The following is a 226,715-nucleotide window of genomic DNA, read 5'->3' as shown; positions in this document are numbered from 1 at the left end:
CGGCGGATCGGCATCAGCGGCGTCCCCGGCGTCGGCAAGTCCACCTTCATCGACGCCTTCGGCACCATGCTCACCGGCCTCGGCCACCGGGTCGCCGTCCTCGCCGTCGACCCGTCCTCCACCCGCACCGGCGGCTCGATCCTCGGCGACAAGACCCGCATGGAACGGCTCGCCGTAGACCCCGCCGCCTTCGTACGCCCCTCCCCTTCGGCGGGGACGCTGGGCGGGGTCGCCAAGGCCACCCGGGAGTCCATGGTCGTGATGGAGGCGGCGGGCTATGACGTCGTCCTCGTCGAGACGGTCGGCGTCGGCCAGTCCGAGACCGCCGTCGCCGACATGGTCGACTCCTTCCTCCTCCTCAGCCTCGCCCGCACCGGCGACCAGCTCCAGGGCATCAAGAAGGGCGTCCTCGAACTCGCCGACGTCATCGCCGTCAACAAGGCCGACGGCCCCCATGAGCGCGACGCCCGCTCCGCCGCCCGCGAGCTGGCCGGCGCGCTGCGATTGATGCACCCCGCCGACGCCGCCTGGACCCCGCCCGTCCTCAGCTGCAGCGCCCGCGAGTCCACCGGCCTCGACACCGTCTGGGAGCGCCTGGAGCAGCATCGCGCGCTTTTGGACGCCGGCGGCCGCCTCGCCGCCAAACGCCGCGACCAACAGGTCCACTGGACCTGGTCCATGGTCCGCGACGAACTCCTCGGCCGCCTCCACGCCCACCCCGACGTACGCCGCCTCGCCCCCGACCTCGAACAGCAGGTCCGGGAGGGTTCGTTGACCCCGACGCTGGCGGCGGAGCGGATCCTGGACGCGTTCGGGCAGCTCGGCTGACGGGCCCGGCGGCCATGCGCATGGGCATGGCCGCCGGGCACAGCAGCAAGGATCAGGAGCAGTCGGTTTCGCCGTCGAGGATCCACGTGACGTTGAACTTGCGGAACGCGATGGAACGGTGCGACGTGTCGCTGTTGCCCGTGTCCTCGTTGACCTCGACCAGGGCGCCGGCGAATCCGTCCGCCGTTTTGGCCATGCTGGAGTACCCGCCCTCGCCCGTCACCGGCAGCGGCGAGTCGCTGAGGTAGCGCGAGTACTTCCACGTCTTGCCCTCGTCGCAGCTGACCCGCACCAGCATTTTCTGGCGCGTGAGCGTGGAATCCGCGGCCGTGGGGGAATTCGAGTTCATGAAGAGAATCCGCGGGGGTGAAGACGTGTTGTACCTGAGGATGGACCCCTCGTTGCCCGGGTCGTTCAGTGTCGAGTCCTGGGCGAAAACACCGTAACCGCCGCTGATGGTGCCCCGGGTCACCATTCGCTTGTGAACGGGGCTGGTGACGTACTCCCGGTCGTTGCGATACAGGGTGTTGTAGGTCCCGGCCCCGGCAGTGGTCCCGTCGGTCACGGCCAGGACGGTTCCCTCGCCCGTTCCCTTCTGAAGTTTCCCGGTGCTCTGGTTCTCAATGAGGCTGTCGTGCCAGGTCGTCCCCTGGTCCGTGCTGTAGAAGTTCCGGTGCATCGCGGGGACGACGAGGGTGCCGTCCGACAACGTGGTGCCCACGCCCGGACCGACAACGTCAAACGCCCATGTGCTGGTGGAGTCGCTCGGGTCCTTGAGTCTCGGCTTGAGGGCGTCACTCCCGTTGACGGGGTCACTCATGTTCACCGGCGTGGACCAGGTCGTGCCCAAGTCGCTGCTCTTCGTCAGGTAGACCTGACGCTGGTCCCACTCGGTGATATTCGTGTAGTCCGTGTTCTCCGTGCCCGTGTTGCACTTCTCGCATGTACCGGCAGGGTTGTACTCCAGGAAGAGATAGACCGTGTTGTCGGCACTCACGACCGCCGTGGGATTCCCCCAGGTGCCCAGGGTCGATCCGACGACCTGGCCCAGTGCGCCTTCCACACCATTACCGTCGGTCCACGTCACGCCGTTGTCCTGCGAGCGTTTGAATACGACGTTGATGTTCCCCCAGTCGTGGTTGCTCGATGTGCGGCCCTCGGCAAAGGCAAGCAATGTGTTGTTGGTGTCGTGGAGTCTGACGAGCGAGGGGATGCGGAACGAGTGGTAGGTGACGCCGTTGAGCGTTTCGTTCCCGCCGTTGAACAGGATCGTCTCGGTGTGGGTGGCCGCCTGTGCGGGGACCGCCGCCGCGATCAGTGCGACAAGACTGCTGAGCAGGGCGATGATTGCCCGGCCGACACTACGAGGCACGCGGCGGCGGGGCGGTCTTATGCGTATGGCTGACACGTCTCTCCTGAGGAGCTGGCGTCCAAGACGGCCGACGTGTGCTCGCCAGGCCGCCGGTATCGCCTGCATGCCTACCCCGGCTTGATCAAGGCCAGCAACCGACTAAAGGGACGTGAGTCTCTTCGAACTTTCTTTCAGTACACGGCAGTTGGCCCTCGGAGGAGATCCGGATGCGCCCCACCTCCCGGCAACAGCAGCGCCCCGGCGCACGCGTCGTCCTCATCGACAGCGACCGGCTTCTGGCCGGCCGCTCTCCTGGCCGACGGACCGCCCCACCGACCGGTCATCGTCGACGGCTAGACGGCTGGACGGCTAGGGTCACGGCCCATGGGACGCGACCTCGCCGGGCTGCCCAAGGCCCATCTCCACCTCCATCTCGAAGGCGCGATGCGCCCCGGTACGCTCGCCGACCTCGCGGCGGAGCGGGGCGAGCCACTGCCCGCTGTACGTGGCTACGGATCCTTCGAGGACTTCGGGCTCCTCTACGGCGCAGCCGCCGGACTGGTACGGAACGGCCCACGGGAGCACTTGCTCCGGCTCGTACGGGAGGTGGTCGAAGATGCGGCGGCGGACGGGGCGGTGTGGGTCGAGCCGCAGGTGAATCCGTTGACGTACGAGGCGGACCCGGAGGCGGCACTCGCCGTGCTCGACGCCGTTGTCGACGAGGGCCGCCGCACCGCAGCCGGGCTGGGCATCGGGTTCGGCGTCGTCGCGGTCGCCCGCCGTAACGCGGATCCCTCCGAGGCCGTCGTCATGGCCCGCCTCGCGGCCCGCCGCGCGGGCGAGGGCGTGGTCTCCTTCGGCCTGGCCGGGGACGAGGCGGCGTACGGGCCCGAGCCGTTCGCCGAGGCTTTCGCGATCGCGCGCGACGCGGGGCTGATCTCGGCGCCGCACGCGGGCGAGCTGGCGGGTCCGGACAGCGTACGGGCCGCACTCGATGTCCTCGGCGCTCGCCGGATAGCCCACGGGGTACGGGCGATTGAAGACCCGGCGCTGGTCGCACGCCTCGCCTCGGAGGGCGTCGTGCTGGACGTGTGCCCGGCCTCCAATGTCGCTCTGGGGGTGGTGGCGTCCGTGGACGCCCACCCCCTGCCGCGACTGCTGCAAGCCGGTGTCCGTTGCACTCTCAACGCCGACGACCCTCTTCTTTTCGGGCCCGGCCTGCTGGAGGAGTACGAATCCGCCCGCGACGCCCTCGCACTCACCGACCCCCAACTCGCCGACATCGCCCGCACGTCGGTCGAGGCGTCGGGGGCACCGCGCGAGCTGGTGGACGACGCGGTCAGGCGCATCGACGCCTGGCTGGCCGGGCCGGACGGTCAGCCGGTCGCGATCGCCCAGCCCTGTGCGGGCAGCCGCACTCGGTCGGGGCCGAACTCCCCCTCACCGGCGGCGAGTTGCCAGTCGCCGTGAGGCAGGGCGAGGTCGGCCGAGTCGTCGGCGATGTTGAGGGCGACGGCCAGGCTGTGGCGGCCGTCGGCCGGGTCGGTGACGGTGTAGGCGAGAGCGGTGTTGGTGAGGGTGGTGACGGTGTTGCGGGCGTGGACCAGCCAGGGGTGGCGGCGGCGGAGGCCGATGAGGAGCTGGTGGAGGCGGTAGAGGGGGAGGCCGTGGGGGGCGAGGCCGTGGGGGTGGGAGGGGAAGGCGGGGCGGACGGCGTCGTCGCCGCCTTCGCGGTCTTCTTTGATGCCGCGGAAGGCCTGCTCGTCGCCGGAGTAGACGGAGGGGATGCCGGCGGTGGTGAGGAGGATGACGAGGGCATGGGCGAGGTGGCGGTCGTCGGTGAGCCGGCTGGCGAGGCGGGTGACGTCGTGGTTGCCGAGGAAGGTCTGGGGGACGAAGGCGTCGAGGAGGGCGTTGTGCCGTTCGAGCGCCCAGGCGAGCTCGAAGAGGTTGCGGTCGTTGAGGGAGCTCCAGACGGCTTTCCACAGCTCGTACTGGGTGACGGAGTCCAGACCGCCCTGCTGGACGAAGGCGGCGTAGTCGCCGTGGATGACCTCGCCGACGAGCCAGGCGTCGGGGAAGCGGGCGCGTACGCGATCGGTCACCGTACGCCAGAAGGGCAGGGGGACGGCGTACGCGGCGTCGAGGCGCCAGCCGTCGATGCCGCGGGCGAGCCAGTGGGTCATGACGTCGGTGACGTAGTCGGCGACGGCGGGCTGGTCGTGGTCGAGGGCGACGAGGCGGTGGTGGCCCTCGAAGGTGGCGAAGCCGCCGTCGGCGTCGGGGTCGCGGCGCAGGAGGGAGGTGTGCGGGAAGCCGCGGCCGACGTGGTTGAAGACGCCGTCGAGGAGGACGCGGACGCCGCGGGCGGAGGCCTGGTCGAGGAGGCGGCGGAGGTCGTCCTCGGTGCCGAGGCGGGGGTCGACGCGGAAGTGGTCGAGGGTGTCGTAGCCGTGGGTCTCGGAGGCGAAGACGGGGCCGAGGGCGAGGCCGTTGCAGCCGAGTTCGACGAGGTAGTCGAGCCAGTCGGCGAGGCCGGCGAGCCGGGGGACGGGCGGGGCGGAGGGCGGGAGGGCTTCGCGCTCGGCGCCGGTGAAGCCGAGGGGGTAGACGTGCCACCAGATGGCGTGCTCGGACCATCGCATACGGACTCCCATTCGGCATACCGATTCGACATACAGTACGCGATTACTTGCTGTTTTCCGCTGCCTCGTCGATCCGTTCCATAAGGCTCGCCGCCAGCCGCAGGACGTCGCGCTCGGTCTCTGTGAGCCCGGCCAGGGCCACGGCCAGCCAGGCGTCACGCTCGGCCATGTCCCGGGCCAGGGCGTCGCGGCCATGGTCGGTGATGGCGAGCAGCGACTGCCGGCGGTCGCGGTCGTCACGGGACCGGGACACCAGACCCGCCAGCTCCAGCTCGGCGAAGACCCGGGTGAGCGACTGGGGTTGCTGGCGTTCCGCGGCGGCCAGCTCGCCCGGAGTGGCCGGGCCGTGCCTGAGCAAGTGGCTCAGCACACTGACCTTGTTGCTGCTGAGCGCCTCGGAGGAGCGCCCGGCCCGCATCCGCCGGCCGAGCCGGGTGACCGCCTGCCGGATCTCCGCCGCGCGCTCGGCAAGGGTCACATCGGTTGTCATATTGCTACGCTATCACTTACCAATCCGGGAGTGGCAAGGAGCGCCGCATGCTTGTCGGGTTTCGGGCAACCACGGCCACCATGGTCGCCGTACTCCTCGGTTACGACTCTGCGCTGCTGCTGGAGCACTTCGCGCGTCTTCATGCCGGCATCGTCATCCAGTCGGTGGTCCTGACCCCCTGACCCTGGCCCGTACGCAGCGCGGGGCGGACGCGGTCGACCGCACGATCGGCTTCGCCGTCCTGCCGGCCGTCGCCGTCGCCGCGACCGGGCTGAGCACGCTGATGTCCCGTCACCCGGACATCGGCGGCGCCCTCTTCGTGGCCGCCGTCTGCCTTTCGGTCTGGGTCCGCCGCTTCGGCCCCCGCGCCACCAAGGCCGGGACGACGGCGGTACTCCCCCTCATCTCGATCCTCGTCGTGCGGGTGCCGGGCGCCCCGCCCTACGACTACTGGGTTGCGCCGATCGCCCTGATCGCCGCCTGTCGCCGAGCTCACCGAGATCGACTCGGCGATGTCGAGGCTCGCTGCGCTCTTCTCGGCGACCCACGGTCTCAGCGGAACTCCGCCAGCCTCGGCCGCAGCCCCAGCACCATCAGCCCGGCGGCCGCGAGCACCGCGCCCGACGCGCCCAGCGGCACGGTCAGGGCGCCGGCCGCGCCGTCGGAGGAGGCCGCCTCGTACGCGGACATATTGATGGCGATGAGGGCCTGCAGGGCCTGGTCGTACTGGCCGAAGGCGTAGTTGGAGTCGCCCTTGGCGTAGCTGGTGCAGTACGCGATCGCCTCGGCGAGCCTGCCGGAGGAGGCGAGGGAGCGGATGGTGCGGTCGTCCCGCTGGTAGGCCTGATAGGTGGTCAGGACCCGTTCGGCGGCGGCTCGTTCACCGGGGAAGGTGATGTTGCGGAACTCGTCGCCGAGGTAGCCGGTGAAACGGAGGTCGGTGGGGTCGGCGCGGTAGGCGCGGATGGCGGCGGCGAGGCCGGAGTCGTAGTTGCTGAGGGTGGTGGAGGGCTCCAGCCGCACCAGGCGCCGGCTCTTGGCGAGGAAGTCGCGCTCGTGGGCGGCGGTGGCGGCGCCGGTTCGGTCGAGGAGGTAGCGGGATTCGTCGGCGTTGGCGTCGTAGGAGACGGCGCGGGCGCGGGTGAGGGCGAGGACGGAGTCGAAGGCGTCGCGGCGGGCGGTCGTCAAGTCGCCCTGCTGGCTCGAGATGTGGACGAGGCCCGCGACCATCGCCGCCAGGACCAGGACCGTGGCGGCGGCCGCGCCGGGGTTGATGACGCGGCGGAAGCGGGAGGCGAGGAAGAACTGCAGGAGGGCCAGGAGAGCGAGGAGGAGCAGGCCGGTGGCGATGAGGGCGACGCGGATCGCGGACTGGGCGCCGGTGGTGTCGGCGTAGGTGCGCTCGAAGGCGAGGTTGTTGGCGGTGACAAGGCGGTCGGCCTCGGGGAGGAGCCGGGTGCGCATGAGGGCGGTGGCCGAGTCGTAGGCGGTGACGGCCTCGGTGCGGTGGGTCTGTTCGCCGAGGAGCAGTGCGCGGGCGGCGAGTTCCTCGTAGCGGCCGAGGTCGGTGATGGCGGCGGCGACACTGCGCTCGGCGGCGTGGTCACCCTGGGCGGCTTCGGCGAGGTCGCGGAGGAAGCCACCGGCTTGGGACCGGCGTTGTGCGTAGAGGCGGACGGCGTCGGCGTGGTGGGCGGACAGGGAGGCGGTGTTTCCGGTCATGAGCTGGTTGGCGAGCTGGGCGTCCATGTCGTTGAGGGCGAAGTACAGGCCGGTGGCGCTGGTGACCTGGGGCGCGGAGCGCTCCCGTATGCCGGACCAGGAGCCGTTCGCGGAGACGCCGCCCGCGATCAGTACACCGATCAGCGCGAGCGCGGTGGCGACGGCCGCCGCGCGCAGCAGGCGCAGCCGGGCGGGGGTGGTGCGAGCGCCGGGCCCGCCGCCGAGCCGGAAGCGGCTCTTGCGCCGAGGTGGGGTGGCGCCAGGCGCGGCCGAGTGCGTACGGCTGCCTTCAGGCTCACGCTGACGGTCCGGCTCCCGTTCCCGTTGCCGTTCCTGTCCCTGTTCCCGTTCCTCAGCGGCGACGGTGGTCGTCATCTCGCTGTGCCCCCTTCTCACCACGGAGACATCACTGTGGTCCTGCGGGCGCGCTCCGGCGGCGCTCGTTGTCGCGGCCTTGACGCCAAGCGCCCCGCGCTTGACGCGTTCCTGACGTCGGCGTCAAGACAGCGTCAGGATTTCGGCGCGGGATGCCAGGAGCGCGACAAGAGAGCGTGCACGGGCGCGCGGGCGGCCTGACGCTGGGCTTTCCGCATACCCGGAGGAACAGCGAAATGCCGAAGTCCGTCGCCACCGCAGAAGCGCCCCCTGATACTGGCGATCCTGCCGAGGGCCGCCACAAGCTCACCGCCCTGCAAGGGCTGGCGGCCCTGTCGCTGGACGCGATGGCGTCGGTCGCGTACGGCCCCGAGGCGATCGTGCTGGTGCTGGCGGCGGCCGGATCACGGTCCTGATCCCCGAGGTCGAGCCCGCCCATGTCTGGCAGCGGCTGCTGCAGAACCAGCGCGGCTGGATCGTGGCCCACGCGGTGCGGCGGGACACGGACGCGGTGATCTGCCGCCTGCGCTTCCGGTTGCGGTAACAGCGACAGTGCGGACCGTGACCGGCTGGTCGCGCGGTTCCCCGCGCCCCTACGGGGCACGTCAGAAACGCCCTACTCCCCCAGCCCGGCCTCTTCCAGGTCGAGGGAGCGCTGGATGCGGCGCCGGGTGGTTTCGCTGATGCGGTTGCTGTCGTAGAGGCGCTGGAGTTCGGCGTTCTCGACGGCGATGAGGTCGCGTCGCAGCTCCCAGTACGAATCGTCGCCGTCCAGCCGTTCGCGGGCGTGGTCCTGCCGGGTCCGCAGCTGGCGCCGCAGGCGGTCCACGACCACGTCCGGGACCGCCTCGAGGTCGGCGAGCTGCTCCAGGTGCCGCAGTCCGGCCCCGGCGATGCCGGAGCGCGCCTCGGCCTCCTCCCGGCGGGTGTGGGCCGGCTCCAGCGCGATCCCGGAGCGGCGGACCAGCGGGGCGAGGGTGAAGCCCTGCACGATCAGGGTGACCACGACCACCGAGGTGGCCAGGACGAGCACCAGCTCGCGCTGCGGCAGCGGCGTACCGTCGTCGGCGGCCAGCGGGATGGACAGCGCGGCCGCCAGCGGCACCACCCCGCGCGTGCCGGCCCACGAGGTCACGGCGGCCACCCGCCAGGAGGACTCCGGGCCGCCGTTCTTGCGCTGCAGGGCGGCCGAGAGCGGGAACACCCACAGCATCCGTACGGTCATCAAGGTGACGGCGACCGCCAGCGCCTGGAGCGGCCACAGCCCGTCGGCGTTGCTGAGATCCCGGATCAGGCCGGGCAGTTCCAGGCCGATCAGGCTGAAGACGACGCTCTCCAGCAGGAAGACCACCGTGCCGTAGACGGCGTGCAGCTGCAGCCGGATGCGGGCGTTGGTGAGCCGCTGCCCGGTGCCGCCGAGCACCACCCCGGTCACGACCACCGCAGTGACGCCGGAGGTGTGCAGGGACTCGGCCAGCACATAGGACGCGTACGGGGTGACCAGCGCGATCACCGTCTCCAGCACCGGATCCTCCGTACGCCGCCGGATCAGCGCCACCGCCCCGGCGACCGCCGCCCCCAGCGCGCAGCCCCCGCCCGCCAGCAGCGCGAACTCGCCGCCGACGCCGGGCCAGGTGACCGCCCCCGAGGCCACCGCGACCGAGACCGCGACCCGGAACAGGACCAGCGAGGTGGCGTCGTTGAACAGGCTCTCGGCCTGGACCAGGACCTGGACCCGGGGCGGCAGCGACAGCCGCCGCCCCAGCGCGGTGACCGCCACCGGGTCGGTGCTGGCCAGGACAGCGCCCAGCACGAAGGCCATGGTCAGCGGGAGCGGGGTGACGGCCGAGGCGACCGCGCCCACCGCCGCCGCGGAGAACAGCACCAGCCCGACCGCGAGCACCGTGACCGGCTTCCAGACCAGCCGCAGCTCACGCCAGGACATCTCCTCGGCGGAGGCGTACAGCAGCGGGGGCAGTACGACGAGCCCGATGATCTCGGGCGTCACATGGATGTCGGGCACCCCGGGTGCCAGTCCGACGACGAGCCCGGCCACGACCAGCAGCGAGGGTGCGGGGATGCGCCAGCGTCTGGCGCCGGTGGCCACGACGGTGGCCAGCACCACAAGGAAGAGAACCGTTCCGACACTGCGCACGCAACCCACGCACCCCTGATCGCCCTACAGGACGCTTCGCGCGGCCCGGCCGACCAGACTTCCCGGCACTCCGCCCTCACCCTATCGGCCCTGTGCCAGGAGCTCCCGCGTCAAGACCGCATCAAGGGTTCCCGGGCCCGCGTCAGGAGGGCGCTAAGGGCGGCGGCAACCGCCGGCTCAGGGCTTTTGCTTGCAGAGCCGGCGGCAATCGAGCCGGTCTCGTCCCACACGAATAACCACACGAATACCCACACGAATCGACCGGGGTGCTTCCCGTATGCCAGATCTGGCCTTCATCGTCCTCACCGTCGTGGTCTTCGCCGTCCTCGGCCTGATCGCCAAGGGAGCTGAGCGGCTGTGAGCGCCGAAAACCTCGTCGGACTCGTCGTCGCCGTGGCCCTGGTCGGTTACCTGGTGCTGGCGCTGATCTTCCCGGAGAAGTTCTGACCATGAGCGACACTCTTGCGGGCTGGCTCCAGATCCTCGCGCTCATCGGTGCGCTGGCCCTGTCCTACCGGCCGCTGGGCGACTACATGGCCCACACCCTCACCACCGGCCGGCATCTGCGCGCCGAGCGGCTGATCTACCGCGCCGGCGGTGTGGACGGCGACGCGGACCAGAAGTGGTCGGCGTACCTGCGCAGCGTGCTGGCGTTCTCCGCCGTGTCCGTGGTGTTCCTGTACGGATTCCTGCGGCTGCAGAACCACCTGCTGCTCTCGATCGGCATGGCGCCGATCAAGGCCGACCAGGCCTTCAACACGGCGGCGTCCTTCGTCACCAACACCAACTGGCAGTCGTACTCGGGTGAGTCGGCGATGGGCCACCTGGTGCAGATGGCCGGACTGGCGGTGCAGAACTTCGTCTCCGCCGCCGTCGGCATCGCGGTCGTGGCCGCCCTGATCCGGGGCTTCACGCGCAAGCAGACCGACCGCGTCGGCAACTTCTGGGTGGACCTCACCCGGATCGTCGTACGGGTGCTGCTGCCGCTGTCCTTCCTGATCGCTATCGTCTTCGTCGCGAGCGGCATGATCCAGAACTTCCACGGCATCGAGTCGATCTCGACCATCGCCGGGGACCACCAGAGCCTGACCGGCGGCCCGGTGGCCTCCCAGGAGGCGATAAAGGAGCTGGGCACCAACGGCGGCGGTTTCTACAACGCCAACTCCGCGCACCCCTTCGAGAACCCCAACGCCTTCACCAACTGGCTCGAGATCTATCTGCTGCTGGTGATCGGATTCGCCCTCCCCCGCACCTTCGGCAGGATGGTGGGCGACAACCGCCAGGGCTACGCGATCGTCGCCGTGATGGCGATCATCTGGGCGTCGTCGGTGGCCATCGTCACGGCCAACGAGCTGCACAGCGTCAGCAGCCAGGCCGGTCATCTGGCCGGCGGCATGATGGAGGGCAAGGAGCAGCGCTTCGGGATCTGGGCCTCGGCCCTGTTCGCCGTATCGACGACGCTGACCTCCACCGGCGCGGTGAACTCCTTCCACGACTCGTTCTCGCCCGGCGGTGGCGGGATGACGATCTTCAACATGATGCTCGGCGAGATCGCGCCCGGCGGCACCGGATCCGGCCTCTACGGCATCCTCGTGCTGGCGATCATCGCGGTCTTCGTGGCCGGTCTGATGGTCGGCCGCACTCCCGAGTACCTGGGCAAGAAGCTCGGCGCCCGGGAGATGAAGTTCGCCTCCCTCTACATCCTGACCACCCCGACGGTCGTGCTGATCGGCGCGGGCCTGGCCATGGCGCTGCCCGGTGAACGGGCCTCGATGCTCAACAGCGGGCCGCACGGCTTCTCCGAGGTGCTGTACGCCTTCACCTCGGCGGGCAACAACAACGGCTCGGCCTTCGCGGGCATCGGCGTCAACACCGAGTGGTACAACACCGCGCTGGGCCTGGCCATGCTCTTCGGCCGCTTCCTGCCCATGGTGTTCGTCCTGGCGCTCGCCGGATCGCTCGCCAAGCAGAACCCGACCCCCGTGACGGCGGGCACCCTGCCCACGTACCGGCCCCAGTTCGTCGGTCTGCTGACCGGCGTCATCCTCATCGTCGTCGGCCTCACCTACTTCCCCGCGCTCGCGCTGGGGCCGCTCGCGGAAGGTCTGCAGTAATGTCCCTCACCACCGTCGAACCCCCGGTCTCCCCGGAGGCCCCCCGAAAGGATCAGCAGTCGCATCGGGTCTCCGGCGGGCTGCTGGACCCCAAGCAACTGCTGATCTCGCTCCCCGACGCGGTGAAGAAGCTCGACCCCCGGGCCATGGTCAAGAACCCGGTCATGTTCGTGGTCCTGGTCGGGGCGGTGCTGACCACCGCCTCGGCGGTCAAGGACCCGTCCGTCTTCTCCTGGGTGATCACCGTCTGGCTGTGGCTGACGGCGGTCTTCGCCAACCTGTCCGAGGCCGTCGCCGAGGGCCGTGGCAAGGCGCAGGCCGAGACCCTGCGGCGTACGAAGACCGACACCGTCGCCCGCAGGATCACCGACAGCGGCGAGGAGGAGATACCCGCCGCCGAGCTGAGGCTGGGCGACCTGGTGGTCGTAGAGGCCGGGCAGATCATCCCGGGCGACGGCGATGTCGTCGAGGGTGTCGCCTCGGTCGACGAGTCGGCGATCACGGGCGAGTCGGCCCCGGTCATCCGGGAGTCCGGCGGCGACCGCAGCGCCGTGACCGGCGGTACGAAGGTGCTGTCGGACCGGATCGTCGTGAAGATCACGTCCAAGCCGGGCGAGACCTTCATCGACCGCATGATCGCCCTGGTCGAGGGCGCCTCCCGGCAGAAGACGCCCAACGAGATCGCGCTGAACATCCTGCTCGCCTCGCTGACGATCGTCTTCCTGCTGGCCGTCGTCACCCTCCAGCCCTTCGCGATCTACGCGGGGGCCGAGCAGACCATCGTCATCCTGGTCTCCCTCGTGGTGGCGCTGATCCCGACGACCATCGGTGCGCTGCTCTCCGCGATCGGCATCGCCGGCATGGACCGCCTCGTCCAGCGCAACGTACTGGCCATGTCCGGCCGGGCGGTGGAAGCAGCCGGTGACGTCAACACGCTCCTCCTCGACAAGACCGGCACCATCACCTTCGGCAACCGGCAGGCCTCGGAGTTCATCCCCGTCGGCGATGTCCTGGTCGAGGACCTGGCGAACGCCGCGCAGCTGTCCTCGCTGGCCGACGAGACCCCCGAGGGCCGCTCGATCGTCGTCCTGGCGAAGGAGAAGTACGGTCTGCGGGAGCGCCACGAAGGTGAGCTGGGCCACGCCGAGTTCGTGCCCTTCACGGCTCAGACCCGCATGTCGGGCGTGAACGTAGACCGGAACGAGGTCCGCAAGGGCGCCGCCTCCGCCGTCACCGCCTGGGTCGCCGAGAACGGCGGCGAGGCGGGCGACGAGGTCCGCTCCGTCGTGGACGGCATCTCCGGCGCCGGCGGTACGCCGCTGGTCGTGGCCTCCCGCCAGGGCGGCGCGACCGCCCGGGTGCTGGGCGTCATCCACCTCAAGGACGTCGTCAAGCACGGCATGCGCGAGCGGTTCGACGAGCTGCGCCGCATGGGCATCAAGACGGTCATGATCACCGGCGACAACCCGCTGACCGCCAAGGCGATCGCCGAAGAGGCCGGCGTCGACGACTTCCTCGCGGAGGCCACTCCCGAGGACAAGATGGCGCTGATCAAGAAGGAGCAGGCGGGCGGCAAGCTCGTCGCCATGACCGGCGACGGGACGAACGACGCGCCCGCCCTCGCTCAGGCGGATGTCGGCGTGGCCATGAACACCGGCACCTCGGCCGCCAAGGAGGCCGGGAACATGGTGGACCTGGACTCCAACCCGACAAAGCTGATCGAGATCGTCGAGATCGGCAAGCAGCTCCTCATCACCCGGGGCGCGCTGACGACCTTCTCCATCGCCAACGACGTCGCGAAGTACTTCGCGATCATCCCCGCGATGTTCGCCACGGCGTACCCGGGTCTGGACAAGCTCAACATCATGCAGCTGCACAGCCCGCAGTCCGCGATCACCTCGGCGATCGTCTTCAACGCGCTGATCATCGTCGCGCTGATCCCGCTCGCGCTGCGCGGCGTCCGCTACCGCCCATCCTCGGCCGCCGCCCTGCTCAACCGCAACATCCTGGTCTACGGCCTGGGCGGGCTCGTCCTGCCGTTCGTCGGCATCAAACTCATCGACCTGGTCGTCCAGTTCATCCCCGGCCTCAGCTGACCGAGACAGAAGGCACTCATCATGCGCACCCACCTCGCGGCTCTGCGGATGCTGCTGGTGTTCACCGTGATCACCGGCATCGCCTACCCGCTCGCGGTCACCGGCATCGCCCAGGCGGCGTTCAGCGACCAGGCCAACGGCTCCATCGTCAAGCAGGACGGCAGGACCGTCGGCTCCAGTCTGATCGGCCAGAAGTTCGCCGGTACCCGCTGGTTCGAACCCCGGCCGTCGGCAGGCGGATACGACCCGCTGGCCTCCGGCGCCACCAACCTCGGCCCCAACAGCCCCGAACTGGTGAAGACCGTCCAGCAGCGCCGCTCGGCCGTCGCCAAGCTCAACGGCGTGGCCGAGTCGCAGGTCCCCGCGGACGCCGTCACCGCCTCCGGCTCGGGACTCGACCCGGACATCTCGACGGCGTACGCCTCGATCCAGGTGAACCGGGTGGCCGAGGCCCGTGGCCTGAGTACGACGGCGGTACGGAAACTCGTCGCGGCGAACACCCACGGCCGGGCACTCGGTTTCCTGGGCGAGGAGTACGTGAACGTCGTGGAGCTCAACCTCGCGCTCGTCAAGCTGGGGTGACGGAGTGCCATCGAGGCGCGGACGGCTGAAGGTCTTCCTGGGCGCCGCCCCCGGGGTCGGAAAGACCTACCGGATGCTGGACGAGGGGCGGCGCCGGGTGGCCCGGGGCACGGACGTGGTGATCGGTTTCGTCGAGTGCCACCGGCGCCCGCTCACCGAGGCGATGCTCGACGGGCTGGAGGTGGTGCCCCGGACCGAACGCTCGTACCGGGGCACGGCCTTCACCGAGATGGACCTCGACGCGGTGCTGGCCCGCGCCCCCGAAGTGGCGCTGGTGGACGAGCTCCCGCACACCAACGTCCCCGGGGGCCGGCACGCCAAGCGGTGGGAGGACATCGACGAGTTGCTCAAGGCGGGCATCGATGTCGTGACCACCGTCAACATCCAGCACCTCGAATCGCTCAACGACGTCGTCCAGAAGATCACCGGCATTCCGCAGCGCGAGACCGTGCCCGACGAGGTCGTCCGCCGCGCCGACCAGATCGAGCTGGTGGACCTGCCCGCCGAGGCGCTGCGCCGCCGCATGGCGCACGGCAACGTCTACGCGCCCGAGAAGGTCGACGCGGCCCTGTCGAACTACTTCCGGGTCGGCAACCTCACCGCGCTGCGCGAGATGGCCCTGCTCTGGGTCGCGGGACGGGTGGACGAGGCCCTGGTCAAGTACCGCTCCGAGCACGGCATCGGCGGCGTCTGGGAGACCCGGGAGCGGGTCGTGGTCGCCCTCACCGGCGGCCCCGAGGGGGACACCCTGATCCGCCGGGCGGCCAGGATCGCCGACCTTCCCCAAGCTCTCAACTCCGTTCGAGCAGGGGAGACCCCATTCGCGGGCGGCGACCTGCTGGCCGTCCACATCGCCCGCAGCGACGGCCTCGCCGACGCCTCCCCCGCCGCCCTGACCAGGCAGCGGCAGCTCGTGGAAAGCCTGGGCGGCAGCTACCACTCCGTCGTCGGCGACCACATCCCCACCGCCCTGCTGGACTTCGCCCGCGCCGAGAGCGCCACCCAGCTGGTCATGGGCACCAGCCGCCGGGGCCGGCTCTCGCACTTCCTCGGCGGCCGGGGCGTCGGCGAGACCACGGTCGAGCTGTCCGGCGACATCGACGTCCACATGGTCACCCACGAACGCGCCGGACGCGGCCGCCTCCTCCCCACCCCGAAGAGCACCCTGCCCCTCGTCCGCCGGGTGGCGGGCCCGGTCGCCGGGCTCGTCCTGCCCGCGCTGCTCACCGCCGTACTGGCCAACACCCGGGGCCACCTCAACCTCACCAGCGAAGCCCTGCTCTTCCTCCTCACCGTGGTCGGCGTCGCCCGCATCGGCGGCGTGGTCTCCGCGCTGCTCGCGTCGGTCACCGCGTCCCTGCTGCTCAACTGGTTCTTCATCCCGCCGATCGGCCGCTTCACCATCGGCGAGGCCAACAACGTGCTCGCCCTGGCCGTATTCGCGGTCGTCGCGGTCACCGTCGCCACCATCGTGGACCGCTCGCTACGGCTGTCCCGCCGCGCCGCCAACGCCACCGCCGAGGCCGAGACCCTCTCCTCCCTCGCGGGCAACATCCTGCGCGGCGACCAGGCGGTGGACGCGCTGCTGCAACGCACCCGGGAGGCCTTCGGCATGGACTCCGCCGAACTGACCGCCCGCGACAGCGAGCCCGGCGACGGCGCCGTCACCGTCCCCGTCGGCCCCGACGACCTCCTCGTCCTGCGCGGCCGCCGCCTCGCCGCCTCCGAACGCCGCGTCCTCACCGCCTTCGCCGGCCATGTCGCCGCCGCCCTGGAACGCGCCCGCCTCGCCGAGGCCGCCGCCGAGGTCGAGCCGGTCAAGGCGGCCGACCGGATGCGCACCGCGCTCCTCCAGGCCGTCAGCCACGACCTGCGTACGCCGCTGGCCAGCACCTGGGCGGCCGTCAGCAGCCTGCGCAGCCACGACGTCGAGTTCTCCGACGAGGACCGCGACGAACTCCTCGCCACCGCCGAGGAATCGCTGTCCAAGCTCAACCGCCTGGTCGACAACCTCCTCGACCTCAGCCGCCTCCAGGCCGGCGCCCTCACCCTCCACCTCCAGCCGACGGTCCTCGCCGATGTGCCCCTCCCCGACAGCCCCGTCGACATCATCACCCAGGGCCTGGACGACATCCCGGCGGTCCTCGCCGACCCTCCACTCCTGGTCCGGGTCGTCGCCAACCTCGTCGCCAACGCCGTCCGCCACACCCCCGCCGGCAAGCCCGTCCTCGTCAGCGCCAGTGCCCTCGGCTCCCGCGTCGAACTCCGCATCGTCGACCGCGGCCCCGGCCTCCCCCGCGAGGGCCGCGACCGCGTCTTCGAGCCCTTCCAACGCCTGGGCGACACCGACAACACCACCGGCCTCGGCCTCGGCCTCGCCCTCTCCCGCGGCCTCACCGAGGCCATGGGCGGCACGCTCCTCCTCGAGGACACGCCGGGCGGCGGCCTGACGATGGTCGTCTCCCTGGCCTCCGCCTAGGACTTGTCCGGCCGATCATGTGACTGCTCCGTGCCCAGGTCGTTGATGTGGCCGGTGGCGCGACCACTGCGTGACCTGCCGGAACGGTTCGGGCCGTGGAAGACGGTCTATGAACGTCATCGGCTGTGGTCTGCCGACGGGACCTGGGAGCGTCTGCTGCAGCAGGCCCAGGCCGCCGCCGACTGGGCGGGTGAGATCGACTGGGACATCTCGGTGGACTCCACCAGCGTGCGTGCGCATCAGCATGCCGCGGGCGCCCGTACCGATCCGCCGTCGGCCCTCGCGTCAAAGGAGGCCGAAGTCCCAGAACACCAGGGCGAAACGTCGTGGCAGAGCCTCGTCGCCCGCCTATCTGCGTCGTCGAGGCATCCGCCACACCATCCCGGAGAAGGCCGACAGCCAGGCCGCCCGCCTGCGCAAGGGCTCACGCGGCGGACGACCACCAAGCTTCGACGAAGAGCGCTACAAGAAACGCAACACCATCGAACGGGCCATCAACCGGCTCGAACAGCACAGGGCAGTGGCGACGCGCTACGACAAGCGCCTATACGTCTACCTGGGCACCGCAACCGCCGCAGCCCTCACCATCTGGCTCCGCACATGATCGGCCGGACAAGTCCTGGATGAGAAGGAGGGCCCGGGAGAGGTGTTCCGGGCCGTGGTGTCGTCACTCGCGGAGATCGACGCCAATCTGTCCTTGGCGAACACGGACTTCGGCGACTACGTGGAAGGCGTCGGCCACGACGGGGTCTACCGGGGGCTCGAGGGCATGTGACCCTGACGGCGGCCCGCGGCCGGGACGGTGCACGCATGGACCGGGCGGGGCTGCCGCTCGGGCAAGTTCCCGTGCGTGCTGCGAATACGAGTCCTGGGTTCCATGGGCGCCGAAGTCGAGGGCAGACCGGTCGAACTGGGAACCCCTCGGCAGCGCGCCGTCCTCGCCTTGCTGGTCACGGCCCGCGGCACAGTGGTGAGCGCCGACCAGATGGTGGATGCCGTGTGGCACGGACTCCCCCCGGCCAAGGCCAGCTCGTCCCTCTACGCCTATGTGTCGAACCTGCGCCGCCTGCTCGAACCCCGCCGCCCCAGCCGGGCGCCCTCGACCGTTCTGGCGACCTCCGCCCCCGGATACGTCCTTCGACTGCCCCCTGACTCCGTGGACGCCTGGAGTTTCGAGTCCCAGGTGGGCGAGGCCAGAAAGGCTCCGCCGGGCCGGTCCCGCGAACTGCTGGCCGACGCGCTCCGATCCTGGCAAGGACCTCCGTTTCTGGAGCACGCGGACGAGACGTGGGCGGCGCCGGAAGTGGCCCGGCTGACCGAGCTGTACGTCCAGGCCCGAGAGCTGTCCGCCGCGGCCGATCTGCGCGAAGGCCATGCCAACGAGGCGGCGCTCGCCGCCGAAGACCTGGTGCGGGAAAACCCGTTGCGGGAGGAAGGGTGGCGGCTGCTCACGCTGGCTCACTGGGCGTGCGGCCGGCAGGCCGATGCCCTGGCCTCACTGCGCCGTGCCGCGAAGGTGGTGCGGGACGAACTCGGCTGCGATCCTGCGCCCGCCCTCGCGGAACTCGAACAGGCCGTACTGGCCCAACGTCTCGACGTCCTGCCCACGCACGTACCGCTCGCCACAGTCGTCCGGCACTCGCACCGCGAAGCCGGCGTCCGTCTGCACCGGTCTCACCCGCGCCAGCACGGGCGCTCCCGATCCGTCACGAGCAGCCAGTACCGCTGTGGGGTAGCCGGCGAGTTGCACGGCTCCGGGCAACGCCGTACCGGCGTCCGGAGTCGCGGGCGCCTGCGGCGCGGGGGGCGGTGCGGCGGGCCGCACGATCACCTGTTCGGCCGTGACGGTGATCAGGAGCCGCAGGTAGTACCAGTCCATCAGCCGCCTCGCCGGACGCGAGAGGTACGAGCGGCTGTGCGGCTGCCGTTCGAAGAGTATCCGCCAGTAGTCCTCGGCGCCTTGAGGGCTCGTCATGATGTCGTCCGGGCACTCGGCCCGGCCGCCGACGAAGATGTGCGGGGCGTCGGCGAGACCGCTGCCGGTGGGATCGGAGAAGAGCAGGGCGACGCGTCCGTCCCGGCGCACGTTCAGGGCCTTCTGCGCGAACGCGAGGGATGTGGTGAGGAGAAGGGTCCCGTCAGCGCGGCGCGATACCGCCGCCGGCCAGGCGAGCGGCGTTCCGTCCCGGCCGAGCGTGACGAACTCGCAGGTGCGATAGGCGTCGAGGACCTCGCGCGGTGCGGAGTCGAGTATGGTCACCGTCCCGCCTCCTCGGTCAGCGGGGCTCGCATGGCGCGACAGGCCGCCGCGTACTGCCGTCGTCCCAGCGCCTTCCACAGCAGACGTCCGATCAGCGGGACTTTGCCGAGGAAGTGGGCCCTCTCCTGTTCGGTGGCGTCCTCGAGGATGGCGCCGAGGGCGAGCATGACCTTGTTCTTCGGCAGGGTCTCCAGCCCACGGCGTCCCACGAGATCCCACTCGGCGACGGTCAGGTGGCCGGCGACCAGGGGAAGGACCAGCCGTTCCTCGTCGTCGAGGTGCTCGAGCAGCACGGATCGATGCTCGTCCAGCGCAAGGGAGAGCTCCTGCGCGGCCACGCTGTCGGCCGATCGGCCCCACAACGGCCCCCACTGAGCAACCACCGCGAGGCTCTGGTCGATGCGTTCGTGCTGCCGTTCCATCTGGGTGACCAGGTCGTCGGCGGCCGCCCGAGCGCGCAGGAGCGGCCAGATCAGTTCGTCGTCGACGGCATGGTGATGGTGCAGGCCCGCCAGGTAGTCGTCCAGGTACGCCGACACGTGCGCCGCGTGTGCCGTGGCACCGTCGGCTACGGCACGCACCAGACGGGGAAGCAGCGCCGACTCACGGCGGAAGACACGGTGAACCACGACCATCTCGTGGGTGTAGGGCCGCTCCTCGGAGGACGGTTCGGACGGTGTGCCGCGGGGAGTCACGCTCGGTTGCTCCAGTGCTCGGGATCGGACAGAGACGACGGGCACCTACCGTGTCGCGGCCTGCTTGGCGATGACTTGGCGTCTCGCTTGGCACCATCCGGACGGGCTGAACTTCCCGTCCGGCCGGGAGGGGACACGCCGGGGTTCTCCCGCAGCGCGACGAGCGAGAATCCCGGTTGCAAACAAGGCCGACCAGAGTCGCGAGCGCCGAGGAGAGATCCCCGGTGGTGGCACCGACCCCCAGGCCAACCCAGCCCGTCCGGCGCTTGAGGACGGACCGGCAACCATCACCGACGGCACCGCAACGGCGCCCCCGTCCGCGCGGCCGAAGGCCGGCGCCGCGCCCGCGAGGGACGCAGACAAAGACGCAGACAAAAGGGCCCCCCGCATGCTGGACACTTGAGCAATGGCTCACTCCCGCGCTCCCGCCGCCCCGCGGCTGATCGTGCTCCGGCACGCGAAGTCCGCCTGGCCCGACGACCCCGACGATCCGGACTTCGACGACCACGAGCGCCCGCTCGCGGCCCGCGGCCGACGGGACGCCCCGGCCGCCGGGCGCTGGCTGCGCGAGCACCGCTGCGTGCCCGACCTCGTCATCTGCTCCACCGCCCGCCGCACCCGCGAGACCTGGGACCTGGTGCTGCCCGAGCTGGGCTCGACCCCGCTGCTGGTCTTCGACCCGGGGGTCTACGAGGCGGGCTGGCCGGATCTGCTGGAAGCCGTACGGGAGATGCCCGAGCGGCGGCGCACGCTGCTGCTGATCGGGCACATGCCCGCAGTCCAGGAGCTGGTCGTGAAGCTCGCCGGTAAGGCCCGGGGCGACGCGATGGCCCGCCTGCAGGAGAAGTTCCCCACCTCCGGCCTCGCCGTGCTGGCGCTGCCCGACACCCGGTCCTCGACGTGGGCCGAGCTGGCCCCGGGCGACGCCGTACTGACCGATTTCGCCGTACCGCGCGGCATCCGCAAGGGAGGCTGACCGCCGATGGACGCCACCGCCCTGGCCCGTTCACTGCTGGAGCCGGTCCCGGCTCACCGCACGGCGGGGATAGAGGTGTTGAGCGCTGTGGACGGCGCCGCCGAGATCGCGGCCACGACCCCGCCCGGGCTGGCCAATGTCATCGGTTCGCTGCACTCGAGCGGCCTGATCGCCCTGGTCGACGCCGCCGGACTGGCCGCGATCATCGCCGCGAGCGAGTCCCCGGACGACTTCCGCGGCATCGTCCCTCTGGGCGCCGCCGCCTCTCTGGACTTCCTCGCCCCCGGGCGGGGCCGGCTGACCGCCTCCTGCCGGCTCGGCCCCGAGGCCCGCGAGGCGTTGCGGCCGCTGCTGTCCGGTGAGCGGGACCGGGCCCGGTTCAGCACGGTCGCCGAGGTCACGGACGAGGCGGGGACGCCGGTGTGCCGGGGCCGGTTCGAGTGGAGCGTACGGCGAAATCCGCAGGCGTAGCCGTCGGTGGAGCCATTACGGTTCCTGCCATGTCCCGATCACCTGTCACCGCCGATGACCTCGACCGAGCCGTTCAGCTCTCCCTCGCCACGCTCCGGGAGGCACCGCCGGGTGCGTGGGAGGGCAAGGCGGGCTCTCTGGAGTGGGACTGCTGGGAGACCGTGGAGCACCTCAGCGACGACCTCTTCGCATACGCCGCCCAGATCGGCCCCCGGAAACCGCCGTTGGACACCCACGTGCCGTTCGCGTGGGAGCGCCGCAGGCCCGGCGGCCCGGCGAACACCATCCACGCGGACCGGACGGCCGGGCCCGACGGGCTGCTGCAGGTGCTGGACGCGAGCGGCGCGCTGCTGGTCGCGATGGTGCGTACGACGCCGCCCGAGGTGCGGGCCCACCATGTCTTCGGGGTCTCGGACCCGGAGGGCTTCGCCGCGATGGGGATCGTGGAGACCCTCGTCCACACCCATGACCTGGCCGAGGGCCTCGGGCTTGCCTGGGACCCGCCCGGCGACCTGTGCTCGCGGGTGCTCGCCCGGCTGTTCCCGGACGCCCCGGGCTCCTCGGATCCCTGGCCGACCCTGCTGTGGGCCACGGGACGGGCCGAACTGCCCGAGCACGCTCGCCGCACCACCTGGCGGTGGTACGGCGAGCCCCGCGCATGACAGGACAGAGCCCGCTACGCGTGGTGGTGGATCAGCGAACGGACCAGGTGGCAGGTGGCGTTGGACGGCGGATGCACGCCGATGCGGGCAGCCGTGGAACGTATCTTGCCGTTGTGGGCCTGACGGGGGGTGTAGACGCCGGTGTCGAGCAGCGCGATGGCCAGCCGCATCGCCTTCAGCCGTCGGTTGTGGGACACGTACCATTCGCGCGGCTGTCCGGCGGGCAGAGCCTTCTTGCTTGGATTGCTCGAATTGCTCGGATCGTTCAGAGTCGCGGGAACTGAAATCGAAGCGGCAGCGGGCATGGGCAACCTCCCTCTCTCACTGCCTCCATTTTACCCCCTCCCACTGACAAAACCCCTGCTCAGGACCGGACTTCGGGGCTCCGGATGAGCAGCGTGGCCACTACCTCCGCCTCCCCGGTCGCGACGTAGATGTGCGGGACGTCGGCGGCCCACCGGACATGTCCGCCCGCCCCCACCGTCAGCGGCGCGTCGGCGGGACCGACGCGCGCGTGTCCGGCGAAGACCGTCAGGTACTCGACGGTGCCCGGCGGGTGGGGCGGCGAGGTCTGGGTACGGCCGGGCCGGATCCGCAGCCGGTAGAGCTCGGTGGTGATGCCCGCGTCGGTGAAGGCCTCAAGGAGGGTCCCGGAGACGGCCGCGCCGTGGAAGGTGGTCGCCGCGTCGCCGGTCTCCGCGTGGTCGGCCGCCACGGGTTCGGGGAGCACGGCGGCGAGCGGCACGCCGAGCTGTCCGGTGATCGAGTAGAGCGTCTCGACGGTGGGGTTGGTGCGGGTGCCCGCCTCCAGGCCGGACAGGGTGGCCTTGCCGACGCCCGCGCGGTGGGCGAGTTCGGACAGGGACAACCCGCGCTCGCGGCGCAGCCGCTGGATCCGCATGCCGATCTCGACGGCGTGAATGAGCTCACTCATGGCGATCAGTATTACGCTGCTAGCCTGGTGTTCCATATACGGAACGACGGGAGGGGCGCCATGCGGAAGCGGGGAGACGTGAGCCGGCCGGTCTGGGCCGGCGTCGTGGCCGCCGTCGTGGGCTCCACCAGCTCCTTCGCGATCGTCGTGGCCGGTCTGCGGGCTGTCGGCGCCGACCAGGCCCAGGCGACCTCCGGGCTGCTCACCCTCTGCGTGGCGATGGGCGTCCTGGGCATCGGGCTCGGGCTGCGCTACCGGCAGCCGATCAGCATCGCGTGGTCGACGCCCGGCGCGGCCATGCTGGTCACCGCCGGCGCGCAGCCGGGCGGCTACCGCTACGCCGTCGGGGCCTTTGTGATCGCGGGCGCCCTCTACCTGCTGACCGGGCTGTCCGCCCGCCTGGGCCGCCTCATCGCCGCCATCCCGACGCCGATCGCCGCCGCGATGCTGGCCGGGGTGCTGCTGCAGATCTGCCTCGCCCCGGCCCGGGCCGCCGTCCAACTCCCGTCCCTGTCCCTGCCGGTGATCGCGGTCTGGCTTCTGCTGACCCGCTTCGCCCGGCGCTGGGCGATACCCGGCGCACTGCTCACCGCCCTCGCGGGCATCGCCTGGCACCCCGCCGCGCACATCCCGTATTCCGCCGCCGACCTCATCCCCGCCCCGACCTTCACCGCGCCCGCTTTCAGCACCGGCGCGCTGATCGGCCTGGCCGTCCCGCTGTACCTCGTCACGATGGCCTCCCAGAACCTTCCGGGCGCCGCCGTCCTCGCCACGTACGGCTATCAGGCCCCGCTCCGGCCGGTGCTGCTCAGCACCGGCGCCGCCACCGCCCTGGGCGCGCCCTTCGGCGGCTTCTCCGTCAACCTCGCCGCGATCACCGCCGCTCTCGCGGCCGGCCCCGAGGCCCATCCCTCCCCCGCCCGGCGCTGGATCGCCTCGGTCACGGCGGGCGGCGTCTATCTCGTCCTCGGCCTCTGCGCCGGCTCCGCGACCCTTCTGCTCGCCGCCGCTCCGCCACTGCTCATCGAGGCCGTGGCCGGTCTCGCCCTGCTCGGCGCCCTCGCCGGGGCGCTGAGCTCCGCCCTCGCCGACCCGGAGCGCCGGGAGGCGGCCATGGTGACCTTCGCCGTCAGCGCGTCGGCCATCACCGTGGCCGGGATCAGCGCCCCCTTCTGGGGACTGCTGGCAGGGCTGGCCGCGCTCTGCGTGCAGGCCGCCGGAAAGGGCCTACGCCACCCAGCGCGGCCGCTCGATGGCGGGCCCGGGCAGGAGCCCGTCCGCGAGGGCGGCGGCCATCCGGCGGACGGCCTCGTCGAGGGTGTCGGCGGGCAGGGCGTAGGGGATGCGTAGCCGGTTCTCGAAGATGCCCGGGTGGGCCGCGAAGCGGGCCCCGCTCTCGATCCGTACGCCGTAGCCGATGGCCCGGTCGGCCAGCGCCGAGGCGACCGGCGCCCCCAGATCGACCCAGAGCGACAGCCCGCCCGGCTGCTGCCGCCAGGACCACTGCGGGACGTAGCGCGTGAGGGCGTCGGCCAGCGCCGCGCGCTGCTCGCGCAGCCGCCGCAGCCGCTGCGGCATCACCTCGTGCTCACGGGCGAGCAGCGACAGCGCGATGAGCTGGTCGAACACCGACCCCGCCATGTCGGCGGCGACGCGCTGCCCCGCGAGCTCGGTGATCAGCTGCGACGGGGCGCGCAGCCAGCCGATGCGCAGGCCGCCCCAGTGGCTCTTGCTCATCGAGCCCAGGGTGATGACATGGTCGCTCTCACCGCGTCCGGCGAGCGACGCCAGCGGCGCCGGGGGCGGCACGTCCAGGGCGATGTCGGCGATCGTCTCGTCCACGATCAGCCAGCTCCCGGAGCGGTGCGCCGCGCGCAGCACCCGGGCGCGCTGCTCCTCCGGCATCAGGCAGCCGGTCGGATTCTGGAAGTCCGGGATCAGATACGCCAGCCGGGGCACGGACTGCCGGAACGTCGACTCCATGATCTCGACGTCCCAGCCCTCCTCGGTGACCGGCACCGGCGCCGTACGGAGCCGGGCCCGCCGCACGGCGTCCAGCGCGTTCGTGTACGACGGGCTCTCCACCATCACCCGGTCCCCCGGCCCGCCCAGCAGTCCCAGCGTCAGCGACAGCGCCTGCTGCGCTCCCGAGGTCACCAGCACCTGCTCCGGCAGCGTCGCCAGGCCCCGGCGCGTGTACCTGTCCGCCACCGCCGCCCGCAGCTCCGGCAGCCCGAACGGGTGATACCCCGGTGTCTCCGCGTGCTTCGCCAGCTTCGGACCCGCCTCGGCCAGCGCCTCCGCCAGCACCTCCGGCGGCAGCCCCTGCGACGCCACCGCCAGGTCGATCGCCGTGTCCGCCGGCGCCATCAACCGGCTGACCCCGGCCGGGCGCCGGCTCTCCGGCAGCGCGGTGAACGTGCCCGAACCGCGCCTGCTGTGCGCGTAACCGCTCTCGCGCAGCAGGTCGTACGCGGCCGTCACCGTGGCCCGGCTGGTCTTCAGCGCCGGCGCGAGCTCCCGCTCCGCGGGCAGCTTCGTATGCAGCGCGATCCGCCCCTCCAGGATCAGCGCGCTGATCGCCTGCGCGAGGTGCCGGTACGCGGGCCGCGCCCCCGCCGGGTCCGGAAGCAGCGCGGCGAGCTGCCGGCTGCCGAGCCTGGTGTCCGCCATGCCGCTCTCCTTCGATTGGCCAGGGTTTCCCTGGCCAATCAGGGTACGTGAGCGGGCCAGGCTGCCTCACGCCCCCGCGTAGCGGCCGGGCGGGGCCCCGACCACCGCCGTGAAGTCCCGCGTCAGGTGGGCCTGGTCGGCGTATCCGAGGTCGGCCGCGAGAGCGGCCCAGTCGATGCCCACGCCCCGGTCGGCCCGCGCGGCGGCTTCGTGCAGCCGGGCCCGCCTCAGGACCCACTTGGGGGTGGCGCCGACGTATTCGGCGAAGAGCCGCTGGAGCCGGCGTACGGAGAGGCCGAGGCCGTCGGCCAGTTGGTCGACGCGGAACATGGACGGCTCGGCGGTGATCCGCTCGACGATCGCGGCGACCTCGACGGCGGCGGGGTCGGGCCGCTCGGGCAGCCGGGGCAGCAGGAAGCCCTCGGCAAGGCGCGCCATGGCGGGCCCGTCCGGGGCGGCCAGCACCGCCCGGCAGGCGCTGGCAGCCGCGGGGCCGAACACCTCGCCCGCCGGCACCCGCCGGTCGGCGTACCCGGCCACCGGGCCGTCCGCGAAGGCCCGGAAGGCACCGGGCCGGAACTTGATGCCGAGGACCTGCCCGGAGTCTTCGAGCCGCCGCACGAACAGCCCCCGGTCGACGCCGTAGACCAGCGGCTCGGGTTCCTCGAAGACCAGGTGGACATTGGGGTGCGCCAGCACTTTCGTCTCGTACGGCGGCCTGCCGCGCAGATCCCAGCGCACGTGCCAGTAGAACTCCACATAGGCGGCTGCCTGCGGGCCCGGCTCGTACCGGGCCAGGGTGCTCACCTGCGCCGTCTCGCCGGGGTGGAGCACCCCGCGCGCCGTTTCCAGCTCGCTGTCGCGTTTGTTCAAGACCGGCCTCCGACCACGCGTCTAGCGTCGCATCCATGGAGAACAGCCTGCACGCGCACATGACCGAAGCCGCCGCCGAAGCCGCCCGCATCGCCCGTGGCGTCACTCCCGGGCAGCTCTGCGGGCCCACGCCCTGCGGCACGTGGGACACCCGCACCCTGGTCAACCACTGGGTCCTCTACACCTCTCACGGCCTTGAGCACCGCGCCCTGCGCAAGCAACTCCCGGAGGAGCTGACCGAGCGCGACTTCACCGCCGAGCCCGACTGGGCCGGCGCCTACGCCGCCCAGTTGGAGCGCGCCGTAGCCGCCTGGGCGGACCCCGCGGTCTGGGAGGGCGAGGTCGACCTCGGCTTCGCCGCCATGCCCGCGCCCGAGATCGCCTCCCTCGTCATCAAGGAGACCGCCGTCCACGGCTGGGACGTGGCCACGGCCACCGGCCAGGAGTTCCGCTGCTCCCCCGGCCTCGGCGAGCTGATCCTGAAGGTCGTGGACGAACACGCCGAGATCTACCGGCAGTACGAGGGCTTCGCCGAGCCGGTGGCCCTCGCGGCCCCCGCCTCGGCGTCGGCCTTCGAGCGCGCGCTGGCCCTGTCGGGCCGCGACCCGCAGTGGGCTCCGCCCCGCTCGGCCGCTACGCGTTGAGGACGCCCGCGCCGAGCAGGCCGAACAGCAGGCAGCCGATGATGATGCGGTAGATCACGAACGCGTTGAAGGAGTGGTTGGCCACGAACTTCAGCAGCCAGGCGATCGAGGCGTACGCGACGACGAAGGAGACGAGCGTGCCGACGACGAGCGGGGCCGTGTCCACACCCGCGCCGACCGCGTCCTTGAGCTCGTAGAGGCCGGCGCCGGTCAGCGCGGGGATGCCGAGGAAGAAGGACAGGCGGGTGGCGGCGACGCGGTCCAGGTCGAGGATGAGGCCGGTGGACATGGTGGCGCCGGAGCGGGAGAAGCCGGGGAAGAGGAGGGCGAGGATCTGGGAGGAGCCGACGAGCATGGCGTCCTTGAAGGTGGTGTCGTCCTCGCCGCGCTTGTGGCGGCCCATCTGGTCGGCGCACCACATCACGCCGGAACCGACGATGAGCGAGCCGGCGACGACCCACAGAGAGGCGAGCGTCCCCTCGATGAGGGGCTTGGCGGCGAGGCCGACGACCACGATGGGGATGGTGGCGCAGATGACCCACCAGCCGAACTTGTAGTCGTGGTGGTAGCGCTCCTCGCGGTTGAACAGGCCGCGGGTCCAGGCCGTGACGATCCGCACGATGTCCTTGAAGAAGTACACGAGCACCGCCGCGATGGCACCGACCTGGATGACCGCGGTGAAGGCGACCACGGCCTTGTCGTCCACCGGGATGTCCATCAGCCCTTCAGTGATCTTGAGGTGGCCGGTCGAGGACACGGGCAGGAACTCGGTCACCCCCTCCACGACTCCGAGAATCGCAGCTTGGCTGACACTGATCGCGCTCATGGGACCCATCTCTGCGGAGTGCGGCGGGGAGACCCTACGCAGTGTAGGGGATTACGCCGTGCGGCTGGCTCCGCACAGTCTTGCGCAAGGGCTCGGGAGCCTCCGCATCGGCCGCCGTTGCGATGGCGTTACCGCCGGTGTTATTGACGGTAACCCCAAATCACAGGACTGTAATGGGCATGACGAGACGCCTGTTACGGCTGGGAACTGTCCTCTCACTCTTCACGGCCCTCGCCTTCGGCGGCGGCACCGGGACGGCCTCCGCCGATCCCACCGGATCCCTCTGGTTCGACAACACCGCACTCACCGCATCCGCCGCCGGCTTCACCGACGGATACGGCCGCGAGACCGTCCTGCGCGGCTACAACGTCTCCGGCGAGACCAAGCTCGCCGAGAACGACGGCCTCCCCTTCGCCTCCGTCGCCGACGCCCAGAAGTCCGCCAACGCCGTACGCGCCCTCGGCGGCGGCAACGCCGTGCGGTTCCTGCTCTCGTGGGCCTACGCCGAGCCCGTGCGCGGCACCGTCGACACCACGTATCTCGCCGCCGCCACCGCCCAGATGAAGGTCTTCCTCGACGCCGGGATCCGCGTCTACCCCGACTTCCACCAGGACCTCTTCTCCAAGTACCTCTTCAACTCGGGCAGTTGGTACACCGGCGACGGCGCCCCGAAGTGGGTGGTGGACGCGGGCGACTACCCGTCCGAGTACTGCGGGATCTGCATCCTCTGGGGTCAGAACATCACCCAGAACGCGGCCGTCACCGAGGCCACCTACGACTTCTGGCACAACACAGGCGGCATCCAGGACAACTTCCTGGCCACCGCCCAGACCACGATGACGTACATCGCCCAGCACCTCACCGCCTCCGAGTTCACCTCGGTCGCGGGCTTCGACCCGTACAACGAGCCGCACTGGGGCACCCTCGACTCCGGCGAGACCAGCCGCACCTGGGAGCAGAACCGGTTGTGGCCCTTCTACAACAAGTTCCGCGCCCGCATGGACGCCGCCGGCTGGACCGCCAAGCCCGCCTTCGTCGAGCCCAACCTCTTCTGGAACGCCAACCTCTCCTCCCAGAAGCAGGAGGGCGGCCTGCTGGACGCCGGCACCCTCGCCCCGCGCTACGTCTTCAACACCCACTTCTACGACCAGGCCGCGATCTGCGGGATCTGCATGTGGGGCAACGCCTCGGACGGTCAGTACGCAGGCGATTTCGGCACCGTACGCGACCGGGCGACCGCCGCCGGCACAGCGGCGATCGTGAGCGAGTTCGGGCACCCGCTCAACGGCTCGACCGCCGGCAAGGCCCCGACCGTCCTCAAGGCGATGTACATGGCGATGGACTCCCGGGTGAAGGGCGCGGACTGGTGGACCAGCCCGTCCGGATCCGGCGCGGTGCTGTCCGGAACCCAGTGGCAGTGGGACATCTACAACGACCGCCACAACGAGCTCATGAACGACAACCCCGACAAGGTCCTGACCGAGAACGACGCCTGGAACGACGAGGACCTGTCGGCCGTCTACCTCAATGACTCCGGCACCGCCGTCCTGCGCCAGGACACCCGGCTGCTCGACCGGCTCTACCCCTCCGCCACCGCCGGCCACACCCTCGCCTTCACCTACGAGGACCGCTCCCGCGACGGCTCCACCACCCTGACCTGGAACCCGGTCCCCAGTTCCCTCCCCAATGTCTCCACCCTGGTCGGCACCGGCCAGTACGGCCTCCTGGTCTGGCGCTCCACCGGCATCTCCGCCCCCACCGAGCTGCACCTGCCGTCCTCCTTCACCACCGCCGCCACCACGGTCGTCTCCGACCTCGGCACGGTGACCGGCCCGTCCGCGTACACCACGAGCACCGCCATCGGCGTCGCCGCCGAGCCGGGCGGCACTGGCAGCCGGCGACTGCTGTTCACCGCTCCCGCCAACACGGGCACCCTGCACTACGCCCTGGTGGCCTACCCCTCCAGCACCCCGACCGCGGCGGTTCGGGCCGCGGCGCAGACGGAGCTGGCGGCCTGGGCGGCCAGCCACTTCTGACCAGGCACTTCCGTCCCGTCAGCCCCAGAAGTAACAGAGCTTGACATATACCCATAAAGGAAAGATAAGAGCACAATGGTGGTGAACCAGCTCGGTCAGACTTGCAAGGAAGCGAAGAAGGAGGCGAGTCGTATGGCCGACGTCTCTCACCGCCCAGGTGATATCTCCGGCCACCCCGATGTGCCGGAGATGCGCGACCGCTACGCCCGCATGCTGAGCGGGCGGGATGTGGTGCTCTTCGACGGGCCGGTGCTTCTCGCCGGCCTCTACTGCGCCATCTCCCCCTGGACGGTGCACTTCTCGGACTCCCAGCCCCAGCTGGCACAGAACAACCTCATCTTCGGCATCGCCGTCGCGGTGCTGGGGTACGGGCTGGCCATGGGACCCACCAGGATGTACGGCCTGAGCCTGGCGCTGGCCGCCATCGGTGTCTGGCTGATCATCGCCCCGTGGCTGGTCGGCAACAGCCCCACCACCGGTGCGATCGTCAACAACATCATCATCGGCGGCGTCACCTGCCTCCTCGGCCTCCTGGCCGCGGGGACTCTGATGCGCGCGAGCAGCCGCCAGCCAACCGGCTGACCTGACCCCGATACGACCCGATACGAAAGGCCGCCACTGATGTGGCGGCCTTTCGTATGATTTATCCGCGGGCCACCGCGTGTACGACCCGGCTTGGCGTATCGCCGCGTAGAGGATGAATCGTCACTTTCCGGGCACGCGAAAGGCTACCGATCGCCATGACCACGCACACGAGTCGGCTCCGCCGCGGCATCCTCACCCTCACCGCCACCGCCACCGTCCTCGCCGGAGTCCTCGCCTCTCCCGCCGCCTCCTCCGCCGCCCCGGCCCCGCCGGCTCCCCCCGCCCCCGTGACCACCATCGTCCACGCCGGCAGCCCGACCTCGGCCGTCAACCGCGTCGCCCAGTTCTACGGCGCCTACATCGACGCCCTCCACGACTCCGGCCACGCCTCCGGCCGCGACTCCGGCCGCGACTCCGGCCGCGGCCCGCTCGCCAACGCGCTGCGCGCCGCCTACCTGACCAAGGACCTCCGGGACAAGCTCAGGAAGTGGGAGAACGACAACAAGGCCGACGGCGTCCTGCGTGCCCAGAACGTGCCGGCCGCCTGGGCCGTCAAGTACCACGACACCAACGGCAACCAGGTCCTCTCCTACGTCCGCCTGACCTGGGGCACGGCCACCCAGCACAGGTACACCTACCTGGGCGTCCAGTCCGACCTCAGGACGAAGCTCATCTCCGGCATCCGCGCCATCCCCCGCCCGGCGGCCGCCGCCTCGACCACGCGGCCGCAGGACCGCCCGGTCCAGCAGCAGCACCCCCTGACGCAGTCCAGCCCGTCCGGCGTCTGAGCAATCCGAGCAATCCGAGCAATCTGAGAGCAATCTGAGTACCCGCACTCATGCGGACCCCGCCCCGCCCCCGGCAGGGTGGCCGCATGGACGAGATGACGAATGAGCGGCGCATCGCGGCAGCACTGGCAGTGGCGGGTACGGCCGTCATCATCTGGCTGACGGCCCTGATCTATGTCATCGCGGCCTGGTCGATGGCCTGAGCAGCCGATCCCGGGGAGCGGCGCGGGCGGCGCGGAACGTACGCGCCGGACGCGCCGCCCCGGCCGCGGTGGACAAGCAGCCCGGAGACCGGATCGGGCACCGCGTCGAGCGCGGCACGAGTGCCGGGGAGGGCACGCCAGGACAGCCAGTCCTCTTCGTCGAAGAAGCGCAGCTCGAAGACCACACCCCAGGTGAAGGTGTGCCATTCCCACGCCAACGACCGGTTCGTCACGGCCGATTCGACGAGTGCGGGCGCATACGCGTCACGCCACTCGGCGGCCGGGGTCCTGGCGTTGAGGACCTCGATCGACCACCAATCCGCAGCCATACCACGACGATAGGCACCCGAGCCCCGGATCGCCAGATGCGGTGACCGCGAACGTTCGCCGTGTTGCGCAGCCCGTCGGCTGCGCTTTGTCCTCAATCGCCGGACGGGCTGAATTCAGCCCGTCCGGCGATTGAGGACGGAACCGGCCACCGCACGGACCCGGCGAACCATTCCGGTCACCGCACTAGGCGGATTCCGCGGAGGCGAGCAGTTCGGTGACGCGGAGTCCGAAGCGGGCGTCGCAGGGGTGGGCCTTGCCGGTGCGGGCGGCCTCGGCGAGGGCGTCGACGGCGTTGCGGAAGGCGGCGATGACGCCCTCCGTGCGGTCGGGGAGGGTGGATACTCCCGCCGTGCCGCGGAGTTCGACGGTGACGCCGGAGCCGGGGGCCGGGGTGGTGAGGCTGAGGGCGGCGGTGCTGGAGGCGCCGCCGGCGTGGCGGAGGACGAGGTGGACGGTGTCACCGGGGCCGGGGGCGGCGGTGAGGTCGGTGACGTCGCCGAGGATGGGGAGGAGGACGGAGAGGGCGTGGGGGCCGACGTCCCAGAGGGCGCCCTTGTCGCGGCGCCACGGGGAGTCGGCGAAGGGGCTGTCGCCGGAGGAGAAGACCGAGCCGAGCCAGTCGGCGCGGGCGGTGAACCAGCCCTCCACAGCCGCCTGGTCCTCGACCCACGCGGCGGACTCGGCGGCGAAGCGGAGCGTGAAGAAGACCACGGAGGCGACACCGGCCCGCTCGGCCGCCTCGGCGACCTCGCGGGCCGCCTCCACCGTCGTGGCGACGGGCTTGTCCAGGAGCAGGTGGCAGCCGGCCCGGGCAGCGCGCACGGCCAGGGGTGCCTGGATGTGCGGGGGCAGGGCAATGGCCACGGCGTCCACGTCCGCGAAGAGCTCGTCGGCGTCGGCGTACGCCCGCGTGCCGAGGGTCTCGGCGAGGGAGGCCGCGGCCTCGGGGCGGCGGCCCCAGACGCCGACGAGATCGGCGTCCGGGTGGGCGACGAGGGCGGGGCCGTGCGCGGTGGCGGCCCAGGGGCCGGTGCCGAGGAGTCCGAAACGCATGGCTGTCAGACCGTTCCCTCGGTGCGGTCGACGGTGTCCGAGCGGTACCACGTGCGGTCCAGGTCCAGGACGTTCACCGAGGTCTGGACGGAGAGCTGCGGGGTGGCCGCCAGATACTGCCGTACGAGGTCCATGACGGCCTCGCTGAGTTCGGTCTTGGTCTCGGGGGTGCGGCCGGAGAGGATGGCGGCCTCGATGCGGATCACGGCGTGCTCGGGCTCGCCACCTGCGACGACGATCTCCTCCATGCGACGGAAGTACGTCTTGCAGGCCCCGGGCGTGGTGCTGATGATCTTCGCGGCGAGGGGGTGCAGCGCGAGGGCGAATCCCCGGCGGTCGAAGGCCTCGGTGAGCGACTCGGAGTAGTCCACGGTTATGTGCGGCATGGCATCACCTTACTCAGCGGCCCCACCGGCCGGATTCGTAGAGTCGTTCACATTGGGTTAACACGTGGGCAATGGTTGAGAAATCGCAGGTTGTGAGCATGCAGCGGCATACACCATTGCGCCCGCAAAGCCCGCGTTTGTAAAAGGATGAGGCCCGTGACCTTCAAGGCTGAGTACATCTGGATCGACGGCACCGAGCCGACCGCCAAGCTGCGCTCGAAGACCAAGATCCTCGCGGACGGGGCCGAGCCCGGGATCTGGGGCTTCGACGGTTCCAGCACCAACCAGGCCGAGGGCCACGCGTCGGACCGCGTACTGAAGCCGGTCGCGACCTTCCCGGACCCGATCCGCGGCGGCGACGACATCCTCGTGCTGTGCGAGGTCTTCAACATCGACGACACCCCGCACGAGTCCAACACCCGCGCCCTGCTCCGCCCGGTCGCCGAGAAGTACGCGGCCCAGGAGTCCTGGTTCGGCATCGAGCAGGAGTACACCTTCTTCGAGGGCTCCCGCCCCCTCGGCTTCCCCGTGGGCGGCTACCCGGCCCCGCAGGGCGGCTACTACTGCGGCGTCGGCGCCGACGAGATCTTCGGCCGCCCGGCCGTCGAGAAGCACCTCGACAACTGCCTCAAGGCCGGTCTCGGCATCTCCGGCATCAACGCCGAGGTCATGCCCGGCCAGTGGGAGTTCCAGGTCGGCCCGCTGTCCCCGCTGGAGGTCGCCGACCACCTGTGGGTCGCCCGCTGGCTGCTCTACCGCACCGCCGAGGACTTCGGCATCTCCGCGACCCTGGACGCCAAGCCGGCCAAGGGCGACTGGAACGGTGCGGGCGCGCACACCAACTTCTCCACCAAGAAGATGCGCGAGGACTACGCGGCGATCATCGAGGCCGCCGAGTCCCTCGGCCGCGGCGACAAGCCGATGGAGCACATCACCCAGTACGGCACCGGTGTCGAGCAGCGCCTCACCGGCGCCCACGAGACCGCCCCGTGGAACGAGTACAGCTACGGTGTCTCGCACCGCGGCGCCTCGGTCCGTATCCCGTGGCAGGTCGAGGTCGAGAAGAAGGGCTACATCGAGGACCGGCGTCCCAACGCGAACGTCGACCCCTACGTCGTGGCCCGCCTGATCGTCGCCACCTGCTGCGAGGCGCTGGAGAAGGCCGACCTGGTCTGATCCGCCTTCCGTAACGCATCCGCCGAGGGGCGTCCGTCATCACGACGGGCGCCCCTCGGCGCGTTACGTCGTAGAACGTCAGAGCGATTCCTCATTCGGGCCCAAGAAAGCTCTCACGCTCCCCCCACAACCGCCGGATATCAATGACGGCATGACGACAGGCACAGCGGCCGAACGGCCGATCTTCGTTGTGGGATGCCCGAGGTCGGGCACGACCCTGCTGCAGCTGATGCTGCACAGCCACCCGAGGATCGCGATCCCGCCGGAGACCCGGTTCATGCTCGACATCTACGAGCGCCGGCTGGAGTTCGGCGACCTGACCGACCCCGCGAACCGCAGCCGCCTCGCCAAGGCCATCACCGGCCCGAAGGCCACCCGCTTCCACGAGCTGGGCCTCGACCCGCGTGAGGTGAACAAGCTGATCGTCGACGCCCCGCCGACCCTGGGCTCGGCGCTGGGCACCGTACTCCAGGCGTACGCGGGCCGCTTCGGCAAGCCCCGCTGGGGCGACAAGCGCCCGGCGTACGTCATGCACATGGAGCCCCTGCGGCGGCTGTTCCCGACCGCCCAGTTCGTCCATCTGGTCCGGGACGGCCGGGACTGCGTGGCCTCGCTGAAGTCCATGCCCTGGTACCACGAGGACTCCCACCACGCCGCCGCCACCTGGTCCCGGGCGATCGACCTGGGCCGCAAGTACGCGCGGACGATGCCCGCCGGCTCCTACCACGAGCTGCGCTACGAGGACCTGATCACCCGCCCGGAGCAGGAGCTGACCGCCCTGTGCGACTTCCTCGGCGAGGAGTTCCACCCCGCCATGCTCCACCCGGACCGGGCGGCCGGTATCGCCGTCCCCGGCCGCAAGACCTGGCACACCGGAACCCATGAGGCCGTCAACACCACCCGCGCGGGCACCTGGCGCGACCGCCTCGACCCCTGGGAGATCTCCCTGTGCGAAACCGTCCTCGCGGGCGGCCTGCGCCACCACGGCTACGAACTCACCGGCGCCCCGCGCCCGGACGCCGCCCTGCTGCTGCGCTACCGCCGCACCGCCGCCGAACGCCGGGGCTCGGTGGCCAAGCGCATCCTGCGCGACCAGTTGGTCCGGCGGCGCGAGCCGGGCGCGGTGTCCTACGAGTTCAGCCCGTCCGTGGCCTAGGGCCTGTCTTGTGGATCTCCGTGGGTGAAGGAGCGGGGTCTGGCGCCTGCGATCGCAAGGCGGAGGAGGGAGGCAACGCGGAGCGTTGTCGACCGACGACAACGCGGCGAGCGCTGGTGCCAGGGCACGCGACGCCACGGCCACGCCGCGCCAGCGGCACATGGACCGCAGCCACAAGACAGGCCCTAGAGGAGGTCCGCCCAGCCGGTCCAGCCGCTGGCGGCGGTCCTGACCCTGGCCTTGAAGGTGCCCGTGCCGGTGCCCGCGTAGAAGTACAGGGCGCCGGCGGAGGTGGTGGCCATCAGGTCCGCCTTGCCGTCGCCGTTGGCGTCGCCGGGTGAGAAGAGCTTGTTGTACTGCTGCCAGCCGCTGCCGAGCTTGACGCGGGCGGAGAAGGGAGCCGAGGCGCTGCCGGTGCCCTTGTAGAGGTACAGCACGCCGGCGGTGGTGCGGGCGACGATGTCGGTCCGGCCGTCACCGGTGAAGTCGCCCGCGCCGACGACGGCGTTGTACTGCTGCCAGCCGGCGCTGAGCGTGACGCGGGAGCCGACGGCCATGCCGGTGCCCGTGCCCGGGTAGAGGTAGAGCGTCCCGGAGCTGCTGCGGGCCAGCAGGTCGCCGTTGCCGTCACCGGTCAGGTCGCCCGGGCCGAGGACCAGGTTGTAGGAGGTCGAACCGGCGGCCAACAGCGGGTCGGCGGTGGCGTACAGCGCGGGATTGGTCAGCTTGCCGGTGCTCTTGGTGTGCACGACCAGGTCCGCGAGGCCGTTCTGGCTCAGGGCGGAGACATAGGCGAGGCGGGTGGTCGAGGAGGGCCAGGCCGATTCGCCGATCAGCTTCTTGTTGATCAGGGCCCCGGTGCCGGTGCCGCCGGACTGGTAGCGGTAGAGCGAACCCGCCGTCGTACGGGCCATGATCCCGTACTTGCCGTACTGCGGGTTGTTGCCCGCCCCCGCGAACTGGGTGGCCGTCTGCCAGCCGGTGCTGCGGGCCACCCGGGCGGCGAAGGTGCCGTTGCCCTTGCCCGCGTAGAACCACAGGGCGCCGGAGAAGTCCCGGACCAGCAGATCGGTCCTGCCGTTGCCGTCCCAGTCCCCGCCGCCGATTATCTGGTTGAACTGCTGCCAGCCGCTCGCGCCGACCAGCACCCGCGCGGCCAGCTTGCCGCCGCTCACGCCCGCGAACCGGTACAGGGCACCGGCGGGTGTACGGGCCAGCACATCGCCGACGCCGTCGCCGTTCAGGTCGCCCGCGCCGATCACCTCGTCGTAGGCCTGCCAGCCGGTGCCGGCCAGGACCTTGGTGCCGAAGGAGCCGTCGCCCGAGCCCGGGTAGAAGTACAGGCTCCCGGCGGGGGTGCGGGCCAGCAGGTCGGGCTTGCTGTCGCCGTTCATGTCGCCGGGGGCTATGAGCTTGTTGTAGATCTGCCAGCCGGTTTCGACCGTGCTGTACGAGCCCATGCCGCCCGGCACGCTCGCGTAGAGCCCGGTGTGGAAGCGCAGCGCCCCGGTGGGGGTGAGGGTGAGCACGTCCTGCTTGCCGTCCCCGTTGAGGTCGCCGGGGGTCAGGACGTCCTTCACCTTGGAGACGTCCGTGTCGACGACCATGGTCTCGGCGGAGCCGGTGTGGATGTAGAGCTGCCCGGCGGCGTTGCGGTACACCAGGTCCGACGTGCCGTCGGCGTCGAAGTCGCCCCGGGCGGGCCCGGACGACGTGTCCGCGTCGGCGGGCATCATCAGGAGCACGCCCGCCACGAGCGCCGCGGCCGCGCCGAGCGCCACTGCGGCCTGGCGACGGCGCGGCTTGCGGCGCCTGTTGCTGGACACGGTTTCCCTCCGGGGGATGCGGGTGGGTGAGGTGAGAGGGGTCAGGAGGACGCGGAGTCGGTGGGTTCGGCGGATTCCGACGCCGATTCCGACGCGGATGCCGACGCTGACGCCGACGGGGACGCCGACGCCGTCTCGGTGTCGGTCCGGACAACGCCGGGCACACCGTCCGTCACCCGGAACGTGGCGGCCGTGCCCGTCGTACCGTCCCGCCTGACCACCGTCGAGATGGTCCGCAGCTGCGCGTCGACCGTGTCGTTCGTGATGTCCAGGAGCAGATAGCCGCGGCGGGCGTCGATGATCTTCCAGTGCGGGTTGTCCGCCAGCTTGGGCGCCCACTCGGCGGCGAAGGCCACCAGGTCCTCGTCACCGAAGGTGGAGACGGACGTGGCGAGGAACTCCGCCCCGACCACGGCCGAATCCGCGTCGTCGAAGTCCAGTTTGAGGTCGCTCACGATGGTGCGGTGCCGGTCTCCGGAGAACACCACGGGGTTGCGGAAGTTCTGGAACTCGGCCAGCAGCTCGGCGCGTTCGGCCTGGTAGCCGTCCCAGGAGTCGTACGACCAGTCCTTGCCCTCGCCCGCGAGGGAGTCGGTCTCGGCCATCATCACCTGCGAGGCGACGAGGTTCCACTTGGCCGTGGAGCTGCCCATGCTGTCGAGCAGCCACTGGCGCTGCGTGTCTCCCATGATGACCCGACCCGCCTGGACGGCCTCGGCGTCGGTGGCCGGCTGGTCGTCACGGTACTGCCGGGTGTCCAGGATGTGCAGCCGGGCCAGCCCGCCGAAGTCGAAGGATCGGTAGATCAGGATGTCGGCGCCACTGGGCTTCTGCGCGAGCCGGATCGGCATGTGCTCGTAGTACGCCTGGAAGGCCGCGGCCCGGCGCCTCAGGAACGTCTCGGTGGGCTCGGCGACCGGGTCCTTGGCGTAGTCGCCGGCCCAGTCGTCCTCCACCTCGTGGTCGTCGAAGGTGACGACGAAGGGTGCCGCCGCGCGCATCGCCTGCAGGTCGGGATCGGTGCCGTACTGCTCGTAGCGTGCCCGGTACTGGGTGAGCGTTTTCGGCTCGCCGGAGCCCTCGTGGCGGCGTACGCGGTAGGAATAGGCGGTGCTCTCGTAAATGAAGTCGCCGATGAAAACCACCAGATCCGGCTTCTGCGCCAGCATGTCCTGGTAGACGGTGAAGTATCCGTGCTGCCAGTTCTGGCAGGAGGCGAGCGCGATGCGCAGACTCTCCGGAGAACTGCCGGCCTTCGGCGCGGTACGCGTCCTGCCCGTCCGGGAAGTACTGCCCTGCGCCTTGAACCGGTACCAGTAGTACGTGGCCGGGCTGAGGCCGGTCACGTCGACATGGACGCTGTAGCCGAGGTCGGCCGTGGCCGTGGTCGTACCGCTCTTCACGATGGTGACGAAGCCGCTGTCCGAGGCGACTTCCCAGGTCACGGGCACGCTCGGCGGGAAAATGCCCGCGCTGCCCTGCACGGAGGGCACCAGCCGGGTCCACACCACGACCGCGTTCGGCAGCGGGTCGCCGGAGGCCACCCCGAGCTTGAACACCGTGCCGCTCACCTTGTCGCCCGCCCCCGCGGTGGCCGTCGCCCCTGCCACGGACGCCGAAGCGCTGCCGGGCAGCACCTGCGTCGCCGCCACACCTGTGGCGCCGAGCGCCACAGCCCCGGCTCCGGCCCCCAGGAAACGTCTGCGACGCAAGCGCTTGCCGCTCGGTTGCTCGTTAGGACGCACCCCGCACCTCTCCCCCTGCCCCCGATTACGCCACAACACTATGCACTATCTTTACTCTAAGGACACCAGACGCTTCAATTCACCGTACACTTACCGTAATTGCGTTCAATTTCGGACAAATTTAATTCGATCGGCAGGAGCCATGCGCCAGCCAGCTCACACGCCCGCCTTCGCGGCCCTGGCCATCGCCCTCAGCCTCGTCGGCGCGGCCGGATGCAGTGACAGCTCGTCCTCGTCCGCGTCCGGGACGGCGACAGCCGCCAAAAGCGCGAGCGCGGACACCGAGGGCGGCACCGCCAAGAGCCCCGGCACCGGCCCCGGAACCGGCACGAGCACCGGCGCGGGCACGAGCACCGGCGCCGGTACCTCGTCCTCGTCCCAGCCCACCGCCGGCGATGTCCTGCTCGGCGCCGACGCCCTGCCCACCCCGGCGGCCGACCACTGCCGCACGGCCGACCTCACCGCCAGGGCCAGGAGCACCGGCCAGGGCAAGGCCACGGTCACCCTCACCAACGGGTCCGACCACGACTGCTCCGTACGCGGCTACCCCTCGCTGCTCTTCGTCGGCAAGGACGGCCACACCGAACTCCCCGTCGACTGGGCCGGCTCCGCCACCGCCGCCCGGCAGTACACCCTCTCCCCCGGCGACTCCGCCGCCGCCCGCCTCACCTTCATCTCCGAGACCGAGTGCGCCGCCTTCACCGCCCTCGACCTCGTCCCCCCGGGCGAGGCCCGCCGCCTGGCCCCGGCCTTCGCCGCGCCCGTCCGCATCTGCGACACCGGCGTCCGCGTCACGGCCTTCCAGCCGGCCGGCTGAGCCAGGGCCCGTCTACAAGGGTGGTAGGTAGCCGAGCTGCACGCGCTGCCCGGTGGGCCGTTGGCGGGTGACGAGTGCGCCCCGGCCGGGGGGCTGGATAGACGGCCTGACCCGGCCGATGAGGTGGCCCTCGGACGGGTCGCCGGACAGCACGACGCCGTGGGCGCCGAGTTCGCCCATCCTGTTCAGGAAGGGCTCGTACAGGGCCCGGCCGGCGCCTTGCGTGCTCCGGGAGATGATCACTCGCAGCCCGATGTCACGGGCGACCGGCAGCAAGTCGACCAGCGGGGAGAGCGGATTGCCGCTCGATGTCGCGACCAGGTCGTAGTCGTCGACGACGACCAGGATTTCCGGGCCTTTCCACCAGGTCCGGTTCCGTAGCTGGTCGGGCGTCACGTCCTGCGGCGGCCTGCGTTTGGCCAGTTCGTCCGCGATCTCCGCGATCTGATCGGCGAGCTGCACGGCGGATGACCCGTACTCCGTACGTTCACCGGGCACCTGCCCGAAAAGCGTACGGCGGTAGTCGCCGACCAGGATGCGCAGCCCGAACGGCGAATACTGCCGGAAGAGCCGGTCGGCGATCAGCCGCAGCAGGGAGGTCTTGCCCGACCCTGGCTCGCCGAGGACGACGAAGAGCCGTTGCTCGTCCAGATCGACGTGAACAGGCGAAAGGCTCGCCTCGTCCAGCCCGATGGCGATTCCGGCCTCCAGGAGCGGCAGTTCGTCGGCCGGCAGCAGTCGCGGCACCGAGCGCACTGCCGGGGCCGGGGCACCCGGCCAGGCTTCCCTGACCGACGCGACGAGTTCGGCGGTAGCCTCGTGCCGGCCCTCGGAGGCCGAGGAGCCGTCGATCCTGGGCACAGCGGTCAGGAAGTCGTGCTTGTCCGGGGTCAGCCCCCGGCCGATCACATCGGTGGGAACGGTCCGGGCGGCCCTGGGGTCGATCCTGGAGTCCGCCGGATCCGAAAGCCGCAGCTCCAGCGGGTCGGTGAACAGGTCGAGATGCGACGGGCGCAACTCGGAGTAACGGCTCGCGGAGATGACGACGTGCACGCCATGGCCGGGACCGCGCGCGGCGATCTCCATGACTTCCTGATCAAGCTCCTCGTACTCCCGCCGGAAGGCGCCCCAGCCGTTGACGACCAGGAAGACGTCCGGCCTCGGTTCGGCGTCTCCCGACATCCGCGCCGCGAGGAGGCGGGTGACCTCGGCGACGGTGCGGCCCACCATCTCCGGGTCGGTGCGCCGCACCACCGCCGCGACATGGGGAAGTCCCGCCAGCGGTTCCAGCGGACCGGCCGAGCGGTCCACGCAGTAGAACCGGACCTCGTCAGGGGTGTGGGTGAGCGCGAAGGAGGTGATCAGGGTGCGCAGCAGCCGGGTCCTGCCCGACCCGTTGGCCCCGACGACCAGCAGGTGACTGCCCCGGGAGGGCATGGAGAAGTCCAGGAGGAGCGGGACGCGGCGGGCTTCGAAGGGCTTGTCGACAATGCCCAGCGGGACCACCATCCGGCCGAAGTACGGCGCGTCCGCGCCCCGCACCGTCAGTCCGCGCTCCGGGTGGACGGACAGCGAGCCCATCAGCTGGTCCAGTGACGGCGGCGAGCCGAGCGGCGGCAGCACGACCTGCCGGGCACGCGGGCCCTGCCCTTCGAGGGCGGCGGCCAGGGCGCTGATCCCGGGCTCGTCCGAACCGGTGGCCGTGGCCGAGGAGTACGCGGCTCGGAAGCGAATCAGCGTGTCGCTGCCGGTCCGCAGGTAGCCGGAGCCGGGTACGGAGGGCAGTTGGTAGGCGTCCGGGACTCCGAGCACGGCCCGGGACTCGCTCGCGGTGAAGGTCCGCAGGCCGATCCGGTAGGACAGGAAGCTGTCGAGACCCCGCAGCGTGGCTTCTTCCAGACGCTGCGCCGCCAGCAGCAGATGCACTCCCAGCGAACGGCCGACCCGGCCGATGTGGGCGAGCAGGTTGACCAACTCGGGTACAGCGGTGAGCAGTTCGTTGAACTCGTCGATGACGAGCACCAGCGAGGGGAGGGGCTCCAGGGCGGCACCCTCGGCGCGTGCCTGCTCGTACGCGTGCACGCTCACGAATTTACCCGCGCCCCGCAGCACTTCCTGCCGCCGCTTCAGCTCCCCGGTGAGGGAGGTCAGCAGCCGCGCGGCGAGTACCGGGTCCGACGAGATGGAGTTGAGGACAGCGGAGACGTGGGGCAGCCGTTGCAGGTCCTCTCCGAAGATGGCGGTGCCCTTGAAGTCCACGAGGAGGAAGTTGACGTCCTCGGACGAGTGCGTGAGAGCCAGTCCCAGCACCAGCGTCCGCAGCAGTTCGGACTTGCCCGAGCCGGTGGCCCCGACAAGCAGGCCGTGCGGGCCCATTCCGCCGAGCGCAGCCTCCTTGAGGTCCAGGAACACCGGCTCGCCGTCGCCCCCGACGCCGATCGGGACCCGTAGGCGGTCCTGCCGCGACCGGGCGCTCCAGTCCATGCCGGGCAGCAGTTGACCGATGCCGACCGGGGAGAGCAGCGGCGTGGTCGTCCGCCCGCCGCCCTGTCCGGACCCCGTCCACAGCTCCCGCATCCGGGTGGCCAGAGTGGCCAGCGACTGCTTGGCCGCGACCGGGTCGGACGCCTCCTCGATCCGGGGCACGGCCGCGCGGAACCGCTTGCGCCGCGACAGGCCCCAGCCGGGGCTGACCGTGGCGGCCAGGGTGGGATCGATCTGGGACTCGGCGGGGTCGTCGAGGGCCAGCTCGATGCGGGTGCCGAGCAAGCCGGGCAGCCCGGGGCCGAGGTCGGTCCAGCGCCGGGCGGAGACGATGAGGTGGACGCCGTAGTTGAGGCCGGTGTTGGCCAGGCGGTGGATCTCGTCGGCGAATCCGGCCCGCTCCCACTGGAAGTCCAGCCAGCCGTCGATCACCAGGAAGACGTCGCTGGCGCCTTCGCCCCGCAGGCCGCCGCTCGCGCGCAGCTGACGGAATTCGTCGATCGAGTCGATGTGGTGCTTGCGGAAGAGGTCGCGGCGGTCCGAGACGGCCCGCCATACGGCCGAGAGGGTGCCTGCCACGGCGTCCTGTTCGTGCGGGGCGGCGACCGACCGGACGTGCGGCATGTCGCGCAGCACCCCGAGCCGGTTGACGGCCCCCTCCAAGAGGTGGAACTCGGCTTCGAACGGGGTGTGGGTCAGGGCCAGCGCGGTGACGAGGGTGCGCACGACGGTCGTCTTGCCGCTGCCCAGGCGTCCGATGACCGCCACGTTGCCGTCCCGGCCGGAGAGGTCCGCGTGCAAGAGGTCGCCGCCGGAGCCGGCTTCGGCCCGGCCGACCGGGATGACGAACCGGGAGGTGCCTTCCCAGGCGTCGCAGATGAAGCCGCGCTCGGGAGTGTGCACGGGCGGCGGGAGCAGCGAGCCGAGGGTGAGGTCGTCGGCCTCGGTCTGGCGGCCGAAGCGCCCGAAGGGGCTCAGCGGTCCGCCGGCCGCGTCGGGGCGGGGCGCGTAGGCCAGCGGCGTACTGCCCTCGCACTGGCCGGACTTGACGGGGGTCTGGTCCGGGCCGCCCTGTCCGGTGACGACTCCGTGAACGTACTCGTAGAGGTTGTCGGGGGTGATGACGCCGTCGCGGTCGACGTCGGCGAGGCCGGTGCTGAGTCCTTCGATGACGGCGGCGGTGAAACGGGAGCCGGACTCGGAACGGCCGTTGTCGATGGTGAGACGGTCACCGTCGTACGCGTACTCCAGGGCCGTCGAGGCGGTGATGATGAACGTGCCCCGGCCGACCAGCGCCTCGTCCAGGTCGACGGGGGCGGCGGCCATGGGTGCGGCGCCACGGTGGAACAGCCCGCTGTAGCAGCAGTCGAGGAGCACGATCTTGGTCCGGGCCTCGCACTCGTCGAGCAGGGTGTGGAGGAAGGAGGCGTGGATCGCGGTGGTGTGCGGGCGGGCGAGCTGGGTGCCGACCGCCGCGAAGAAGAGCCGGTCGGACTCGTTGCGGATGCCGTGGCAGGAGAGATACAGGAGCACGAGGTCGTCGGGCGAGCGGTCGGCGAGGGCGTCCTCGGCCGCCTCCTCGATCTCCGGCTTGGGGCGGTTGGTCAGCTCGGCGACCTCGTCGAAGCGGCCGACGGCCGGGTCCTTGAGCAGTCGCGCGAGCTGGGCCGCGCCGCGTGCCGGGGTGCGGAGCTGGTGCAGGCCGGGGTCGGCGTAACCGTCAGTCGCGACCAGCAGCGCGATCCGGCGTCCCGCCATCGCCACCCTCCCGGTTCTCGTCGGCGACCCGTGCGGCGAAGGCCTCGACGAGCAGCCGCTGTTCGCGGTGCGACAGGCCGGTGAACTTCCCCTCGGTCTCGCCGAACTTCCATTCCACCGAGCGGGCCTTGACCCGGTCGATGTACGCAGCCAGCACCTTGGCGGCCGCACCGAGCCCGGCCGCCGAGAAGGTCCCGGTGAGCACCAGCTGCCCCACCTCGTAGGCCGCCCCGGCCATCGCCCCCTCCGGCGGCCGGGCCGGGGCGCGCCGTACGGTGAACAGGCCGAGCTCCCGCATGTCCTTGTAGAGGCTGCTCACCAGGCGGTCCAGCTTCTCGGGGCCGATATCGGCCCCGGCGTCCACATACAGCCGCAGCTCGTCCGTCTCCGCTTCTGCTTCCACAGGGTTCCCCATGGGCTCAATCCTGTCAGCGCGGACAGGGTGCCCGAGTGACCATCACAGGATTCACTCGTTTCCCTGAACGTGGACTCCAAGCAGGCGACAGCCACCCGCCCGCCGCACGGCGCGCCCGTTGAGGTCGAGGTCGAAGAGGCCGAGGCCGCCCTCGTCGAGAACTACCGCCGCCTGGTGCGGCTGGCGTATCTGACGCTGCCCGTGTCGCTGGGCCGGCACCGACGGGTGGTCACCGCGCACGCCCTCGTGCAGGCCGCGCTGCCGCGCTCGCGGCGGGCGGCGGAGGGGGCGTACGAGCTGGTGCGCGAGGAAGTGCTGCGCGGGGTACTGGAGTTCGGCGGGGGCAGGGCGAAGAAGTGGCGGGCGATGGTGCTGCCGCCGTATGTGTGGGGGCTGCGGCTGCACCCGAAGGCGGGCGGGGCGGACGAGGCGGGGGTGGACCGGGCGCTGGCGGGGCTGGGGGCGGCGGCGCGGGCCGCCTACCTGCTGCGGGAGCTGGAGGGCCTGGACGGCCGGGGGGTGCGGGGGCTGCTCGTGGCGCTGGCGGTGGAGGATCCGCGCGGGGCGGTGCAGGCGGCGGAGGCGGTGCCGCAAGGGCTCATCCATGCGGGCGAGTTCGACCCGTGCACCGTTCAGGCGCGGCCGGACGATCTGCTGCGCAGGCGCCAGCATGTGAAGGCCGGGCTGATCGCGGCCGGGGCGCTGGCGATCACCGCGGCGCTGATCGGGACGCTCGGCGGCGGTTCGCCGGAGCCGTACGCGGCGGGCGGGTCGCCGGGGTCGTCGTACGCGGGGTCGGGGAGCTTCCTGGACCCCGCGAAGCTCGTACGCGTCAAGGCCTCCGCCTGGACGGACGCCTCGCGGCTGGACTTCACGGCCTGGCCGGCGCGCGGCAGCCGTACGAAGGACACCGCCCTGCTGCGGCGGGCACTCGCCGTGTGGGCGGATCCGGGCTCGCGGGTGACGGTGTCGGCGACGAAGGGCACGTCGAAGAGCCTGCCGGCGCAGCAGCCGCAGCTGCTGTACGCGGGCGAGGTGGACCAGGCGGCCGTGGTGCTGATGTACGACGGGATGCGGGTCGTCCGGTATGCGGAGCCCCGCGGCGGCGAGGGCACGGCCGCCCTGGACTTCGCGCGGGTGGACGGCGCGGGCCTGACGACGGCGGCCGTGGTGGTCGGCCGCACCGACGGCAACACGCGTTTCCTGACCGCCCCTTGGGTGAGCGGGGCGCGGGCCCGCAATCTGCTGGGCCCCGCCGGGGGCGCGCAGCCGCTGACGCGGGCGGCGGACGGGGTGACCGGGCCGCTGCGGATGCCGGGGGCCGACAACACCGACGGGGTGTGCGGCGGTTCGTGGCCGGCGCTGCAGCTCCAGGCGTCGGCGCGGCTCGGGAAACGGCAGCCGTTCCTGTTCACCGACCTCGGCGATCTGCTGCCGGTCCACCTCACCTATCAGCCGTCCGGTTCGAGCGCTCCCGGCGAGGCCACCGGCCCCAGGGCGCTGGCGAGTTGGGCGCGTACGGCCTGCCACCTGGGCACGATGGGCGGGCAGGGCGTACGGCAGGTCAACAACTGGGAGTACGCGAGCCAGCGGTTGCCCGAGTCCAACGGCACCGCGGACTGGGTGTGCACGCGGTCCGAGACCTGGCGGGGCGAGGGCCGGGCCCTGGCTCTGTTCATGCCGCCTGCCGCGTCGCCTACCAGCCCGGCGACGGCGGTGGGGAGCAGCGGCTCCGGCACCGGGGCGTGCGGGGTCTACGTGCCCAGGGTGCTGGCCGGCGTGCTGTGGAAGTCGGCGGCCGGGCACTGGTACCTGCTCGCCGCCGGCAGCCCCGACGTGGCCCAGATCCAGGCCACCGGCGGCGTACGGGCGACCACCGACGGCAGCACGATGGCGGCCCCCGCCGAGCAGGGCGCCCGGGCGGAGCTGACGGGCGTACTGGAGTCGGGCGGGACGGTCAGGACCTTCGGATAGTCCCTTCGATGGCCGCGTCGAAATCGGGACCGGGCGGCTGGTTGCGACGGCGGAAGAGCTTGCGCCGGGGCTCCTGCTCGGGCATCCAGCCGACGGTGAGGGCACTGCCGACGATGCCGAGCAGCATCCCGACGACGAAGCCGCCGAGGTTGGACGTGATCCAGGTGCCGAGGGTGAGCAGGCAGCTCACGACACCGTAGAACAGCCGCTGGGTGGGGTTGTAGATGATCAGCACGCCGCAGACGAAGATGAGCGCGGGCAGCAGGTAGCCGGCCAGGCCCATCAGGCCCAGGTGCAGGACGATGCCGAGCGGGGCCCACTCGGTCAGGATGATCTCACCGCCGCCGAGGGTGACCAGGAGGCCGCCCCAGAAGGGACGGCCTCCGCGCCAAGCGGCGAAGCGGCTGGGTTGATCAGCAGCCATTGTCGCTGAAGCTGAGGGTGAGGCCGGGCAGCGTGAAGGTCGCCGCCGTGGTGGCGTAGTTGGTCTGCCGCAGGTTGTTGATGACGACCGTGTCCGCCTGCTGACCGAAGACGCCCGGCGCGCCCCCGACGCCGCCCTTGGTGAGGGTGCTGGCGTCGTTGCCGATCTCGATGTTCCCGAACGACGCGTCACCCTGAACGAGGGTGGAGTCGGTGGCGAGCGTGGTGGCTTCCACCTTGGTGCTCCCGCGGCCCGCCCTGATCAGCAGGTTGGTGCCGCCGAGGTCGACGCTCTGGCACAGGTTGGTGAGCTTGGCCTTCTTGATCGCGGAGACCACAACCAGCACCTGACCGCCGGTGTTGCCCGCGTTCGGGCTGTTGTCGATCATGCTGTCCAGTTTGCCGAACTGCTGGAAGCCCTCGCCTTCCAGCTTGTCCGCGGTGACCGTGAACGGCATGCCGGAGATGGAGAGCTGGGCGGCGAGCACGCCCTGCGCGGTGAGGACCATCATGGTCGCGCCGAGCAGGCCGGCGGGTACGGCCAGGACGGCGGCCCGGCGCAGGCGTACCCGCCCGCGTCTGGATGGCGTGGTGAATTCTTCGGGCATGCTTTCGGGCGTGCTCATGACAGCTCCAAGGAAACGTGACGAACGCGGAACAAGAATTTCGCATTGGTTCTCTGGCACGTTGTCCTGGCGCGGACAGCGGTCGAGCGGCGCGCGCTTGACCCATGACTTCCCGGCGGAGGCAAGGGCTTTCCCGTGGCACGTCGCTGTAGCCGGTGGCGAAGCTACTCCGGGGTAGTGGTCGGGTCAAGTGGCTTGTGAGAAACCAGTGTTGACGGTGCATCGGTTTCATGGCGATCACGGGCCGGACCAGCGAATCCGGTCAGGCACGGGGGCGAGGAGGCGATCACCGCCCGCACCGGCTCCGACGCCCGTGCGGCGGCTCCGCCCGGGCCGTCCGGGCCGAGGAACGGCGCCATGACGAAATAGCTCAGCGTGGGCAGCAGTTCGGGCAGCTCGGCGACCCGGCCTGCGTCGATCCGCCGGTAGATGCTCGCGTAGACCCCGCCCACTACCACATCCACCAGTTCGGTGTGCGGAACCAGCGAAGGGACCTCCGGCGTGAAGAATGGCCGGAACCGTTCCAGCAGCGCCTCTCGCTCCGCCCGCCCGGCCGCGCCCACCGCGTCGATCTCGACCACCGCCATCGTGGCGAAGGCGGGTGCCTCCGCCAGGATCCCCAGCAGCGTGCCGAGCGCGCTACTGATGCCCGACGGCCAGTCCGGGGCCGCCGCGAAGGCCGCCTCCATCGAAGCCACGACCAGGGAGGTGCCATGCCGGTGAGCTGCGAGAAAGGCGTCTTCCTTGCCCTCGAACTGCTCGTAGAAGACCGGCCGGGTGACCCCCGCGGCCTGGCAGATATCGCTGATCCGGGCCCTGGCATACCCGTTGTGCGCGACCGTACGGACGATCCCGTCGAGCAGCCGGTCGCGTTGCGTCGCGGCCACCACCTCGGCCGGCAGGCGACGCGGTCCGCGCCTGATGGAGCGCTCCGGTTCACGGCCGGTCCGGGTACCGGGAAGCAAGATACTCATGTCGAACTTCCTTCCGAGTCCTTGACGCTGAATACCTGACAGGTTTACAACCTTCACAGGTTTTCTACGAGGGTCCGTGGCGCCGGACCTGAAAACCGATCCGCACCACCGCACTTCGCATCTCGCACTTCATGCACCTACTGCACGCCATCCTCCCGGCACCTTCGCGTTCTGAGGAGCACGTGCACATGATGATTTTCCGGGCAGGGCCACCCCCCGCAACACCCCCACCCGCGCCCCATTCCCCCCTCGTGCCGCTCAGCACGTAGGTGCGCGGCGCCCTGCCCGGAATCGCCCGCCGCCGGTCCGTCGCGTACGGAGAAGGCGCCACAGACCGGCGGCGCAACTCCCCCAAGCTCACCCCCGCCTCCGGAAGAGGTTTACCCGCATGCGCAACCGCACCGCTCTCGCCCTTGCCACCACCGTGGCCGCGCTGTCCCTCCTGCCCGCCCTCCCCGCCTCCGCCGCCGCCCAGGACACCAACGTCCTGACCACCGGCAGCGCCGCGGGCACCGCCGCCGCCGTGGGCGACGTGCTCACCGCACCCCTCTCCAGCGGCACCGCCGCGACCCTCTACTCCAGCGCCACCGGCACCAGCGGCGTCAGCTGCTCCACCTCGCAGTTCACCGCCACCGTCACCGACAACCCGGCCTCCTCCGGGACCGCCACGGAGTCCGTGACCGGCCACACCTTCTCCGGCTGCACCAGCAACGTGCTCGGCACGCTCGGCGTCAACAGCATCACCGTCAACAACCTGCCCTACGTCACCACCGTGACCTCCGACGGCGTCGTCACCGTGACCCCCGCCAGCTCGGCCGCCCCCATCCAGACCACGGTCGTCCTGAGCACCCTGCTGGGCACCATCACCTGCGTCTACCAGGCCAGCAGCCTCTCCGGCACCGCCAGCAACACCGACAACAGCATCGCCTTCACCAGCCAGCCGTTCACCAAGTTCTCCGGCTCCTCGCTCTGCTTCAGCGCCGGCTACTTCACCGCCAAGTACGCCCCGGTCACCGACACCACCCAGGACGGCAGCCCCTCGGTCTTCGTGAACTGAGGCTGCGGGCCGCCACTGTGGCGGGGCCGCCCGGGAGTTCAGTCCCGGGCGGCCCGTTCGTCGTACGCCACCCGGGCCGTGTCGATCGTGTCGCGGTGGCGGCGGGCCCAGGCGGCCATCGCCTCCAGCGGCTCGTACAGCTCGCGCGCGATACCGGTGGCCGTGTACTCGACCTTGGGCGGGACGGTCGGGAAGACGGTACGGACCAGCAGGCCGTCGCGCTCCAGATTGCGCAGCGTGAGGGTCAGCATGCGGCGGCTGATGCCTGGTATTCCGCGTTCCAACTCCGTGAAGCGGATGGGCTGTTGGATGACGGCCAGGATGATCTGCACGCTCCACTTGTTCCCGACACGGTCGAGGATGTCGCGGATCGGGCAGGCGACCTCGTGGATGAACGGGTCCGGTATGTCAGGTACAGCGATGTTCCCCTGGGACATGAAAGTGCCTCCTTACGCCGGACGTCATGGTCTCGGAGGATGGACCCCGTAACAAGACGTGCCCCAAGGGCACTTGTCGATACTTACGGGAGTTCACGCATGTCCACAACCATGTCCAAGATGGTGCTCTTCGACGAAATCGGCGGCCCGGAAGTCCTCAGGATCGGCGAGCTCGACCTCGGCGAGCCCGGCCCGGGCGAAGTCCGCATCCGCGTCGACGCGTTCGGCCTCAACCGCGCCGAGGTCCTCTTCCGCGCAGGCACCTACTACTACCAGCCGACCCTTCCCGTCTCCCGCAACGGCTACGAGGCCGCCGGGGTCGTCGAATCGGTCGGCGAAGGCGTGCGGGACTTCGCCCCCGGCGACCCGGTCAGCACCTTCCGGGTGCCGGAGCTGTCCGCGTACGGCGTCCACGGTGAGCACGCCGTCCTGTCCGCCGCCGACCTTGTCCACCGCGCCGACGGCATCGACGCGGTGACCGGCACCTCGGTCTGGCTGACCTACTCAACGGCCTACGGAGCCCTCGTCGAGACCGCCGGGATGCGCCCCGGCGACACCGTGCTCATCACCGCCGGCTCCAGCGCCGTCAGCCTGGCCGCCATCCAGGTGGCCAACCACCTCGGCGCGATCCCCGTCGTCACCACGCGCACCGCCGCCAAGCGGCAACGGCTCCTCGACGCGGGCGCCGCCCACGTCATCGCCCTCGACGAAGGCGACCTCGTCAAGCGGGTCCAGGCCGTCACCGACGGCCACGGCGCCGACCTCGCCTTCGACTCCGTCGGCGGCCCGGAACTGGAGGAGGTCGCCGCAGCCCTCGTCCCGGGCGGATCCATCACCGTCTACGGCTGGCTCAATCCCGACCGCGCCCTCCTCCCCCGCAACTGGCCTCAGACCATCCACACCTACGCCAACATGGCCCTCATGGCCGACGCCAAGGTCCGCCGCCGTACCGTCCACTTCGTCAACGCCGGCCTGCGCTCCGGCTCCTTCAAGCCCGTGATCGACCACGTCTACGACGGCCTGGAGCAGGTCACCCAGGCCCACCGCCGCATGGAGTCCAATGATCAATTCGGCAAGCTCGTAGTGACTGTCCGGCACTGACCAGCCAGAATGCCGACATGCACGATCTTCACTTCCGGCTCGCCGCCGAGGCCGACGCCCCCGTACTCGTACGCCTCCGCGACGACGCCGCCCACTGGATGCAGCACAACGGCATCGCCCAGTGGAAGCCCGGCGAAATGGCCGAGGACCACTTCCTCCGCCGCATGGCCGACGGCGAGGTCTGGCTCGCCGAGGCCGACGGGCGTGCCGTCGGCGCCTGGGAGCTCTGGTGGGACGACGAGCCCGCCTGGGGCCCCCAGCCGCCCGTCGCCGGATACGTCCACCGGCTGATGGTCGACCGCGCGTCGGCCCCGCGCGGCTCGGGGCGGGCGATGCTGGCCGCCGCGGAGCGGCGCATCGCGGAGGCGGGGCGGGCGTACTGCCGGCTGGACTGCGTGTCGACGAATGCGCGCCTGCGGGCGTACTACGAGGACGCGGGATATGCCGTGGTCGGCGAGCAGCCCTTGAAGGACGGGGGGAAGGGGAGCAAGTACGCGGTGACGCTGCTGGAGAAGCGGCTGGTGGTGTCGGCTGATCCGATGTCGTGACAGACCGAAGGCCGGTTCCTCCCGACGTTCGTCGGGAGGAACCGGCCTTCAAGGCGTGGGTCCCTAGTTCTGGACGTACACCGCCACCGTCCGCGCCGGGACGGTGAAGGTTCCGGAGCCGGCGTCGTAGGAGGCCTTCTTGACGACGGGGTCGGAGCCGGTGGCCTGGACGGGGTGGAGGGCGTAGGCCGTGCCGGTGAGGGCGGGGATGCGCTGGTCCTGGGTGGTGGGGGTGGCGTTGAAGACGACGAGGAGGCTGCCGAGCTTCATGGTGATGACGCCGGGGGTCTCGGAGGCGGTGCCGGAGAGGGGGAAGGAGAGGGCGGACTGGACGGCGTCGGCCGTCTTGAGGGCGAAGGAGGGCTCCGTGGAGCGGATCTTGAGGAGGTCCTGGTAGGCGGCGGAGGCCGAGGTGATCTGCTCGCAGCCCGGCTTGAGGTCGGAGATGCCGAGGAGGGGCTTGGCGTAGGGCCACTTGGACTGGTTGTCGGCGGCTTGCGGGAGGCCGCGGGCGAAGCCGTTGCCGTCGGTGCATGTCCAGTGGATGGCGTTGAACCAGTCGCCGGAGTCGTAGGAGTTGCGGTCGAGGGACTTGGAGCGCAGGAGGTCGGAGCCCGCCTGGTAGAGGGCCGGGCCCTGGGAGAGGGCGGCGGTCGCTTCGGCGATGACCTGCATGCGGGCGCGGTCGGAGGCCGAGGTCCCGGAGGGGAGCTTGTAGGCGAGGGCGTCGTAGAGGGACTCGTTGTCGTGGGCGTCGACGTAGGCGAGGGCGTCGCCGGGGGCGGACGCGTAGCCGGCGGGCGAGCCGTTGTAGTCGACTTCGGAGCCCTTGACGGTCTTGCCGCCGCTGTCGGTGAACTCGTAGGCGCTGAGGTTGCCGGTCAGGCCGACCTTGATGAGGTCCTGGTAGTGCAGGAGGCGGGCCTTCTGCTCGGCCGGAGTGCCGTTCGAGGTAGAGGAGTTGGGGTCGGTGTAGAGGCCGGAGGCGAAGCCCTGGACGCCGGGGTCGGAGTCGAAGGGGCCGCCGCCGCGGACGGCGTCGCGGGCGCGGTCGGAGAAGGTGGCGATGCCGGTGCCGGCCATGTTGGCCTGGGTGGCCTGGACGAAGCGGGCGTCGTCGGCGACTTCGCCGAAGTTCCAGCCCTCGCCGTAGAGGATGATCTTCTTGCCGTCCACGCCGTCCTTCTTCAGGGTGAGGGCGTCGAGGGCCTTGCGGACGGCGAGGATGTTGGCCTTGGGGTGGTGGCCCATGAGGTCGAAGCGGAAGCCGTCGACCTTGTACTGCTTGGCCCAGGTGACGATGGAGTCGACGACGAGCTTGCCCATCATCGCGTTCTCGGGGGCGGTGTTGGAGCAGCAGGTGGAGTTGGCGACCGTGCCGTCGGCCAGCAGCCGCTGGTAGTAGCCGGGGACGATCTGGTCGAGGACGGAGTTGTCGGCCTCGCCGGAGGCGGAGGTGTGGTTGTAGACCACGTCCATGACGACCCGCAGGCCGGAGTTGTTGAGGCTCTGGACCATCTGCCGGAACTCGAGGGTGCGCTTGGTGCCGTCGGGATCGGTGCTGTACGAGCCTTCCGGGACCGTGTAATGGAGCGGGTCGTAGCCCCAGTTGTACGCGTCCGTGGTGGCGGTCGCGGTCACGCAGGCCTGCTGGGCCTCCGAGTCGGCGGCGTAGGAGGAGAGGTCGCAGTCAGGGGTCGACCGGTCGGCGGGGTCCTCGGGGACGGAGGAGAAGTCGAAGGCAGGGAGGAGGTGGACGTAGCTCACCCCTGACTTGGCCAGAGCCTTCAGGTGCTTCATGCCTGCCGAGCCGCTGTCGGTGAAGGCGGTGTACTTGCCGCGTTCGGCGGCCGGGACGGTGGAGTCCTCGGCGGAGAAGTCGCGGATGTGGAGTTCCTGGATCTGCGCGTTGTTGAGGGCGACGGCGGCGGGCTTGGCCAGGCTCGACCAGCCGCTCGGGGCAAGGGACTTGTCGTCGAGGTCGACGATCAGGCTGCGCTTGGAGTCGGTGGTGAGGGCGACCGAGTACGGGTCGGTGACCTTGTTGGTGACCAGCTTCTGGACGGACGGGGCCCAGACCTTCACGACGTAGCGGTAGGGCTTGCCCGTCCAGGACTTACTGCCCGTGACGCTCCACACGCCGCTGCCCGCGTCGCGCTTCATGGCGACCGTCGTGCCGTCCAGTTCGAGCGCGACGGACTGGGCCGTGGGGGCCCAGACGGACAGCGTGGGCCTGCCCTTGCCGAAGACCGGGCCGAGGGTGGAAGCGGCCGCCTTGGCGGCGTAGAGGTCGTCCAGGATTCCCTGGGTCTGTACGCCGGTGGCGGAGAGCAGGGCGCCGTTGGCGAGGTGCTGGGTGGCGATGATCTGGCCGGTGAGCGCGGCACGGACACGGTCCCGGTCGCGCGGGTCGACGGTGAAGGCCGCGTAGTCCTTGAGGTGCGGGTACTTGGCCTTCTGGGCGTCGGTGAGGCCGCCGGTGACCGGGGTCAGGCGTAGCCAGTGCTGGCTTCCGCTCAGGGCGCCGTTGTCGACGGCGAGGTCGCCGGCCGGGGAGTAGACGAGCTGGTAGCTGGCGGCGGCCGTGGTGCTGGTGTTCCAGGCGACGGTGTTCCGGTCGATCCACTGGGCCTTGGAGGCGGAGAGATCGAGGTCGGCGGAGGAGCCGGCCGTGGAGGGGAGGAGGTATTTCTCCGTGCCGTTCAAGAGCCACACCTCGTGCCCGTACGTCGAGAGGTCCAGGGACTGGTCGGCGTCGAGATCCTTGGTGTCGCCCTTGTGGATGATGTAGCTGAGAGAGGTCGCCCCATCCGTGAGCGGGACCTCGAAAACCGCGCCATAGGCATCAGTCTTCACCGGCTGCAGGGGACTCGACCAGTCGGTGGAGGTGGCGGCGCCGGTCCAGACGTGCAGGCCCCAGCCGTCGTAGTCGCCGTCGGCGCGGTGGTAGTGGATGACCGCCTTGGTCGTGTCCTGCGCCGGGTACGCCCCGGCGGGGGCCTTGGTCGAGACGGTCGCGTCACCCTGCGAGACCCACACTTCGCCCGTCTGGGTGACGTCGATGGTGCGGTCGGCGGAGACGTCCTTGTTGCCGTCCTTGTCGATGACCAGGAAGCCGACGCTGCTCGCGCCCTTCTTCAGCTTGACGTAGGCGAAGGCGCCGTACGCGTCCCGGCCGATGAAGTCGTGGCCGGCCGGCCAGGTCGTGGACTCGCCGTCGGCGATGTCGCCCCAGGCGTAGAGCCGCCAGTCGGTGTAGTCGCCGTCGGTGCGCTTGTAGTGGACGATCGCGTAGTCGCGGCTGGTGGCGGTGGGGGTCGCCTCCTGCTCCGGGGTGCCGCTGGTGGTCTGTGCGGTGGCGCTCGCCGTGCGCCCCGCCCTGTCGACGACAACTGCCTTGTAGCGGACGGCCGTTCCGGCCGGAACGTCGTCGGAGATGTTCTGGGTGACCTGGTACGGGGCGTGGTCGGCGGAGCCGAGGGTCTGCCACTGGCCGTCGCCGACCTGGGCGGCGAAGACGACGCGGCTGAGGGCGGAGGCGTCGATGTCGGCCTCGATGGTGACGGTGCCGGTGGCGCCCGCGCCGGGGGCGGTGAGGGTGATGGCGGGGGTGCCGGTCGCTGCGGCCACGGGTCTGGCGGCCTTGTATACGACGGCGGAGAGCGCCGGGACCTCGACGGAGATCTTCTTGTCGGCGCCGGAGACGACGGCGTCCGAGCCGCCGTAGATCTCCTTGAAGTCCATGCCCGCCGAGTACGTCGGCAGGTCCACGCTCTTCGCACTGCTCGCGTTGTTCACCGCGACCACGTACTCGACGCCCTTGGCCGCGTCCGTACGGGAGAAGGCGTAGACCCCGGCGCCGTCGGCCGCGTAGCGCTCGACCTGGACGCCGTCCGTCAGCGCCGGGTTGTCGGCGCGAAGCTTGGCGAGGGCGGCGATCGAGGAGTAGAGGGTGCCGGAGGTGTCGTACGCGTCGGAGGCGGCGGTGCGGTCGGTGCCGAGCTCGTCGTCGTCGAGGTAGTCGGCTATCTGGGAGGCGAACATGGTCTGGCGGGCGTCCTTGTCGCCGCCGGAGCCGGTGAAGCCCTGCTCGTCGCCGTAGTAGACGACGGGGTTGCCCCGGCCGAGGAACATCAGCTCGTTGGCGAGCTTGTCCTTCTTGACCAGTTCGGCGTCGGTGGCGCCGGGGTTGTCGCTCTTGAGGAAGTACCCGATGCGGCCCATGTCGTGGTTGCCGAGGAAGGTGACCTGCTCATAGGCGTTGGACTCGCCGGACGTGTACTTGTAGTCGTCGGCGAAGACCGAGGACAGCTTGGCGGCCGAGGCGCCCTGGGAGACGTACTCGCGGGCCGCTTCCTGGAAGGGGAAGTCGAGGGTGGCGTCCAGCTTGCCCTGGGTGACGTAGGGCGAGGTGATGGAGGTATCGGCGGAGTAGACCTCGCCGAACTGGAAGAAGTCCTTGCGGCCGTGCTTGGCGGCGTACTCGTCCAGGGCGGTGGCCCACTGGGTCCAGAAGTCCATGTCGACGTGCTTGACGGTGTCGATCCGGAAGCCGTCGATGTCGAAGTCCCTGACCCACTTCTCGTAGATCTTCTCCATGCCCTTGACGACCTCGGGGCGCTCGGTCCACAGGTCGTCGAGGCCGTAGAAGTCACCCGCCTCGGCGCTCTCGCCGGCGAAGGTGGAGTCGCCCCGGTTGTGGTACATCGTCGGGTCGTTGAGCCAGGACGGGACCTTGTTCTTCGCGGTGAGGGTCGGGGTGTAGGCGAAGGAGTCCTCGTCCACGGCAGGGAAGGCCGTCTTGCCGTCCGCGTAGTCCGCGTCGTCGAAGGGCACGCCGTCCTTCGTCAGATACGGGAAGGCGCCCTTGGAGAGGTAGTCGTAGGACTTCTCCTCGTAGTCGACGACATCGGCCGTGTGGTTGGTGATGACGTCGAAGAAGATCTTCATCCCCTTGGCGTGGGCCTTGGAGATCAGGCTCTTCAGATCCGCGTTCGTCCCGAAGTGCGGGTCCACCTGCGTGAAGTCGGTGATCCAGTAGCCGTGATAGCCCGCCGAGGCGTTGGCACCGGTCCCCTGCACCGGCTGGTTCTTGAAGATCGGCGCCATCCAGATGGAGGTGGTGCCGAGCCCCTTGATGTAGTCCAGCCTGTTGGCGAGGCCCTTGAGGTCGCCGCCCTGGTAGAAGCCCTTGTCGGTCGGGTCGTAGCCGGTGGTGAGCCGGGTGCCCGTGAGCCCGCCCTTGTCGTTGGATGTGTCGCCGTTGGCGAACCTGTCCGGCATGACGAAGTAGAACTGCTCGTGCGTCAGATCGTTGCGCGCGGCGGTTGCGGCCAGCGTCTTGTCGGACGGCGGCGCCGGCGCGGTGGCCGCGCCTGCGGCGACGGGCTGGACGAAAGCGGCGGCGAGTGCGGCTATCGCGACGGCTGCCGCCGGCAGCCAGGGCTGCTGGGCCACGGGGCGTTCTCCTTGCGGGGATACGTGTGCGGCCCGGTACCCACGCGCATGAGCCGGGTGCCGCCCGGCGTCGGTGCCGGACTGTGAGCGGGACGGTACCCCTTACGCAGGTCTTACAGCAAGACTCTTGCAACTCATAGCAAGAATTTTCAACAGCTCTATTGACGTGCCCCCGACACGGCCCCACTCTCACACTCGCACCCAACTGCCGTTCACCCGGACGACATTGCGCGCAAACATCCCGGACACACCAGGAGCCGCACCAATGCGCACCCTCACCCCCGAAAAACGCGCCCGCCTCTCGGCCGGCGCCCTAGGCCTCGTCGCCGCCCTCACCCTCGGCGGCCTCGCCGCTCTCCCCGCCACCGAGGCGCACGCCGCCACCGACACCGGCGTGGCCAACGGCGACACCATCGCCAACCTCTGGGAATGGAACTGGAACTCCATAGCCTCGGAGTGCACCAACGTCCTTGACCCAGCTGGTTACGGCTACGTCCAAGTGGCTCCACCCGCAGAGTCACTGAAGCAAACCAGCTATTTTTGGTGGGACGTCTACCAGCCGTACTCCTACAACCTCAACAGCCGCTTCGGCACCGCCGCCCAGTTCGCGAGCATGGTCACCACCTGCCACAACGCGGGCATCAAGGTGATCGTGGACGCGGTCATCAACCACACCGCCGCCCAGACCGGCACGGGCTACAACGGCACCACGATCAGCAACAAGTACGACACCCCGGACTGGGACGCGTCGGATTACCACACATCAGCGCAGTGCAATGACTCCGACCTGATCATCGACGACTACTCGAACCTCTCCGAGGTCCAGAACTGCGAACTGCTGGGCCTGCCCGACCTCAAGACCGAGTCGAGCACGGTCCGCGCCGGCCTGGCGGCCTACCTCAACAAGATGACCGCGCTCGGCGTGGACGGCTACCGCATCGACGCGGCGAAGCACATCCCCGAGACCGACATGGCCGCCGTCGAGGCGCTGCTGAACAACACCACGTCGGGCTCGGCGCCCTTCATCACCCAGGAGATCTACCCGGGTACGACCCCGGTGGCCAGCGACTACTACCCGACCGGTGACGTCCTGGACTTCGCGTACGCGAACAAGATCGCGGCGCAGTTCAACGGCTCCATCTCCAACCTGGAGACCTTCGGCTCGACGTGGGGCTTCGCCACCGAGGGCTACTCGACGACCTTCGTCACCAACCACGACACCGACCGCAATGGCTACACCCTGGCCATGCAGAGCGGTGACACCACCACCCTGGCCAACATCTACCAGCTCGCCCGCGGCTACGGTCAGCCGTCGGTCTACGCGAGCTGGAACTGGACCGCCAGCGACCAGGCGCCGCCCAACTCCAGCGGCTTCGTCACCGACACCAACTGCTCCAGCGGCTGGACCTGCCTGGACCGCAACACCGCGGTCAAGGGCATGGTCGAGTGGCACAACGCCGTCGGCTCGTCGTCCGCCTACACCAACTTCCAGGCCAAGTCGAGCAATGTGATCGGCTTCAGCCGGGGCACGGCCGGATTCATCGCGATGAACAACTCGTCCAGCTCGGCGTCGTACACCTTCGCGACCAACCTGGCCGACGGCACGTACTGCAACGTCATCACCGACTGCGCGAACACCGTCACCGTCTCCAGCGGCTCGGCCACCATCACGGTCCCGGCCAAGGGCGCGGTCGCCTTCCACACCGGCACCTACACCTCGCCCTCGTCCACGGCGACGGCCACCGCCACCGCGACGGCCACCACGACCGCGACGGCGACCGCGACGGCCACCGCGACCGCCACCGCGACGGCGACCGCCACCGCGACCTCCGGCTCCACCGTCACCGCGACCTTCAACGAGTACGCGTCCACCGACACGGGCACCAACGTCTACGTGGTCGGCTCGATCGCCGCGCTCGGCAGTTGGAGCACCGGCAGCGCGGTCCAGCTCTCGTCGAGCGGCTATCCGGTCTGGACGCAGGCCGTCTCGCTGCCGGCGAGCACATCCTTCGAGTACAAGTACATCAAGAAGGACTCCTCCGGAAACGTCACCTGGGAGTCCAACGCCAACAGGTCCGCGACCACCGGCACATCCGCGCTGACCCTCAACAACAGCTGGAATCTCGCGAGCGCCGGCGCCACCGACGTGACCTTCAACGAGACCGCGACGACCGTCTCCGGCACCAACGTCTACGTGGTCGGCTCCGTGGCCTCGCTCGGCAGCTGGGACACCGATGACGCGATCCCGCTCTCCTCGGCGAGCTACCCGGTCTGGAGCAGGCTGGTGATCGTGCCGAACAGCTCGTCCTTCGAGTACAAGTACATCAAGAAGGACGCGAACGGGAACGTGACCTGGGAGTCCGGCAGCAACCGCTCGTACTCCACCGGGACGTCGACGGGCTACGCGACCAGCGACACCTGGAAGTAAGGCTCACTGCAGGATCTTGCAGAAAGTTTCTAACAAGGTCTTTCGCAAAGCCTTACATCGCTGTTACGTTCCTCCTCAGCCCGGTCCGATCGGCCGGGGGTCCACGCGCAGGTCAACGGGGGACGTACCTGCGGCGGGTCCCACGCGCCCGGCCGATCGGCCCGGCACCAGGAACCGGGGCAGGGCCCGGAGTCACCCATCACCACCCCGCTGCCCCAACCCTGGGGCCGACTCCGGGCCCGGCCTCCGCCTCCGTGTCAGCCCCGAAGACGCTCCGAGCGCTCCGCGTACTCGATGGCGATCCGCGCCCCGAGCCGGGCGTTGTTCTTGACCAGCGCGATGTTGGTCCGCAGGCTCTCGCCGCCGGTGAGCTCGACGATGCGGCCCAGCAGATACGGCGTGGCCTCCTTGCCCGCGATCCCGGCCTTGTCCATCTCGGCGAGGGCCTGGTCGATGATGCCGCCGATCCGGTCCGCCGGGATCTCCTCGTCCTCGGGCACTGGGTTGGCGATGCTGACGCCGCCCGCGATGCCCAGGTCCCAGCGGGCGTGCATGACGTCCGCGATCTCGCCGGGCGTATCGGCCCGCATGGGGGACGCGAAGCCGCTCACGCGGGAGTAGAAGGCCGGGAACTCGTCCGTGCCGTAGGTCAGTACGGGCACGCCCAGGGTCTCCAGCGTCTCCAGTGTGAGCCCGATGTCGAGGATGCTCTTCACCCCGGCGCTGATCACCGCCACGCTGGTCGTGGCCAGTTCGGTCAGGTCCGCGCTGACGTCGAAGCTGGTCTCCGCCCCCCGGTGCACCCCGCCGATGCCGCCCGTCACGAACACGCTGATCCCGGCCAGCGCCGCCAGCCGCATCGTGGCCGCAACCGTGGTCGCGCCGTGCCCGCCGCGCGCCATGACATAGGCCAGGTCGCGCACGCTCGCCTTGGTCACCTCGCCGCTCGTCGCGAGCAGTTCCAGGTCCTGCGGCGTCAGCCCGATCCGGGGCCGCCCGTGCAGCACCGCGATGGTCGCCGGGACCGCGCCGCCCGCCCGGATGATGTCCTCGACCTGGGTGGCCATCTCCACGTTCTGCGGATACGGCATGCCATGGCTGATGATCGTGCTCTCCAGCGCCACGACGGGCCGCCCGTCGTGCAGCGCCTCACGGACCTCCTCGGTCAGCGTCAGCCGGGGGTGCGGGGTCGGGGTTGTCATGTATGTCTCCGGGGGCTCTCGTTCAGCGCGTCCTCGATCAGACGCGAGGTCAGGTCAGGGCGCACCGTGGCCGCGCCCGCCACGGTCAGCGCGGCCGCCGCGTGCCCGTAACGGGCCGCCTCGACCGGCTCGCTGCCGGTCAGCAGCGCGTGCACGAAGGCGGCCAGCATCGCGTCGCCCGCCCCCGTCACATCGCACACCTCGGCCGGCGGCGCCGCGAGGAAGGTGTGGCCCTCGCCGCGCGTACTGAGCAGGCTGCCACGCTCGCCGAGCCTCACCCACACGTGCCTCACGCCCCGTTCGTGCAGGGAGGCGGCGGCCCGGACCAGCCCGTCGTCGTCGGCCCGGACCGGTCCTGCGACGAGCGCCTTGAGCTCATCCAGATTCGGGGTCACCGCGAAGATCGGCCACCCGTGCGCGAGCAGCGGCACCAGCAGCGCCGCCTTGGGCACACTCACCGGCTCGACCAGAACCGGTACGTCATGGGTGCGCGCGATGTCCAGGGCGTACGCCAGCGCCTCCGGCGACAGGTTCCCGTCGAGCACCAGCATGCTCGCGTGCCCGATCAGCTCCCGCGCGTGACGCAGATCCTCCGGCGCCAGCGCGTCCGTGGCCGCCATGTCCGCCACGGCCACCACCAGGTCCCCGTCCGCGTCCAGCACCGCCGTGTACGTGCCCGTCGGATGGCTGCTCCGGTGCACATGATCCACGCGCACGCCCGCTGCCTGCGTGTCGCCCAGCAGCCGCTCCCCCGCCGCGTCCCGCCCGACCGCCGCGATCAGATACGTCGGCGTGCCCAGCCGGGCCAGGTTCTCCGCGATGTTGCGTCCCACCCCGCCGGACGTCGTGTCCGACCGGCCCGGATTGCTCGTGCGGCGCCGGATGGGCGCGGCGCTTCGGACCTTGATGTCGATGTTCGCGCCACCGATCACCACGACCGCGTTCTCCTGGCGCAGAATGTACCCCCGGCCCAGGATCGCGCCCTTCTTCCCCAGGTTCGACAGATGCACGTTCGCCGCCGCCCGGGTAATCCCGAGGGCATCGGCGATCTCCTGGGGCCCGGCGAGCGGGTCGCGGCGCAGCAGCGCGACGATCTCGCGCTCCCGCTGGGTCAACATCATGCTTACTAAAGTAAAGGCCCCTTACTCGAATAAACAACCCTCCCCGGACTACTGTGCGGCCATGCCCAGCCCCGCACAGCGCTCGCTGCTCTTCCTCGATGTCGACGGACCGCTCATCCCCTTCGGCGCTGACGCATACCCCGTGTATCAGACGGGCGACGACTCGAATCCACTCCTGACCAGGCTCAATCCCGCACTCGGCGCCTTGCTGACGGCCCTGCCGTGCGATCTGGTGTGGGCCACGACCTGGATGACCGAGGCGAACGACTGCGTCGCGCCACGGATCGGCCTGCCGCCGCTGCCCGTGGTGGGCCGGCCCGAGGAGCCCGACGAAGAGGAGCGGGACACTCGGAACGGCTTGCACTGGAAGACCCGCGCTCTCGTCCGCTGGGCAGCCGGACGCACCTTCGCCTGGGTCGACGACGAGATCACCGACGCCGACCGGTCATGGGTCGCCGCACACCACCCAGGACGCGCCCTCCTCCATCGCGTCGATCCCCGCCAGGGGCTCACCGACGCGGACTTCGCCGTTCTCGGCGAGTGGCTGCGCGCGAGCTGACGCGTGCCAGGCGTTTTCACGCCCGCCCCCTGGGGCACGTCATCCGCCCGCGGCGTCCTCGGCCACCCAGCGCAGCAGGTCGCCCGGCTGGCAATTGAGCACCTCGCAGAGCGCGGCGAGGGTCGCGAAGCGCACCGCCTTGGCGCGGCCGTTCTTGAGTACGGCCAGGTTGGCGGGCGTGATCCCTACGCGGTCCGCGAGCTCGCCCACGGACATCTTCCGCCTGGCCAGCATTACGTCAATGTCGACGGTGATCGGCATCAGATCACCTCGTCCAGCTCGGCCTGCATCTGCGCCGCTTCGACGTCGCGCGCGACGGCCTGGGCGAGCAGCATCCGCAGCACGAGCACGATGAGCGCGACCCCCAGGATGGCCAAGGCAACCCCGCCCATGATGACGGTGACGCCCGGGTCCTCCCGCTGGCCCGGCGCATTGATGATCGTGACCGCGAACCACACGAGGGAGGCCGCCACGATCGCGCCGATCACGCCGTCCACGTACCGGAAGGCGGCGTGGGAGAACACGGTTCCGCGTCGCACCATCGTCACCAGCCGCCACACGCAGACCACGGCGACCTGCACCGACACCATGCCCAGGATCGTGATCACGCGCAGCGGGGTCAGCGGGAGCGACCCGTCCTCCGGGTCGCTCCCGCTGACCAACACCCACACCATCAACGCCTGTACGAACACGGTGCCCGCGAGCACCACCACGAGCACGGCGCGCAGCGCACCCACTGTCAGCTTTCCCACGACCCACCCTTCCATCGAGTTACGATGGGAATCTATCGAAAATCGATAGACGAAACAAGGGCTCGCGTCAGCGGACCCGCATCTGGGCCGTCGAGCCCCGCACGACCAGCTCGGTCTGGAAGACGAACTCGGAGCGCTGCACGGGGTTTCCGCCGATCTCCTCCAGGAGGGCGTTGACCGCCGCGGCGCCCATGGCCTCGACGGGCTGGCGGACGGTGGTGAGCGGCGGGTCGGTGAAGGCGACCAGGGGCGAGTCGTCGTAGCCGACGACGGAGACGTCGCCGGGGACGGTGAGGCCGCGTTCGCGGACCGCGCGGATGGCGCCCAGGGCCATGAGGTCGCTGCCGCAGACGATGCCGGTGCAGCCCTGGTCGAGGAGGGCGATGGCGGCGGCGTGGCCGCCCTCGACGGAGAAGAGGGTGTGCTGGATGGGGGCGTCGTCGCCGAGGACGGCGACGAAGCCCTCGACCTTGCGGCGTACGGGGACGAAGCGGTTGGGGCCGACGGCGAGGCCGATGCGTTCGTGGCCGAGGTCGAGGAGGTGCTGGACGGCGATGCGGGCGGAGGCGCGGTCGTCGGGGGAGACGAAGGGGCCGGCGACGGCGGGGTTGTAGCCGTTGATGAGGACGTAGGGGACGCCGCGGCCGATGAGGCGGGCGTAGCGCTCGGGGTCGGAGTTGAGGTCGGCGTGCAGCCCGGAGAGGAAGACGATGCCCATGACGCCGCGCTCGGCGAGTGCCTCGACGAGTTCGTCCTCGGTGGCGCCGCCGGGGTGCTGGGTGCACAGGACGGCGGTGTAGCCGCAGCCGGTGAGGTTCTGCTCGACGATCTGGGCGAAGGCCGGGAAGATCGGGTTGCTCAGCTCGGGCGTGATCAGCCCGATCTGCCCGGCGCTGCGGTGCCGCAGGCGTAGCGGCCGCTCGTATCCGAGGACGTCGAGGGCCGCCAGCACCTTCTGCCGGGTGGCGGCGGCGACCCCCGGTTTGCCGTTCATGACGCGGCTGGCGGTGGCCTCACTGACCCCCGCCTGTGCCGCGATGTCCGCGAGCCGCGCAACCTGCTGGTGCTGCATAAGGCCTGACTTTAAGGGAGCCACGTCACGCAGCCCACCATGCGGTCGTGTCCGGCGGCAGCGTGACGCTCCCGTCCGCCTCCACCCCGAGCTCCCCGCTGGCCAGCAGCAGGCCGCCGGGGGCCGGAATCGTCACCGGCCCGGCGGTGGTGTTGACGGTGCACACGAAGCCCCCGGGACGGCGGAAGGCCAGCACGCCCACCGGGGCGTCGGTCCATTCCACCTCGGTTCCGGCGCCCAGGCCGGGGTGCTCGCGGCGTACGGCCAGCGCGCTGCGGTAGAGCTCCAGCGTGGAGTCCGGGTCGCCGGTCTGGGCCTCGACCGCCAGGGTCCTCCACTCCGCCGGCTGCGGCAGCCAGCTGCCGCCCGCCCCGAAGCCGTACGAGGTGCCCTCGGCGGTCCACGGGATCGGCACCCGGCATCCGTCGCGGAAGCCGTCCTGGCCCGCGGCCCGGACGAAGGCGGGGTCCTGGCGGACCTCGTCGGGCAGGTCGGTGACCTCGGGGAGGCCGAGTTCCTCGCCCTGGTAGACGTACGCGGAGCCCGGCAGCCCCAGCATCAGCAGGGACGCCGCCCGCGCCCGGCGCACACCGCCGCCGAGGCGGGTGAGGTGGCGTACGACGTCGTGGTTGGACAGCACCCAGGTGGTCGGGGCGCCGACCGTCCGCATGGCGTCCAGCGACTGGTCGATGACCTTGCGCAGCTCCTCCGCGTCCCAGCCCGTGCCGAGGTACTGGAAGTTGAACGCCTGGTGCAGCTCGTCGGGCCGCAGGTACTTCGCGGTCCGGTCGACGGTCGCGGTCCAGGCCTCGGCGACACCGATGCGCTCGCCGTCGTACTCGTCGAGTATCTGCCGCCACGAGCGGTAGATCTCATGGACGCCGTCCTGGTCGAAGAACGGCAGGACATCGTTGCCAAGGAGCCTGAGCTGCTCGTGGTCACCGATGTCCGGCAGCCCTTCGGCCTTCACCAGGCCGTGGGCCACGTCGATCCGGAAGCCGTCCACGCCCATGTCGAGCCAGAAGCGCAGGATCGAGCGGAACTCGTCCCTCACCGCCGGGTGCTCCCAGTTGAAGTCCGGCTGCTCCGGCGCGAACAGGTGCAGGAACCACTCCCCGTCCTCGGCTCTCGTCCAGGCCGGGCCCCCGAAGACCGACTCCCAGTCGTTCGGCGGCAGTTCGCCGTTCTCCCCCTTTCCCGGACGGAAGTGGTACCGCGCGCGCAGCGGCGAGCCGTGGCCCTCCCGGAGCGCCTGCTTGAACCATTCGTGCTGGTCGGAGGAGTGGTTCGGGACCAGGTCCACGATGATCCGCAAATCCAGGGCGTGGGCGTCCCGGATCAGGCCGTCGGCGTCGTGCAGCGTGCCGAACATCGGGTCGATGGCCCGGTAGTCGGCCACGTCATAGCCCGCGTCCGCCTGCGGCGACGCGTAGAAGGGGCTCAGCCAGACGGCATCCACGCCGAGGTCCCGGAGGTAGGGGAGCCGGGCGCGTATGCCGGGGATGTCGCCCATGCCGTCGCCGTTGCCGTCGGCGAAGCTTCGCGGATAGACCTGGTAGATCACGGCTTCCCGCCACCAGTCGCTCCGCGGGTTTCCCGGGATGTCGGTCGGCTGGGCGTGGTCGGCGAGGCGCTGGGTCATGGCGTCCTTGACTCTTGTGTACGGGACTGGGATTCAGCCCGTCCGGCGTTTGAGGACACGCCCGAAGGGCGTTCCGGGGGGGGGCAGGGGGCCAGCCCCTGGATTCAGGACTTGGCCGCGCCGGCGGTGAGCCCCGTCACCAGATGCTTCTGCACGAGGTAGAAGATGACGATCACCGGTATCGCGATGAGCACCGCCGCAGCGGACATGTACTGCCACTCCGAGTCGTGCTCGCTGATGAAGCTGCCCAGCCCGACCGCCAGCGTGTACTTGCCGTCGTCGAGCATGAAGGTGTTGGCGAAAGCCACCTCGCCCCAGGCCGTGAGGCAGGTGTAGAAGGCGGCCACGGCCAGCCCCGGCCGGGCCAGCGGCAGGATGAGGCGCCAGAAGGTGCCGAAGGGGCTGAGGCCGTCGACGCGCCCCGCCTCGTCGATCTCCTGGGGGATCGTGTCGAAGTAGCCCTTGAGGAGCCAGGCGCAGTAGGGGACGGCGGTGCTGCAGTAGACGAGGATGAGGCCGCCGTAGGTGTCGATCAGGCCGAGGTCGGCGAGGATCGTGTACATCGGGACGATGAGGACGGCGATCGGGAACATCTGGGTGACCAGCAGCACCCACATCAGCTTCTTGTAGCCGGGGAAGCGCATCCGCGAGACCGCGTAGCCGGTGGTGGCGGAGAACATGACGCCTATGACGCAGGTGAAGAAGGCGATGAGCGCGGTGTTGCCCATCCAGGTGAAGAAGCTGGTGTGGTTCAGGACGTGCGAGTAGTTGGACAGGCTCGCCTTGCCGGCGATGCCGCCGGGGTGCAGGTAGTCGTCCTTGCCGGGGCCGAGCGAGAGGTAGACCAGCCAGCCGATCGGGAAGACGGCGATGAGGCTTGCCGTCATCAGGAGGCCGTGCGACAGGATCGAGGCGCTACGGCTGCGCGAGCCGCGGCCGCGGTACCCGTGCGGGCGCGGCTGTCGGGGCGTGGCGGCGGCCGGCGGTTCGTCGTTGACGCCATGGCCGGGGATCGTCATCTTCGTGGTGCTCATGATTGTGGTCCCTGCCCTTTCAGCCGGCGAGTTGTTCGTTGCGGGCCAGCCACCGGCGGTAGAAGGCCGTGAAGACGATCAGGATGGACAGCAGCAGGACGCCGTACGCGGCGGACTGGGCGTAGTCGCGGGGCTGCTGGCCGAAGCCGAGGCGGTAGGCCCAGGTCACCAGGATCTGGGCGTCCGGGGCGCCGCTGCCGAAGAGCAGGAAGATGATGGCGAACTGGTTGAAGGTCCAGATGACGCCGAGCAGGATCACGGTGCTGCTGACCGAGCGCAGCCCCGGCAGGGTGACGTTGCGGAAGCGCTGCCAGGCGTTGGCGCCGTCCATCTCGGCGGCCTCGTAGAGCTCCTGCGGGATGGACTGCAGGCCGCCGAGCAGCGAGACCAGCATGAAGGGGACGCCGACCCAGGTGTTGACCATGATGGCGGCGAGGCGCTGGAAGGTGGTGTCCTCCAGCCACTGCGGCTGCGGGAGATGGAGCCCGCCGAGGACGGAGTTGATGATGCCCGAGTCGCTGAGCATGATCCGCCAGGAGAAGACGGTGACGAAGGTGGGCACCGCCCAGGGCAGGATCAGCAGCATCCGGTAAAGCGTCCGGCCGCGCAGGTTCTGGTTGAGCAGCAGTGCCATGCCCAGGCCGATGCCGTAGTGCAGCACCACACAGGCGGCGGTCCAGACGACGGTCCAGACGAAGTGGGACCAGAAGCGGTCGTAGGCGGTCGGGCCCCACAGGATGTCGGCGTAGTTGTCGAAGCCGAGGAACTTGTACGTGGCGTCGATGTGGTTGACGCCGATGGTGCGGGCCGAGTTGAGGCTGTTGGCGTCGGTCAGCGTCAGGTAGAAGCCCTGGACGAGCGGATAGCCGACCAGCACGCCGAGCACGATGACCACCGGGGCGATCATCGCGTACGCGTACCAGTGCTTCTGGTAGGAGTACTTGAGGCGCAGTAGCGGGCCGGGGCGCGCGGGGCGCGGCTCGCGGGCCTTGACGGCGACTGTCATCGGCGGACACCTTCTCGGATTCGATACATACGTACGCGAACAGCCGGGGGCCGCCGGCCCTGCCCGGGTGAGGGGGCGGGGCCGGCGGCCGGCCGGATTACTTCGTGTAGTCGGGCAGCAGCTTGGCCATCGCGGTCTCGCTGTTGCTCAGGGCCTTGTCCAGGGACTCCTTGCCGCCGGCGAGCGCGGTCAGTTCGGTGCCCAGCGGGCCCCACAGGGAGCTGTACTCGGGGAGCTCGGGGCGGGGCTGGGCGGAGGTCAGGACGGACTGGAAGCCGGCGACGCCCGGGTCGGCGGTGACGGCGGCGGTGTAGGCGTCGGAGCGGGTCGGCAGGGTGGCGTTCTTCAGCGCGATCTTGGTCTGGGTCTTCGCGGAGGTCATCCAGGCGACGAACTTGATCGCGGCGTCCTGCTTGTCCTTGCTGGACCCGGCGTAGACGGAGAGGTTGTGGCCGCCGGTCGGGGCGCCGGAGGAGCCGCTGGAGCCGGCCGGGAGGACGGCGACGCCCAGGTTGCTCTTGTCGGCGAAGGCCGTGCCCTTGTAGAAGTTGGTGATCTCCCACGGGCCCTGGATGATCGAGGCGACCTTGCCGTTGACGAAGGCGTCCTCGATGTGGGCGTAGGCGTCGGCGGTGATGTCCGCCTTGTGCAGGCCGGTCCCGGAGAACATGCTCTGCCAGGTGGCGAGGCCCTTCTTGGCCGCCGCGGTGTTGATGGTGATCTTCTTGCTCGCCGTGTCGACCATGTCGGTGCCCTCGCCGTACAGGAAGGGCTGGGCGTAGTAGGAGGCGGTGTTCAGCCAGAAGCCGTCGGCCTTGGTCTTCGCCTTGATGATCTTGGCGTCGGCCTTCAGTTCGTCCCAGGTGGTGGGGGCGGCGGTGATGCCGGCATCCGCGAAGAGCTTCTTGTTGTAGACCAGCGCCAGGGTGTCGGTGACCAGCGGCACGCCGTACGTCTTGCCGTCGTACTGGGCCTGCTTGATCAGGCTCGGCTGGAACTTGGCCTGGTCGGCCAGCGCGGCGGTGCCGTCCAGCGGCAGGAAGTAGCCCTTCTTGGCGAAGGCGGGCGTCCAGCCGACCTCGGAGCGCAGCACGTCGGGGGCGCCCTTGCTGCCTGCGGCGGTGTCGAACTTGTTCTGCGCCTGGTCGAAGGTGACGTCGACGTACTTGACCTTGATGGTCGGGTTCGCCTTCTCGAATTCCTTGACCAGTGCCGCGTAGGTCGGCGACTCGTTCGAGGCGTTGGAGGTGTCCCACCAGGTGATGGTGACCGGACCGTCGGCCTTGTCACCGCTGTCGCTGCCGCCGCAAGCCGTTGCCGCGAGGGCGATGGACGCCACAAGCGCGGTGGCCGCTATGCCACGCCGCATGATTTCTCCTAGAGGTGGAAGCCCGTGGATGATCAGGGATGCGCTGACGCTCCCCCCTGCCGACTGCACCTTTGCGGCCGTCGGGCTGTCGGTGAAGTTAACAGGGATGCAAGACGGATGAAAGACCTTGCTGCAAACTCTTGCAAGATCCTTTGATCGTTACGCCCACGTGTCCTCACGGTTGCCGTCGGGAGACTTGACGTGGCACTCTCCTCCTGCTGCAAGCTGTTGCGGTTCCTTCCGCAAAATCCTGAAACCCATTGCTTACGCTTTGCTTCCGTCAGGCCCGACTCACGAGGGACCCATATGACCCAGGAGCTCGCCCCCGACGTCCACGACCGCTCCGCGGGCCGGCACACGGGATGGTGGCGCAGCGCCGTCATCTACCAGGTGTACGTGCGCTCCTTCGCGGATGGCAATGGCGACGGCAACGGTGATCTGCCCGGCGCCCGCGCCCGGCTGCCGTACCTCAAGGACCTCGGCGTCGACGCCGTCTGGCTGACGCCGTTCTACGCCTCGCCACAGGCGGACGGCGGCTACGACGTCGCCGACTACCGGGCCGTCGACCCGATGTTCGGCACCCTCACCGACATCGACGACCTCGTGCGCGACGCACACGCGCTGGACCTGCGCGTCATCGTCGACCTGGTCCCCAACCACTGCTCCGACCAGCACGAGTGGTTCAAGCAGGCCCTGCGCGAAGGCCCCGGCTCGCCGCTGCGGGAGCGCTTCCACTTCCGGCCGGGCAAGGGCCGGCAGGGTGAACTCCCCCCGAACGACTGGAATTCACTCTTCGGGGGCCCGGCCTGGACCCGGGTGCCGGACGGGGAGTGGTACCTGCACCTCTTCGCGCCCGAGCAGCCCGACTTCAACTGGGAGCACCAGACCGTACGGGACGAGTTCCGCTCGATCCTGCGCTTCTGGCTCGACCTCGGCGTCGACGGCTTCCGCATCGACGTCGCCCACGGCCTGGTCAAGGCCGCCGGCCTGCCCGACATCGGCCACAACGTGGAGATGGGCCTGCTCAACACCGACGAGCTGCCCTTCTTCGACCAGGACGGCGTCCACGAGATCTACCGCGACTGGCGCTCGATCCTCGACGAGTACCCCGGCGAGCGCATCGCCGTCGCCGAGGCCTGGACCCCCACCCTGGAGCGCAGCGCCCGCTACCTGCGCCCCGACGAGCTGCACCAGGCCTTCAACTTCGAGTACGTCATGGCCGGCTGGGACGCCGCCGGGCTGCGCCGCGTCATCGACGAGACCCTCCGGGCGATGGCCCCGGTCGACGCCCCCGCCACCTGGGTGCTCTCCAACCACGACGTCGTACGCCACCGCACCCGCTACGGCAGCCTGCCCCGGGCCCGTGCCGCCGCCCTGCTGATGCTGGCGCTGCCCGGCTCCACGTACCTCTACCAGGGCGAGGAGCTGGGCCTGCCCGAGGTCACCGACCTGCCGGACGCCGTGCGCCAGGACCCGTCCTTCTTCCGCGACAACGGCCAGGAGGGCCTGCGCGACGGCTGCCGCGTCCCGATCCCCTGGGGCGGCGACCGGCCCTCGTACGGCTTCGGCGCGGGCGACGGCAGCTGGCTGCCGCAACCGGCGCAGTGGCAGGGCCTGTCGGTGCAGGCCCAGACCGGCGACCCCGGCTCCACGCTGGAGCTGTACCGGGCGGCGCTGCGGCTGCGCCGGGAGCTGCCGGGGCTGGGCGACGGCGAGCTGGAGTGGCTGGAGGCGCCGGAGGGCGTACTGGCCTTCGCGCGGCCGGGATTCGTCTGCACGGTCAACCTGGGTGCGGCGGAGGCCGAAATGCCCGCGCCGGGCGAGGTGGTGCTGTCCACCGAACCGGTGGGGACGCAGGGCGGACTGGTCCGCATTCCGGCGGATTCCTGCATCTGGTGGGCGGTCTGAGATGCGACCGGTAAGGTCCAGTCCTGTGACCGCCAGGCTTTCCGACATCGCAGCACAGGCGGGGGTCAGCGAAGCCACGGTCAGCCGCGTCCTCAACGGCAAGCCCGGAGTGTCCGCCACCACCCGCCAGTCCGTGCTGACCGCACTCGATCTGCTCGGCTACGAGCGGCCGGTGCGGCTGCGGCAGCGCAGCGCGGGCCTCATAGGCCTGATCACCCCCGAGCTGGAAAACCCGATCTTCCCCGCCTTCGCCCAGGTCATCGGCCAGGCACTGACCCGCCAGGGCTACACCCCGGTCCTCGCCACCCAGACCCCGGGCGGCTCGACCGAGGACGAGCTCGTCGAAATGCTCGTCGAGCGCGGCGTCGCCGGGATCATCTTCGTATCCGGTCTGCACGCCGACTCCACCGCCGATATGGAGCGCTACGAGCGCCTGCACGGCCAGGGCGTGCCGTTCGCCCTCATCAACGGCTTCTCCGACAAGATCAAGGCCCCCTTCATCTCCCCCGACGACCGGGGCGCGATGCGCCTGGCCGTCACCCACCTCGCGGCGCTGGGCCATGAGCGGATCGGGCTCGCGGTGGGCCCCAAGCGCTATGTCCCCGTACTGCGGAAGATCCAGGGCTTCGTACGCTCCATGGACGAGGTCCTCGGCGTCCCGGCGGCGGTCGTCGAGCGGCAACTCATCCAGCATTCCCTCTACACCCTGGAGGGCGGCCAGGCCGCCGCCTCCGCCCTCCTCGGCTCCGGCTGCACCGCCGTCGTCACCGCCTCCGACATGATGGCCCTCGGCGCGATCCGCGCCGCCCGCCAGCACGGCCTGGACGTCCCCCGTGACGTGTCCGTCGTCGGCTTCGACGACTCCCCGCTGATCGCCTTCACCGACCCGCCGCTCACCACCATCCGCCAGCCCGTCACGGCGATGGGCCAGGCCGCGGTGCGCGCGCTGCTGGAGGAGATCGGCGGTACGCCCGCCCCGCACAGCGAATTCGTCTTCCTGCCGGAGCTGGTCGTACGCGGCTCGACGGCGGCCAGACCTGGCAGTCAAGGTTCCGTCTCTGTACCAGTACAGCGAGATGAACGGAATCCGACCGGGGGCTGATCGGACGGCGACGCGGCGCGTGGCAGACTATCGCCCCATGGGGGAAACCACGACGAAGATCAGGACAGGCAGCGCCGCCGACACCGCCCCGGAGGAAACCCGCACACTCATGGAACGGTTCCAACGGTTCAGGTCACCGCGCCGCCCCAGGCTGTGGTTCGAGATCCTGCTGATCGCCGTCAGCTACTGGCTCTACTCCCTCGTGCGCAACGCCGTGCCCGAGAAGCGGGCCGAGGCCATGCGGCACGCCGACCGGGTCTGGAGCTTCGAGCAGTCTGTCGGCCTCAATGTCGAGCACGCGGTCAACCACGCGGTCAACTCGCAGACCTGGCTCATCGTCGCCATGAACTACTACTACGCGACGCTGCACTTCATCGTCACCCTGAGCGTCCTGGTCTGGCTCTTCCGCCGCCACCCCGGGCGTTACGCCTCCACCCGGCTGGTCCTCTTCGTCACCACCGGCATCGCCCTGGTCGGCTACTACTGCTACCCCCTGGCCCCGCCACGGCTCATGGAGGGCGGCACCTTCGTCGACACGGTCAAGGTCCACCACACCTGGGGCTCCATGGCCTCCGGCGACCTCGCCCACGTCTCCAACCAGTACGCCGCGATGCCCTCCATGCACATCGGCTGGTCCCTGTGGTGCGGCATCACCATCTTCATGCTCGCCAAGCCCCTGTGGGCCAAGGCCCTCGGCCTCGCCTACCCCGCCGTCACCCTCCTCGTCATCATCTCCACCGCCAACCACTTCTGGCTCGACGCCGTCGGCGGCGCCCTGTGCCTGAGCTTCGGCTTCGTCGTCTCGTGGGCGGTCTACGGGGGGCTCGCGTACCGGTTCCCGAGCCGGGTGCCGATCGCCAGCCACGGCTAGGCCTGTGGCTGCGAGCGTTCGCCGGGTTGCGCAGCCCGCCGGCTGCGCTTTGTCCTCAATCGCCGGACGGGCTGAATTCAGCGGTGCACGACGTGCCCGCCGACCATGGTCAGCCGCACCGGGGCCTCGGCCAGTTCGTCCGCCGGGGCCTCGACCGGGTCCAGCCCGAGGACGGTGAGGTCGGCCCGGAAGCCGGGCGCGATCCGGCCCGCGAGGGCCTCCTCGCCGGCGGCGAGGGCGGCGTGCGAGGTGTAGCCCTCCAGCGCCATCGGCGCGGTCAGCGCCTGCTCGCCGCGCAGGCGGGCGGCGGCCATGATCCGGCGGGGGTCGTAGTGCGCGATCGGCCAGTCGGAGCCGAGCACCAGGGTCGCACCGGCATCGCGCAGGTCGCGGCAGCGCCAGGCGCGGCCGGCCCGCTCGTCGCCCAGGCGCCGGGACCACTCGTCGGTGCGGTCGGCCCGGGTGTACGCGGCGTGCGTGGGCTGCATGGACGCCGTCACCCCGAGCGCGGCGAAGCGGGCCGGCTGGTCGTCCGGGACGGTCTCGATGTGCTCGATCCGGTGCCGTAGCCGGGTGCCGCCCAGCGCCTCCACGGCGTCCAGCGCATGGCGTACTCCCGCGTCACCGATGGCATGCGTGGCCGTCGGCACACCGGCCCGGTCCAGGCGGGCGACGGCCCGGCTGTACGCGTCCGGGTCGGGCCAGAACGACTCGGTGCCCTGCCCGTGGCAGTCGGGGTGGTCGAGCCAGGCGGTGCCGCCCTCGACGGTGCCGTCGATGAAGAACTTCACCCCGCCGACCCGCCAGTGGCGTCCGGCCCGCCCCTGCAGGCCGATGAGACGGTCGAGGTCGTCCGCGTCCGTGTCCGGCATGCACCACGGGTGGAGGCGCAGCCGTAGCGGCAGTACGCCTTCCCCCTCGATGCCGGTGAGCAATTCGAGGGCGTCATCGCTGCGCAGGTCCATGACGTGGCCACCGGTGAGGCCCGTGGCGGCCATGGCGTTGAGCAGCGCGAGCAGCCGCGCCCGGCGTTCGGCCGCGGGCGGGCGCGGCACCAGCGCGGCGACCAGTTCGATGGCCGCGTCCTCCACCAAGTGGCCGGTCGGGCGGCCCTGTTCGTCGCAGACGACCTCAGCCCGCTGGGCGAAGCGCCGGGGCCCCTCGATCCCGGCCGCCGTCAGCGCCGCGGCGCTGGCGAGCGCCGAATGCGCGTCGTACAGCCGCAGGAGGGCCGGCACCCCGCCGAGCACGTCATCGATGACGTCCCGGCTCACCGGCCGCCCCCCGAACGCGTTGTGGTCCAGGCCCCAGCCCGTCACCCACTCCCCGCGCCCCGCCTTCCTCGCGGCCTCCGCGAGCGCCGCACGCAGGGCGTCGAGGTCGCCGCAGCCGGACAGGTCGATCCCGGTGGCCAGTTCTGCGCCCATGACGGGGTGGCTGTGGCCGTCGGTCAGCCCGGGCGTGACCGTCGCCCCCGCGAGGTCCACCACGGTGGTGCCGGGGCCACGCCAGTCCCGTACGTCGGCTGCCTCACCGACCGCCGCTATCCGGCCGTCCATGATCGCGACGGCGGTGGCGAGCGGACGGCCGGGGTCGAGCGTACGGACCCGGGCTCCGGTAAGAACGGTGTCGGCAACTGGCACGGTGGTTCTCTTTCGACAGGGGAGTCCGGGGAGTCCGGGGGTCATGCGTCGGCGGCGAACGCCTCGTACACCTCGGGACGGCGGCGGCGCAGCCGGAAGGCGAGCGCGACCCCCACGAGCAGCACCAGTGGCACCGGCGCGAGCAGCACCAGATTGGTCCCCGTCCCGGCACCCGTCATCAGCGCGATCCTGCTGAGGATCAGATACAGCGCGCCCGCCATGAGCACGGCGCCCGCGACCGGCGCGACGACCGTCCGCAAGATCCCCTCGGAGTGCGTGAGACGGCGGAAGAAGACCGGGATGGCGACAGCCGTGAGCACCTGTAGAAGCACTATCCCGACCACGCCGGGGGTGTTCACCCAGAGCAGCAGCCGCAGATACGGATCCGCTCCGGCGGCGGCGAAGCCGAGGACCACGACGGCGGCCAGCACCGTCTGGATCCCTCCGGCGAGGTGCGGGGAGCGGTGACGCGGGTGCACCCGGCCGAGGGCGGCGGGCAGCAGGCCCTCGTGCGCGAGCGAGTGCGTGTAGCGGTTGATGGCGTTGTGGAAGGCGAGGAGGGCGGCGAAGACACTGGTCACGATGAGGATGTGCATGATGTCGGCGGCCCAGGCGCCGACGTACTGCGTGGTGGCCGTGAAGAACAGCCCCGCCGGGTCCTTGGCAGCGGCCGCCATGACGCCCTGCGCACCGAAGGCCTGGACGACGACCCATACGACGAAGGCGTAGAACAGCCCCAGGAAGCCGACGGCGACATACGTCGCGCGCGGGATCGTACGGCCCGGCTCGCGGGCCTCGGAGCGGTAGATCGCGGTGCACTCGAAGCCGCAGAACGCGGCGAACGCGAAGGCGAGCAGCGCCCCGGTGCCCGGCGTGACGGCGTTGGCCGGCGTGAAGGAGTCCAGGTGGAGGCCGTCCGCACCGCCCTTCAGCAGCACCCCGGCGGCGAGGACGACGAGGATGCCGGTCTCGGCGACCAGCAGCACGCCCAGCACCTTGGCGCCGAAGTCGATGCTGCGGTATCCAGCGAACCACACGACGGCCACCCCGATGACGGCGATCACCGGCCAGGGCGCCTCGATCCCCCACAGCGCCCGCAGGGTGTCGCGGACACTGGTGGCCAGCAGCCCGTACATGCCGATCTGCAGCGCGTTGTACGAGAGCAGGGCGAGCCCGGCGGAGCCGATGCCGGCCGGCTTGCCGAGGCCCCGGCTGACGTACGCGTAGAAGGCACCGGCATTGGTGACGTACCGGCCCATCGTGGTGAAGCCGATGGCGAATATGGCGAGGACCGCCCCGGCGATGAGATACCCGACGGGCGCGCCGACGCCGCCGAGCAGGACGGCGAAGGGGGCTACGCCCGCCATGACCGTCAGCGGGGCGGCGGCGGAGACCACGAAGAAGGTGATGTCACCGGTGCCGAGGCTGCCGGAGCGGAGCGCGGAGTCCGCGGCGGCGGCCGGGGGGTTGTGGGGCGGGGCGGTGGTGGCCATGGTCGGAGGCCCTTCTGGCGGGATGTGGCGGGGGACGGGGGTACGCGACACAAAACCTAAAGCCTTTCGGTTTCGGCAATGTACCCCTCCGCGTAACCTCTGGAAAGAGCCGATTTGCGGATCAAGGAACTCGGGGGACACATGGGACGGCCGAGCAAGGCCCTGCTGGACACCGAGCGCATCGGCGCCACCGCGCTGGAACTCGTCGACACCCACGGCGACTTCAGCGTCCCGCAGATCGCCAAGCGGCTCGGCGTCCAGACCGGCTCCGTCTACCACCACGTCGACGGCCGGGCCGGCATCATCGAACTCCTCCGCGAGCGCGTCACCGCCGCCATCGACCCCGCCACCCTGGACCTTCACCCCTGGGACACCGCCCTCGCCGCCTGGGCCCGCTCCTACCGCGCCGCCTTCGCCGCCCATCCGCGCACCATCCCGCTCCTCGCCACATCACCCGTCCGCGCACCCGACGTGTTGACGCAGTACGAGCGCGCCGTCGCCCTCCTCCTCGGCGCCGGCTTCCCCCTGGACTCCGTCATGGCCGTCCTCACCGCCCTCGAAGACCTCATCCTCGGCTCCGCCCTCGACCTCGCCGCCCCCGAAGCCATGTGGCACCCCGCCACCGACGGCCCCACCCCCCTCCTCGCCCAAGCCCTCGCCGCCATAGGCCCCCGCCGCGCCGACGCCGCCTTCGACCTCGCCCTGACAGGCTTCCTCGCCCACTGCCGAGGGCTCCTGACGGGCTACACCGCGTAGAGCGGCCGCTCACACCGCTTTGGCGGTACGCCGTGGCCGCCGGCGTTGACATTGAGGACTAGGCCCTGTCCGGCGCTTCCTATGTTGCGCGGCCAATATCCGAACTACTGTGGATGTCATGACCGAGGCCTACGAGGACGTGCCCTTCAGCGAACTACTCCACCACCCGGCCGCGACCACACGAAGACTGGACGCCGTCCGCGCGTTGCGGCTGCGGCGGCGCGACGCCGGGGACCTCGCTCTGATGCGGGTCGACCAGATGGAGCGGGACGCCACAGTCGTGGACTTCACCTCGCGCCTGCTCGCCGGGCTGGTCCGCACCGAGAACATCGAAGCGCTGCGCCAGGCGCTGCCAGAGGCCCTGCCGTGGATCACCTTCCTGCCCTCCGAGGACGTGGACACCCTGCTCGCCGAGCTGGTGGACACGGCCAGGGGCGCCGTGGCCCTGGACAACCTCACCCCGATCGCGCTCCTGCTGACCCAGTGGCGGCACAGCGCGGAGATCTATGCGGACCCCGCCCTGCTGGCCATCCTCACCCGTGAACCGGAAGGCGACCTCGGCCCCGTACCCCTGCCCCAGGAGAACGGGTGAGCCCCAAGCGCGGAGACCGGGCCGCGCCGCCGCCGATCGGGGACGAGTACGACATCCGCTTCGCCACTACCGAAGCCGCCGACGGCTGGGAGCACCTCTCCCGCCACGCGGCGGGCAACCTTCGCCGTGCCTTCGACAAGATCCGCGCCACCCCGCGCGCGCTGGACAACCCCGAACGCCAGCACCGCCTCAAAGGCAAGCTCGGGACCACCACCTTCAAAGGCCACGCCCTGGAACGCTGGCAGTACGAGGTCACCGGCGGCGGACGCATCTGGTACCTGCTCGACGACGCCAACCGCACCGCCTGGATCACCTATGCAGGCACCGGACACCCGAAAGCCACCGACTGAGCAACCCCCGCACGCCACCCCCGGCTGAGGGCCGGCAACCGTCACATTCACTCACGGGGCGCCCGGTGATCTGTACGTTGAGCGGGGGCTTGCCGTACGGTCCGGGCATGAGCGAACGCGTCGGCTACGGGAGATGCAGTCGGGACAAGGAGGGCATCACCGCCCAGCGCGAGGTCCTGCTCGGCCGCCCCTGCCTGGCTCAGGCGCTCGCAGCCGTGCGCGCCAGGCGCACTCTCGTCGTTCCGAAGCTCGACCGCCTCGCACTCTCGGGCCCCGACGCCCGAAACATCGGCGACTCACTCACCGCCCGCCGGCAGGCCCATCCGGTAAAACCGCACCCGTCCGGCGAACACACCATCGCCAGTCTCGCCCAGCTCACCTCTGGCGGGCAGTGAAGTGCTGCCCTACGTCCACCGGGTCACCAAGTACGATCCTGCCGACCGCGATCAGCACGGCCACTACACCGGCGCCGAGCCCGCGATCAGCGACCACGGACCAGTCGAAGCCGCTTACCTGCAGGCCGTCACGGCCTTCGCCGAAGGCACTGGCGTCGACCAACTGGCCATCCGCGAGCCGGAGATCGGCGGCCTCGCTCACTTCGGCCTTGAGCCGCCGGTCGATGGCTACGGTCTGATCGGCCTTTTCCCGGATGGCCTCGCCGGTTTCCACGACGGTGCGCAGGTGTCGATCACGGCCGGCCTGGCACTCGTCAGGGCCATGCTCCGCGACAACGGCGCCTGGTGCCGTCTGGAGGTGGAGGGAGCATTCGCGGTACACGTCGGATGGGACCAGTACCTCTACGTCGGCAGCACCCGGCCCTGCGAAACAGCGCTGGCCCAGACCCGCTCACTCGGACTGTTCCCTGAACGTCTGGACGCATCGCCGTACGACTTCGCCCCCGACGCACTGCACGTGCAGCGCCCGGCCGACGCCGACTTCTGGGCTCGCGTGCGCTGGACGGTCAGCGCCTACCGCGCCACGTTCCTGGAGGAGACCTACGTCGCGAACGCGTCGCGCTGGCACCGCCTCACACGCGACAACATCGAGGCAGTGCGCTCCCAGTTGGCCCCTCGCGCTCAGTTGGCGGTCTGGCCGGACCTGCTCACCGACGTCGATGCGGTCCTTGCCTCTCTGCCCGACATGGGCGTAGTGGAAATCCTCTGGGAGGACGAGGACGGTCGAATCACCAGCACGGTCGCGGACGAGACCCAGTGCGAGTCAGTGGCCTACCGGATCGCAGGTGCGCGTGCTGCCGCCGTCGTATCCCTGGTTGTCGATGAGCGTCATCCGCTGTTCACGGCTGTGCTGCCCGACAGCGACGGCATCCTCCGCGCACGCTGGCAGACCGAACCGACGCCCAGCGACCGGGACTGGGCCTTCCTGAAGACCCTGCGGCGCGGCCAAGTCGTCACCGGCACAGTGACGTCCATCGCCGACTTCGGCGTCACGTTCGTGGACATCGGCGGCTTCACCGCGATGATCAACATTCCCGAGTTGTCCTGGCGCCCCTCCAACCACCCCTCCGACATCGTCAGCGTCGGCCAGGAGATCACAGCCGAGGTCCTCGACGTCGACATGGTCCGGGAACGGGTTCCGCTGTCACTCAAAGCAGTGCAGGAGGACCCGTGGCCGCAGCTAGCACAGAGGATCGGGCAGGTGGTCACCGGACCGGTCACCAGGATCCTGCCGTTCGGCGCCTTCGTCCGCATCGAGGACCGAGACGACGGCTTCGAGGGACTGGTGCACAACAGCGAACTGGATGCATCGCCCGTGGAACGGCCCGAGGACGTCGTCCAGGTCGGCGACACCCTCACCGGGGAGATCATCGACGTCGATCTCACGCGTCGCCGTATTACCCTGTCGCCCATTCAGGCAGCTACCGCCGGGTTGCGGGATCAAGCGCACGAGTGATGAGGCATGGTCATGAAGGCCGCCCGCCGAACTGCCAGTTGTGCACCTCGATGTCGGCGTACCGGTCCCGGGTCAGGATGGCGCTTGCCGCGTCCGGGTCCGGCGCCTGGACCAACGCCGCCGTGCCCAGCCAGGCGGCGCCGTTGTCAGAGAACAGCGGCCCGTAGGCGATCAGCCTGTCCCGGTCGGGCGGCACTGCGAGGTCGGCAGCCTCTCCCGCGCCGAGGCCGAGCACCAGATACCGGTTGCCACCGGTGCGGCCGCCGGGGAAGTCCCACATGGTGCGCCCGAGCATGTTGCGCCAACGTCGCAGCAGCACGTCCCGGTACACGCCGGCCTGATAACCGGGCTCGTCAAAGGCGAACGCGCGGGTGGCGACGGAATCGGGCAGATCGACTATGTGCACGCTGCCGGTGGGTGTGTCGTCGCCGGCGAGGGTCGGACCCCGGGCGATCATCTCCTTCGCGTACCGATCCATATAGGACCAATGCTCTTCCAGCAGCTCGTCGCGCAGGGCTACGGAGCCGGGCCGGTCGCGGTGGTAGCAGAAGAACTCCATGCCCACAGGGTCCCTTCAAGAAGGTAACCAGGTCGAGCGGGTTTCACCGCGATGAGCCGGGGCTGGAGCGGATCTTGGACAATTTGTGCTTCACAATCTGACCATCGACGAGAGAGGTCAGGCCGGGAACGTCATCCGCAGTCGCTCGGAGCCAGTCGAGCCACTCGCGGGTGTCCGTCCACCCGGGGGGCGCCTCATACTTGGACCACTTCTCAGACAACTCCGCCACCAGGCCGAGGCTTTCATCAGCCGCTTCAGCGTCACCTGAAGCGGCGGGAATGAAAACACTGTCCCGGAGCTCCGGAACTGCCGCAGGCAATCGACCGCGCTGCGCGGCCAGAGCGAAGGCGCGCAGCGCTTCAGCAATCTCACTCAGTTCCGGTGCCCGCCTGAGCGAGAACGCACTCTGCTCTTCCAGTCGGACGGCAGCCCATCGAAACTCCTCCGGATGGCGATCCACCTCGATTGGCTGCTGAACCCCGGAAGGCTTCAGGAGCCGCTGCGCCAAGGTGAGTGAGATGACTGGAAAGTCCTGGGCCAGCGAATGCACATGAACGGTCGGATAGTACTGGTCACCCGCGGTGGACTTGTCCAGGGTGATGCCTTGAACCACCGGCCCGATTCGGCGCAGCAGGCGTAGCGGCTGCCAGATCGAGAACTCCGGGAAGAGATCCGCCCAGTCCGATGTGATCCGACGTGCCACTGGATTGCTGAGTTTTGTCATTTTGGCTCTTGGCGATCCTGGGAGGATGGTTCGTGAACTTGTAGTCATACAGCCCTCAGAGCCCCCGCACGGCAGCTCCGCTGTCACATCGCGTAGAAGAGCCGCTCCACCACGGCTCGCGCGCGCCGGGTGACGCGACGGTAGTCGTCGAGCATCTCGCCGACGTGGCCCGGCTCGTAGCCCAGGTAGCGGCCGACGGCGCCGAGTTCGCGGCCGTCGGAGGGGAAGGTGTCGCCGGGGCGGCCGCGGACGAGCATGACGGCGTTGCGGAGGCGGGTGGCGAGCATCCAGGCGGCGTCGAGGACTTCGGCGTCGTCGGGGGTGACGAGGGCGGCGTCGCGGGCGGCGGTGAGGGCGGCGCGGGTGCGGGTGGTGCGGAGGGTGGGGTGGGCGTGGGCGTGGTGGAGCTGGAGGAGCTGGACGGTCCATTCGACGTCGCTGAGGCCGCCGCGGCCGAGCTTGGCGTTGGTGGTGGGGTCGGCGCCGCGGGGGAGGCGTTCGGCTTCCATGCGGGCTTTGAGGCGGCGGATGTCGCGGACGGCGTCGTCGGGGAGGCCGCCGGTGCGGTAGCGGAGGGGGTCGATGAGGGTGATGAAGCGGGCGGCGAGGTCCTCGTCACCGGCGATGGGCTCGGCGCGCAGGAGGGCGTGGCGCTCCCAGGTCAGGGACCAGCGGCGGTAGTAGGCCTCGTAGGAAGCGAGGGTGCGGACGAGGGGGCCGCTCTTGCCTTCGGGGCGCAGGTCGGCGTCGATGAGGAGGGGTGGGTCGGTGGTGGGGATCTGGAGGAGGCGGCGCAGTTCGTTGACGACGCGCAGGGCGGCGCGGGAGGCCTTGGACTCGTCGGCGCCGTCGTGGGGGTCGTGGACGAAGAGGACGTCGGCGTCGGAGCCGTAGCCCAGTTCGTGGCCGCCGAAGCGGCCCATGCCGATGACGGAGACCCGGGTGGGGAGGGGCTCGGCGAGTTCCGCCTCCACCGCGTTGACGGCGGCCTGCAGGGCACCGGTGATGGCGGCGGCGTTGAGGTCGGTCAGGGCGTCGCCGATCGCGTCGGCGTTGTCGCGGTGGACGCCGATCAGGTCGGCGGCGGCGGTACGCAGCAGCTCGCGCCGCCGGACGCCACGGACCGCCGCGACGGCCTGCTCGGGGGTGGTGGCGCGGTGGACGGCGGCCAGGACCTCCTGGTCGAGGGCGGCGCGGGTGCGGGGGCGCAGGCCCTCGTCGTCGGCGAGCAGCGCCACCGCCTCGGGGGCGCGCATGAGGAGGTCGGGGGCGAGGCGGCCGGAGGACAGGACGCGGGCGAGGTTCTCGGCGGCGGCGCCCTCGTCGCGCAGGAGGCGTAGATACCAGGGGGTGCGGCCGAGGGCGTCGGAGACGCGGCGGAAGCCGAGCAGGCCGGCGTCGGGGTCGGCGGAGTCGGCGAACCAGCCCAGGAGCACCGGGAGCAGGGTGCGTTGGATGGCGGCCTTGCGGCTGACGCCGGAGGCGAGGGCCTCCAGGTGGCGCAGGGCGGCGGCCGGGTCGGCGTAACCGAGGGCTTCTAGGCGCTGCTTGGCGGCGGCGGCGGAGAGCCCGGCCTCGCCGGGGGCGAGTTGGGCGACTGCGTCCAGGAGCGGTCGGTAGAAGAGCTTCTCGTGGAGCCGCCGGACTTCACGCGCGTGCTGCCGCCAGGCCTTCTGCAGCTCGGCGACGGAATCGCCCCGGAAGCCCAGCGAGCGGCCGAGGCGGCGCAGATCGGCCGGGTCGGCGGGCACGAGGTGGGTGCGGCGGAGCTTGTGGAGCTGGATGTGGTGCTCCATGGACCGCAGGAAGCGGTAGGCGGCGTCGAGGGCGGCGGCGTCCGCCCGGCCGACGTAGCCGCCCTCCGCGAGCTGGCGAAGGGCGGTCAGGGTGGTGCCGCTGCGCAGTGCGGGATCGGTTCTGCCGTGCACCAGCTGCAGCAGCTGCACCGCGAATTCGACGTCCCGCAGGCCGCCCGGCCCGAGCTTCAGCTCGCGTTCGACCTGGGCGGCCGGGATGTTGTCGATGACCCGGCGGCGCATCTGCTGCACGTCCGGTACGAAGTGGTCGCGTTCGGCGGCCTGCCACACCATGGGCGCCAGCGCCTCGACGTACTCGTTGCCGAGCGCCATGTCACCCGCGACCGGCCGGGCCTTGAGCAGCGCCTGGAACTCCCAGGTCTTGGCCCAGCGGCGGTAGTAGGCGAGGTGGCTGCTCAGGGTCCGTACGAGGGGACCGTTCTTGCCCTCGGGGCGCAGATTGGCGTCGACCTGCCAGATGCTGCCCTCGGGGGTGGTGTCGGAGCAGATCCGCATCATGCGGGAGGCGAGGCGGGTGGCGGCCTGGATGGCGGGGTTCTCGCCGGTGCCTTCCACGGCCTCCCCTACGAAGATGACGTCCACGTCGGAGATGTAGTTGAGCTCGTGGCCGCCGCACTTGCCCATCCCGATCACCGCCAGCCGGCACATGGCGGCGTCCCGCGGCGACTCCCCCGAAGCTATGGCCAAAGCTGTCCGAAGTGTCGCCGTGGCCAGGTCGGCCAGCTCGGCGGCGGTCTGTACGAGGTCGCCGGTCCCGCACACGTCCCGGGCCGCGATCCCCAGCATGCAGCGCCGGTACGCGACCCTCAGCGCGTCCGGGTCCGCCGCGTCCCCCAGTACCCGCTCGAAGTCCTCGACCCCGGGATGCAGGTCGGCCGCCTCGTAGGTCACCAGCGCGTGCCAGTCGTGCGGATGCCTGGCCAGGTGGTCGATGAGCGCCAGCGACGCGCCCAGCACCCCCAGCAGCCGGTCGCGCAGCGGCTTCGCGGTGGTCAGCGTGTCCAGCAGCTTCCGCCGGTCCCCCGGGTCGTGGGCCTCCAGGGCTTCGACGAGGCGTACGAGCCCGAGCAGCGCCTGGTCGGGGTCGGCGGTCGCGCCCAGCGAGTCGAGCAGCACCGGATCGGCCCGTACGGTCGACAGCTCCGGCGTGTTCAGCAGCCGCTCGGCGGCCGCCGCGTCCGTGAACCCGTGCCGCAGCAGCCGCCCGAACCTGCTGTCCCGTCGCCCTTCCAGCACTCCGACCGCCTCTCCGAACTGGGCCGATCCGTACTGAACCACCCGGACCGACCCTAGACCCTGCCCCGCACGACCCAGGCGGTGGCTGGGGCGGATGGTACGTCTGGTACTAAGGATGACGTCGTTTTGAATTTCGGGCCATGAGGCCATGAGGCCACGAGGCCACGGGTTAACAGGGGCGGGGCAAAAATGCAGACGGGGCGAATACAGCCGGAGCAGCCGATACAGCCGGAGCAGCCGAAGCGTCTTCGCAGACGTGCCTGGCTCGCGGTGGGCGGGGTCCTGATCGGCGGGGCCGGCGCCCTGACGGCCATCGCGACCGGGTCCGAGTCGGTCCCGCAGTCCGCCGCGACGGCGTCGGCGCCGGTGAAGAGCACCGTCCAGTCCGAGCAGCTCAAGGGCAGCGGCGGCCGGCGCACGGTGGACCAGCACACCACGACCGACCGCTTCTCCGTGCTCGGCGTGACCTGGACCGACCCGACCGTGAAGCTGGACGGCTCGATCAAGGTACGTACCCGCCTGGTGACCACCGGCGCCTGGTCCGCCTGGCACACCATCCAGGCCGACAACGACGACGCCCCCGACCCCGGCACGGAACCCGGCGCGCGGGGCGGCACCGCCCCGGTGTGGGTCGGGCTGTCCGACGGCGTACAGGCCACGGTGGTGGCCAAGAAGGGCGAGACGGGCATCCCCAAGGGCATACGCCTGATGCTCGTGGGCGACGCGGACAAGAAGTCCACGGTCAACGTGGCGATGGCTCCGGTGGCCTACGCCGCCGCGGCCGACGACACGGCGACGGCGACGGCCACCGCGACGGACAGCAGCAGCGCCAGCGAGTCCGCGTCGGAGTCGGCCTCCGCGTCCGAGTCCGCCTCGGAGTCCGCTTCGGCCTCTGCTTCCGCCTCCGAGTCGGCATCGGCTTCGGCCTCCGCCTCTGTCTCCGCCTCCGCCTCCGCCTCGGCGAGCGCTTCGGCCTCCGCCACCACGCCCACCAGCACCGTCCCCCAGCCGACGATCGTGAGCCGGGCAGGCTGGGGCGCCGACGAGAGCAAGCGCGAGGCCGGCGACCCCGACTACTCGGACGAGGTGCGGGTGGTCTTCGTCCACCACACCGACACCGCCGCCGCCTACAGCTGCAGCGACTCCGCCTCCATCGTGCGCAGCATCTACGCCTACCACCTGTCCCAGAGCTGGCGCGACATCGGCTACAACTTCCTCGTCGACAAGTGCGGCACCATCTTCGAGGGCCGCTACGGCGGCATCGCCAAGCCCGTCATCGGCGCCCAGACCTACGGCTTCAACACCCGCAGCGCCGGAATCGCCGCCATCGGCACGTACCAGACCATCGACGGCGTCGCCCCCACCCCCGTCACCTCCAAGATGATGGGCTCGATCGCCGCCCTCGCCGCCTGGAAGCTGGGCCTCAAGAAGTACAGCCCCAGCGGCTCCAACACCCTCGTCGAGGGCGCGAGCGACAGCTCCGGCTTCACCTACAAGAAGTCGTACACCTTCAACAACATCTCCGGTCACCGCGACGGCTTCGCCACCGCCTGCCCCGGCACCAACCTCTACGCCAAGCTGCCCGCGATCCGTACGTACGCCGCCGGGCCCCCCGCCGCCCCGACCGTGACGGGCCTTTCCGGCGCGGGTCTGTCCGGCTCGAAGTACTACACCAAGGGCTCGGTCACGGTCTCCTGGAAGACCAGCACCCCGTACGCCGTGCTCACCCGCTTCGAGGTTCTCGTCGACGGCACGGTCGCCGCGAAGGCGAGCCGTACGGCGACCTCGGCGGCGATCACCGTCGGCGCCGGGAGCCACAGCGTCACGGTCCGGGCGGTGCACATCAATGGCAGCACCAAGGCCTCGTCCACGTACACCGTCGTGAAGGACACGACGAAGCCGACCTTCACGACCGCGCCGGCGCTCAGGACCCGCACCGGTACGGTCAGCAGCACCTCGGTGCCGGTCGCGGTGATGTGGAAGGCCGCGGACAACGCCGCCCTCAAGCAGACGGCGGCGACCGCCCCCAGCACGGCCACCTTCGGCCCGACGGTGACCAGTTGGGGCACCACGGCCAAGCCGGGTGTGTCGACGGCCTTCGCGCTCAAGGCGACGGACTACGCCGGGAACTACGGCACCGCGTCCGTGACCCGCACGACGGCGATCGTCCAGGAGACCTCGGCCACCAAGACCGGTACCTGGAGCTCGAAGAGCTCCTCGAACTACCTCGGCGGCAAGTCGCTCAGCTCGACCTCCAAGAACGCCAGCCTCACGTGGACGTTCACCGGCCGGTCCGTGGCCTGGGTGGTCTCGCGGGCGTCCACGTCCGGTCAGGCGTACGTCTACATCGACGGGGTGAAGGTGGCCACGGTGGACCTCAAGTCCAGCACCACCAAGTACCGTCAGGCGATCTGGACGAAGACCTGGAGCAGCGCCGCCCAGCACAAGCTGAAGATCGTGGTCGTCGGCACGAGCGGCCGCCCGGCGGTGACGACGGACGGCATCACGGTCGTCAAGTAGGCCGATCGGGCCAAGTCCGGGGAACGCACCCAGCGTTCCCCGGACTTTCATTTTGGCAGCGCTTCCGCCGTCCACAGTCGGCTCATAGCCTGGCAGTCCCCCACACAGACGGAGGTCCGCCTGTCATGCGCATGTCCATCAGGCCTACCAGGCCCACCGTGCCCACCGCCCTCGCCTCCGCGCTCGTCCTCGCGGCCGCTTCCGTCGGCCTGTGGGCCGGCCTCGGCGGCGCCCGCACCGCGCACGCGGCCGCCAGCGTTCCCGCCCCCGACCATGTGGTCGTGGTGGTCTTCGAGAACCACGCGTACAGCCAGGTCATCGGCAGCTCCTCCGCCCCCTACATCAACTCGCTGCGGACCGGCGGCGCCAACCTCACCGCCTCCTACGCCGAGACCCACCCCAGCCAGCCCAACTACTTCGCGCTCTTCTCCGGGGCCACCCAGGGCATCACCGACGACAGCTGCTACACGCCCGGCTTCAGCTCCGCCGCCAACCTCGGCTCCGAGCTGATCGCCGCCGGCCAGACCTGGGGCAGCTACAACGAGACCCTCCCCAGCGCCGGTTCGACGACCTGCAGCAGCGGCAACTACGCGCGTAAGCACAACCCCTGGTTCGGCTTCAGCAACGTGCCGACCTCGACGGCTCGCACCTTCGCGCAGTTCCCCACCGACTACACGACGCTGCCCAAGGTCTCCTTCGTCGTGCCGAACCTCTGCAGCGACATGCACGACTGCTCGGTCGCGACCGGCGACACCTGGCTGAGCAACAACCTCAGCTCGTACGCGACCTGGGCCAAGACCCACAACAGCCTGCTGGTGGTCACCTTCGACGAGGACAACCGTCTGTCCGGCAACAAGATCCCGACCGTCTTCTACGGCCAGCCGGTCACCGCGGGCAGTTCCTCCGCCACCACCTACAACCACTACAACCTGCTGCGGACCATCGAGGACATGGCCGGCCTCACCACTCACGCCGGCAACGCCGCCTCCGCGTCCGACATCACGGGCATCTGGGCCTCCTGACCGGGAACCGGGAATCCGGGATGACGATCCGCAACCGGTTGCTGATCCTGCTGACGGCCGTCGCCGTGCTGGCCGCCGTAGCCGCCACGTCGGTCCTGCACGCCGCCGACCGGGCGGCGCGCAAGGACCGCCCGCAGGCCGGCGGCCCGGCGGTGGCCGCCGGGTCCGTCTCGCTGACAGGGACCGGCACCCTCGTCTTCCGCAACATGGCCTGGGGCCCCCACCGCGACGAGCTCGCCACGGTCCCCGCCGCGACCCCCTCTGCCGAGCGGACCGCCTCCGGCGTCAAGTGCCTCCGCTTCTACGCCGCCTCCGGCACGGGCGTCTGCCTGCAGTCCGTCCACGGCGCCGTCACCGACACCTACCGAGCCGTCGTCCTCGACGCCCGCCTCCACGAGCGCCGCCACTACGCCCTCGCCGGCATCCCCACTCGCGCCCGGGTCTCCTCGAGCGGCCGCATGGTCGCCTGGACGGTCTTCGTCAGCGGCGACTCGTACGCGGGCACGAACTTCTCCACCCGCACCTCGATCCTCGACACCAGGACCTGGCAACTCACCTCCACCCTGGAGGACTTCCGCATCCTCAAATCCGGGGACGCCCGCCCGTACCACGCCGCCGACGTCAACTTCTGGGGCGTCACCTTCGCCGACGACACCCACTTCTACGCAACCCTCGCCACCGCCGGCTCCACCTACCTCGTACGCGGCGACACCACCACCCGCACGGTCCGCACCCTCCTCACCAACGCCGAGTGCCCCTCCCTCTCCCCCGACGGCACCCACCTCGTCTTCAAAAAACGCGTCAGAGGCCTCTCCCCCGACGCCCCCTGGCGGCTCTACGCCCTCGACCTCGCCACCATGCGCTCCCTCCCCCTCGCCGAAACCCGCAGCGTCGACGACCAGGTCGTCTGGCGCAGCCCCCGCACCGTCGTCTACGCCCTCCCCGGCGACTACGGCGCCGACCTCTGGACCGTCCCCGCAGACGGCACCGGCACGGCCCACCGCCTCATGACCGCCGCCCTGGCCCCCGCGTACGTCGGCCCATAGGCTCGGGCCTCATGGACAGGATCCTGCCGCTCCTGGCGTTCGCCGCAAGCCTCGCCGCCGTGCTGGGCTGCTTCGCCTGGCTGGCATCGCTCGTCCGCCGCCGAGGTGTCGCCGGCTCGGCCGTCACCGGCGCCATGGCCTCGTACGACGAGGCGCTCCACGGGACCGCCCACGACTCCTACGTCGAGATCCAGGTGCAGGCACAACGCCCGCTGCCGCTACGGTCGCCCGACGATCCGTGGCGCCGGAGCCGCGACGAAACCGGCAGCCTGCCGGGCACGCCGCGCCGACGGCCTACCAGGCCACGTCGTCGCGGGCTCCGCCGCCGGTGAGCGGTTCCGTCCCCAGCGCGATGTCCGTCGCCTTGACCAGCGCCACAACCGGCGTGCCCTCCCGAAGCCCCAGCTCGACCGCGGCATCCCGGGTGATGGCGGCCGTCAGCTCGGCGCCCGCCACCGCGACCTTCACCGTCGCCATGGCCTCGCCCAGCGCGACCGCCGTCACGGTCCCCGGAAGCTGGTTGCGGATGCTCAGCCCTTGGAGGGGCGCCGTCGCGAGCCCCACCTCCGTGGCCTTGAACAGTGCGGTGACGGCCCCGCCGGGCACGATCCCCAGCTCCCGTACCGCCTCCTTGGTCACCGCCGCGGTGATCTCGGTGCCGCTTCCGCCCCCGATGCCGGCCTTCACCACGGCCATGACCTCGCCGGGCTCGACGGAGACGACCGTGCCGGTGATCTGATTGCGAATGCTCAGGCCCATACGCCCACGTAAACACGTGGGAGCCGGACAGGCGCGTTATGGGCCTCTTACCAGGGGAGGGGGCCGGCCTCGTCGACGAAGCCGCCCGTCGGGCCGTCGGGGCCAAGCTGGGCCATGCGGACGATGATCTCGGCGCCTTCCTCGACGGTCTGGGTGCCGGTGTGCCCGTTCAGGTCGGTCGCGGTGTAGCCGGGCTCGACGGCGTTGATCCGGATGTCCGGGAAGGCCTTCGCGTACTGCACGGTGACCATGTTGACCGCGGTCTTGGACGCCGGATAGGCGACCCCCGGGAAGGCGTACGTGGGGGTGTCGGGGGTGGTGACGCGGGTCAGCGATGCCAGGCCGCTGCTGACGTTGACCACGACCGGGGCGGCGGACCGGCGCAGCAGCGGCAGGAAGGCGTGGGTGACGCGGACCATGCCGAAGACGTTGGTCTCGAACACGGTCCGCATGATGTCGGCGGTGACCTCGGCGGCGCCGATGACGCCTCCGCCCTCCGAGCGCCCTTCGATGCCGGCGTTGTTGACGAGCACGTCGAGTCCGCCGTCCGCCTCGATGGTCTTCGCCGCGGCGGCCACGGACGCGTCGTCGGTGACGTCGAGCAGGACGCTCCGGGCGCCCAGCCGCTCGGCGGCCCGGCGGCCGCGGTCGGCGTCGCGGCTGCCCACGTAGACGGTGTGGCCCGCCGCGATGAGCCGGCGGGCGGTCTCGAAGCCGAGGCCCTTGTTCGCTCCGGTGATCAGTGTTGTCGTCATGCGTCCAGAGTCCGGCCGGGGCGGGGCGGTCAGCCAGTGGTCCGGTCTTCCTGGGACTGCCGGTACCAGGAAGACCGGCGGCCGTCGGTGCACACTGGTGGGCATGGCGGAGACGGAGTTCGGGCAGGCGGTACGCCGCTGGCGCGACCGCGTGCCGCCCGAGGCCGCCGGGCTGCCGGCGGGCGGGCACCGGCGCGCGGCCGGACTCCGCCGTGAGGAACTGGCCCTGCTCGCCGGGATCTCCGTCGACTACGTCACCCGCCTCGAACAGGGCCGCGCCGCCAACCCGTCGGCCCAGATCGTCGAAGCCCTGGCCCGGGCCCTGCGGCTCTCGGCAACCGAGCGCGCACACCTCTTCCGGCTCGCCGGGCTGGCACCGCCGGGCCCCGAGACCGTACCCGCGCACATCACCCCGAGCGTCCAGCGCCTGCTGGACAGGCTGACCGGGACACCCGTCGCCGTCTCCGACGCGACCTGGACCCTGCTCATGGCCAACCCGCCCTACGCCGCGCTGATGGGCGATCCGTCCGGCTGGCGCGGCAACCAACGCAACGCGATCTGGCGGCACTTCCTCGGCACCGGCCCCAACACCCGCACCCGTGCCCGCCACACCCCGGAGTCCCTGCCCGCCTTCGAGGCCGCGATGGTCGCCGACCTGCGCGCCGCCGCCGGCCGCTATCCCGCCGACCAGCGCCTACGGCGGCTCGTCGCGGAACTGCACGCGAACAGTGGCCGCTTCGCCGAGCTGTGGGACTCCGGCGCCGTCGGCCGCCACGTCGCCGCGCGCAAGACCATCGACCACCCGGACGTGGGCCCCCTGCAGTTGGACTGCGACGTGCTCACCGTGGCGGGCAACGACCTGCACCTCGTGATCTACACGGCCGAGCCCGGCACCGAGGACGCCGAGCGCCTTGCCCTGCTCACGGTCCTCGGCACCCAGGCCTTCGTCGGCTAGGCCCTGTCCGGGCGATGCCGCGGCTACCACCCCGTTCCGGCGACCTGCCGGGTCGTGGCGTTGAGCCGGTTGAACAGATTCGTCACGCCGATCATCAGAATGATCGCCGCGAGCTGCTGCTCGTCGTAGTGATCGGCCGCCGCGTCCCACACCTCGTCCGTAACCGCGTCCCCCCGGTCCGCCAGCCGCGTCGCCGCCTCCGTCAGCGCCAGCGCCGCCCGCTCCGCGTCCGTGAAGTACGGCGCCTCCCGCCACGCGGCGACCGCGAACAGCCGCTCGTCCGTCTCCCCCGCCTTCCGCGCGCTCTTCACCCCGCCGTCCACGCAGTAACTGCAGCCGTTGATCTGGCTCGCGCGCAGATGCACCAGCTCCAGCGTCGACTCCGGCACACCGCCCTTCCGCGTGGCCTTGAGCAGATTGAGGATCGCCGGCATGGCTTCGGGAATGACCGTCGCGGGATTGCTCATCCGTGCCTGCATGATGTTCCCCTCCAGGGGATCGGGATCTCGTCGTTACTGCTTCATTGACGGATCCCGGCGGGCACGTGTGACCGCTGGGCGTCACTGGTTTTCGTCACAGGCGGGCGGCCCGGCGCCACATGAGAACGGTGTCCCAACCGCCGCTCCTCGAAGCGGCGGCCGGGACACCGTCGAACTGCCCGCGAGGGCACCGTCACGGCTGGTCAGCCGTTGTAGAACCCATTGCTCTGGCCGCTCGTCTGGAAGTTCAGCTTGTACCAGGCGCCGCCGTAGACGCCCGTCGCCAGCAGTGTCCAGGTGTTCGCGAGGGCGTACTTGTAGCCGCCCGGGCACACCGCGCCGCTGTTGTAGTTGAAGCACACCCTGACGTAGCGGTTGGTCTTGGGCCAGACCCAGATGGTCCCGCAGCCGTACGTCGCCCTGAGCCAGGTGCCGCCGGGGAAGCCGGTCGGGTAGTAGTTGTAACCCGCGGGCTTCGAGTACGAGTTGGTGTTGCACGTGGCTGCCGCTGCGCCCTTGGGGGCCGCGGGGTGTTGTGGTGCCGCGTGCGCGGTGACTGCACCTGTGGTGAGCCCGCCTACTGACACGATGATGCCACTCGCCAGTGCTGCGAGCTTCCTGGTCGTCTTCTGCATCATGTCCCGTCTCCGTTTCGGTTCGGGGAAGGTGCGCTGGCCGTCGACTTTGCCGCGGCTTGAACAGGGTCTCGTCCGGTTGAGAGAGTGGGGGCCGAATCTTTGCAGGCGGTCCGTTGAACTGTTGCCTGCTGCGCTGCCCCCAACACCCCTGCTGGTCGCACCTAATGGGGCACCCGTTCAGTATTGCGCACAAAACCGACATCCGCATGACGGGCCGCAAAGCTCAGGCCAGCGGCGGAGCGCCGCTGGCCTGGACTGGACTGGAGCAGTACGTCTACAGAACCGGGAGGTTCTTGCGGAGCTCGAAGGCCGTGACCTCCGACCGGTACTCCTCCCACTCCTGCTTCTTGTTGCGGAGGAAGAAGTCGAAGACATGCTCGCCGAGCGTTTCCGCGACCAGTTCGCTGCGCTCCATCAGGGTGATGGCCTCGCCGAGGTTCTGCGGCAGCGGCTCGATGCCCAGGGCGCGGCGCTCCGCGTCGGAGAGGGCCCAGACGTCGTCGTCGGCGCCCGGGGGGAGCTCGTAGCCCTCTTCGATGCCCTTGAGGCCGGCGGCGAGGAGGACGGCGTAGGCGAGGTAGGGGTTGGCGCCGGAGTCGATGGAGCGGACCTCGACGCGGGTGGAGCCGGTCTTGCCGGGCTTGTACATGGGGACGCGGATGAGGGCGGAGCGGTTGTTGTGGCCCCAGCAGATGTAGGAGGGGGCTTCGCCGCCGGCGCCGGCGGTGCGCTGGGATCCGCCCCAGATGCGCTTGTAGGAGTTGACCCACTGGTTGGTGACGGCGGAGATCTCGGCGGCGTGCCGCAGGAGGCCGGCGATGAAGGAGCGGCCGACCTTGGAGAGCTGGAACTCGGAGCCGGACTCGTAGAAGGCGTTGCGGTCGCCCTCGAACAACGACAGGTGGGTGTGCATGCCGGAGCCGGGGTGCTCGGAGAACGGCTTGGGCATGAAGGTGGCCTGGACGCCCTGCTCGAGGGCGACCTGCTTCATGACGAGGCGGAAGGTCATGATGTTGTCGGCCGTGGAGAGCGCGTCGGCGTAGCGGAGGTCGATCTCCTGCTGGCCGGGGGCACCCTCGTGGTGGGAGAACTCGACCGAGATGCCCATGGACTCCAGCATGGTGATCGCCTGGCGGCGGAAGTCCTGGCCGATGTTGTGCGGGGTGTGGTCGAAGTAGCCGGAGGTGTCGGCGGGGGTGGGCGGGGTGCCGTCGGTCGGCTTGTCCTTGAGGAGGAAGAACTCGATCTCGGGGTGGGTGTAGAAGGTGAACCCGAGGTCGGAGGTCTTGGCCAGGGCCCGCTTGAGGACGTAGCGCGGGTCGGCGAAGGACGGGGAGCCGTCCGGCATCATGATGTCGCAGAACATCCGCGCGGTGCCGGGTGCCTCGGCGCGCCACGGGAGGATCTGGAAGGTGCTGGGGTCCGGCTTGGCGATCATGTCGGACTCGTAGACCCGTGCGAAGCCCTCGATGGCGGAGCCGTCGAAGCCGATGCCCTCGTCGAAGGCCTGCTCCAGCTCCGCGGGCGCGACGGCCACCGACTTCAGGTAGCCGAGCACGTCGGTGAACCAGAGCCGCACAAAGCGGATGTCGCGCTCCTCGAGCGTGCGAAGAACGAACTCCTGCTGCTTGTCCATAGCTACATCCTTGCAGGTCATACGGCCTGTGCACCACTGCCGGCACGTCAGTATCGCTGCCTGTGGTTTCCTCCACATTACGCAGGTCCGGCGCGGTGTCACCCGTCGGGGGGAGATTGTCGTAACGCGGGAGATTCCCGGGCGGGCCGAGCCGTTCCGCCATTCCGGTGAATCCACGGCGCGGCAGCGGGGATCGGCGGTGCGCAGCGGTCAGCTATTCCCCATGGCCAAGCACACGCACACCCGGCGCTCCCTGCTCGCCCTCGGCGGAGCGGCCGCGCTGACCGCCTGCACCCGTACCGCATACGACCTCACCGACGACGCCCCAGCCCCCGGCTCCGGGTTCGTCAGTCCGGACGGGCCCGAGGTGGCGGCGGCGGAGCGTGGGCGGGCGACGAACGGGACCGTACGGGAGGTGCGGCTCACGGCGGTGGAGGGGCCGGTGGAGCTCGGGGGCGGGCGGAGTGTGCGGACGTGGTCGTACGGAGGGGAGGTGCCGGGCCGCGAGATCCGGCTGACCGCCGGGGACACGCTGGCGGCGACGCTCACGAACCACCTCCCGGACACCACGTCCGCGCACTGGCACGGCCTGGCGCTGCGCAACGACATGGACGGCGTCCCCGACCTCACCCAGCCGCCGATCGGGGCCGGGGCCGAGTTCTCGTACCGCTTCGCCGTGGAGCGGCCGGGGACGTACTGGTTCCACCCGCACACCGGGGTGCAGCTCGACCGGGGGCTGTACGCGCCGCTGATCGTGGCGGACCCGAGGGAGCCGATGCCGTACGACAAGGAGTGGACGGTCGTCCTGGACGACTGGCTCGACGGAATCGACGGCAGCACTCCGGACTCGGTGATGGCCGAGCTGATGGGCGGCCCGGCGGCGAGGCCGAGCCGGATGCTCACCGATGCGAAGAGCATGCTGCTCGGCGGCGACACGGGGCATGTCGCCTACCCCCTCTACCTCATCAACGGCCGCACGCCCGACGACCCCTCGGTCTTCGCCGCCCGCCCCGGCGACCGGATCCGGATCCGGTTCATCAACGCGGGCGGCGACTCCCCCTTCCGGGTCGCTCTCGGCGGCCACCGGATGACGGTCACGCACACCGACGGCTTCCCCGTCTCCCATGCCGACACCGACGCCCTGCTGATCGGCATGGGCGAGCGCTACGACGTCCTGGTCACCGCCGGTGACGGCGTCTTCCCCCTCACCGCCCTCGCCGAGGGCAAGGACGCCAGCGCCCTGGCGGTGCTGCGCACCTCCCCGGGCGGCGCGGTCCCCGTCGCCGGCACCCGCCCCGCCGAGCTGGACGGCGTCCTGGTCACCGCCGACCGGCTGCGCGCGGACGAGAGCGTGCGGCTGCCGGATCCGGGCCGGGCGGCCGACCGTACGGTCCGGCTCACGCTCACCGGCAGCATGGACGCGCACGACTGGGCCTTCGACCGGCAGCCGTACGACCACCACCACAGCGCGCCGCACGCGGTGCGGGCGGGCGAGCGGGTGCGGATCGAGTTCGCGAACCATACGCGGATGTGGCACCCGGTTCATCTGCACGGCCACACCTTTTCGCTGGGCCGGGACGGCGCCCGCAAGGACACGGCGGTCGTCCTGCCCGGTCAGTCACTGTCGGTGGACCTCGACGCCGACAATCCCGGGCTGTGGATGCTGCACTGCCACAACATCTACCACTCGGAGGCGGGCATGATGACGGTCCTGGGGTATCAGCCGTAAGCGTCCAACTGACGATTACACTGGGCGTCGTGCCTCAACTTCGCCTCGCCCTGAATCAGATCGATGCCACCGTCGGCGACATCGCCGGGAACGCCGAGTCGATCGTCCGCTGGACCCGGCACGCCGCCGAGCAGGGAGCCCACCTGGTGGCCTTCCCCGAGATGGCGCTCACCGGGTATCCCGTCGAGGACCTCGCGCTGCGCTCCTCCTTCGTCGAGGCCAGCCGCGCCGCCCTGGACGCGCTCGCGGCCCGGCTCGCGGACGAGGGCTTCGCCGACCTCCCGGTCGTCGTCGGCTACCTCGACCGCAGCGCGAAGGACCGGCCGCGCTTCGGCCGGCCCGCCGGCGCCCCCCAGAACGCGGCGGCCGTGCTGCACGGCGGGCGCGTCGTGCTGCGCTTCGCCAAGCACCACCTGCCGAACTACGGCGTCTTCGACGAGTTCCGCTACTTCGTCCCCGGCGACACCCTCCCCGTGGTGCGCGTGCGGGGCGTCGATGTCGCCCTCGCCATCTGCGAGGACCTCTGGCAGGACGGCGGCCGCGTCCCCGCCACGCGCAGCGCCGGCGCCGGGCTGCTGCTGTCCATCAACGCCTCCCCCTACGAGGTCGCCAAGGACGACGCCCGCCTCGACCTGGTCCGCAAGCGCGCCCAGGAGGCCGGCTGCACCCTCGCCTACCTCGCCATGATCGGCGGCCAGGACGAGCTCGTCTTCGACGGCGACTCCATCGTCGTGGCCGAGGACGGAGAGGTCATCGCCCGCGCTCCCCAGTTCGAGGAAGGCTGCGTCTGCATCGACCTCGACCTCCCGGCGGCCGCCGAGGAGCCCCCGAGCGGCGTCGTGGACGACGGCCTGGAGATCCAGCACGTCGTCCTGTCCGCCGAGCCGCTGCCCGCGTACGAGGTCGAGGTGCGGGGCGAGCAGGCTCCCAGGCTGACCGACGACGAGGAGGTCTACACCGCGCTGGTGGTGGGCCTTCGGGCGTATGTCGTCAAGAACGGCTTCCGGTCGGTGCTCATCGGCCTCTCCGGCGGAATCGATTCGGCGCTGGTCGCCGCGATCGCCTGCGACGCGATCGGCGCGGAGAACGTCTACGGCGTGTCGATGCCCTCCCGGTACTCCTCCGACCACTCCATGGGCGACGCCGCCGAGCTCGCCCGGCGCACCGGGCTCAACTTCCGCACGGTGCCGATCGGGCCCATGTTCGACGCGTACATGGCATCGCTGCAGCTCACCGGGCTCGCGGAGGAGAACCTCCAGTCCCGGCTGCGCGGCACGACGCTCATGGCCATCTCCAACCAGGAGGGCCACATCGTCCTGGCGCCCGGCAACAAGAGCGAGCTGGCCGTCGGCTACTCCACCCTCTACGGCGACTCGGTCGGCGCCTACGGCCCCATCAAGGACGTCTACAAGACCCTCATCTTCCGGCTCGCCAAGTGGCGCAACGCCTCCGCCGAGGAGCGCGGCCAGACCCCGCCGATCCCCGAGAACTCCATCGTCAAGCCCCCGAGCGCGGAACTGCGGCCCGGGCAGGTCGACACGGACTCCCTGCCGGATTACGACGTCCTCGACGCCGTCCTCGAGCTCTACGTCGACCGCGACCAGGGGCGTGAGTCGATCGTCGCCGCCGGCTTCGACGCGGAGCTGGTCGCCCGCACCCTGCGGATGGTGGACACCGCCGAGTACAAGCGGCGGCAGTACCCGCCGGGCACGAAGATCTCCGCGAAGGGCTTCGGCAAGGACCGGCGGCTGCCGATCACCAACCGCTGGCGCGAGCACGCGTGACGCTGCGCTCCGCTGTGGCCTTCCAGCCCGTCCGGCGTTTGAGGACGCGCCCCGGAGGGGCGTTCGGGGTCCAGGGGGCTTGCCCCTTGGTTTCGGGAAGGGGCGGGGTGGGGGATCTCTCCGCCCCGCGCGTTCCGCCTCAGGCGGACGGCCCGCCACCGTCGCGGACGAGGCGGAGCTGGAGCCAGCAGGAGAGACGGTCGTCTGGGTGGTCCAGGTCGATGCCGAAGAGGTCGCGGGCGCGGCGGAGGCGGTACTTGACGGTGTTGGGGTGGACGGTGAGCCGCTGCGCGGCTTCGGCGATGTTGCCGACGGCGTCGAGCCAGGCGGTGACGGAGGGGGCGTAGGCCGTGCCGTGGGTGCGGTCGTGGTCGAGCATGGCCTGGATGCCGGGGTGGTGGAGCCGGGGGCGGCGGGCCAGTTCGTCGGCGAGGTGGAGCAGCAGGACGCGGGCGTGGGTGTCGGTGAGCGCGGCGACGGCCGGGGCGTCCGGGGCCGTGGTCGTGACGCGGAGGATGTCGTCGACCTCGGCGCGCAGCTCGGGCAGCGCGTCGGGGGTGTCGGCCGGGCGGCTGACGGCGGCGCGCAGCGGCGCCTGGAGCGTACGGCCGAGTGCGGCGACGGCCTGTTCGGCGAGCCGGCGGGCCGCGTCGGGGCCGGACCGCGGCAGCAGGACGTAGACGGTGCGCCCGGCCGTGGCCACGGCCGCCTCCTCGTGGACCGCAGCCCAGTGCCGGGCGGCCGCCGCGCCGAGCCGGACAACGGCGGGTCCGGCCGCCTGCGGGTGGCCGTCGGCGGCCGGTGAGAACCCGAGCAGAGTGAGCCGGGGGCGGTCCGGCAGCCCCAGGTGGAAGCGGATCTCGCTGGCTGTGCCGGTGCCGGCCAGCGCCGCGCGCAGCGCGTCCTCCCGGGCCCGCAGGTCCAGCTCGGCCGCGCTGCGGCGGCGCAGCATGTGCAGGGCGGCCAGCCGTGCGCCGTCCAGCAGTGCCCGCTCCCCCGCCGCGTCCGGCGCGGCCGGGCCCTCGATCGCCCAGATCGTGCCCAGCGGCAGATCGCCCGCCCGGATCGCGGCGGCGACGCGCGGCAGCTCGTCGGCGGCGAGGACGGGCAGCCGTACGGCCCCGGGCGCGGCAAGCACCTCGCGGTACTGGCGTAGCTGCTCGGGCTGGTCGGGGACGCGCCGCTCCAGGATGCCGCGACGGCGCAGGTCGTCGATGCGCTGGCCGGGAATCGAGGAGTAGGCCAGCACGCGGTGGTCCAGGTCCTCGATCGCGACCGAGCCGCCGATGACGGCCGCGACGGCGTTGGCCACGGCGAACAGCTCCTCGCTGGTGCCGTCCAGGTTTGGCGAATCCGTCAGCTCCACGGTCCGACCTTAGGCGATTGCGCCAACGACGGGAGGTGCCGGCAACCCTCAGCATGGTGCGAACGCCGAACCGAAGAGGACGGGGAGAACGACTGTGGCCGCCACCAACCCCTCGCACAGCCCCTCGTACGACGACCTGATGGGGCTCTTCCCGCCCGGCTCCGACCTCGCCCCGGACGGCACCCTGCGCATCGGCGGCTGCCGCGCGGACGAACTGGCCGAGCGGTACGGCACTCCCGCCCTCCTGGTCGACGAGGGCGCGCTGCGCGCCCGGGCCCGCCGCTACGCCGACGGGCTGACCGCCCGGCGCACCGGCGGCACGGTGGCGTTCGCGTCCAAGGCCTTCCCCTGCACCGCCGTCTACCGGCTGCTGGCCGAGGAGGGCCTGAGCATCGACGTGGCCAGCGGCGGCGAACTGGCCCTGGCACTGGCCGGGGGCACGGACCCGGACCGGCTGATCGTGCACGGCAACGCCAAGACGGACGCGTACCTCGGTGCGGCCGTCGAAGCGGGGGCGGGCCTGGTCGTCATCGACAACTTCGACGACATCGACCGCCTGGAACGCATCCTCGCCACCGCTCCCGGCCGCGAGCAGGCCGTGCTGGTCCGGGTCACCCCCGATGTCCGCCCCGACACCCACGAGGCGATCTCCACCGGCCAGCGCGGCTCGAAGTTCGGGCTGCTGCTGCCCCAGGCGCGTGAGGCGATCGCCCGGCTGCGCGGCAGCGACCGGCTGCGCCTGGACGGGCTGCATGTGCACATCGGCTCGCAGATCCTGGACACCAAGCCCTTCGTGCAGGCCGTGGAGGCGGTCGCCGAGCTGGGCGACTTCGCGGTGTACGACCTCGGCGGCGGCCTCGGCTCCCGCTACACGTACGACGACCGACCGCCGAGCGTCGAGGAGTACCTGGACGTCCTGACCGCCGCCGCCGAGGCCTCGCTGCCTGCCGCCGCCCGGATCATCGTCGAGCCGGGCCGGTCGATGGTGGCGGACAGCGGCGTCTCCCTCTACCGCGTCGTGACCGTCAAACGCGGCGGCGAGGAGACCTTCGTCGCCGTGGACGGCGGCATGGGCGACAACCTCGAAGTCTCCCTGTACGGGCAGCGGTTCGAGGCCACCGTGGCCACCCGGTTCGGCGGCGGCGAGCCGTGCCGGCTGGTCGGCCGGCACTGCGAGTCCGGCGACACCCTCAGCGCGGGCGTACCGCTGCGCGACCCGCGCCCCGGCGACCTGATCGCGGTGCCCGTCACGGGCGCGTACACCTACTCCCTCTCCAACAACTACAACGGCGCCCGCAGGCCGCCGGTGGTCTTCTGCCGGGACGGCCGCTCCCGCCCGGTGGTCCGCCGCGAGACCTACGAGGACCTGATGCGCCGCGACGTGGTCTGAAACGTCGCGCCCCACGCACGTACCCGCACGTACGGCACCGTCCCCCTCCCCGCCCTCCGAATCGAGGCCGCCATGCGAGCTGACGTAACGCTGCGCCACCAACTCCTGCGCCGCAAACCCCTGCAGGCCTTCGCCGACGACGCCGGGACCGCCGACCACGGCGGCGGGCTGCGCCGCACCGTCGGCCCATTCCAGCTCACGATGATCGGCATCGGCGCCACCATCGGCACCGGCATCTTCTTCGCCCTCAACGCGGCCGTGCCGGAGGCCGGTCCCGCAGTGATCCTGTCCTTCGTCATCGGCGCGATCACCGCCGCGCTCACCGCGCTGTGCTACGCCGAACTCGCCTCCGCCGTACCGGTGTCCGGCTCCTCCTACTCGTACGCGTACGCCACCCTTGGCGAGTTCGCCGCCTACGCGGTGGGCTGGTGCCTGCTGCTGGAGTACGCCGTCTCCGGCGCCGCCATCGCGGTCAGCTGGGGGCAGTACCTCAACGACCTCACCCAGCGGCTGTTCGGCGTCCAGATGCCTGCCGCGATCTCGGCGCCGCCGGGCGACGGCGGCTACCTCAACCTGCCGGGCGCGGTGCTGGTGCTGATGTGCTGCTTCCTGCTGGTGCGCGGGGCCAAGGAGTCGGCGGCGGTCAACACCGTGATGGTGCTGCTCAAGCTCGGCGTCCTGGCGCTGTTCGTGGTGCTGGGCGTGGCCGGCTTCCACAGCGCCAACCTGCACCCCTTCGCCCCGATGGGCATGGCGGGCGTCGGCGCCGCCGCCTCCACCGTCTTCTTCTCCTTCATCGGCCTCGACGCGGTCTCCACCGCCGGCGAGGAGGTCCGCAACCCACGCCGCACCCTGCCGCTGGCCATCATCTGCGCGCTGCTGGTGGTCACCACGGTGTACGTCCTGGTCGCGCTGGTGGGCGTCGGCGCCCAGCCGTGGACGGCCTTCGCCGGACAGGAGGCGGGACTCTCCGAGATCCTGGCCGACCTCACCGGCGCGAGCTGGCCCGGCGTCCTGCTGTCGGCGGGCGCGGTCCTGTCCATCGTCAGCGTGACCCTCGTCGTCCTCTACGGGCAGACCCGCATCCTCTATTCCATGGGCCGCGACGGCATGCTCCCGTCCGCCTTCAAACGGCTCTCCCCGCGCACCGGCACACCCGTACTGGGCACGGTCATCGTCGGCGTCTTCGTCGCCGGGCTGGCCGCCGTCGTCCCCCTCGACGTCCTGGCCGACCTCACCAGCATGGGCACCCTGGTCGCCTTCACCGTCGTCTCCGTCGGCGTCATCATCCTCCGCCGCAAAGCCCCCGACCTCGACCGCGGCTTCAAGGTCCCCGGCTACCCCGTCGTCCCCGTCCTGTCGGTCGCCTTCTGCGCCTACCTCCTGTACGGGCTGCCGCTGCCGACGTACATCATGTTCGCCTGCTGGCTCGCCCTTGCCCTCGTGATCTACGTGCTCTACAGCCGGCACCATTCGCGGCTGGAGCCGCAGCCGGCGGTCGTGGCGGAGCCGCAACCGGCCGCGGGGTAACCGAGGTTGCCGACAGGTGTTCCGCCCGGCCGGGGTGGTCCCGGCCGCGGCGGCCACGCCCCGCGGGTGATCTCCGTCAGTTCTCCTGCATCCACGCGACCATGGTCCGCGACTCGCGGAGTCGCCAGCCCTCCGGCGTCCGGACCGCGGTGCAGGCCAGTCGCAGGCCGCTTCTCAGGTGGGGTGCCCGGCCGTCGCGGTAGAAGTACACGAGCGAGTTCGCCGAGGCGGCCGCCTGGTCCCCGTCGACGTCCACCAGCAGGTCAGCGGTCACGTGCTGGGCGTGCTCCCCCTCGACCTCGGACTGTCGCATAAAGCCGACGACCTTGTCGATGCCGTGGATTTCGCCACTGCGCGGCGAGTGCACCGTCACATCGTCGGTGAAGACGGTGTCCGCATCCTCCCACCGCTTCTCGTCGAGCAGTCGCGCGAAGCGGCTGAACAGGTCGGCGATCTCGATGCGGTCGGCGATCAGAGAATTCGTGGACATGACATCTCTTTTCGTTGGCGTGTCCAACATTGGCGTTACCAACTATACAGAGATTCATTGGCCGCGCCAACGATGTATGGTGGCTGTCGTGGAAGAGACCCCCGCACACCTGACCGCGAAGCCGAGTTGGCTGCTCACCCAGGTGGCAGTGCACGCCCACCGGCTGGCGTCCGACGGCTTCGGCGAGGTGGGCGCGCGCGGATACCACTACCGGATCCTGGCCGCGCTGGACGAGTTCGGAGTGGCCAGCCAGGCCGAGCTCGGCCGCCGGTGCAGCATGGACCGCAGCGACGTCGTGGCGGCGATCAACGAACTGGCCGAGCAGCGCTTCGTCGAGCGGACGCCGGACCCGGATGACCGAAGGCGCAACAGGGTGACCCTCACCACCGCGGGTGATCGGCAACTGCGACGCATGGACCGAGCGCTCGACAGGGTGCAGGACGACCTACTCGAACCGCTTTCGGCTGAGGACAGGCAGACCTTGACCCGCCTGCTCACCCAACTGCTCGCGCACCACCAGCGGGGGTGAGACCCGGAAGCGTCACGCGCTGAGCAGCCGCCGGCCCAGCCAGTCCGTGCGGTCCCGGACGCCGGGGAGGGCGAAGAAGTAGCCGCCGCCGGTGGGGGTGATGTAGTCGACGAGGGGTTCGTCGATGAGGCGGGTCTGGGTGGCCTCGAACTGCCGGAGGACGTCCTGCTGGTAGCAGCAGAAGACGAGGCCCATGTCGAGGTTGCCGACGGAGTCGATGCCGCGGTCGTAGTTGTAGCCGCGGCGGAGGATGCGGGCCGCGTCGGTCTTGGCGGTGCGGGGGTTGGCGAGGCGGATGTGGGCGTCGAGGGGGATCGCCTGGCCCTTGGGGTCCTTGGCGTAGCGGGGGATGTCGGTCTCGGCGGCGCCGTCGAGGGGGGCGCCGGTGTCGCGGCGGCGGCCGATCATGAGTTCCTGCTCGCTGAGGGAGACGCGGTCCCAGAACTCGGTGAGCATGCGGATGATGCGGATCACCTGGTAGCTGCCGCCGGTCGCCCAGGTCGGCTCGCCGGCCGAGTCGGTGACCCAGACGAGCTTGTCCATCTCGCGGGAGGACGAGACGTCGGGGTTGGCGATGCCGTCCTTGAAGCCGAGGTAGTTGCGCTGGGCGCCGGTGGGGCGGGACGGGTTCTGGTGGCCGTCGATCTTCCACTTGATCTGCATGCCGCCACGGGTGTGGCGGGCGATGTCGCGCAACGCGTGGACGACGGTGTCGGAGTGCCCGGCGCAGAGCTGGAGGGAGAGGTCGCCGTGGCACTCGGCCGCGTCGAGGTCGTCGTTGGGGAACGTACGCATCGGGGTGAGGCGGCGCGGTTTGAGGGCGGCCAGGCCGTAGCGGTCGTCGAAGAGCGAGGAGCCGACGCCGACGGTGACGGTGAGGTCGTCGGCGGGGACGGTGGGGCCGAGGATGCCGCTGTCGGAGGGCGGTGCGCCGACGCCCAGGTCGGCGGGGGTGCCGCCGGCGGTGAGGAAGCGGGCGCGGGCGGTGATGGTCCTGAGCAGGTCGGCGAGTTCGTCCCGGTTGTCGGCGATGACGTCGAAGGAGACGAAGGCGGCGGCGGTCGGGGTGGGTGTCGTGATCCCGGCCTGGTACGTGCCGTGGAAGTCCACGACCCCGCCCGAGTCGGTGGCGTCGGCGGCCTCGGCGCGGTCCGTGGTCAGTCCGGCGGCGGCCAGGCCCGCTCCGACGAGGGCGGTCTTGACGAATCCGCGGCGGCCGGAGACGGGGCAGGTCATCGGGGTGTTCATCTCATGCCTGTCGTTCATGGGTCAGGGCCTGTCTTGTGGATATCCGTGGTGAAGGAGCGGGGTCTGGTGCCTGTGATCGCAAGGCGGAGGAGGGAGGCAACGCGGTGGGGGCACCTCCCAGCGTCTAGCTGGGGGACGTTGTCGACCGACGACAACGCGGCGAGCGCTGGTGCCAGGGCACGCGACGCCACGAAGATCCACACGACAGGCCCTAAGCGGCCTTGCGGACTTCGAGCAGGTCCGGGATCGGGGCGAGCTGTTCGAGCAGTTCGCCGACGGTGCCGTTGATCTTCTGGCGTACGGCCGGGGCGAGGTCGCCGACCGGCGTCCAGGTGCCTGCCTTCGTACGCTGCGCCAGCACCAGCTTCTCGGTGCGGCTCATCCAGTTCTCGACGGTGGCCGGGAGCTCGGGGGCACGGGCGACGAGGAGGGGCCGGAGGACGGTCAGGATCTCCTGGGTGCCCCGGAGGTTGGCGTCGGTGGTGGCCAGGCCGGTGCCGCTGCCGTAGTCGGCCTCGCCGGTGAGTTCGCGGACCAGGGTGTTCTCCAGGATCTCGTGGGCCCGCAGCGGCAGGTCGCCCGGGTCGAAGTCCTGCGTGGGGAAGGCCTTTTGGAGCCCTTCGACGTAACCGGTGAGCGCGGAGGCGGGCTCGGCGAGGAACGCGGCCGACTCGCCGTGCCACAGGCCGTACTCGATCCGGTGGAAGCCGGTGAACTTCGGGTCCTTCGCCCCGCCCGCGAGGCCCGCCGTACGGCCGTTGATCTCCGCGTCGAAGTCGGCGAAGGTGCCGTAGGCCGCGCCGAGGGTGGCGTACTGGAGGTGGGCGGTCAGCCAGTCCTTGCGGGCCCGGGCGAGGTTCTTGGCGTCGATGTCGTGCTGGAGCGCCTTGGTGTCGGCGACCAGGGTCGCCAGGCCCTTGTTGACGTAGGCCTTGTACGCGGTGAGCGGCTCGGCCAGATCCTTTTCCGAGACCGGGAGGACGGCGGTGGAGGACGTGCCGCCGCTGACCCGGACGGCGGCGGAGGTGACGGCCTTGCCACTGTTGGGGACGCAGCGCCAGGCGTAGCTGCCGGTGCCGATGGTGGCGACCAGGGTGCGGGCGGTGCCGGGGGCGATGCCCTCGACCTCGCCGTAGACGGCATTCGTCGCCGGGTCGATGAGATAGACCTCGGAGGTGCTGCTGCCGGTGTTGCGGACCTCGAAGGACCGGCGGCCGGGCTCGGGCGCGGTGAAGCCCTTGCCGCAGTCGGCGGCCGACACCGCGATGACCGGGGTGTCCGAGGCGGGCTTGCCCTCGCTGACGGCCACGACGACGACGGCGATGAGCGCGGGTACGGCGACCACGGCCACCGGGACGGTCCAGCGCGGGACGCGACGCGACTTGGCGGCCGGGTTGGGGGCGGGGGCCTGGGCTTCCTGCGGCGTGCGCACGCCGCGCAGGAACAGCGTCATGACGACGGCCAGATATCCGGCGTACGCCACCACCTGCAGCCAGGTCATGCGCGGGGTGAGGTTGAGCGTGCCCTGGAGCAGGGTGGCGTACCAGGAGCCGGCGTCGATGTGGGCGCTCAGGTCGACGGCGTACGCGGTGCCGCCGGGCAGCAGCGAGGACTCCTGGAGATCGCGCATGCCGTAGCCGAGGACGCCGGCGGCGATGACGATCAGCACGGCGCCGGTGACGGTGAAGAAGCGCGTCAGGTTGATGTGCAGCACCCGGCGGTAGAGCCCCCAGCACAGCGCGGCGGCCAGCACCAGTCCGGCGGCGGCCCCGGCGAGGGGCCCGGCGGAGGAACCGGCCGCCTGGGCCGTGGTCCACAGGAACAGCGCGGTCTCCAGCCCTTCCCGGCCGACGGCGAGGAAGGAGGTGACGACGAGCACGCCGGAGCCCACGGCCAGGGCCGCGGTGACCTTTGCCTTGATCTCACCCGAGAAACCGCGGGCCGACCGCCGCATCCAGAACACCATCGCCGTGACGAAGCCGACCGCGACGACGCTCAGCACGCCGCCGAAGCCCTCCTGCGCCTGGCCCGACAGATTGGCGGCCGTGAAGGTGAGGATCGCCCCGAAGCTCATCGACACGGCGATAGCCGCGAGGACCCCGGTCCACACGTGCGGCAGCCGCGACTTCTGGCCGGACCGTACGAGCGTCGCGACGAGCACCGAGACGATGAGCCCCGCCTCCAGACCCTCCCGCAGGCCGATCAGAAAGCTGGGCAGCGTGTTGTCCCACACCAGGGACTCTCCTCTCCAAGACAGCGAGAGAGAGCTTAGGTTTGGCTAACCTGAGCGCCAAGGACTTTCTGATCAAGCCTGGGTAAAGCGAGAGCAATCCCCCCTCCCTCCTGAGCCCCGGGCCATGACCGGGGCCCAGAGCTGCCGCGCCTGCCGTCAGGACTCACCGGAACAGCCAGAGAGTTACGCATGGTGATGAAAACTGTGGGCATGGAGTTCTTCTGCTACCACCGCGATCGGCCCTGCTCTGTGGCGCTGCGTAAAGAGCTGCTGGAAGAGCACTGGTCCTACATGGACCGGTACGCGACGGAGATGATCGCCCGCGGCCCGACCCTCACCAGCGACGGCGACACGCCCACCGGCAGCATGCACATCGTCGACCTGCCAGATCCCGCCGCCGCCCGCGCGTTCGCCTTCGGCGAGCCCGGCTACCAAGCAGGCGTGTACCGCGACGTGCTGCTGCGCCGGTGGCGAAACACGTTGGGGCGCACCATGTGGGATTTCCCCGGTGGCCGGACCGGTGGCAACCGGTACCTGGTGCTCGGCCTCGGCACGGGGCAGGCCGCCGACCTCGCCGTGCCGCCCGACCAGGACGAGTTGATCGCGTACGGGCCACTGCTGTCTGACGACGGCGCCACCTGGCTGGGTACGGCGGTGCTGGTCCGGGCGCCGGACCCGGACACGGCCCGCGCCGTCCTCACCCCGGACCGGTACGCCGACATCGAGGTTCACAACTGGCAGTTCGGCGGGCGGCCGTCATGAACCGACGCGTCACCGGCCTTCAGTAGTACTCAAGGCTTGTGGCGAGAAGCGTGACTTCTCCTGCCTGGGCGAGGCCTTCGTCACGCGGTTTCTCACCACACACCCGCTCCCGGGCCGTCTGCTCACGCTGGTGCGGGGGCGGGCGTGGGCGTGGGCCGTAGTTTCAGCTCGAACCACACCGTTTTGCCGATGCCATGCGCTCGCGGGTGGCTGTCCCAGGCGTCGGCGAGCGCGGTGACGAGGGCGAGGCCCCGGCCGCGCTCGTCGTCCGGGGAGGCAGGTGTCCGGCGGGGGCTGGGGAGGGAGTTGCCTGCGTCGGAGACCTCGACGCGGAGGGTGTGGTCGCGGAGGAGGGCACGGGCGGCGATGTCGCGGCCGGGTGGGGTGCGGGCGTGTTGGCAGGCGTTGGTCATGAGCTCGCTGAGGAGCAGGACGGCGGTCTCGGTGATGTCGTCGGGGACGCGCCAGGCGTGGACCTCGGCCAGGAGGGCGGAGCGGGCGCGGCCGACACTGCGGGGGTGGCGGGGGTACTGGAAGTGCCACTCGTGGGTGGGGATTGCGGCATTCATGACTCAAAAGGTGCTGGTCGGCACGTAGCCTCGGGAGTAGCGGCGCGGGTACGGAGAGTCGCTGTACGCGGCGGGTAAACGACAGCGGGGGTGCGTCCATTGACCGCGACCGGTGAGGTGTCCCAGCCGCCCGTGGCGTGGCGGTACTGCGGCAATCAGGTCAAGTTGTGGCGCGAGGGCGCGGGCGTGACCCGGGAGCAACTGGCCAAGGAGGCCAGCTACGGGTACGACACCGTGAAGTCGATGGAGCTGGGCCGACGGCGGCCGACATTGCGGCTGCTGGAGGTGGCGGACGGGATGTGCGGGGCGCACGGGAAGCTGCTGGCGGCGCAGGAGTTCTTGAAGCCGGAGCCGTTTCCGTCGTACTCGATGAGCTTCGTACGGGACGAGGCCGAGGCGATCGCGCGGTCTGCGTACGAGGCGTCGTACATCCCGGGGCTGCTCCAGACCGAGGATTACGCGCGGGAGTTGCTGGCCACCCACTTGCCGCCGCTCGGCGAGGAGACGATTGGGGAGCGGGTTGCTGCCCGGCTGGAGCGGCAGGCGCTGCTGCGGGAGCCGACCAAGTCGTTCAGCTTTGTGATCGAGGAGGCTGCGCTGCGCCGTCAGTTCGGCGGCGAGGGCGCTTACCGGCGGCAGTTGGAGCACCTGGTGAGGGTAGGCGAGCTACGTAATGTGACCGTACAGGCCATGCTCACCACACGGGGCTTTCACGCAGGGCTGCGGGGGTCGTTCGTGCTGTTGGAGACCCCGGAGCACGAGCGTCTGGCCTACGAGGAAGGGCAGGTGACGGGTGTGCTGTACGACGATCCGGACAAGGTCAGCACCATTATGCGGCGCCATGACATGCTCGCCCGGCAGGCTCTCGGGCCGGAGGAATCGGCGCGGTTCATCAGAAAGCTGGCGGAGGAACAATGAGCACCGAGCTGGCGTGGTTCAAGTCGAGCTACAGCAACGATGAGGGTGGCGACTGCGTCGAGGTCGCCGTCGCCCCCGGCACCGTCCACGTGCGGGACTCCAAGAACGAGGCCGGGCCGCAGCTCGCGTTCGGGCCGGGGGCGTGGGCGGGGTTTGTGGCATTCGCGGCGGGGTGCAGAGTCGTCTAGGGCCGTGACCGCAAAGCGCCGGACGGGCTGATTTCAGCCCGTCCGGCGATTGAGGACGGAACCGGCCGCCACTAGACCCGCTCGGCCACCGCAACCCGCGCGACCGCGCCGCCCGCGACGACCCGGGAGGCCTCGTGCGTACGCCGTTCCAGGAGCGCGGCGGTGATGGCGATGGCCAGGCCGGACAGAGCCAGGCCGGAGGCGACCGCGGCGGGGGCGGTGTAGCCGAAGCCGTGGGCGATGACGAGGCCGCCGATCCAGGCGCCGCCGGCGTTGGCCAGGTTGAAGGCGGCCTGGTTGGCGGAGGAGGCGAGGCTGGGGGCGTGCTTGGCCTTCTCCATGACCATGATCATCATCGGGGAGCCGGCGGCGAAGGAGGCGATGCCCAGCAGTACGACGGTCAGGGCCGCACTCCACTGGGCGTGCGCGGTGACCGTGAACAGGGCGAGCACGACCGCCATCGCGCCGAGGCCGCCGATGAGCGTCGGCCGCAGCGCGCGGTCGGCGAGCCGGCCGCCGACCAGGTTGCCGATGGTGGCGCCGACGCCGAAGAGGGCGAGGACGAAGGTGACGCTGCTGTCGCCGAACCCTGCGACGTCGGTGAGCAGCGGGGTGATGTAGCTGTAGACCGCGAAGACGGCGGCGAAGCCGGAGACCGTGGTGGCCAGCGACAGCCAGACCTGGCCGCTGCGGAAGGCGGACAGTTCTCGGCGCAGTCCGGCGTCGTGCGCGACCGGGAGCCTGGGGACGAGTAGCGCGATGCTGCCCATGGCGGCGAGCCCGATGACGCCGACGGCGAGGAACGTGGCGCGCCAGCCGAGGTGCTGGCCCATGAGAGTGGCGGCGGGGACGCCGACGATGTTGGCGATGGTGAGCCCGGTGAAGACCAGCGAGACGGCGCGGGCCCGGCGCGCCGGGTCGACCATGCCGGCGGCGACGACCGCGCCGACACCGAAGAAGGCGCCGTGCGGCATACCGGCGAGCACCCGGCCGGCGAAGAGCCAGCCGTAGCCGGGGGCGAGGGCGGAGAGGACGTTGCCGACGGTGAAGAGCCCCATGAGGGAGATCAGCACGGCCTTGCGCGGCATACGCGTCGTGAGGGCGGCGAGCAGCGGGGCGCCTATGACGACGCCGAGCGCGTACGCGGAGACGAGGTAGCCGGCGGTGGGGATCGAGGTGTGGAGATCGTCCGCGACGTTGGGCAGCAGGCCCATCATCACGAACTCCGTCGTGCCGATTCCGAAGGCTGAGATCGCGAGTGCGAGCAGAGCCAGGGGCATGAGAGACCTTCCAGTGGTGCATGGCGGAGCGAGGATATGTTCAAGTACGGAACAAAGTCTCGCAGACAAATCTTCCCGCACGGAAAACAGCAGGTTGCAGGCTTGCTACGAGCTCGCCTACGCCACCTCGACGCGCGCCGCCACCGGCCGGTGATCGCTGTTCGTCGCCGGTAGCACCCACGACGACTTCGGCTCGATGCCCTTGACCATGATCTGGTCGATCCGCGCCATCGGGAAGTCGGCCGGCCAGCTGAAGCCGAAGCCGTCGCCCGCCACGCCCTGGGTGCTGCGCATCTGGGAGGTGATGGAGGCCAGGGACCGGTCGTTCATGGTGCCGTTGAGGTCGCCGAGCAGGATGACGCCGGTCAGCTTCTCCTTCGCGATGGCCTCGCCGAGCGCGTCGGCGCTGCGGTCCCGCCCGTTCGCGGTGAAGCCGAGGCTGAAGTTGACGCGTACGGACGGCAGATGGGCCACGTAGACCGCGATGGTGCCGCTCGGCGTGGCGACCGCGGCGCGCATGGCCCGCGTCCAGCCGAGACGGATGTCGACGGCCCTGACTCCGCTGATCGGGTACTTGCTCCAGAGCCCGACGGTGCCCTTGACGGAGTGGTACGGGTAGGCGCTCTTGAGCTGGGTCTCGTACGTGGAGACCTGATTCTCAGCCAGTTCCTCCAACGCGACGACATCGGCGCCGGCGGCGATGACGTCCTTCGCGGTCGTGGCCGGGTCGGGGTTCTGGGCGTTGACGTTGTGCGTGAGGACTGTCAGATTGCCGCCACCCGCCGACTTGTCGCTGACCAGGCCGCCGAAGAGATTCAGCCAGACCACGATCGGCAGCAGCACCGCGATGAGAGCCGTCGCCGACCGGCGCAGCAGGCCGATGAGCAGCAGCACCGGGATCGCGAGGCCCGCCCAGGGCAGGAAGGTCTCCAGAAGGCTGCCCAGGTTGCCGATGCGGTTGGGCACGCTGGAGTGCATGACCAGCAGCAGCGTCAGCAGCAGCGCGCAGACGGCGGTGATGATGCCGCGCCGCCACATGCCCTCTCTGCGCCAGGAGAACCGCCCGCCGTACCGCCCGCCCTTCCCGGGCCGGGACGCGTCCCCCGTACCGCGAGCCCCTTGGCCGCCGTCGGTGGTCACGTCCGAGCTGTACGCCTGCGTCATGGGGGGAGTCCTCACTGTCTTGCCAAGTGCAGTGTCGACCTTATGGGATCGACACAGAGAGGACGGGACGGGCGGTGCGACGGGTTCCCGGCACGCCCGCCACACCGCTCCTTCGTGACACAACGATTACGTACTTTTGCGTACGCCTTCCAGCACCGCGTCCACTATCCGCTCGGACAGACCCTCGTCCAGACTGGCCGCCATCCGCAGCATCGAGCGGGCGAGCATCGGCCCGGCGAAGAGGTCGCTGAGCAGGTCCAGGTCGATGTCGTCCCGGAGTTCACCGCTGGCGATGCCCCGTCGCAGCACGTTGAACATCTGCTCGCGACGGGCCTCGATCACGGTGCGGTAGTAGTGCTCCCAGATCTCGGACCGGCTGTGCACGCCCACCAGGACCTCACGCAGCACGGCGGAGTTGCGCTTCGCGAGGCCGCGCCGCCGGATGGAGTCGACCAGAGCCACCAGGTCGTCACGGACCGACTCGCCCGCCAGCGGTGGCGGCTCCTCGTCGATCGACCGCAGGACGTCGAGCATCAGCTCGTCCTTGCCGGACCACCGCCGGTAGACGGCGGCCTTGCCGACACCCGCGCTGCGCGCGATCCGCTCGATGGAGAGGTCGCCGATGGTCGCGCCCTCCTCCAGCAGGTGCAGCACGGTCTCGATGACGGCGGTGTCGACGGCGATGCTGCGCGGCCGTCCGCGCCTCGCGGTGCCCGGATCCGTATCGGGCTCGGCAGAGGTCATCCGTCCACCGCCACCGGCTCCCGGTCACCGGCGGCGCCGGGCGCCGGCGCGGCCGCGTCCTTGGCGGGCAGGAAGAACAGGCAGATCAGGCCGCCGATCAGGGCGACCGAGGCGGAGCAGACGGCCGTGATGTGCATCGCGTGGATGAAGGCGTCGTTGGCCGGGCCGACGAGGGACTTCCCGGCCGGGCCCAGCTTGCCGGCGACGGCGAGGGTGGCCTCGATGGACTCACCGGCGGCGTGCCGGGCGGAGGCGGGCAGGATGTTCAGGTGGCTGTTGATGCCGTCACGGTAGACGGCGGACATCGTCGAGCCGAGCACCGCGACGCCGATGGCGCCGCCGACCTGCCGGAAGGTGTTGTTGACGGCCGAGCCGGAACCGGCCTTCTCGCGCGGCAGCGAGGACATGATCATCACGGTGGCGGGAGGCATGATGTGCGCCATCGCGATGCCCATGAGGGCGAAGATCACTTCGAGCACCCAGATCGGGCTGTCCGCGTCCAGCAGCAGGAAGCCGAAGAACGAGGCGGCCGTCACGAACAGCCCGCCGGCGCAGACGGCGCGCGGGCCGAACCGGTCCACGGCCAGCCGGGCGCGCGGCGCGAAGATCATCTGGGCGGCGGCGAGCGGGAGCAGCAGCAGACCGGACTGCAGGGCGCTGTAGCCGCGCACGCTCTGGGTGTAGAAGACCACGAAGAAGGTCACGCCCATCAGCGCGAAGAACACCAGGCCTATCGCGGCCACGGAGGCGGAGAACCGCCGGTCGCGGAAGTAGGTGACATCCAGCGCCGGGTGGTCGCTGCGCTTCTCGTACAGCACGAAGGCCGCCAGCACGACGAGCCCGCCGATGACGGTCGCCCACACCTCGGGCTTGGTGAAGTCGCCGAGCTGGCCGCCCTTGATGACGCCGAAGACCAGCAGCACAAGGCCGACGATGGACAGCAGCACACCGACCGGGTCCAGGCGGCCGGGGCTGGGATCCTTGGAGTCGGGGACGATCAGGACCATGGCGATCAGGCCGGCCACCACGATCGGCACGTTGACCAGGAACACCGAGCCCCACCAGAAGTGCTGGAGCAGCAGCCCGCCGGTGATCGGCCCGATCGCGATGGCCAGGCCGACGACGCCGGCCCAGATGCCGATCGCCTTGGGCTGCTCGTCGCGCTCGAAGACGTTCATGATGATCGCCAGCGTCGCGGGCATGATGAACGCGCCGCCGAAGCCCATCAGGGCACGGAAGGCGATGAGCTGCCCGGAGGAGTCCGAGACCGCGGAGAGCGCCGAGCCCACGCCGAAGACGAGCATGCCGAAGAGCAGCGCCTTCTTGCGGCCGAGCCGGTCGCCGAGCAGGCCGGCGGTGAACAGCAGGCCCGCGAAGACCAGGGTGTAGGAGTTGATCGCCCATTCCAGCTGGCTCTGGGTGGCTCCCAGTCCGGTGGGGGCGGGCTGGGCGATGGTCTTCATCGCCACATTGAGGATCGAGTTGTCCAGGACCACGACCAGCAGGCTGAAGAGCAGCACAGTCAGGATGGCCCAGCGGCGGCTGTGGACCGTCGGCGGTACGGCTACGGAAGACATAAGTTCAGGGTAAGGATTATTTACGATACGGCACCGTCTCGTATCGTAAAACCTGGGCAAACTCGGGCCGTCCCGCGTCACACCCCGCCCCTCTTTGCGGCCGACCCGGAGCGTGCCAGCATGGGTGGTGGTCCGGGGACGCCGTCAGGGCGCCTCGAGATGACGAAGGAGCCGTTGCAATGACGCACGCCGTTTCGGCTGCCCAAAAGCCCGCCCAGCCCGCCGCTCAGTCCGGTGCCCAGCCCGCCGACAGCAGCAAGGCGCTGTACGGGGGCAAGAGCAACCGCCGTGTCACCGTCCGCGACATCGCCGCCGCCAAGGAGCGCGGCGAGAAGTGGCCCATGCTCACCGCCTACGACGCCATGACGGCGTCGGTCTTCGACGAGGCGGGCATCCCGGTCCTGCTGGTCGGGGACTCGATGGGCAACTGTCACCTCGGCTACGACAGCACCGTCCCGGTCACCATGGACGAGATGACGATGCTGTCGGCGGCCGTCGTGCGCGGCACCAGCCGCGCCATGGTCGTCGGCGACCTGCCGTTCGGGTCCTTCCAGGAGGGGCCGACGCAGGCGCTGCGCAACGCCACCCGCCTGGTCAAGGAGGCCGGCGTACAGGCCGTGAAGCTGGAGGGCGGCGAGCGCTCCGCCCACCAGATCGAGCTGCTCGTCCAGGCCGGCATCCCGGTGATGGCGCACATCGGCCTCACCCCGCAGTCGGTCAACGCCTACGGCGGCTACCCGGTGCAGGGGCGCGGCGACGAGGCGGCGCACCAGCTGATGCGTGATGCCAAGGCGATCCAGAGCGCGGGCGCGTTCGCGGTCGTCCTGGAGCTGGTCCCGGCCGAGCTGGCCGCCGAGGTCACCCGCAGCCTGCACATCCCGACCGTCGGCATCGGCGCGGGCGTGGGCTGCGACGCCCAGGTCCTGGTCTGGACGGACATGGCCGGGATGACGGGCGGCCGCATGCCGCGCTTCGTCAAGCAGTACGCACAGCTGCGCGAGGTGCTGGGCGGGGCGGCGAAGGCCTTCGCGGAGGACGTGGTCGGCGCCGCCTACCCGGCCGAGGAGCACAGCTTCCACTGACCCCGGGCTGCCCTCGGGCGGTCCCAACCCGTCCCAACGGCCCCCTACCTGCACGTACTACTGCTTCTTCGGTGCTATTCGGTGCCCGGCGATCCGCGGATTGCCGGGCACCGAAGTTTTTTTCGTTGATGTTGAGCCGCAGCCACACCTCCTACGTATTGGTAGGTGTCCACCGCTCCACGCGGATAGCCGAAGAAAAGCTCAAGCAGGGGGACTTGGCATGACACGTGCAAGTTTGCGACGACCAGTCGTGGCGGGCGCCTTCGCCGCCACGATGCTGGCCGCCGCGACCGCCTGTGGCACATCCGCGAACACCAGCGCCAACACCGGTACGTCGGCCGCGATCCTCCCCGCACAGTCGGGGGCGGTGGCCGCGTCACCGGGGGCGGGCCTGAAGGCGGCGACGGCCGCCACGCTGGGCAGCATCGTCACCGACGGCAGCGGCTGGGCACTCTACCGATCCGACAACGACAAGAACATCCCGCCGACGTCCAACTGCACCGACTCGTGCGCGACCGAGTGGCCGCCCGCGACCCCGGTGTCGGACACACAGATCACCGGCGTCGACGGAAATCTCGTCGGCTCCCTCACCCGTCCCGACGGCACTCAGCAGCTCACCCTCAACGGCTGGCCGCTGTACCACTACGCCGGCGACGAGCAGCCCGGCCAGACCAACGGCCAGAAGGTCGGGCAGGTCTGGTTCGTCTCAACTCCCGAAGGTCTGAAGGCCGGAGTGGCCGCCGCCAGCGGCTCCGGAAGCACCTCGACCGACACGACCAACCCGTCAGGATACTGATGATCGGGGCAACCTTGATGGGACTCGACCGACAGCCTCACGTAAGGCAGGATCGGGGCGTGGCCGATCACCGCGCCGGGAGAGCCCCGGAAGAAGATTTGATGCGGGAGCTGTACAAAGCCCATGCGGGCGCGCTCTTCGCTTACGTGATGCGGCTGGTCGGTGGAGACCGCTACCTCGCCGAAGACGTTGTTCAAGAAACGTTGCTTCGGGCCTGGAAAAGCGCTTCCCGCCTGGACCCGGCCGCTCGCTCCCTACGACCCTGGCTGGTGACAGTCGCGAGGCGGATCGTCATCGACGGTCACCGAAGCCGCCAGGCCAGACCCCCGGAGGCGTCCCCAGCCGCACTAGACCAGCTCCCCGCAGAGGACGAGCTCGACCGCTCGCTGCGGCTGATGACGATATCCGACGCCCTGGACGACCTCACCGAGGCTCATCGCCAGGTCTTGATCGAGACATATTTCAAGGGACGTACCGTCAATGAGGCGGCCGCCGAACTCGGCGTCCCGCCGGGCACCGTCCGATCGCGGGTGTTCTACGCACTCCGCTCGCTGAGGAACGCATTGGAGGAGAGGGGTGTGACCACCGCATGACGGTCTACGGTTCCGGGCCAGGGGCGCCTCTCGACCCCGAGTCCCACATGGACGTCGGCGCGTATGTGCTCGGCGTACTCGACGACATCGAGATGGCGCGCTTCGAGCATCATCTCGCCGTCTGCCAGGAATGCGGCGAGCAGCTCGACGAGCTCTCCGGCCTCGTTCCCATCCTCGCCGAGCTCGGCCCTGCCGGGGCCGGCTCGCCGATGCCGCCCAGCGGAGACGCGCTGCTGCGCAAGCTCGTCGACCGGGTCACCGTGGAGCGCGGCGTCCAGCGCCGCCGCCGCTGGCTCTCGCTGGTGGCGGCGGCCGTCCTGGTCGTCGGCGGGCCCACCGCCGCCTACCTGGCCGCCGACAACGGCTCCCACTCACCGGTGGTCGCGGTCGACGAGACCCACACCGCCACCGACTCCACCAGCGGCGTCAAGGCCACGGTCGACATGACCGAGAAGAAGTGGGGCACCGACCTCGCGGTCACCCTCTCCGGCGTCAAGGGCCCGCTCACCTGCCGCGCCGTGGTGGTCAGCAAGGACGGCTCCCAGCAGACCATCTCCAACTGGTCCGTCCCCAAGGCCGGTTACGGCGTCGCCGGCCAGCCCGACCCGCTGAAGGTCGAGGGCGGAGCATCGCTGGACATGGACAACATCGCCAGCGTGTACGTCATCACCTCGCAGGGCAAGCAGCTGGTGTCGGTGAACACGTAGTCCCCCTGCCGAAACACCAGGCCAGGACGCCGACATCCGCTGACAGCCCGCTGTCCGCCCGTGTCGGCGTCATGTCGCCGCCGTGTCGGTGAGCCCCGTCAATGTAGAGCCATGAAGACGACGCGACTCACAGACACTGACGGAATGGCCGTCACCGTGCGGGGGCTGGTCAAGCACTACGGCGAGACCAGGGCTCTGGACGGCGTCGACCTCGATGTACGGCAAGGCACCGTGCTGGGCGTGCTCGGCCCCAACGGTGCCGGCAAGACCACGCTCGTACGGGTCCTTTCCACCCTCGTCCAGCCGGACGCCGGCTCGGCCACGGTCGCCGGGTACGACGTCCTGCGCCAGCCCCGCCAGCTGCGCCGGGTGATCGGGCTGACCGGGCAGTACGCCTCGGTGGACGAGAAGCTGTCCGGCCGGGAGAACCTGTACATGATCGGGCGGCTGCTCGACCTCTCCCGCGCCGAGTCCCGGCGCCGCGCCGACGAGCTGCTGGAGCGCTTCTCCCTCACCGAGGCCGCCAAGCGCCCCGCCCAGGGCTACTCCGGCGGTATGCGCCGCCGCCTCGACCTGGCCGCCAGCATGATCGGCCAGCCGGCCGTCCTCTATCTGGACGAGCCCACCACCGGCCTGGACCCCCGCACCCGCAACGAGGTGTGGAAGGAGGTCCAGCGGATGGTCGCCGACGGGACGACCGTGCTGCTCACGACCCAGTACATGGAAGAGGCCGAGCAGCTCGCGGACGAGCTCACCATCTTCGACCGCGGCCGGGTCATCGCCGCCGGCCGCGTCGACGAGCTCAAGGCCAAGGTCGGCGGCCGCACCCTGCAGATCCGTCCCGTGGACCCGGCCGCACTCCCCGCCATGGCGGCGGTCCTGACCGGCTCGACGCCGGACCACGAGAACGGCGTACTGAACGTCCCCATCGCCAGCGACGAGCAACTGACTGACGTGGTCGGCCTGTTGGGCGCACGCGGCTTCGCCATCGCCGGCATCGGCACCCATCTGCCCAGTCTGGACGAGGTGTTCCTGGCCATCACCGGCCAGAAGGCCACCCTCGAAGGCGCCCCCGCCGAAGACGCATCCGACGCATCTGTGGAAGACAAGGAGCTCGTGGCATGAGCGCGGCAGTGATCACCCCCGCCCCCGCCCCCTCGATGGCACTCGACGAAGGCCGCATCGGCCTGCGGGCGAACCTCCGGCACATCGGCGCCCTCGCCCGACGCAACATGCTCCAGATCAAGCAGGACCCGGAGTCGATGTTCGACGTCCTGCTGATGCCGATCGTCTTCACCCTGCTGTTCGTGTACGTCTTCGGCGGCGCCCTCGAAGGCAACACCACGGCTTACGTCAACTACATGGTCCCCGGCCTGATGGCCATGATGGGCATGAACATCGCCATGGCCGTCGGCACCGGCGTCAACTCCGACTTCCAGACCGGTGTCATGGACCGCTTCCGAACCATGCCGATAGCCCGCTCCTCGGTCCTGATCGCCAAGATCGTCGTCGAGATCGGCCGCGCGCTGATCGCCACCGCCATCCTCCTGGCCGTGGGCTTCATCCTCGGCCTGCACGTCAGCACCAGCGTCTTCGGACTGCTCGCGGCGGTCGCCCTGTCCACCGCCTTCGGCGCCTCGCTGATGTGGATCTTCATCCTGCTCGGCCTGACCGCGAAGACCCCTCAATCCGTACAGGCACTCTCCATGATCGTCGTACTCCCCCTGCAGTTCGGCAGCTCCATCTTCGCCAAGCCCACCACCATGCCCGGCTGGCTCCAGTCCTTCACCAAGGCCAACCCCCTCTCCAACCTCGCCGACGCCAGCCGCGCCCTCATCAACGGCGGCCCCGTCGCCCACTCCGTCTGGATGACCCTCGCCTGGGCCGTCGGCATCACCGCCATCTCCGCCCCCCTGGCCGTGGCCCGCTTCCGCAAGAAGACCTGACCCGCCCCGCAGCCACCCCCCGCCCGGCCGGACCGCACCTCGGACCGGCCGGGCTGTCGTCTGCCACGCAACCACTCGGGTGGCGGCACGCAGCGCGCAGCGGGCGGGGCTCCGCGAAAAGGATGGTTCCGTCACCTGCGAAAACGGAGGAACCATGTCCCGGCAGCACCCCCGTAGCCATCGCCGCCACATCGCCGTGGCCGGTGCCACCGCGGTCTCGGCAGCTCTGCTGGTGTCCGCGCAGGCCCCGGGCCCGGCACCGTCGGCCGTCAGTGCCCGCATCGTCGCGCACTTCAACCTGGCCGCCGGCCAGCAGCCGGAGAACATCGCGCTGGAGCCGGACGGCTCCGCCGACCTGACCTTCGCCGGCGCCCACCAGGTCGCCCGTGTGACCACCCGTGGCCGCGTCAGGATCCTGGCGACCCTGCCCAAGCCCGCGGCCGGCGGCGGCCCGACCGGCATAGCCCGGGCCCGCAACGGCACCCTGTACGTCGTCTACAACGCCGGGACCACCGCCCTCACCGGGGTCTGGCGGCTGAACCGGGGCGGCTCCCTGCGCCGCGTCGCGGCCCTGCCGCCGGCCGGCTTCCCCAACGGCGCGGCCCTCGACCAGAGGAGCGGCCGACTGTACGTCGCCGACTCCAAGTCCGGCACGGTCTGGCGGGTGAACACCGCCAACGGCCGCGTCACCGCCTGGTCGCACGACCGCGCCCTCGCGCCGAACACCGGTCCGGGCGCCTTCGGGTTCGGCGTCAACGGGGTCAAGCTGCGCGGCTCCGCCGTATGGGTGACCAACACCGACAAGGGCACGCTCCTGCGCATCCCCCTGCGGCGCGACGGCTCCGCCGGCCGCCCCCAGGTGAAGGCCTCCGGCCTGCGCGGCATCGACGACTTCGCCTTCACCGGCCGCTCCGGCACGGTGCTCGCCGCCATCAACCCCACCAGCCAGGTCGTCCGCCTCACCCCCCGCGGCGCCCGCACCACCGTCCTCACCACCAAGAACGGCCTGTCCAACCCCACCTCCGTCGCGGTACGCGGCACCACCGTCTACGTCCCGAGCGCCGCCTACTTCACGGCCAAGGACCCCAACCTCCTCATCGCCCGCGCCCTCCGCTAGGGCCTGGGGCCGCGTCCCGGTCAGGCCTGTCCGTCCCACCCCCACCTCGGGGTGGGACCGGGCTCGCCGAGGTCTTCGCCGACCTCGCCCGCCGAGACGTCGCGGGCGATCCGGGTGCCCCAGTCGAAGTACTCCATGACGCAGCGGCGCAACAGCTCATCGTCCGGCAGCTCCTTGTGCACGGCGCCAGCCATGAGCTCCATCCAGCGGCCGCGCTGCTCCTCGGTGATCGCCAGGCCGAGGTGGGCGCGCAGCAGCGCCTGGTGACCGCCGAGGTCGGCGGTGAAGGCCGCCGGGCCGCCGAAGACCTCGCCGAGCCAGACGGCCACGTGCTCGATGTGCGTACGGCTGAAGTCGGCGAAGACCGGCGCGAGCAGCGGGTCCGCCAGGACGGCGTCGTAGAACGCGTCGCTCAGCCGACGGAGGCCGTCGATGCCGCCGACGGCTTCGTACAGGGTCTCGGGGCGCTCACTGGTCATACCGTCCAGGATCGGCTGGGAGGGGGCCCCGCGCCCGACGGTTCGCGGTTGGCGGAACGCGCGGGCAGGCTGGATACATGGAGCAGCCGCCGCTCGGGCCCGTGGAGGCCCTGGAACGGATCGCCTTCCTGCTGGAGCGCGATCTGGCGCCCACGTACCGGGTCAAGGCCTTCCGTACGGCGGCCGACGCCGTGGCCGCACTGCCGGAGGGCGACCTGGAGCGCCGGGTGGCGGACGGGACGCTGGAGGCGGTCAAGGGCCTGGGGCCGAAGACGGCCACCGTGGTGCGGGAGGCCCTGGCGGGGCGGGTGCCGGGGTATCTGGAGCCGCTGGAGGCGAAGGCGGCGGACTGGCCCCCCGTGGCGGGCGGGGGCACCCTGCGGGCGGCGCTGCGCGGGGACTGCCATCTGCATTCGGACTGGTCGGACGGCGGAAGCCCGATCGAGGCGATGGCCCGTACGGCGATGGCCCTCGGGCACGAGTGGGCGGTCCTGACCGACCACTCGCCCCGGCTGACGGTGGCGCGCGGGCTCACCGCCGACCGGCTCCGGGCGCAGCTGGATGTGGTGGCGGAGCTGAACGAGCGGCTGCCGTCCTCCTTCCGCCTGCTGACCGGCATCGAGTGCGACATCCTGGACGACGGTTCCCTGGACCAGAGCGTCGAGCTGCTGGAGCGGGTGGATGTCGTGGTCGCCTCCGTGCACTCCAAGCTCCGGATGGGCCGCGCCGAGATGACCCGCCGCATGGTCGCCGCCGTCGCCGGCCCGCACGTCGACATCCTCGGCCACTGCACCGGCCGCCTCCTCGGCGGCGGCGAGCACCGCAACGAGGGCAAGCCCCGCCCCGAGTCGGAGTTCGACGCCGACATGGTCTTCGCCGCTTGCCAGGCCTACAACACCGCCGTCGAGATCAACAGCCGCCCCGAGCGCCTCGACCCGCCCCGCCGCCTCCTCCGCCAGGCCGTCGACGCGGGCGTGCTGTTCGCCGTCGACACCGACGCCCACGCCCCCGGGCAGCTCGACTGGCAGATCTACGGCTGCGCACGGGCCGAGGAATGCGGGGTCCCGGCGGACCGGGTCATCAACACCTGGACGGCCTCCCGGCTCCTCACCTGGACAGGGTGAAACGCGCGGGCCCCGGCAGCCCGTGCCTCACTGCCAGCAGCTGATCGTGCCGCCACCGGAGTCCGCGCCCACCGACACCTCGTAGCCGAGGCCGGTGCCGACCTTCGGCACCGGTGAGCAGTCCTCGATGCGGAAGTCGACGGTGAGGAGCATGGAGTGCCCGCTCGACGTAGTAGGAGATGACGCCGTCCCGCTTCCCGGCGAACGCGTAGACCCGGTCCGCGTGGAGATAGCCGGGGCCGCTGCTGTCGTCGTCACATCCCGTGCTGACACCCACGCCGCGGTAGTTCACCGGATCCGATGCCTTGGCGGGCGGGGAGTCGAGAACGGACTGCGCCGCCAGCTTCTTCAGTTGGGCCCCGGTCCCGTCACAGTCGTTGCCGCCGCCGATGAGGGAACAGCCGCTGAGGCCCGCCGCCATCGGTATGACGACAATTGCGGCGGTGAACAGGGCGGCGAAGCGGCCAGGTGGGCCACAAGAGGCTACGAATCAGCGCTGTTTGACGGTTTGTCAGTGCCGATCCGCCGCAGTACGTCCTCCGGCGTGAAGGTCAGCTCCTCCGCTCGGCCGCACTCCGCGACCTCCTCCCAGCTCACCGGCGTCGCGACGCCGGGCCGCTCGCGCACCCGCACCGTGTAGGGGCAGGCCGTGGTCTTCGCCGAGGCGTTCTGGGACCAGTCGATGAGCACCTTGCCGGGCCGCAGGCTGCGGGTCATGGACACCACGACCAGCCCCGGATGCTCGTCACGCATCCGCCCGGCCAGCGCCTTGGCGTAGTCACTGACCGCCTTGCCGGGCATGGGCGGCTCCAGCGGCGCGTACAGGTGCAGGCCCTTGCTCCCCGACGTGACGGGGAACGCGGCGAGCCCGTCGTCCTCCAGCAGCTGCCGCAGCCGCTCGGCGACCCGGCAGCACAGCACCACGTCGGCCCCTTCCCCCGGGTCGAGGTCGAGGACGAGGCGGTCGTGGGCGTCGGGCCCGGCTGCGGCGGTCCACTGGGGGACGTGGACTTCGAGGGCGCCGAGGTTGGCCATGGCGATGAGGGTGGGGGCGGAGTCGACGACGACGTAGGGCTCGCCGTCGGCGGCGGTGGCGGTGCTGACCCAGTCGGGGGTGCCGTTCGGGGGGCGTTTGGCGACCCAGGTCTGGCCGGCGGGGCCCTCGGGGGCGCGTAGGAAGGAGGCGAGGCGGCCGGTGGCGTACGGCACCATCACCGCGGCGACCTGGGCGTAGTAGTGGAGGAGCTGGGCCTTGGTGTGGCCGGTCGCGGGGAAGAGGACCTTGTCGAGGTGGGTCAGTACGATCCGGCGGCCGTCGACCTCCACGGACTGCCGCTCTGGCGGGGCGGGCATAGTCTGGAAAGTCCCCACGGAGGGACAAAAGTATGCGAAGTATGTGGAAAGGGGCGATCGGCTTCGGGCTGGTGTCCATCCCGGTGAAGCTGTACTCCGCGACCGAGGAGCACGGGGTCTCGCTGCACCAGGTCCACGCGGCTGACGGCGGCCGGATCCGGATGAGGCGCAGCTGCGAGAAGTGCGGCAAGGAGGTCGCGTACGCCGACATCGCCAAGGGCTACGACGACGGGACCGGCCGCACCGCGGTGCTGACGGACGCGGACCTCACCGAGCTGCCGCTCCCCAGCAAGAAGCTGATCGATGTGCTGGCGTTCGTGGACGCCGGGGACATCGATCCGCTGGCGCTGTCGCGCGCGTACTACGTGGGGGCGGAGGCGGCGGCCGCGAAGCCGTACGTGCTGCTGCGCGAGGCCCTGGTCAAGACCGGAAAGGCAGCCGTGACGAAGATCGCGCTGCGGACCCGGGAGTCGCTGGCGCTGCTGCGGGTGCACGAGGACGTACTGGTGCTGCACACCATGCTGTGGCCGGACGAGATCCGCTCCGCGAGCGGGCTGGCACCCTCGGAGAAGGTGACGGTGCGGCCGCAGGAGCTGAAGATGGCCGAGAGCCTGATGGAGACGCTGTCGGAGGACTTCGACCTGGCCGCCCAGCACGACGAGTACCAGCACGCGCTGGACGAGCTGGTCGCCGCCAAGCTGGAGGGCGAGCCGATTCCGGAGATGGCGGAGACGGCGGCCGCGCCGGACAACGTGGTCGACCTGATGTCGGCGCTGCAGGCGAGCATCGACGCGCGGGCGCCGGCGCCTGCCGCGCCTACGGCCAAGAAGGCGGCACCGAAGAAGAAGGCGGCCGCGAAGAAGGCCGCCGCGCGCAAGAAGGCGGGCTGATTCAGCACACCTCGCGCATCGCCACCACCGCCTGCTCCATCGTGAGGTTGCCGCCTTCCGCGTAAGCGGCGTCGTACGCGGCGTCGCCGAGCCGGTCGCGCAGCGAAACCGCGGCCTCGGTGACGGCGGCCTTCTGGTACGGGGCGATGGCCACCGGGCGGAGCCGGTCGTGGGCGGCGTTGAGGACGACGGCGCGGTGGAGGCGGGCGAGGGCGTCGGGGGCGGAGTCGGGGAGGCGGGCGAGGGTGGTGATGGCGACGGGGATGAGGAGGAGGCCCATGCGGGGGGCGATGACGGAGGTGAGGGGGTGGCCGTTGAGGCGGTCGATGCCCTCGCCGAGCACCCGCAGGCCGCCGACGGGGTCGCCCTCAATGCCCACCAGCCAGCCCTTCATGCCGAGCAGGAGGCCGCTGATGAAGGGCGGCACGCCGGTCGGCAGGGCATCGAGGAATTCGTCCATCAGGGTGTTGGCCTCGGCGAGGTCGCCGCGCTGGCCGAGGAGCTCGGTGAGCAGGACCCGGCCGTAGAGGGCGGCGCCGTGGCCGCTCACGCCGAACCGCTCGGCGTCGGCTATGCCGGCCCGCAGCAGGCGTTCGCCCTCGGCGGGCTCACCACTGTTGATCAGGGAGTCGCCGAGCCGGATGGACAGGATCGGCACCTGCTGGTGGGAGCCGAGCCGGCGGGCCAGTTCGATCGCCTCTCGGCAGCACTCGGCGGCGCGGACCCAGTCGCCCAGCCCCGAGGTGGCCTCCGCCTCCGCCGCAAGGCATTCGGCCACCCCCCAGTTGTCGCCGACCTGCTCGAACAGGGCCCGGCTCTCCCGGATGTCGTCCATCGAGGCCTCGATGCGGTCCGCGACGTCGTTGATGACCTTGGCGCGCAGTTGCAGGATGAACGCCAGCTCCCATGTCCGCCCATGGGTGCGGCAGCTCTCCACCGTCTCGTCGGTCAGCTCGGTCAGTCGTTCGAAATCGCCGCTCAGGAAGCAGGCGAATGGCCGCATCAGACCGGGCCGGACGCTCGACTGCGGCAGTTCCGCCGGATACGCCGCGACGAAGGCCTGCCCGATCCGGATCGCGTCGGGATCGCTCCAGCGCTCCAGGTCGCCTTCGTACCCCAGGTATCCCGCCAGCCGTACCCAGCGGCGGGCCTCCCGCAGCTGCCCGGCCGGCATCGGAAGCGGCCGGTCCAGCGGCCCGTAATCCAGCGGCACGGGAACCAGGTGCGGGGCGAAGGGATCCTCGTCGCTCAGGGCGGCGACCTTCTCCGGCCAGAAGCGCAGCTCCGTGACGTAGTTGCGCATCTCCCAGAACCAGCTGCAGGCCAGGGTGATGACCAGCGCCTCCTGCTCGTCCCCGGCGTCGACGGCGCGGCGCAGGGCGGCGCGGAGGTTGTCGTGTTCGCGCTCCAGCCGGTCCAGCCACAGCAGTTGGTCGGGGCCGCGCAGAAGGGGGTCGGTGGTGCGGACGTACTCGCGGAAGTGGGTGATGTGGCGGCGTTCGGTCCCTGCGCGCTCGCCGGAGGCGGCCAGGCGCTCGGCGGCGTACTCCGAGATGGTCTCCAGCATGCGGTAGCGGGCGCCGTCGTCGGTGAGGTCGGCGAGGACCAGGGATTTGTCGACGAGGGAGGCGAGGAGCACGGCGATGTCGGCGGCGTCGATGCGGCCGTCGGCGCCGTCGACCCCGCCGCCCGAACAGACCTCCTCCACCGCTTCCAGGGTCCAGCCGCCCGCGAAGACGGCGAGGCGGCGCAGCAGGATGCGCTCGTCCGGCTCCAGCAGGTCCCAGCTCCAGTCGACGACCGCGCGCAGCGTCTGCTGGCGGGGCAGTACGGTGCGGCTGCCACCGGTGAGGATCCGGAAGCGGTCGTCCAGGCGGTCCGCGAGCTGGCGCGGGGTGAGGCCGCGCAGCCGGGCGGCGGCCAGCTCGATGGCCAGTGGCAGGCCGTCCAGGCGGCGGCACAGCTCGGCGCAGGCCTCCGGGTCCTCGCCGGGGGTGAAGCCGGCGCGGGCGGCGGCGCCCCGGTCGGCGAGCAGCCGCAGTGCGGGCGGCTGCGGCAGCGGGTCGAGGGGGCGTACCAACTCCCCCGGTACGCCGAGGGGTTCGCGGCTGGTGGCCAGCACCGCGACACCCGGGCAGTCCGCGAGCAGCCGCTCGGCCAGCGCCGCGGCGGCGTCGATGACGTGCTCGCAGTTGTCCAGTACGAGGAGCAGCCGGCGCCCGGCGCAGTACTCCGCCAACTGCAGTGCCGGAGACTTCTTCTTGGCCTCGGCCACCATCGCCGCCTCGGCCGCGGAGCCGCCGTGCAGCAGCGTCTCGCGCAGGCCCAGCGCGTTGACCACCGCCACCGGCACGCCTGCCGGATCCTCCACCGGCGCCAGCTCCGCGAACCACACGCCGTCCGGCCAGCGGTCCGCGACCAGGTCCCCGGCCTCCTGGGACAACCGAGTCTTGCCGGTGCCGCCCGGGCCGGTGAGGGTGACCAGGCGTGCGATGTCGAGGTCGGCGCGAAGCGCGGTCAGGTCCGCTTCCCGGCCGACGAAGCTGGTGAGGCGGGCGCGGGCGTTGCCGGTCCTTTGCGGGGCGGGGGCCGGTGCGGGCGCGGGTAGTGCCGGGGCCTCGAGCAACTCCGTGTACAGCGCCTGCAGTTCGGCGCCCGGGTCGGTGCCCAGTTCCTCGGCGAGGGTGCGCCGGACCGCCTCGTACGCCCCGAGTGCGTCGGCCGTGCGGCCCGCCTCGCGCAGCGCGCGGATCCGCAGTGCCCGCAGCGGCTCGTTCAGGGGGTGCTCGGCGGTCAGTTCCGCCAGCTCCGGCAGGGCCTGCTCGGCCCGGCCGAGGGCCACTTCGGCGGTGAGGCGCAGCCGCTGGGCGTTCAGCCGCAGCGCCTCGTAGCGGGGCGCCGCCGTCGCCCGGTCGGGCAGATCCGCCAGCGCCGGGCCGCGCCACAGCGCCAGCGCGTCGTCGAGGGCCTCCGCCGCCTTCGCCGGACTGCCGTCGGCCAGGGCCCGGCCGCCCTCGTCGACCAGCCGCTCGAACCGGTGCGCGTCGACCGCGTCCGGCCGCGCGGTCAGGCGGTACCCGCCGTCCACCGAGCCGATCGCCTCATGCCCGAGCACCCGCCGCAGCCGCCCGACCAGCGCCTGCAGCGCCCCGGCCGCGTCTGCCGGGGGATCCTCGCCCCAGACCTCGTCGATCAGCCCTTCCGTCGTCCGGACCCGGCCCGCGTGCAGCGCCAGTGCGGCGAGCAGTGCGCGCAGCCGGGTGCCGGCGAGCGGCACGGCTGTGCCGTCGTCGTGATTGGCTTGCGTGGTCCCCAGAATCCCGTAGCGCACGGTCCCATTCTTACGGAGTGGCGGTCGGCGCCGCTCGGTTGTTCCGGCCAGGGCTCGCCTGGGGTTCTCCCCCGCCCACAACCCGGACGGCAAGTGTGATGATTGGGCGGCCAGGACCGCGAACGAACGAGGAGCCCCGCAACGATGACCACCGCAGCAACACGAAGCGAGCGGCGGATCAGCCCGATCTTCATAGGGCTGGTCGCGATCATGGGGGTGTCGGGCTGGGCCGTGTGGACCGGGTTCTCGACGAGCACCGGCTTCGCGGTGTTCCTGTTCGTCGTGGCCGGGTGGGTGGTGTCGCTGTGCCTGCACGAGTACGCGCACGCGCGCACCGCGCTGCACGGCGGGGACATCACCATCGGGGCGAAGGGCTACCTGACCCTCAATCCTCTGAAGTACACGCACGCCGTGCTGAGCATCGTGCTGCCGGTGGTCTTCGTGATCCTGGGCGGCATCGGGCTGCCCGGCGGGGCGGTGTTCATCGAGCGCGGGCGGATCAGCGGGCGATGGAAGCACAGCCTGATCTCGGCGGCGGGGCCGCTGGTGAACGTGGTGTGCGCGGTGCTGCTGATGCTGCCGTTCACCATGGGGGCGCTGGACAGCGGCGTGCCGGTGCCGTTCCTGGCGGCGCTGGCGTTCCTGGCGATGCTCCAGGTGACGGCGGCGATCCTGAACCTGCTGCCGGTGCCGGGGCTGGACGGCTACGGGATCATCGAGCCGTGGCTGTCGTACAGCTTCCGGCGCCAGGTGGAGCCGTTCGCGCAGTTCGGGCTGCTGGCGGTGTTCGGGTGCCTGTGGATCCCGGAGGTGAACTCGGTGTTCTTCAACTTCGTGGACTCGGTCATGAGCGCCTTCGGGGTGCCGGACCGCGCGGTGAGCGTCGGCTACGCGTACTTCCAGTTCTGGAAGGGCGACCCGTTCAGCTAGCGGGTCGGCCGACGCGCTCGGCCTTGCCCTTGCGCACGTAGTACCAGCACATGTTGCTGGACAGGCCCGCGACGAGGATCCACACGACGCCGAGCCAACTGCCCTGCACGAAGGAGACGACAGCCGCGGCCGTGGCGAGGGCGCAGACCACGAAGGCGTAGAGGGCGAGGCGGGGCATGGGGGGCGGCTCCTGTCGGATGACGTACGGACCGTGCCATTCTCCCCCATGCCCGGGGTTCGCTAGAGGTCGGTGACGCGCAGACCGGCGTGCGCCTTGTAGCGGCGGTTGACGGAGATCAGGTTGGCGACCAGCGCCTCGACCTGGTGGGCGCCGCGCAGACGGCCGGCGAAGACGCCGCGGATGCCGGGGATGCGGTTCGCGAGAGCCTGGACCGCATCCGTGTCGGCGCGGGTCTCGCCGAGGACGAGGACGTCGGTGTTGATCTCCTCGACGGCCGGGTCCTCCAGCGTCACGGCGGACAGGTGGTGGAAGGCCGCGGTGACCCGCGAGTCGGGGAGCAGCGCGGCGGCCTGTTCGGCGGCGCTGCCCTCCTCGACCTTGAGGGCGTACGCGCCCTTCTTGTCGAAGCCGAGCGGGTTCACGCAGTCCACGACCAGCTTCCCGGCGAGCTCCTCGCGCAGCGACTCCAGGGTCTTGGCATGCCCGTCCCACGGCACCGCGACGATCACGATGTCGCTGCGCCGCGCGCACTCCGCGTTGTCCGCGCCCTCCACGCCCAGGCCCAGCTCGTCCGCCGTCGCCTGCGCCCGGTCGGCCGCGCGCGAGCCGATGATCACCTTCTGGCCCGCCCTGGCCAGCCGGTACGCGAGCCCACGGCCCTGCGGGCCGGTGCCGCCCAGTACGCCGACCACCAGGCCGGAGACGTCGGGCAGGTCCCAGGGGTCCTTGGCCGGGGCCTTGGCCGGCGCGGCGGGGGTCGCGTTGGAGGAGTCAGCAGTAGTCATAGCGAGATCCTGCCAGCCCACCGGCCGAATCCGGCACCCGGAGGGTGTGTGACGCTGCCCTCCCCGCACGGTGCGACCGCAGCCGCGACCGCAGCCGCAACCACCCGCCCGGCCGACGCGCGGCGGCCCCGCACCCGCGCACCCCGCACCTACCCTGACCTCATGCGCGCCCCCACCCTCACCCTCCGCGGCGTCGTACCGCCGCTGTGCACCCCCCTGACCCCCGCCGGGGACGTGGACACCGCCTCCCTCGGGCGGCTGGCCGAGCACGTCATCGGGGCCGGCGCCCATGGCGTGTTCGCCCTCGGTTCCAGTGGCGAGGCGGCGTACCTGACCGACGCGCAGCGGCGTACCGCCCTGGCCGCCGTGGTGGAGACGGTGGACGGCCGGGTGCCGGTGCTGGCGGGCGTGATCGACATGACGACGGCCCGGGTGCTCGACCACGCGCGGGCGGCCGCCGGGGCCGGGGCGGACGGGGTGGTCGCGACGGCGCCGTTCTACACGGCGACGCACCCCGCCGAGATCGCCGACCACTTCCGCCGCCTCCGCGACGGCGCCGGGCTCCCGGTCTTCGCGTACGACATCCCCTCCGCCGTCCACACCAAGCTGCCCGCCGCCACCGTCCTGGCCCTCGCCGAGGACGGCACGCTGGCCGGCCTGAAGGACAGCAGCGGCGCCGACGGACCGCTGCGCCGGCTGCTGGTCGAGCTGCGCCACCGCGGTCTGGGCGACTCCTTCGCCGTCCTCACCGGTTCCGAACTCGCCGTGGACGGAGCCCTGCTGGCCGGCGCCCACGGCGTCGTCCCGGGCCTGGGCAATGTCGATCCGCACGGCTACGTACGCCTCTACGAGCACGCCCGCGCCGGCCGCTGGCGCGAGGCCGCCGCCGAACAGGACCGGCTCGCCGCGCTCTTCTCGATCATCGACGCGGGCGACGAGGCCCTGATGGGCCGCAGTTCCTCCGCACTCGGAGCCTTCAAGGCGGCCCTGCATCTGCTCGGAGTGATCGACTGCCCGGTGACCGCGGCCCCGCAGCTTCCGCTGGACGACACGGCGGTCAAGCACGTACGGGGCCTGCTGGCGGCGGCGGGGCTGCTCTGATTTCAGCCCGTCCGGCGCCCGTCGAAAACCGGTTGCCGTAAGGAACCGCGCAGCGCAGCATCACCAGACGTGTCCCGACTCACCCCGCTCCTCCCCGACCTCGCGCCCTGGCGCTCCTCGCGCGACTTCCGGCTGATGTGGCTGGCCGGGGTCGTGACGGTCTTCGGCAGCTTTCTGACCTTCGTCGCCGTGCCCGTGCAGATGAAGGTGCTGACCGGCTCCACTCTCGCCGTCGGCGCGATCGGGCTGGTCGAGCTGGTCCCGCTGATCGTCTTCGGGCTCTACGGGGGCGCGCTCGCGGACTCCGTGGACCGCCGGAAGCTGATCCTCTACACGGAGGCCGCCCTCGGCCTGCTGTCGGTGCTCCTGCTGGCCAACACCCTCATCCCGCACCCGGCGGTGTGGCCGCTGTACGCCGTCGCCGCCCTCACCAGCGCCCTGACCGGGCTGCAGCGGCCCGCCCTGGACGCGATCGTGCCGCGTATCGTCCCGCACGAGCAGCTCAGCGCCGCCGCCGCACTCAACTCGGTGCGCTGGCAGGTCGGGGCGATCGCCGGACCGTCGCTGGCGGGCGTCCTGATCGCCTTCGCCGGGCTGGAGTGGGCGTACGCGCTGGACGCGGTGTCGTTCGCGATATCCGTCGGGCTCGGCCTCGGGCTGCGCCCCTCCCCCGCCGCGCACGACGCGACCAAGCCGTCGCTGCGCAGCATCTGGGAGGGCGGGCGCTACGCCTGGAGCCGCAAGGAGCTGCTCGGGACCTACGCCATCGACTTGGCCGCGATGTTCTTCGCGTACCCGACCGCCGTCTTCCCCTTCCTCGCGGACGACCTGAAGGCCCCCTGGTCGCTCGGCCTGATGTACGCGGCCGGAACGGTCGGCTCGCTGCTGGTGAGCCTGACCAGCGGCTGGTCCTCCCGCGTCCACCGGCACGGGCGCATGATCGTCTACGCGGCGCTGGCCTGGGGCGCGGCGATGGCCGTCGCCGGGTGGATGGACAACGTATGGCTCGTGCTGTTCTTCCTGGCCGTGGCCGGGGGATGCGACATGATCAGCGGCATCTTCCGCTCCACCATCTGGAACCAGACCATCCCCGACGAACTGCGCGGCCGCCTCGCCGGCATCGAGCTGCTGTCCTTCTCCGTCGGCCCCACGCTCGGCCAGGTCCGCGCGGGCGGCATGGCGGCGCTGACCGGGGTGCGCGTCTCCGTATGGTCCGGCGGCCTCGCGTGCATCGCGGCGGTCGGGCTGCTGGCGGGCGGCCTGCCGAAGCTGATGTCGTACGACGCCCGCACGGACGAGCACGCGCGGGCGTCGCGCGAGTCGGCCAGGTCCTAGGGCGGACGGCATTCGGCGCTTCTGACAGCTCTTTGGCCGCGAGCCGTGGCGGGTTGCTCGCGCAGTTCCCCGCGCCCCTTCGGGGCCCGTTGCTGACGCCCGACGCCGGCCACCAAGGGGCGAGGGGAACTGCGCGACCAGCCAACCACGATCCCGCACTGTGAGTCACGGCCAGAGCCGTCACAAACGGCCTAGCGGGTCGGGGGGAGCCAGCCGTCCTGGACGGCGTGGACGCCGGCCTCGAAGCGGCTGCGGGCGTCGAGGCGTTGCATGAGATCGGCGGCGATGCGGCGGGCGGTGCGGGGGGAGACGCCGAGGCGTTTGGCGATGGTCTCGTCGGTGAGGCCCTGGGTGAGCAGGCGCAGGACCTCGGCTTCCTGGCGGGGCATCCCGCGGGGCGCGGAGGGGGACACCGCGTCCAGCGGTGTGGCGGATTCCCAGATGTTCTCGAAGAGCGCGCAGAGCGCGGCGACGGTCCCCTCGCCCCGGACGACGACGGCGCCGGAGTGGTCGTCCCCGGTGTCGGCGGGGAGTACGGCCACCCGCCGGTCGAAGATGATCATGCGGATCGGGAGGGTGGGGGCGGTACGCACCCGCTCGCCCTGGCTCTCCAGCCAGGTCAGGTGGTCCAGGGTGGGCTGGTGCCTGCGGGCGCTGTCCATGTAGACGGCGCGGGTGCGCACACCCCGCTCGAACAGGTCCATCGTGGGGCCCCGGCTCGCCGCGAGCGCGTCGGCGGGCTGGGCGCCTCCGGGGGCCAGGGTCATGACCTCCATTTCGGCGCCCTTGCCGAGGATCGCGATGCGTTCCCGGATCGCGATCAGCCCGATCAGGTGCTCCGCCTCGGGGTCGAGCGCGCGCGGGCGCAGCGCGGAGAAGTCGGCGATGAGCTGGGCGGCGGCCGCGCGCGACGCCTCGACCTTCAGCCGCTGGGCGGCGAGCTCGGCATGCTGGCGGGCCAGCAGAAGCTCCATGGCGGTCTCCGGGCCGACGGCCTGAAAACCGCTGCCGGATAACTCCGAGGGCTGGACCATGGCAAGCGCGGCCAGCCGGCCCAGGCTGTCGCGGATCTCGTCCTCCGGGCGCCGCAATCGCCCGGCCAGCCGTGCCACGTCCTCGCCGGGGTGCGCGAGCATCGCCCGGTAGACGGACTCGGCATGCGGATCAAGCCCCAGTGGCTCCAACAATGCGCTTCCCCGATCACATGGCCCCGAACATCATTCGATTATGGACACCCTTTTCGAACACAGGCGGGGCATTTTCGGAAAGCGGTTGTCATGACGCGGGACATGGGAAAATCCGTTTGACCCGGCCGCTGCGCGCAGCAGAGGATCGTCGTTTGTGTCCCGACGCACCCGGCTCCTCCCCGACCTCGCGCCCTGGCGCTCCTCGCGCGATTTCCGGCTGCTGTGGCTGTCCGGGGCGGTGACGATGTTCGGCAACTTCCTCTCCTTCGTCGCCGTGCCCGTGCAGATGAAGGAGCTGACCGGATCGCCGCTCGCCGTCGGGTCGATCGGGCTGGTCGAGCTGGCCCCGCTGATCGTGTTCGGGCTGTACGGGGGCGCGCTGGCGGACTCGTTCGACCGCCGGAAGCTGCTGGTGCTGACGGAGACCGGCAAGGGCCTGCTGGCGATGTTGATGCTGACCAACGCCCTGCTCCCGCACCCGATGGTCTGGCCGCTGTTCGTCCTCGCGGCGCTGAACAGCTCGCTGAGCGGACTGCAGCGCCCGCCGCAGGACTCGATCGTGCCGCGCATCGTGCCGCACGACCAGCTGACGGCGGCCGCCGCGCTCATGGGCGTCATGTGGCAGCTGGGCGGGGTCGCGGGGCCGTCGCTGGCGGGCGTGCTGATCGCCTACGCCGGACTGGAGTGGGCGTACGCGATCAACATCGTGACCTTCGTGGTGTCCGTCGCCCTTCTTCTGCCGATGCGTCCTTCGCCGCCTGCGCATGACGCCGAAAAGCCGTCGCTGCGCGCGCTGGCCGAGGGCGCGCGCTACGCGTGGAGCCGCAAGGAACTCCTCGGCACCATCGCGATCGACCTCTCGGCGACGGTGCTGGCGTTTCCTATCGCGCTGTTCCCGTTCCTGGCGGACGAGTTGGGCGCCCCGTGGGCGCTCGGCCTGATGTACGCGGCCTTCCCGGCCGGGGCGCTGCTGGTGAGCCTGACGAGCGGCTGGGCATCGCGGGTGCACCACCACGGGCGGGCGATGATCGCGGCCGCGGCGCTCTTCGGGCTGGCCATGACGGCGGCGGGACTGGTGCGACAGGTGTGGCTGGTGCTGCTCCTGCTGCTGTTGGCGGGCGGGATCGACATGGTCACGTCCATGTTCCGCACGACGATGTGGAACCAGACCATCCCGGACGAGTTCCGGGGCCGCCTCGCCGGGATCGGGGTGCTGGCCTTCACCGTCGGCCCGCAGGCAGGCCAGGTCCGGGCCGGCGGGATGGGCGCGCTGATCGGCGTACGGGCCGCGGTGTGGACCGGCGGGCTGTCATGCGTCGCGGCGGTGGGGCTGCTGGTGGCGTCGCTGCCGAGGCTGTGGGCGTACGACGCCCGGACCAACGAGCACGCGGTGCGGGCCCGGGAGCGGGAGCAGAGCGTGGCCTAGGGCCCTTCTGATGGATCTCCGTGGGAGAAGGAGCGGGGTCTGGCGCCTGCGATCGCAAGGCGCCGGAGCGCCCACAGGGTGGTTTCCTGTGGGCGCTCCGGCAACGCCGCGAGCGCTGGTGCCAGGCCACGCGACGCCACGGAGATCCATCAGAAGGGCCCTAGGACTGATCCTGTTCGTCGCGCGGCGCGTCGTGCCAGCGGGGGTCCTTCTCCCACTCCAGGTTGCGGGAGGCGGCGGTCTCCATCGCGTGCTCGGCCTCGGCCCGGGTCGAGTAGGGGCCGAAGCGGTCCTTGGCGGGGCATTCGGGTCCTTCTTCGACCTTTTTGTGCTCAAGGCAGTAGTACCACTCGCCGGGCTTGCCGGCCGGTTTGCGTACCCGCTTGAAGAGCGCCATGGGTTCATGGTGCCCGACGGGCGGGCGGTACACGCCGATAGACTCCCTGACATGTCAGTCCTCGTGCCCGGAAAGCTCTCACCGACCCGACCGGTTCCCGCCTCGATCCCCCGCCCCGAGTACGTGGGCCGGCCGGCCCCGACCCCGTACACCGGGCCGGAGGTGCAGGACGACGACACGGTGGAGCGGATGCGGATCGCGTCCCGGATCGCCGCGCGGGCGATGGAGGAGGCGGCGAAGGCCATCGCGCCGGGGGTGACCACGGACGAGCTGGACCGGATCGCGCACGAGTACATGGTCGACCACAAGGCCTATCCGTCGGATCTGGGCTATCGCGGCTTCCCCAAGTCGCTGTGCGCGTCGATCAACGAGGTGATCTGCCACGGGATCCCGGACTCGACGGAGCTGCGGGACGGGGACATCGTCAACCTCGATGTGACGGCGTACATCCACGGGGTGCACGGCGACACCAACGCCACCTACCTGGTCGGCGAGGTGGACGAGGAGTCGAGGCTGCTCGTGGAGCGCACCCGCGAGTCGCTGGAGCGGTCGATCAGGGCGGTGAAGCCGGGCCGGCAGATCAATGTGATCGGCCGGGTCATCGAGTCGTACGCCAAGCGCTTCAACTACGGGGTCGTACGGGACTTCACGGGGCACGGCATCAACACCTCGTTCCACTCCGGGCTGATCGTGCCGCACTACGACGACCCGCGCGCGACGACCGTGATCAGGCCTGGGATGACCTTCACGATCGAGCCGATGCTGACCCTCGGCACGCACGAGTACGACATGTGGGACGACGGCTGGACCGTGGTCACCAAGGACCGCAAGCGGACAGCCCAGTTCGAGCACACCCTGGTCGTCACCGACACCGGCGCTGAGATCTTGACCCTGCCGTGACACGACCCGCTATGTCGGGTTAGGGCAAGCCTCATGTAGGTTAGGGCAGCCTTCCCAAGGGAAGGCTGCCCTCATCTGTCTGAGCAGCCCCAGGAGCGCCCCCATGCCCGCCGTCCGTACGTCAGCCGTGACCGCCGCAGGAATCGTCGTCGCCGTCACAGCGGTCACCGGTTGCGCTGAGAAGGCGGACGCGGACGCGACCGGCTCGAACGCGGTGACAGTGATCTCCACCGACAGCAAGTGCGAGGTGTCCAAGACCACCTTCGCGGCGGGCAAGATCACGATATCCGCGCAGAACAAGGGCTCGAAGGTCACCGAGGTCTACGTCTACACGCCGAGCGACAAGATCGTCACCGAGCGGGAGAACATCGGCCCGGGCACCAAGGCCACCATCACCGCCGAGATCAAGGCCGGTTCGTACGAGATCGCCTGCAAGCCCGGCATGAAGGGCGACGGCATCCGCCAGAAGATCACCGTCACCGGCAAGGGCGCGGTGAAGACCGACCCGCGCCTGGACTCGGCGGTGGCGGCGTACCGCAAGTACGTGCAGGAGCAGGCCGACGCGACGATCCCGCTGGTGAAGAAGTTCGCCGCCTCGATCGAGGCGGGCGACATCGAGGCCGCCAAGGCGGAGTTCGCGCCCTCGCGGGTCGGCTGGGAGACCACCGAGCCGGTGGCCGAGTCCTTCGGCGACATCGACCCGCTGACCGACACCCGTGAGGACGGCCTGGAGGCCGGCCAGAAGTGGACCGGCTGGCACCGGCTGGAGAAGTCGCTCTGGCAGGACAAGAAGATCACCGCCACCGACAAGACGATCGCCGCCCAGCTCGTCTCCGACCTGGAGGACTGGCAGAAGCGGGTCGGCAAGGCCGAGATCACCGCCACCAGCATGGCCAACGGCGCCAAGGAGCTGCTGGACGAGGTCGCCACAGGCAAGATCACCGGTGAGGAGGACCTCTACAGCCACACCGACCTGTCGGACTTCTACGCCAACGTCATGGGTGCCGAGAAGGCGTACGAGCTGCTGAAGGCGGTCGCCGCCGAGAACGACCCGGCGCTGACGAAGGAACTCGACAAGCAGTTCGCGTCGATCACGAAGCTGCTCGACACCTACCGCAAGGGCGACGGCTGGGTCTCGTACGACACCGTCGGCAAGACGGACCGTAAGAAGCTGTCCGACGCGGTGAACTCGCTTGCCGAGCCGCTGTCGAAGCTCGCCGCAGCGGTCGCGAAGTAAGTCAGAGGGGACACGGGCTCATGTCTGAAACCGCTGAAGCCGCTGAGGCCGGGAAGACCACCTCGCGCCGTTCGGTGCTCGGCTGGACCGGGGCGGGCGTCGTGCTGGGCGCCGCCGCGGCCGGCGGGGCGGCGGCCGTTCTGAACGGCGACACCGGGAGCGACACGCAGAACGCGGCCTCGGCCGGGGCCGCGGTGGAGTTCCACGGGACGCACCAGGCGGGCATCGTGACGCCCGTTCAGGACCGGCTGCACTTCGCCTCGTTCGACATCACCACCGACGACCGCGACGAGCTGGCGCAACTGCTCAAGGACTGGACCGCCGCGGCCGAGCGGATGTCCAAGGGCCAGGCGGTCGGCGAGGGCGCGGTCGGCGGGCTCGCCGAGGCGCCGCCGGACGACACCGGCGAGGCGCTGGGCCTGCAGCCGTCCCGGCTCACGCTCACCGTGGGCTTCGGGCCGGGGCTGTTCGACAAGGACGGCAAGGACCGCTTCGGGCTGAAGAAGTACCGCCCGGAGGCCCTGGTCGACCTGCCGAAGTTCGCCGGGGACGCGCTGGACACCCGGCGCAGCGGCGGCGATCTGTGCGTCCAGGCCTGCGCCGACGACCCGCAGGTCGCGGTGCACGCGATCCGCAACCTGGCCCGGATCGGCTTCGGCAAGGTCGCCATCCGCTGGTCGCAGCTCGGCTTCGGCAAGACCTCCTCGACGACGCCCGAGGCGCAGACCCCGCGCAACCTGATGGGCTTCAAGGACGGCACGCACAATGTCGCCGGCTCCGACAAGTCCGCCCAGACCAAGCACGTATGGGTCTCGGAGTCGGACGGCCCGGCCTGGCTGGCCGGCGGCTCGTACCTGGTCGCCCGCCGGATCCGGATGCACATCGAGACCTGGGACCGCACCCCGCTGGGCGAGCAGGAGCAGATCTTCGGCCGTACGAAGGGCGAGGGCGCCCCGCTCGGCAAGAAGCACGAGCGGGACACCCCCAACTTCAAGGCCATGAAGGACGACGCGCACGTCCGGCTCGCCCACCCGGACAACAGCGGCGTGACGCTGCTGCGCCGCGGCTACTCCTTCACCGACGGCACGGACGGCCTGGGCCGCCTGGAGGCGGGCCTGTTCTTCCTCGCGTACCAGCGCGATGTGCGCTCCGGCTTCATCCCGCTGCAGAAGAAGCTGTCGGCGACGGACGCGCTCAACGAGTACATCCAGCACGTCGGTTCGGCGGTCTACGTCGTGCCGCCGGGCGTCGTGAAGAGCGGCGACTGGTGGGGCCGGGCCCTGTTCGAAGCCGCTGAAGGGAAGTGACGGGCCGTGTTCGGCAATTACCTGATCGGGCTGCGCGAGGGCCTGGAGGCCAGCCTGGTCGTCTGCATCCTCGTCGCGTACCTCGTCAAGACCGACCGCAAGGACAAGCTGCCGCCGGTCTGGCTCGGCGTCGGCGTCGCGATCGCGCTCAGCCTGGGCTTCGGTGCCGCGCTGCAGTTCGGCTCGCAGGAGCTGACCTTCCAGGCCCAGGAGGCGCTCGGCGGCTCGCTGTCGATCATCGCGGTCGGCCTGGTGACCTGGATGGTCTTCTGGATGCGGCGCACCGCCCGCCACCTCAAGGCCGAGCTGCACGGCAAGCTCGACGCCGCGATCGCCATGGGCACGGGCGCCCTGGTCGTCACCGCCTTCCTCGCGGTGGGCAGGGAGGGGCTGGAGACCTCGCTGTTCATCTGGACCGCCGTCCAGGCCACGGACGACGGCTTCCGGCCGGTGGTCGGCGCGGGCCTGGGCCTGCTCACGGCCGTCGTGCTCGGCTGGCTGTTCTACCGGGGCGCGTTGCGCATCAACCTGGCCAAGTTCTTCACCTGGACCGGCGCGATGCTGGTCGTCGTGGCGGCGGGCGTCCTCGCGTACGGCTTCCACGACCTGCAGGAGGCGGGCTGGCTTCCCGGCCTGAACAGCCGGGCCTTCGACATCAGCGAGCAGATCCCGGTGGACAGCTGGTACGGGACGCTCCTCAAGGGCGTGTTCAACTTCCAGCCCGACCCGACCTGGCTCCAGGTCGCGGTCTGGGCGCTGTATCTCGTCCCGACGATGTTCCTCTTCCTCACCCCCGGCAGGGCCGCCGCGCCCAGTTCCCCTCCTGCGGGCAGCACGGCCGGCACTGTCGGCGCGGAGCGCTGAGTACGTCGTCTGCGGGTCGCGGCTGCGCGACCAGCCATCCACGGTCCGCACCGTGGGTCGCACGGAACGCTAAAGCAGCCAGCCCGCGGTCTCGGCCTCGGGCTCGACCTGCGCGCAGGCGTCCGTAAGGACTTCCAGCAGCGTCAGCGGGTCGGGAAGCCCGCGCCCGGGGCCGCGGCCCGGAAGCCACTCCACGACCGCCCCCGACGGATGCCGGGACGGCGGTACGAGCACGTAGCTCCCACGGCAGTGCCAGCGCAGGCCGGGGTGCTCGTCGAGCGTCTCGGGGTGGCAGTCCAGCTCGCAGGGCCACCACTCGTCCTCGTCGGCGGTGGCGGCGCGGGTGGCGGTGAAGAAGAACATCCGCCCCTCGGACGTGGCGACCGGCCCGACGGCCGCGCCCTCGGCGGCGAGCCGGTCCAGGGCGATGCGGCCGGCCTCGGCGGGGACGTCGAGGACGTCGTGGGTGTTGCCGGTGGCGGTGATGAAGTTGGCGAGCGGCTGGGTGCGCAGCCAGGTCTCGAGCTGCTGCGGGTCAGTGCTGGCCTGGGTCTGCCAGGCGAAGGACACCGGGTGCGTGCCGGGCGTCGGACAGCCGATCCGGTCACACGAACAGCGGAACCCGGAGACCCCGGAGGGATGCGCGGCCGGCGCGAGCGGCAGTCCCGCCTCCGCGGCGCCGCGCAGCAGGTCGTCACGGCGCAGATCGCGGACCCCCGCCGCGCCGTCCGCGTCCTGGTCCTGGCCCGCCGAACGCCGGCGCAGCCAGTCGGACAACCTGCTGCTCTTGCCTGCTGCCATCGAGCCCCGTGCCCCTTTTCCCTCGCCTGCGGGTCCTTACGGTCACCCGTCTTCCACACTACGTAACGCGGCGGTGGACGTACGCGGAATTCACGGATGGTGCCGAACCCCCATCCTGCTCCTTGTACGGAACCTTTGAGTGAGCGGGGTGTGCCCTGGCGCCGATTTTCCCGACAGGCCGTCGGAAACTTTTTGACTTAGGCTACCCTAACTTGAAATGATCTCACCAGAGCCGCCCCCTGTCGCAGGAGGTCCCCTTGCTGTTCTCCGCAGTCATCCGCACCGCGAGCCAGGCGCAGCACACCGAGGCTGAGAACTCGACCTTCATGAGCGACCTCCTCGGCGGCCGCCTCGGCGTCGACGCCTACGCCCGCTACACCGAGCAGCTCTGGTTCGTCTACCAGGCCCTCGAATCCCCGGCCCACACCGCCTCCCTCGCCGCCGACCCCGTCACCGCCCCCTTCCTCCGCCCCGAGCTCCTCCGCCTCCCCGCCCTCGAACGCGACCTCGACCACCTCCTCCCCACCGGCTGGCAGCACCGCGCCCGCCCCCTCCCCGCCACGGCCGCCTACGCCGCCCGCATCACCGAAACGGCCCAGGACTGGCCGGCCGGATTTGTCGCCCACCACTACACGCGCTACCTGGGCGACCTCTCCGGCGGCCAGGTCATCCGCGGCATCGCCGAAAAGACCTGGGGCTTCACCCGGAAGGGCGACGGCGTCCGCTTCTACGTCTTCGACGCCATCGGCAACCCCGCCGCCTTCAAGCGGGAGTACAGAGGGTGGCTGGACGCGCTGCCGCTGGACGACCTGGAGAAGCAGCGCGTCGTGGACGAATGCCGGGGCGCCTTCGCGCTCAATACCCGGCTCTTCGCCGACCTCGGCCGGGAATGCCCGCTCACCGCCTGACCGCGCCCCGGCACGACGGACGGAGTCCGGCGCAGCCGGCCGAAGCCCGCGAAGCGGTGCGAGGACGGCAAAGAGAGGGGGCCTGAGGGTGGCTGGACGCGCTGCCGCTGGACGACCTGGAGAAGCAGCGCGTCGTGGACGAATGCCGGGGCGCGTTCGCGCTCAATACCCGGCTCTTCGCCGACCTCGGCCGGGAGTTCCCGCTCACCGCCTGACCGCACCCCGGCACGACGGACGGAGTCCGGCGCAGCCGGCCGAAGCCCGCGAAGCGGTGCGAGGACGGCAAAAAGAAGGGGCCGCTCACCGCCTGACCGCACCCCGGCACGACGGACGGAGTCCGGCGCAGCCGGCCGAAGCCCGCGAAGCGGTGCGAGGACGGCAAAAAAGAAGGGGCCGCGGTGCGAGGACGGCAAAGAGAGGGGGCCGCTTACAGCGTGACCGACCAGCCGTCGGGGTGGGTGCCGCCGGGGATGGGGGCGGTGGGGTCGTAGGGGGTGCGGGTGAGGATGAAGGTGCCGAGGTCGAGGTGGGTGGGGGCGCCGGAGGGGGCGCGGACGGGGCGGAGGGTTTCGCCGGCGAAGTAGTCGTCGAGGCCGGTCCAGGTGGTGCCGTCGGGGGCGGGGCGGAAGCGGGAGGCGCGGCCGGAGCCGGAGGCGGGGCGCAGTTCCAGGGCGCGGCCGGCGCGGAGGTGGAGGGTGTAGGGGGCGGTGCCCCAGAACCAGGCGCCGGTGAGGGCGAGAAGCTCGGGGTCGGGGTCGGAGGAGGGCCGCCAGGGCTGGGGGATGGCGGGCTCGCGGTCGGCGACGATGCCCAGCAGACCGGCGGCGATCGTGCCGGCCGGTGTGCCTGAGGTGGCGTTGGCGAGGGCGACGGCGGCGAGGCCGTCGTCGGGGCTGGTCCACAGGCCGGCGACGAAGCCCGGCATGGAGCCGGTGTGGCCCGCGAGGGAGCGGCCGTTCGCGGCCAGCAGCTGCAGCCCGAGGCCGTAGGAGCCGTCGGGGGCGGCCGGGCGGCGCATCTCGGCGAGGGTGTCGGGGCTCAGGACCACCGCCGCCGGGTCACCGGCCCCGCCGAGGAAGGCGGCCCAGCGGCACAGGTCGGCGGCCGTGGACCACAACTGCCCGGCGGGGGCCATGATTCCGGTGTCCTCGACCACCTCCGGCTGCATGACATCGGCGTACGGGTGCACCGCGAAGCCGCCCGCGTGCGGGGCCTGCGGCAGCAGCGTCGTACGCGGCATGCCGAGCGGCTGGAGCACCTCGCTCCGCAGGACCTCGTACCAGGGGGCGTTGTGCAGCGTCTGCGCGAGCGTGCCTAGCAGCGCGTAGCCGGGGTTGGAGTAATGGAACCGCTGCCCGGCGGGGTGGAGGCGCTCGCCGACCACGTCGGCCGGCTCGGGCCGCAGGTCGCCGGGGGTGCGCTCCCACCAGGGGCCGGGGGTCTCGGCGGCCAGGCCCGCGGTGTGGGAGAGGAGTTGACGGATCGTCAGTCCGTCGGCGGCCGCCGGTGACTGCCCGCCGAGGTGCTTGCCGACGGGGTCGTCGAGGTCCAGACGCCCCGCGTCGCGCAGGCGCATGACCAGCACCGCCGCGAAGGTCTTGGTGATCGAGCCGATCCGGTACTGCGTGTTCACGTCCGGGGCGTGCCCGTCCACGCAGGACCGGGACCCGGTCCACACCGCCCGGCCGTCCCGCACGACCGCGCCCACGAGCGACGGCGTACGGCCCTCGGCCTGGCCGACCGCGATGCTGTGGTGCAGGGCACGGCGGGTTTCGGGCAGCAGTTCGTCGAATTCTGGCATGCCGACACCCTACGCATGGGCCGGACGGGGTGCGGGGGCGATTTTCGTCCGTAATGCGGCGCGCGGCGTCCGATCGGGGCCGCAACAGGTCCACCATGTGGCACGAAGCATCCCCCGGATCCAGCGGAGCCCTCCTTGATCACACCCCGACGGTATTTGATGTGCCCGCCCACCTACTTCCGCGTCACCTACGCGATCAACCCCTGGATGGACCCGACCAAACCGGTCGACCCGGCCCTCGCGCTCCTCCAGTGGGAGGACCTGCGCGACCGCTACCGCTCCCTCGGGCACACCGTCGAGATCCTCCAGCCGCTGCCCGGCCTGCCCGACATGGTGTTCGCCGCCAACGGCGCCACCGTCCTGGACGGCCGGGTCTTCGGCGCCCGCTTCGCCAACGCCGAACGCACCGCCGAGGCCCCGGCCCACCGCGAGTGGTTCCTGGGCCACGGCTACGCCGCCGTCCACGACCCCCGGCACATCAACGAGGGCGAGGGCGACTTCGCGGTCACCGGCAGCTGGCTGCTGGCCGGCCGCGGCTTCCGCAGCAGTCACCGCTCGCACGCCGAACTCCAGGAGTACTTCGGCCGCCCGGTGATCGGCCTGGAGCTCGTCGACCCCCGCTTCTACCACCTCGACACGGCCCTGTGCGTCCTGTCCGCCAAGCGCGACGACGTCATGTACTACCCCGAAGCCTTCTCCCCCGGCAGCCGCGCCGTCCTGGCCCGCCTCTTCCCCGGCGCGCTCATCGCGTCCCGCGAGGACGCGGTGGCGTTCGGCCTCAACGCCGTCAGCGACGGGCAGAACGTGCTGGTGCCGGCCGCCGCGACGGGGCTCCTCAAGCCGCTGCGCGAGCGCGGCTACGCGCCGGTCGGCGTCGACATGTCCGAGCTGCAGAAGGCCGGCGGCAGCGTCAAGTGCTGCACGCTGGAACTCCGCGACTGACACTCGTGGTACTAAGGGGCTCATGCCCCTACGCACCGCATACGACGCAGTCATCGTCGGCGGCGGCCACAACGGTCTGGTCGCCGCCGCCTATCTCGCCCGGGCGGGCCGTTCGGTCCTGGTCCTGGAACGGCTGGACCACACCGGAGGCGCGGCCGTCTCCACGCGGGCGTTCGAGGGGGTGGACGCGCGGCTGTCCAGGTACTCGTATCTCGTGAGCCTGCTGCCGAAGCGGATCGTCACCGATCTGGGCCTGCGCTTCGAGACGCGCCGCCGCCGGATCTCGTCGTACACGCCCAAGGGCGACGGGGGTCTGCTGGTGGACTCGGAGTCCGCGTCCCGGACCCGGGAGAGCTTTGTGCGGCTCACGGGCTCGGACCGGGACTTCGAGGCGTGGCAGGACTTCTACGGGATGACGCACCGCGTTGCGCAGCGCGTGTTTCCCACCCTCACCGGCCCGCTGCCGTCCAAGGCCGCGCTGGAGCGGATCGTGGACGACGCGGAGGCGTGGTCGGCGCTGTTCGAACGGCCTCTGGGAGAGACGGTCGAGGCGCGGTTCGAGGACGACCTCGTCAGGGGCGTCGTGCTGACGGACGCGTTGATCGGCACTTTCACGCATGCGCATGACGCGTCTTTGCTCCAGAACCGCTGCTTTCTGTATCACGTGATCGGCAACGGCACCGGGGACTGGGACGTGCCGGTCGGCGGCATGGGCGCGCTGACGGACGCCCTGGCGGACGCCGCACGCGCAGCGGGCGCGGAGATCGTCACCGGGGCTGAGGTGACGGATATCGAGACCGACGGCGCCGTCGCCGAAGTGACGTATGACGGCGACACGACGGGCACAGGCACGGGCACCGTGGGCGCCCGGTACGTCCTGGTCAACGCTTCGCCGCATGCGCTTGCCGGATTGCTGGGCGAGCAGGCTCCGCCGAAGCCGGAAGGCGCGCAGCTGAAGGTCAACATGCTGCTGAACCGGCTGCCGAGGCTGCGCGACACGACGGTGGACCCGCGCGAGGCGTTCGCCGGGACGTTCCACATCGCGGAGTCGTACAGGCAGTTGCAGACCGCGTACGACCAGGCCGCCGGCGGCGCCATCCCGGCCGAGCCGCCGTCGGAGATCTACTGCCACAGCCTCACCGACCCGTCGATCCTGGCCCCGGAGCTGGCGGCGCGCGGGATGCAGACGCTCACGCTGTTCGGGCTGCACATCCCGGCGCGCCTGTCGGCGGGCAAGGACGCGCTGCTCAAGGCGGTGCTGGCGCAGCTGGACGCGGTGCTGGACGAGCCGATCACGGACTGCCTGGCGCTGGACCCGGACGGGCGGCCCTGCATCGAGGCGAAGACCCCGGCGGATCTGGAGCGCGAGGTGGGGCTGCCGGGCGGGCACATCTTCCACCGTGACCTGTCGTTCCCGTACGGAGACGATGATTCCGGCCGGTGGGGAGTCGAGACCGCCCGCCCGAACGTCCTTGTCTGTGGCGCGGGCGCGATCCGCGGCGGCGGGGTGAGCGGCATCCCGGGGCACAATGCGGCGATGGCCGTGCTCGAAAGGGAACAAGCGGTATGAGCGGTACGAGCAGTACGAACGGTATGAGCGACACGACGACGACCGGGCGGCAGTGGATGCGGCGGCGCCCGCGCGCCCGCTGGACGGATGCCCCCGCGCCGCCCGCCCCGCGCAAGTGCACCGACGACGTCGTCGTGGACTGCGCCCTGTACGAGGACGGCGTGCGCCAGGCCACGCTGCCGCTGCGCGAGGCCATGAAGGACGCCCGCGAGCGGCCCGGCAGCTTCGTCTGGATCGGCCTCTACCAGCCGGACATCGAGCACCTCGCGGAGGTCGCCGACGCCTTCGGGCTGCACCCGCTCGCCGTCGAGGACGCCGTCAAGGCCCACCAGCGGCCCAAGCTGGAGCAGTACGGGGACACGCTGTTCCTGGTCCTGAAGACCATCGTGTTCGTCGAGCACGAGAAGCTCACCGCGACCAGCGATGTCGTCGACACCGGCGAGATCCTGCTGTTCGTCGGCCCGGACTTCGTCGTCGCGGTCCGGCACGGCAGCGCCCCCGGGCTGGGCCGCGTGCGCAAGTCGCTCGAAGGGCGGCCCGACGTCCTCGCCCAGGGCCCGGCGGCCGTCATGCACGCCATAGCGGACCAGGTCGTGGACGACTATCTCGATGTCGCCGACGCGGTCGAACTCGACGTCGAGCAGCTCGAAGCCGATGTCTTCTCCCCCGGCCACGGCGACGACGCCGAGCGCATCTACCAGCTCAAGCGCGAACTCATCGAGTTCAAGCGCGCCGTCCAGCCCATGGCCCGTCCCCTCCAGCGTCTCGCCGAGGAACCGCTGCCCTTCGTCAGCCCCGAGATCGCCCGCTACCTCCGCGATGTCGCCGACCACCTCACCCAGGTCCGCGAGCGCCTCTCCGGCTACAGCGAGCTGGTCGACGGCCTCCTCGCCGCCAACCTCAGCCAGCTCGCCGTCCAGCAGAACGTCGACATGCGGCGGATCAGCGCCGGAGCGGCCATCCTCGCCATCCCGACCATGATCGCCGGCTTCTACGGGATGAACTTCAAGCACATGCCGGAGCTGCGCTGGCTGTACGGCTACCCGCTGATGCTCGGCGTCACGGCCGTGCTGTCCTTCACCGCGTACCGGGCCTTCCGGCGGTTCGGCTGGCTGTAGGTCAGGAGTCCGTGGGCCAGGCGTCGCCCCAGTCCGCATCGCGGGCGGCGCGGTACGCGTCGCCGTGCCGCTTGGTGACCGTCTCGCGCCGCAGCCCGTCCTCGGCCGTGCAGAGGTCGAGCAGGACCTGGCCCTTGCGGATCTGGGGGTGCCGCACGATGCGCGAGGCGGCCGGCGCGGCCGGGAAGCGGGCGGCGGCGACGTAGCTGAACTTCTCGTCCTCGTAGGGCAGGGAGCCGCCCTTGACCTGGCGGTGCAGGGAGGAGCGGCTGACGCGGGCCGCGAAGTGGCACCAGTCGGGGGCTTCCACGGGGCAGGCGGTGTCGTGGGGGCAGGGGGCCAGTACGGCGAACCCGGCGGAGATGAGCTGGTCGCGGGCGGCAAGGACGCGGGCGTAGCCGTCGGGGGTGCCGGGCTCGACGACGAGGACCGCGCCACGGGCGGCCCGGGCGGCCTCGGCGATGACCGCGGTGCGGTCGGGAGGGGCGAGCTCGCCGATGACGTAGGAAATGGTGACGAGGTCGGCCTCGGGGAGCCGGGCCCCGCCGCCGAGCGGCGCCTTGCGCCACTGCGCGTCGCGTACGGACGCGGACTCCGCGCCCGCGGCGAGCTCGCGGCCCAGGTCGAGCGCGGCGTCGGACCAGTCCAGGACCGTGCTGCGGTGCGCGCCCCCGGCCCAGGCATCGCCGACCGCCCAGGTCGCGGCGCCGGTGCCGCCGCCGACGTCCAGGTGGTCGGCCGGGGCCCAGTCGCCCGCCCGGTCGCGGAACTCCGCGAGGGCGGCCCGGACGGCCGCGTTCGTGGCCGGCATCCGGTAGGCCGCGTAGGCGGCGACGTCGGAGCGGTCGCGCAGGATCGGGCTCTTGCTGGGCGTACGCCCCCGGTACGTGGCGATCAGCCGGTCGACGGCCTGGGCGGCACGGCCGGGCGGCAGCCCGTCGAGGAGGTCGGCGAGGGCGGCTTGCAGAGTGGACACAAGGGACAAGGGTAAGGGCAACGGTAAGGGGCCCCGCCGAATGGCGGGGCCCCTTACCTGCAGCGACTGAATCAGACCGCGTCGACCGGGTCGGCGTGCTCGAAGTGGCCCAGGACCTCGTACTGGGCGGGCTTCTGGGCCCGCAGCCACAGGGCGATGCCCACGCCGAGCAGGAACATCAGGACGACGGCCTCGGGCAGGTACTTGATGAACGGCACCTCGGCGTCACCGGACAGCGCGGGGCGGTTCTCCATGAGGAGGTACATCGCGCCGATCATGGCCGCCGCGCCGATGATCGGGGCGACCAGGGTGGTGAACCAGTGGAAGCCGTCGCGGGCGGTGGTGAGGAAGTACCGGATGACCGCGAAGGAGGTCAGGGCCTGCACCCCGAGGATGCCGAAGACACCCATCAGCGGCGCCCAGGTGCCCAGCTTGAGGAGCGCGCCCTCGGTGCTGCTGTCGTAGACGGTGAAGCCGAGGACGATCAGGCCGACCAGGCCGGTGACGGTCATCGACGCGGCGGCCGGGCTGTGGTGCTTGGAGGTCTTGGCCAGCGGGGCGGGGGCGACGCCCTCACGGGCCAGCGAGAACAGGTAGCGGGCGCCGGTGTTGTAGAAGGCCATGGCGCAGGCGAAGGGGCTGACGATGGCCAGCACCTGGAACATGACGACCAGCCAGTGGCCGACGAAGGTCTCGGCGAGCGGGTAGAAGGCGGAGGCGATGTCACCCGCGAACTGCTTCTTCACCGCTTCGGCGGCCCCGTTCAGGCCCCAGCCGGAGACGAAGGCGTAGGAGACGAACATGTAGAGGATGCCGAGGCCGATCACCGAGCCGTAGGTCGCGGCCTTGGCGATGCGGTGCGGGTCGCGGGACTCCTCCGCGTAGTTGGGCGCCATCTCGAAGCCGACCCAGGACCAGAAGGCGGCGAAGAGGGCGACACCGGCGGCGGCCGCACCGAAGGTGTGGGAGGCGCTGCTGTTGCCGAAGACCTCGGCCGGGTTGAACGGCTTGGCGGACAGGCCGTCCGCCCCTCCGTGGGCGAAGATGCCGACCGCGAGGATGACCAGGGCCAGGACCTCAGCGACGAGCGAGACGCCCAGGACCTTGGTGGTCAGCTCGATGTGGAACCAGGCGAGCAGGGACATGAGCGCGAGCGCCCCGAACATGTAGACCCACACGGGGATGTCCACCCCGAACCACGAGTCGATGCTGGTCGCCGCGAAGTAGCCCATCACACCGATGACGGAGGCGGAGAAGAGCATGTAGCACAGCGCGATCAGCACGCCGGAGCCGACGCCCGGGATCCGGCCGAGGCCTCGCGTGACGAAGGTGTAGAAGCCACCGGCGGAGGTCACCCGGCGGCTCATCGCGATGTATCCGACGGAGAAGACCGTCAGCGCGACCGTGGCCAGCAGGAACGCCGCGGGCGCACCATATCCCGCGCCCATCACGGCGACGGGGACGTTGAACAGCATCGCCGTCATGGGCGCCGCGCCCGTGACGATGCAGAAGATGACGCCGGGAAGTCCCAGCGCGCCGGAGGCCAGCCGGTGAGGCGTCTCGGACGCCGACGGTGCCGCCGGGGCTACGCCCTCTTGTACTGCCATCGGGTGGCCCCTCTCCATGTTTCGCCATGTGGGTCATGTTGCGTCCTGCGAATCGGAATACTGGCAGCCCAAATGCGTCGTTTTGCTGGTCTGGGTGTTAACTCTGGGTCAACGCCACCTGGGAAAGGAACGACTGTGTTAACTCTCCGTCCGTGCATGGACCGCCCCCTCCGGCCGCTCGTACGGTCGAGAGCTGGGACATGCAGAACGGAGCACCACACATATGAGCGGTTACACCGCAACCCTCGGGGGCCGGAGCTACCGCTTCGCCGACCTGGCCCGGCTGCTCGCCGCCGCGAGCCCCGAGCGCTCCGGCGACCGGCTGGCCGGGCTCGCCGCCGAGTCCGCGCAGGACCGGGTCGCGGCCCGTCTCGCCCTGGCGGAGGTGCCGCTCGCCACGTTCCTCGCCGAGCCGGTCATCCCGTACGAGGACGACGACGTGACCCGCCTCATCATCGACACGCACGACGCCGCCGCCTTCGCCCCGGTCGCCGGGCTCACGGTCGGCGAGTTCCGCGAGTGGCTGCTCTCGGCGGCCGCCGACGCCGACGTTCTGGCCGCCGTCTCCCCCGGGATCACTCCCGAGATGGCCGCCGCCGTCTCCAAGCTCATGGGCAACGCCGACCTCGTCGCGGTCGCCCGCAAGGTGCGGGTCGTCACCGCTTTCCGCTCCACCATCGGCCTGCCGGGGCGCATTTCGACCCGTCTGCAGCCCAACCACCCCACCGACGACCCCGCCGGTGTCGCCGCCGCCCTTTTGGACGGCCTCCTCCTCGGCTCCGGGGACGCCGTCATCGGCATCAACCCGGCCACCGACAGCCCCAAGGCCGTACGCGATCTCCTCGAACTCCTCGACGGGGTGATCCAGCGCTACGCCATCCCCACCCAGTCCTGCGTCCTGTCCCATGTCACCACCAGCATCGGCCTGATGGAGGCCGGCGCCCCCGTCGACCTGGTCTTCCAGTCGATCGCCGGCACCCAGGCCGCCAACGCCTCCTTCGGCGTCACCCTCGGCCTCCTCGACGAGGCCCACGCCGCCGCGAGCGAGCTCGGCCGGGGCACCGTCGGCAGCAACGCCCTGTACTTCGAGACCGGCCAGGGCAGCGCGCTGTCCGCCGACGCCCACCACGGCGTCGACCAGCAGACGGTGGAGGCGCGCGCGTACGCCGTCGCCCGCCGCTACGACCCGCTGCTGGTCAACACGGTCGTCGGCTTCATCGGTCCCGAGTACCTCTACGACGGCCGGCAGATCCTGCGCGCCGCTCTGGAGGACCACTTCTGCGGCAAGCTGCTCGGCCTGCCGATGGGCCTGGACATCTGCTACACCAACCACGCCGACGCGGACGACGACGACATCGCCACCATGCTCACCATGCTGGGCGTGGCGGGCGCGTCCTTCGTGATCTGCACCCCAGGCGGCGACGACATCATGCTCAACTACCAGTCCGCCTCGTACCACGACGCGCTGTACGTCCGCGAAGTGCTCGGGCTGCGCCCCGCCCCCGAGTTCGAGGCCTGGCTCGACCGTATCGGCCTGCTCGACGACCACGGCGGCATACGCGACCTCACCGGCACCGCCCACCCCCTCAAGGAGCTGGCCGCATGACGGAACATCAGCTCGTCGCCGAGGCCACCGACGCCACCATGTGGGCCGCCCTGCGCCGCCACACCCAGGCCCGTATCGGCCTCGGCCGCGCGGGTTCGGCGCTCCCCACGCAGCACCGCCTCGAACTCCAGGCCGCCCACGCCGCCGCCCGCGACGCCGTCCACTCCCCCTTCGACGCGGACGTGGTCGCCGCCTCCCTCACCGGCGTCCCGACCGTACGCGTCCACAGCGCCGCCCCCGACCGGCTCACCTACCTCCAGCGCCCCGACCTCGGCCGGAAGCTGGCCGACGCCGACCGCGCCCGCCTCCCGCGCGGCGACTGGGACCTCGTCTTCGTCATCGCCGACGGCCTCTCCAGCCGCGCCGTCCACGAACACGCCGCCGCCGTCCTCTGGGAGACCTCGGCCCTCCTCCCCGGCTGGCGCACCGCCCCCGTCGTCCTCGCCGAACAGGCCCGCGTCGCCCTCGGCGACGACATCGCGCACGCCATGGGCGCCGCGATGGTCGTCGTCCTCATCGGCGAACGGCCCGGCATGTCCGCGGCGGACTCCCTCGGCGCCTACCTCACATACGACCCCCGCCCCGGCCGCACCACCGACGCCGACCGCAACTGCCTGTCCAACATCCGGCCCCCGCTCGGCCTTTCCTACACCGAGGCCGCGCGCAAGCTCGCCGCCCTCATGCTCCGGGCGCGCGAGCTCCGCCTCACGGGCGTCGCCCTCAAGGACGAGTCGGATGCGGTGTCCCCGCCGTCGCTGCCGGCGCCGTAGCGGCCGCGTAACCCCGGCCTACCAGCTGCTCTTCCTGACTCCCGGCAGCTGCCCGGCGTGAGCCATCTCGCGGAGCCGGACCCGGGAGATGCCGAACTTGCGGAAGGTGCCGCGCGGGCGGCCGTCGACCGCGTCGCGGTTGCGCAGGCGGGTGGGGCTGGCGTCGCGGGGCTGGCGTCGGAGCTCGGCCTGGGCGGCGGAGCGTTCGGGACCGGGGGTACGGGGGTTGGCGATGAGGGCCTTCAGCACCGCGCGGCGGGCGGCGTAGCGGGCGACGACCAGGCGGCGCCGGTCGTTCTTCGCGATCTTGCTCGCCTTGGCCATCAGACCTTCTCCCCTCGGGCGCGGATGCGGGCGACGGCGGCCTCGACGCCGATCGTGTCGACGGTCCTGATGCCCTTGGCGCTGAGGGTGAGGCGCACGTAACGCCCCTCGCCGGGCAGCCAGTAGCGCTTGCGCTGGATGTTGGGGTCGAAGCGGCGCTTGGTGCGGACATGGGAGTGGGAGATGGCGTGGCCGAAGCCGGGCTTGCGGCCGGTCAATTGGCAGTGAGCTGACATGCGGAGCAGCGTAGCAGCTAGATGAAAATGAAAACCAGTTTGGTGTACGGTGTGGCCATGGCCCGCAACGAACTGCGTCCGATCATCAAGCTCCGGTCCACCGCAGGGACCGGCTACACCTACGTCACCCGCAAGAACCGCCGGAACGACCCGGACCGGATGGTGCTGCGCAAGTACGACCCCGTCGCAGGGCGGCATGTGGACTTCCGGGAGGAGCGATGACACCGGCACGGACCCGGGTCGCGATCGTCTGCGGCCTGCACGCCGACGCGCGCCGCGAGGCGATGGACGAGCTGCTGCGCACGGTCCCCGGGGCGGTGGGCCTCTACCACGACCTGGCCGACGCGGCGGCGACGGGCACGGTCCGGCGTACGGTGTTCGACACCGCCGGGCTGCTGGACAGCGGCGAGACCCCGCTGGTCAACGACTGCGCGTGCTGCGCGCTGCGCGAGGACCTGGTGCCCGAGTTGCTCCGGCTGGCGGAGGTCAGCGAGACCCCGCTGGCCGTCGTGGAGCTGTGGGACTCGGTCGAGCCGCAGGCGATGGCCGAGGTGATCGCCTCCGCGGGGCTGAGCGTGGCGGCCGTGGTCACGGCGGTGGACCCGGCCCTGGTGCTGCCATATCTGTCCTGCGGCGACGACCTGCTGGAGACCGGACTGGCGGCGGCGCGCAGCGACGAGCGCACGGTCGCCGACACCTTCGCACGACAGCTGGAGTACGCACCCGTGCTCGCGGTCACCCGCACCGAGGGGGACCACGACCACGATCCGGCCGACTCCGCGCTCCTCGGACAGCTGCATCCCACCGCCCGCCGGGTCACCATCGGCTCCGGCGAGCTCGCCACCGCCATCGGGGGCTTCGACGTGGCCGCCGCTGCCGCCCGCCAGCACCCCGCGTGCGCGCTGCTCCCACAGGAAGCGGACGAGCACGGCGTGGTCACCGCCGTATGGCACCGGACCCGCCCCTTCCACCCGGAGCGGTTGTATACGGCACTTGAGGACATCACCTGCGCCGCCACCCGCAGCCGCGGCCGCTTCTGGCTGGCCGACCGGCCCGACACGATGCTCGCCTGGGACGCGGCCGGCGGGGCCCTGTGCGTGGAGGCGGCAGGCCCGTGGCTCGCATCGCTCCCGGACGCCGCCTGGGACCTCGTACCACCCATGCGGCGGGTCGCGGCGGCCCTGGACTGGCACCCCGAGCACGGCGCCCGCGCGCAGCACCTGACCTTCACCTCCCCCGGCCTGGACCGCGAGGTGCTGTTCGAACTGCTCGACGCGTGCCTGCTCACCGACGAGGAGTACGCGGGCGGCCCGGGCGCCTGGATGAGGCTGCCGCACGCCTTCGACGGGCTGCTGGAGCCCGTCGACCATGTGACGACCTGAAGGAGACCGACGATGAAGCGCCTGCGCGCCGGCAAGAACGAACCGAAGAAGCGCGTCAACCCGCTCGACGCGGCCAGGATCACGTACATCGACTACAAGGACACCGACCTGCTGCGGAAGTTCATATCCGACCGCGGCAAGATCCGCAGCCGCCGGGTGACCCACATCAGCGCCCGGCAGCAGCGGCAGATGGCCCGCGCCATCAAGAACGCGCGGGAGATGGCGCTGCTGCCGTACGTGGCGCGCTAGCGCTGCGGCCGGAGGCGTTCGTCGGGTTGCGCAGCCCGCCGGCTGCGCCTGTCCTCAATCGCCGGACGGGCTGAAATCAGAGCGGCGCCGGGGACGACGCGCCCGCTATGAGCAGGCGCGGCGTGCCGGTGCCGTCGGCGGGGACGCTCCACAGGTCGGTGCTGCCCACCTTGCCGTCGGTGGGGAGGGCGTAGGCGACGGTGTCGTTGTCGAGCCAGGTGGCCTGGTCGTCGACGCTGTGGCGTTCGGCGAGGGCGGTCTCGTGGAGGGTGCGCAGGTCGAGGACGTACTCGTGCCAGAGGTTGGTGCGGGAGAGGACCCGCTTCTTGAAGGCGACGCGGGTGCCGTCCGGGGAGAGGGAGGGGCACTCGACGTTCTGGATGAGGGTGGTGACGGTGCGCCGGGAGAGGGAACCGCGCACGAGGTAGGTGTGGCTGGCGGTGTTGAGGGTGGCGTAGAAGGTGTCGTCGTCGGTGGCGAAGGTGACGCCCCAGAAGTTGACGTCGGAGGCCTTGTAGGGCTTGCCGTCCAGGGTGATGGAGAACGTCTCCAGGCTGGGGGTGAGCTTCATGGTGCGGGTGTCCAGGACGGAGGTCCGGGTGGAGAAGAAGGCGGAGGAGTAGGACTCGCCGGAGACGAAGACGGTCCAGGCGACGAAGCGGCCGCTGGGCGAGACCCGGGCCCGGCTGGGGGTCCCGGCGAGCGGGAAGGTGTGCAGCGTACGGAGGTTGGCGTCCAGGAGGAGGGCCCGGTTGCTCTGCTTGAGGACGCCGGGGACGGACTGGAGGCAGATGCCGGTGCCGGCGGCGGCGTAGAAGCGCACGCACTTCAGGCCGGAGGCGGTCCGCCCGGCCTCGGGATCGGTGGAGGGGACCGAGGCGACAGCGGTGCGCTGCGGGCCGGCGGCCGCGTTGACGAAGGTCAGCCGGCCCTTCTGCGTGAGCGTCACCTTGCCGGAGCTGACCGAGGGTCCGCCCGCCTGGGGCCGGTTCTCCCGGGCTGCGCGGGAGGCGGCGTGCAGGACCACCCCGGTGCCCACGCCCGCGAGGAGCAGCACCGCCGTGACGAGTATGAGCAGGCGGCGGCGGAGCGGTGTCATCTGGATCCTTGTGGTTCTTGTGGCTGTGGAGAGCTTCGTCATCGGGTTCCGCCGCCCGTCGGGCGCAGCACCAGGCCCGCCACCGCCGCGCAGCACAGCAGGCCGACCGCCGAGCCGGCCAGCGCCCGGGTGTCGCCCCACAGGGTCCAGGCGGCGCCGAAGGCCAGCGAGCAGCAGAAGCGGGCCAGCGCCTGGCTGGTGCCGACGATGGCGAGGCCGCTGGCCCGCAACTGCTCGGGCACGATGTCGCCGACCGCCGCCGGGAGCACGCCGTCGGTGGCCGCGTAGAACGTGCCGTGCAGGGCGAGCACGAGGTACGGCAGGGCCGGTGTGGCCGGGGCCCAGAGCAGCAGGGCGTAGGCGGTGAGGAGCCCGAGGTGCCCGGCGAGGAACACGCCGCGCCGCCCGATCCGGTCGGCCAGCGCGCCGACGGGGACGGCCAGCAGCAGGAACACGGCGGCGGTGCCGAGCGGCAGCAGGGGGAACCACTCCTCGCCGATGCCCGCGCGGCGTTGCAGCAGCAGGTAGACGAAGGCGTCGCTGACGGTGGTGAGGCCGAGCAGCGCGGCGCAGCCGGCGAGTGCGCGCAGGCGGGGCAGGCGGAGCAGGGCGAGTGCTTCGCGGGGGTGGACCGGCGGCTTGCTCTTGCCGCCCGCCTCGCGCTGCTTCCCCGGTACGAACAGCACCAGCACCAGTACGCCGAGTGCCGCGACGCACGCGCTCACGCCGAAGACGGCGTCGTAGCCGTCGACCGCCGCGCGCAGGATCAGGAAGGCGGCCAACGGTCCGAGCATGGCGCCGGTGGTGTCCATCGCGCGGTGTACGCCGAAGGCCCGGCCCTGGCGCTCCGGCGGCGTGGACAGGGAGATCATCGCGTCGCGCGGGGCGGTGCGCAGGCCCTTGCCGGTGCGTTCCAGCGCGAGCACGGTGGTCAGCGGGCCGAGGCCGGTCACGAGAAGCAGCAGGGGTTTGCACAGGGCGGACAGGCCGTAGCCGAGACCGGCTATCAGTTTGTGGTTGCGCGCCCGGTCGGCGAGGTGACCGCCGGTCAGCTGGACCAGGGCGCTGACGCCGTTGTAGACGCCGTCGAGAGTGCCGAAGCCCAGTGGGCTGAAGCCGAGTTGGGTGACGAGATAGAGCGGCAGGACCGCGGTGACCATCTCCGAGGAGATGTCGGTGATCAGGCTGACCGCGCCGAGTGCGAAGACCACGGGGGCGACGGCCGCTGGCGCGGAACTGCGCCCCGTCAGGGGATCCTTGGGGGCGGAACGGTCCGCGAGATACATGATCAGGGTCTCCGGAAGCCGGTGATGTCGCATTCGTACTCGAACATGCGCAGGACTGTAGTTGCTGGTGGACGCCGCTGACCATGGGTACGTTTCCGGCCGATACCGATCAGCCCTGCCGGCTGCTCTCGTCCCGTAGCCACGTGCCGAAGTCCTGTGCCTGGATGGCCTTTGCGGCCTTGCGCCGGGCGACGACCGCCGCCGCGACGAAGACGACGACAGCGGCGAAGAGCCTCGGCTCCTTGCCGAGTATCGCTCGCAGATCCGCCGTGCTTGTTCGCGCCGAGGCCTCCGGCGCTTCCCCCTGCCGCTGCCGGCTCTCCACCTGCGCGGTCGAGACGGCCGCCCGGATCCGTCGCTTGATCAGGTCGGACCACGTACGCGGCGGATGGACGACGACGCCCGCCGAGCCGACCACGAGCCGCTCACCGGGTGCGAACGCCAGCGACGCGGCGAGGTCGTCGGCCATCAGCGGGGGCAGTGCGGCGATCCGGGCGTGGCCCGCCTCCGAGACCGCGATGACGCCCCGGCCGAACAGGCCCTCGCGCACCGCCGGCAGCCGCTGCCACACCTGGTAGTAGGCGCGCACCCGCCATGCGCAGGCGGCCAGCGGGAGCCGCCGCTCGGGGGCGGTGGCGAGAACGCCCGGTGAATTGTTGAGGGGTTCGGCCAGGGCCCGTACGTCCGCGCTCGCGATCACGACATCGGCGTCCACGTACAGGCGGGGGAAGCCGCGGGCGTGCTCGTCACCCGCGCGCAGGGCGGCGTGCTTGGAGGGGACGGGGATCTCGACCACCCGGACCCGGGCGCCGCGGGCGGCGGCGACCTGCGCGGTGTCATCCGTACAGCCATTGCATACAACCACGATGTCGGTCTCCTCCTCGGAGGAGTCGGCCAGAAGAGAGTCGAGGAGCCGGCCGATGACTTGTGCCTCGTTGTGGGCCGGGATCACGATGCTCGTCACGGAGGCAGTATGGCGTTAATCGTACTGTTGCGGCGCGTGTTTCGCCCAACTGTTCCCGGGACTGAGGCGCGTGGTCTAGATTGAGCGTCGCCGGACCGGTTTGGGAGGGGCAAATGCCTCTGACTGACCGTTAGATGCGATGTTTTGGCACGTTTGCGAAACATGTAGTGGGCAACGACCAGTGAGCTTGCGGCGGTGGGGAACCGCCGAAGCTTTCTTCTCTTCAAGTGCCGCTGTGCGGACGACACATCGGCGCTGATTCAACACGGACTACGGACTTGCGGCCGTATGCCCGAAATTCGTTCGGTCAGGGGTAGCCGAGCATGTGGTGGGGGGGGCATGACCATTGAGCAGGTCACGCATGAGCTGCACGTTGTGGAACACAGGACTCCGGAAGCTCGCCGAAAACGCTGGGAGCGCAAGTACCGGATAGTCCTGCTGGTCGCTGACGGCCTGGCGGCCACGGTCGCCGCGTCCGTGATCCACGGAGCCTACGGCCGCTGGGCCGTGGCCCTCGTGCTGCCGCCGACGTGGATCGTCGCCATGTGCGCCTACCGGTCCTACGACCGCAGCGCCCTGGGCCTGGGGACCGAGGAGTACCGGCGGGTGCTGCGCGGCGCGGTCGCGCTTCCGGCGCTGGCTGCGGTCGCGTACTGGCTGTTCGCCGATGACTCGGGGGTCATGGTCTCCGGGCTCATGGGCTCGGGACTCATGCACGACATGATGCTGGCGGCGGGTCCCGCCGCCGCGATCGCCCTGCTGGGCCGGTACGCGCTGCGCCGCCAACTGCACAGACGCTGGGCGCAGGGACGCGGCCGGAGCACCACGCTGCTGGTCGGGCCGTCGCGCGGGGTCGCGGACCTGGCCGCGGTGCTACGGCGCGGCGGCGTACACGATCTGCGGGTCGCCGGGGCGTGCCTGACCGACCCGGAGAACGCGCCGGCCATCCGCAAGCTGGGGCTTCGCGTCCACGGCGGCGTCGGCAACATGTCCGAGATCATCCGGGCCACCGGGAGCAACACCGTGGTGGTGCTGCCCGCGCCCGAGTTCGACGCGGCCGTGCTGCGCCGGATGTCGTGGACCGCGGCCGTGCACGGCGCCGACTTCCTGCTGGCCCCGATGCTGTCCGACGTGGCCGCCTCCCGGCTGGCCGCACGGCCCACCAACGGGGTGCCGCTGGTGCGCGTACAGGCGCCCAACCTGTCGCGGATCTCCCGGCTGCCCAAGGAACTGCTGGACCGGACGCTCGCCGCGGCGCTGCTGGTGCTGCTGTCGCCGCTGTTGCTGCTGATCGCGGTGATCGTCCGTCTGGACAGCTCCGGGCCCGCGCTGTTCAGGCAGCCGCGGGTGGGCCGGTACGGCGATCACTTCACCATGCTGAAGTTCCGCACGATGCGTCAGGACGCCGAGCAGCTCCGGGCGGAGCTCGCGCACCTCAACCAGAACAGCGACGGCCTGCTGTTCAAGATGAAAAAGGACCCCCGGATCACCCGGGTCGGCTCGGCTCTGCGGCAGTACTCGCTCGACGAACTGCCGCAGCTGATCAATGTGCTCACCGGTCACATGTCGCTGGTCGGCCCGCGCCCCCCGCTGCCCGAGGAGGTGGAGGAGTACACGCCGGAGGTCAAGCGCCGGTTGCTTGTGAAGCCCGGCCTCACCGGGCTGTGGCAGGTCAGCGGGCGCTCGGACCTGCCGTGGGACGAGGCGGTCCGGCTCGACCTCGGATACGTGGACAACTGGTCGGTGAGCCTGGACCTGTTGATCCTGATGCGCACCGGCTCGGCAGTGGTACGGGGAACGGGGGCCTACTGATGCACGCGAAGAACCAGAAGGACCAGAACGACCAGAAGGACAAAGGGGAGAACAGCACTGTGACGGAGATACCGGCGGAGCCCTTGGGGGTCGCGGTCGTCGGCGCCGGCTACTGGGGGCCCAACCTCGTCCGCAACTTCCAGTCCAGCCCCCGGTTCCGGCTGCGGTGGCTGTGCGACCTCGACGTGGACCGGGCCCAGCGGGTGCTCGGCGGCTACTCCACGGTCCAGGCCACCTCGGACTACGCGGCGGTGCTCGCCGACCCGTCCGTGCAGGCCGTAGCCGTGGCCACGCCAGCCGGCACCCACCTCGACATCGCCCTGGCCGCCCTGCGCGCGGGAAAGCACGTACTCGTGGAGAAGCCGCTCGCGGCGACCTACGCGGACGGGATGCGCCTGGTCGACGAGGCGCAGCAGCGCGGGCTCACCCTGATGTGCGATCACACCTACTGCTACACGCCCGCGGTGGGCCGCATCCGTGAGCTGGTCCGCTCCGGGGAGCTCGGTGAGATCCACTTCATCGACTCGGTCCGGATCAACCTCGGGCTGGTCCAGAAGGACATCGACGTCATGTGGGACCTGGCCCCGCACGACCTGTCGATCCTGGACTTCATCCTCCCCGACAACGTCGAGCCGGTCGCCGTCGCCGCCCACGGGGCCGACCCGATCGGCGCCGGCCAGGCCTGCGTGGCCTATCTGACGCTGCAGCTCAACACCGGGGCGATCGCCCACGTGCACGTCAACTGGCTGTCCCCGACCAAGGTGCGGACCACCATGGTCGGCGGCTCCAAGCGCACGCTGATCTGGGACGACCTCAACCCCGCGCAGCGCGTGGCGATCTTCGACCGCGGGGTGGACCTGGCGGCGCCCCAGGAGATCGGCGCGGACGAGCGCCGGGACATGCTCGTCTCGTACCGGTCCGGGGACATGATCGCGCCCGCGATCGGCGAGAAGGAAGCGCTGCGCAGCATGGTCGACGAGTTCGCCGACGCGATCGGCGAGCGCCGGGCGCCGCTGACGGACGGACGGGCGGGTCTGCGGGTGCTGGACATTCTTGAGGCGGCGTCCCGGAGCCTGGAATTCCGTGGCGCCGTCGTCGGCCTTCGCGCCGGGCGATGACGAGGCGTCGACGAGGCATTGACGACATGACCGATTCAGTGAGGGAAGTTCAGTTGAGCAGCGTACGAGGCAAGAAGATCCTGGTCACCGGGGGCGCGGGCACTATCGGCTCCAACCTCGTCGACCTCCTGGCCGAGGGCGGCGCCCGCGAGATCGTGGTGCTCGACAACTTCGTGCGCGGGCGCATGGCCAACCTCGCCAAGGCCCTGCCCAGCGGCGTCGTCGAGGTCGTCGAGGGCGACATCCGCGACGCCGCCACCGTACGGAAGGTCACCGAGGGCGCGGACCTGGTGTTCCACCTCGCAGCGATCCGTATCACCCAGTGCGCGGAGGAGCCCCGCCTCGCCAACGAGGTCATGGTCGACGGCACCTTCAACGTGCTGGAGGCGGCGGCCCAGGCCGGGGTGGGCAAGGTGATCGCCTCGTCCTCGGCCTCGGTCTACGGGCTGGCCGAGACCTTCCCGACGACCGAGCGCCACCACCCGTACAACAACGACACGTTCTACGGCGCGGCGAAGGCCTTCAACGAGGGCACGCTGCGCAGCTTCCACGCCATGTACGGCCTGGACTATGTGGCGTTGCGCTACTTCAACGTCTACGGCCCCCGGATGGACATCCACGGCCTGTACACCGAGGTGCTGATCCGCTGGATGGAGCGGATAGCGGCGGGTGAGCCGCCGCTGATCCTCGGCGACGGCACCCAGACCATGGACTTCGTCGACGTCCGGGACATCGCCAGGGCCAATGTGCTCGCCGCCGAGTCCGACCTCACCGACGAGGTGTTCAACATCGCCAGCGGTACCGAGACCAGCCTGCGCGAGCTGGCGCTGGGCCTGCTGGAGGCGATGGGCGCGGACGGCCTGGAGCCGGTGCACGGCCCGGCCCGCTCGGTGAACGGGGTGACCCGGCGGCTCGCGGACACCTCACAGGCGGCGGAGCGGCTGGGCTTCCGGGCGGAGATCGACCTGCGTACGGGCCTGAAGGACCTGGTGGACTGGTGGCGCGCCGAGCGCGCCGCCGACGCCTCGGAGACGGCCGGCGCTTCGGAGACGGCCCGATGAGCGCCGACCGTATCCCGGTGATGATCCCCTGGCTCGGCGAGGAGGAGGCCAGGGCGGCCTCCGACGCGGTGCTGTCCGGGTGGGTCGCCCAGGGGCCCCGGGTAGCCGAGTTCGAGCGGGCCTTCGCGGAGCGGGTCGGCGCCGAGCACGGCATCGCGGTCAGCTCCTGCACCACCGCCCTGCACCTGGCGCTGGTCGCGCTGGGCCTGGGGCCGGGCGACGAGGTCGTCGTGCCGTCCCTGTCGTTCATCGCCACCGCCAACGCCGTGCGCTACGTCGGGGCCGAGCCGGTCTTCGCGGACGTGGACCCCGCCACCGGCAACCTGACCACGGCCACCGTGGACGCGGTCCGGACCGCGCGCACCAAGGCGGTCCTCGCCGTCCACCAGGGCGGGGTGCCGGCGGACGTGCACACCCTGCGCGCCGTCTGCGCCGACTGGGACCTCCCCCTGGTCGAGGACGCGGCCTGCGCCATCGGCTCGACGGTGGGCGGCAAGTCCGTGGGGCAGGGTTCGCTGATCAGCGCCTGGTCCTTCCACCCCCGCAAGATCGTCACCACCGGCGAGGGCGGCATGGTGACCACCGACGACGCCCAGTGGGCGGCCCGCCTGCGCCGGCTGCGCGAGCACGGCATGAACGCCTCGGCGGCGGAGCGCCACGCGAGCAACAAGCCTGTCCTGGAGAGCTACCTCGAGGTCGGCTACAACTACCGGATGACGGACGTCCAGGCCGCGATCGGCCTGGTCCAGCTCCGCAAGCTCGACGAGATGGTGGCCCGCCGCCGGGAGCTGGCGGCCCGTTACGACGCGCTGCTGCGGGACGTCCCAGGCCTCACCCCGGTCCGCGACCCCGCGTACGGGCAGAGCAACTTCCAGTCCTACTGGGTGCTTCCTGCCGAGGACTTCCCGGTCGGCCGGGACGACCTGCTCGCCGCGCTCTCCGAGGCCGGGATCTCCGCCCGGCGCGGCATCATGGCCTCGCACCTCGAACCCGCCTACGAGGGCCACCCCTCGGCTCCGCTGCCGGTCACCGAGCGGATCAGCCGCGACTCGCTGATCCTGCCGCTGTTCCACACCATGACCGAGGCCCAGCAGGACCGTGTGGTGACCGTGCTCCGCGAACAGGCGGCACGGCAATGAACGGTCTGGTGATCATCGGCGCGGGCGGCCTCGCCCGCGAGACCGCCCAGGCCGTACGGGACGCGGGCAGGCTGAAGCTGCTCGGGCACCTCGACGACAACCCCGCCCTGCACGGCACCGAGGTGGACGGCGTGCCCGTCCTCGGCGGCTGCGACCTCGTCCACGAACTGCCCGACGCGCAGGCCGTGGTCTGCGTCGGCAGCCCCCGGGACTACGCCGCCCGCGCCCGCCTCGTCCGCCGCCTCGCCCTGCCCGAGGGCCGCTACGCCACCGTCGTCCACCCGACCGCGGCAGTGTCGGCGACCTCGCGGATCGGCCCCGGCTCGGTCCTGCTCGCGCACTGCGTCCTGACCGCCGCCGTGCGCGTGGGCGCCCATGTCGCGGTGATGCCGCACGTCGTCCTCACCCATGACGACGAGGTCGCGGACTTCGCCACGATCGCCTCCGGTGTCCGGCTCGGCGGCAGCGCCCGGCTGGAGCGGGGCGTCTACGTGGGCGCCGGGGCCCTGCTCCGGGAGGGCCTGGCGATCGGCGCGTGGTCGCTGATCGGGATGGGGAGCACGGTGCTGCACGATGTGCCGCCGGGCGAGGTGTGGGCGGGGAACCCGGCCCGGCGGCTTCGCGCCGCGGCCGCGCCGGTGCTGGACGAACTGAACGAACAACTGGGGGGACCGGTTTCATGAACCAGATTCCGCTTGTGGACCTCAAGGCGGCCCACGCCGAGGTCGCAGACGACGTACGGGCCGGATTCGAGCGGGTCCTGGCCAACACCGCGTTCGTCGGCGGCGACGAGGTGGGGGCGTTCGAGCGCGAGTACGCGGACTTCGGCGGCATCGCGCACTGCGTGGGCGTCGCCAACGGCACCGACGCCCTCGAACTGGCGCTGCGCGCGAGCGGGGTCGGCGTCGGCGACGAGGTGGTGCTGCCCGCCAACACGTTCATCGCCACGGCCGGCGCCGTGGCCAGGATCGGCGCCCGGCCGGTGCTGGCGGACTGCCTGCCCGACAGCTACCTCCTCGACCCCCAGGCCGCGCTGGACGCGGTCGGCCCGGCCACCCGGGCCGTGGTGCCGGTGCACCTGTACGGGCAGTGCGCCGAGGTGACCTCCCTGGCGGCGGCCCTGCCGGACCGCGTACGGGTCGTCGAGGACGGCGCCCAGAGCCAGGGCGCGACCCGCGACGGCCGCTCCCCCGGCAGCGCCGGGATCGCGGCCACCAGCTTCTACCCGGGGAAGAACCTCGGCGCCTACGGTGACGCGGGCGCGGTGCTGACCGACGACGAGGAGCTGGCCGGCCTGGTGCGCGCGATCGCCAACCACGGCGGCGTCGCCAAGTACCGCCATGACGTACCCGGGTTCAACAGCCGCCTGGACGGGCTGCAGGCCGTCGTCCTGCGGGCGAAGCTGGCCCGCCTCGCCGAGGGCAACGCCGCGCGGCGGGCCGCCGCCGCCCGCTACGACGAACTGCTCGCCGGCCTCGCGGCCGCCGGGCGGGTCGTGCTCCCGGTGACGGACGAGGGCAACGTCCACGTCTGGCATCTGTACGTCGTCCAGGTCTCCGGAGCGGACCGCGACGCCGTCGTCGGCAAGCTCAACGCGGAGGGCATCGGCGCGGGGGTGCACTATCCGGCGCCGGTCCACCTCACGGAGGCGTACCGCCATCTCGGCCACGCCCGGGGCGACTTCCCGAACGCCGAGCATGCGGCGGACCGGATCCTGTCGATTCCGCTCTACCCGCAGATCACCGCCGATCAGCAGCAACGCGTCGCGGACACCCTCACCCACGCGCTCCGCGCATGACGAGGTTCCCGGTCGCCTCGGCGATCCTCCGTCGTCAGCCGCGGGCGGTTGTGGGCTGGTCGCGCAGTTCCCCGCGCCCCTGAGGGCCACGGCCCCTGAGGGGCGCGGGGAACTGCGCGAGGGCCACCGACAGCCCACGGCTGAAAGATCCACAGCACACGCCCCAACCCGCTTCACCGCCTTACCCCGGCCACCCAGGCCGGGTCCCGCACAGCACCGCTGAGAGGTACACATGCACAACAGATGGACCAGACGGATCCGGGGCGGCCGCCTCGCCGTGGTAGCAGCGTTGGTGATGGCGGTGCTGCCACAGGCCGTCCCCGCCCACGCGTCCGATCCCTGCGGATCGGGCAGCAATCCCATCGTCTGTGAGAACTCCAAGACGGGCAGCCCCATGTCCGACTGGTACTCACCCAACGCCTACGGCGACATCAAGGGCTTCTCCACCAAGGAGAGCGTCCAGGCCGGCGAAACCGTCCAGTTCAAGGTCCAGTCCAAGGTCTCGTACCACGTCGAGATCTACCGGCTCGGCTGGTACGGCGGCGACGGCGCCCGCGAGATCTCGACCGCGGCCCAGGCGGCGGTGACGTATTCCGCCAACTACACCTCGAGCCCCGCGAGCTGCACCACCAACGCCTCCGTCGGCCTGGTCGACTGCGGCAACTGGCCCGTGACCGCGAGCTGGACGGTGCCCAGCGACGCCGTGTCCGGCCTGTACATCGCGAACCTGACGCAGACGGACGGCGACGGCCTCATGCCGTACCCGTTCGTCGTCCGCAAGGACTCCAGCACCTCCGACATCGTCGTGCAGACCAGTGACGAGACCTGGCAGGCCTACAACGACTACGGCGGCCAGGACCTCTACGGCGGCTCCGGCCCCGCGCCGGACGGCCGCGCCTACCAGGTGAGCTACAACCGGCCGCTGGACATCGGCGGTGACAACGGCATCTACGGCTCCGAGTACATGATGCTGTCCTGGCTGGAGCGCAACGGCTACGACGTCAGCTACCTGTCCGGCGTCGACGTGTCGACGAACGGCGCCACCCTGCTGCCGAACCACAAGGTGTACCTGTCCTCGGGCCATGACGAGTACTGGACGCAGAGTCAGTACACCAATGTCCTGGCGGCCAGGAAGGCCGGGGTCCGGCAGGGCTACTTCAGCGGGAACGAGGTCTTCTGGAAGACCCGGCTCGCCCCGAGCATCGACGGCACCAGCACCTCCAACCGGACCCTGGTCTGCTACAAGATGACCAAGATGGCGCAGTCCAACGGCATCGCCGACCCCAGCGGCACCTGGACCGGCACCTGGATGGACCCGACCAGCACCTCCTACGGTCAGACGTACCAGCCGCCGAACATCCTCACCGGCTCCATGTTCCAGGTGAACGGCTCTCGCGACGACGCGATCACGGTCCCGGGCTCGTACGGCAAGAACCGGCTCTGGCGCAACACCTCGATCGCGAGCCTGACCTCGAGCCAGACCGCCACCTTCCCGACCGGGACGCTCGGCTACGAGTGGGACAGCGACCTGGAGAACAGCACCAGACCCGCCGGCCAGATCGACCTGTCGTCCACCACCGTGGACATCAACGACGGCAAGTACCGCCTCGACTGGGGCAACATGTACGGAAACGGCACCGCGACGCACAACCTCGTCGAGTTCCGCGACCAGGACTCCGGAGCCCTGGTGTTCGGGTCGGGGACCGTGCAGTGGTCGTGGGGCCTGACCAACATCCCGGTGTACGACCCCGATGACGTGGTGGTCACCGAGGACTCCCGTATGCAGCAGGCCACGGTGAACGTCCTGGCCGACATGGGCGTCCAGCCGCTGAGCATCCAGTCCAACCTGGTCCAGACGACGGCCTCCACCGACACCACCGGCCCGACGGTCACCGTGACCAGCCCGGCCGCCAATGTCACCGTCCCGGCGCAGGCGCCGGTCACCATCCACGGCACCGCCACCGACTCCGGCGGCGTCGTGGCCCGCGTGGAGGTGTCCACGGACGGCGGCACGACCTGGAACGCCGCGACCGGCCTGGCGTCCTGGAGCTACAGCTGGACCCCGACCACCCCGGGCTCGGCCTCGATCAAGGTCCGGGCGGTGGACGACAGCGTCAACATCGGAGCCGTCACCACCATCCCGGTGACCGTCGGCCCGCAGGCCTGCCCGTGCACCATCTGGCCCGCCTCGACCGTGCCCGGCACCGTCAACGGCGGCGACGGCAGCTCGCTGGAGCTCGGCGTCAAGATCCGTACCACGGTGGCCGGTTCGATCACCGGCGTCCGCTTCTACAAGTCCCCCGCCAACACCGGCACCCACACCGGCAGCCTGTGGAGCGCCTCGGGCACCCGCCTGGCCACCGGCACCTTCACCGGCGAGACGGCGTCGGGCTGGCAGCAGCTGAACTTCGCCACCCCGGTGACCGTCAAGGCCAACACCACCTACGTCGCCTCGTACTTCGCCCCCAACGGCGGATACTCCTACGACGGCGGCTACTTCTCCAGCAGCGCCGCCGGCCTGGCCCCGCTCACCGCGCTCCAGTCCGGCACCGACGGCGGCAACGGCGTCTACCACTACGGTTCGACGAGCGCCTTCCCGTCCTCGGCGTCCTCGGGCAGCAACTACTGGGTCGACGTGGTGCTCGACACCTCGACGGCCAGTACGACCCCGCCCACCGTCACCGCCAAGTCGCCGACCTCGGGGGCGACCGGCGTGTCGATCACGGCCCCGGTGTCGGCCACCTTCAGCTCGGCCATCGACTCCACCAGCCTGACGTTCACCGTGAAGGACCCGGACGGCGACACCGTGCCGGGGACGGAGACGCTCCCCGCGTCGAACCAGGCGACCTTCACCCCGTCCACCGAACTGGCGCTGAACACCACGTACACCGCTTCCGTCCAGGCCTCCGATCTGTGGGGCAACGAGATGGCGGACCCGGTCACCTGGAGCTTCACCACCAGCTCGACCCCGCCCGCGGTCACCTGCCCCTGCACGCTGTGGAACTCCAGCACCGTGCCGAGCACGACCGATGTCACCGGCGACTCCAACTCCCTTGAGCTGGGCACCCGGTTCGAGTCCTCGGCGAGCGGCTGGATCACCGGCGTCAGCTTCTACAAGGGCACCGGCAACACCGGCACGCACACCGGCAGCCTGTGGTCCGCCGGCGGCACGCTCCTCGCCTCCGGCACCTTCACCGGCGAGACGGCCACCGGCTGGCAGACGCTGACCTTCGCCACCGCGGTGGCGATCGACGCCGATACCCCGTACGTCGTCTCCTACCACGCGCCCAACGGCAACTACGCGGTCGACGGCGGCTACTTCACCGCGGCCCACCAGTCCTACCCGCTCACGGCGACCGCCGACACCACCTCGGCCCACAACGGGCTCTACCGGTACGGCTCCGACGTGGGCTTCCCCACCGGCTCCTACGGATCCGCGAACTACTGGGTCGGCCCGGTCTTCACCGCCGACGACCCGAGCGCGCAGCTGTCGACGGCCACCGCCTCGGAGGTGACCGCGTCCTCGTTGACGCACACCGCCGACGCGGCCAGTGCCCTCGTCACCACGCTGCCGAGCACCACGAAGCTGTCCTCGGTGAAGGCGACCGTCACCATCCTGCCGGGCACGAAGGCCGCGGCCGCCAGGAAGATGCACGTCACCGCCGTCCTCTCCTACGACCGGGCCACCCACAAGGTGTCCGTCCACCTGTCCGCCCCGCTGCCGGACGGCACGCGGTTCAAGGTCACGGTCACGGCCCGGGACAAGCACCGTCACACGGTGAAGTCCCGCAGCTGGACCCTGACCAGCAAGACCGTCCGTAAGAAGAAGAACTAGCGCCCACCGGTGGTGGCCTCCCGCGCGGAGGCCACCACCGGGGATTGGCTTACCGACCCATGAGCACCGTCAGTGTCGTGATTCCCTGCTACAAGTACGGCCATTTCCTCGCCGACTGCGTGAGCAGCGTCCTGGACGAGCAGGACGGCGTTGACGTCCGCGTACTGATCATCGACGACGCCTCGCCCGACGACTCGGCGGAGACCGCGCACAAGCTCGCGGCCGCCGACTCCCGGATCGAGGTCCGCGTCCACAAGACCAACAAGGGCCACATCGCCACCTACAACGAAGGCCTGCTGGAATGGGCCGACGGCGACTACGTGGCCCTGCTCTCCGCCGACGACCGGCTGGTCCCCGGCGCCCTGGTGCGCGCCGCCGCCCTCCTGGACGCCCACCCGGAGGCCGGGTTCGCCTACGGCCGCCCGCTGCGCTTCCAGCACGGCGGGCCGCTGCCCAAGGCCCGTACGCACAGCACCGGCTCGGTCGTCTATCCCGGGCAGTGGTGGCTGGAGCGGCGCTTCCGCGAGGCCACAGGGTGCATCACCTCACCCGAGGTCGTCGTCCGGACCAGCCTGCAGCGCCAGGTGGGCGGCTACGACCCCGCGCTCCCCCACGCCGGCGACATCGAGATGTGGATGCGGCTCGCCGCCCACGCCGACGTCGGCTACATACGCGGCGCCGACCAGGCCTACTACCGCGTCCACGGCAAGAACATGTCCACCACGGACTTCGGCGGCCAGCTCGACGACCTGCGCCAGCGCCTCGTCGCCTTCGACTCAGTCCTCGACAAGTGCGCCGACCGGCTGCCGCAGGCCGAACGGCTGGCCGACATGGTGCACACCCGGCTCGCCCGCTTCGCACTGCGGCGCGCGTACCGCGCCTACGACCGCGGGCGCACGGACGTCGTCCCGGTCGACGATCTGGTCGCCTTCGCCGCCGAGTGCCGTCCCGGCTTCACCGGCCTTCCCGAGTACCAGGCGCTGTACCGGCGGCAGCGCGTCGGCGCCGGGCTGATGCCGTACCTCCAGCCGCTGGTGTGGTCGGCCGTGGCCGATCGCGGGCGGGAATGGCTGTGGTGGCAGTCGTGGAAGCGCCGCGGTATCTGATGTCCACGCTCGATGCGCGAAGCTCAGCCCGCCACCGGGATCCGGCCGGCGTGGCGGCGTGGGCCCTGGGAGTTCTTCGTCCTGCGGCGCAGCGCGTACTGGTCGAACCACAGCGCGCCGATGATGCCGCCGGCCCCGCCCAGCATGGCGGCCCCCGCCAGCGCCCGGCTCTTGGTGCCCAGCACCTTGGCCGCGCTCGGGGCGACCAGCACGGTCGGCGTGATCCGCGCCGCGGAGGGGACCCCCTGGGCCGTCTGCAGGGCCTCGACGTGCTGGGTGTAGACCTCGATGATCCGGCGCACCGCGGTTTCGGCCGCGTCGGGGTCGGAGGCCTGCGACTGCACCTGCAGCGAGGGGATCAGATAGCGGGGCGTGGCGCTGGTGCCGCTGTTGCGCGGGACGAGATGGTAGGTCCCGTGCACGCCTGCGGCGCTCAACTCCTTCTGCCCGGCGGGCGATTCCAGCTGCTGGATGACCGCGTAGGAGACCACGGCGAGCGGCGGCTGCAGATTGGCAAGCTGGTTGGGCTGGTTACCCGTCACCGGCGGCTTGAGGACGACCACGGCGGAGCCGGTGTACTGGGGAGCGGGGCGGTAGACGTGGTAGCCGCCGACGGCCGTCAGCAGCAGCGCGACCACCACGACGTACCAGCGGCGGATCAGAGCGTCGGCGACGTTCCCAGGCGACACAGGACTTCCTTCCGTCAGCACCGATACTGGCAGGACGCGCGGCGGGCCGCCACCAGATGCGGGGAGGTTTTGTGAGCATTGGCGAGATATTGGCCATCTTGCGCAGGCGTTGGTACTTCATGGTGCCCTTCACCCTGCTCAGTGTGCTCTGCGGGGCCTATCTGTACGTGACCGTGCCCGTCTCCTACCAGTCGCAGAGCTCGGTCGCGCTGCTGGACTCCAGGGCCGTCGCGCAGCTGGCCCCGACCTTCGGCAATCCCATCTCGAACGCGGGCGGTTCACTGGTCGTCACGGCCGATGTGCTGATCAGGACCCTCGAATCGAGCGACGCGGCCAAGGAGTTGCACGGCCGCGGCATGACGGACCAGTACACGGCCGGTTTCGCGTCGAACAGCGACAGCCCGCTGGTCTCCCTCAGCGTCACCGGAACCGACCGGGCGAAGGTGCTCAAGGAGACCAACACCCTGACCGACTTCGCCGGTGAGCAGCTGAAGGCCCTGCAGGCCGCCGCGAAGGTCCCGCAGGTCTACTTCGTGCAGACCGCGCCCGTCGTGCTGCCGCAGACGCCGGTGTCGAAGTCGAAGACCCGCTACCAGGACATCGCGGCGGTCGTCATCCTGGGCGTGGTCAGCGCGTTCATGCTGTCCATCCTGCTCGAGGGCGTCGCGGTGGTCCGCAAGCGGGGGCGCGCCGGGACGACGAGCCTGGCGCAGCGGCCGCAGGAAGTACCGGACGCCAGGCCCCCGAAGCCGGTGCCGGTCCGCAGGCGCCTGCTGAGCCGGCGGGTGGACGCCACCGCGATCCTCACCGTCTATCTCGTACTCGCCTTCTTCATCCCCTCCAACCTCGCCCTGCCCGCGCTGGGCGGCGTCGGCACCCCGGCCAATGTCTTCGCCCTGCTGGGGCTGTTGTGGTACCTCGCGACCTGGCTCGGCGGCCGCATCCTTCCTGCCCCGGGCACCCGGCTCGTGCGGGTGGCGATGTGCGTACTGGCCGTGGCCGTCCTGATGGCGTACATCGCGGACGCGTCCCGGGAGAGCTCGCACCAGGAGGTCCTCGGGGCCGACCGGGGCCTCATCGGATTCATGGTGTGGGTGTCGCTGGTGGTGCTGACCTCGGCCGGCATCCAGGAGCGCGACCGCCTCGACGTACTGATGCGCCGGGTCGTCGTGATGGGGACGATCGTGGCCGCCATCGGCTACTACGACTTCTTCTCGGCCACCAACATCGCCGACTCCATCCACATCCCCGGCCTCCAGACCAGCGTCGCCCAGGTCACCGCCATGGACCGCGGCTCCTTCACCCGGCCCCGGTCCACCACCGCCCAGCCGCTGGAGTTCGGCGGGATGCTGGCGATCCTGGTGCCCTTCGCCATCCAGCAGGCCTTCGACCCGGTACGCCGCCACCTCCACGTCGTACGCCGCTGGGGGCCGGTGCTGATCATGGCCGGCGCGCTGCCGCTGACGGTGTCGCGGACCTCCATCATCGGCATGCTGCTGATCGCCCTGGTGATGGTGCCCCGCTGGAAGCCGCAGCGGCGCTGGGCCGCGCTCGGGCTCATGACGGCGTCCGTGGCCGGCTTCAAGGTGATCATCCCCGGGCTGATCGGCACCATCACGACCCTGTTCGCGACCTTCATCAACAACTCCGACAGCAGCACCCAGGCCCGTACGGTCAAGTACAGCGCGATCGTCCCCTACCTGGAGGAACGGCCGCTGTTCGGGCGGGGATTCGGCACCTTCACGCCAGACCTGTACTTCTTCACCGACAACCAGTACATGCTGACCCTGGCCGAGATGGGCCTGCTGGGGCTGATCGCCCTGTTCACCCTCTTCATCACCGGCATCCACCAGGGAGGCTCCATCCGGCGCCTCGCCCGCACCGAGTCCGACCGCGAGCTGGGGCAGGCCTTCTTCGCCTCCTCGCTGGTCGCCCTGGTCATCAGCGCCACCTTCGACTCCCTCAGCTTCCCGATGTTCGCCGGCATGTTCTTCCTGACCCTCGGCGCGGGAGGCAGCTACCTGGGCTTCATCCGGCGCGAGGCCGCCGCCCCGGCCGCTCCTTCTTCGCAGAGAGCCGAACCCCCACTCCCCCAACTCGTGGAGTCCTCCCGATGAGCCCCGCCGCCGGCCCCGTCGCCGTCCTCGTCGTCACCTGGAACAGCGCCTCCGTCCTCCCCGGGTTCCTCGCCTCCCTCCCCGACGGCATGTCCGGCCTCGACTGGCGGCTCGTCGTCGCCGACAACGACTCCGCCGACGACACCGTCGCCGTCCTGCGGGAGCTCGCTCCCGACGCCACGGTCGTCCGGACAGGCCGCAACGCGGGGTACGCCGCCGGCGTCAACGCGGCCCTCGGCGCCGCCGGTGAAGCGGACGGCGGGTACTCGGCGGTCCTGGTCTGCAACCCCGACATCCGCATGCGGCAGGGCTGCGCGAAGCGGCTCGTCGACGGGCTCGGCGACGGGGTGGGCATCAGCGTCCCCCTCCTGTACGAGGACGGCCGGGACGCGCCCCTTCACTCCCTGCGCCGCGAGTCCAGCGTCTCCCGGGCCCTCGGCGAAGCCGTCATCGGCAACCGCCGCGCCGGACGGTTCCCGCGCCTGAGCGAACTCGTCACCGACCCCGCCGCGTACGAGCGGCCGACGCGTGCCGACTGGGCGACCGGCGCACTGATGGCCCTGTCGGCGGACTGCCTGGCCGCCTGCGGCCCCTGGGACGAGTCCTTCTTCCTCTACTCCGAGGAGACCGAGTACTGCCTGCGCGCCCGCGATCTCGGCTACGCCACCCGCCTTGAGCCCGCCGCCGAGGCCGTCCACCTCGGCGGCGAGTCCCGCGTCTCGCCCCGGCTCTGGACCTTGCTCACCGTCAACCGCGTCCGCCTGTACGGGCGCCGGCACGGGCCCGTCGCCACCGCCCTCTTCCGGGGTGCCGTTCTTCTGCGCGAGGCCTCACGCGCCGCGCTCGGCCGTCCGGCCAGCCGCGCGGCAGCGGGAGCGCTGCTGCGGCTGAATTCAGCCCGTCCGGCGATTGAGGACAAAGCGCAGCCAGCGGCTGCGCAACCCGTCGAACGTACGCAGTCACCGCGCTAGTCGCGGCCCGCTGGCGGCGCTTCCCGGTTCCTCACCGGTCTGGTCACCTGTTTCGCCACACACGACGGCATCCCCGCCATCGCGGCGGCCGCATCGCGCCGGTAGGTGCTGGGCGGCACACCGACCAGCTCGGTGAAGCGGGTACTGAAGGTGCCCAGCGATGAGCAGCCGACCGCGAAGCAGACCTCGGTGACGCTCCTGTCGCCACGGCGCAGCAGCGTCATCGCGCGTTCGATGCGCCGCGTCTGAGGTAGCTGTACGGCGACTCGCCGTACGCGGCCCGGAACTCGCGGCTGAGGTGCCCGGCCGACATGTGCGCGCCGCGGGCGAGCGCCTCGACGTCCAGCGGCTGCGCGTACTCCCGGTCGATCCGGTCGCGGACCCGGCGCAGCCGCGCGAGGTCGCGCCGGCGCTGCTGGAGCGCGGCTTCCTCGGGTGTCGGGCGGTCGGTTTGCACATCCGTATTGTCCCGAGTCGACTCCCCACTCGTCCACTCCCGCGTGACCGGAGTGGTTCGCCGGGTCCGTCCGGTGACCGGTTCCGTCCTCAATCGCCGGACGGGCTGAAAATCAGCACCGCTCTAGGGCCTGTCCGGTGGATCTCCGTGGGGGAAGGAGCGGGGTCTGGTGCCTGCGATCGCAAGGCGCCGGAGCGCCCGCAGGGTGGTTTCCTGTGGGCGTTTCGGCAACGCCGCGAGCGCTGGTGCCAGGGCACGCGACGCCAAGGAGATCCGCCGGACAGGCCCTAGCCGCCGACGTAGGCGGCAAGGTGCTCGCCGGTGAGGGTGGCGCGGGCGGCGACGAGGTCCGCGGGGGTGCCCTCGAAGACGATCCGGCCGCCGTCGTGGCCGGCGCCGGGGCCGAGGTCGATGATCCAGTCGGCGTGGGCCATGACCGCCTGGTGGTGCTCGACGACGATGACCGACTTGCCGGAGTCGACGAGCCGGTCGAGCAGGCCGAGCAGCTGCTCGACGTCGGCGAGGTGGAGGCCGGCGGTCGGCTCGTCGAGGACGTAGACACCACCCTTCTCGGTCATGTGGGTGGCCAGCTTGAGCCGCTGCCGCTCGCCGCCGGACAGCGTGGTGAGCGGCTGGCCGAGGCTGAGGTAGCCGAGCCCGACGTCGGCGAGGCGGCCGAGGATGCGGTGCGCGGCCGGCGTGTGCGCCTCGCCGGTGCCGAAGAACTCCTCGGCCTCGGTCACCGGCATCGCCAGCACCTCGCTGATGTCGCGGCCGCCGAAGTGGTACTCCAGCACCGACGCGTCGAACCGCTTCCCCTCGCACTCCTCGCAGGTGGTGGCGACGCCGGCCATCATCGCCAGGTCGGTGTAGATGACACCGGCACCGTTGCAGGTGGGGCAGGCGCCCTCGGAGTTGGCACTGAACAGGGCCGGCTTCACGCCGTTGGCCTTGGCGAACGCCTTGCGGATCGGCTCCAGCAGTCCGGTGTACGTCGCCGGGTTGCTCCGTCGCGAGCCGCGGATCGCGCCCTGGTCGACCGACACCACGCCCCCGCCGACCGGGATCGAGCCGTGTACGAGCGAGCTCTTGCCGGAGCCCGCGACGCCGGTGACGACGGCGAGCACCCCGAGCGGGATGTCGACGTCCACGCCCTGAAGGTTGTGCGTCGTGGCGCCGCGGATCTCCAGCGTGCCGGTGGGCTTGCGCACCGCCTCCTTGAGCTTGGCCCGGTCGTCGAAGTGGCGGCCGGTGATGGTGCCGCCGGTCCGCAGCCCCTCGACGGTGCCCTCGAAGCAGACGGTGCCGCCCGCCGTGCCGGCGCCGGGGCCGAGGTCGACGACGTGGTCGGCGATCGCGATCGTCTCCGGCTTGTGCTCCACGACGAGCACCGTGTTGCCCTTGTCCCGCAGCCGAAGCAGCAGGTCGTTCATCCGCTGGATGTCATGGGGGTGCAGGCCGATGGTGGGCTCGTCGAAGACGTAGGTGACGTCGGTGAGCGAGGAGCCGAGGTGGCGGATCATCTTGACGCGCTGCGCCTCGCCGCCCGACAGCGTGCCCGAGGGCCGGTTGAGCGAGAGGTAGCCGAGGCCGATCTCCACGAACGAGTCGAGGGTGTCCACCAGCGACACCAGCAGCGGCGCCACCGACGGCTCGTCGAGACCGCGGACCCACTCGGCCAGGTCGCTGATCTGCATCGCGCAGGCGTCGGCGATGCTGATCCGCTTGATCTTCGACGACCGGGCCCCCTCGTTGAGCCGGGTGCCGTCGCACTCGGGGCAGGTGGTGAAGGTGACCGCCCGGTCCACGAACTCCCGGATGTGCGGCTGCATGCCCTCCCGGTCCTTGGCGAGCATCGACTTCTGGATGCGCGGGATCAGCCCCTCGTAGGTCATGTTGATGCCCGCGATCTTCATCCGGGTCGGCTCGCGGTGGAGGAAGTCGTGCAGCTCTTTCTTGGTGAATTTGCTGATCGGCTTGTCCGGGGCGAAGAAGCCCGACTCGCTGTAGAGCCGTGAGTTCCAGCCGCCGCCCGTGTAACCGGGGACGGTGATCGCGCCCTCGGAGAGCGACTTGGAGTCGTCGAAGAGCTGGGTGAGGTCGAGATCGGTGACCGCGCCCCGGCCCTCGCAGCGCGGACACATGCCGCCGGTGATCCTGAAGCTGCGGCGCTCCTTCACCTTCTGTCCGCCGCGCTCCATGGTGACCGCGCCCGCCCCGCTGATCGAGGCGACGTTGAAGGAGAACGCCTTGGGCGAGCCGATGTGCGGCTTGCCGAGCCGGCTGAAGAGGATGCGCAGCATCGCGTTGGCGTCGGTGGCGGTGCCGACCGTGGAGCGGGGATCGGCGCCCAGCCGCTGCTGGTCGACGATGATCGCGGTCGTCAGCCCGTCGAGGACGTCGACCTCGGGCCGCGCCAGGGTCGGCATGAAGCCCTGCACGAAGGCGCTGTACGTCTCGTTGATCAGCCGCTGCGACTCCGCGGCGATCGTGTCGAACACGAGCGAGCTCTTGCCCGAGCCGGAGACACCGGTGAACACCGTCAGCCGACGCTTCGGGATCTCGATGCTGACGTCCTTGAGATTGTTCTCGCGGGCGCCGTGCACGCGGATCAGATCGTGGATGTCGGCGGCGTGCGTCTTCGTGGCCATGCTGATCATGTCTCCGTCTGTCGGGCTGGCGCTCATCGGTCCTGGAGCAGTCCGAGGACATTGCCGTCGGGGTCGGTGACGGTGGCCACCAGGCGGCCGCCGCCGACGTCGTGCACGGGTTCCTTCACGGTGGCACCCGCGGCGGTCACCTCGGCCAGCTTCGCCTCGATGTCCGGCACGTGCCAGTAGGCCACCGGTGAGGTCATGGCCTGCGGTCCGCCGCCCGGCACCAGCCCGATGTGCTGGCCGTCGGCCTCGAAGCCGACGTAGTAGGGCTCGTCGGTCTGCGGCGGTACGCCGAGCAGGGCGCCGTACACCGCCTTGGCCTTCGCCAGGTCGGACACGGGATGCAGCACGGTCTTGACAGCCATGGTCACTCCTGAAGTCGGGGGTCACACCGGGTGGTGATGCCCATGACCGTCACGCTAGCCGCGGCTCGCCGACCTCGCTTCTCGATTCCTGATCGACTGCGTTACCGCAGGTCAGCCGGTGGATTCGGCGGGTCCCCAGGTCGTGTAGAAGCTCGCCGGGTTCACCAGGTACCGGACGGTGGGGTGCGGTACGTGCCGCACGTCGTGGGCGCGGCTGTAGCGGTACACAAGCTCCCAGTCCTCGCGCGGAAGCACCTCCGGCGTCCGGCGCAGGCGGCTGAAGTGCAGGGACCGGTCGCGGCGCGCGACGAACGCGTTGGTGTCCAGGAAGGCTTCCCGGGCGGCCCGGCGCCGGTCGAAGGGGACCGACAGGATGTCCCGCTCGGTCCCGTCGGGCAGGACGCGGCGCAGGGCCGTGTAGACGCCGTCGGGCCCCTGGGGGGCCTCCAGGACCGCGAGGGCCTGTTCGAGGTGGTCGGGTTCCCAGAGGTTGTCGTCGTCGAGGAAGGCGACGTAGCGCGAGCGGGTCAGCCGGATTCCGACGTTGCGCACGAGGCCGGCCACGCCGGTGTTGTGCGCCAGCGAGACGGCGAACAGCCGTGGGTCGTCGGGCAGTTCGGGGAGACCGGCGCCGTCGTCGACGACGATGACGATCTGGTCGCGTACGGTCTGGGCGAGGGCGGAGCGGACGGCCGCGCGCAGGGCGTCGGGGCGGCGGTGGGTGGCTATCACCGTGGCGACGAGGGCGGCGGGGATCGGGACGGCGGCGAGGCGGGCGGCCTCGGCGGTCTCGAAGCGGCGCAGACTCACGGCTGAGGGCGCCAGGAGGACCTTGTTCCTCAGCTCGAAGAGGACGAGCCAGCCGAAGGCCCGCTTGAGGAGCTCCCAGGGGGCTCGGGCGATGCGTCGGATCATGGTGTTCCTCAGCCCTCAGCCGGCCGGTTTGGGGGTGATCGCGGTGCCGTTGGCCATGCGGTTGTTGGTCCAGACGTTGCCGGCGCCGCCTTCGTTCCAGGCGGTGACGGCTCCGTAGACGCCGCTGTTGCGGTGGAACTGGGTCGAGAAGACGTTGTTGGTGACCTTGATGCCGGTGGCGCCGTCGCCGCCGCCGTAGAGGGCGTACGCGCCGCCGGCCAGCAGGTTGCCGTCGATGACGGTGTTGGTGACGGTGCCGGTGTCGGAGAACAGCCCGATGCTCGCGGAGGCGCCCCGGTCCACGGCGACCGGGTTGAGGAGGGTGTTGTGGCGGATGGTCAGCTTGCCCGTGCTGCCGCCGCCGCTGATCACCGCGTCGACGTGCTGCCACTCGCCGCCGGCGTTGCGGAAGGCGACGAGGTCGTGGACGTAGTTGTCGTGGATGTTGCCCTGGCCCATGGACAGGGCGTTGCCGAAGACCGAGATGTCGCTCCAGCCGACCTCGATCGAGCTGTCGCCGCTGTTGGAGACCGCGTAGTCCTCGCCGCCGTTGTCGGGGCCCTTGCCCGGGATGGCGGTGATGGTGCTGTGGATGACCCGCAGCCCGCTGTATCCGGGGCGCAGGTTGATGCCCCACCAGTTGGTCGAGGTGATCTTCGTGTCGACGATGGTCACGTTGTTGGCGTAGATGTCGAGCGAGCCGGTGATGTCCCAGCCCCTGATGACGGTGCCGTTGGTCTTGACGCTCATGGCCCCGGTGTTGTGCGGCGTCAGGGGGATGCGGGGGCCGGTGGTACGGGCGTCGGGGAAGCCCGCCGCCTGGGCGGCCGCGGTGGCCGTGGCGGAGCGGCTCGACGACGGGGAGGTGCCGGGGCCGGCGGAGCCCCCCATGCCCTGGGCGGCCGGGGAGCCGGGGCCACGTGAGGTGGGAGAGGCCAGGGGGGCCGGAGAGGCCCAGGAGGACTGGCCGCCCCCCTGCGGGCAGGTCAGGGCGGCGTCCGGGCAGGGCGGGTAGGAGGGGTCGCCGCTGCCGGAACAGGCGGTGGCGCCGAGGGCCAGGGTGAGCGCCAGGGCGGCGAGTAAAGCCCGGAGCCTTGTCATGCCGTGTCCCCTCCTCGGGAGCCGAGCAGGAAGCCGCGGCTGGGCAGTACGCAGACCACGTAGCAGGCCAGCGCGACCGCGCCGGCAGCGAACAGGGCGAGGACACCGCCGCCGACGAGCGGCCGGCCGCCGAGGATGACCAGGGCCATGACGGCTCCTCCGAAGAAGGGCCAGGCGCAGGCCCGGGCGATCGAGCGGAGGCTGATCCCGGCCCGGCCGAGGGCGAACAGGAAGGCGGGCACGACAAGGCCGACGGCGACCAGGACGTGGCCCTGCGAGACCCCGACGATGCCGTGGGTGCGGGCGGCGACGACGAGTACGGGGATCAGCGCGACCAGCCACAGGCCCTGGACGCCGAAGAGCGACCGGCGCTGTCCGGTGGCGACCAGGCAGTCGTAGGCCAGCTCGCAGCCGATCCGGACCAGGCCCAGCGCCATCAGCCAGGGCAGCGCCTTGGCGGCGGGCAGCCACTGGCTCCCGTACACCAGCTCGACGACCGGCCCGGCCAGGCCCGCCAGCAGGACGCACAGAGGCACGGTGCCGGTGATCAGCACGCCGAGGGCGCGGCTGAACCCCTGGGCGAGGGCCTGCGGTGAGCCGGCCAGACGGGAGAAGCCGGCGAAGGAGACCCGGCGGGCGGCCTCGGAGATGATGCGTACGGGCCAGCCGGACATGTTGAAGGCCAGGACGTAGAAGCCCAGCGAGACCTGGCCGAGGGTGGAGCCGACGACCATGGTGTCCACGTTGACCACCGCCAGGGCCAGCAGGCTCGCGCCCGCCAGCGGGAGCCCGAACTTCAGCAGCGCACGGGCCTGTTCGCGGTCCCAGCCGAATTTCAGGGTGCCCGGGGCGGCCACGGCACAGCCGATCAGCGCGGCGATGTTGCCCGCCACCGCGCCCCACGCGAAGCTCATCGCGCCCCAGCCCTCGAAGGCGAGCACCAGGGTCACCGTGGTGCTGAGTACGAAGTTGAGCGCGTCGATGACCATCCGCTTGCCCTGGGCGAACTCCCGGGTGAGGAAGCCGGCGGGCACCTGCGCCACCCCGTCGATCACCACGCACAGGCACATCACGCGCAGTACGCCGGCGGCGTCCGGTGAGCCGAGCAGCCCGGCCACCGTGGGCGCCGACAGGAAGATCGCCACGTACAGCAGGCCGCTGGACAGGGCGCCGAGGGTCAGCACGGTCGGCGCGAAGCGGCGGGGGTCGCCGTCCCAGCGGACGATGGCCAGGCCGACGCCCAGTTCGTTGGCGGACAGCAGGACCAGCAGCACGGTCTGGGCGATGCCATAGACGCCCCATTCCGCCGGCCCGAGGGCGAAGCGCGCCAGCAGGATGCCGGTGGCGAAGTTGCCCAGGCGCATGACGACGGTGTTGATCAGGCTCCAGCGGGCCGCCGACCGTACCTTGCGGCCGAACGACGGCGCGGCGGTGCCATCACTCGTCTCACCATCACTCGTCTCACCGGTGCTCGTCTCACCGGTCTCGCTGACCGGTGCGCGGACGGTGTCCATGAGTCGACTCCTCGTCGAGCGGCTCTGCGGGCGGGGCGGTCACCACGGACCGCTGCACCTTGGGCTCGGCCTCGGCGGACCGCGACCAGCTGGGCGGCCGCCGGATGGCGAGCGTCTGTTCCACGACCGATTCCTCGGTCGTGGGCCTGGGGAAGGTCGTTTCCTCCTCCGGCTCGGCGGACTCTTCCTCCTGCTCCGCCGCCGGCTCCGGATCCGGGTCGGGCTCCGGCTCCTGCGCGGGCCCGCGCGACCGCTTGCGCGCCTCCACGTAGAAGGTGGCGACCATGCTGAGCACGAAGCCCAGCCCACCGGCCATGATCATGTACTCCAGCCGGGTCTTGGTCTGCGCCACCGGGTTCTGCGAGGCCACGATGGTCATCATCCGGATCATGGCGTTCTTGTCGACCGACTGCTGCTCCTGGAAGGCCTCCAGCCGCTCCTTGGCGTACGCCGTGAGGATGCGGTCGGACGCCAGGACGGACGACTCGTCGGTGCCGGTCACGGTGAGCCACATGAGCGGCCCCTGGGCGTTGTCGGCGAGCTTGGCCTCGAAGGTCCCGGTGGCGCCCCGGGACTTGAGGGCTCGGATGGAGGCGTCGGAGTTGAGGTTGCGGGCCAGGCTGTCGGCCATGCCGGTGAGCGAGGTCTGCGTGCTCAGGAAGGGGTTGCCGTCGTAGGCACGGGTGGCCTTCTGGGAGTTCAGCAGGACCACGGTGCTCTGCGACTGGTAGGTGACCGGAACCACCAGGGCCACGGCGACCGTCAGACCGGCGGTCAGCAGCAGTCCCGGCAGCAGGACATACCAACGCCTGCGCATGACACGGAAGATCTCAGCGAGATCCATGGTGGTTTCCCCTCGCGACCCGATGTTCGTCGAGCATATGTTGCAACCGGATCATACGAAGAGCGTTTGGTCAGCGGTCCGGCCGGTGGTCAGGTCGGTCGGTCTCGGCCTGGTGCTCGCGGTGCCTCCTTCCAGCAGCACATCGGCGATCCGCTCGCTGGCCCGGCCGTCCCACAGCTCGGGCCGGCGCGGCGCGGGCGGGCCGTCCAGCACCCGGTTCACCGTGGCCACGATCCGCTCCGGATCCCGGCCGGCCAGCACATTGGTGCCCTGCTCGACGGTGATGGGCCGCTCGGTGTTGTCCCGCAGCGTCACGCACGGCACGCCCAGCGCGGTGGTCTCCTCCTGTACGCCGCCCGAGTCGGTCAGCACGATGCGGGCGGAGTCCTGCAGGGCGATGAAGTCCAGGTATCCGGCGGGCGGTACGAGCCGGATGCCGCCGGGAACCCCGATGTCGGCCAGCCGCGCCGCCGCCCGCGGGTGCACGGGCAGCAGCAGCGGGCAGTTGCCGGCGATCTCGCCCAGGGCCTTGAGCAGCCCGGCCAGGACCTCGGGATCGTCCACGTTGGCCGGCCGGTGCAGGGTGACGAGGCCGTACTCGCCCTTGGCCAGGCCGTATTCTTCCAGGATGGCCGACGCCCTGGCCCGTTCCAGGTTGGCCAGCAGCGTGTCGATCATGACGTTGCCGACCAGGTGGATCTGGTCCTCCCGGTACCCCTCCGCCCGCAGGTTCTCGACCGCGTCGGGCGAGGGAGCCAGCAGGTAGTCGCTGACCCGGTCGGTGGCGACCCGGTTGACCTCCTCCGGCATGCTCCAGTCGCGGCTGCGCAGGCCGGACTCGACATGGGCGAGCAGGGGCCCGGCCTTGGCGGTGACCAGCGCGCAGGCCAGGGTGGAGTTGATGTCCCCGACCACTACGACGATGTCCGGGGACACCTCGCCGAGCAGCGGTTCGAACGCCGTCATCACGCGTCCGGTCTGCTCGGCGTGGCTGCCGGAGCCGACCCCGAGGAAGCGGTCGGGCGGCCGGATCCCCAGGTCGGCGAAGAACACGTCGTTCATGGCCGGGTCGTAGTGCTGGCCGGTGTGGACGAGAACCACCTCGGCGCCCCGGCGCTCCAGAGCGTCCATCACCGGCTTGATCTTCATGTAGTTCGGTCGCGCCCCGGCGACACAGACGACTCGCAACGCGGACACGGCTCAGAGCACCTCGATGTTGGATCCGGACAGCCGTCGGCGGCAGTCGAGTACGAAGGGGGCGTGCTCGGCCACGAGTTCGTAGTCGAAGCCGTCGTGGTCGGTGAGCAGGACGACCACATCGGCGGCCGCCACCTCCTCGGCCGTCACCTCGACCCGCACCAGCCGGGCGTCCACCGGCAGGCTCTCCACGACATGTGGGTCCGCCGCCCTGACCTGGGCCCCCATGTCCAGCAGCAGCTGGGAGATGCGCAGGGCCGGGGACTCGCGGGCGTCGCCGGTGTTCTTCTTGTACGCCAGCCCGAGCAGCAGCACACGCGAGCCGTTCACCGACCGGCGCCGTTCGTTGAAGGCGTCGATGATGCGGCGGGTCACGTACTCGGGCATGTGGTTGTTGATGTCGTTGGCGAGCTCCACGAAGCGGAAGCTCTGGCCGAGTTCGCGCTGCACCCGCCAGGACAGGTAGGACGGGTCGATCGGCAGGCAGTGGCCGCCGACGCCCGGTCCGGGGGTGAACTTCATGAAGCCGAAGGGCTTGCTGGACGCGGCCTCGATGGCCTGCCAGACGTCGATGTCCAGGTGGTGCGCGAACATCGCGATCTCGTTGACCAGCGCGATGTTCACATGCCGGAAGGTGTTCTCCAGCAGCTTGGCGAGCTCGGCCTCCTTCGGGGAGCTCACCGGCACGGTGGTGTCGACGAGGTCGTCGTAGAAGTCCCGTACGGCCTTCAGCGAGGGCTCGTTGACGCCGGAGACGACCTTCGGGGTCTCCTTGAAGCCCCAGACGGCGTTCCCCGGGTCGATCCGCTCCGGGCTGTAACCCAGGTGGAAGTCTGTGCCCGCGGTGAGCCCGGAGCCGTCCTCCAGGATCGGGGCGAACAGCTCCTGGGTGGTGCCGGGGTAGGTGGTCGACTCCAGGACGACGGTGGCCCCGGGGCGCAGGTAGCGGGCCAGCGTGACCGCCGACTCCCGGATGTAGCTGAGGTCGGGGGTGCCCTCGTGCAGCGGGGTGGGCACGGTGACCACGGCGACGTCGAAGCCGCCGCAGTCGCGGGCCGCGTCGCTGGGGCGGTACGCGCCGCGGTCCATCGCGGCGCGGATCCGTTCCGAGGAGACGTCCTCGACGAAGGACTCCCCGGCGGCGAGGCTCTTGACCCGCCGCGCGTCCACGTCGTAGCCGATCACCTCATGGCCGACCTCGGCGGCTCGGATGGCCAGCGGCAGTCCGACGTAACCCTGTCCAACCACGACGACGCGCATCAGTTGCTCCTGTTCGCGGAACCGGCGGGCGACGGGGCGGGGCGGATGAGCTCCCGTGCCGTCATGAGGAGGAAGGCGGCATTGGTGGTGAGATAGCGCCGGCCCAGGCGGCGCGGCTCCTGCAGCGCGCGGTAGAGCCACTCGACTCCCAGCCGCTGCCAGATCGCGGGGGCCCGCCGGGTGACGCCGGCCAGGATGTCGAAGGAGCCGCCGACGCCGTGCACGACCCGGGCGCCGGTGCGGGTGCCGTAACCGGCGGTGAAAATCTCCTTCTTGGGCGAGGTCATGCCCAGGAAGAGCAACTGAGCGCCGCTGTCGCCGATCGCGTCCGCGACGGCTGCCTGCTCGGTGTCGTCGAAGTAGCCGTTCCGGCTGCCGGCCACCTTCAGGCCCGGGAAGCGGTCCGCGACCCGGAGCAGCATCTGATCCAGTACGTCCTGCCTGGCGCCGAGGAAGTAGACGGATATGCCCGCCGATTCGGCCTCGGCCAGCAGCCGCATGAACAGGTCGATCCCGGCCACCCGCTCCGGCAGCCGGGCGCGCAGCACCCGGCCGGCCCAGACCACGGCCTGCCCGTCGGCGAGGACGAGGTCGCAGCCGGACACCGCCTCGGCGAGCCGGGGGTCCCGCCGCATGTTCACCATCTTCGCGGCGTTGACCACCCCGATCTCCAACTGCTCGCCGTCCCGGACCGCTTGGAGGCAGCGCTGTACGGTCTCGTCCATGGTCAGCGGGTCCAGCTCGACCCCGAACAGGGTCTGCCGCTTGCTCTGAGACTTGGTCATATTCGGCCCCCGAGCCAGGCGAAGAGCATCCAGCCGAATTCGTACGGCCGGCATTCGCGGTCCACCGAGACGGGACGGAACACCCGGTCCAGGGACTTCAGCCGCAGGCCGGAGGCCACGCGGGTACTGGCCCCGCGGGCGGCGCGGACGGCCTTCTTCGGATCGCCCCGGTAGACCTTGCGCCAGGTGACGCCGAGTTCGTCGAGGATCATGTCCTCCGGGCCTTCGGGGGCGGCGGCCAGTTCGGGCACCTCCGTCATCCAGCGCAGGCCCTTGCGGATCGCCGCGCCGAAGTCGGTGCCGCCCGCGTCCGCGAGGTCGAACAGGGCGGTCGGCGCCATCGCATGCTGGTGGACGCTGTAGACCGGGTAGCCCTCCACGACGCCGCCCGTGCGGGCGTCGTAGTGCCACCACCACTGGCCGCCGTCGCCCTGCAGTTCGCAGATGCGCGCGGCGCACGCCTCGGAGGCGGCCAGCGCCTCCGGGTCCCCGTCACCGCTCGCATGGGCGCGGGCGAGGGCCTGGAGCGGGTACGTCTGGTCGGCGAAGCAGCTGACATGGGCCCGGTACCAGGGCACCAGGCCGGGTCCGGTGGCGTGCGGGAACAGCGGGCTGTCACCGATCCGGGCCCGCAGCAGGCGGTCGCGAGCTGCGCTGAAACGATTCTCCACATCGACCGCGCCGCGAGCCGCCGCAAGGGCGGACAGCACCCAGGCCGCCTCCACGGTGTACTGCGGCCGGCTGTCGTCGTCCAGCTCCGCGACCCGCGCGAGCGCGTCGGACAGCTTGGGGTGGCCGGTCTCGGCCGCCGCCCAGGCGATGAGTGCCGCGTCGCCGAGGTTGGTCACCCCGGGCAGCGACTCGACCAGCAGACCGGTGAACTCCTCGGCGGTGCGCCCCGCGAGGACCGCGCGCTGCCGGTCCTCCGGGAGGAACCGGACGCCCAGTGCGGTGATGGCCGCGTACCGGGTGCTGGTGCCGCGCCGCTCCAGGCTCCAACCGCCGGGTGAAGCCTGCCCCGCCATCGTGAAGGCGAAGTTCTCGCCGCCGGGAAGGAGCATCGCGGGCAGTCCCGACTCGGCCACGGCGAGCAGCCGTTGGGCGAGCGGGAGCAGCGTCGGCTCCTCATGGCCGAGCGCCGCCAGACGTGTGGTGGTCATCGTTTGGGCACACCAACCCCCCAGGGTCATGACGGTGATGCGACTGCGGGCGCACGCAGGCATGGGCCGACGCCAGGTGTTGGAGTTGGTCCCGCCCCAGGTTTTGGACACACGTGTGCCCAACCCCGTAATCCCCCACTGCGCACTACTGGTCTGTGTTCTCGCTGTGCTCAGTCTGCACGGTTCGGACACACGATATGCCTATGGATGTTCGAGGATTGCCGTTTTGAGGAAAAGAACCTGTCATGCGCGCTCGACGAGTTGGCCGTCCTTCTCGTCGTACAGAGCACCCGTGTCGGGGCACTCCCACCCGCCGCCCGACTCCCCGTCACGCTCCACCAGCCGCACCCCGGCGCGGCCCACCCAGCCGATCCGGCGGGCCGGCACACCCGCCACGAGCGCGAAGTCCGGTACGTCCCGGGTCACCACCGCACCCGCCGCGACCAGCGCCCAACGCCCGATGCGCACCGGCGCCACACACACCGAACGGGCCCCCAGTGAGGCACCCTCGGACACCACGACGGCCATGGGCTCCCAGTCGCCACCGCGCTTCTGCCTGCCCTCCGGGTCCACCGAACGGGGGTAGTAGTCGTTGGTGAGCACCGCCGCCGGGCCGACGAACACCCCGTCGGCGAGCACCGCCGGCTCGTATACCAGCGCGTAGTTCTGGAGCTTCACATTGTCGCCGATCCACACCCCCGGACCGACGTACGCCCCCCGGCCCACGATGCAGCCGCGGCCCAGGCGGGCGTCCTCCCGGATCTGCGCCAGATCCCAGACGGTGGTCCCCTCTCCGACCTCGGCCTTCTCGTCGACCTGGGCGGTGGGCTGAATCCTGACGCTCACAGAACTGGACCTTTCCGGAGAGGAACACAGGCGGTGCGGCGCGCACATCATGGCAGGCACGGCTCACGACACGACACAGAACGCACAGGATCGTCCAGATACGGTCAACGGGCCGGCGGGCACACGGCCCGCCGGCCCGTTGCTGTGATGCGAACTGTCGGATCAGTTCGGATCAGTTCAGATCAGTTCAGCGTCCACTTCTGGTTCGTCTGGCCGTTGCAGGTCCACAGGTCGAGGAGCGTGCCGTTGGCCGTGGCGGCGCCGTACGCGTCCAGGCAGAGCCCGGAGACGTTGTTGGTGATGGTGCCGGTGGTCGAGTTGATCGTCCACTTCTGGTTGGTGCCGCTGTTGCAGTCCCAGATGACGACCTTGGTGCCGTTCGTCGTACCGCTGTTGTACGCGTCGAGGCACTTGTTGCCGTAGAGGACGAGCTCGCTGCGCGAGGTGTACGTGAAGGTCTCGTTCTGGCCGCCGCCGCAGTCCCACAGCTGGGCCTGGGCGCCGTTGGTGATCGTGTTCTGGTTCAGGTCCGCACAGCGGCCGGAGCCGGTGCCGACCAGGGCGGTGCCGTTGGTCCCCGTCAGGTTCTGTACGTAGAGGTTGCTGGGGGCGGTGGAGAAGGTGACCGTGTTGCTGCCCTTGGCCAGCGACAGCAGTACGGACACGGTCCCGTAGGTGCTGGCGGACCCGGTGGGCGGGAGGGAAACGACCGTGGAGTACTGGCCGTTGACCTTGAGGGTGGTCTTGGTGGCCGTGCTGCCGCCGTTCGCGTAGGTGATGTCGGCCAGCTTGGTACCCGCGGCGGCCGCGGTGACGGCGACCGAGGTGGAGCCCGTGTAGGTGGTGCCCGTGGCCTCGGTGCCGCCGCTCACGGTGAGCAGCACGCCCTCGCCGGCGGGGACGGAGGTGGTGTAACTCGTGGCGTACGAACCGAGGTCGGTGGCCGACCAGATGTTCCGCACCGACGCCGAGGCGGTGGTGAGCCCCATGTCGGCCCAGCGGGCGGTGATGTTGGCGGCGGACGAGGTGCGGTTGAGCAGCAGGACGGCCCGCTTGCCGGTGCCGGACAGGACCTTGCTGTAGACCTGCAGGCCGGTGGTGTCCTCGGCGACCTTGACGCCCTGGAGACCGCGGGCGTCCTGGTCGATGCCGATGACCTCGGAGTTGCCGAGGATGGCGGCGGTGGCGGAGGTCATGGTGGCGAGGTTGTTCCCGGCGAGCAGCGGGGCACCGGAGATCGCCCAGAGGGACATGTGGGTGCGGTTCTGGGCGGCGGTCAGGCCGGTCATGCCCGTCATCAGCATGTCCGGGTCGTTGTAGTACCCGGTGTGCTGGGCGGTCGGGTGCAGGCCCTTGTCGAAGTTGGTCAGCATCTTCGCGGTGGACGGGGTCTCACCGTAGAAGATGATGTCCGTGCTGGTCCGCCACAGGTCGCCGTAACCGGTGGCCCAGTTCCAGGGGTTGCCGCTGCCCCACTCGCAGAACGACAGCACCATGGGACGCCCGGTGACGGCGGTCGCGGCGGTGTTGGCAGCGCTGATCGCCTTGTACGTGGTCTCCTGGTTGAGGCCCTCGGCGTCGCCGCCGCACCAGTCGACCTTGACGTAGTCGAAGCCCCAGTTCTGGAAGGCCGTCAGATCCTGCTGGTAGTGGCCCTCACTGCCGGTGTTGGGGGCGGCGGCAGTACCGGAAGGGGTGGGGTAGTAGTACCCGCAGCCGTTCAGGCCGGCGTCGGTGTAGATGCCCGCCTTCAGGCCCAGGCTGTGGATGTAGGTGGCGATGGCCGCCATCCCGCCGGGCCACTTGGTGGTGTCGACGGTGATGTTGCCACTGCTGTCACGGGTGCCCAGCCACCAGCCCTCGTCGATGTTGATGTACTTGTAGCCCTTGGCCGCCAGCCCGGAGGAGACCAGTGCGTCCGCCTGGGCCTTGATGGTGGCGTAGTCGATGACACTGGCGAAGCTGTTCCAGGAGGCCCAGCCCATCGAGGGCGGGGTCACGGAGACCTGCGCGGCGGCGGCGTTCTCCGTGGCCTGAGTGGCCTGCGTCGTCTGCGCCTGGGGCGCGGCGAGGAAGCCGGCGAGGGCGAGGCTGAGGATCACTGCCTGGATGACGATGCGTCTGACTGCGCGGACGCGAGTCGGCGTGGGGGAGGGGGTCATGCGGCTCTCCAGGGGGGCTGGCTGTTCGCAGGGTCGAACACCGTCCGAGTGTTCGACAGCCATCAGAAGGGCGCCCACATGCTCACGTCAATACTCGTGCAGCCACTATCTGCACCCTTTGCCGTAGTCACTCCAGCCGCTCCAGTCACCCGACTGCCCGTCATATCGGAGCAATCGCCCTATAAATCAATAAACTGGGCAATGTGCCCGTGCCCATCACCCGTCGCGCCATCGTCCTCACCGGTGCCGCCGCCCTGGCCTCCGGCTGCGGTGCGGCCGCCCACCATGCGGCCACCCCGCTTGCCGCCAGGCCGAAGCAGCCCCGCGCCTCGGCTCCGCCCCCGGCTCCACCCCCGGTCCAGCTCACCCACGGCCCCCTGACGCGCCCCCAGGTCGCGCTGACCTTCCACGGCCAGGGCGAGCCCGCCCTCACCACCGCCCTGCTGACCGAGGCGGAGCGCGCCGGCGCCCGGCTCACCGTGCTGGCCGTCGGCGACTGGCTCGACGCGTATCCGCGGCTCGCCCACCGGATCCTCGACGGCGGCCATGAGCTCGGCAACCACACCCAGACGCACCGCGACATCGACACCATGTCCCTGGCCGACGCCTACGCCGAGATCGCCGGCTGCGCCGACCGCCTGCGCCGCCTCACCGGCTCCCCCGGCCGCTGGTTCCGGCCCTCCCAGGCGCGCCTGGTCACCCCCACCGTCCAGCGGGCGGCCCTGCGCGCCGGGTACGCGCAGGTCCTCTCCTACGACGTCGACTCCCTCGACTACACCGACCCCGGCGCCAACGCCATCGGCGCCAACGTCCTCCACCGCATCCGCCCCGGCTCCATCGTCAGCCTCCACCTCGGCCATCCAGGCACCATCGCCGCCCTTCCCGCCATCCTCGACGGCCTTCAGGCCCGCAGCCTGCGCGCCGTCACCGCCACGGAGCTCCTCATCTGATGCGCCGCCGCCTCGCTCTCCCCCTGCTGCCCCTGCTGCTCGCCCTCGCCGCCGGGTGCGCCCCCTCCGCCCCCGCGCACCATCCCGCCCCCAGCCCGTCCCGTTCCGCTTCCGCCAGTCCCGTCGCCGCCGCCTCCGCGCCCGGGGGCCTCCCCGGCATGCCGCCCCTCCTGGACCCGGCCGACATCTACGCCGCCGACCGCCCGGGCCGCCTCTCCCCCGTCGTCCGCGACTTCCCCTCGCTCGTCTACGTCCCGAACACCAACTCCGACACCGTCTCCGTCATCGACCCCGCCACCTACAGGGTCGTCCGCACCATCCCCGTCGGCCGCCAGCCCCAGCACGTCGTCCCCTCCTGGGACCTCAAGACCCTCTGGGTCAACGACGACCTCGGCAACACCCTCACCCCCATCGACCCCCGCACGGCGCGTATCGCCGGCCCGAGCGTCCCCGTACACGACCCGTACAACCTCTACTTCACGCCGAACGGCAGGTACGCCGTCGTCATGGCCTCGGCCGACCGCGAGCTCGTCTTCCGCGACGCGCACACCATGGCCGTCAGGAAGGTCGTCCCCGTCAGCTGCTACGGCGTCAACCACGCCGACTTCTCCCCGGACGGGCGGTACTTCATCGTCTCCTGCGAGTTCTCCGGCGAACTGCTCAAGGTCGACACCGCCAGGATGGAGGTCGTCGCCCAGGCCCGGCTCCCCCTGCGCGGCGCCATGCCGCAGGACGTCAAGGTCTCCCCCGACGGCCGCACCTGGTACATCGCCGACATGGCGGCCAACGGCATGTGGGTCCTGGACGGGGACTCCTTCAACCGCCCCTGGCTGCTGCGGACGGGCAAGGGCTGCCACGGGCTGTACGTCAGCCGGGACTCGAAGTACCTCTACATCTCCAACCGGGGCGAGGGGTCCGTGTCCGTGCTCGACTTCCGCTCCGGCCGGCTCGTGCGGAAGTGGCACATCCCCGGCGGCGGCAGCCCCGACATGGGGGGCGTCTCGGCCGACGGCAAGGTGCTCTGGCTCTCCGGCCGCTACGACTCCGAGGTCTACGCGATCGACACGACCGACGGCCACACCATCGCCAAGATCCCGGTCGGTTCCGGACCGCACGGCCTGGCGGTCTATCCGCAGCCGGGGCGGTATTCGCTGGGGCACACGGGGATCTTCCGCTGAGGCAGTCCCGCCCGGCTCTCAGGACCGGGCCAGCACGATCACCTCGGAGGGCGGGGTGGTCCCGTCGAGGCGGTTCCGGCGGGCGATGAGGCCTGCTGCGAGCCGGCGGTAGTCAGCGGCCAGCACGCTGTCGTCCATCGCCCGCTCCGCCAGGAGGGCCAGGGCCAGGGCGCCCACCCGGAGGCCCTGCACGAGTTCCCGGTCGTCGGTCGATACGAGTCGGTCGATCTCCTCCGCCAGGAGAAGCGCCGGGAGGCGGACGCGCCGTGACGCGTCCTCCCCGTCCCAGTACTGGCGCATTCGCGCAAGGCATCCCGCCGCGGCCGACGTGATCTCCTCGGGACAGATGTGGCCGGACGCATGGCGGACAGCCTCGGGGCGGCCACCCATGTGCCTCGCGATGTGATCTTCGAGCGACGGATGGCCCACCGTGCCGTCCTCGAACGAAGGAATGTCCTGAATGCGCACCGGACCGGCCAGGTCGATCAGGAGCGCGAAGGTCCAGGTGGCCACCCGGAGGCGAGCCCTGACCAGCCCGTCTCCGCGCGGCAGGACCGCCAGCACGGTGCCCAGAGCCGACTCCGGACGGAGCGGGAGAGACCACCGGTTGACCAGGAGCACGTTCACACGGCCGGCGACTTCACGCTCAGCACCTGCGGGCCGCCGCCTCGTCGGGACTTCCGTGCGAATCGCCAGCTCCGATCCCCAGAAGGTGGCCTTGCGCTCATCGGTCACGGAGTCCAGGACGCCGCAGAGCCCCACTTGACCCAGCGTCAGCCATTTCCTGTCCGGAGCGCCCCAGCGGAAGGCGAGGGTGTCCGCGGGCGGAGTGGGAGACCACGGGTGCTCCCGCCCGGCGGGAACCCAGAGCGAGGGCAGCGTGTCCGCTCCCTGCGATGACACCCAGACGGTGTGCTCCGTACTTCGCGCGACCAGGCCGAATGCCGGATCGTCGGCCTCCGCCTCGGTGGGGAGCCGCCAGCCGCCATCGGGCAGGAGCTGGTTCACCCACCGCACGAAATCCCGTACCTCCGGCCTCGATACGCCGACGGCGGTCCCGTCTCCGTCACCACCGAGGGGGCTGGTCCGCGAGAGGCCGGATTCCCGGATGAAAAGCCGGTAGAGCCCCCAGTCGATCGGCCTGGCCGCGACCACGGTCCCTCCGCCGAGGCCGACGGTGGACTGGAGCCAGCGGGTCACCGTCACCGCGGTCATGAGTTGCCGCCGGGGCGAGCCGACGGTCTCGCGGAGCGCGTACTCCCGCCGGTCGTCCAGACGGCGGGCCGTCCCGGGGGCGAGCTCGGTGGCAACCTCCTGGCAGTCGAAGGCGAGTGCCAGAGCGGCGACGCTGCCCGAGTCGAGGCAGGCCTCGACGATCGGGGCGGGGTCGGCCCGGGCCGCGTACAGGAGTGTCGTCTCACGCCACCAGCCGTCGTCCACCGATTCCATGAGGACGTCCGACAGCCCCCGGTGCTGGATGTGGAGCGCCGCGAGGTGTTCCTGGAGGGTGAGGTGGGCGAAGGAGTACAGCCCGCGTTCGCGCTCCACGAGCAGGCCGCCGGTGATCACGGAGGCGAGGAAGGCGTCCGGCGGGACGGTCACGGCGACCCGGGAGAGCAGCGGTTCGAGGAGGACTGCGGCACGGGCGGCCCTGATGTCCCGCGTACGTTCGGTCATCATCTCGTACGCGAGCTCACACAGCACGAGCTCCTTCTTCGCGCCGGTGACCTCCTCCTCGGCCACCGGCACGTTCTTGGCCTCCTGCCGCTTCCACAGCAGCATCTGGCAGATCTCGCCGTACAGCTCCGCCCGGCTGCCGGGCAGCGCGCCCCGGAAGCGGTGAACGTTGGCGATCATCGTGAGCAGCAGCGGGTTGGCCGCCAGGTCGTACAGCTCGGGCCGGGCGCGGAGGCGACCGATCAGGTCGTCGGCCTCGATCTCGGCGCGCTCGGCCACGCCCGCGTCGTCGAGACCTGTGCTGAGGCGCTCGATCGCGCGGTACCAGCCATGGACGAAACGCGAGATCTGCTCGCCGGTGAAGCGGCGGACCTGGAGGACGCGGGCGCGGTCGAGCGGGGCGCTGAGGTAGCCGTGGGGGCGGGAGGTGAGGACGAAGTCGTTGCGCTCGTAGCCGGCGATCTGCTCTTCGACCCACTTGGAGACACTGCGACGGTCCTCTTCTCCGGCGACCTCGTCGAGGCCGTCCAGCAGGACGACACAACGCCCCTCCCCCAGTTGCCGGTCGAACCATCCCTCGGGCTCATCGAGCCGCCGGAGCGTGGCCCTGATGACCTCCGGGAGCGTGATGTCCGGCCTCTCCGCGATCGCGGCGGCGTGGTCCCGCAGGAAGAGCAGCACCGGGAGGCGGCCGCCCTTCGCGCGGGCGAGCCGGAGGGCCAGGTGCTTGAGCATGGTGGTCTTGCCGGTGCCGGGGGCACCGATCACGGCGAGGGCCACCCCCTCCGGGCCGCCGAGGAAGCCGGTGAGGGACTGCCGGACGGGCGGTGGCGGTGGCGCCGCCCCGGCCAGGGAGTCGCCGGTGGCCTCGTGGGCGGGGCGCGGCATCAGGCTGACGTCGACGAAGACCTGCTCCAGCTCGGGCGTGAAGTCACCGCGCGTGGCGAGGCCCTTGAGGTCGATGAAGCGATGGCGGCTCAACACCTGGGCGCGGTAGTCGCGTTCGAAGCCCGATATGCGCCACAGCAGCCTGCGGTCGAGCCCGTCGGCGGCGCGCTTGGCCCACCGGTCGCGTACGTCGCCGAAGACCTGGCCGGCGAAGCCGACGGCGGCGAGCAGCCCCTCGTACGCCACGAACGACACCAGAGCCAGGGCCGGATGGCGGGTGAGGACGTCCCGGAAGTTCACCGCCGCTACAGCCGGAGGGCCGACGCCGAGCGCGACCAGCCCGAAGCGTGCCACCAGTCGTTCCGCGCTCGTCCCCGCCACCAGAGCTTCATACCACCCCCAGCGCCCGCGCGAAGCGTGTTCCCGCCGCCGCCCGCATCGCGCTGCCCTCGCGCCAGTCCCGGCGCGGGTGAACGGAGTTGGCGAGCAGCACCAGGTAGGAATCCGACGCCGGGTCCAGGACGAGGCTCGTCCCCGTGAAGCCGGTGTGGCCGACCGCCCCGCGCCCGGCCAGCTCGCCCATGAACCACGGCTGGTCGATCTCGAAGCCGCGCCAGGGGCCGCCGCGGTCCAGCAGGGCGCGGCAGAACAGGGCCAGGTCCCGGGCCGACGAGAACAGCCCGGCGTGGCCGGCGACGCCGCCCATGGCGTAGGCGTTCTCGTCGTGGACGACGCCGTGGAGCATGCCGCGGTCGAGGCGGCCCCACGGGCGGCGCTGGTCCTCGGTGGCGGCGATGCGCGGGATCCAGGAGGCGGGCGGGTTGAAGCGGGTGTCGTACATGGCGAGCGGATCGGTGATGTGCTCGCGGACGAGGGCGTCGAGGGCCTCGCCGGTGGCGCGCTCAAGGACGTGCTGGAGGGCGATGAGGTTGAGGTCGGAGTAGATCCGTACGGTGCCGGGCTCGGCGACCGGGGCCTCGGCCCAGAGGAGGGCGGTGCGGGCGGCGGCGTCGGGGCAGTCGTGGAACGGGAGCTCGGGGCGCAGGCCGGAGGTGTGGTCGAGGAGGTGGCGTACGGTGATCGGCCCTTTGCCGGCGGCGCCGAATTCGGGGACATGGGAGGCGACCGGGTCGTCGAGCTCCACCGCGTCCACGGAGGCGGTGACGGTCGCCGTGAAGAGCTTGGTCAGCGAGGCCAGGTCGAAGATCGTGCCGGGGCGCATCGGGACCCACTGGTCACGCGGCAGCTCGCGGTCGTACGCGGCGTAGCGGACGGCCCAGCCCACCGCCTCGTGCAGCAGGACGTCCGGGCCACGCCCGGCCAGCACCACGGCGCCCGCGCACCAGGGCCGGGGGACGGCTTCGACGTACGCCCGTATGTCGTCGACGAGAGCACTCAGCCCGTCAGGAGTTTCAGGGGCTTCAGGGGAGGTACCTTTCGACAGCCGCGGCACCGTGCTCCTCCAGGGCCCTGCGGGCCGCTTCCAGCCGGGCAGGGGTGACCTCGCGGCCGGAGGCCATCACGAGGTCCTCGGGGTCGATCATGTGTTCGGACCCGGTGTGGAGGCAGCTGTCGGCTGTCTTCCAGGCCCACTTGCTCTCGTCGATCGGCTCGGACATGTCCGCCTCCTGACGCCTGCTGCGCTCACTGCGCTTGCGGTGCATCCACAGTACGCCGCCAGGGGCGGCAGAGCCCGGCGAAGCAGATCACGGCAACGGTCACGCTCACCACCTGCACCAGGGCCATCGGGAGGGCCGTGTGGTCACCGGCGATACCGACCAGAGGCGAGGCGATGGCGCCGATCATGAAGGAGGAGGTGCCGAGGAGGGCGGAAGCGGATCCGGCGGCATGGGGCGTACGCATCAGCGCGAGCGCGTTCGCGTTGGGCAGGACCAGGCCCATGGCGGACATCAGGACGAACAGTCCGGCGGCGACCGGCAGCAGACCGACCCGGCCCAGCGCACCGGAGGTCATCAGGAGCAGCGCCAGGGCCGAGGCGGCGATGATCGCGAGGCCGGCGCCGAGGACCCGGTCCATGGGGACGCGGCCGACGAGCACCTTGCCGTTGACCTGGCCGAGGACGACGAGGCCGATGGAGTTGACGCCGAACAGCAGGCTGTAGGTCTGCGCGGAGGCGCCGTAGAGGTCCTGGACGACGAAGGCGGAGGCGGCGATGTACGCGAAGAGAGCGGCGAAGGTGAAGCCGCCGACCAGCATGTAGCCGGTGAAGGCGCGGTCGGCGAGGAGGCCGCGCATCGTGCGCAGGGTCTCGCCGAGGCCGCCTTGGTGGCGGCGGGCCGGGGGGAGGGTCTCGTGGAGCCAGCGCTGGACGACGAGGGTGAGCAGGACCCCGACGACGGTGAGGACGGCGAAGACGCCGCGCCAGTCGGTGACGCGGAGCACCTGGCCGCCGATGACGGGGGCGATGATCGGGGCGACGCCCGAGATCAGCATCAGGGTGGAGAAGAAGCGGGCCATGTCCAGGCCGTCGTGGAGGTCGCGGACGACGGCTCGGGCGATGACGATGCCCGCCGCCCCGGCCAGGCCCTGGAGCAGCCGGAAGCCGATGAGCAGCTCGGCGGTGGGGGCGAAGGCGCAGACGGCGGTGGCCAGTACGTAGATCACCATGCCGGCGAGCAGCGGTCTGCGGCGTCCCCAGCGGTCGCTCAGCGGCCCGACGACCAGCTGGCCGAGGGCCATGCCCGCCAGGCACGCGGTCAGGGTGAGCTGGACGGTGGCGGCGGGGCTGTGCAGGGCGCGGGTGACGGCGGGCAGGGCCGGGAGGTACATGTCCATGGAGAGCGGGGGCAGCGCGGTGAGCCCGCCCAGGACAAGGGTGACGAGGAGGCCCGTACGCCGGGCGGCTGTGGGTACGGCGAGTCGTACCGGTCGTACCGGCTTTGACGCGTCCGGTGTGGATATCTGGTCGGGCGGGATCGGGCCGGCCTCCGGCATGCGGGCCTCCATCTCCATGTCGGCAAATCGTTCTCTATGCTCTCAGGATTTACACAATGGTCGAGACCAGGTAGCGGGGCGGCGGGAGCGGGACATGGCAGATTCTGAGAAGCCCGGGAAGATCCGGTGGGGCATTCTGGCGACCGGCGGGATCGCGGCGGCCTTCACCGCCGAGCTGCTGGAGCTCAAGGAGGACGCCGAGGTGGTGGCCGTCGCCTCGCGCAGCGACGCCTCTGCCCGGGCCTTCGCCGAGCGGTTCGGGATCCCGCGCGCGTACGGGAGTTGGACCGGGCTCGCGGACGACCCGGAGGTGGATGTGGTGTACGTCGCCACGCCGCACTCCGCCCACCGCGTCGCGGCCGGGATGTGCCTGAGCGCCGGGAAGGCCGTGCTCTGCGAGAAGTCCTTCACCGTCAACGCGGTCGAGGCGCGGGAGCTGGTGGAGCTGGCCCGGGGGCGCGGACGCTTCCTGATGGAGGCCATGTGGATGTACTGCAACCCCGTCATCCGCCGCCTCGACGCTCTCGTACGCGACGGCGCGATCGGCGAGATCCGTGCCGTCCACGCCGACTTCGGCCTCTCCGGGCCCTTCGAACCCACCCACCGCCTCCGCGACCCCGCCCAGGCCGGCGGCGCGCTGCTCGACCTCGGCGTCTACCCGGTGTCCTTCGCCCACCTGCTGCTGGGCGAGCCCGACGAGGTCCAGGCATGGGCCCGCCTGACCGAGGAGGGCGTGGACGCCAACACCGGCATCCTGCTCGGCTACGACAGCGGCGCCGTCGCCGTCCTGAGCTGCTCCATCACCGCCGGAACCCCGGCCACGGCCACCGTCACCGGGACGGCGGGGCGGATCGAGTTCCCCCACGGCTTCTTCCACTCCGACCGCTTCGTACTGCGCCGGGAGGGCCGGGAGCCGGAGGAGTTCACCGCCCCGGCGGCGAGCCTGCGGTACGAGGCGGAGGAGGTCATGCGGTGCCTTCGGGCGGGCGAGCTGGAGTCACCGCTCGTCCCGCTGGACGGCAGCCTCGCGGTGATGCGCACCCTCGACACGGTCCGGGACCGCATCGGCGTGCGGTACGCGGGTGAGGCGTAGGGCGAAAGCCTGTCCGGCGGATCTTGGCCAGGTCCACGACGCGCCCCCAGCGCGGCGGGCTGCGCTTTGTCCTCAATCGCCGGACGGGCTGAATTCAGCCCGTCCGTCACCCCGGGGCATCGCGCCCACCCGAAAGAGGCACCGCCCCCTGCCGCCCCGCCACGGCCCGCGAACAGGGCCGGAAAGGGGGCCGGGGGGCGGGCGGGCGGGGCCGGGGGCCGGTCGCAGCGCGTTAGCTTGCGGCCATGCACTTCCGGCACCAAGAACCGTCCGCCCCTGCTGAACCGGCCGACCCGGCCGAACCGGCCCAGGAACCAGAGCTCTTGGAACCGGTGTTCGTCGACAGCAGCGGCAGACGCGGCCGCCGCGTACGCCGTATCGCGTGGACGGTGGGGGCCGTGTGCAGCGTCTACACGGTGAGTCTGGTGCTGAGCCTGACCGGGGCGACGCCCATCGCGCCCCGCACCCTCCTGCCGCTGCCCGGCATCCCCAGCACCGCGCCGGGGCACGAGGAGGAGGAGCCGGCCGCGCCCGAGGCCGGCGCCCCGCTGCCGTCCGCCGGGCCGGAGGCCGTGGTGCCCGGCATCGTGAACGCCGGGGTGCGGCGGGCGGACTACGTACGCACCCAGGAGGCCGCCGCCGCGGGCACCGGGGTGCTGAAGTCACCGCCGTCTCGGCCGCCCGCGCCGCCCGGCCGAATGGTCCAGGCGGCGGCCCAGCAAGCGGTACGGGCGGTGACGCCGCCCCTGGCGCTGCCGAGCGGCTCTGCGGCCCCGGCCGGGCCGGTGGTACCGGCCCCGGCATCCGCGTCCGCTTCCCCGTCCGCGCCCGCGTCGGACCCGGCCCCCGCGTCCGCGAGCCCGTCGGCGGAGCCCTCGCAGACGGCACCGGCCGCCGTCGAACCGCCGCCGTCCGTCCAGCCCGCCGCGTCGGACTCCGGCAGCGCGGCCCCGGCACCCGCCGACTCCGCGTCGGGAGCCTCCGACGGCCCGCAGGCACCGCAGTCCCAGGGGAGCGGACAGTGAACAACCCTCTGAAGAAGGCCCCCAAGCAGCGCAAGCCCAAGCTGGTCACGCCGCTGCTCGCCCTCACCATGCTCGTCTGCGCGCTGCTGCTGAACGGCTACGTACGCGGGGACTTCGCCATCGGCGACCACCAGGTGCGCAAGCCCAGCTCGGCGAGCCGGGTCCCGCGTGCCGTCGTGAACGGCGGCCCGGTGCTGGACACCACGGGCGCCAGGCCGCGCTCGTACCACGTCGCCCGCCGCACGATCGCGCTCACCTTCGACGACGGCCCCAACCGGACCTGGACGCCCCGGATCCTCAAGGTCCTGGCCAGGCACCGGGTCCCGGCCACGTTCTTCGTCACCGGCGAGATGGCGGCCCGCTATCCCGGGCTGGTCGAGGAAATGGTGCGCGACGGCCACGAGCTCGGCGTGCACACCTTCTCCCACCCCGACCTGATCGGCCGCTCGCCCGCCCGGATCGACCGTGAGCTGTCGCAGACCCAACTGGCGCTCGCCGGGGCGGCCGGCGTGCACAGCTCGCTCTTCCGGCCGCCGTATCTGGCCACCGCCCGCGCGCTGGACAACCGCTCGTGGCCGCTGGTCCGGCAGATCGGCCGCAAGGGCTACGTCAGCGTCTTCATCGACCTCGACACCAAGGACTGGGAGCTGCCGGGCGTCCGGTCGATCGTCGAGTCGGCCATCCCCGACCACCCCGGCGACGGCGCCATCGTCCTGCTCCACGACGCGGGCGGCGACCGCTCCCAGACCGTCGCCGCCCTGGACCTGCTCATCCCGCGCCTGCAGAAGCAGGGCTACCGCTTCACCACCGTCACCGGGGCCATCGGCGCGCCCAGCGCCAACCACCCGGTCCACGGCGCCGAGTTGTGGCAGGGCAGGGCCTTCGTCGGGGCCGTGCAGTTCTCCGAGACGGTCGTCCCGGCGCTGGTCGTCCTGCTCACGATCGTCGGCGGCCTGGTGCTCGCCCGCTTCGCCGCCATGCTGGTGCTGGCCCGCCGCCACGCCCGCAAGCGCCGCGCCCCCGGCTTCTCCTTCGGGCCGCCGGTGACCGACCCGGTGAGCGTGATCGTGCCCGCGTACAACGAGCGCGAGTGCATCGCCCACACCATCAACTCCCTGATGGTCAGCGACCATCCGATCGAGATCGTGGTCGTCGACGACGGCTCGACCGACGGCACGGCCGACATCGTCGAGGAGATGGCCACGCACCTGCCGAACGCCCGGGTCCGCGTCGTACGCCAGGAGAACGCGGGCAAGCCCGCCGCCCTCAACAACGGCGTCGCCAATGCCCGTCACGACCTCATCGTCATGATGGACGGCGACACCGTCTTCGAGCCGTCCACCGTGCGCGAGCTCGTGCAGCCCTTCGCCGACCCGCGCATCGGGGCCGTCGCGGGCAACGCCAAGGTCGGCAACCGCGGCTCCATGATCGGGCGCTGGCAGCACATCGAGTACGTCATGGGCTTCAACCTCGACCGCCGCATGTACGACCTGATGCGCTGCATGCCCACCATCCCCGGCGCCGTCGGCGGCTTCCGCCGGACCGCCCTGGCCGAGGTCGGCGGCATGAGCGACGACACCCTCGCCGAGGACACCGACGTCACCATGGCCATGCACCGCGCCGGCTGGCACGTCGTCTACGCCGAGCGCGCCCGCGCCTGGACCGAGGCCCCGGGCTCCCTGCGGCAGTTGTGGAAACAGCGCTACCGCTGGGCCTATGGCACCATGCAGGCGATGTGGAAGCACCGCCGCGCCTGCCTCGACCGGGGCCACTCCGGGCGCTTCGGCCGCGTCGGCCTGCCGCTGATCGTGCTCTACCAGATCCTGACCCCGCTGCTGGCCCCGCTCATCGACATCTTCGCCCTCTACGGGCTGCTGTTCATGAACCCGGTCAGCACCGCCCTCGCCTGGACCCTCGTCCTCGGCGTCCAGGCCGCCTGCGCCGCCTACGCCTTCCACCTCGACGGCGAACGGCTGCGCGACCTGTGGCCGCTCCCCCTCCAGCAGGTCATCTACCGCCAGCTGATGTACCTGGTCCTGCTCCAGTCCACCGCCACCGCCTTCTCCGGCGGCCGCCTCGGCTGGCACAAGCTGCGCCGCACGGGCGAGGTCGGCGTGCCGCCAACCGTGGCCGCCGAAGGCGGCCGATGAGGGATGCGGGATCCCACAGGCCTGCCTGGCGGCCGCCCTTGGACGTGTCGGCGTGCCCTCAGCCTCGTGAGGCCAACTGCCGTGCGTGACCTGCCTCGTCGTGAAGGGCGACCCGTTCCAGCGCCTTCGCCAGGCCGCGCAACCAGCGAGCAGAGGCCCGGCACCGGAATATCAACTCCTTGGACACCTCGGGCAACCTGACCTCGTGCAGGGCGATGACCAGGCCCACAACATGGTCGACGTCCCGACACTCGGCCAGCTTGCCGACCAGCAGAGCGCTCGCCGTCTCACACCCCCGGTCGTGCAGGATACGGAACAGCCTGGCCTCGTCCGTGCAGCACCGTGCCGATGCGCCGATGCCGGAGAAGAGACCGTTCACTCCACGCACCTTCAGCTCCGTATCACTGAGACCGACCACCAGTTCGGATACATCCTCAACCGATCGGTCCGCCACCGCCAGGGCAACCACCTCCGCCGGTGTACGTAACGCGGCCAGACCGACAAGCATGTCGGCCTCCGGCCCCAGGCCTGCGGCCTCCAGGCCGTCCAGTGCGCGGATCACCTGGGGAACGGGGCGGCGGCCGGCCACGCCCAGCAACTCGATCACCGCGTCGCCACGGCCGAGTTGCTGGAGCTCACTGAGCAGAGCGGGCAGCCGCTCCACGTGCAGCCCGCGGTCGATCTCCCTCGATACCCGCTCCCACCGTGCCACGCTCCTTTCCGGCGTCGGCTGCTGTTGCTCCGGCATCTCCGGATGTTGCGGGGGCTGCAACATGGCCCGCCGGGCCTCATCGCGGTCCCGGTAAGCGGCTTCAAGGGCTTCCTGCAGCCCCTGGTTCTGCTGAACCGGAGACTTGCTGGCAGCTCTGGCCCGCGAGTGCAGTAACAGCAACTGTTCCGCGGCCATCACGTCGATGCCGTCCCGGGCCGCCTGCGCGGCATTCCCGTGCAGCTCGACAACCCAGGTCCGTGGAGGTATCCGTTTGCCCGAGAGATAGCGCGAGACCGTCCCTCTGTCGCTGTGCGTCCGGAGGGCGTACGCCTGCAGCGTTTCGCCGAGGATCTCAAACAGGTCGCGCAGTGCCTGCGCCAGCGAGCAGTCATGCGGTCGCAGTTCCTCGCCCAACGGTTTCAAACCCGGCACAGCCGCCCCCCCATAAGCCCGGCAGGTTGCCAATCACGGCTGCAACATGTGGCTTCTCCCGCAACCCTCCGCCGACGCGGAGCATCGGAATCGGCCACCGTCCTCCCGAGCCCATCGAAAGGCACACCGATGACTCGCCACCATCGCCATTGCCCTGACCGGATTGCACGGCGCATGGCATGGCCAGGACCGGCGAAACGGCACGCACAATGACGACGACAGGAGTTGACGAATCCCTGCCCCGCCAAGTCCCGAGGCCCTACCGTGGAGTTCCGGTTATTGACCGGGTCTGGGACATGTTGCGCACTCGGGGGAGGGGACGCATGCCGCTCGCTGTACTCAGCCCGCTGCCGAAATACCGCACGGACCTTGTGACACGGCGGCTCTGTGCCACCGTGCATCTGGACGAGCCGTTCGCCCGCGCGGTCTGGGAGGAATTCGCCGGGGACGGGCTGCAGGCCTTGGGTCTGCCGCACGGGATCAATCTGGTCGCGCTCGTCCGGCATGCGCGGCAGGCGGTAGGGCGGTGCGACCGGCGCGACCGGACGCTGGCCGGTATCGCCTGGCTGCTGCCGGTCTCGTTGTTGCTGGCACTGTGGACGCTCATCTCGGGCCGAACGGGGGTGGCGGAGGCCGCCGCGGGTGCGGCAGCACTGTTGCTGGTGCTGGCGTGGGGCGTCGCGTTCGAGGCCCGGTTGCGGGGACGGCAGGCCGCGCTGCAGCTGGGGAGGGACGGAGTTCCGGTCCTGTCGCTGGCGCGGGAGGTGGACCGGGAGATCGAGGAGCGGCTGGAGTCCCTGAAGAGGGCCAACTTCGTCGCGTATCACGCCTCGGCGGAGTCGATCAATCCGTTCGTGGGCAGCGGATGGCGGCTCACGGAAGCAGTGTGGCCACCCATCGACGTAAGCCGGCCGGCCAAGGACGACCAGGGCAAGGACGAGCAGATCATCCCGTTCGACGCGGCTGATCTGCACCACTACCTGGCCGTCGAAATGCCCAAGATCGTGGGCCTGGAGACGCTCAAGGCCCGCAACCGGCTGCACGTCCGCGGGCTTCATGTGGCCCACCTGGGTCCGGATGTGCTGCCCGACCGGACCCGGCCGCCGCTCGCTGTCGTGCCCAAGCAACTGGTGCAGTCCGGGGCAGTCCAAACGGGCGCGGGGGTGGAGACCTATCTGTGCCTGCGAATGCTCGGTCCGGGCGGGCGGGTGGTGGTCACCATGCACCTGCGCGCACTGCTGCTGATGCCCCGGCTGTCGTGGGAGGTCGCCTCATACGTCCTGCCGCCGCTGTCGGCGCAGTTCGACGTGGTCGAATATCTTCCGGCCGGGACTGCGAGGCTGTGGTGGGACACCCTGCGCACGGTCAACGAGGGCTTCCGGCAGACCCTGTTCGGCGCCCCCCGGCGGTTGCGGAAGGAGGCGGCCCACCAACGCCGGAAGGCCCGCGACCTGGCCCGTGTACGCAAGGAGATTCGCAAGAACCAACGCGACTGGGACTACGGGGCGGTCAACGGGCTCCGTGAACTCGTCGCGGACTGGGACCGGATGGGGTACGCGGAGAAACGGGACACCTCGCACTACTTCAAGCGGCTCGAACAGGGGGTGCTCCTGGCCACCGGGCGCTTCCTGGAGGAGCACAACATCGACACGTCGGACTTCGAGGACACCGAGAAGCAGATCCACAACACACAGACGTACAACTTCAACGGCCCGATCACCGGTCCGGTCCAGGCCGGCGGCACCAACAACCAGCAGATGAACCAGCCCACTCCGCCGCCCGCCGGGCAGCCCAGGACATAAAGAGGTGCCGCGTCATGGACACGTTCAACTTCAACGCCCCCGTCAACGGTCCGATTCAGGCCGGCGGTGAGGGAAACACCCAGAACAACAACATCGTCAACAACAACTACGGCGGGCAGCAGACCGCGGAGGCGCTGCGGCTCGCGAACGAACTGGTGCGCCAACTCGGCGCCACCGCGCCCCCCGAGGTGGAGGCGGTACAGGCCGAACTGGCCCGTGCCGATCAGCAGAACACGGCGGCCGACCACGTCCGGATCCGGGCCTGGCTCAGCACCATCAGCCAGGGCGCGGTCGCGGGCAGCGGGACGCTCGCGCTGGTGGAGGGGATCCGCCAGGCCGTCGGCGGCTGAGCCCCGGGGCGCCGGGCGGGCGCATCAGGCGGAGTGGAGCACGGCCTCCACTCCGCCGCCCAGGTCCACGGTGAGCCCGTCCCGCAGGGGGATCGTGCGGGACGGCGCGACCTCCTGTGCGGAGCCGTCGCCGCGCCGGGCCCGCCACACGGCGTCGGAGCGGTTGGTCAGCCCGAACTGGCCGGGACGCTTGGGGTTCTCGGACAGTTCGGCGATCACCGATTCGTCACGGAAGTCGTGCCGTCGGGGCTCGGCTTCGAGGTGGTGCTTGAACAACCGGGTGTCGCGGCCCAGCCGAACCGTGCGTACGGTGCGCGGGTGGGCGGTGGTGAGCACCAGCCGGGGCGGCATCACCAGCGTCTTGGCGCAGGCCCAGCAGGCCGGGGGCACCTGGCCGTCCGGCTCGGTCATGTTCTGCTTACCGCAGTCGGCGCAGATCACGATGGTGTCGTGGACCTTGCTCAGCATCTCCCGCCACTGCGACTCGCGGACCCTGCGGGCGGGGTCGCGCAGGCCGTCGGTGAAGTTGTGGACGAACAGCTTCCGCAGCGCCTCGGGCGCCACGCCCCAGGTGGCCAGGACGGTCGACTGCTCTGCCGGGTCCGGGCGGTTGGAGTCGTCCTGCGGGTCGAAGACGAAGACCGGCCGGGTGCCGTAGAGCCGCCTCTCCGCCGCCTCGTCCAGACAGCGGATCCGCAACTCCTGTACGCCCTTGAAAGGGTGATGGTTCATCAGCAGCATGAACAACAGGACCGCGAGAGAGTGCAGATCCGTCTGGGTGCTCGGCAGGGCGCCGTCGTCGCCGCGTACCAGCTCCGGCGCCATGAACTCCATGGTCCCGGTGATCCCGGACACCGCGCCCTCGACGACGGCGTTGTCGTTGTCGCAGACCAGCACATCGCCGCTGGCCGGGTCGAAGAAGATGTTGCCCATGGAGATGTCGCGGTAGGCGACGCCCCGGGAGTGCAGCGCCTTGTACGCCTCCACCATGTGGACCGCGGCCGTGACCAGCGCCCTGGGCGTGGTGCGCAGCTGGCGCCGGAAGAGCGCGGGCAGGCCTTTGTAGCGGTCCGGCCGGATGTCCATCAGGTAGCCGAAGCCGTCGCCGCCGCCGTTCTCCATGACGAGCTGCTGCGGCCACAGGAACCGGTCGTCGGTGAATCCGCGGCCGACCAGGTCCTCCACGATCTGCCGCTGCTGGTCATCGGCGCAGGCCGGGTAGTACCACTTCAGGGCCCGGTCGCCGTCAGGGGTGCGGACCCGGTACACCTCGCCCTGCCCGCCGGAGCCGAGCAGGTCCACGACCGTCACGTCCCAGCCGTCCTCGGTGACGAGTGTGCTGCCGGTGGGGAGCATGCCGTTGGTCATAGTTCCTCCGTACCTTCCGAGCCTTCCGAACGCCATGCCGCTACCACGGTGCTGTCGTCCCCGGAGTACCTCGCCGCCTGGGCCAGCCACTTGGGCAGATCGGCGCCGACCGCGGAGGGGCCGAGCTCCAGCAGCCGTTCATACGTCCCCCGGACGAACTCCTGGTAGCCCTGGCGGTCCACGAAGCTCTTGGACAGCCCGTCGGTGGACAGCAGCACCAGGGAGGGAGTGCCGCTCCGGCCGGTGAGCGGCGACCAGTACACCCGCATCAGGTCCCAGGCCTGGCGGCTGCACAGCGAGTCCGTCTCGTCGCCCAGGTCCGGGGTGCCGGAGTCCAGCGGTATCGCGACGTTGCCGTCGAGGTCGGCCACCGCGAGTTCGCCATCGCCGAGCTGCCACCCGACCAGCAGGTCGGGTGTGATGACGGCTCCGATCAGGGTCGTCCCGTACGGCACCAGGTCCCGCTGGCGCACGGTCGCCGGGTCCGGGGCGGGTCCGGTCAGGCCGGCGCTGCGCCGGGCGTGCCCCAGCACCTCGTCCTGCCACAGCCGCACCAGTTCGCGGGGCAGCCGCTCCTGTGCGTCGGCCTTCAGACGGGGCAGTGGCAGCCGGGGGTCGAGGGCGCGTTCGGCGAAACGGCGGCCCAGGGTGATGAAGACGTCCACCGCGTAGCGGGCGCCGAGATGGCTGAAGGCGTGAGCCGATGATCCGTGTCCGTCCGCCACCGCCAGAACGGTGACGTCCTGCTGCTGGAAGTGGTCCGCGTAGTCCTGGTAGACGTGCTTACTCGCCGGAGTGGCGTGCTCGCACAGGATCCGCCAGCGCGCATCGGGCACGGTCACCACACATCGTCGTCATCGTCGTCGGCCGACGCCACGACCGGCGGCGCGTACGGCGGGTAGCCGGCGCCCAGGGTCTTGGCGTCGGAGGCCGCGACGGGGGTGGAGGCCGCCTTGACGGCGACCGTGGACGCCCAGCGGATGGCGGCCGCCAGCTGCTTGGGGCTGTTCGCGTCGAAGGGTTGCAGCTCGGGGTTGGCGAGGAATTCCTTGAGCACGCTGCGGTCCGCGTCCTCGCCGATGGCGATGGCGACCCGTACGGCGCGCTTGCCCCAGGGGGTGGCGTCGATGGCCTTCATTCCGGCACGCCAGTCGTCCGTGGGCTGGCCGTCGGATATCAGAGCGAGCACCGGCTTGAGCGCCCGTTCCGGCATCGGGGGCATCTCCAGCTCCCGGGCAACGAGTTTCAGCGCCTCGCCGAGGTTGGTGGTGCCGTCCGGCTGGATGTCCTGCCAGTGGAAGTCCTCCACCGGCGTGGAGGTCGGCTGCTGCCAGCGGGCGGTGGTGGAGAAGGTCAGCGCGCGCACCATGAGGGCGGCCGCCGGGTTGTCGTTCGCCACCGATCGCATCTCGGGCAGCGCCTCACGGATGGCGAAGTTGAGTTCGCCGATCTTTCCGTTGACACCCATCGAATAGGAGGTGTCCAGGATCCAGAAGAAGTGGACCGGCCGGCTGGCCATCGCTCCACCGGGAATGTCACTCACGCTGTCTTTCCCCCTAGTCCTTGAACGCGAGCTAGTAACCCGCGAAAGCGAGAGCCGCGGCGGCCAGGCCCAGCAGAACGACGGCGGCCGCCGATGTCACAAACATTCCGAGCACCACGCGGCGCTGCCAGGCCACATGGGCGGGCACCTGTCCCACGATCGGATCCCCCCTCTCTCGCCGCCGTTGTCCCGGAGCGGCCAACGGGCCTGCTCCGGACGGCGATTACACCGACTGTACTGGTGGCCCGGAGCTGTAGTCAGGGACTTTGGGCAACACCACCCGCAGGCCGGTACGCCCCAGCAGCCACATGATCGGTCCGGCGACCTGGAGCTGCTCGGCCTCGGTGGACCGCGGTCCGGCCGCGCCGTGCGCACTCACCGCCCAGTAGGTGCTCGCCCCGAAGTCGTGCTCCACTCCGCGTACCAGGTTCTCCAGCCCCACCTCGGTCAGCCAGCCGTCCACGGATGCGCCCAGCGGCGGCAGCGAGGCGAGCCCGTGGATGACATCGCGCTTGGTCACCACGACCGCGACCGGCGTGCGGTGCCGGCGGCCCGACATCGCGGAGAACTCGCCGGCCAGCCGCTCGTAGGTGGCCATCGGGCTCTCCGCCGACGGGGACGCCGCATCGGCAACGGTCCGCTCCTCGTCGGTGAGCCTGCCGCGCACCCAGGGGTCGGCGAGTACATCGGCGACCAGCACCAAGCCGTCGGCGTGGGCGAGATACTCCTGCTCGCGCATCTTCTCCCCGGACTCCAGGGCCTCTCCGCGCGGGTCGTACAGATAGAGCAGCCTCCGGCGCCGCCCCCTGCCCACGTACAGCATGACGGCGGTGGGCAGCGGCACCTGGGTCTTGAAGGCCCAGCCGCCCGCGGCCACCGCCGCGGCCGCCCGCTCGTACTCCTCGCGGCCGGAGTCCAGGGCGAACTCCAGCCGCAGTTCCTCCCGTTCGGCCCAGGCACGCAGCCCGGTGACCATGGCGAGCAGCAGCATCGTCTTGCCGGAGGAGGTGCCGCCGATCAGCGGGACGTGGACCAGCCGGGCCGATCCGAGGCCGTTGGGCAACGGAAGCCGGCACTGCGGGCACTCAGCGGCGAGCCGGTGCCGCCCGGTGAGGAAGCTGGTGGGCAGCGCCCGGCCGCAGCCGCACACCCGGCGCAGGATGCCGTAACGGCCGGGCAGCAGCGAGCGGTGCGGGTTGTTGCAGCTCGGGCAGCGGTAGACCGGGAGCGCGATCCGGTGGTAGCAGCCGGGGTGGGGGCACCGCATGCGGATGTTTGCCAGCCTGAGCCGGACGGAGTCCGTCACCCGTATGGCGAGGGCCGCGGCGGCCAGCAGTACGCAGGCGGCCGCCAGCAGGGCGCCGGACAGCAGCAGCGCGGCCAGCGCGACCACGGCGGCGACCAGCACGCCCAGCATCGCCCCCAGAGCGACCCCGCAGCCGAAGAACCTGGTCGTCGCAAGCTCGAAGGCACCTTTGCGCCGGTACGGGAGCGCGTACGTGCGCAACAGCCGCATGACCCGGCCCTTGAGCCAGTCGTCGACGAGATACCGCCAGACGACTCCGGCGCCGGTCACGACGGCGGTGGCCGAGTCCGTCCACACCTGCCGGGCCCAGTAGGAGAGGTAGGCGGGTTCCTTTCCGCCGGGCGCCTCGATGCGCTGGTCGTGGCCACCGGCCCGCCAGGGGCCGAGTGCGAGGGCGGCGGCGCGGGTGAACTTCGCGTACGAGACCGGGGCCGCCCGCAGGAGATTCCAGGCGATGACCGGCGACTGGACCAGCAGGATGGCGGCGAGCGCCAGGAGGACAGGGTTCTTCGTGAAGCCGTCGCTCGCGTTCATCAGTGGTCCTCCAGCCCTTCCGTCGAACCGGGACCGGTGCCGGGGGTGCCCGGGGTGGCGTCCCGCCAGGGGCCAGAGGGGTCGCCGCCACCACGGTGCCTTCCCCAGCGTCTGACCAGCCCTGGGCGGTGCCAACGCCGCCATTCGGCAGGCCAGTGGGCGCCCGCGCCGGCCAGGTGGCCCTCGACCGCGGACAGGTCGGCATCCGGCAGCTTGCGGATCACCGGCCGCAGGATCTGGTCCAGCAGCCTGAGCCGGATGCCGTCCCAGACCGGGCCGGCTCCGGCGAAACTGTTCCAGGAGATGAAGCAGGCCGCCGGGTAACGGGGATCGCGGCGCAGCCGGTCGAGCATGACGGGGCCGTGGGCCTCCTGGGCGTAGGCCGCCAGCATCGGCTCGTTCCCGGAGCGGACCAGCTGTTCCAGCTCCGACGTCAGCAGCACCCCTGCCACCCCGGCCGGGCGCTCGCCGCCGGGGGCGAATCCGCTGAGGATGCGAGCGGCGATGTTGCCGGAGAGCCGGAGTTCGAGGTTCTCCGCCACCGGCCGCGCCCGGTCCAGCAGGGCGACGGCGTACGCGGTGAATCCGCTGCCCGCGTGGCCGGTGCGGATGTCCTCGGCGTGCACCAGCAGCCGTAGCGCGTCCCGGGTCCGGGCATCCGGGAAACCGCCGGGCCCGGGCGGGCCGCCCAGCAGTTCACGGGCCAGTTCAGGGGCGTCCTGGTCGGAGGGTTCAGCGGCGATCGCAGCGGCGGCCAGTTCCCGGTCCAGGCCGCTCTCGGCGAGCGGTGCCAGGGTGATCTGGGCGAGCAGCATCCGCGCGTCGGCGGTGGGCGGGCGGCGCTGCGGCCAGGCGATCCGGAAGGCGGTGCGCAGCAGGGAGGCGTCGGCCACGCCGTCGTACCAACCGGATTCGCGCACCAGGCGGTTCATCAGTGGCAGCCCGTCGTTCAGCCCCGCCACGTGCTGCCCGGCGGCGACGACGGTGCGCAGGTGCGGGTAGTCGGCCGGGGTGGCCTGCTCCAGCCAGGGCAGGAGTTCGGACAGCACGGGAACGGCTCGGGCGGGGTCGTCGTCCGTCTGGGCCACGTCGTTGAGCCGGTCGAGTACGGCGCCGCGCAGCTCGGCCGGGCCCGGCCCGGATCCGCTCAGCGTGGCCGCCACGTCCCGCGCCGACGGGGAGGAGGAAGGAGAGGAGGAAGCGGCGAGCAGGTGGTCGGCGATCCGCGCCGCGAGACCGGTCAGGGCCGGGGATCCGGCCAGGTCCACGCCCAGTTCCTCGGCGAGGCCCAGCAGCGCCAGCCCCCGGTCCGCCGGGGCGGCCGGGTCGGCGAGCGCGGCGTCCAGGGCCGGCGCAAGTTCCCGGCCCAGCTCCAGGCGGGCCTGCGGGGTCAGCGCGGTGCGGCGCAGGTCCGGCACCGGGCCGCCGGTGACGGCGGCCCGGACCAGGGCCCGGGCCAGCGGGTCGGTGACCTCGGCCGGCCAGCGGGCGCCGAGCGCCGCCAGCAGTCCGGGCAGCTCACCGGACGGTCGGCCCTCACGCAGCAGGGCGTCCAGGAATGCCTGCCAGAACAGCACATCCCGCTGACCGGCGTGGCCCAGGGCCCAGTTGACCGCCGCCGCCCGGCCCGTGCTGTCCAGGGCGATACCCTCGGACAGCGCCAGCGCTGCCAGTCCCCCGGCCTCGAACGGCGGGTCCGCCGGGACGCGTACGAACAGCTCCGGCCGTCCGGCCAGCAAGATCCGCGCGGCCACCGCCGCCCAGGGATCCGCCTCTTGGGGCGGGCTGGACTCGCCGCCGAGACAGTGGTGCAGCCGGTACTGGTGGTTGAGGCCGGAGCTGGCGTAGCCGAACTCCGCGTCCGGCAGCACGCCCACGATCTGCTGGTCGGCGAGATACGGGCGGCGTGTGTAGGTCGTGAACGTCAGCTCGTCCGCGTACCGCGGCGGCAGCGCCGTGCAGGCCACGGTCACCCACAGCGCCACCTCCTCGGCCCCGCTCTCGACCATCACCAGGGAGGGCGCGGGTGCCGTCCCGGCCGTGAAGAGCCGCCGTACATCGGACAGGAACGGCGCCAGCCGCTCCGCCCTGTTCCGGGCGAAGGAGAGCAGCGCCGGTCGGTTGATCCGGTCGCCGCGGCGCAGCGAATCCAGCGGCGGCGGGGCGGAGCCGGCGGGGGTGACGGTCTGCCAGTCCGGGGACTCCCACGCTTCTACGGGAAACATCCGCGGGGGCAGTGTGCCGCCGGGCGGCAGCAGCAGGGCGTGCGCGTGGAAATTGCCGTAACGGCCGCTGTAGTCGGCCCCGGTGTAAACGGTGCGGCTGAGCATCCTGGTGCCGTCCGGGAGGCGGGCGAAGCCGAACGCCACCGGGAAGCCGGTCAGTTCGTCCGCCGTCGGCCGGGAAGGGGCATCGCGCGGGGGCTCGTACCCCAGCAGCGGCTCGGCCTGCCGCAGCAGGACCGGATCGACGGCGGGGTCGACGGCAGTGAACCGGAAGCCCGATCCGTCCGGGCCAGGAGGGGCGGAGGTGTAGTGGAGCTGCCGGAACGTCATCGCGAACCTCACTGTCCCTTCCGGGCCGTGCGTACCGGCAGCAGGCCGCGCCGGCCGAGCAGCCAGAGCAGCGGGTCCTCCACTCGGAGCGGCTGAGGGCCGGCCCTGGGGACGTCGGAGGGGGCGTCGGCGGGCGGCGCGGCGCCCAGCGCGGACAAGCCGAACAGCGAGAACTCCGCGAAGTCCCGTTCGAGCTGGCGGTACAGCAGCCCGCCGTCCCATTCGTCGAGCAGAGCCCGTACCTCCTCGTGGACGGCGGTGCGGTCGGTGCCGTCCAGGAGCCCGCCGGTATGGGAGGCCGGGCGCAGCAGCGGCGAGCCGACCGGCAGCCAGGAGCGGAGCACATCGCACTTGGTGACCGCCACCGCGAGCGGGGTGGTCACCTTTCCCTTCCCCTCGCCCCTGCGGCGGCCGCGCAACTGCGCGGCCAGGTCGGCGGCGATCTGCTCGGGGGCCGCCTCGATCCCGGGCAACTGGCCGTCCTTTTCGGTCAGTTGCTCCCGCACGACGCGTAACTGGAGCGGGTCCACCAGCAGGATCACGCCGTCGGCGGCGGCCAGATAGGCGGTGTAGCGGTCCATGGCCTCCGCATTGGCCAGATCCTCGCCGGCCGCGTCGAAGAAGACCAGCGCGGTGTGCCGGCTGCCGCCGCTCAGCCCAGCCGCCGGCCGCCGGGGCACACTCAGCCGGAACAGCAGGGGGTCGTTGAAGCGCATGGCGGCCGGTTGGGTGGCGCCGGGGAGCTCCAGCCGGTGGTAGAGGGAATCCTCCAGGTCCCGGTAGCGGGTCTGGGTGGTGGTGCCCATCGCCGACAGCGCGGCGCTGAACTCCCGGCCCACCCGGTTGCGCAGCTCGTGGGCGAGCACGGTGACGTATGTGCTCTTGCCGGCGGCCTTGGGGCCGATCAGGGCGATGATCCGGCTGTCCTGGTCGCAGTAGTCGCTGGGCAGGTCGCTGTGGCAGTTGCGGCACACCCGCACCGGGGTCTCGACCCCGCAGGCCGGACAGGGCGCCCGGCCGCGTCCGGAGCGCAGGCCGCGCGGCGGTTCGAAGCACGGTCCGCGCAGGGCGGCCCGCCCGGCGGCCGGGGTGCCCGAGAAGGCCGCCCAGGTGATGTCGGCCACCGGCGGGCAGGGCGCCGAGCCGCGCACGCCGGTGAGGGACATCAGGCATCGGTAGTGCAGCCGGGTGGACCGGTCGGAGGTGAAGCAGTACGGGCAGACGATCGTCGTCATGTCAGCGAACCACCAGCGTCTCGGGCGGGGGATGTTCCAGCTGCGCCGCCGTTGTGTCCGCGCCACGCAGGAAGCCCCGCAGCAGGTACGGCCGGACCCGGTCCCGCAGGTCGATCTCGGTACGGACCGGTTCCCCGGCCGCCAGCCGGTCACCGGCCAGACACAGTTCCTCGGTGCCCTGACGCGGGCTCAGCGGGGCGATGCTCTCCCTGCCGACGAGCAGGAAGTCGGGGCAGACCTCCTCTGCGGCCGGATCCGGTCCCGGACCGGGCCCCGGCTCAGGCACCGGCCCCGGGCCGGGAAGCACCGCCCGGACCTCGACCGTACGACGCGTACCGGCCCGCCAGCCGGACTTCAGCACCCGGTAGGTCACGCGGACCTGGCTGGGCAGCCGCACCCGGGCCTCGCCGGAGACCACGAAATCCGCGCCCTCGACGGGCACCGGGGCCACCCACACAACGCACTCCTGGCCGTTCACCGGGAGGCTGATGCCCTCGCGGAGATACGCGCTGCGGACCACCCGGCGCTGCGAGGTCCGGCCGCCCTGACGCCAGCCGACCGTGACCACGGCGGCCGGCTCGGGCCAGTCGAAGCTCAGCCGCACGCTGTCGCCGGGCCCCCGGTCGGCCGTGATGCCGGTGACGGCCCGCTGCGACTCGACCAGCACGCTGGGTCCGGCGACGGCCCGGCGTCCGAGCACGGTCACCGCGACGGCCCGCAGGGCGCTGCCCCGTTCGGGGTCCAGCCGCGCAGAGGGCAGGGACGGGGCCAGCTGCCCGGCCACGAGCGGGGCGGACAGATCCGCGCCGGGGTCCGGCGGCGCCCCGGCCCACGGGACCAGCCGGACCTCGCCGTGCTCCGGGGCGGCCCAGGCCAGCCACACCGCACCGGTCCGCTCGTCCTGCTCGGCGGTCAGCGCGTCCACCGGGTCCGGCCACTGCTCGACCGTGGCCCGCGTGGGTATCCCCGGGGAGCGGACGGGGCGGCCGTCCGGGCCCGGGTATTCGCAGAAGACTCGGTACGCGTACTCGCCGGGCGGCAGCGGCGCGTTCCCGTAGCCGTCCTCGAACCCGTCGCGGTGGCACACCACTTCGGCCTCGGTCCCGGATGCGCCCTTGGTGCGGTCCGCGCGCAGCGCGCGTACGGCCGTCGCCCCGGCGGGAGCCCGCCAACTTCCCGTGACGCCGCCGCGCCCGGCCGTCAGCGCCAGCTCCTCGACCTCCGGGGCGACCAGCAGCGGGGCACTGACCCGGGGCCGCCCGGCGATCCGTTCGCCGCGCATCGGCAGCACCGCGTAGCAGACCCGGGTGCCGGGCACGGCGCCGCCGTCGAGCAGGTGGTTCGCCGTGACGGGCGCGCCGATGTCGACGTACTCGTCCGGCCTGCCCTCGGGGTGCCGCACCATCCTGTAGTGCGGGGGCCGGTCGCGGTCCGGGGCGGGGTCCCAGGTCACGGTCACACCTTCGGGCCGCGACGCGACGCGCGCCTGCCACTGCTGAGCGGCCGCGGCTGTCCTCAGCAGTCCGGTCACCGCTCGCGGTTCGTCGACGGCCCACCGGGCCGCCCGCAGATAGACGCCGGCGGCCCGCTGCGTCTCCCCCGCCCGTTCCAGTGCACCCGCCTCGTCCAGCGTCCTGTCGACCTTGCGTCGCAGCGCGCGTACGGCCTCCAGCAGCCCGCGCAGCGGCGGATCGCCCACAGAGCGCGGCAGCCGGTCGGCGAACCGTACGGCCGCGCCCAGCCGTCCGGACTCCCACGCCTCCTGGATGCCCTCGGCCGCCTCGCCGTCCAGCCTGCCCTGCCGGACGGACACCGCGGCCGCCAGCTCCGCCGCCTCGGCCGGGTCCACTCCCAGGTCCTCGGCGGCCTGCGCGCCGGTTCCCAGGGGGTGGTCCTGGAGCAGCAGTGCCAGCTCGTACAGCACGATCCGCCGCAGCCCCATCGGATCGGCGGCGAGGACATCGTCCGCCCGGTCCAGCAGAGCGGCCGCGACCGGCTCCCCGGGCCCGCCCTCAAGCCGCCGGCGCTCGCGCTGCCCGCGTACGTACTCCCGGTCGACGCGCGCCCAGCGCATGCCCTGCGTCGGGTACCACAACCCGTCGAGCACCCTGAAGCCCGCGCGGCCGCCGGGCGCGGCCAGCAGCTCCGCGGTGTGGCGCAGGCCGAGGTCGCGCAGGCCCGCCGCCCATACGGCATAGCCCGTCACGCCGGGGAACAACGGCAGGTCGGCCGGTACCGGCGACCGCCCCCGCTGATATCCCCGGGCCCCCTGATTCGGCACCCGCCAGCCCCCCTGTTACATCCGGATGACCATTTCACCAGATTGCGGTACGGGGCTTCGCCTGTTTCGGGAACACCGCGTGGAAGGAGTGCGTTGGTCCCCGGCGTGAACGCGAACCCGAGTACGAGCCCGAGTACCGAGATCCTGCGCTACACCGCCTTCTCCGCCGACCCCAAGGGCGGCAACCCGGCCGGAGTCGTCCTGGACGCCACCGGCCTCCACGACGCCGCGATGCTGGCGATCGCCGCCGAGGTCGGCTACTCGGAGACCGCCTTCGTCACCGGCCGCCGAGGCAGCCACGACCTGGACGTCCGCTATTTCAGCCCGAAGGCGGAGGTCTCCTTCTGCGGCCACGCGACGGTCGCCACGGCGATCGCCCTGGCCGAACGCCTGGGCCCCGGCGACTTCGTCTTCGCCACCGCCGCCGGCACCGTCCCGGTCACCGTCACCGCCGACGCGTCCGGGGCCCTGCTCGCCACCCTCACCAGCGTCGAGCCACACGTCCTGGACGCGCCCGGCGAGGTCGTCGCCGAGGCCCTCGCCGCTCTGCGCTGGCCCGCCGCCGACCTCGACCCGGCGCTGCCGCCCCGCATCGCCTACGCCGGCGCCCGCCACCTCGTCCTGGCCGCCGCCACCCGCGCCCGCCTGGCCGACCTCGACTACGACTTCGACCGCCTCGCCGCCCTCATGACCTCCCTCGACCTCACCACCGTCCAGCTCGTCTGGCGCGAGCCCGGCACCGACGGCACCGTCTTCCACGTCCGCGACCCCTTCCCCATCGGCGGCGTCGTCGAAGACCCCGCCACCGGCGCCGCAGCCGCTGCCTTCGGCGCGTACCTGCGCGCCCTGGGCCTGGTCACCGCCCCCGCCGCCCTCACCCTCCACCAGGGCCACGACATGGGCCGCCCCGGGCTGCTCACGGTCACGCTGCGCGAGGACGACGACCGCATCCGGGTCTCGGGATCGGGCACCGCGATCATCATGTGAACAAACCGCACCCAACCCACGCAGGCACGGCGTAGGCTCCCCCTTCACCCGCAACCGCACCAGCCCAATGGGGGGCCTACCGTCATGCGCAACCGCAGCACCACCAGAACTCTCGCGTGCCTCATCACCGCGATATCCGCCGCCGCGGTCACCGTCGCCGCCACACCGGCGGCCCAGGCCGCCACCGGCTCCGTCCACCTCGCGAAGATCTACTACAACTCCCCCGGCAGCGACAGAGGCTCCAACGCCAGCCTCAACGCCGAGTGGGTCACCATCACCAACTCGACGTCCACCGCCCGCAGCCTCAAGGGCTGGACCCTGACCGACGCCTCCAACCACAAGTACACCTTCGGCACCTTCACCCTGGGCGCCGGCAAAACCGTCAAGGTACACACGGGTAAGGGCGGCAACACGTCCACGAACAGGTACCAGAACCGCAGCTGGTACGTCTGGAACAACGACAAGGACACCGCGACCCTGCGCAAGTCCACCGGCGCCAAGGTCGACACCTGCAGCTACAACAGCAGCACCGCCGTCTCCAAAACCTGCTGACGAACCTGTATCGCGGGCGTATCGAAAATCGCATACGCCACCGCAACGGCCCTCCGTCTCCAATGGGGCCATGAACCACCACGCATCCCTGTCGGCACCGCCCCGCCGCACGCGCAGGATCGTGCTCCTCAGCCTGGCGATCCTCGGCATGGCGAGCGCCGTGTTCGTCGTGCGGCGGCCGCTCATGATGTCCGCTCCGATGTGCATGGCCGGGCGGTGGCACGGCTGCTTCGACACGTTCAACGGTGTGGTGCTCATGACGTTGGTCGCGCTGCCGTTGGCCGCATTGGTGGCGTGGGCTCTGGCGCGCCGTCGGCGTGCCGCCGGCGTCAGATCGGCGTGGCGGATGTCGCTGGCCGAGGTGGGCATGGTCCACGGGACGGTGCCGTTCCTGTGGCTGACCATGATGCCGGGCGCCGGGGCCGGCATCGTCCCCGCCCGGGTGAGCCTGGTACCGCTGCGGGACCTGGTCACGATGGGGCCGCTCGGGATCGTCGGCAACCTGCTGGTCTTCGCGTCGCTGGGGTTCTTCGCCCCGATGCGGTTCGCGGCGCTGGCGTCCGTGCCGCGGATCCTGGCGCTCGGGGCGGGCTGCTCGGTCCTGGTCGAGACCGCACAGTACGTCCTGCGGCTGGACCGGGTGTCCTCCGTGGACGACGTACTGGTCAACACCGCCGGCGCCGTGCTGGCCGCGCTGGCGTCGCGCCGCTGGTGGCGCACTGCGGCGGAAGCACCGTCGGACCAGCCTCGCCCCGCGCCGGCACCGGCAGGCTGAGTCGCGTGTCCGGTGTTCACACGTCTTTGCACACGCCTTTGCATACGTCGGCGATATGTTGTGCTGCTTAGGCTTCAGGCATGCGCGTGCTGATCGTGGAGGACGAGCCCTACCTGGCCGAAGCCGTCCGTGACGGTCTGCGGCTGGAGGCTATCGCCGCCGACATCGCCGGCGACGGCGACTGTGCCCTGGAACTGCTCAGCGTCAACTCCTACGACCTCGCGGTCCTCGACCGCGACATCCCCGGCCCCTCCGGCGACGAGGTCGCCCGGCGCATCATCGCCTCCGGCAGCGGCATCCCGATCCTCATGCTCACCGCTGCCGACCGGATCGACGACAAGGCTTCCGGGTTCGGGCTCGGCGCCGACGACTACCTCACCAAACCGTTCGAGCTGCGGGAGCTCGTCCTGCGGCTGAGGGCGCTCGACCGCAGACGCGCGTACGCCCGGCCCCCGGTCCGCGAGATCGCGGGCCTGCGGCTCGACCCCTTCCGCCGGGAGGTCTTCCGCGACGGACGCTACCTCGCGCTCACCCGCAAACAGTTCGCCGTGCTGGAGGTCCTCGTCGCCGCCGAGGGCGGGGTCGTCAGCGCCGAAGAGCTGCTGGAACGGGCCTGGGACGAGAACGCCGACCCGCTCACCAACGCCGTGCGCATCACCGTCTCCGCACTGCGCAAACGGCTCGGCGAACCATCGATCATCGCCACGGTGCCCGGCGTCGGCTACCGGATCGATGCTTAGACGCCCAGGGCTCAGCGCCCGGCTGAAACTCACCCTCAGCTACGCCGGGTTCCTCGCCGTCGCCGGCGCTCTCCTGCTGGCCGTGGTGTGGGTGTACCTGCTGCGCTACGTACCCGACAACAGCCAGGGCCTGCTCTACGTCTCACCCAACCGCTACCTCCTTTTGCACACCTTCGCCCCCGCCGCGGCCGCGGCGATGGTCTTCCTGCTCGTGTTCGGCCTCGTCGGAGGATGGATCCTTGCCGGCCGGATGCTCGCACCACTCACACAGATCACGGATGCGGCACGGATGGCCGGGAACGGGTCGCTGTCCCACCGGATCCACATGACGGGCCACCAGGACGAATTCCGTGAACTCGCCGACGCGTTCGACTCGATGCTCGAACAACTCCAGTCCCACGTCGCCGAGCAGCAGAGGTTCGCCGCGAACGCCTCCCACGAACTGCGCACCCCGCTGGCCATCTCGCGGACGCTCCTCGACGTCGCCCGCAAGGACCCCACGCGGGACCGGGCCGAACTCATCGAACGCCTGCACGCTGTCAACACGAGGGCGATCGACCTCACCGAGGCCCTCCTGCTGCTCAGCCGCGGCGACCGCGGAAACTTCACCCGCGAGAGCGTCGACCTCTCCCTCCTCGCCGAAGAAGCCGCCGAAACGCTGCTTCCCCTCGCCGAACAGCGCCGGATCACGCTCGACGTCACCGGCGGGGCGGCCCGGACCAGCGGCTCCGCGGAGCTCCTGCTGCGGATGGTGACGAACCTCGTCCAGAACGCCATCGTCCACAACCTCCCCTCCGGCGGCACCGTGACGGTCCACACCGAGGCGCACGGCGACACGAGCGTTGTGCGGGTCGAGAACTCGGGCCGTCGGCTCCCACCGGAACTGGTACCGACCCTCACCGAACCCTTCCAGCGCGGAACGGAACGTGTACGCACCGACGAGCACGCCGGCGTCGGCCTCGGCCTGGCCATCGTGCACAGCATCGTCCGCGCCCACCACGGGACCCTCGACCTCGTCCCCCGCCCCGCCGGCGGTCTCCTCGTCACGGTCCGGCTTCCCGCGAGCCGCGATGAGTCCTGAGGCGTCGGCGGTCGTACTGTCGAACCCGTTACCGAGGAGGACTTCTGATGCGCAGCGTGACCTATTCGATGGGCGTCTCACTTGACGGCTACATCGTCGGTCCGGACGGCGACTTCAACTGGACGGCGCCCGACGAGGAGGTCTTTCGCTTCTGGATCGACGAGATTCGAGAGGTCGGCGTCCACCTGTTGGGACGACGGCTGTACGAGACGATGCTGTACTGGGAGACCGCCGACCAGGATCCATCGCTCGACGACGCAGAGCTCGAGTGGGCCGCGCTCTGGAAGCCGCTCCCCAAGGTGGTGTTCTCCACCACGCTGTCGGCGGTGCAGGGCACTGCCCGCCTGGCCTCCGGCGGCCTGGCGGAGGAGATCGAGCGGTTGCGAGCCGAGCCGGGGGAGGGCGACATCGCGATCGGCGGCGCGACGCTCGCGGCCGAGGCGGCCGCGCTGGGTCTGATCGACGAGTACCGGGCCATGGTCTACCCGGTGCTGGTCGGCGGTGGCATTCCGTTCTTTCCCCGGTACGAGCGCCGGGTGGATCTCGAACTCGTCGAGACCCGCACCTTCAGCTCGGGAGTCGTCTACCTCCGCTACCGCGTGGCACCCGTCACCAACCTCCCCGGACAGCACACCTAGATCGTTGACGCCGTCGGCAGGAACGCCCGGAGATATCCGACCGAAAGGGGAGGGATCTCTACGGAAATCCCTCAAAACTGCTCGACGATCTCCGGGGAAACGTTATTCCGGGCTCTGGTAAGATCGCGCAGCCAGAGGATTGGGAGTAGTTTCTCATGTTTCACCAGACCGATGATCTGGAACAGGAACGGCAACGCGTCGACGCACACCCGGACAGGGATTCCGCGCCGCCGGTCCTCGCTCTTTTCAAGGCGACGACCGCCGTTCCGACCCAGGAGTCGGTGCCGGAGTGGTTCCGCGCGGTCGGCCTGGACGAGACGGACGAGGAATCCCTCCCGGAATTCGCCCGGCGCGGCCGGGAACGCTATGCGGAGGAAATCGAGAAGGGCCTGGAATGGGTCCGGGAGATCCCGGCATGACCGGGGCGGACCGCGAAGTGCGCGCGGAGTTCACGGCGGAGACCATCACCGTGTACCAGGCCTACGGACCCGACATCGCCTCGCCGGCGGTCGCCGCGGGCACCTTCGTACCGCCGTTCAAGCGCGAGCGGATGACCTGGATCAAGCCGTCCTTCCGCTGGATGATGTACCGCTCCGGCTGGGCCACCAAGCCCGGCCAGGAACGCGTCCTCGCCGTCCACATCAGCCGGTCCGGCTTCGAGTGGGCCCTCGCGCACGCCAGCCTCAGCCATTTCGACCGGCGCTCGCACGCGAGCCGCGAGGAATGGCAGGCCCAGCAGGCGGCGAGCCCCGTGCGGGTCCAATGGGACCCGGAACGCGGCACGGACCTGACGCCCCTGCCCCACCGGGCCATCCAGGTGGGGCTGTCCGGCGAGGCCGTCGACCGGTACCTGGACGAGTGGATCACCGGCATCCAGGACATCACCGAGCTCGTGGCCGAGATTCACCGGAACGTCCGCGCGGGCCACCTGGACAAGGCCGAGGCCGCGATCCCCCGCGAGGACAGCTACCCCCTGCCGGACGCCCTCCGCCACCGCCTCGGCGCTTCGGGCTGATCCTCGGGCGGGGAGGCCGTCCGGCGACGCTCCCGCGGACCCGACGCGGCCAGGTGCCCGGCGGCGGCCAGCAGGGCCACCGCGGCCGGGAGCAGCCAGTACGCGTCGCCGAGGCGTTCCAGGCCCCAGCCGCCCATCGCGGGGGCGAGGAACGCGGCGGCGGGGAACACCAGGTAGAACACCGCCTGGTAGCGGGCCCGCAGTCCGGCCGGGGACAACTCGGCCACCACTGCGGCGTTCGGCGGGGCCGCCAGCATTCCGCCGCACGTCCATACGGCGGCGGCCAGCAGGCATCCCCACAACGCGCCGCCGAGCGGGGCCAGTACGGCGATGCCGACGCCCTGCAGGGCCGCCGCGACCGCCAGAACCGGTCCCTTGCGCCGGCCGATGATCAGTCGCGGGACGAAAAGCTGGCCCACCACGATCAGTCCGCCCGCGAGCCCCGCCACCACGCCGTAATCGCCGGGCGGCAGCCCGTGCCGCCGCATCGACAGCGGCAGGACCGTCGAGGTCTGCGCCACCACGACCGCGGTCAGCAGCGACAGCCCCACGAAGGCCAGGAACACCCGGTCGCACAACGCCACCCCGGTCCCCGGGCCCCGGCCGGGCGTGGCGTCCGCTACGGGCGACGGCCTCGTCTCCGGGACGCCCAGGGCCAGCACGCACAGCGTGGCCACCGTGCTCGCGGCATCCAGCACGAACAGCAGGGTGAAGCCGACCCGCACCAGCAGCCCCGCCATCAGCGAGGCCGCCGCCGTGCCCAGGTTGAACGCCCAGAACTGCAGATTGAAGGCCCGCGTCCGGTCCGCCTCCGGCACCACGTCGACGATGGCCGCCACGAACGCCGGTCCCGCCATCGCCTGTCCGGCCCCCACCAGCACCGTCGCGCCCGCGATCAGCGGCAGCGCCGACGACAGGCCCAGCACCAGCAGCGACACCGCCGTACCGGCATGACAGGCCAGCAGCGTCCGCCGCCGGCCCCACCGGTCCGCGAGGATGCCGCCCAGCAGTACGCCACCCATACCGCCCACGCCCGCCAGGCCGGTGACCAACCCGGCCCCGGACGCGCCCAGATGGCGGACGTCCGTGAGGTAGAGCGACAGATACAGGACGGCGAAACCACCGAGCCGGTTGATCAGCATGCCCGACCACAGGAACCAGTAGACCGCCGGCAGCGAACGCACAGCACCCCTCCCCCACGCCCAAGGATTCCGGAATCCTACAGGAGGTCTATACCAATCTCATCAGCAAAGTCGACGCCGACCGGGACAGCTCTCCGGCGGACGTGGCGGACGTGGCGGCGGTGGCGGCGGCTCAGGCCAGCGTCGAGGTGTCGATCACGAAGCGGTAGCGCACGTCCGACGCGAGGACGCGTTCGTACGCCTCGTTGATCTTCTCGGCGGGGATGACCTCGACCTCGGCGCCCACGCCGTGCTCCGCGCAGAAGTCCAGCATCTCCTGGGTCTCGCGGATGCCGCCGATCAGCGAGCCTGCGTACGACCGGCCCCGCATGATCAGTGAGAACACGTTGAGCGACAGCGGCTCGGCCGGGGCGCCGACGTTCACCATCGCGCCGCCGACGGCCACCAGGCCGAGGTAGGCGTCGAGGTCGAGCTTGGCGCTCACCGTGTTGACGATGAGGTCGAAGGTGCCGGCGAGCTGCTCGAAGGTGGCCGGGTCACTGGTCGCGTGGTAGTGGTCGGCGCCCAGGCGCAGGCCGTCGTCCATCTTCTTCAGCGACTGCGACAGCACGGTGACCTCGGCGCCCATGGCGTGGGCGAGCTTGACGCCCATGTGGCCAAGGCCGCCCAGGCCGACGATCGCCACCTTCTTGCCGGGGCCCGCGCCCCAGCGGCGCAGCGGCGCGTACATGGTGATGCCCGCGCAGAGCAGCGGGGCCGCCTCGTCGAGGGCGATGCCCTCGGGGATGCGGACGACGAAGTCGTCGGTGACCACGATGTGAGTGGCGTAGCCGCCCTGCGTGAGGGTGCCGTCGCGGTCGATCGAGCCGTAGGTGAGGGTGTTGCCCTTGAGGCAGTACTGCTCCTGGCCGTTGCGGCACGGCTCGCACTCACGGCAGGAGTTGACCATGCAGCCGACGCCGACCCGGTCGCCGACGGCGTACCCGGTGACCTCGGAGCCGACCTCGGTGACGATGCCGGCGATCTCGTGGCCGGGCACGACCGGGTAGGTCGAAGGGCCCCACTCGCTACGGGCGTTGCTGATGTCGGAGTGGCAGATGCCGGCGTACTTGATCTCTATGAGGACGTCGCGGGGCCCGACGTCACGGCGCTCGACGGTGGTCGGGGTGAGCGGTTCGGTCGCGGCCGTGGCGGCGTACGCGTTGACGGTGAGCATGGTTCCTCCGGTGATGGGGGGGTGAAGTCGGGCTGCGGCTGGGAGCCGAGCCGGTTCAGCGCGGATCGAGCCGCATCGTCGTGGAGCCGGCTCCGGGGCTGGTGATGGCCTTGATGATGTGGGCGGCGTAGTGGCCGTACTTGGTGCGGTAGGCGGCGTCGACCGCGGAGTTGATCTCGCCGTCGGCGTCCACGAAGGTGACGTCCTTGTCGACGCCCCCGGCCCGGACACGGCCCTCCTGGCGGGCCCGGGTGCCCCGGTACCAGTCGGAGCCGGGGCCGTTGACAGAGCGGACGTAGATGTCGTCGCCGACGCGGACCACCCAGATGGTTCGCCGGCTGCTCAGCGAGTCGCCGCGGCGCAGGGACGCGATCTCCAGCTCCTCCGCGCGTTCGATGCTGTCGAGTTCCTGGCTCGTCCAGGTCGATGTCGTGGTCATGAGGTCTTCTCCTTGACGAGTACGAATGCGGTCGCGGTCGCGGTGGCGAGCACGAGCAGCGCGGCGATCAGGAGGCTGGTGCGCAGCCCGTGCAGGAATTGCGCGTGGTGGGAGACCAGGGCGCCGAAGACGGCCACGGCCAGGGCGCCACCGAGCTGACGGGAGGCGTTGAGCACGCCGCTCGCGGTGCCCGCCCGCTCGGCGGGGACACGGTCGAGGAGCAGCGAGGTCACCGCCGGTACGGCGAGGCCGCCGCCGGTTCCGACCGGGATCATCAGCAGGACCAGGAGCCAGGCGGGCGCCGTCGCCGACGGAACGCAGAGCAGCGCCAGCCCCGTGGCCATCATCAACTGTCCGGTGACGACCGGCATACGCGGCCCGAACCTCGCGGCGAACCAGGCGGCCGTCGGGCTGACGACCGCGGTCAGCAGCGTCATCGGCAGGAACGCCAGCCCGGTGGCCATCGGCGACAGGCCGCGGTCCTGCTGGAGGTAGAGGCCGAGCAGGAAGATCATGCCGTAGAAGCCGACGTTGAGCGCGAAGCCCACGGTCGCCGAGAGTGCCATCGTCCGGGCGCGCAGGAGCGCCAGCGGCACCATCGGATTCCGGCCGCGGGCCTGGGACGCCAGGAAGATCACCGACGCCACCACGGCCACCGCCAGCGCCACCAGCACGCGCGCCGCCCCCAGGCCGACGGCACCGGCCTCGATCGCCGCGTACGTGAGGCCGCCCATCGCCGCCACGGCGGCGACCTGCCCGGCCCAGTCGAACGGAGCATCCGCCCGGCGCGGCGAGGGCGCCGTCCGGGTGAGCAGGAACAGCGCCAGCAGGCCCACCGGCAGATTGACGAAGAAGATCATCCGCCAGCTGAGTTCACTGAGCACACCGCCCAGCACCGGACCGGCCGCGGCGCCCACCGAGCCGCCCATCGCCCACACCGAGATCGCCCGGGCACGCCGGGCCGGGTCGGGAAACGCCTCGCGGATCAGCGCCAGCGAGGCCGGCACGATCACCGCGGCACCCGCGCCCTGCACCAGCCGCGCCACGACCAGCACACCGAGGTTCGGCGCGAAGCCGCAGGCAGCCGAGGCGACGGTGAACACCACCAGCCCCGCCCCGAAAGCCTGCCGCGCGCCGATGCGGTCGGTCACGGACCCCGCCGACAGCAGCAACGCGGCGAACATCAGCGTGTAGCCGTCCACCACCCACTGCAGCCCTGTCATACCGCCGCCGAAGCCGCGCCCGATCTCGGGCAGCGCGACGTTGACGATCAGGGCGTCGAGCGTCATCACGAAGAAGCCGAGCAGCGCGGCGGCCAGTGCCCACCGGGCACCGTCCGCGGTGCCGCGCTGCCCGGTGGCGGTATCGGCGGACGGCCTGCCCGATGCGACGGAACTGGACACGGGTGGTTCTCCTGAGAACGAGGCGAAACGAAACGACCGTCATCCAGCCTGCGGCCCGGACGCGGTGGGTGGCAGGCCGAGCTGTGCCGGGGAGTGGCATTCCGGGGTGTGACAGGGCCCCCCACACACATGCCGCCGAGGCTGCGGCGCCCGCAGAATGCAAGGCAGGCGTGAGGGGGTGTGTCATGCCCCGGAACGCCGCTCCCCCGCACCGTACGGTCTGCCACAGGCCGCAACCGGCGAGCAAGCTGAGTCCGCCCGGTAGGCCGAGCGAGCGTGCGACGCGCTACGAAGAGAAGAAAGGCACCCCACGCATGGCGAAGGAACCCACGCGAGCGCAGCAACTGCTCGGCGATCTCGCACCGAAGATGGTCCAGCTGACCGACGAGGTGCTGTTCGGCGATGTGTGGAAGCGTGAGGGCCTGTCTCCGCGGGACCGCAGCCTGATCACCGTTTCCGTGCTGGCCGCCACGTACCGCCCCGATCAGCTCACCAGCCATCTGCGTCTGGCGATGCAGAGCGGGCTGAGCAAGGACGAGCTTGTCGAGGCCCTCACCCATGTGGCGTTCTACGCCGGATGGCCCAGCGGGATGGCCGCGCTCACCCAGCTCAAGGCCGTCCTCGCGGACGACACGCAGTAGCGGCGACTCCCGGTCGCCTCGGTGTCCCGCTCACTAGGAGATGCTCCGTGCTCGGTCTCGAACTCGTCGTGGTCCTGGGCGTCGCAGTCCTGCTCTGCAACGCCGTCGGCGAGCGCTTGCGCCTCGCCCCGCCCGTCCTGCTGCTCCTCGCGGGCGCGCTGCTCGGCTTCGTCCCGGCCCTGCGCGAGGTGGACCTGCCGCCGGAGACGGTTCTGCTGATCTTCCTGCCGGTCCTGCTGTACTGGGAGAGCCTGACGACCTCCCTGCGGGAGATCCGCAGCAACCTGCGCGGCATCGTCCTGGTGAGCACCCTGCTCGTCATCTTCACCGCCTGGGCCGTGGCGGCGGTCGCGCACGTTCTGGGCATGCCGTGGGGCCCCGCGTGGGTGCTGGGCGCAGCCGTCGCCCCGACCGACGCGACTGCGGTCGGTGTGCTCGCCAAGGCGCTGCCCCGCCGCAACGTCACGATCCTGCGCGCCGAGAGTCTGGTCAACGACGGCACGGCGCTGGTCGTCTACGGCCTCGCCGTCGGCATCACGGTCGGTGAGGAGCATCTGAGCCTGCCACACGTCGGAGGGCTCTTCCTGCTGGCGTACGCGGGCGGAGCCGCCGCCGGAGCGGCGACCGCCTGGCTCGTGACCAGGCTGCGCCGCCTCTTCGACGATCCGCTCCTCGGCAACGTGGCGGCGCTGCTGACCCCGTTCACCGCCTACCTGCTCGCCGAGCTGATCCACGCCTCCGGCGTCCTCGCGGTGGTCGTGTGCGGCCTGATCATGAGCCAGGTGGCCCCGCGCATGGTCTCGGCCGCGACCCGCCACCAGGGCGAGGCGGCCTGGTCCCTGGCCACATTCGTCATCAACGGCGCGCTGTTCGTCCTCGTCGGCCTGGCGGCACAGTCCGCGATCCGCAGCCTGCACGGTTCCGAGCTGACGCAGGCGCTGATCGCGGTCGGCGTCATCTCCGTCGTCCTGGTCGCCGTACGCTTCGCCTTCCTCTACGGCGCCGTCTACACGATCCGTATGCTCGACCGCCGCCCCCAGCAGCGGCTGCGCCGCCAGAGCAATCGCGCTCGCGCGGTCAGCGGGCTCGCCGGTTTCCGGGGCGCGGTGTCGCTCGCGGTGGCGCTGTCCGTGCCGGGCACTCTCGACTCGGGCGCGCCCTTCCCCGACCGCGCCACCATCGTGTTCGTCACCTGCGGCGTCATCGTCGTCACGCTCGTGGTGCAGGGGCTGGTCCTGCCGGGCGTGGTGCGCTGGGCCGGGCTGCCGCGCGACACCTCGGTGCAGGAGGAACGCTTCCTCGCCGAGACCACCGCCACCGAGGAAGCTCTCAAGGCGCTCCCCGAAGCCGCCGCCGACCTGCGCACCGATCCGGCGGTGGCGGAACGGCTACGGGAGGAATACGAGACCCACCTGCTGGTCGTACGGGCAGGTGGCGGCGAGGCCGACGAGGAGACCGCCGTACGCCACCACCAGCAGTACACCGCGCTGCGCCTCGCCCTTCTCGCCCACAAACGCGCCACCGTCGTCCGCCTCCGCGACGAGCACAGCATCGACGACACCGTCCTGCGCCAGGTCCAGACCCGGCTCGACATCGAGGAGGTACGGCTGTCCCGACGCGAGGCCGCCGAGTAAGCCGCTCTCATCAACTCTCGCGGACGGCGGAGCCGGCCAGTTCCCGGACCTGGCCGGCGGGCACCGAGGTGCCCGACGCCTTCAGGTACCAGCCGTACATCTCCTCCTGGCTCAGCTCCTTGGCGGGCTTCGCGGTGAAGTACGGCTGGACGTAGACCGGGGTGCCCGGCTCGCTGCGCCAGCTGTCGGCGAGGGTGCCGATGTCCACCGCGTCAACTGTGCCATTATCCACCCGTTTTCTTCGGTACGTTCTTCTTTTCCAGGGGCCGACCATTGCGGGGAATGGCTTGCCCCAGGCCCGTAGTTCAACCAAGTGCGTATCCAAGGAAGTGGAGGCATCTCGGGACTTGACGGTGCCTCGCGAGATCGCGAGCGCGCTCGGAAGATTATTCGAAGAGAATTACGCAGCCTGCTTGAGTAGTTATACGGATCCCCGCTGCCCGGCATTTCTGTCAAAGTCGGCCCTGTCCGGCGATCACCGGCGTCAGGACGCGATCTCGTCCTCGTAGTCCTGCTGGCTGATCTTCTCGACCGTGTTCGTGGCGCCGGTGCCGGACACATCGGGGTCGTTGTCGGCACCCGCGCCGCCGACCCAGTGCACGGTGGTGTAGGAGGCGCCTGTCAGCTGGATGGTGCTGACGGTCTTCGCGTACGCCTCATTGCCCCCGCCCATGACCTGGAGGGTGTCGACGGACTCCACGGCGATGGTGTTGTACCCGCCGGTGAGGGTGATCGTGCCGCAGGTGCCCTTGAACACGATCTTGTTCGAGCTGCCGGCGATGACGACATCGCGCCCCGAACAGTCCGCGGTCTGTGTGCTGTAGCTGCCGCTGATGCTGAGCGGGTCCGCGGTGCCGGCGGAGGAAGCCGTGGGAGCAGCGGTGGCCGTCGGGGAGGCGGCGGCGGTGCCGGCACCGGCCGTCTGCGGAGTCGGCGACTGAGCCTGCGTACCCTGCGTACTCCTGGTCGGCCCTGAGACGTCAACGGAGCAGCCGACCGTTGCCGAGAGCGCCAGGGCTATGACGGTGGTGGGCAGCAGCGTCGAGAAGCGCATGGCGGTACTTCCGTTTCTGGGGTGAGGGATTGGGCTCGTGGTTTCCGCGAAAGCCCCGGTGTTCCAGAAGCCTAGGAACGTGCT

201 protein-coding genes and 5 pseudogenes (1 of these 206 only partly in view) are annotated in these 226,715 nt (G+C 71.0%); 104 read left to right on the top strand and 102 right to left on the bottom strand.

Annotated features, from left to right (window positions below; translation table 11 throughout):
- Nucleotides 1–828, top strand: the 3' portion of a protein-coding gene (gene meaB, locus OG607_RS34215; RefSeq protein WP_405731695.1) for a methylmalonyl Co-A mutase-associated GTPase MeaB. It extends 156 nt beyond the left edge of the window; 828 of the gene's 984 nt are visible here — the last part of the coding sequence; its start codon lies beyond the left edge, outside the window; it ends in the stop codon at nt 826–828.
- Nucleotides 829–880: 52 nt separating this feature from the next.
- On the opposite strand, the gene OG607_RS34210 is transcribed toward meaB, so the two are convergent.
- A complete protein-coding gene (locus tag OG607_RS34210) occupies nt 881–2,305 on the bottom strand; it encodes an exo-alpha-sialidase (RefSeq protein ID WP_405731692.1) in 1,425 nt (474 codons plus the stop codon).
- A 258-nt stretch (nt 2,306–2,563) separates the two neighbouring features.
- On the opposite strand from OG607_RS34210, the gene add reads away from it, so the two are divergent.
- Complete coding sequence (add, locus tag OG607_RS34205; protein ID WP_405731689.1) at nt 2,564–3,649, top strand: adenosine deaminase; 1,086 nt, start codon at nt 2,564–2,566, stop codon at nt 3,647–3,649.
- Here the strand turns inward: add and OG607_RS34200 are convergent.
- Nucleotides 3,556–4,824, bottom strand: a complete 1,269-nt coding sequence (locus OG607_RS34200) for an alpha-amylase family protein (protein ID WP_405731686.1) — start codon at nt 4,822–4,824, stop codon at nt 3,556–3,558. The genes add and OG607_RS34200 overlap by 94 nt on opposite strands.
- Before the next feature lie 43 nt (nt 4,825–4,867).
- Nucleotides 4,868–5,314, bottom strand: coding sequence for a MarR family winged helix-turn-helix transcriptional regulator (locus tag OG607_RS34195; protein ID WP_405731683.1), 447 nt, complete (start codon nt 5,312–5,314; stop codon nt 4,868–4,870).
- A 47-nt stretch (nt 5,315–5,361) separates the two neighbouring features.
- Here OG607_RS34195 and OG607_RS34190 point away from each other — a divergent pair, with 47 nt between their 5' ends.
- Nucleotides 5,362–5,496, top strand: coding sequence for a hypothetical protein (locus tag OG607_RS34190; protein WP_405731680.1), 135 nt, complete (start codon nt 5,362–5,364; stop codon nt 5,494–5,496).
- A gap of 370 nt (nt 5,497–5,866) precedes the next feature.
- On the opposite strand, the gene OG607_RS34185 is transcribed toward OG607_RS34190, so the two are convergent.
- Nucleotides 5,867–7,411, bottom strand: a complete 1,545-nt coding sequence (locus tag OG607_RS34185) for a hypothetical protein (protein WP_405731678.1) — start codon at nt 7,409–7,411, stop codon at nt 5,867–5,869.
- A gap of 236 nt (nt 7,412–7,647) precedes the next feature.
- Here OG607_RS34185 and OG607_RS34180 point away from each other — a divergent pair, with 236 nt between their 5' ends.
- Nucleotides 7,648–7,827 (top strand): hypothetical protein, encoded by a 180-nt coding sequence (locus OG607_RS34180; protein ID WP_405731675.1) that lies wholly within the window; start codon nt 7,648–7,650, stop codon nt 7,825–7,827.
- Nucleotides 7,828–8,027: 200 nt separating this feature from the next.
- Here OG607_RS34180 and OG607_RS34175 read toward each other — a convergent pair whose 3' ends face one another.
- Nucleotides 8,028–9,566, bottom strand: a complete 1,539-nt coding sequence (locus OG607_RS34175) for a Na+/H+ antiporter (protein ID WP_405731672.1) — start codon at nt 9,564–9,566, stop codon at nt 8,028–8,030.
- A 357-nt stretch (nt 9,567–9,923) separates the two neighbouring features.
- Here OG607_RS34175 and kdpF point away from each other — a divergent pair, with 357 nt between their 5' ends.
- From kdpF to OG607_RS34135, 8 genes and pseudogenes are all read left to right on the top strand, one after another.
- The gene (gene kdpF / locus OG607_RS34170) at nt 9,924–10,013 is read left to right on the top strand and encodes a K(+)-transporting ATPase subunit F (protein WP_405731669.1); all 90 of its coding nucleotides are present in this window, start codon (nt 9,924–9,926) and stop codon (nt 10,011–10,013) included.
- A 2-nt stretch (nt 10,014–10,015) separates the two neighbouring features.
- Complete coding sequence (gene kdpA / locus OG607_RS34165) at nt 10,016–11,680, top strand: potassium-transporting ATPase subunit KdpA (protein WP_405731666.1); 1,665 nt, start codon at nt 10,016–10,018, stop codon at nt 11,678–11,680.
- Nucleotides 11,680–13,776 (top strand): potassium-transporting ATPase subunit KdpB, encoded by a 2,097-nt coding sequence (gene kdpB, locus OG607_RS34160; protein WP_405731663.1) that lies wholly within the window; start codon nt 11,680–11,682, stop codon nt 13,774–13,776. The genes kdpA and kdpB overlap by 1 nt, the downstream gene beginning before the upstream one ends.
- Nucleotides 13,777–13,797: 21 nt before the next feature.
- Nucleotides 13,798–14,358, top strand: coding sequence for a potassium-transporting ATPase subunit KdpC (gene kdpC / locus OG607_RS34155; protein WP_405731660.1), 561 nt, complete (start codon nt 13,798–13,800; stop codon nt 14,356–14,358).
- A gap of 4 nt (nt 14,359–14,362) precedes the next feature.
- Nucleotides 14,363–16,837 carry an ATP-binding protein gene (locus OG607_RS34150; RefSeq protein ID WP_405731657.1) on the top strand — a complete coding sequence of 825 codons (2,475 nt, stop codon included), beginning with the start codon at nt 14,363–14,365 and terminating at the stop codon, nt 16,835–16,837.
- Nucleotides 16,838–16,900: 63 nt separating this feature from the next.
- Nucleotides 16,901–17,441: pseudogene (locus tag OG607_RS34145) on the top strand (transposase); the annotation flags it as partial.
- A gap of 15 nt (nt 17,442–17,456) precedes the next feature.
- Entirely contained in the window at nt 17,457–17,612 is a 156-nt protein-coding gene (locus OG607_RS34140; protein WP_405737229.1) for a DUF6924 domain-containing protein, read from the top strand.
- A gap of 102 nt (nt 17,613–17,714) precedes the next feature.
- Nucleotides 17,715–18,359, top strand: a pseudogene (locus OG607_RS34135) (BTAD domain-containing putative transcriptional regulator); the annotation flags it as partial.
- Here OG607_RS34135 and OG607_RS34130 read toward each other — a convergent pair.
- Nucleotides 18,333–19,097: a pyridoxamine 5'-phosphate oxidase family protein gene (locus OG607_RS34130; RefSeq protein WP_405731654.1), complete on the bottom strand. Its 765-nt coding sequence runs from the start codon at nt 19,095–19,097 to the stop codon at nt 18,333–18,335. The pseudogene OG607_RS34135 and the gene OG607_RS34130 sit on opposite strands and share 27 nt — an antisense overlap.
- The gene (locus tag OG607_RS34125; protein WP_405731651.1) at nt 19,094–19,792 is read right to left on the bottom strand and encodes a hemerythrin domain-containing protein; all 699 of its coding nucleotides are present in this window, start codon (nt 19,790–19,792) and stop codon (nt 19,094–19,096) included. Before OG607_RS34125 ends, OG607_RS34130 begins: the two co-directional genes overlap by 4 nt.
- A gap of 406 nt (nt 19,793–20,198) precedes the next feature.
- Here OG607_RS34125 and OG607_RS34120 point away from each other — a divergent pair, with 406 nt between their 5' ends.
- From OG607_RS34120 to OG607_RS34110, 3 genes are read left to right on the top strand one after another with little or no spacing between them, the layout of a single operon-like run.
- Nucleotides 20,199–20,768, top strand: coding sequence for a SixA phosphatase family protein (locus OG607_RS34120; RefSeq protein WP_405731649.1), 570 nt, complete (start codon nt 20,199–20,201; stop codon nt 20,766–20,768).
- Between the two features lie 6 nt (nt 20,769–20,774).
- A complete protein-coding gene (locus OG607_RS34115) occupies nt 20,775–21,239 on the top strand; it encodes a PaaI family thioesterase (protein ID WP_405731646.1) in 465 nt (154 codons plus the stop codon).
- Between the two features lie 29 nt (nt 21,240–21,268).
- Nucleotides 21,269–21,901 carry a maleylpyruvate isomerase N-terminal domain-containing protein gene (locus OG607_RS34110; RefSeq protein WP_405731643.1) on the top strand — a complete coding sequence of 211 codons (633 nt, stop codon included), beginning with the start codon at nt 21,269–21,271 and terminating at the stop codon, nt 21,899–21,901.
- Nucleotides 21,902–21,915: 14 nt separating this feature from the next.
- On the opposite strand, the gene OG607_RS34105 is transcribed toward OG607_RS34110, so the two are convergent.
- The gene (locus tag OG607_RS34105; RefSeq protein ID WP_405731640.1) at nt 21,916–22,206 is read right to left on the bottom strand and encodes a hypothetical protein; all 291 of its coding nucleotides are present in this window, start codon (nt 22,204–22,206) and stop codon (nt 21,916–21,918) included.
- Between the two features lie 59 nt (nt 22,207–22,265).
- On the bottom strand, nt 22,266–22,835 hold the full coding sequence (locus tag OG607_RS34100; RefSeq protein ID WP_405731637.1) for a helix-turn-helix domain-containing protein: 570 nt from the start codon (nt 22,833–22,835) through the stop codon (nt 22,266–22,268).
- A gap of 60 nt (nt 22,836–22,895) precedes the next feature.
- On the opposite strand from OG607_RS34100, the pseudogene OG607_RS34095 reads away from it, so the two are divergent.
- Nucleotides 22,896–23,978 (top strand): annotated as a pseudogene (locus tag OG607_RS34095) (benzoate/H(+) symporter BenE family transporter); the annotation flags it as partial.
- 84 nt (nt 23,979–24,062) lie between these two features.
- Here OG607_RS34095 and OG607_RS34090 read toward each other — a convergent pair.
- Entirely contained in the window at nt 24,063–25,508 is a 1,446-nt protein-coding gene (locus OG607_RS34090; RefSeq protein ID WP_405731634.1) for a PLP-dependent aminotransferase family protein, read from the bottom strand.
- A gap of 66 nt (nt 25,509–25,574) precedes the next feature.
- Nucleotides 25,575–26,381: a DUF6597 domain-containing transcriptional factor gene (locus OG607_RS34085; RefSeq protein WP_405731631.1), complete on the bottom strand. Its 807-nt coding sequence runs from the start codon at nt 26,379–26,381 to the stop codon at nt 25,575–25,577.
- A gap of 35 nt (nt 26,382–26,416) precedes the next feature.
- On the opposite strand from OG607_RS34085, the gene OG607_RS34080 reads away from it, so the two are divergent.
- Complete coding sequence (locus OG607_RS34080; protein ID WP_405731628.1) at nt 26,417–27,025, top strand: TIGR03086 family metal-binding protein; 609 nt, start codon at nt 26,417–26,419, stop codon at nt 27,023–27,025.
- Here the strand turns inward: OG607_RS34080 and OG607_RS34075 are convergent.
- Nucleotides 27,015–27,851: an undecaprenyl-diphosphate phosphatase gene (locus OG607_RS34075; RefSeq protein ID WP_405731625.1), complete on the bottom strand. Its 837-nt coding sequence runs from the start codon at nt 27,849–27,851 to the stop codon at nt 27,015–27,017. The two genes, OG607_RS34080 and OG607_RS34075, sit on opposite strands and share 11 nt — an antisense overlap.
- A gap of 179 nt (nt 27,852–28,030) precedes the next feature.
- On the opposite strand from OG607_RS34075, the gene OG607_RS34070 reads away from it, so the two are divergent.
- The 3 genes from OG607_RS34070 (at nt 28,031) to OG607_RS34060 (ending at nt 31,260) form a co-directional block, all read left to right on the top strand.
- Nucleotides 28,031–29,887: an endoglycosylceramidase gene (locus OG607_RS34070; protein ID WP_405731622.1), complete on the top strand. Its 1,857-nt coding sequence runs from the start codon at nt 28,031–28,033 to the stop codon at nt 29,885–29,887.
- Nucleotides 29,888–30,019: 132 nt separating this feature from the next.
- The gene (locus OG607_RS34065) at nt 30,020–30,469 is read left to right on the top strand and encodes an SPW repeat protein (RefSeq protein ID WP_405731619.1); all 450 of its coding nucleotides are present in this window, start codon (nt 30,020–30,022) and stop codon (nt 30,467–30,469) included.
- 158 nt (nt 30,470–30,627) lie between these two features.
- Complete coding sequence (locus tag OG607_RS34060) at nt 30,628–31,260, top strand: hypothetical protein (protein WP_405731616.1); 633 nt, start codon at nt 30,628–30,630, stop codon at nt 31,258–31,260.
- A 172-nt stretch (nt 31,261–31,432) separates the two neighbouring features.
- On the opposite strand, the gene OG607_RS34055 is transcribed toward OG607_RS34060, so the two are convergent.
- The 3 genes from OG607_RS34055 to OG607_RS34045 all read right to left on the bottom strand — a co-directional run bounded on the left by OG607_RS34055 (nt 31,433) and on the right by OG607_RS34045 (nt 33,232).
- The gene (locus tag OG607_RS34055) at nt 31,433–31,792 is read right to left on the bottom strand and encodes a hypothetical protein (protein WP_405731613.1); all 360 of its coding nucleotides are present in this window, start codon (nt 31,790–31,792) and stop codon (nt 31,433–31,435) included.
- 184 nt (nt 31,793–31,976) lie between these two features.
- Nucleotides 31,977–32,846, bottom strand: a complete 870-nt coding sequence (locus OG607_RS34050) for a Gfo/Idh/MocA family protein (protein ID WP_405731610.1) — start codon at nt 32,844–32,846, stop codon at nt 31,977–31,979.
- A gap of 5 nt (nt 32,847–32,851) precedes the next feature.
- Entirely contained in the window at nt 32,852–33,232 is a 381-nt protein-coding gene (locus tag OG607_RS34045) for a 5-carboxymethyl-2-hydroxymuconate Delta-isomerase (RefSeq protein WP_405731608.1), read from the bottom strand.
- Between the two features lie 147 nt (nt 33,233–33,379).
- Between OG607_RS34045 and glnII the strand changes: the two genes are divergently transcribed.
- Together glnII and OG607_RS34035 are read left to right on the top strand one after the other, a co-directional pair.
- Nucleotides 33,380–34,408 carry a glutamine synthetase gene (glnII, locus tag OG607_RS34040; protein WP_405731605.1) on the top strand — a complete coding sequence of 343 codons (1,029 nt, stop codon included), beginning with the start codon at nt 33,380–33,382 and terminating at the stop codon, nt 34,406–34,408.
- A gap of 151 nt (nt 34,409–34,559) precedes the next feature.
- Entirely contained in the window at nt 34,560–35,564 is a 1,005-nt protein-coding gene (locus tag OG607_RS34035) for a sulfotransferase family protein (protein WP_405731602.1), read from the top strand.
- 185 nt (nt 35,565–35,749) lie between these two features.
- Here the strand turns inward: OG607_RS34035 and OG607_RS34030 are convergent, their stop codons facing one another.
- Complete coding sequence (locus tag OG607_RS34030) at nt 35,750–37,390, bottom strand: FG-GAP repeat domain-containing protein (RefSeq protein ID WP_405731600.1); 1,641 nt, start codon at nt 37,388–37,390, stop codon at nt 35,750–35,752.
- Between the two features lie 41 nt (nt 37,391–37,431).
- Nucleotides 37,432–39,063, bottom strand: coding sequence for an alkaline phosphatase D family protein (locus OG607_RS34025; protein ID WP_405731597.1), 1,632 nt, complete (start codon nt 39,061–39,063; stop codon nt 37,432–37,434).
- Between the two features lie 214 nt (nt 39,064–39,277).
- Between OG607_RS34025 and OG607_RS34020 the strand changes: the two genes are divergently transcribed.
- Nucleotides 39,278–39,952 carry a DUF4232 domain-containing protein gene (locus OG607_RS34020; RefSeq protein WP_405731594.1) on the top strand — a complete coding sequence of 225 codons (675 nt, stop codon included), beginning with the start codon at nt 39,278–39,280 and terminating at the stop codon, nt 39,950–39,952.
- Nucleotides 39,953–39,964: 12 nt separating this feature from the next.
- Here OG607_RS34020 and eccCb read toward each other — a convergent pair whose 3' ends face one another.
- Complete coding sequence (gene eccCb, locus OG607_RS34015; protein WP_405731591.1) at nt 39,965–44,194, bottom strand: type VII secretion protein EccCb; 4,230 nt, start codon at nt 44,192–44,194, stop codon at nt 39,965–39,967.
- A complete protein-coding gene (locus OG607_RS34010) occupies nt 44,157–44,609 on the bottom strand; it encodes a hypothetical protein (protein WP_405731588.1) in 453 nt (150 codons plus the stop codon). The genes eccCb and OG607_RS34010 overlap by 38 nt, the downstream gene beginning before the upstream one ends.
- A gap of 69 nt (nt 44,610–44,678) precedes the next feature.
- On the opposite strand from OG607_RS34010, the gene OG607_RS34005 reads away from it, so the two are divergent.
- Nucleotides 44,679–46,583, top strand: coding sequence for a hypothetical protein (locus OG607_RS34005; protein WP_405731585.1), 1,905 nt, complete (start codon nt 44,679–44,681; stop codon nt 46,581–46,583).
- Here OG607_RS34005 and OG607_RS34000 read toward each other — a convergent pair.
- The 3 genes from OG607_RS34000 to OG607_RS33990 all read right to left on the bottom strand — a co-directional run bounded on the left by OG607_RS34000 (nt 46,567) and on the right by OG607_RS33990 (nt 48,606).
- The gene (locus OG607_RS34000; protein ID WP_405731582.1) at nt 46,567–47,007 is read right to left on the bottom strand and encodes a DUF6114 domain-containing protein; all 441 of its coding nucleotides are present in this window, start codon (nt 47,005–47,007) and stop codon (nt 46,567–46,569) included. The genes OG607_RS34005 and OG607_RS34000 overlap by 17 nt on opposite strands.
- The gene (locus OG607_RS33995; RefSeq protein WP_405731579.1) at nt 46,997–47,632 is read right to left on the bottom strand and encodes a DUF6230 family protein; all 636 of its coding nucleotides are present in this window, start codon (nt 47,630–47,632) and stop codon (nt 46,997–46,999) included. Before OG607_RS33995 ends, OG607_RS34000 begins: the two co-directional genes overlap by 11 nt.
- A 164-nt stretch (nt 47,633–47,796) precedes the next feature.
- A complete protein-coding gene (locus OG607_RS33990) occupies nt 47,797–48,606 on the bottom strand; it encodes a TetR/AcrR family transcriptional regulator (RefSeq protein WP_405731577.1) in 810 nt (269 codons plus the stop codon).
- Between the two features lie 388 nt (nt 48,607–48,994).
- Between OG607_RS33990 and OG607_RS33985 the strand changes: the two genes are divergently transcribed.
- A complete protein-coding gene (locus tag OG607_RS33985) occupies nt 48,995–49,663 on the top strand; it encodes a Tat pathway signal sequence domain protein (protein ID WP_405731574.1) in 669 nt (222 codons plus the stop codon).
- 38 nt (nt 49,664–49,701) lie between these two features.
- Here OG607_RS33985 and OG607_RS33980 read toward each other — a convergent pair whose 3' ends face one another.
- Nucleotides 49,702–50,100 (bottom strand): winged helix-turn-helix transcriptional regulator, encoded by a 399-nt coding sequence (locus OG607_RS33980; RefSeq protein WP_405731571.1) that lies wholly within the window; start codon nt 50,098–50,100, stop codon nt 49,702–49,704.
- A 99-nt stretch (nt 50,101–50,199) separates the two neighbouring features.
- On the opposite strand from OG607_RS33980, the gene OG607_RS33975 reads away from it, so the two are divergent.
- Together OG607_RS33975 and OG607_RS33970 are read left to right on the top strand one after the other, a co-directional pair.
- Nucleotides 50,200–51,201, top strand: coding sequence for a zinc-dependent alcohol dehydrogenase family protein (locus tag OG607_RS33975; protein ID WP_405731568.1), 1,002 nt, complete (start codon nt 50,200–50,202; stop codon nt 51,199–51,201).
- Nucleotides 51,202–51,218: 17 nt separating this feature from the next.
- The gene (locus tag OG607_RS33970) at nt 51,219–51,749 is read left to right on the top strand and encodes a GNAT family N-acetyltransferase (protein ID WP_405731566.1); all 531 of its coding nucleotides are present in this window, start codon (nt 51,219–51,221) and stop codon (nt 51,747–51,749) included.
- A gap of 63 nt (nt 51,750–51,812) precedes the next feature.
- Here OG607_RS33970 and pulA read toward each other — a convergent pair whose 3' ends face one another.
- Entirely contained in the window at nt 51,813–57,206 is a 5,394-nt protein-coding gene (gene pulA / locus OG607_RS33965) for a pullulanase-type alpha-1,6-glucosidase (protein ID WP_405731563.1), read from the bottom strand.
- Nucleotides 57,207–57,471: 265 nt separating this feature from the next.
- Between pulA and OG607_RS33960 the strand changes: the two genes are divergently transcribed.
- A complete protein-coding gene (locus OG607_RS33960; RefSeq protein WP_405731561.1) occupies nt 57,472–59,634 on the top strand; it encodes a carbohydrate-binding module family 20 domain-containing protein in 2,163 nt (720 codons plus the stop codon).
- 257 nt (nt 59,635–59,891) lie between these two features.
- Here OG607_RS33960 and OG607_RS33955 read toward each other — a convergent pair whose 3' ends face one another.
- A complete protein-coding gene (locus OG607_RS33955; RefSeq protein WP_405731558.1) occupies nt 59,892–60,836 on the bottom strand; it encodes a pseudouridine-5'-phosphate glycosidase in 945 nt (314 codons plus the stop codon).
- Complete coding sequence (locus OG607_RS33950) at nt 60,833–61,957, bottom strand: PfkB family carbohydrate kinase (RefSeq protein ID WP_405731555.1); 1,125 nt, start codon at nt 61,955–61,957, stop codon at nt 60,833–60,835. Before OG607_RS33950 ends, OG607_RS33955 begins: the two co-directional genes overlap by 4 nt.
- A 61-nt stretch (nt 61,958–62,018) precedes the next feature.
- Between OG607_RS33950 and OG607_RS33945 the strand changes: the two genes are divergently transcribed.
- The gene (locus tag OG607_RS33945) at nt 62,019–62,516 is read left to right on the top strand and encodes an HAD domain-containing protein (protein ID WP_405731552.1); all 498 of its coding nucleotides are present in this window, start codon (nt 62,019–62,021) and stop codon (nt 62,514–62,516) included.
- Nucleotides 62,517–62,555: 39 nt separating this feature from the next.
- Here OG607_RS33945 and OG607_RS33940 read toward each other — a convergent pair whose 3' ends face one another.
- From OG607_RS33940 to OG607_RS33910, 7 genes are all read right to left on the bottom strand, one after another.
- Nucleotides 62,556–62,777 (bottom strand): helix-turn-helix domain-containing protein, encoded by a 222-nt coding sequence (locus OG607_RS33940; RefSeq protein ID WP_405731549.1) that lies wholly within the window; start codon nt 62,775–62,777, stop codon nt 62,556–62,558.
- Nucleotides 62,777–63,268, bottom strand: coding sequence for a DUF2975 domain-containing protein (locus OG607_RS33935; protein WP_405731546.1), 492 nt, complete (start codon nt 63,266–63,268; stop codon nt 62,777–62,779). Before OG607_RS33935 ends, OG607_RS33940 begins: the two co-directional genes overlap by 1 nt.
- Before the next feature lie 67 nt (nt 63,269–63,335).
- Nucleotides 63,336–64,340 carry a LacI family DNA-binding transcriptional regulator gene (locus tag OG607_RS33930; protein WP_405731543.1) on the bottom strand — a complete coding sequence of 335 codons (1,005 nt, stop codon included), beginning with the start codon at nt 64,338–64,340 and terminating at the stop codon, nt 63,336–63,338.
- A 25-nt stretch (nt 64,341–64,365) separates the two neighbouring features.
- Nucleotides 64,366–65,982: a glycoside hydrolase family 13 protein gene (locus OG607_RS33925; protein ID WP_405731540.1), complete on the bottom strand. Its 1,617-nt coding sequence runs from the start codon at nt 65,980–65,982 to the stop codon at nt 64,366–64,368.
- A 104-nt stretch (nt 65,983–66,086) separates the two neighbouring features.
- Nucleotides 66,087–67,016 carry a sugar ABC transporter permease gene (locus OG607_RS33920; RefSeq protein WP_405731537.1) on the bottom strand — a complete coding sequence of 310 codons (930 nt, stop codon included), beginning with the start codon at nt 67,014–67,016 and terminating at the stop codon, nt 66,087–66,089.
- Nucleotides 67,017–67,035: 19 nt separating this feature from the next.
- Nucleotides 67,036–68,022: a carbohydrate ABC transporter permease gene (locus tag OG607_RS33915; RefSeq protein WP_405731535.1), complete on the bottom strand. Its 987-nt coding sequence runs from the start codon at nt 68,020–68,022 to the stop codon at nt 67,036–67,038.
- Between the two features lie 97 nt (nt 68,023–68,119).
- Nucleotides 68,120–69,391, bottom strand: coding sequence for an extracellular solute-binding protein (locus OG607_RS33910; RefSeq protein WP_405731532.1), 1,272 nt, complete (start codon nt 69,389–69,391; stop codon nt 68,120–68,122).
- 306 nt (nt 69,392–69,697) lie between these two features.
- Between OG607_RS33910 and OG607_RS33905 the strand changes: the two genes are divergently transcribed.
- From OG607_RS33905 to OG607_RS33895, 3 genes are read left to right on the top strand one after another with little or no spacing between them, the layout of a single operon-like run.
- The gene (locus OG607_RS33905; RefSeq protein WP_405731529.1) at nt 69,698–71,299 is read left to right on the top strand and encodes a glycoside hydrolase family 13 protein; all 1,602 of its coding nucleotides are present in this window, start codon (nt 69,698–69,700) and stop codon (nt 71,297–71,299) included.
- A gap of 25 nt (nt 71,300–71,324) precedes the next feature.
- Nucleotides 71,325–72,401 (top strand): LacI family DNA-binding transcriptional regulator, encoded by a 1,077-nt coding sequence (locus tag OG607_RS33900; protein WP_405731526.1) that lies wholly within the window; start codon nt 71,325–71,327, stop codon nt 72,399–72,401.
- Between the two features lie 37 nt (nt 72,402–72,438).
- Nucleotides 72,439–73,272: a phosphatase PAP2 family protein gene (locus OG607_RS33895; protein ID WP_405731523.1), complete on the top strand. Its 834-nt coding sequence runs from the start codon at nt 72,439–72,441 to the stop codon at nt 73,270–73,272.
- 77 nt (nt 73,273–73,349) lie between these two features.
- Here the strand turns inward: OG607_RS33895 and OG607_RS33890 are convergent, their stop codons facing one another.
- Entirely contained in the window at nt 73,350–74,915 is a 1,566-nt protein-coding gene (locus OG607_RS33890) for an amidohydrolase (protein ID WP_405731520.1), read from the bottom strand.
- 41 nt (nt 74,916–74,956) lie between these two features.
- Nucleotides 74,957–76,408 (bottom strand): APC family permease, encoded by a 1,452-nt coding sequence (locus tag OG607_RS33885; RefSeq protein WP_405731517.1) that lies wholly within the window; start codon nt 76,406–76,408, stop codon nt 74,957–74,959.
- A gap of 141 nt (nt 76,409–76,549) precedes the next feature.
- Between OG607_RS33885 and OG607_RS33880 the strand changes: the two genes are divergently transcribed.
- The 5 genes from OG607_RS33880 to OG607_RS33860 all read left to right on the top strand — a co-directional run bounded on the left by OG607_RS33880 (nt 76,550) and on the right by OG607_RS33860 (nt 80,017).
- A complete protein-coding gene (locus OG607_RS33880) occupies nt 76,550–77,164 on the top strand; it encodes a TetR/AcrR family transcriptional regulator (RefSeq protein ID WP_405731515.1) in 615 nt (204 codons plus the stop codon).
- 118 nt (nt 77,165–77,282) lie between these two features.
- Complete coding sequence (locus tag OG607_RS33875; RefSeq protein WP_405731512.1) at nt 77,283–77,756, top strand: hypothetical protein; 474 nt, start codon at nt 77,283–77,285, stop codon at nt 77,754–77,756.
- Nucleotides 77,753–78,106: a hypothetical protein gene (locus OG607_RS33870; RefSeq protein WP_405731509.1), complete on the top strand. Its 354-nt coding sequence runs from the start codon at nt 77,753–77,755 to the stop codon at nt 78,104–78,106. Before OG607_RS33875 ends, OG607_RS33870 begins: the two co-directional genes overlap by 4 nt.
- A 107-nt stretch (nt 78,107–78,213) precedes the next feature.
- The gene (locus OG607_RS33865; RefSeq protein ID WP_405731507.1) at nt 78,214–78,501 is read left to right on the top strand and encodes a hypothetical protein; all 288 of its coding nucleotides are present in this window, start codon (nt 78,214–78,216) and stop codon (nt 78,499–78,501) included.
- 1 nt (nt 78,502) lies between these two features.
- Nucleotides 78,503–80,017 carry a S1 RNA-binding domain-containing protein gene (locus OG607_RS33860; protein WP_405731504.1) on the top strand — a complete coding sequence of 505 codons (1,515 nt, stop codon included), beginning with the start codon at nt 78,503–78,505 and terminating at the stop codon, nt 80,015–80,017.
- Nucleotides 80,018–80,027: 10 nt separating this feature from the next.
- Here OG607_RS33860 and OG607_RS33855 read toward each other — a convergent pair whose 3' ends face one another.
- The 3 genes from OG607_RS33855 to OG607_RS33845 all read right to left on the bottom strand — a co-directional run bounded on the left by OG607_RS33855 (nt 80,028) and on the right by OG607_RS33845 (nt 84,353).
- Nucleotides 80,028–80,576 (bottom strand): YciI family protein, encoded by a 549-nt coding sequence (locus OG607_RS33855; RefSeq protein ID WP_405731501.1) that lies wholly within the window; start codon nt 80,574–80,576, stop codon nt 80,028–80,030.
- 43 nt (nt 80,577–80,619) lie between these two features.
- Nucleotides 80,620–81,300: a hypothetical protein gene (locus OG607_RS33850; protein WP_405731498.1), complete on the bottom strand. Its 681-nt coding sequence runs from the start codon at nt 81,298–81,300 to the stop codon at nt 80,620–80,622.
- Nucleotides 81,301–81,383: 83 nt separating this feature from the next.
- Nucleotides 81,384–84,353: a bifunctional [glutamine synthetase] adenylyltransferase/[glutamine synthetase]-adenylyl-L-tyrosine phosphorylase gene (locus OG607_RS33845; RefSeq protein WP_405737227.1), complete on the bottom strand. Its 2,970-nt coding sequence runs from the start codon at nt 84,351–84,353 to the stop codon at nt 81,384–81,386.
- 189 nt (nt 84,354–84,542) lie between these two features.
- On the opposite strand from OG607_RS33845, the gene OG607_RS33840 reads away from it, so the two are divergent.
- The 4 genes from OG607_RS33840 to OG607_RS33825 all read left to right on the top strand — a co-directional run bounded on the left by OG607_RS33840 (nt 84,543) and on the right by OG607_RS33825 (nt 89,273).
- A complete protein-coding gene (locus OG607_RS33840) occupies nt 84,543–86,873 on the top strand; it encodes a peptidoglycan recognition protein (RefSeq protein ID WP_405731495.1) in 2,331 nt (776 codons plus the stop codon).
- Between the two features lie 131 nt (nt 86,874–87,004).
- On the top strand, nt 87,005–87,895 hold the full coding sequence (locus OG607_RS33835) for an alkaline phosphatase family protein (protein ID WP_405737225.1): 891 nt from the start codon (nt 87,005–87,007) through the stop codon (nt 87,893–87,895).
- A 20-nt stretch (nt 87,896–87,915) separates the two neighbouring features.
- Entirely contained in the window at nt 87,916–88,941 is a 1,026-nt protein-coding gene (locus OG607_RS33830; RefSeq protein WP_405731492.1) for a TolB-like translocation protein, read from the top strand.
- 11 nt (nt 88,942–88,952) lie between these two features.
- Nucleotides 88,953–89,273, top strand: coding sequence for a hypothetical protein (locus OG607_RS33825; protein ID WP_405731489.1), 321 nt, complete (start codon nt 88,953–88,955; stop codon nt 89,271–89,273).
- Here the strand turns inward: OG607_RS33825 and OG607_RS33820 are convergent.
- Complete coding sequence (locus tag OG607_RS33820) at nt 89,236–89,700, bottom strand: molybdopterin-binding protein (RefSeq protein WP_405731486.1); 465 nt, start codon at nt 89,698–89,700, stop codon at nt 89,236–89,238. The two genes, OG607_RS33825 and OG607_RS33820, sit on opposite strands and share 38 nt — an antisense overlap.
- A 47-nt stretch (nt 89,701–89,747) precedes the next feature.
- On the bottom strand, nt 89,748–90,455 hold the full coding sequence (locus OG607_RS33815) for an SDR family oxidoreductase (protein ID WP_405731483.1): 708 nt from the start codon (nt 90,453–90,455) through the stop codon (nt 89,748–89,750).
- A gap of 103 nt (nt 90,456–90,558) precedes the next feature.
- On the opposite strand from OG607_RS33815, the gene OG607_RS33810 reads away from it, so the two are divergent.
- Nucleotides 90,559–91,410, top strand: a complete 852-nt coding sequence (locus OG607_RS33810; protein WP_405731480.1) for a helix-turn-helix transcriptional regulator — start codon at nt 90,559–90,561, stop codon at nt 91,408–91,410.
- Between the two features lie 23 nt (nt 91,411–91,433).
- On the opposite strand, the gene OG607_RS33805 is transcribed toward OG607_RS33810, so the two are convergent.
- The 3 genes from OG607_RS33805 to OG607_RS33795 all read right to left on the bottom strand — a co-directional run bounded on the left by OG607_RS33805 (nt 91,434) and on the right by OG607_RS33795 (nt 94,163).
- A complete protein-coding gene (locus tag OG607_RS33805) occupies nt 91,434–91,889 on the bottom strand; it encodes a carboxymuconolactone decarboxylase family protein (RefSeq protein ID WP_405731477.1) in 456 nt (151 codons plus the stop codon).
- 203 nt (nt 91,890–92,092) lie between these two features.
- Nucleotides 92,093–92,527 carry a hypothetical protein gene (locus OG607_RS33800; protein WP_405731474.1) on the bottom strand — a complete coding sequence of 145 codons (435 nt, stop codon included), beginning with the start codon at nt 92,525–92,527 and terminating at the stop codon, nt 92,093–92,095.
- A 274-nt stretch (nt 92,528–92,801) separates the two neighbouring features.
- A complete protein-coding gene (locus OG607_RS33795; protein WP_405731472.1) occupies nt 92,802–94,163 on the bottom strand; it encodes a glutamine synthetase family protein in 1,362 nt (453 codons plus the stop codon).
- Nucleotides 94,164–94,386: 223 nt separating this feature from the next.
- Here OG607_RS33795 and OG607_RS33790 point away from each other — a divergent pair, with 223 nt between their 5' ends.
- Nucleotides 94,387–95,892: a multicopper oxidase family protein gene (locus OG607_RS33790; RefSeq protein WP_405731469.1), complete on the top strand. Its 1,506-nt coding sequence runs from the start codon at nt 94,387–94,389 to the stop codon at nt 95,890–95,892.
- Nucleotides 95,893–95,921: 29 nt separating this feature from the next.
- Entirely contained in the window at nt 95,922–97,676 is a 1,755-nt protein-coding gene (locus tag OG607_RS33785; protein WP_405731466.1) for an NAD+ synthase, read from the top strand.
- Nucleotides 97,677–97,815: 139 nt separating this feature from the next.
- On the opposite strand, the gene OG607_RS33780 is transcribed toward OG607_RS33785, so the two are convergent.
- Nucleotides 97,816–99,042: a PucR family transcriptional regulator gene (locus OG607_RS33780; RefSeq protein ID WP_405731463.1), complete on the bottom strand. Its 1,227-nt coding sequence runs from the start codon at nt 99,040–99,042 to the stop codon at nt 97,816–97,818.
- Nucleotides 99,043–99,136: 94 nt separating this feature from the next.
- Between OG607_RS33780 and lysA the strand changes: the two genes are divergently transcribed.
- Together lysA and OG607_RS33770 are read left to right on the top strand one after the other, a co-directional pair.
- On the top strand, nt 99,137–100,432 hold the full coding sequence (lysA, locus tag OG607_RS33775) for a diaminopimelate decarboxylase (RefSeq protein WP_405731460.1): 1,296 nt from the start codon (nt 99,137–99,139) through the stop codon (nt 100,430–100,432).
- Nucleotides 100,433–100,504: 72 nt separating this feature from the next.
- A complete protein-coding gene (locus OG607_RS33770; RefSeq protein ID WP_405731457.1) occupies nt 100,505–101,962 on the top strand; it encodes an APC family permease in 1,458 nt (485 codons plus the stop codon).
- A 76-nt stretch (nt 101,963–102,038) separates the two neighbouring features.
- On the opposite strand, the gene OG607_RS33765 is transcribed toward OG607_RS33770, so the two are convergent.
- Complete coding sequence (locus OG607_RS33765; RefSeq protein WP_405731454.1) at nt 102,039–102,452, bottom strand: nuclear transport factor 2 family protein; 414 nt, start codon at nt 102,450–102,452, stop codon at nt 102,039–102,041.
- 88 nt (nt 102,453–102,540) lie between these two features.
- On the opposite strand from OG607_RS33765, the gene OG607_RS33760 reads away from it, so the two are divergent.
- A complete protein-coding gene (locus OG607_RS33760; protein WP_405731451.1) occupies nt 102,541–102,981 on the top strand; it encodes a MarR family winged helix-turn-helix transcriptional regulator in 441 nt (146 codons plus the stop codon).
- A 12-nt stretch (nt 102,982–102,993) separates the two neighbouring features.
- Here the strand turns inward: OG607_RS33760 and efeB (OG607_RS33755) are convergent, their stop codons facing one another.
- Both efeB (OG607_RS33755) and efeU (OG607_RS33750) read right to left on the bottom strand, forming a co-directional pair.
- Nucleotides 102,994–104,247, bottom strand: a complete 1,254-nt coding sequence (gene efeB / locus OG607_RS33755; RefSeq protein WP_405731448.1) for an iron uptake transporter deferrochelatase/peroxidase subunit — start codon at nt 104,245–104,247, stop codon at nt 102,994–102,996.
- Between the two features lie 193 nt (nt 104,248–104,440).
- Nucleotides 104,441–106,462, bottom strand: coding sequence for an iron uptake transporter permease EfeU (efeU, locus tag OG607_RS33750; protein ID WP_405731446.1), 2,022 nt, complete (start codon nt 106,460–106,462; stop codon nt 104,441–104,443).
- Nucleotides 106,463–106,672: 210 nt separating this feature from the next.
- Here efeU (OG607_RS33750) and OG607_RS33745 point away from each other — a divergent pair, with 210 nt between their 5' ends.
- A complete protein-coding gene (locus OG607_RS33745) occupies nt 106,673–107,224 on the top strand; it encodes a YciI family protein (protein WP_405737223.1) in 552 nt (183 codons plus the stop codon).
- Between the two features lie 122 nt (nt 107,225–107,346).
- Here OG607_RS33745 and OG607_RS33740 read toward each other — a convergent pair whose 3' ends face one another.
- Complete coding sequence (locus OG607_RS33740) at nt 107,347–107,793, bottom strand: ATP-binding protein (protein WP_405731444.1); 447 nt, start codon at nt 107,791–107,793, stop codon at nt 107,347–107,349.
- Nucleotides 107,794–107,892: 99 nt separating this feature from the next.
- Between OG607_RS33740 and OG607_RS33735 the strand changes: the two genes are divergently transcribed.
- Complete coding sequence (locus OG607_RS33735) at nt 107,893–108,711, top strand: Scr1 family TA system antitoxin-like transcriptional regulator (RefSeq protein ID WP_405731442.1); 819 nt, start codon at nt 107,893–107,895, stop codon at nt 108,709–108,711.
- Nucleotides 108,708–108,899, top strand: coding sequence for a DUF397 domain-containing protein (locus OG607_RS33730; RefSeq protein ID WP_405731440.1), 192 nt, complete (start codon nt 108,708–108,710; stop codon nt 108,897–108,899). Before OG607_RS33735 ends, OG607_RS33730 begins: the two co-directional genes overlap by 4 nt.
- A gap of 71 nt (nt 108,900–108,970) precedes the next feature.
- Here OG607_RS33730 and OG607_RS33725 read toward each other — a convergent pair whose 3' ends face one another.
- From OG607_RS33725 to OG607_RS33710, 4 genes are all read right to left on the bottom strand, one after another.
- Complete coding sequence (locus OG607_RS33725) at nt 108,971–110,179, bottom strand: MFS transporter (protein ID WP_405731438.1); 1,209 nt, start codon at nt 110,177–110,179, stop codon at nt 108,971–108,973.
- Between the two features lie 117 nt (nt 110,180–110,296).
- Entirely contained in the window at nt 110,297–111,217 is a 921-nt protein-coding gene (locus OG607_RS33720) for an endonuclease/exonuclease/phosphatase family protein (protein WP_405737220.1), read from the bottom strand.
- A 252-nt stretch (nt 111,218–111,469) separates the two neighbouring features.
- The gene (locus OG607_RS33715; RefSeq protein ID WP_405731436.1) at nt 111,470–112,087 is read right to left on the bottom strand and encodes a TetR/AcrR family transcriptional regulator; all 618 of its coding nucleotides are present in this window, start codon (nt 112,085–112,087) and stop codon (nt 111,470–111,472) included.
- Nucleotides 112,084–113,664: an MFS transporter gene (locus OG607_RS33710; RefSeq protein ID WP_405731434.1), complete on the bottom strand. Its 1,581-nt coding sequence runs from the start codon at nt 113,662–113,664 to the stop codon at nt 112,084–112,086. Before OG607_RS33710 ends, OG607_RS33715 begins: the two co-directional genes overlap by 4 nt.
- Before the next feature lie 179 nt (nt 113,665–113,843).
- Here OG607_RS33710 and panB point away from each other — a divergent pair, with 179 nt between their 5' ends.
- The 7 genes from panB to OG607_RS33675 all read left to right on the top strand — a co-directional run bounded on the left by panB (nt 113,844) and on the right by OG607_RS33675 (nt 119,905).
- Nucleotides 113,844–114,746: a 3-methyl-2-oxobutanoate hydroxymethyltransferase gene (gene panB / locus OG607_RS33705; protein ID WP_405731432.1), complete on the top strand. Its 903-nt coding sequence runs from the start codon at nt 113,844–113,846 to the stop codon at nt 114,744–114,746.
- Nucleotides 114,747–114,966: 220 nt separating this feature from the next.
- Nucleotides 114,967–115,542 (top strand): hypothetical protein, encoded by a 576-nt coding sequence (locus OG607_RS33700; RefSeq protein WP_405731430.1) that lies wholly within the window; start codon nt 114,967–114,969, stop codon nt 115,540–115,542.
- Nucleotides 115,543–115,559: 17 nt separating this feature from the next.
- Nucleotides 115,560–116,135, top strand: coding sequence for a sigma-70 family RNA polymerase sigma factor (locus OG607_RS33695; protein ID WP_329322285.1), 576 nt, complete (start codon nt 115,560–115,562; stop codon nt 116,133–116,135).
- A complete protein-coding gene (locus tag OG607_RS33690) occupies nt 116,132–116,842 on the top strand; it encodes an anti-sigma factor family protein (RefSeq protein ID WP_405731428.1) in 711 nt (236 codons plus the stop codon). Before OG607_RS33695 ends, OG607_RS33690 begins: the two co-directional genes overlap by 4 nt.
- 111 nt (nt 116,843–116,953) lie before the next feature.
- Nucleotides 116,954–117,967 (top strand): ATP-binding cassette domain-containing protein, encoded by a 1,014-nt coding sequence (locus OG607_RS33685; protein ID WP_405731426.1) that lies wholly within the window; start codon nt 116,954–116,956, stop codon nt 117,965–117,967.
- On the top strand, nt 117,964–118,788 hold the full coding sequence (locus OG607_RS33680; protein WP_405731424.1) for an ABC transporter permease: 825 nt from the start codon (nt 117,964–117,966) through the stop codon (nt 118,786–118,788). The genes OG607_RS33685 and OG607_RS33680 overlap by 4 nt, the downstream gene beginning before the upstream one ends.
- A 154-nt stretch (nt 118,789–118,942) precedes the next feature.
- A complete protein-coding gene (locus tag OG607_RS33675; RefSeq protein WP_405731422.1) occupies nt 118,943–119,905 on the top strand; it encodes a hypothetical protein in 963 nt (320 codons plus the stop codon).
- Nucleotides 119,906–119,925: 20 nt separating this feature from the next.
- On the opposite strand, the gene OG607_RS33670 is transcribed toward OG607_RS33675, so the two are convergent.
- Nucleotides 119,926–120,384, bottom strand: coding sequence for a group II truncated hemoglobin (locus OG607_RS33670; protein ID WP_405731420.1), 459 nt, complete (start codon nt 120,382–120,384; stop codon nt 119,926–119,928).
- Between the two features lie 77 nt (nt 120,385–120,461).
- Here OG607_RS33670 and OG607_RS33665 point away from each other — a divergent pair, with 77 nt between their 5' ends.
- Nucleotides 120,462–121,508, top strand: coding sequence for a PHP domain-containing protein (locus tag OG607_RS33665; RefSeq protein WP_405731419.1), 1,047 nt, complete (start codon nt 120,462–120,464; stop codon nt 121,506–121,508).
- 27 nt (nt 121,509–121,535) lie between these two features.
- On the opposite strand, the gene OG607_RS33660 is transcribed toward OG607_RS33665, so the two are convergent.
- Entirely contained in the window at nt 121,536–121,661 is a 126-nt protein-coding gene (locus tag OG607_RS33660) for a hypothetical protein (protein WP_405731417.1), read from the bottom strand.
- 330 nt (nt 121,662–121,991) lie between these two features.
- Nucleotides 121,992–122,861 carry a non-homologous end-joining DNA ligase gene (gene ligD, locus OG607_RS33655; protein WP_405731415.1) on the bottom strand — a complete coding sequence of 290 codons (870 nt, stop codon included), beginning with the start codon at nt 122,859–122,861 and terminating at the stop codon, nt 121,992–121,994.
- A gap of 32 nt (nt 122,862–122,893) precedes the next feature.
- On the opposite strand from ligD, the gene OG607_RS33650 reads away from it, so the two are divergent.
- Nucleotides 122,894–123,751: a Ku protein gene (locus OG607_RS33650; protein WP_405731413.1), complete on the top strand. Its 858-nt coding sequence runs from the start codon at nt 122,894–122,896 to the stop codon at nt 123,749–123,751.
- A gap of 1 nt (nt 123,752) precedes the next feature.
- Here the strand turns inward: OG607_RS33650 and OG607_RS33645 are convergent, their stop codons facing one another.
- Entirely contained in the window at nt 123,753–127,082 is a 3,330-nt protein-coding gene (locus OG607_RS33645) for a BTAD domain-containing putative transcriptional regulator (protein ID WP_405731411.1), read from the bottom strand.
- 144 nt (nt 127,083–127,226) lie between these two features.
- Here OG607_RS33645 and OG607_RS33640 point away from each other — a divergent pair, with 144 nt between their 5' ends.
- On the top strand, nt 127,227–128,012 hold the full coding sequence (locus OG607_RS33640) for a site-2 protease family protein (RefSeq protein ID WP_405731409.1): 786 nt from the start codon (nt 127,227–127,229) through the stop codon (nt 128,010–128,012).
- Here the strand turns inward: OG607_RS33640 and OG607_RS33635 are convergent.
- Complete coding sequence (locus OG607_RS33635) at nt 128,005–128,190, bottom strand: hypothetical protein (RefSeq protein WP_405731407.1); 186 nt, start codon at nt 128,188–128,190, stop codon at nt 128,005–128,007. The two genes, OG607_RS33640 and OG607_RS33635, sit on opposite strands and share 8 nt — an antisense overlap.
- 62 nt (nt 128,191–128,252) lie before the next feature.
- On the bottom strand, nt 128,253–128,978 hold the full coding sequence (npdG, locus tag OG607_RS33630; RefSeq protein WP_405731405.1) for an NADPH-dependent F420 reductase: 726 nt from the start codon (nt 128,976–128,978) through the stop codon (nt 128,253–128,255).
- 162 nt (nt 128,979–129,140) lie between these two features.
- On the opposite strand from npdG, the gene OG607_RS33625 reads away from it, so the two are divergent.
- The gene (locus OG607_RS33625; RefSeq protein WP_405731403.1) at nt 129,141–130,079 is read left to right on the top strand and encodes a dihydrodipicolinate synthase family protein; all 939 of its coding nucleotides are present in this window, start codon (nt 129,141–129,143) and stop codon (nt 130,077–130,079) included.
- A gap of 69 nt (nt 130,080–130,148) precedes the next feature.
- The gene (locus OG607_RS33620) at nt 130,149–131,414 is read left to right on the top strand and encodes an MFS transporter (RefSeq protein WP_405731401.1); all 1,266 of its coding nucleotides are present in this window, start codon (nt 130,149–130,151) and stop codon (nt 131,412–131,414) included.
- A gap of 191 nt (nt 131,415–131,605) precedes the next feature.
- Here the strand turns inward: OG607_RS33620 and OG607_RS33615 are convergent, their stop codons facing one another.
- Entirely contained in the window at nt 131,606–132,601 is a 996-nt protein-coding gene (locus tag OG607_RS33615) for a LuxR C-terminal-related transcriptional regulator (RefSeq protein ID WP_405731399.1), read from the bottom strand.
- Nucleotides 132,602–132,755: 154 nt separating this feature from the next.
- Here OG607_RS33615 and OG607_RS33610 point away from each other — a divergent pair, with 154 nt between their 5' ends.
- A complete protein-coding gene (locus tag OG607_RS33610; protein ID WP_405731397.1) occupies nt 132,756–134,027 on the top strand; it encodes an MFS transporter in 1,272 nt (423 codons plus the stop codon).
- A gap of 160 nt (nt 134,028–134,187) precedes the next feature.
- Here the strand turns inward: OG607_RS33610 and OG607_RS33605 are convergent, their stop codons facing one another.
- Nucleotides 134,188–134,424, bottom strand: a complete 237-nt coding sequence (locus tag OG607_RS33605; protein WP_405731395.1) for a hypothetical protein — start codon at nt 134,422–134,424, stop codon at nt 134,188–134,190.
- A gap of 51 nt (nt 134,425–134,475) precedes the next feature.
- Here OG607_RS33605 and map point away from each other — a divergent pair, with 51 nt between their 5' ends.
- From map to efeU (OG607_RS33585), 4 genes are all read left to right on the top strand, one after another.
- Nucleotides 134,476–135,324, top strand: coding sequence for a type I methionyl aminopeptidase (gene map / locus OG607_RS33600; RefSeq protein WP_329318757.1), 849 nt, complete (start codon nt 134,476–134,478; stop codon nt 135,322–135,324).
- A gap of 103 nt (nt 135,325–135,427) precedes the next feature.
- Complete coding sequence (efeO, locus tag OG607_RS33595) at nt 135,428–136,561, top strand: iron uptake system protein EfeO (protein ID WP_405731392.1); 1,134 nt, start codon at nt 135,428–135,430, stop codon at nt 136,559–136,561.
- 20 nt (nt 136,562–136,581) lie between these two features.
- On the top strand, nt 136,582–137,868 hold the full coding sequence (gene efeB / locus OG607_RS33590) for an iron uptake transporter deferrochelatase/peroxidase subunit (protein ID WP_405731390.1): 1,287 nt from the start codon (nt 136,582–136,584) through the stop codon (nt 137,866–137,868).
- Nucleotides 137,869–137,874: 6 nt separating this feature from the next.
- On the top strand, nt 137,875–138,732 hold the full coding sequence (gene efeU / locus OG607_RS33585) for an iron uptake transporter permease EfeU (RefSeq protein WP_405731388.1): 858 nt from the start codon (nt 137,875–137,877) through the stop codon (nt 138,730–138,732).
- A gap of 69 nt (nt 138,733–138,801) precedes the next feature.
- On the opposite strand, the gene OG607_RS33580 is transcribed toward efeU (OG607_RS33585), so the two are convergent.
- Entirely contained in the window at nt 138,802–139,533 is a 732-nt protein-coding gene (locus OG607_RS33580) for a bifunctional DNA primase/polymerase (RefSeq protein ID WP_405731386.1), read from the bottom strand.
- A 257-nt stretch (nt 139,534–139,790) separates the two neighbouring features.
- Between OG607_RS33580 and OG607_RS33575 the strand changes: the two genes are divergently transcribed.
- Together OG607_RS33575 and OG607_RS33570 are read left to right on the top strand one after the other, a co-directional pair.
- The gene (locus OG607_RS33575) at nt 139,791–140,441 is read left to right on the top strand and encodes a heme oxygenase (biliverdin-producing) (RefSeq protein WP_405731384.1); all 651 of its coding nucleotides are present in this window, start codon (nt 139,791–139,793) and stop codon (nt 140,439–140,441) included.
- A gap of 89 nt (nt 140,442–140,530) precedes the next feature.
- Nucleotides 140,531–140,656 (top strand): annotated as a pseudogene (locus OG607_RS33570) (biliverdin-producing heme oxygenase); the annotation flags it as partial.
- Between the two features lie 212 nt (nt 140,657–140,868).
- Here OG607_RS33570 and OG607_RS33565 read toward each other — a convergent pair.
- Nucleotides 140,869–142,242, bottom strand: a complete 1,374-nt coding sequence (locus OG607_RS33565) for a serine hydrolase domain-containing protein (RefSeq protein ID WP_405731382.1) — start codon at nt 142,240–142,242, stop codon at nt 140,869–140,871.
- Nucleotides 142,243–142,401: 159 nt separating this feature from the next.
- On the opposite strand from OG607_RS33565, the gene ddaH reads away from it, so the two are divergent.
- From ddaH to OG607_RS33550, 3 genes are read left to right on the top strand one after another with little or no spacing between them, the layout of a single operon-like run.
- A complete protein-coding gene (gene ddaH / locus OG607_RS33560) occupies nt 142,402–143,184 on the top strand; it encodes a dimethylargininase (protein ID WP_405737218.1) in 783 nt (260 codons plus the stop codon).
- Between the two features lie 22 nt (nt 143,185–143,206).
- Nucleotides 143,207–144,754, top strand: a complete 1,548-nt coding sequence (locus OG607_RS33555; protein ID WP_405731380.1) for a phytoene desaturase family protein — start codon at nt 143,207–143,209, stop codon at nt 144,752–144,754.
- Nucleotides 144,751–145,872 (top strand): magnesium and cobalt transport protein CorA, encoded by a 1,122-nt coding sequence (locus OG607_RS33550; protein ID WP_405731379.1) that lies wholly within the window; start codon nt 144,751–144,753, stop codon nt 145,870–145,872. The genes OG607_RS33555 and OG607_RS33550 overlap by 4 nt, the downstream gene beginning before the upstream one ends.
- A 1-nt stretch (nt 145,873) precedes the next feature.
- On the opposite strand, the gene OG607_RS33545 is transcribed toward OG607_RS33550, so the two are convergent.
- Complete coding sequence (locus tag OG607_RS33545; RefSeq protein WP_405731377.1) at nt 145,874–146,848, bottom strand: small ribosomal subunit Rsm22 family protein; 975 nt, start codon at nt 146,846–146,848, stop codon at nt 145,874–145,876.
- A 71-nt stretch (nt 146,849–146,919) separates the two neighbouring features.
- Nucleotides 146,920–148,455, bottom strand: coding sequence for an APC family permease (locus OG607_RS33540; protein ID WP_405731375.1), 1,536 nt, complete (start codon nt 148,453–148,455; stop codon nt 146,920–146,922).
- 223 nt (nt 148,456–148,678) lie between these two features.
- Between OG607_RS33540 and eutB the strand changes: the two genes are divergently transcribed.
- Together eutB and eutC are read left to right on the top strand one after the other, a co-directional pair.
- Complete coding sequence (gene eutB / locus OG607_RS33535; RefSeq protein WP_405731373.1) at nt 148,679–150,061, top strand: ethanolamine ammonia-lyase subunit EutB; 1,383 nt, start codon at nt 148,679–148,681, stop codon at nt 150,059–150,061.
- Nucleotides 150,058–150,831: an ethanolamine ammonia-lyase subunit EutC gene (gene eutC, locus OG607_RS33530; protein WP_405731371.1), complete on the top strand. Its 774-nt coding sequence runs from the start codon at nt 150,058–150,060 to the stop codon at nt 150,829–150,831. Before eutB ends, eutC begins: the two co-directional genes overlap by 4 nt.
- A gap of 18 nt (nt 150,832–150,849) precedes the next feature.
- Here the strand turns inward: eutC and rpsN are convergent, their stop codons facing one another.
- Together rpsN and rpmB are read right to left on the bottom strand one after the other, a co-directional pair.
- The gene (gene rpsN, locus OG607_RS33525) at nt 150,850–151,155 is read right to left on the bottom strand and encodes a 30S ribosomal protein S14 (protein WP_405731369.1); all 306 of its coding nucleotides are present in this window, start codon (nt 151,153–151,155) and stop codon (nt 150,850–150,852) included.
- Nucleotides 151,155–151,391, bottom strand: a complete 237-nt coding sequence (gene rpmB, locus OG607_RS33520; protein WP_405731367.1) for a 50S ribosomal protein L28 — start codon at nt 151,389–151,391, stop codon at nt 151,155–151,157. Before rpmB ends, rpsN begins: the two co-directional genes overlap by 1 nt.
- Before the next feature lie 57 nt (nt 151,392–151,448).
- On the opposite strand from rpmB, the gene rpmG reads away from it, so the two are divergent.
- From rpmG to rpsR, 3 genes are read left to right on the top strand one after another with little or no spacing between them, the layout of a single operon-like run.
- On the top strand, nt 151,449–151,613 hold the full coding sequence (rpmG, locus tag OG607_RS33515) for a 50S ribosomal protein L33 (RefSeq protein ID WP_405731365.1): 165 nt from the start codon (nt 151,449–151,451) through the stop codon (nt 151,611–151,613).
- Nucleotides 151,610–152,773, top strand: coding sequence for a CobW family GTP-binding protein (locus OG607_RS33510; RefSeq protein WP_405731363.1), 1,164 nt, complete (start codon nt 151,610–151,612; stop codon nt 152,771–152,773). Before rpmG ends, OG607_RS33510 begins: the two co-directional genes overlap by 4 nt.
- 12 nt (nt 152,774–152,785) lie before the next feature.
- On the top strand, nt 152,786–153,022 hold the full coding sequence (gene rpsR, locus OG607_RS33505; protein ID WP_405731362.1) for a 30S ribosomal protein S18: 237 nt from the start codon (nt 152,786–152,788) through the stop codon (nt 153,020–153,022).
- Between the two features lie 76 nt (nt 153,023–153,098).
- Here rpsR and OG607_RS33500 read toward each other — a convergent pair whose 3' ends face one another.
- From OG607_RS33500 to OG607_RS33490, 3 genes are all read right to left on the bottom strand, one after another.
- Nucleotides 153,099–154,121: a TolB family protein gene (locus tag OG607_RS33500; RefSeq protein WP_405731360.1), complete on the bottom strand. Its 1,023-nt coding sequence runs from the start codon at nt 154,119–154,121 to the stop codon at nt 153,099–153,101.
- A 38-nt stretch (nt 154,122–154,159) separates the two neighbouring features.
- Nucleotides 154,160–155,407, bottom strand: a complete 1,248-nt coding sequence (locus tag OG607_RS33495) for an MFS transporter (RefSeq protein ID WP_405731358.1) — start codon at nt 155,405–155,407, stop codon at nt 154,160–154,162.
- 109 nt (nt 155,408–155,516) lie between these two features.
- Nucleotides 155,517–156,371 (bottom strand): glycosyltransferase, encoded by an 855-nt coding sequence (locus OG607_RS33490; RefSeq protein ID WP_405731356.1) that lies wholly within the window; start codon nt 156,369–156,371, stop codon nt 155,517–155,519.
- 339 nt (nt 156,372–156,710) lie between these two features.
- On the opposite strand from OG607_RS33490, the gene OG607_RS33485 reads away from it, so the two are divergent.
- From OG607_RS33485 to OG607_RS33450, 8 genes are all read left to right on the top strand, one after another.
- Complete coding sequence (locus OG607_RS33485) at nt 156,711–158,183, top strand: sugar transferase (RefSeq protein ID WP_405731354.1); 1,473 nt, start codon at nt 156,711–156,713, stop codon at nt 158,181–158,183.
- Nucleotides 158,183–159,301 carry a Gfo/Idh/MocA family protein gene (locus tag OG607_RS33480; RefSeq protein WP_405731352.1) on the top strand — a complete coding sequence of 373 codons (1,119 nt, stop codon included), beginning with the start codon at nt 158,183–158,185 and terminating at the stop codon, nt 159,299–159,301. The genes OG607_RS33485 and OG607_RS33480 overlap by 1 nt, the downstream gene beginning before the upstream one ends.
- A 53-nt stretch (nt 159,302–159,354) precedes the next feature.
- Nucleotides 159,355–160,362: an NAD-dependent epimerase/dehydratase family protein gene (locus tag OG607_RS33475; RefSeq protein ID WP_405731350.1), complete on the top strand. Its 1,008-nt coding sequence runs from the start codon at nt 159,355–159,357 to the stop codon at nt 160,360–160,362.
- Nucleotides 160,359–161,501, top strand: a complete 1,143-nt coding sequence (locus OG607_RS33470; protein WP_405731348.1) for a DegT/DnrJ/EryC1/StrS family aminotransferase — start codon at nt 160,359–160,361, stop codon at nt 161,499–161,501. Before OG607_RS33475 ends, OG607_RS33470 begins: the two co-directional genes overlap by 4 nt.
- Nucleotides 161,498–162,184 carry an acetyltransferase gene (locus tag OG607_RS33465; protein WP_405731346.1) on the top strand — a complete coding sequence of 229 codons (687 nt, stop codon included), beginning with the start codon at nt 161,498–161,500 and terminating at the stop codon, nt 162,182–162,184. The genes OG607_RS33470 and OG607_RS33465 overlap by 4 nt, the downstream gene beginning before the upstream one ends.
- Nucleotides 162,181–163,299 carry a DegT/DnrJ/EryC1/StrS family aminotransferase gene (locus OG607_RS33460; protein WP_405731344.1) on the top strand — a complete coding sequence of 373 codons (1,119 nt, stop codon included), beginning with the start codon at nt 162,181–162,183 and terminating at the stop codon, nt 163,297–163,299. The genes OG607_RS33465 and OG607_RS33460 overlap by 4 nt, the downstream gene beginning before the upstream one ends.
- A 232-nt stretch (nt 163,300–163,531) precedes the next feature.
- Complete coding sequence (locus OG607_RS33455) at nt 163,532–167,134, top strand: DUF4082 domain-containing protein (RefSeq protein WP_405731342.1); 3,603 nt, start codon at nt 163,532–163,534, stop codon at nt 167,132–167,134.
- 59 nt (nt 167,135–167,193) lie between these two features.
- Nucleotides 167,194–168,240, top strand: a complete 1,047-nt coding sequence (locus tag OG607_RS33450) for a glycosyltransferase family 2 protein (protein ID WP_405731340.1) — start codon at nt 167,194–167,196, stop codon at nt 168,238–168,240.
- A gap of 23 nt (nt 168,241–168,263) precedes the next feature.
- Here OG607_RS33450 and OG607_RS33445 read toward each other — a convergent pair whose 3' ends face one another.
- Nucleotides 168,264–168,929 carry a hypothetical protein gene (locus tag OG607_RS33445; protein ID WP_405731338.1) on the bottom strand — a complete coding sequence of 222 codons (666 nt, stop codon included), beginning with the start codon at nt 168,927–168,929 and terminating at the stop codon, nt 168,264–168,266.
- Nucleotides 168,930–169,027: 98 nt separating this feature from the next.
- On the opposite strand from OG607_RS33445, the gene OG607_RS33440 reads away from it, so the two are divergent.
- Entirely contained in the window at nt 169,028–171,046 is a 2,019-nt protein-coding gene (locus OG607_RS33440) for an O-antigen ligase family protein (protein WP_405731336.1), read from the top strand.
- Entirely contained in the window at nt 171,043–172,017 is a 975-nt protein-coding gene (locus OG607_RS33435) for a glycosyltransferase family 2 protein (protein ID WP_405731335.1), read from the top strand. The genes OG607_RS33440 and OG607_RS33435 overlap by 4 nt, the downstream gene beginning before the upstream one ends.
- On the opposite strand, the pseudogene OG607_RS33430 reads toward OG607_RS33435, so the two are convergent.
- The 13 genes and pseudogenes from OG607_RS33430 to OG607_RS33370 form a co-directional block, all read right to left on the bottom strand.
- A pseudogene (locus tag OG607_RS33430) lies at nt 172,014–172,474 on the bottom strand (helix-turn-helix transcriptional regulator). The gene OG607_RS33435 and the pseudogene OG607_RS33430 sit on opposite strands and share 4 nt — an antisense overlap.
- A gap of 287 nt (nt 172,475–172,761) precedes the next feature.
- Entirely contained in the window at nt 172,762–175,161 is a 2,400-nt protein-coding gene (locus OG607_RS33425) for an ATP-binding cassette domain-containing protein (RefSeq protein ID WP_405731334.1), read from the bottom strand.
- A complete protein-coding gene (locus OG607_RS33420; protein WP_405731332.1) occupies nt 175,158–175,496 on the bottom strand; it encodes a VOC family protein in 339 nt (112 codons plus the stop codon). The genes OG607_RS33425 and OG607_RS33420 overlap by 4 nt, the downstream gene beginning before the upstream one ends.
- A 111-nt stretch (nt 175,497–175,607) precedes the next feature.
- Nucleotides 175,608–176,411, bottom strand: coding sequence for a glycosyltransferase family 2 protein (locus OG607_RS33415; RefSeq protein ID WP_405731331.1), 804 nt, complete (start codon nt 176,409–176,411; stop codon nt 175,608–175,610).
- 15 nt (nt 176,412–176,426) lie between these two features.
- Nucleotides 176,427–177,512: a hypothetical protein gene (locus OG607_RS33410; RefSeq protein WP_405731329.1), complete on the bottom strand. Its 1,086-nt coding sequence runs from the start codon at nt 177,510–177,512 to the stop codon at nt 176,427–176,429.
- Nucleotides 177,509–179,026: an oligosaccharide flippase family protein gene (locus OG607_RS33405; protein ID WP_405731328.1), complete on the bottom strand. Its 1,518-nt coding sequence runs from the start codon at nt 179,024–179,026 to the stop codon at nt 177,509–177,511. The genes OG607_RS33410 and OG607_RS33405 overlap by 4 nt, the downstream gene beginning before the upstream one ends.
- Nucleotides 178,989–179,870 carry a Wzz/FepE/Etk N-terminal domain-containing protein gene (locus tag OG607_RS33400; protein WP_405731326.1) on the bottom strand — a complete coding sequence of 294 codons (882 nt, stop codon included), beginning with the start codon at nt 179,868–179,870 and terminating at the stop codon, nt 178,989–178,991. The genes OG607_RS33405 and OG607_RS33400 overlap by 38 nt, the downstream gene beginning before the upstream one ends.
- A 51-nt stretch (nt 179,871–179,921) precedes the next feature.
- Nucleotides 179,922–181,067: a non-hydrolyzing UDP-N-acetylglucosamine 2-epimerase gene (wecB, locus tag OG607_RS33395; protein WP_405731324.1), complete on the bottom strand. Its 1,146-nt coding sequence runs from the start codon at nt 181,065–181,067 to the stop codon at nt 179,922–179,924.
- Between the two features lie 3 nt (nt 181,068–181,070).
- The gene (locus OG607_RS33390) at nt 181,071–182,327 is read right to left on the bottom strand and encodes a nucleotide sugar dehydrogenase (protein ID WP_405731322.1); all 1,257 of its coding nucleotides are present in this window, start codon (nt 182,325–182,327) and stop codon (nt 181,071–181,073) included.
- Entirely contained in the window at nt 182,327–183,112 is a 786-nt protein-coding gene (locus OG607_RS33385; RefSeq protein ID WP_405731320.1) for a WecB/TagA/CpsF family glycosyltransferase, read from the bottom strand. The genes OG607_RS33390 and OG607_RS33385 overlap by 1 nt, the downstream gene beginning before the upstream one ends.
- Complete coding sequence (locus OG607_RS33380; protein WP_405731318.1) at nt 183,109–184,272, bottom strand: hypothetical protein; 1,164 nt, start codon at nt 184,270–184,272, stop codon at nt 183,109–183,111. The genes OG607_RS33385 and OG607_RS33380 overlap by 4 nt, the downstream gene beginning before the upstream one ends.
- Before the next feature lie 243 nt (nt 184,273–184,515).
- Nucleotides 184,516–185,118: an acyltransferase gene (locus tag OG607_RS33375; RefSeq protein WP_405731316.1), complete on the bottom strand. Its 603-nt coding sequence runs from the start codon at nt 185,116–185,118 to the stop codon at nt 184,516–184,518.
- A gap of 182 nt (nt 185,119–185,300) precedes the next feature.
- Entirely contained in the window at nt 185,301–187,280 is a 1,980-nt protein-coding gene (locus OG607_RS33370) for an RICIN domain-containing protein (protein WP_405731314.1), read from the bottom strand.
- 209 nt (nt 187,281–187,489) lie between these two features.
- Here OG607_RS33370 and OG607_RS33365 point away from each other — a divergent pair, with 209 nt between their 5' ends.
- Together OG607_RS33365 and OG607_RS33360 are read left to right on the top strand one after the other, a co-directional pair.
- Complete coding sequence (locus tag OG607_RS33365; RefSeq protein WP_405731312.1) at nt 187,490–188,230, top strand: polysaccharide deacetylase family protein; 741 nt, start codon at nt 187,490–187,492, stop codon at nt 188,228–188,230.
- Nucleotides 188,230–189,408 (top strand): hypothetical protein, encoded by a 1,179-nt coding sequence (locus OG607_RS33360; RefSeq protein ID WP_405731310.1) that lies wholly within the window; start codon nt 188,230–188,232, stop codon nt 189,406–189,408. The genes OG607_RS33365 and OG607_RS33360 overlap by 1 nt, the downstream gene beginning before the upstream one ends.
- A gap of 18 nt (nt 189,409–189,426) precedes the next feature.
- Here the strand turns inward: OG607_RS33360 and OG607_RS33355 are convergent, their stop codons facing one another.
- From OG607_RS33355 to OG607_RS33340, 4 genes are read right to left on the bottom strand one after another with little or no spacing between them, the layout of a single operon-like run.
- The gene (locus tag OG607_RS33355) at nt 189,427–192,354 is read right to left on the bottom strand and encodes an NACHT domain-containing protein (RefSeq protein ID WP_405731308.1); all 2,928 of its coding nucleotides are present in this window, start codon (nt 192,352–192,354) and stop codon (nt 189,427–189,429) included.
- 7 nt (nt 192,355–192,361) lie between these two features.
- The gene (locus OG607_RS33350) at nt 192,362–193,426 is read right to left on the bottom strand and encodes a serine hydrolase domain-containing protein (protein ID WP_405731306.1); all 1,065 of its coding nucleotides are present in this window, start codon (nt 193,424–193,426) and stop codon (nt 192,362–192,364) included.
- On the bottom strand, nt 193,395–193,592 hold the full coding sequence (locus tag OG607_RS33345; RefSeq protein ID WP_405731305.1) for a hypothetical protein: 198 nt from the start codon (nt 193,590–193,592) through the stop codon (nt 193,395–193,397). The genes OG607_RS33350 and OG607_RS33345 overlap by 32 nt, the downstream gene beginning before the upstream one ends.
- Before the next feature lie 25 nt (nt 193,593–193,617).
- Nucleotides 193,618–194,946 carry a multidrug effflux MFS transporter gene (locus OG607_RS33340; RefSeq protein ID WP_405731303.1) on the bottom strand — a complete coding sequence of 443 codons (1,329 nt, stop codon included), beginning with the start codon at nt 194,944–194,946 and terminating at the stop codon, nt 193,618–193,620.
- A gap of 76 nt (nt 194,947–195,022) precedes the next feature.
- Between OG607_RS33340 and OG607_RS33335 the strand changes: the two genes are divergently transcribed.
- The 3 genes from OG607_RS33335 to OG607_RS33325 all read left to right on the top strand — a co-directional run bounded on the left by OG607_RS33335 (nt 195,023) and on the right by OG607_RS33325 (nt 199,196).
- Complete coding sequence (locus tag OG607_RS33335) at nt 195,023–196,021, top strand: Gfo/Idh/MocA family protein (protein ID WP_405731301.1); 999 nt, start codon at nt 195,023–195,025, stop codon at nt 196,019–196,021.
- A 245-nt stretch (nt 196,022–196,266) separates the two neighbouring features.
- The gene (locus OG607_RS33330; RefSeq protein WP_405731299.1) at nt 196,267–197,046 is read left to right on the top strand and encodes a hypothetical protein; all 780 of its coding nucleotides are present in this window, start codon (nt 196,267–196,269) and stop codon (nt 197,044–197,046) included.
- A 68-nt stretch (nt 197,047–197,114) separates the two neighbouring features.
- The gene (locus OG607_RS33325; protein ID WP_405737215.1) at nt 197,115–199,196 is read left to right on the top strand and encodes a bifunctional polysaccharide deacetylase/glycosyltransferase family 2 protein; all 2,082 of its coding nucleotides are present in this window, start codon (nt 197,115–197,117) and stop codon (nt 199,194–199,196) included.
- Nucleotides 199,197–199,254: 58 nt separating this feature from the next.
- Here OG607_RS33325 and OG607_RS33320 read toward each other — a convergent pair whose 3' ends face one another.
- Nucleotides 199,255–200,322, bottom strand: a complete 1,068-nt coding sequence (locus OG607_RS33320) for a hypothetical protein (RefSeq protein WP_405731297.1) — start codon at nt 200,320–200,322, stop codon at nt 199,255–199,257.
- 341 nt (nt 200,323–200,663) lie between these two features.
- On the opposite strand from OG607_RS33320, the gene OG607_RS33315 reads away from it, so the two are divergent.
- Entirely contained in the window at nt 200,664–202,142 is a 1,479-nt protein-coding gene (locus OG607_RS33315) for a hypothetical protein (protein WP_405731295.1), read from the top strand.
- A 14-nt stretch (nt 202,143–202,156) separates the two neighbouring features.
- Nucleotides 202,157–202,492, top strand: a complete 336-nt coding sequence (locus OG607_RS33310) for a hypothetical protein (RefSeq protein WP_405731293.1) — start codon at nt 202,157–202,159, stop codon at nt 202,490–202,492.
- 24 nt (nt 202,493–202,516) lie between these two features.
- Here OG607_RS33310 and OG607_RS33305 read toward each other — a convergent pair whose 3' ends face one another.
- The 8 genes from OG607_RS33305 to OG607_RS33270 form a co-directional block, all read right to left on the bottom strand.
- Nucleotides 202,517–203,860 (bottom strand): protein kinase domain-containing protein, encoded by a 1,344-nt coding sequence (locus tag OG607_RS33305; RefSeq protein WP_405731291.1) that lies wholly within the window; start codon nt 203,858–203,860, stop codon nt 202,517–202,519.
- Nucleotides 203,857–204,696, bottom strand: a complete 840-nt coding sequence (locus OG607_RS33300; RefSeq protein WP_405731290.1) for a PP2C family serine/threonine-protein phosphatase — start codon at nt 204,694–204,696, stop codon at nt 203,857–203,859. Before OG607_RS33300 ends, OG607_RS33305 begins: the two co-directional genes overlap by 4 nt.
- Nucleotides 204,697–204,698: 2 nt before the next feature.
- Nucleotides 204,699–205,379 (bottom strand): vWA domain-containing protein, encoded by a 681-nt coding sequence (locus tag OG607_RS33295; protein ID WP_405737212.1) that lies wholly within the window; start codon nt 205,377–205,379, stop codon nt 204,699–204,701.
- Nucleotides 205,380–205,434: 55 nt separating this feature from the next.
- A complete protein-coding gene (locus OG607_RS33290; RefSeq protein ID WP_405731288.1) occupies nt 205,435–205,560 on the bottom strand; it encodes a hypothetical protein in 126 nt (41 codons plus the stop codon).
- A gap of 66 nt (nt 205,561–205,626) precedes the next feature.
- Complete coding sequence (locus OG607_RS33285; protein WP_405731286.1) at nt 205,627–207,243, bottom strand: hypothetical protein; 1,617 nt, start codon at nt 207,241–207,243, stop codon at nt 205,627–205,629.
- Nucleotides 207,243–209,798, bottom strand: coding sequence for a GTPase-associated protein 1-related protein (locus OG607_RS33280; RefSeq protein ID WP_405731284.1), 2,556 nt, complete (start codon nt 209,796–209,798; stop codon nt 207,243–207,245). Before OG607_RS33280 ends, OG607_RS33285 begins: the two co-directional genes overlap by 1 nt.
- 8 nt (nt 209,799–209,806) lie before the next feature.
- Nucleotides 209,807–211,033: a hypothetical protein gene (locus OG607_RS33275; protein ID WP_405731282.1), complete on the bottom strand. Its 1,227-nt coding sequence runs from the start codon at nt 211,031–211,033 to the stop codon at nt 209,807–209,809.
- 1 nt (nt 211,034) lies between these two features.
- A complete protein-coding gene (locus OG607_RS33270; RefSeq protein WP_405731280.1) occupies nt 211,035–213,239 on the bottom strand; it encodes a hypothetical protein in 2,205 nt (734 codons plus the stop codon).
- Between the two features lie 180 nt (nt 213,240–213,419).
- Here OG607_RS33270 and OG607_RS33265 point away from each other — a divergent pair, with 180 nt between their 5' ends.
- The 8 genes from OG607_RS33265 to OG607_RS33230 all read left to right on the top strand — a co-directional run bounded on the left by OG607_RS33265 (nt 213,420) and on the right by OG607_RS33230 (nt 219,102).
- On the top strand, nt 213,420–214,301 hold the full coding sequence (locus OG607_RS33265; protein WP_405731278.1) for a PhzF family phenazine biosynthesis protein: 882 nt from the start codon (nt 213,420–213,422) through the stop codon (nt 214,299–214,301).
- A gap of 84 nt (nt 214,302–214,385) precedes the next feature.
- Nucleotides 214,386–214,853 carry a lamin tail domain-containing protein gene (locus OG607_RS33260; RefSeq protein WP_405731276.1) on the top strand — a complete coding sequence of 156 codons (468 nt, stop codon included), beginning with the start codon at nt 214,386–214,388 and terminating at the stop codon, nt 214,851–214,853.
- A gap of 70 nt (nt 214,854–214,923) precedes the next feature.
- The gene (locus OG607_RS33255; RefSeq protein ID WP_405731274.1) at nt 214,924–215,628 is read left to right on the top strand and encodes a VanZ family protein; all 705 of its coding nucleotides are present in this window, start codon (nt 214,924–214,926) and stop codon (nt 215,626–215,628) included.
- Between the two features lie 80 nt (nt 215,629–215,708).
- The gene (locus OG607_RS33250) at nt 215,709–216,368 is read left to right on the top strand and encodes a response regulator transcription factor (RefSeq protein WP_405731272.1); all 660 of its coding nucleotides are present in this window, start codon (nt 215,709–215,711) and stop codon (nt 216,366–216,368) included.
- Complete coding sequence (locus OG607_RS33245; protein ID WP_405731270.1) at nt 216,361–217,449, top strand: sensor histidine kinase; 1,089 nt, start codon at nt 216,361–216,363, stop codon at nt 217,447–217,449. The genes OG607_RS33250 and OG607_RS33245 overlap by 8 nt, the downstream gene beginning before the upstream one ends.
- A gap of 47 nt (nt 217,450–217,496) precedes the next feature.
- Nucleotides 217,497–218,087 (top strand): dihydrofolate reductase family protein, encoded by a 591-nt coding sequence (locus OG607_RS33240; RefSeq protein WP_405731268.1) that lies wholly within the window; start codon nt 217,497–217,499, stop codon nt 218,085–218,087.
- A 155-nt stretch (nt 218,088–218,242) separates the two neighbouring features.
- The gene (locus tag OG607_RS33235; RefSeq protein WP_405731266.1) at nt 218,243–218,506 is read left to right on the top strand and encodes a hypothetical protein; all 264 of its coding nucleotides are present in this window, start codon (nt 218,243–218,245) and stop codon (nt 218,504–218,506) included.
- Nucleotides 218,503–219,102 carry a DUF4291 domain-containing protein gene (locus tag OG607_RS33230; RefSeq protein WP_405731264.1) on the top strand — a complete coding sequence of 200 codons (600 nt, stop codon included), beginning with the start codon at nt 218,503–218,505 and terminating at the stop codon, nt 219,100–219,102. The genes OG607_RS33235 and OG607_RS33230 overlap by 4 nt, the downstream gene beginning before the upstream one ends.
- On the opposite strand, the gene OG607_RS33225 is transcribed toward OG607_RS33230, so the two are convergent.
- The 4 genes from OG607_RS33225 to OG607_RS33210 all read right to left on the bottom strand — a co-directional run bounded on the left by OG607_RS33225 (nt 219,054) and on the right by OG607_RS33210 (nt 223,302).
- Entirely contained in the window at nt 219,054–220,286 is a 1,233-nt protein-coding gene (locus OG607_RS33225; RefSeq protein ID WP_405731262.1) for an MFS transporter, read from the bottom strand. The two genes, OG607_RS33230 and OG607_RS33225, sit on opposite strands and share 49 nt — an antisense overlap.
- 130 nt (nt 220,287–220,416) lie before the next feature.
- Entirely contained in the window at nt 220,417–221,460 is a 1,044-nt protein-coding gene (locus tag OG607_RS33220; RefSeq protein WP_405731260.1) for an NAD(P)-dependent alcohol dehydrogenase, read from the bottom strand.
- A 55-nt stretch (nt 221,461–221,515) separates the two neighbouring features.
- A complete protein-coding gene (locus OG607_RS33215; protein WP_405731258.1) occupies nt 221,516–221,899 on the bottom strand; it encodes a DUF2255 family protein in 384 nt (127 codons plus the stop codon).
- Nucleotides 221,896–223,302 (bottom strand): MFS transporter, encoded by a 1,407-nt coding sequence (locus tag OG607_RS33210; protein WP_405731256.1) that lies wholly within the window; start codon nt 223,300–223,302, stop codon nt 221,896–221,898. The genes OG607_RS33215 and OG607_RS33210 overlap by 4 nt, the downstream gene beginning before the upstream one ends.
- A 314-nt stretch (nt 223,303–223,616) precedes the next feature.
- Between OG607_RS33210 and OG607_RS33205 the strand changes: the two genes are divergently transcribed.
- Together OG607_RS33205 and OG607_RS33200 are read left to right on the top strand one after the other, a co-directional pair.
- Nucleotides 223,617–223,943 carry a carboxymuconolactone decarboxylase family protein gene (locus OG607_RS33205; protein WP_405731254.1) on the top strand — a complete coding sequence of 109 codons (327 nt, stop codon included), beginning with the start codon at nt 223,617–223,619 and terminating at the stop codon, nt 223,941–223,943.
- Between the two features lie 47 nt (nt 223,944–223,990).
- Complete coding sequence (locus OG607_RS33200) at nt 223,991–225,577, top strand: Na+/H+ antiporter (RefSeq protein WP_405731252.1); 1,587 nt, start codon at nt 223,991–223,993, stop codon at nt 225,575–225,577.
- Between the two features lie 10 nt (nt 225,578–225,587).
- Here the strand turns inward: OG607_RS33200 and OG607_RS33195 are convergent, their stop codons facing one another.
- Complete coding sequence (locus OG607_RS33195) at nt 225,588–225,785, bottom strand: hypothetical protein (RefSeq protein ID WP_405731250.1); 198 nt, start codon at nt 225,783–225,785, stop codon at nt 225,588–225,590.
- Between the two features lie 276 nt (nt 225,786–226,061).
- On the bottom strand, nt 226,062–226,631 hold the full coding sequence (locus OG607_RS33190; RefSeq protein WP_405731248.1) for a DUF3060 domain-containing protein: 570 nt from the start codon (nt 226,629–226,631) through the stop codon (nt 226,062–226,064).
- Nucleotides 226,632–226,715 lie beyond the last annotated feature (84 nt).

The organism is Streptomyces sp. NBC_01537, from assembly GCF_045040445.1.
In the GTDB taxonomy this organism is placed as follows: domain Bacteria; phylum Actinomycetota; class Actinomycetes; order Streptomycetales; family Streptomycetaceae; genus Actinacidiphila.
This window is presented reverse-complemented; position numbering and strand designations above follow the sequence as displayed.

Excerpts from the sequence above, each read along its gene's own strand:
- OG607_RS34210 (WP_405731692.1), bottom strand. The coding sequence starts at position 2,305 with ATGCAGGCGATACCGGCGGCCTGGCGAGCACACGTCGGCCGTCTTGGA.
- add (WP_405731689.1), top strand. The coding sequence starts at position 2,564 with ATGGGACGCGACCTCGCCGGGCTGCCCAAGGCCCATCTCCACCTCCAT.
- OG607_RS34200 (WP_405731686.1), bottom strand. The coding sequence starts at position 4,824 with ATGCGATGGTCCGAGCACGCCATCTGGTGGCACGTCTACCCCCTCGGC.
- OG607_RS34195 (WP_405731683.1), bottom strand. The coding sequence starts at position 5,314 with ATGACAACCGATGTGACCCTTGCCGAGCGCGCGGCGGAGATCCGGCAG.
- OG607_RS34190 (WP_405731680.1), top strand. The coding sequence starts at position 5,362 with ATGCTTGTCGGGTTTCGGGCAACCACGGCCACCATGGTCGCCGTACTC.
- OG607_RS34185 (WP_405731678.1), bottom strand. The coding sequence starts at position 7,411 with ATGACGACCACCGTCGCCGCTGAGGAACGGGAACAGGGACAGGAACGG.
- OG607_RS34180 (WP_405731675.1), top strand. The coding sequence starts at position 7,648 with ATGCCGAAGTCCGTCGCCACCGCAGAAGCGCCCCCTGATACTGGCGAT.
- kdpA (WP_405731666.1), top strand. The coding sequence starts at position 10,016 with ATGAGCGACACTCTTGCGGGCTGGCTCCAGATCCTCGCGCTCATCGGT.
- kdpB (WP_405731663.1), top strand. The coding sequence starts at position 11,680 with ATGTCCCTCACCACCGTCGAACCCCCGGTCTCCCCGGAGGCCCCCCGA.
- kdpC (WP_405731660.1), top strand. The coding sequence starts at position 13,798 with ATGCGCACCCACCTCGCGGCTCTGCGGATGCTGCTGGTGTTCACCGTG.
- OG607_RS34120 (WP_405731649.1), top strand. The coding sequence starts at position 20,199 with ATGGCTCACTCCCGCGCTCCCGCCGCCCCGCGGCTGATCGTGCTCCGG.
- OG607_RS34115 (WP_405731646.1), top strand. The coding sequence starts at position 20,775 with ATGGACGCCACCGCCCTGGCCCGTTCACTGCTGGAGCCGGTCCCGGCT.
- OG607_RS34110 (WP_405731643.1), top strand. The coding sequence starts at position 21,269 with ATGTCCCGATCACCTGTCACCGCCGATGACCTCGACCGAGCCGTTCAG.
- OG607_RS34105 (WP_405731640.1), bottom strand. The coding sequence starts at position 22,206 with ATGCCCGCTGCCGCTTCGATTTCAGTTCCCGCGACTCTGAACGATCCG.
- OG607_RS34100 (WP_405731637.1), bottom strand. The coding sequence starts at position 22,835 with ATGAGTGAGCTCATTCACGCCGTCGAGATCGGCATGCGGATCCAGCGG.
- OG607_RS34090 (WP_405731634.1), bottom strand. The coding sequence starts at position 25,508 with ATGGCGGACACCAGGCTCGGCAGCCGGCAGCTCGCCGCGCTGCTTCCG.
- OG607_RS34080 (WP_405731628.1), top strand. The coding sequence starts at position 26,417 with ATGGAGAACAGCCTGCACGCGCACATGACCGAAGCCGCCGCCGAAGCC.
- OG607_RS34075 (WP_405731625.1), bottom strand. The coding sequence starts at position 27,851 with ATGAGCGCGATCAGTGTCAGCCAAGCTGCGATTCTCGGAGTCGTGGAG.
- OG607_RS34070 (WP_405731622.1), top strand. The coding sequence starts at position 28,031 with ATGACGAGACGCCTGTTACGGCTGGGAACTGTCCTCTCACTCTTCACG.
- OG607_RS34065 (WP_405731619.1), top strand. The coding sequence starts at position 30,020 with ATGGCCGACGTCTCTCACCGCCCAGGTGATATCTCCGGCCACCCCGAT.
- OG607_RS34060 (WP_405731616.1), top strand. The coding sequence starts at position 30,628 with ATGACCACGCACACGAGTCGGCTCCGCCGCGGCATCCTCACCCTCACC.
- OG607_RS34055 (WP_405731613.1), bottom strand. The coding sequence starts at position 31,792 with ATGGCTGCGGATTGGTGGTCGATCGAGGTCCTCAACGCCAGGACCCCG.
- OG607_RS34050 (WP_405731610.1), bottom strand. The coding sequence starts at position 32,846 with ATGCGTTTCGGACTCCTCGGCACCGGCCCCTGGGCCGCCACCGCGCAC.
- OG607_RS34045 (WP_405731608.1), bottom strand. The coding sequence starts at position 33,232 with ATGCCGCACATAACCGTGGACTACTCCGAGTCGCTCACCGAGGCCTTC.
- glnII (WP_405731605.1), top strand. The coding sequence starts at position 33,380 with ATGAGGCCCGTGACCTTCAAGGCTGAGTACATCTGGATCGACGGCACC.
- OG607_RS34035 (WP_405731602.1), top strand. The coding sequence starts at position 34,560 with ATGACGACAGGCACAGCGGCCGAACGGCCGATCTTCGTTGTGGGATGC.
- OG607_RS34020 (WP_405731594.1), top strand. The coding sequence starts at position 39,278 with ATGCGCCAGCCAGCTCACACGCCCGCCTTCGCGGCCCTGGCCATCGCC.
- eccCb (WP_405731591.1), bottom strand. The coding sequence starts at position 44,194 with ATGGCGGGACGCCGGATCGCGCTGCTGGTCGCGACTGACGGTTACGCC.
- OG607_RS34010 (WP_405731588.1), bottom strand. The coding sequence starts at position 44,609 with ATGGGGAACCCTGTGGAAGCAGAAGCGGAGACGGACGAGCTGCGGCTG.
- OG607_RS34000 (WP_405731582.1), bottom strand. The coding sequence starts at position 47,007 with ATGGCTGCTGATCAACCCAGCCGCTTCGCCGCTTGGCGCGGAGGCCGT.
- OG607_RS33995 (WP_405731579.1), bottom strand. The coding sequence starts at position 47,632 with ATGAGCACGCCCGAAAGCATGCCCGAAGAATTCACCACGCCATCCAGA.
- OG607_RS33990 (WP_405731577.1), bottom strand. The coding sequence starts at position 48,606 with ATGAGTATCTTGCTTCCCGGTACCCGGACCGGCCGTGAACCGGAGCGC.
- OG607_RS33985 (WP_405731574.1), top strand. The coding sequence starts at position 48,995 with ATGCGCAACCGCACCGCTCTCGCCCTTGCCACCACCGTGGCCGCGCTG.
- OG607_RS33980 (WP_405731571.1), bottom strand. The coding sequence starts at position 50,100 with ATGTCCCAGGGGAACATCGCTGTACCTGACATACCGGACCCGTTCATC.
- OG607_RS33975 (WP_405731568.1), top strand. The coding sequence starts at position 50,200 with ATGTCCACAACCATGTCCAAGATGGTGCTCTTCGACGAAATCGGCGGC.
- OG607_RS33970 (WP_405731566.1), top strand. The coding sequence starts at position 51,219 with ATGCACGATCTTCACTTCCGGCTCGCCGCCGAGGCCGACGCCCCCGTA.
- OG607_RS33960 (WP_405731561.1), top strand. The coding sequence starts at position 57,472 with ATGCGCACCCTCACCCCCGAAAAACGCGCCCGCCTCTCGGCCGGCGCC.
- OG607_RS33955 (WP_405731558.1), bottom strand. The coding sequence starts at position 60,836 with ATGACAACCCCGACCCCGCACCCCCGGCTGACGCTGACCGAGGAGGTC.
- OG607_RS33950 (WP_405731555.1), bottom strand. The coding sequence starts at position 61,957 with ATGATGTTGACCCAGCGGGAGCGCGAGATCGTCGCGCTGCTGCGCCGC.
- OG607_RS33945 (WP_405731552.1), top strand. The coding sequence starts at position 62,019 with ATGCCCAGCCCCGCACAGCGCTCGCTGCTCTTCCTCGATGTCGACGGA.
- OG607_RS33940 (WP_405731549.1), bottom strand. The coding sequence starts at position 62,777 with ATGCCGATCACCGTCGACATTGACGTAATGCTGGCCAGGCGGAAGATG.
- OG607_RS33930 (WP_405731543.1), bottom strand. The coding sequence starts at position 64,340 with ATGCAGCACCAGCAGGTTGCGCGGCTCGCGGACATCGCGGCACAGGCG.
- OG607_RS33925 (WP_405731540.1), bottom strand. The coding sequence starts at position 65,982 with ATGACCCAGCGCCTCGCCGACCACGCCCAGCCGACCGACATCCCGGGA.
- OG607_RS33920 (WP_405731537.1), bottom strand. The coding sequence starts at position 67,016 with ATGAGCACCACGAAGATGACGATCCCCGGCCATGGCGTCAACGACGAA.
- OG607_RS33915 (WP_405731535.1), bottom strand. The coding sequence starts at position 68,022 with ATGACAGTCGCCGTCAAGGCCCGCGAGCCGCGCCCCGCGCGCCCCGGC.
- OG607_RS33910 (WP_405731532.1), bottom strand. The coding sequence starts at position 69,391 with ATGCGGCGTGGCATAGCGGCCACCGCGCTTGTGGCGTCCATCGCCCTC.
- OG607_RS33905 (WP_405731529.1), top strand. The coding sequence starts at position 69,698 with ATGACCCAGGAGCTCGCCCCCGACGTCCACGACCGCTCCGCGGGCCGG.
- OG607_RS33895 (WP_405731523.1), top strand. The coding sequence starts at position 72,439 with ATGGGGGAAACCACGACGAAGATCAGGACAGGCAGCGCCGCCGACACC.
- OG607_RS33885 (WP_405731517.1), bottom strand. The coding sequence starts at position 76,408 with ATGGCCACCACCGCCCCGCCCCACAACCCCCCGGCCGCCGCCGCGGAC.
- OG607_RS33880 (WP_405731515.1), top strand. The coding sequence starts at position 76,550 with ATGGGACGGCCGAGCAAGGCCCTGCTGGACACCGAGCGCATCGGCGCC.
- OG607_RS33875 (WP_405731512.1), top strand. The coding sequence starts at position 77,283 with ATGACCGAGGCCTACGAGGACGTGCCCTTCAGCGAACTACTCCACCAC.
- OG607_RS33865 (WP_405731507.1), top strand. The coding sequence starts at position 78,214 with ATGAGCGAACGCGTCGGCTACGGGAGATGCAGTCGGGACAAGGAGGGC.
- OG607_RS33855 (WP_405731501.1), bottom strand. The coding sequence starts at position 80,576 with ATGGAGTTCTTCTGCTACCACCGCGACCGGCCCGGCTCCGTAGCCCTG.
- OG607_RS33850 (WP_405731498.1), bottom strand. The coding sequence starts at position 81,300 with ATGACAAAACTCAGCAATCCAGTGGCACGTCGGATCACATCGGACTGG.
- OG607_RS33840 (WP_405731495.1), top strand. The coding sequence starts at position 84,543 with ATGCAGACGGGGCGAATACAGCCGGAGCAGCCGATACAGCCGGAGCAG.
- OG607_RS33835 (WP_405737225.1), top strand. The coding sequence starts at position 87,005 with ATGTCCATCAGGCCTACCAGGCCCACCGTGCCCACCGCCCTCGCCTCC.
- OG607_RS33830 (WP_405731492.1), top strand. The coding sequence starts at position 87,916 with ATGACGATCCGCAACCGGTTGCTGATCCTGCTGACGGCCGTCGCCGTG.
- OG607_RS33825 (WP_405731489.1), top strand. The coding sequence starts at position 88,953 with ATGGACAGGATCCTGCCGCTCCTGGCGTTCGCCGCAAGCCTCGCCGCC.
- OG607_RS33820 (WP_405731486.1), bottom strand. The coding sequence starts at position 89,700 with ATGGGCCTGAGCATTCGCAATCAGATCACCGGCACGGTCGTCTCCGTC.
- OG607_RS33815 (WP_405731483.1), bottom strand. The coding sequence starts at position 90,455 with ATGACGACAACACTGATCACCGGAGCGAACAAGGGCCTCGGCTTCGAG.
- OG607_RS33810 (WP_405731480.1), top strand. The coding sequence starts at position 90,559 with ATGGCGGAGACGGAGTTCGGGCAGGCGGTACGCCGCTGGCGCGACCGC.
- OG607_RS33805 (WP_405731477.1), bottom strand. The coding sequence starts at position 91,889 with ATGCAGGCACGGATGAGCAATCCCGCGACGGTCATTCCCGAAGCCATG.
- OG607_RS33800 (WP_405731474.1), bottom strand. The coding sequence starts at position 92,527 with ATGATGCAGAAGACGACCAGGAAGCTCGCAGCACTGGCGAGTGGCATC.
- OG607_RS33795 (WP_405731472.1), bottom strand. The coding sequence starts at position 94,163 with ATGGACAAGCAGCAGGAGTTCGTTCTTCGCACGCTCGAGGAGCGCGAC.
- OG607_RS33790 (WP_405731469.1), top strand. The coding sequence starts at position 94,387 with ATGGCCAAGCACACGCACACCCGGCGCTCCCTGCTCGCCCTCGGCGGA.
- OG607_RS33770 (WP_405731457.1), top strand. The coding sequence starts at position 100,505 with ATGCGAGCTGACGTAACGCTGCGCCACCAACTCCTGCGCCGCAAACCC.
- OG607_RS33765 (WP_405731454.1), bottom strand. The coding sequence starts at position 102,452 with ATGTCCACGAATTCTCTGATCGCCGACCGCATCGAGATCGCCGACCTG.
- efeB (WP_405731448.1), bottom strand. The coding sequence starts at position 104,247 with ATGAACGACAGGCATGAGATGAACACCCCGATGACCTGCCCCGTCTCC.
- OG607_RS33745 (WP_405737223.1), top strand. The coding sequence starts at position 106,673 with ATGGAGTTCTTCTGCTACCACCGCGATCGGCCCTGCTCTGTGGCGCTG.
- OG607_RS33740 (WP_405731444.1), bottom strand. The coding sequence starts at position 107,793 with ATGAATGCCGCAATCCCCACCCACGAGTGGCACTTCCAGTACCCCCGC.
- OG607_RS33730 (WP_405731440.1), top strand. The coding sequence starts at position 108,708 with ATGAGCACCGAGCTGGCGTGGTTCAAGTCGAGCTACAGCAACGATGAG.
- OG607_RS33725 (WP_405731438.1), bottom strand. The coding sequence starts at position 110,179 with ATGCCCCTGGCTCTGCTCGCACTCGCGATCTCAGCCTTCGGAATCGGC.
- OG607_RS33720 (WP_405737220.1), bottom strand. The coding sequence starts at position 111,217 with ATGTGGCGGCGCGGCATCATCACCGCCGTCTGCGCGCTGCTGCTGACG.
- OG607_RS33715 (WP_405731436.1), bottom strand. The coding sequence starts at position 112,087 with ATGACCTCTGCCGAGCCCGATACGGATCCGGGCACCGCGAGGCGCGGA.
- OG607_RS33710 (WP_405731434.1), bottom strand. The coding sequence starts at position 113,664 with ATGTCTTCCGTAGCCGTACCGCCGACGGTCCACAGCCGCCGCTGGGCC.
- panB (WP_405731432.1), top strand. The coding sequence starts at position 113,844 with ATGACGCACGCCGTTTCGGCTGCCCAAAAGCCCGCCCAGCCCGCCGCT.
- OG607_RS33700 (WP_405731430.1), top strand. The coding sequence starts at position 114,967 with ATGACACGTGCAAGTTTGCGACGACCAGTCGTGGCGGGCGCCTTCGCC.
- OG607_RS33695 (WP_329322285.1), top strand. The coding sequence starts at position 115,560 with ATGGGACTCGACCGACAGCCTCACGTAAGGCAGGATCGGGGCGTGGCC.
- OG607_RS33690 (WP_405731428.1), top strand. The coding sequence starts at position 116,132 with ATGACGGTCTACGGTTCCGGGCCAGGGGCGCCTCTCGACCCCGAGTCC.
- OG607_RS33685 (WP_405731426.1), top strand. The coding sequence starts at position 116,954 with ATGAAGACGACGCGACTCACAGACACTGACGGAATGGCCGTCACCGTG.
- OG607_RS33680 (WP_405731424.1), top strand. The coding sequence starts at position 117,964 with ATGAGCGCGGCAGTGATCACCCCCGCCCCCGCCCCCTCGATGGCACTC.
- OG607_RS33675 (WP_405731422.1), top strand. The coding sequence starts at position 118,943 with ATGTCCCGGCAGCACCCCCGTAGCCATCGCCGCCACATCGCCGTGGCC.
- OG607_RS33670 (WP_405731420.1), bottom strand. The coding sequence starts at position 120,384 with ATGACCAGTGAGCGCCCCGAGACCCTGTACGAAGCCGTCGGCGGCATC.
- OG607_RS33665 (WP_405731419.1), top strand. The coding sequence starts at position 120,462 with ATGGAGCAGCCGCCGCTCGGGCCCGTGGAGGCCCTGGAACGGATCGCC.
- OG607_RS33660 (WP_405731417.1), bottom strand. The coding sequence starts at position 121,661 with ATGCTCCTCACCGTCGACTTCCGCATCGAGGACTGCTCACCGGTGCCG.
- ligD (WP_405731415.1), bottom strand. The coding sequence starts at position 122,861 with ATGCCCGCCCCGCCAGAGCGGCAGTCCGTGGAGGTCGACGGCCGCCGG.
- OG607_RS33650 (WP_405731413.1), top strand. The coding sequence starts at position 122,894 with ATGCGAAGTATGTGGAAAGGGGCGATCGGCTTCGGGCTGGTGTCCATC.
- OG607_RS33640 (WP_405731409.1), top strand. The coding sequence starts at position 127,227 with ATGACCACCGCAGCAACACGAAGCGAGCGGCGGATCAGCCCGATCTTC.
- OG607_RS33635 (WP_405731407.1), bottom strand. The coding sequence starts at position 128,190 with ATGCCCCGCCTCGCCCTCTACGCCTTCGTGGTCTGCGCCCTCGCCACG.
- npdG (WP_405731405.1), bottom strand. The coding sequence starts at position 128,978 with ATGACTACTGCTGACTCCTCCAACGCGACCCCCGCCGCGCCGGCCAAG.
- OG607_RS33625 (WP_405731403.1), top strand. The coding sequence starts at position 129,141 with ATGCGCGCCCCCACCCTCACCCTCCGCGGCGTCGTACCGCCGCTGTGC.
- OG607_RS33605 (WP_405731395.1), bottom strand. The coding sequence starts at position 134,424 with ATGGCGCTCTTCAAGCGGGTACGCAAACCGGCCGGCAAGCCCGGCGAG.
- map (WP_329318757.1), top strand. The coding sequence starts at position 134,476 with ATGTCAGTCCTCGTGCCCGGAAAGCTCTCACCGACCCGACCGGTTCCC.
- efeO (WP_405731392.1), top strand. The coding sequence starts at position 135,428 with ATGCCCGCCGTCCGTACGTCAGCCGTGACCGCCGCAGGAATCGTCGTC.
- efeB (WP_405731390.1), top strand. The coding sequence starts at position 136,582 with ATGTCTGAAACCGCTGAAGCCGCTGAGGCCGGGAAGACCACCTCGCGC.
- OG607_RS33580 (WP_405731386.1), bottom strand. The coding sequence starts at position 139,533 with ATGGCAGCAGGCAAGAGCAGCAGGTTGTCCGACTGGCTGCGCCGGCGT.
- OG607_RS33565 (WP_405731382.1), bottom strand. The coding sequence starts at position 142,242 with ATGCCAGAATTCGACGAACTGCTGCCCGAAACCCGCCGTGCCCTGCAC.
- ddaH (WP_405737218.1), top strand. The coding sequence starts at position 142,402 with ATGTGCCCGCCCACCTACTTCCGCGTCACCTACGCGATCAACCCCTGG.
- OG607_RS33555 (WP_405731380.1), top strand. The coding sequence starts at position 143,207 with ATGCCCCTACGCACCGCATACGACGCAGTCATCGTCGGCGGCGGCCAC.
- OG607_RS33550 (WP_405731379.1), top strand. The coding sequence starts at position 144,751 with ATGAGCGGTACGAGCAGTACGAACGGTATGAGCGACACGACGACGACC.
- OG607_RS33540 (WP_405731375.1), bottom strand. The coding sequence starts at position 148,455 with ATGGCAGTACAAGAGGGCGTAGCCCCGGCGGCACCGTCGGCGTCCGAG.
- eutB (WP_405731373.1), top strand. The coding sequence starts at position 148,679 with ATGAGCGGTTACACCGCAACCCTCGGGGGCCGGAGCTACCGCTTCGCC.
- eutC (WP_405731371.1), top strand. The coding sequence starts at position 150,058 with ATGACGGAACATCAGCTCGTCGCCGAGGCCACCGACGCCACCATGTGG.
- rpsN (WP_405731369.1), bottom strand. The coding sequence starts at position 151,155 with ATGGCCAAGGCGAGCAAGATCGCGAAGAACGACCGGCGCCGCCTGGTC.
- rpmB (WP_405731367.1), bottom strand. The coding sequence starts at position 151,391 with ATGTCAGCTCACTGCCAATTGACCGGCCGCAAGCCCGGCTTCGGCCAC.
- rpmG (WP_405731365.1), top strand. The coding sequence starts at position 151,449 with ATGGCCCGCAACGAACTGCGTCCGATCATCAAGCTCCGGTCCACCGCA.
- OG607_RS33510 (WP_405731363.1), top strand. The coding sequence starts at position 151,610 with ATGACACCGGCACGGACCCGGGTCGCGATCGTCTGCGGCCTGCACGCC.
- rpsR (WP_405731362.1), top strand. The coding sequence starts at position 152,786 with ATGAAGCGCCTGCGCGCCGGCAAGAACGAACCGAAGAAGCGCGTCAAC.
- OG607_RS33500 (WP_405731360.1), bottom strand. The coding sequence starts at position 154,121 with ATGACACCGCTCCGCCGCCGCCTGCTCATACTCGTCACGGCGGTGCTG.
- OG607_RS33495 (WP_405731358.1), bottom strand. The coding sequence starts at position 155,407 with ATGTATCTCGCGGACCGTTCCGCCCCCAAGGATCCCCTGACGGGGCGC.
- OG607_RS33485 (WP_405731354.1), top strand. The coding sequence starts at position 156,711 with ATGACCATTGAGCAGGTCACGCATGAGCTGCACGTTGTGGAACACAGG.
- OG607_RS33480 (WP_405731352.1), top strand. The coding sequence starts at position 158,183 with ATGCACGCGAAGAACCAGAAGGACCAGAACGACCAGAAGGACAAAGGG.
- OG607_RS33470 (WP_405731348.1), top strand. The coding sequence starts at position 160,359 with ATGAGCGCCGACCGTATCCCGGTGATGATCCCCTGGCTCGGCGAGGAG.
- OG607_RS33465 (WP_405731346.1), top strand. The coding sequence starts at position 161,498 with ATGAACGGTCTGGTGATCATCGGCGCGGGCGGCCTCGCCCGCGAGACC.
- OG607_RS33460 (WP_405731344.1), top strand. The coding sequence starts at position 162,181 with ATGAACCAGATTCCGCTTGTGGACCTCAAGGCGGCCCACGCCGAGGTC.
- OG607_RS33455 (WP_405731342.1), top strand. The coding sequence starts at position 163,532 with ATGCACAACAGATGGACCAGACGGATCCGGGGCGGCCGCCTCGCCGTG.
- OG607_RS33450 (WP_405731340.1), top strand. The coding sequence starts at position 167,194 with ATGAGCACCGTCAGTGTCGTGATTCCCTGCTACAAGTACGGCCATTTC.
- OG607_RS33435 (WP_405731335.1), top strand. The coding sequence starts at position 171,043 with ATGAGCCCCGCCGCCGGCCCCGTCGCCGTCCTCGTCGTCACCTGGAAC.
- OG607_RS33425 (WP_405731334.1), bottom strand. The coding sequence starts at position 175,161 with ATGAGCGCCAGCCCGACAGACGGAGACATGATCAGCATGGCCACGAAG.
- OG607_RS33420 (WP_405731332.1), bottom strand. The coding sequence starts at position 175,496 with ATGGCTGTCAAGACCGTGCTGCATCCCGTGTCCGACCTGGCGAAGGCC.
- OG607_RS33415 (WP_405731331.1), bottom strand. The coding sequence starts at position 176,411 with ATGATCCGACGCATCGCCCGAGCCCCCTGGGAGCTCCTCAAGCGGGCC.
- OG607_RS33410 (WP_405731329.1), bottom strand. The coding sequence starts at position 177,512 with ATGACAAGGCTCCGGGCTTTACTCGCCGCCCTGGCGCTCACCCTGGCC.
- OG607_RS33405 (WP_405731328.1), bottom strand. The coding sequence starts at position 179,026 with ATGGACACCGTCCGCGCACCGGTCAGCGAGACCGGTGAGACGAGCACC.
- OG607_RS33400 (WP_405731326.1), bottom strand. The coding sequence starts at position 179,870 with ATGGATCTCGCTGAGATCTTCCGTGTCATGCGCAGGCGTTGGTATGTC.
- OG607_RS33390 (WP_405731322.1), bottom strand. The coding sequence starts at position 182,327 with ATGCGCGTCGTCGTGGTTGGACAGGGTTACGTCGGACTGCCGCTGGCC.
- OG607_RS33385 (WP_405731320.1), bottom strand. The coding sequence starts at position 183,112 with ATGACCAAGTCTCAGAGCAAGCGGCAGACCCTGTTCGGGGTCGAGCTG.
- OG607_RS33380 (WP_405731318.1), bottom strand. The coding sequence starts at position 184,272 with ATGACCACCACACGTCTGGCGGCGCTCGGCCATGAGGAGCCGACGCTG.
- OG607_RS33370 (WP_405731314.1), bottom strand. The coding sequence starts at position 187,280 with ATGACCCCCTCCCCCACGCCGACTCGCGTCCGCGCAGTCAGACGCATC.
- OG607_RS33360 (WP_405731310.1), top strand. The coding sequence starts at position 188,230 with ATGCGCCGCCGCCTCGCTCTCCCCCTGCTGCCCCTGCTGCTCGCCCTC.
- OG607_RS33345 (WP_405731305.1), bottom strand. The coding sequence starts at position 193,592 with ATGTCCGAGCCGATCGACGAGAGCAAGTGGGCCTGGAAGACAGCCGAC.
- OG607_RS33340 (WP_405731303.1), bottom strand. The coding sequence starts at position 194,946 with ATGGAGATGGAGGCCCGCATGCCGGAGGCCGGCCCGATCCCGCCCGAC.
- OG607_RS33335 (WP_405731301.1), top strand. The coding sequence starts at position 195,023 with ATGGCAGATTCTGAGAAGCCCGGGAAGATCCGGTGGGGCATTCTGGCG.
- OG607_RS33330 (WP_405731299.1), top strand. The coding sequence starts at position 196,267 with ATGCACTTCCGGCACCAAGAACCGTCCGCCCCTGCTGAACCGGCCGAC.
- OG607_RS33325 (WP_405737215.1), top strand. The coding sequence starts at position 197,115 with ATGCTCGTCTGCGCGCTGCTGCTGAACGGCTACGTACGCGGGGACTTC.
- OG607_RS33315 (WP_405731295.1), top strand. The coding sequence starts at position 200,664 with ATGCCGCTCGCTGTACTCAGCCCGCTGCCGAAATACCGCACGGACCTT.
- OG607_RS33310 (WP_405731293.1), top strand. The coding sequence starts at position 202,157 with ATGGACACGTTCAACTTCAACGCCCCCGTCAACGGTCCGATTCAGGCC.
- OG607_RS33305 (WP_405731291.1), bottom strand. The coding sequence starts at position 203,860 with ATGACCAACGGCATGCTCCCCACCGGCAGCACACTCGTCACCGAGGAC.
- OG607_RS33295 (WP_405737212.1), bottom strand. The coding sequence starts at position 205,379 with ATGGCCAGCCGGCCGGTCCACTTCTTCTGGATCCTGGACACCTCCTAT.
- OG607_RS33285 (WP_405731286.1), bottom strand. The coding sequence starts at position 207,243 with ATGAACGCGAGCGACGGCTTCACGAAGAACCCTGTCCTCCTGGCGCTC.
- OG607_RS33280 (WP_405731284.1), bottom strand. The coding sequence starts at position 209,798 with ATGACGTTCCGGCAGCTCCACTACACCTCCGCCCCTCCTGGCCCGGAC.
- OG607_RS33275 (WP_405731282.1), bottom strand. The coding sequence starts at position 211,033 with ATGACGACGATCGTCTGCCCGTACTGCTTCACCTCCGACCGGTCCACC.
- OG607_RS33260 (WP_405731276.1), top strand. The coding sequence starts at position 214,386 with ATGCGCAACCGCAGCACCACCAGAACTCTCGCGTGCCTCATCACCGCG.
- OG607_RS33255 (WP_405731274.1), top strand. The coding sequence starts at position 214,924 with ATGAACCACCACGCATCCCTGTCGGCACCGCCCCGCCGCACGCGCAGG.
- OG607_RS33250 (WP_405731272.1), top strand. The coding sequence starts at position 215,709 with ATGCGCGTGCTGATCGTGGAGGACGAGCCCTACCTGGCCGAAGCCGTC.
- OG607_RS33245 (WP_405731270.1), top strand. The coding sequence starts at position 216,361 with ATGCTTAGACGCCCAGGGCTCAGCGCCCGGCTGAAACTCACCCTCAGC.
- OG607_RS33240 (WP_405731268.1), top strand. The coding sequence starts at position 217,497 with ATGCGCAGCGTGACCTATTCGATGGGCGTCTCACTTGACGGCTACATC.
- OG607_RS33235 (WP_405731266.1), top strand. The coding sequence starts at position 218,243 with ATGTTTCACCAGACCGATGATCTGGAACAGGAACGGCAACGCGTCGAC.
- OG607_RS33230 (WP_405731264.1), top strand. The coding sequence starts at position 218,503 with ATGACCGGGGCGGACCGCGAAGTGCGCGCGGAGTTCACGGCGGAGACC.
- OG607_RS33220 (WP_405731260.1), bottom strand. The coding sequence starts at position 221,460 with ATGCTCACCGTCAACGCGTACGCCGCCACGGCCGCGACCGAACCGCTC.
- OG607_RS33215 (WP_405731258.1), bottom strand. The coding sequence starts at position 221,899 with ATGACCACGACATCGACCTGGACGAGCCAGGAACTCGACAGCATCGAA.
- OG607_RS33205 (WP_405731254.1), top strand. The coding sequence starts at position 223,617 with ATGGCGAAGGAACCCACGCGAGCGCAGCAACTGCTCGGCGATCTCGCA.
- OG607_RS33190 (WP_405731248.1), bottom strand. The coding sequence starts at position 226,631 with ATGCGCTTCTCGACGCTGCTGCCCACCACCGTCATAGCCCTGGCGCTC.